Annotated in this window: 203 protein-coding genes and 9 pseudogenes (2 of these 212 only partly in view); 121 read left to right on the top strand and 91 right to left on the bottom strand. The window is 58.7% G+C overall.

The window, feature by feature from the left end:
• A protein-coding gene (locus ACHMXK_RS12615; RefSeq protein WP_397442516.1) for a penicillin acylase family protein crosses the window boundary here: on the top strand, positions 1-672 show its final stretch. 1,878 nt of this gene lie to the left of the window's left edge; 672 of the gene's 2,550 nt are visible here — the last part of the coding sequence; the start codon falls outside the window, past its left edge; the stop codon is at positions 670-672.
• Between the two features lie 9 nt (positions 673-681).
• Here ACHMXK_RS12615 and ACHMXK_RS12610 read toward each other — a convergent pair whose 3' ends face one another.
• The 4 genes from ACHMXK_RS12610 to ACHMXK_RS12595 form a co-directional block, all read right to left on the bottom strand.
• On the bottom strand, positions 682-2,853 hold the full coding sequence (locus ACHMXK_RS12610) for a catalase (protein WP_397440813.1): 2,172 nt from the start codon (positions 2,851-2,853) through the stop codon (positions 682-684).
• Between the two features lie 82 nt (positions 2,854-2,935).
• Positions 2,936-3,196 (bottom strand): hypothetical protein, encoded by a 261-nt coding sequence (locus tag ACHMXK_RS12605; RefSeq protein WP_397440811.1) that lies wholly within the window; start codon positions 3,194-3,196, stop codon positions 2,936-2,938.
• Positions 3,197-3,372: 176 nt separating this feature from the next.
• The gene (locus ACHMXK_RS12600; protein WP_397440809.1) at positions 3,373-4,278 is read right to left on the bottom strand and encodes a hypothetical protein; all 906 of its coding nucleotides are present in this window, start codon (positions 4,276-4,278) and stop codon (positions 3,373-3,375) included.
• A gap of 149 nt (positions 4,279-4,427) precedes the next feature.
• On the bottom strand, positions 4,428-4,727 hold the full coding sequence (locus ACHMXK_RS12595; RefSeq protein WP_397440807.1) for a hypothetical protein: 300 nt from the start codon (positions 4,725-4,727) through the stop codon (positions 4,428-4,430).
• Positions 4,728-4,821: 94 nt separating this feature from the next.
• Here ACHMXK_RS12595 and ACHMXK_RS12590 point away from each other — a divergent pair, with 94 nt between their 5' ends.
• From ACHMXK_RS12590 to ACHMXK_RS12535, 12 genes and pseudogenes are all read left to right on the top strand, one after another.
• A complete protein-coding gene (locus ACHMXK_RS12590) occupies positions 4,822-5,463 on the top strand; it encodes a response regulator (RefSeq protein ID WP_397440805.1) in 642 nt (213 codons plus the stop codon).
• A 267-nt stretch (positions 5,464-5,730) separates the two neighbouring features.
• Entirely contained in the window at positions 5,731-6,930 is a 1,200-nt protein-coding gene (locus ACHMXK_RS12585; RefSeq protein ID WP_397440803.1) for an EAL and HDOD domain-containing protein, read from the top strand.
• 213 nt (positions 6,931-7,143) lie between these two features.
• Positions 7,144-8,013: a CheR family methyltransferase gene (locus ACHMXK_RS12580; protein WP_397440801.1), complete on the top strand. Its 870-nt coding sequence runs from the start codon at positions 7,144-7,146 to the stop codon at positions 8,011-8,013.
• Positions 8,010-8,669: a chemoreceptor glutamine deamidase CheD gene (gene cheD, locus ACHMXK_RS12575; RefSeq protein WP_397440799.1), complete on the top strand. Its 660-nt coding sequence runs from the start codon at positions 8,010-8,012 to the stop codon at positions 8,667-8,669. The genes ACHMXK_RS12580 and cheD overlap by 4 nt, the downstream gene beginning before the upstream one ends.
• Positions 8,666-9,752, top strand: a pseudogene (locus ACHMXK_RS12570) (chemotaxis response regulator protein-glutamate methylesterase). The gene cheD and the pseudogene ACHMXK_RS12570 overlap by 4 nt, the downstream one beginning before the upstream one ends.
• Positions 9,753-9,830: 78 nt before the next feature.
• Positions 9,831-10,226 carry a chemotaxis response regulator CheY gene (gene cheY, locus ACHMXK_RS12565; protein ID WP_397442515.1) on the top strand — a complete coding sequence of 132 codons (396 nt, stop codon included), beginning with the start codon at positions 9,831-9,833 and terminating at the stop codon, positions 10,224-10,226.
• Between the two features lies 1 nt (position 10,227).
• The gene (gene cheZ, locus ACHMXK_RS12560; RefSeq protein WP_397440797.1) at positions 10,228-10,869 is read left to right on the top strand and encodes a protein phosphatase CheZ; all 642 of its coding nucleotides are present in this window, start codon (positions 10,228-10,230) and stop codon (positions 10,867-10,869) included.
• 129 nt (positions 10,870-10,998) lie between these two features.
• Entirely contained in the window at positions 10,999-12,141 is a 1,143-nt protein-coding gene (gene flhB / locus ACHMXK_RS12555) for a flagellar biosynthesis protein FlhB (RefSeq protein WP_397440795.1), read from the top strand.
• Positions 12,138-14,228 carry a flagellar biosynthesis protein FlhA gene (flhA, locus tag ACHMXK_RS12550; RefSeq protein WP_397440793.1) on the top strand — a complete coding sequence of 697 codons (2,091 nt, stop codon included), beginning with the start codon at positions 12,138-12,140 and terminating at the stop codon, positions 14,226-14,228. The genes flhB and flhA overlap by 4 nt, the downstream gene beginning before the upstream one ends.
• Positions 14,225-16,603, top strand: a complete 2,379-nt coding sequence (flhF, locus tag ACHMXK_RS12545; protein ID WP_397440791.1) for a flagellar biosynthesis protein FlhF — start codon at positions 14,225-14,227, stop codon at positions 16,601-16,603. The genes flhA and flhF overlap by 4 nt, the downstream gene beginning before the upstream one ends.
• A 10-nt stretch (positions 16,604-16,613) precedes the next feature.
• Positions 16,614-17,312: a MinD/ParA family protein gene (locus ACHMXK_RS12540; RefSeq protein ID WP_397440789.1), complete on the top strand. Its 699-nt coding sequence runs from the start codon at positions 16,614-16,616 to the stop codon at positions 17,310-17,312.
• A gap of 55 nt (positions 17,313-17,367) precedes the next feature.
• A complete protein-coding gene (locus ACHMXK_RS12535; protein ID WP_397440787.1) occupies positions 17,368-18,111 on the top strand; it encodes an RNA polymerase sigma factor FliA in 744 nt (247 codons plus the stop codon).
• Between the two features lie 178 nt (positions 18,112-18,289).
• Here the strand turns inward: ACHMXK_RS12535 and ACHMXK_RS12530 are convergent, their stop codons facing one another.
• From ACHMXK_RS12530 to flgA, 3 genes are all read right to left on the bottom strand, one after another.
• On the bottom strand, positions 18,290-18,748 hold the full coding sequence (locus tag ACHMXK_RS12530; RefSeq protein ID WP_397440785.1) for a flagella synthesis protein FlgN: 459 nt from the start codon (positions 18,746-18,748) through the stop codon (positions 18,290-18,292).
• Positions 18,745-19,038: a flagellar biosynthesis anti-sigma factor FlgM gene (gene flgM, locus ACHMXK_RS12525; RefSeq protein ID WP_397440783.1), complete on the bottom strand. Its 294-nt coding sequence runs from the start codon at positions 19,036-19,038 to the stop codon at positions 18,745-18,747. Before flgM ends, ACHMXK_RS12530 begins: the two co-directional genes overlap by 4 nt.
• 82 nt (positions 19,039-19,120) lie before the next feature.
• Positions 19,121-19,969, bottom strand: coding sequence for a flagellar basal body P-ring formation chaperone FlgA (gene flgA / locus ACHMXK_RS12520; RefSeq protein WP_397440781.1), 849 nt, complete (start codon positions 19,967-19,969; stop codon positions 19,121-19,123).
• Positions 19,970-20,167: 198 nt separating this feature from the next.
• Between flgA and flgB the strand changes: the two genes are divergently transcribed.
• From flgB to flgL, 20 genes and pseudogenes are all read left to right on the top strand, one after another.
• Positions 20,168-20,572 carry a flagellar basal body rod protein FlgB gene (gene flgB / locus ACHMXK_RS12515; protein WP_397440779.1) on the top strand — a complete coding sequence of 135 codons (405 nt, stop codon included), beginning with the start codon at positions 20,168-20,170 and terminating at the stop codon, positions 20,570-20,572.
• Between the two features lie 20 nt (positions 20,573-20,592).
• A complete protein-coding gene (gene flgC / locus ACHMXK_RS12510; RefSeq protein WP_397440777.1) occupies positions 20,593-21,009 on the top strand; it encodes a flagellar basal body rod protein FlgC in 417 nt (138 codons plus the stop codon).
• Between the two features lie 32 nt (positions 21,010-21,041).
• Positions 21,042-21,707, top strand: a complete 666-nt coding sequence (locus ACHMXK_RS12505; RefSeq protein ID WP_397440775.1) for a flagellar hook assembly protein FlgD — start codon at positions 21,042-21,044, stop codon at positions 21,705-21,707.
• Positions 21,708-21,764: 57 nt separating this feature from the next.
• Positions 21,765-23,028, top strand: a pseudogene (flgE, locus tag ACHMXK_RS12500) (flagellar hook protein FlgE).
• A 67-nt stretch (positions 23,029-23,095) separates the two neighbouring features.
• A pseudogene (gene flgF, locus ACHMXK_RS12495) lies at positions 23,096-23,840 on the top strand (flagellar basal-body rod protein FlgF).
• Between the two features lie 67 nt (positions 23,841-23,907).
• A complete protein-coding gene (gene flgG / locus ACHMXK_RS12490; protein ID WP_397440773.1) occupies positions 23,908-24,690 on the top strand; it encodes a flagellar basal-body rod protein FlgG in 783 nt (260 codons plus the stop codon).
• 8 nt (positions 24,691-24,698) lie between these two features.
• Positions 24,699-25,385: a flagellar basal body L-ring protein FlgH gene (locus ACHMXK_RS12485; protein ID WP_397442514.1), complete on the top strand. Its 687-nt coding sequence runs from the start codon at positions 24,699-24,701 to the stop codon at positions 25,383-25,385.
• Positions 25,346-26,542: a flagellar basal body P-ring protein FlgI gene (locus ACHMXK_RS12480; RefSeq protein WP_397440771.1), complete on the top strand. Its 1,197-nt coding sequence runs from the start codon at positions 25,346-25,348 to the stop codon at positions 26,540-26,542. The genes ACHMXK_RS12485 and ACHMXK_RS12480 overlap by 40 nt, the downstream gene beginning before the upstream one ends.
• 41 nt (positions 26,543-26,583) lie before the next feature.
• On the top strand, positions 26,584-27,543 hold the full coding sequence (flgJ, locus tag ACHMXK_RS12475; RefSeq protein WP_397440769.1) for a flagellar assembly peptidoglycan hydrolase FlgJ: 960 nt from the start codon (positions 26,584-26,586) through the stop codon (positions 27,541-27,543).
• Positions 27,544-27,639: 96 nt separating this feature from the next.
• The gene (locus ACHMXK_RS12470) at positions 27,640-28,158 is read left to right on the top strand and encodes a chemotaxis protein CheW (protein ID WP_397440767.1); all 519 of its coding nucleotides are present in this window, start codon (positions 27,640-27,642) and stop codon (positions 28,156-28,158) included.
• A 20-nt stretch (positions 28,159-28,178) separates the two neighbouring features.
• Entirely contained in the window at positions 28,179-29,933 is a 1,755-nt protein-coding gene (locus tag ACHMXK_RS12465) for a methyl-accepting chemotaxis protein (RefSeq protein WP_397440765.1), read from the top strand.
• Positions 29,934-30,064: 131 nt separating this feature from the next.
• Entirely contained in the window at positions 30,065-31,753 is a 1,689-nt protein-coding gene (locus tag ACHMXK_RS12460) for a methyl-accepting chemotaxis protein (protein ID WP_397440763.1), read from the top strand.
• Positions 31,754-31,853: 100 nt separating this feature from the next.
• The gene (locus ACHMXK_RS12455) at positions 31,854-33,452 is read left to right on the top strand and encodes a methyl-accepting chemotaxis protein (protein ID WP_397440761.1); all 1,599 of its coding nucleotides are present in this window, start codon (positions 31,854-31,856) and stop codon (positions 33,450-33,452) included.
• A 51-nt stretch (positions 33,453-33,503) separates the two neighbouring features.
• Complete coding sequence (locus tag ACHMXK_RS12450; RefSeq protein ID WP_397440759.1) at positions 33,504-35,180, top strand: methyl-accepting chemotaxis protein; 1,677 nt, start codon at positions 33,504-33,506, stop codon at positions 35,178-35,180.
• 166 nt (positions 35,181-35,346) lie between these two features.
• Complete coding sequence (locus ACHMXK_RS12445; RefSeq protein WP_397440757.1) at positions 35,347-35,865, top strand: chemotaxis protein CheW; 519 nt, start codon at positions 35,347-35,349, stop codon at positions 35,863-35,865.
• Positions 35,866-35,918: 53 nt separating this feature from the next.
• Positions 35,919-37,631: a methyl-accepting chemotaxis protein gene (locus ACHMXK_RS12440; protein ID WP_397440755.1), complete on the top strand. Its 1,713-nt coding sequence runs from the start codon at positions 35,919-35,921 to the stop codon at positions 37,629-37,631.
• 171 nt (positions 37,632-37,802) lie between these two features.
• Positions 37,803-37,979 carry a hypothetical protein gene (locus ACHMXK_RS12435; protein ID WP_397440753.1) on the top strand — a complete coding sequence of 59 codons (177 nt, stop codon included), beginning with the start codon at positions 37,803-37,805 and terminating at the stop codon, positions 37,977-37,979.
• Positions 37,980-37,996: 17 nt separating this feature from the next.
• Positions 37,997-39,421: a methyl-accepting chemotaxis protein gene (locus tag ACHMXK_RS12430; protein ID WP_397440751.1), complete on the top strand. Its 1,425-nt coding sequence runs from the start codon at positions 37,997-37,999 to the stop codon at positions 39,419-39,421.
• Positions 39,422-39,650: 229 nt separating this feature from the next.
• Complete coding sequence (gene flgK, locus ACHMXK_RS12425) at positions 39,651-41,630, top strand: flagellar hook-associated protein FlgK (protein WP_397440749.1); 1,980 nt, start codon at positions 39,651-39,653, stop codon at positions 41,628-41,630.
• Between the two features lie 20 nt (positions 41,631-41,650).
• Positions 41,651-42,877: a flagellar hook-associated protein FlgL gene (flgL, locus tag ACHMXK_RS12420; protein WP_397440748.1), complete on the top strand. Its 1,227-nt coding sequence runs from the start codon at positions 41,651-41,653 to the stop codon at positions 42,875-42,877.
• Between the two features lie 153 nt (positions 42,878-43,030).
• Here the strand turns inward: flgL and fliR are convergent, their stop codons facing one another.
• The 13 genes from fliR to fliF form a co-directional block, all read right to left on the bottom strand.
• A complete protein-coding gene (fliR, locus tag ACHMXK_RS12415) occupies positions 43,031-43,825 on the bottom strand; it encodes a flagellar biosynthetic protein FliR (protein WP_397440746.1) in 795 nt (264 codons plus the stop codon).
• Positions 43,825-44,094: a flagellar biosynthesis protein FliQ gene (gene fliQ, locus ACHMXK_RS12410; protein ID WP_371437532.1), complete on the bottom strand. Its 270-nt coding sequence runs from the start codon at positions 44,092-44,094 to the stop codon at positions 43,825-43,827. Before fliQ ends, fliR begins: the two co-directional genes overlap by 1 nt.
• Positions 44,095-44,124: 30 nt before the next feature.
• On the bottom strand, positions 44,125-44,919 hold the full coding sequence (gene fliP / locus ACHMXK_RS12405) for a flagellar type III secretion system pore protein FliP (protein ID WP_397442513.1): 795 nt from the start codon (positions 44,917-44,919) through the stop codon (positions 44,125-44,127).
• Between the two features lie 5 nt (positions 44,920-44,924).
• Positions 44,925-45,404: a flagellar biosynthetic protein FliO gene (fliO, locus tag ACHMXK_RS12400; protein ID WP_397440743.1), complete on the bottom strand. Its 480-nt coding sequence runs from the start codon at positions 45,402-45,404 to the stop codon at positions 44,925-44,927.
• Positions 45,401-45,838 carry a flagellar motor switch protein FliN gene (gene fliN, locus ACHMXK_RS12395; RefSeq protein WP_397440742.1) on the bottom strand — a complete coding sequence of 146 codons (438 nt, stop codon included), beginning with the start codon at positions 45,836-45,838 and terminating at the stop codon, positions 45,401-45,403. The genes fliO and fliN overlap by 4 nt, the downstream gene beginning before the upstream one ends.
• The gene (fliM, locus tag ACHMXK_RS12390; protein WP_397440740.1) at positions 45,831-46,838 is read right to left on the bottom strand and encodes a flagellar motor switch protein FliM; all 1,008 of its coding nucleotides are present in this window, start codon (positions 46,836-46,838) and stop codon (positions 45,831-45,833) included. The genes fliN and fliM overlap by 8 nt, the downstream gene beginning before the upstream one ends.
• Before the next feature lie 22 nt (positions 46,839-46,860).
• Positions 46,861-47,334: a flagellar basal body-associated protein FliL gene (fliL, locus tag ACHMXK_RS12385; RefSeq protein ID WP_397440738.1), complete on the bottom strand. Its 474-nt coding sequence runs from the start codon at positions 47,332-47,334 to the stop codon at positions 46,861-46,863.
• 130 nt (positions 47,335-47,464) lie between these two features.
• The gene (locus tag ACHMXK_RS12380) at positions 47,465-48,754 is read right to left on the bottom strand and encodes a flagellar hook-length control protein FliK (protein ID WP_397440736.1); all 1,290 of its coding nucleotides are present in this window, start codon (positions 48,752-48,754) and stop codon (positions 47,465-47,467) included.
• A gap of 78 nt (positions 48,755-48,832) precedes the next feature.
• Positions 48,833-49,237 (bottom strand): flagellar export protein FliJ, encoded by a 405-nt coding sequence (gene fliJ, locus ACHMXK_RS12375; protein WP_397440734.1) that lies wholly within the window; start codon positions 49,235-49,237, stop codon positions 48,833-48,835.
• Between the two features lie 25 nt (positions 49,238-49,262).
• Positions 49,263-50,675: a flagellar protein export ATPase FliI gene (gene fliI / locus ACHMXK_RS12370; RefSeq protein WP_397440732.1), complete on the bottom strand. Its 1,413-nt coding sequence runs from the start codon at positions 50,673-50,675 to the stop codon at positions 49,263-49,265.
• Entirely contained in the window at positions 50,668-51,441 is a 774-nt protein-coding gene (gene fliH, locus ACHMXK_RS12365; protein ID WP_397440730.1) for a flagellar assembly protein FliH, read from the bottom strand. Before fliH ends, fliI begins: the two co-directional genes overlap by 8 nt.
• On the bottom strand, positions 51,434-52,429 hold the full coding sequence (gene fliG / locus ACHMXK_RS12360; RefSeq protein ID WP_397442512.1) for a flagellar motor switch protein FliG: 996 nt from the start codon (positions 52,427-52,429) through the stop codon (positions 51,434-51,436). Before fliG ends, fliH begins: the two co-directional genes overlap by 8 nt.
• A complete protein-coding gene (gene fliF / locus ACHMXK_RS12355) occupies positions 52,422-54,140 on the bottom strand; it encodes a flagellar basal-body MS-ring/collar protein FliF (RefSeq protein WP_397440728.1) in 1,719 nt (572 codons plus the stop codon). The genes fliG and fliF overlap by 8 nt, the downstream gene beginning before the upstream one ends.
• A 329-nt stretch (positions 54,141-54,469) precedes the next feature.
• Between fliF and fliE the strand changes: the two genes are divergently transcribed.
• The 14 genes and pseudogenes from fliE to cheA all read left to right on the top strand — a co-directional run bounded on the left by fliE (position 54,470) and on the right by cheA (position 66,957).
• On the top strand, positions 54,470-54,787 hold the full coding sequence (gene fliE / locus ACHMXK_RS12350) for a flagellar hook-basal body complex protein FliE (RefSeq protein ID WP_397440726.1): 318 nt from the start codon (positions 54,470-54,472) through the stop codon (positions 54,785-54,787).
• A 375-nt stretch (positions 54,788-55,162) separates the two neighbouring features.
• Positions 55,163-56,797 (top strand): flagellin, encoded by a 1,635-nt coding sequence (locus tag ACHMXK_RS12345; protein ID WP_397440724.1) that lies wholly within the window; start codon positions 55,163-55,165, stop codon positions 56,795-56,797.
• 307 nt (positions 56,798-57,104) lie between these two features.
• On the top strand, positions 57,105-57,362 hold the full coding sequence (locus tag ACHMXK_RS12340; protein WP_397442511.1) for a flagellar protein FlaG: 258 nt from the start codon (positions 57,105-57,107) through the stop codon (positions 57,360-57,362).
• Positions 57,363-57,473: 111 nt separating this feature from the next.
• Positions 57,474-58,919, top strand: coding sequence for a flagellar filament capping protein FliD (gene fliD / locus ACHMXK_RS12335; protein WP_397440722.1), 1,446 nt, complete (start codon positions 57,474-57,476; stop codon positions 58,917-58,919).
• Between the two features lie 18 nt (positions 58,920-58,937).
• Positions 58,938-59,402 carry a flagellar export chaperone FliS gene (gene fliS / locus ACHMXK_RS12330; protein ID WP_397440720.1) on the top strand — a complete coding sequence of 155 codons (465 nt, stop codon included), beginning with the start codon at positions 58,938-58,940 and terminating at the stop codon, positions 59,400-59,402.
• 1 nt (position 59,403) lies between these two features.
• Positions 59,404-59,730, top strand: coding sequence for a flagellar protein FliT (locus ACHMXK_RS12325; RefSeq protein ID WP_397440718.1), 327 nt, complete (start codon positions 59,404-59,406; stop codon positions 59,728-59,730).
• A 15-nt stretch (positions 59,731-59,745) separates the two neighbouring features.
• Complete coding sequence (locus ACHMXK_RS12320; RefSeq protein ID WP_397440716.1) at positions 59,746-61,038, top strand: flagellar hook-length control protein FliK; 1,293 nt, start codon at positions 59,746-59,748, stop codon at positions 61,036-61,038.
• Complete coding sequence (locus ACHMXK_RS12315) at positions 61,028-61,348, top strand: EscU/YscU/HrcU family type III secretion system export apparatus switch protein (RefSeq protein WP_397440715.1); 321 nt, start codon at positions 61,028-61,030, stop codon at positions 61,346-61,348. Before ACHMXK_RS12320 ends, ACHMXK_RS12315 begins: the two co-directional genes overlap by 11 nt.
• Before the next feature lie 239 nt (positions 61,349-61,587).
• Complete coding sequence (gene flhD, locus ACHMXK_RS12310) at positions 61,588-61,905, top strand: flagellar transcriptional regulator FlhD (RefSeq protein ID WP_397440713.1); 318 nt, start codon at positions 61,588-61,590, stop codon at positions 61,903-61,905.
• 5 nt (positions 61,906-61,910) lie between these two features.
• Positions 61,911-62,531 carry a flagellar transcriptional regulator FlhC gene (flhC, locus tag ACHMXK_RS12305; RefSeq protein WP_397440711.1) on the top strand — a complete coding sequence of 207 codons (621 nt, stop codon included), beginning with the start codon at positions 61,911-61,913 and terminating at the stop codon, positions 62,529-62,531.
• A 58-nt stretch (positions 62,532-62,589) separates the two neighbouring features.
• A pseudogene (gene motA, locus ACHMXK_RS12300) lies at positions 62,590-63,454 on the top strand (flagellar motor stator protein MotA).
• A 21-nt stretch (positions 63,455-63,475) separates the two neighbouring features.
• The gene (motB, locus tag ACHMXK_RS12295) at positions 63,476-64,408 is read left to right on the top strand and encodes a flagellar motor protein MotB (RefSeq protein WP_397440709.1); all 933 of its coding nucleotides are present in this window, start codon (positions 63,476-63,478) and stop codon (positions 64,406-64,408) included.
• On the top strand, positions 64,408-64,788 hold the full coding sequence (locus ACHMXK_RS12290) for a response regulator (RefSeq protein WP_397440708.1): 381 nt from the start codon (positions 64,408-64,410) through the stop codon (positions 64,786-64,788). The genes motB and ACHMXK_RS12290 overlap by 1 nt, the downstream gene beginning before the upstream one ends.
• 144 nt (positions 64,789-64,932) lie before the next feature.
• Positions 64,933-66,957, top strand: a complete 2,025-nt coding sequence (gene cheA, locus ACHMXK_RS12285) for a chemotaxis protein CheA (RefSeq protein ID WP_397440706.1) — start codon at positions 64,933-64,935, stop codon at positions 66,955-66,957.
• A gap of 237 nt (positions 66,958-67,194) precedes the next feature.
• Here the strand turns inward: cheA and ACHMXK_RS12280 are convergent, their stop codons facing one another.
• Positions 67,195-67,572 carry a DUF4148 domain-containing protein gene (locus ACHMXK_RS12280; RefSeq protein ID WP_397440704.1) on the bottom strand — a complete coding sequence of 126 codons (378 nt, stop codon included), beginning with the start codon at positions 67,570-67,572 and terminating at the stop codon, positions 67,195-67,197.
• Between the two features lie 156 nt (positions 67,573-67,728).
• On the opposite strand from ACHMXK_RS12280, the gene ACHMXK_RS12275 reads away from it, so the two are divergent.
• The gene (locus ACHMXK_RS12275) at positions 67,729-68,409 is read left to right on the top strand and encodes a heavy metal response regulator transcription factor (protein WP_397440702.1); all 681 of its coding nucleotides are present in this window, start codon (positions 67,729-67,731) and stop codon (positions 68,407-68,409) included.
• Positions 68,406-69,842 (top strand): heavy metal sensor histidine kinase, encoded by a 1,437-nt coding sequence (locus tag ACHMXK_RS12270; protein WP_397440701.1) that lies wholly within the window; start codon positions 68,406-68,408, stop codon positions 69,840-69,842. Before ACHMXK_RS12275 ends, ACHMXK_RS12270 begins: the two co-directional genes overlap by 4 nt.
• Here the strand turns inward: ACHMXK_RS12270 and ACHMXK_RS12265 are convergent.
• The 3 genes from ACHMXK_RS12265 to ACHMXK_RS12255 all read right to left on the bottom strand — a co-directional run bounded on the left by ACHMXK_RS12265 (position 69,828) and on the right by ACHMXK_RS12255 (position 75,636).
• Positions 69,828-70,220: a DUF3703 domain-containing protein gene (locus tag ACHMXK_RS12265; RefSeq protein WP_397440699.1), complete on the bottom strand. Its 393-nt coding sequence runs from the start codon at positions 70,218-70,220 to the stop codon at positions 69,828-69,830. The genes ACHMXK_RS12270 and ACHMXK_RS12265 overlap by 15 nt on opposite strands.
• Positions 70,198-72,378: a heavy metal translocating P-type ATPase gene (locus ACHMXK_RS12260; RefSeq protein ID WP_397440697.1), complete on the bottom strand. Its 2,181-nt coding sequence runs from the start codon at positions 72,376-72,378 to the stop codon at positions 70,198-70,200. Before ACHMXK_RS12260 ends, ACHMXK_RS12265 begins: the two co-directional genes overlap by 23 nt.
• A 687-nt stretch (positions 72,379-73,065) precedes the next feature.
• Entirely contained in the window at positions 73,066-75,636 is a 2,571-nt protein-coding gene (locus tag ACHMXK_RS12255; protein WP_397440695.1) for an EAL domain-containing protein, read from the bottom strand.
• A gap of 311 nt (positions 75,637-75,947) precedes the next feature.
• Here ACHMXK_RS12255 and ACHMXK_RS12250 point away from each other — a divergent pair, with 311 nt between their 5' ends.
• The 3 genes and pseudogenes from ACHMXK_RS12250 (at position 75,948) to ACHMXK_RS12240 (ending at position 77,266) form a co-directional block, all read left to right on the top strand.
• Positions 75,948-76,244: an RNA-binding protein gene (locus tag ACHMXK_RS12250; RefSeq protein ID WP_397440693.1), complete on the top strand. Its 297-nt coding sequence runs from the start codon at positions 75,948-75,950 to the stop codon at positions 76,242-76,244.
• A gap of 126 nt (positions 76,245-76,370) precedes the next feature.
• A pseudogene (locus ACHMXK_RS12245) lies at positions 76,371-76,967 on the top strand (serine protease); the annotation flags it as partial.
• A gap of 95 nt (positions 76,968-77,062) precedes the next feature.
• A complete protein-coding gene (locus ACHMXK_RS12240) occupies positions 77,063-77,266 on the top strand; it encodes a hypothetical protein (RefSeq protein WP_397442510.1) in 204 nt (67 codons plus the stop codon).
• Between the two features lie 55 nt (positions 77,267-77,321).
• On the opposite strand, the gene ACHMXK_RS12235 is transcribed toward ACHMXK_RS12240, so the two are convergent.
• The 5 genes from ACHMXK_RS12235 to ACHMXK_RS12215 all read right to left on the bottom strand — a co-directional run bounded on the left by ACHMXK_RS12235 (position 77,322) and on the right by ACHMXK_RS12215 (position 85,567).
• The gene (locus ACHMXK_RS12235; protein WP_397442509.1) at positions 77,322-78,812 is read right to left on the bottom strand and encodes a mannose-1-phosphate guanylyltransferase/mannose-6-phosphate isomerase; all 1,491 of its coding nucleotides are present in this window, start codon (positions 78,810-78,812) and stop codon (positions 77,322-77,324) included.
• A 282-nt stretch (positions 78,813-79,094) separates the two neighbouring features.
• Positions 79,095-80,114: a UDP-glucose 4-epimerase GalE gene (gene galE, locus ACHMXK_RS12230; RefSeq protein ID WP_397440691.1), complete on the bottom strand. Its 1,020-nt coding sequence runs from the start codon at positions 80,112-80,114 to the stop codon at positions 79,095-79,097.
• A 386-nt stretch (positions 80,115-80,500) separates the two neighbouring features.
• A complete protein-coding gene (locus ACHMXK_RS12225; protein ID WP_397440689.1) occupies positions 80,501-81,814 on the bottom strand; it encodes a GNAT family N-acetyltransferase in 1,314 nt (437 codons plus the stop codon).
• Between the two features lie 890 nt (positions 81,815-82,704).
• Positions 82,705-83,550 carry a PEP-CTERM sorting domain-containing protein gene (locus tag ACHMXK_RS12220; RefSeq protein ID WP_397440688.1) on the bottom strand — a complete coding sequence of 282 codons (846 nt, stop codon included), beginning with the start codon at positions 83,548-83,550 and terminating at the stop codon, positions 82,705-82,707.
• A gap of 421 nt (positions 83,551-83,971) precedes the next feature.
• Positions 83,972-85,567: an FAD-binding oxidoreductase gene (locus ACHMXK_RS12215; protein WP_397440687.1), complete on the bottom strand. Its 1,596-nt coding sequence runs from the start codon at positions 85,565-85,567 to the stop codon at positions 83,972-83,974.
• 196 nt (positions 85,568-85,763) lie between these two features.
• Here ACHMXK_RS12215 and ACHMXK_RS12210 point away from each other — a divergent pair, with 196 nt between their 5' ends.
• The gene (locus ACHMXK_RS12210; RefSeq protein ID WP_397440686.1) at positions 85,764-86,771 is read left to right on the top strand and encodes an NAD-dependent epimerase; all 1,008 of its coding nucleotides are present in this window, start codon (positions 85,764-85,766) and stop codon (positions 86,769-86,771) included.
• On the opposite strand, the gene ACHMXK_RS12205 is transcribed toward ACHMXK_RS12210, so the two are convergent.
• The gene (locus ACHMXK_RS12205; RefSeq protein WP_397440684.1) at positions 86,759-87,244 is read right to left on the bottom strand and encodes a low molecular weight protein-tyrosine-phosphatase; all 486 of its coding nucleotides are present in this window, start codon (positions 87,242-87,244) and stop codon (positions 86,759-86,761) included. The genes ACHMXK_RS12210 and ACHMXK_RS12205 overlap by 13 nt on opposite strands.
• Positions 87,245-87,836: 592 nt before the next feature.
• Positions 87,837-88,748 carry a transglycosylase SLT domain-containing protein gene (locus tag ACHMXK_RS12200; protein WP_397440682.1) on the bottom strand — a complete coding sequence of 304 codons (912 nt, stop codon included), beginning with the start codon at positions 88,746-88,748 and terminating at the stop codon, positions 87,837-87,839.
• A gap of 305 nt (positions 88,749-89,053) precedes the next feature.
• Here ACHMXK_RS12200 and ACHMXK_RS12195 point away from each other — a divergent pair, with 305 nt between their 5' ends.
• The 20 genes from ACHMXK_RS12195 (at position 89,054) to ACHMXK_RS12100 (ending at position 112,727) form a co-directional block, all read left to right on the top strand.
• Positions 89,054-89,623, top strand: a complete 570-nt coding sequence (locus ACHMXK_RS12195) for an XrtA/PEP-CTERM system exopolysaccharide export protein (RefSeq protein WP_397442508.1) — start codon at positions 89,054-89,056, stop codon at positions 89,621-89,623.
• An 80-nt stretch (positions 89,624-89,703) separates the two neighbouring features.
• On the top strand, positions 89,704-91,188 hold the full coding sequence (locus ACHMXK_RS12190; protein ID WP_397440680.1) for an XrtA system polysaccharide chain length determinant: 1,485 nt from the start codon (positions 89,704-89,706) through the stop codon (positions 91,186-91,188).
• Between the two features lie 96 nt (positions 91,189-91,284).
• On the top strand, positions 91,285-92,205 hold the full coding sequence (locus tag ACHMXK_RS12185; RefSeq protein ID WP_397440678.1) for an XrtA-associated tyrosine autokinase: 921 nt from the start codon (positions 91,285-91,287) through the stop codon (positions 92,203-92,205).
• 74 nt (positions 92,206-92,279) lie between these two features.
• Positions 92,280-93,767, top strand: coding sequence for a TIGR03016 family PEP-CTERM system-associated outer membrane protein (locus ACHMXK_RS12180; protein ID WP_397440676.1), 1,488 nt, complete (start codon positions 92,280-92,282; stop codon positions 93,765-93,767).
• A gap of 3 nt (positions 93,768-93,770) precedes the next feature.
• Positions 93,771-94,877 (top strand): XrtA/PEP-CTERM system-associated ATPase, encoded by a 1,107-nt coding sequence (locus ACHMXK_RS12175; protein ID WP_397440674.1) that lies wholly within the window; start codon positions 93,771-93,773, stop codon positions 94,875-94,877.
• Complete coding sequence (locus ACHMXK_RS12170) at positions 94,874-95,251, top strand: UDP-N-acetylglucosamine 2-epimerase (protein WP_397440672.1); 378 nt, start codon at positions 94,874-94,876, stop codon at positions 95,249-95,251. Before ACHMXK_RS12175 ends, ACHMXK_RS12170 begins: the two co-directional genes overlap by 4 nt.
• 17 nt (positions 95,252-95,268) lie before the next feature.
• A complete protein-coding gene (locus tag ACHMXK_RS12165; protein ID WP_397440670.1) occupies positions 95,269-96,006 on the top strand; it encodes a UDP-N-acetyl glucosamine 2-epimerase in 738 nt (245 codons plus the stop codon).
• 42 nt (positions 96,007-96,048) lie between these two features.
• On the top strand, positions 96,049-96,912 hold the full coding sequence (locus ACHMXK_RS12160) for an XrtA system polysaccharide deacetylase (protein ID WP_397440668.1): 864 nt from the start codon (positions 96,049-96,051) through the stop codon (positions 96,910-96,912).
• Positions 96,896-97,957: a FemAB family XrtA/PEP-CTERM system-associated protein gene (locus ACHMXK_RS12155; RefSeq protein ID WP_397440666.1), complete on the top strand. Its 1,062-nt coding sequence runs from the start codon at positions 96,896-96,898 to the stop codon at positions 97,955-97,957. The genes ACHMXK_RS12160 and ACHMXK_RS12155 overlap by 17 nt, the downstream gene beginning before the upstream one ends.
• 10 nt (positions 97,958-97,967) lie before the next feature.
• Positions 97,968-99,221, top strand: a complete 1,254-nt coding sequence (locus tag ACHMXK_RS12150; RefSeq protein ID WP_397440664.1) for a TIGR03087 family PEP-CTERM/XrtA system glycosyltransferase — start codon at positions 97,968-97,970, stop codon at positions 99,219-99,221.
• Positions 99,218-100,798, top strand: coding sequence for an exosortase A (gene xrtA, locus ACHMXK_RS12145; protein ID WP_397440662.1), 1,581 nt, complete (start codon positions 99,218-99,220; stop codon positions 100,796-100,798). Before ACHMXK_RS12150 ends, xrtA begins: the two co-directional genes overlap by 4 nt.
• Positions 100,799-100,852: 54 nt before the next feature.
• Positions 100,853-102,133, top strand: a complete 1,281-nt coding sequence (locus ACHMXK_RS12140) for a nucleotide sugar dehydrogenase (RefSeq protein WP_397440660.1) — start codon at positions 100,853-100,855, stop codon at positions 102,131-102,133.
• Positions 102,134-102,154: 21 nt separating this feature from the next.
• A complete protein-coding gene (locus ACHMXK_RS12135; RefSeq protein WP_397440658.1) occupies positions 102,155-103,747 on the top strand; it encodes a polysaccharide deacetylase family protein in 1,593 nt (530 codons plus the stop codon).
• Complete coding sequence (locus ACHMXK_RS12130; protein ID WP_397440656.1) at positions 103,747-104,880, top strand: TIGR03088 family PEP-CTERM/XrtA system glycosyltransferase; 1,134 nt, start codon at positions 103,747-103,749, stop codon at positions 104,878-104,880. The genes ACHMXK_RS12135 and ACHMXK_RS12130 overlap by 1 nt, the downstream gene beginning before the upstream one ends.
• Before the next feature lie 7 nt (positions 104,881-104,887).
• A complete protein-coding gene (locus ACHMXK_RS12125; protein ID WP_397440654.1) occupies positions 104,888-106,828 on the top strand; it encodes an XrtA/PEP-CTERM system amidotransferase in 1,941 nt (646 codons plus the stop codon).
• A gap of 2 nt (positions 106,829-106,830) precedes the next feature.
• Positions 106,831-108,033: a TIGR04063 family PEP-CTERM/XrtA system glycosyltransferase gene (locus tag ACHMXK_RS12120; protein ID WP_397442507.1), complete on the top strand. Its 1,203-nt coding sequence runs from the start codon at positions 106,831-106,833 to the stop codon at positions 108,031-108,033.
• Positions 108,030-109,124 (top strand): glycosyltransferase family 4 protein, encoded by a 1,095-nt coding sequence (locus ACHMXK_RS12115; RefSeq protein ID WP_397440652.1) that lies wholly within the window; start codon positions 108,030-108,032, stop codon positions 109,122-109,124. Before ACHMXK_RS12120 ends, ACHMXK_RS12115 begins: the two co-directional genes overlap by 4 nt.
• A gap of 14 nt (positions 109,125-109,138) precedes the next feature.
• Complete coding sequence (locus tag ACHMXK_RS12110; protein WP_397440650.1) at positions 109,139-110,482, top strand: phenylacetate--CoA ligase family protein; 1,344 nt, start codon at positions 109,139-109,141, stop codon at positions 110,480-110,482.
• Entirely contained in the window at positions 110,475-111,779 is a 1,305-nt protein-coding gene (locus tag ACHMXK_RS12105) for a putative O-glycosylation ligase, exosortase A system-associated (RefSeq protein WP_397440648.1), read from the top strand. The genes ACHMXK_RS12110 and ACHMXK_RS12105 overlap by 8 nt, the downstream gene beginning before the upstream one ends.
• Before the next feature lie 3 nt (positions 111,780-111,782).
• Positions 111,783-112,727: a polysaccharide deacetylase family protein gene (locus ACHMXK_RS12100; protein WP_397440646.1), complete on the top strand. Its 945-nt coding sequence runs from the start codon at positions 111,783-111,785 to the stop codon at positions 112,725-112,727.
• Positions 112,728-112,866: 139 nt separating this feature from the next.
• On the opposite strand, the gene ACHMXK_RS12095 is transcribed toward ACHMXK_RS12100, so the two are convergent.
• From ACHMXK_RS12095 to ACHMXK_RS12080, 4 genes are all read right to left on the bottom strand, one after another.
• Complete coding sequence (locus tag ACHMXK_RS12095) at positions 112,867-113,907, bottom strand: hypothetical protein (RefSeq protein ID WP_397440644.1); 1,041 nt, start codon at positions 113,905-113,907, stop codon at positions 112,867-112,869.
• A gap of 1 nt (position 113,908) precedes the next feature.
• Positions 113,909-115,411, bottom strand: coding sequence for an MBOAT family O-acyltransferase (locus ACHMXK_RS12090; protein ID WP_397440642.1), 1,503 nt, complete (start codon positions 115,409-115,411; stop codon positions 113,909-113,911).
• A 95-nt stretch (positions 115,412-115,506) separates the two neighbouring features.
• A complete protein-coding gene (locus tag ACHMXK_RS12085; RefSeq protein ID WP_397440640.1) occupies positions 115,507-117,072 on the bottom strand; it encodes an asparagine synthetase B family protein in 1,566 nt (521 codons plus the stop codon).
• A gap of 173 nt (positions 117,073-117,245) precedes the next feature.
• Positions 117,246-117,722 carry a hypothetical protein gene (locus ACHMXK_RS12080; protein WP_397440638.1) on the bottom strand — a complete coding sequence of 159 codons (477 nt, stop codon included), beginning with the start codon at positions 117,720-117,722 and terminating at the stop codon, positions 117,246-117,248.
• A gap of 146 nt (positions 117,723-117,868) precedes the next feature.
• On the opposite strand from ACHMXK_RS12080, the gene ACHMXK_RS12075 reads away from it, so the two are divergent.
• Together ACHMXK_RS12075 and ACHMXK_RS12070 are read left to right on the top strand one after the other, a co-directional pair.
• The gene (locus ACHMXK_RS12075) at positions 117,869-118,903 is read left to right on the top strand and encodes a GNAT family N-acetyltransferase (RefSeq protein ID WP_397440635.1); all 1,035 of its coding nucleotides are present in this window, start codon (positions 117,869-117,871) and stop codon (positions 118,901-118,903) included.
• Positions 118,904-118,979: 76 nt separating this feature from the next.
• Positions 118,980-119,693, top strand: a complete 714-nt coding sequence (locus ACHMXK_RS12070; RefSeq protein WP_397440633.1) for a GNAT family N-acetyltransferase — start codon at positions 118,980-118,982, stop codon at positions 119,691-119,693.
• Between the two features lie 60 nt (positions 119,694-119,753).
• Here ACHMXK_RS12070 and ACHMXK_RS12065 read toward each other — a convergent pair whose 3' ends face one another.
• The 6 genes from ACHMXK_RS12065 to ACHMXK_RS12040 form a co-directional block, all read right to left on the bottom strand.
• A complete protein-coding gene (locus ACHMXK_RS12065) occupies positions 119,754-120,482 on the bottom strand; it encodes a class I SAM-dependent methyltransferase (protein WP_397440631.1) in 729 nt (242 codons plus the stop codon).
• A 49-nt stretch (positions 120,483-120,531) separates the two neighbouring features.
• The gene (locus tag ACHMXK_RS12060; RefSeq protein WP_397440629.1) at positions 120,532-121,671 is read right to left on the bottom strand and encodes a hypothetical protein; all 1,140 of its coding nucleotides are present in this window, start codon (positions 121,669-121,671) and stop codon (positions 120,532-120,534) included.
• Between the two features lie 79 nt (positions 121,672-121,750).
• Complete coding sequence (locus ACHMXK_RS12055) at positions 121,751-123,196, bottom strand: lipopolysaccharide biosynthesis protein (RefSeq protein ID WP_397440627.1); 1,446 nt, start codon at positions 123,194-123,196, stop codon at positions 121,751-121,753.
• On the bottom strand, positions 123,193-123,864 hold the full coding sequence (locus tag ACHMXK_RS12050) for a class I SAM-dependent methyltransferase (protein ID WP_397440625.1): 672 nt from the start codon (positions 123,862-123,864) through the stop codon (positions 123,193-123,195). Before ACHMXK_RS12050 ends, ACHMXK_RS12055 begins: the two co-directional genes overlap by 4 nt.
• Positions 123,865-123,938: 74 nt before the next feature.
• A complete protein-coding gene (locus ACHMXK_RS12045) occupies positions 123,939-125,123 on the bottom strand; it encodes a prenyltransferase/squalene oxidase repeat-containing protein (protein WP_397440623.1) in 1,185 nt (394 codons plus the stop codon).
• A gap of 45 nt (positions 125,124-125,168) precedes the next feature.
• Positions 125,169-125,972 carry a tetratricopeptide repeat protein gene (locus ACHMXK_RS12040; RefSeq protein ID WP_397440621.1) on the bottom strand — a complete coding sequence of 268 codons (804 nt, stop codon included), beginning with the start codon at positions 125,970-125,972 and terminating at the stop codon, positions 125,169-125,171.
• A gap of 130 nt (positions 125,973-126,102) precedes the next feature.
• Here ACHMXK_RS12040 and ACHMXK_RS12035 point away from each other — a divergent pair, with 130 nt between their 5' ends.
• Genes ACHMXK_RS12035 through ACHMXK_RS12000 form a run of 8 tightly spaced genes read left to right on the top strand, consistent with a single transcriptional unit; the run spans position 126,103 to position 133,400 of the window.
• Positions 126,103-128,100 carry a dehydrogenase E1 component subunit alpha/beta gene (locus tag ACHMXK_RS12035; RefSeq protein WP_397440619.1) on the top strand — a complete coding sequence of 666 codons (1,998 nt, stop codon included), beginning with the start codon at positions 126,103-126,105 and terminating at the stop codon, positions 128,098-128,100.
• Positions 128,101-128,766 carry a biotin/lipoyl-containing protein gene (locus ACHMXK_RS12030; protein ID WP_397440617.1) on the top strand — a complete coding sequence of 222 codons (666 nt, stop codon included), beginning with the start codon at positions 128,101-128,103 and terminating at the stop codon, positions 128,764-128,766. It abuts the gene before it with no gap.
• Positions 128,669-129,232, top strand: coding sequence for a 2-oxo acid dehydrogenase subunit E2 (locus ACHMXK_RS12025; protein ID WP_397440615.1), 564 nt, complete (start codon positions 128,669-128,671; stop codon positions 129,230-129,232). The genes ACHMXK_RS12030 and ACHMXK_RS12025 overlap by 98 nt, the downstream gene beginning before the upstream one ends.
• A gap of 28 nt (positions 129,233-129,260) precedes the next feature.
• Positions 129,261-129,530, top strand: coding sequence for a phosphopantetheine-binding protein (locus ACHMXK_RS12020; RefSeq protein WP_397440613.1), 270 nt, complete (start codon positions 129,261-129,263; stop codon positions 129,528-129,530).
• A gap of 3 nt (positions 129,531-129,533) precedes the next feature.
• Complete coding sequence (locus ACHMXK_RS12015; RefSeq protein WP_397440611.1) at positions 129,534-130,397, top strand: hydrolase 2, exosortase A system-associated; 864 nt, start codon at positions 129,534-129,536, stop codon at positions 130,395-130,397.
• On the top strand, positions 130,394-131,266 hold the full coding sequence (locus tag ACHMXK_RS12010; RefSeq protein ID WP_397440609.1) for a hydrolase 1, exosortase A system-associated: 873 nt from the start codon (positions 130,394-130,396) through the stop codon (positions 131,264-131,266). The genes ACHMXK_RS12015 and ACHMXK_RS12010 overlap by 4 nt, the downstream gene beginning before the upstream one ends.
• A 3-nt stretch (positions 131,267-131,269) precedes the next feature.
• The gene (locus tag ACHMXK_RS12005) at positions 131,270-132,121 is read left to right on the top strand and encodes a hypothetical protein (protein ID WP_397440608.1); all 852 of its coding nucleotides are present in this window, start codon (positions 131,270-131,272) and stop codon (positions 132,119-132,121) included.
• Between the two features lie 31 nt (positions 132,122-132,152).
• On the top strand, positions 132,153-133,400 hold the full coding sequence (locus tag ACHMXK_RS12000) for a glycosyltransferase (protein ID WP_397440606.1): 1,248 nt from the start codon (positions 132,153-132,155) through the stop codon (positions 133,398-133,400).
• Positions 133,401-133,417: 17 nt separating this feature from the next.
• Here ACHMXK_RS12000 and ACHMXK_RS11995 read toward each other — a convergent pair whose 3' ends face one another.
• Positions 133,418-133,672: an acyl carrier protein gene (locus tag ACHMXK_RS11995; RefSeq protein ID WP_397440604.1), complete on the bottom strand. Its 255-nt coding sequence runs from the start codon at positions 133,670-133,672 to the stop codon at positions 133,418-133,420.
• A gap of 143 nt (positions 133,673-133,815) precedes the next feature.
• Between ACHMXK_RS11995 and ACHMXK_RS11990 the strand changes: the two are divergent.
• From ACHMXK_RS11990 to ACHMXK_RS11935, 12 genes and pseudogenes are all read left to right on the top strand, one after another.
• A pseudogene (locus ACHMXK_RS11990) lies at positions 133,816-135,433 on the top strand (acyl-CoA ligase (AMP-forming), exosortase A system-associated).
• A 57-nt stretch (positions 135,434-135,490) separates the two neighbouring features.
• Entirely contained in the window at positions 135,491-136,735 is a 1,245-nt protein-coding gene (locus ACHMXK_RS11985; RefSeq protein WP_397440602.1) for a pyridoxal-dependent decarboxylase, exosortase A system-associated, read from the top strand.
• 7 nt (positions 136,736-136,742) lie between these two features.
• Positions 136,743-137,255 (top strand): hypothetical protein, encoded by a 513-nt coding sequence (locus tag ACHMXK_RS11980; RefSeq protein ID WP_397440600.1) that lies wholly within the window; start codon positions 136,743-136,745, stop codon positions 137,253-137,255.
• A 46-nt stretch (positions 137,256-137,301) separates the two neighbouring features.
• Positions 137,302-138,714, top strand: a complete 1,413-nt coding sequence (locus tag ACHMXK_RS11975) for a hypothetical protein (protein WP_397440598.1) — start codon at positions 137,302-137,304, stop codon at positions 138,712-138,714.
• A 142-nt stretch (positions 138,715-138,856) separates the two neighbouring features.
• The gene (locus ACHMXK_RS11970) at positions 138,857-140,239 is read left to right on the top strand and encodes a TIGR03013 family XrtA/PEP-CTERM system glycosyltransferase (RefSeq protein ID WP_397442506.1); all 1,383 of its coding nucleotides are present in this window, start codon (positions 138,857-138,859) and stop codon (positions 140,237-140,239) included.
• A 51-nt stretch (positions 140,240-140,290) separates the two neighbouring features.
• Complete coding sequence (gene prsK, locus ACHMXK_RS11965) at positions 140,291-142,402, top strand: XrtA/PEP-CTERM system histidine kinase PrsK (protein ID WP_397440596.1); 2,112 nt, start codon at positions 140,291-140,293, stop codon at positions 142,400-142,402.
• Entirely contained in the window at positions 142,399-143,760 is a 1,362-nt protein-coding gene (gene prsR, locus ACHMXK_RS11960) for a PEP-CTERM-box response regulator transcription factor (RefSeq protein ID WP_397440594.1), read from the top strand. The genes prsK and prsR overlap by 4 nt, the downstream gene beginning before the upstream one ends.
• A 36-nt stretch (positions 143,761-143,796) precedes the next feature.
• The gene (gene prsT, locus ACHMXK_RS11955; RefSeq protein WP_397440592.1) at positions 143,797-146,571 is read left to right on the top strand and encodes an XrtA/PEP-CTERM system TPR-repeat protein PrsT; all 2,775 of its coding nucleotides are present in this window, start codon (positions 143,797-143,799) and stop codon (positions 146,569-146,571) included.
• Positions 146,572-146,827: 256 nt separating this feature from the next.
• Positions 146,828-147,526, top strand: a complete 699-nt coding sequence (locus ACHMXK_RS11950) for a hypothetical protein (RefSeq protein ID WP_397440590.1) — start codon at positions 146,828-146,830, stop codon at positions 147,524-147,526.
• Between the two features lie 43 nt (positions 147,527-147,569).
• The gene (locus tag ACHMXK_RS11945) at positions 147,570-147,845 is read left to right on the top strand and encodes an HPr-rel-A system PqqD family peptide chaperone (RefSeq protein WP_397440588.1); all 276 of its coding nucleotides are present in this window, start codon (positions 147,570-147,572) and stop codon (positions 147,843-147,845) included.
• Positions 147,820-148,749, top strand: a complete 930-nt coding sequence (locus ACHMXK_RS11940) for an HprK-related kinase A (protein WP_397440586.1) — start codon at positions 147,820-147,822, stop codon at positions 148,747-148,749. The genes ACHMXK_RS11945 and ACHMXK_RS11940 overlap by 26 nt, the downstream gene beginning before the upstream one ends.
• On the top strand, positions 148,746-149,864 hold the full coding sequence (locus ACHMXK_RS11935) for a nucleotidyltransferase family protein (protein ID WP_397440584.1): 1,119 nt from the start codon (positions 148,746-148,748) through the stop codon (positions 149,862-149,864). The genes ACHMXK_RS11940 and ACHMXK_RS11935 overlap by 4 nt, the downstream gene beginning before the upstream one ends.
• Before the next feature lie 623 nt (positions 149,865-150,487).
• On the opposite strand, the gene ACHMXK_RS11930 is transcribed toward ACHMXK_RS11935, so the two are convergent.
• Together ACHMXK_RS11930 and ACHMXK_RS11925 are read right to left on the bottom strand one after the other, a co-directional pair.
• Positions 150,488-151,180 carry a PEP-CTERM sorting domain-containing protein gene (locus ACHMXK_RS11930; protein ID WP_397440582.1) on the bottom strand — a complete coding sequence of 231 codons (693 nt, stop codon included), beginning with the start codon at positions 151,178-151,180 and terminating at the stop codon, positions 150,488-150,490.
• Positions 151,181-151,614: 434 nt separating this feature from the next.
• Positions 151,615-152,688: a DNA-binding protein gene (locus ACHMXK_RS11925; RefSeq protein ID WP_397440580.1), complete on the bottom strand. Its 1,074-nt coding sequence runs from the start codon at positions 152,686-152,688 to the stop codon at positions 151,615-151,617.
• Positions 152,689-152,979: 291 nt separating this feature from the next.
• On the opposite strand from ACHMXK_RS11925, the gene ACHMXK_RS11920 reads away from it, so the two are divergent.
• The 4 genes and pseudogenes from ACHMXK_RS11920 to ACHMXK_RS11905 all read left to right on the top strand — a co-directional run.
• Complete coding sequence (locus ACHMXK_RS11920; RefSeq protein WP_397440578.1) at positions 152,980-153,426, top strand: Hsp20/alpha crystallin family protein; 447 nt, start codon at positions 152,980-152,982, stop codon at positions 153,424-153,426.
• Positions 153,427-153,444: 18 nt separating this feature from the next.
• Positions 153,445-153,843, top strand: coding sequence for an Hsp20/alpha crystallin family protein (locus tag ACHMXK_RS11915; RefSeq protein WP_397440576.1), 399 nt, complete (start codon positions 153,445-153,447; stop codon positions 153,841-153,843).
• Positions 153,844-154,094: 251 nt separating this feature from the next.
• Positions 154,095-154,385, top strand: coding sequence for a hypothetical protein (locus ACHMXK_RS11910; RefSeq protein ID WP_397440574.1), 291 nt, complete (start codon positions 154,095-154,097; stop codon positions 154,383-154,385).
• 281 nt (positions 154,386-154,666) lie between these two features.
• Positions 154,667-155,656, top strand: a pseudogene (locus ACHMXK_RS11905) (DEAD/DEAH box helicase); the annotation flags it as partial.
• A 295-nt stretch (positions 155,657-155,951) separates the two neighbouring features.
• Here ACHMXK_RS11905 and ACHMXK_RS11900 read toward each other — a convergent pair.
• On the bottom strand, positions 155,952-156,740 hold the full coding sequence (locus tag ACHMXK_RS11900) for an aminoglycoside phosphotransferase family protein (protein ID WP_397440572.1): 789 nt from the start codon (positions 156,738-156,740) through the stop codon (positions 155,952-155,954).
• A 41-nt stretch (positions 156,741-156,781) separates the two neighbouring features.
• Positions 156,782-157,039: a hypothetical protein gene (locus ACHMXK_RS11895; RefSeq protein WP_397442581.1), complete on the bottom strand. Its 258-nt coding sequence runs from the start codon at positions 157,037-157,039 to the stop codon at positions 156,782-156,784.
• On the opposite strand from ACHMXK_RS11895, the pseudogene ACHMXK_RS11890 reads away from it, so the two are divergent.
• The 4 genes and pseudogenes from ACHMXK_RS11890 to ACHMXK_RS11875 all read left to right on the top strand — a co-directional run.
• Positions 157,029-157,217 (top strand): annotated as a pseudogene (locus ACHMXK_RS11890) (ArsB/NhaD family transporter); the annotation flags it as partial. The gene ACHMXK_RS11895 and the pseudogene ACHMXK_RS11890 overlap by 11 nt on opposite strands.
• A 196-nt stretch (positions 157,218-157,413) precedes the next feature.
• Positions 157,414-158,730 (top strand): site-specific integrase, encoded by a 1,317-nt coding sequence (locus ACHMXK_RS11885; RefSeq protein WP_397440570.1) that lies wholly within the window; start codon positions 157,414-157,416, stop codon positions 158,728-158,730.
• Positions 158,731-158,772: 42 nt separating this feature from the next.
• Positions 158,773-161,767: pseudogene (locus ACHMXK_RS11880) on the top strand (Tn3 family transposase).
• Between the two features lie 54 nt (positions 161,768-161,821).
• Positions 161,822-162,859 (top strand): hypothetical protein, encoded by a 1,038-nt coding sequence (locus ACHMXK_RS11875; RefSeq protein ID WP_397440568.1) that lies wholly within the window; start codon positions 161,822-161,824, stop codon positions 162,857-162,859.
• A 735-nt stretch (positions 162,860-163,594) separates the two neighbouring features.
• Here the strand turns inward: ACHMXK_RS11875 and ACHMXK_RS11870 are convergent.
• Positions 163,595-164,290, bottom strand: coding sequence for a FadR/GntR family transcriptional regulator (locus ACHMXK_RS11870; protein ID WP_397440566.1), 696 nt, complete (start codon positions 164,288-164,290; stop codon positions 163,595-163,597).
• Positions 164,291-164,501: 211 nt separating this feature from the next.
• Here ACHMXK_RS11870 and ACHMXK_RS11865 point away from each other — a divergent pair, with 211 nt between their 5' ends.
• Positions 164,502-165,383, top strand: coding sequence for a fumarylacetoacetate hydrolase family protein (locus tag ACHMXK_RS11865; RefSeq protein ID WP_397440564.1), 882 nt, complete (start codon positions 164,502-164,504; stop codon positions 165,381-165,383).
• Positions 165,384-165,472: 89 nt separating this feature from the next.
• Positions 165,473-166,456: a Bug family tripartite tricarboxylate transporter substrate binding protein gene (locus ACHMXK_RS11860; protein WP_397440562.1), complete on the top strand. Its 984-nt coding sequence runs from the start codon at positions 165,473-165,475 to the stop codon at positions 166,454-166,456.
• Between the two features lie 230 nt (positions 166,457-166,686).
• On the opposite strand, the gene ACHMXK_RS11855 is transcribed toward ACHMXK_RS11860, so the two are convergent.
• The 6 genes from ACHMXK_RS11855 to mltG all read right to left on the bottom strand — a co-directional run bounded on the left by ACHMXK_RS11855 (position 166,687) and on the right by mltG (position 171,411).
• On the bottom strand, positions 166,687-167,358 hold the full coding sequence (locus tag ACHMXK_RS11855) for an ankyrin repeat domain-containing protein (RefSeq protein ID WP_397440560.1): 672 nt from the start codon (positions 167,356-167,358) through the stop codon (positions 166,687-166,689).
• Positions 167,355-168,152, bottom strand: coding sequence for a TatD family hydrolase (locus tag ACHMXK_RS11850; protein WP_397440559.1), 798 nt, complete (start codon positions 168,150-168,152; stop codon positions 167,355-167,357). Before ACHMXK_RS11850 ends, ACHMXK_RS11855 begins: the two co-directional genes overlap by 4 nt.
• Positions 168,153-168,262: 110 nt before the next feature.
• Positions 168,263-168,643, bottom strand: a complete 381-nt coding sequence (locus tag ACHMXK_RS11845) for a PilZ domain-containing protein (RefSeq protein ID WP_397440557.1) — start codon at positions 168,641-168,643, stop codon at positions 168,263-168,265.
• A gap of 49 nt (positions 168,644-168,692) precedes the next feature.
• Entirely contained in the window at positions 168,693-169,757 is a 1,065-nt protein-coding gene (locus ACHMXK_RS11840) for a DNA polymerase III subunit delta' (RefSeq protein WP_397440555.1), read from the bottom strand.
• Complete coding sequence (gene tmk, locus ACHMXK_RS11835; protein WP_397440554.1) at positions 169,754-170,431, bottom strand: dTMP kinase; 678 nt, start codon at positions 170,429-170,431, stop codon at positions 169,754-169,756. The genes ACHMXK_RS11840 and tmk overlap by 4 nt, the downstream gene beginning before the upstream one ends.
• A gap of 5 nt (positions 170,432-170,436) precedes the next feature.
• Complete coding sequence (mltG, locus tag ACHMXK_RS11830) at positions 170,437-171,411, bottom strand: endolytic transglycosylase MltG (RefSeq protein ID WP_397442505.1); 975 nt, start codon at positions 171,409-171,411, stop codon at positions 170,437-170,439.
• Positions 171,412-171,491: 80 nt separating this feature from the next.
• On the opposite strand from mltG, the gene ACHMXK_RS11825 reads away from it, so the two are divergent.
• The 3 genes from ACHMXK_RS11825 to ACHMXK_RS11815 are packed head-to-tail and all read left to right on the top strand — an operon-like array spanning position 171,492 to position 174,620.
• Positions 171,492-172,445 carry a YgfZ/GcvT domain-containing protein gene (locus ACHMXK_RS11825; protein WP_397440552.1) on the top strand — a complete coding sequence of 318 codons (954 nt, stop codon included), beginning with the start codon at positions 171,492-171,494 and terminating at the stop codon, positions 172,443-172,445.
• Positions 172,446-172,484: 39 nt separating this feature from the next.
• Complete coding sequence (locus ACHMXK_RS11820; protein ID WP_397440550.1) at positions 172,485-173,312, top strand: NRDE family protein; 828 nt, start codon at positions 172,485-172,487, stop codon at positions 173,310-173,312.
• A gap of 36 nt (positions 173,313-173,348) precedes the next feature.
• Complete coding sequence (locus ACHMXK_RS11815) at positions 173,349-174,620, top strand: MFS transporter (RefSeq protein WP_397440548.1); 1,272 nt, start codon at positions 173,349-173,351, stop codon at positions 174,618-174,620.
• Between the two features lie 24 nt (positions 174,621-174,644).
• Here the strand turns inward: ACHMXK_RS11815 and ACHMXK_RS11810 are convergent, their stop codons facing one another.
• Both ACHMXK_RS11810 and ACHMXK_RS11805 read right to left on the bottom strand, forming a co-directional pair.
• The gene (locus ACHMXK_RS11810) at positions 174,645-175,502 is read right to left on the bottom strand and encodes a YbgC/FadM family acyl-CoA thioesterase (RefSeq protein WP_397440546.1); all 858 of its coding nucleotides are present in this window, start codon (positions 175,500-175,502) and stop codon (positions 174,645-174,647) included.
• A 10-nt stretch (positions 175,503-175,512) separates the two neighbouring features.
• Positions 175,513-176,469 (bottom strand): alpha/beta hydrolase, encoded by a 957-nt coding sequence (locus ACHMXK_RS11805; protein WP_397440544.1) that lies wholly within the window; start codon positions 176,467-176,469, stop codon positions 175,513-175,515.
• A gap of 131 nt (positions 176,470-176,600) precedes the next feature.
• On the opposite strand from ACHMXK_RS11805, the gene ACHMXK_RS11800 reads away from it, so the two are divergent.
• Positions 176,601-177,737: an iron-containing alcohol dehydrogenase gene (locus ACHMXK_RS11800; RefSeq protein ID WP_397440542.1), complete on the top strand. Its 1,137-nt coding sequence runs from the start codon at positions 176,601-176,603 to the stop codon at positions 177,735-177,737.
• 97 nt (positions 177,738-177,834) lie between these two features.
• Here the strand turns inward: ACHMXK_RS11800 and ACHMXK_RS11795 are convergent, their stop codons facing one another.
• From ACHMXK_RS11795 to ACHMXK_RS11770, 6 genes are all read right to left on the bottom strand, one after another.
• Complete coding sequence (locus ACHMXK_RS11795) at positions 177,835-178,206, bottom strand: histone protein (RefSeq protein ID WP_397440540.1); 372 nt, start codon at positions 178,204-178,206, stop codon at positions 177,835-177,837.
• Between the two features lie 253 nt (positions 178,207-178,459).
• Entirely contained in the window at positions 178,460-179,761 is a 1,302-nt protein-coding gene (locus tag ACHMXK_RS11790) for an amidase (protein ID WP_397440538.1), read from the bottom strand.
• A 33-nt stretch (positions 179,762-179,794) separates the two neighbouring features.
• Positions 179,795-180,487, bottom strand: a complete 693-nt coding sequence (locus tag ACHMXK_RS11785) for a DUF2848 domain-containing protein (protein WP_397440536.1) — start codon at positions 180,485-180,487, stop codon at positions 179,795-179,797.
• A 38-nt stretch (positions 180,488-180,525) separates the two neighbouring features.
• Entirely contained in the window at positions 180,526-181,809 is a 1,284-nt protein-coding gene (locus tag ACHMXK_RS11780; protein WP_397440534.1) for a TRAP transporter large permease, read from the bottom strand.
• A complete protein-coding gene (locus tag ACHMXK_RS11775; RefSeq protein WP_397440532.1) occupies positions 181,806-182,426 on the bottom strand; it encodes a TRAP transporter small permease subunit in 621 nt (206 codons plus the stop codon). The genes ACHMXK_RS11780 and ACHMXK_RS11775 overlap by 4 nt, the downstream gene beginning before the upstream one ends.
• A 75-nt stretch (positions 182,427-182,501) precedes the next feature.
• Positions 182,502-183,551 carry a TRAP transporter substrate-binding protein gene (locus tag ACHMXK_RS11770; RefSeq protein WP_397440530.1) on the bottom strand — a complete coding sequence of 350 codons (1,050 nt, stop codon included), beginning with the start codon at positions 183,549-183,551 and terminating at the stop codon, positions 182,502-182,504.
• A 267-nt stretch (positions 183,552-183,818) separates the two neighbouring features.
• On the opposite strand from ACHMXK_RS11770, the gene ACHMXK_RS11765 reads away from it, so the two are divergent.
• Positions 183,819-184,508, top strand: a complete 690-nt coding sequence (locus tag ACHMXK_RS11765) for a GntR family transcriptional regulator (RefSeq protein WP_397440528.1) — start codon at positions 183,819-183,821, stop codon at positions 184,506-184,508.
• 101 nt (positions 184,509-184,609) lie between these two features.
• On the opposite strand, the gene ACHMXK_RS11760 is transcribed toward ACHMXK_RS11765, so the two are convergent.
• The 10 genes from ACHMXK_RS11760 to ACHMXK_RS11715 all read right to left on the bottom strand — a co-directional run bounded on the left by ACHMXK_RS11760 (position 184,610) and on the right by ACHMXK_RS11715 (position 195,639).
• Positions 184,610-185,125, bottom strand: coding sequence for a carboxymuconolactone decarboxylase family protein (locus ACHMXK_RS11760; RefSeq protein ID WP_397440526.1), 516 nt, complete (start codon positions 185,123-185,125; stop codon positions 184,610-184,612).
• Positions 185,126-185,144: 19 nt separating this feature from the next.
• Positions 185,145-185,945, bottom strand: coding sequence for an SDR family NAD(P)-dependent oxidoreductase (locus ACHMXK_RS11755; RefSeq protein WP_397440524.1), 801 nt, complete (start codon positions 185,943-185,945; stop codon positions 185,145-185,147).
• Between the two features lie 23 nt (positions 185,946-185,968).
• Entirely contained in the window at positions 185,969-186,769 is an 801-nt protein-coding gene (locus ACHMXK_RS11750; RefSeq protein WP_397440522.1) for an SDR family oxidoreductase, read from the bottom strand.
• 4 nt (positions 186,770-186,773) lie between these two features.
• Positions 186,774-187,580: an SDR family NAD(P)-dependent oxidoreductase gene (locus ACHMXK_RS11745; RefSeq protein WP_397440520.1), complete on the bottom strand. Its 807-nt coding sequence runs from the start codon at positions 187,578-187,580 to the stop codon at positions 186,774-186,776.
• 67 nt (positions 187,581-187,647) lie between these two features.
• Positions 187,648-188,658, bottom strand: a complete 1,011-nt coding sequence (locus ACHMXK_RS11740; protein WP_397440517.1) for a tripartite tricarboxylate transporter substrate binding protein — start codon at positions 188,656-188,658, stop codon at positions 187,648-187,650.
• 111 nt (positions 188,659-188,769) lie between these two features.
• On the bottom strand, positions 188,770-189,648 hold the full coding sequence (locus ACHMXK_RS11735; RefSeq protein WP_397440515.1) for a LysR family transcriptional regulator: 879 nt from the start codon (positions 189,646-189,648) through the stop codon (positions 188,770-188,772).
• A gap of 36 nt (positions 189,649-189,684) precedes the next feature.
• The gene (locus ACHMXK_RS11730; RefSeq protein ID WP_397440513.1) at positions 189,685-190,812 is read right to left on the bottom strand and encodes a phospholipase; all 1,128 of its coding nucleotides are present in this window, start codon (positions 190,810-190,812) and stop codon (positions 189,685-189,687) included.
• A gap of 116 nt (positions 190,813-190,928) precedes the next feature.
• Complete coding sequence (locus tag ACHMXK_RS11725; protein WP_397440511.1) at positions 190,929-193,295, bottom strand: Tex family protein; 2,367 nt, start codon at positions 193,293-193,295, stop codon at positions 190,929-190,931.
• A 134-nt stretch (positions 193,296-193,429) separates the two neighbouring features.
• The gene (locus ACHMXK_RS11720; protein ID WP_397440509.1) at positions 193,430-194,827 is read right to left on the bottom strand and encodes a sensor histidine kinase; all 1,398 of its coding nucleotides are present in this window, start codon (positions 194,825-194,827) and stop codon (positions 193,430-193,432) included.
• Positions 194,828-194,838: 11 nt separating this feature from the next.
• Positions 194,839-195,639, bottom strand: coding sequence for a LuxR C-terminal-related transcriptional regulator (locus ACHMXK_RS11715; protein ID WP_397440507.1), 801 nt, complete (start codon positions 195,637-195,639; stop codon positions 194,839-194,841).
• A gap of 658 nt (positions 195,640-196,297) precedes the next feature.
• On the opposite strand from ACHMXK_RS11715, the gene ACHMXK_RS11710 reads away from it, so the two are divergent.
• Complete coding sequence (locus ACHMXK_RS11710) at positions 196,298-198,166, top strand: monovalent cation:proton antiporter-2 (CPA2) family protein (protein ID WP_397440504.1); 1,869 nt, start codon at positions 196,298-196,300, stop codon at positions 198,164-198,166.
• An 81-nt stretch (positions 198,167-198,247) separates the two neighbouring features.
• A complete protein-coding gene (locus tag ACHMXK_RS11705) occupies positions 198,248-198,766 on the top strand; it encodes a hypothetical protein (protein WP_397440502.1) in 519 nt (172 codons plus the stop codon).
• Positions 198,767-198,873: 107 nt separating this feature from the next.
• On the opposite strand, the gene ACHMXK_RS11700 is transcribed toward ACHMXK_RS11705, so the two are convergent.
• Positions 198,874-199,644: an IclR family transcriptional regulator gene (locus ACHMXK_RS11700; protein WP_397440500.1), complete on the bottom strand. Its 771-nt coding sequence runs from the start codon at positions 199,642-199,644 to the stop codon at positions 198,874-198,876.
• Positions 199,645-199,740: 96 nt separating this feature from the next.
• On the opposite strand from ACHMXK_RS11700, the gene ACHMXK_RS11695 reads away from it, so the two are divergent.
• The 3 genes from ACHMXK_RS11695 to ACHMXK_RS11685 are packed head-to-tail and all read left to right on the top strand — an operon-like array spanning position 199,741 to position 202,396.
• The gene (locus ACHMXK_RS11695; protein ID WP_397440498.1) at positions 199,741-200,709 is read left to right on the top strand and encodes a Bug family tripartite tricarboxylate transporter substrate binding protein; all 969 of its coding nucleotides are present in this window, start codon (positions 199,741-199,743) and stop codon (positions 200,707-200,709) included.
• Positions 200,710-200,753: 44 nt separating this feature from the next.
• Positions 200,754-201,437 carry an RraA family protein gene (locus ACHMXK_RS11690; RefSeq protein ID WP_397440496.1) on the top strand — a complete coding sequence of 228 codons (684 nt, stop codon included), beginning with the start codon at positions 200,754-200,756 and terminating at the stop codon, positions 201,435-201,437.
• The gene (locus tag ACHMXK_RS11685; protein ID WP_397440494.1) at positions 201,434-202,396 is read left to right on the top strand and encodes an NAD(P)-dependent oxidoreductase; all 963 of its coding nucleotides are present in this window, start codon (positions 201,434-201,436) and stop codon (positions 202,394-202,396) included. Before ACHMXK_RS11690 ends, ACHMXK_RS11685 begins: the two co-directional genes overlap by 4 nt.
• 26 nt (positions 202,397-202,422) lie before the next feature.
• Here the strand turns inward: ACHMXK_RS11685 and ACHMXK_RS11680 are convergent, their stop codons facing one another.
• A complete protein-coding gene (locus tag ACHMXK_RS11680) occupies positions 202,423-203,505 on the bottom strand; it encodes a substrate-binding domain-containing protein (RefSeq protein ID WP_397440492.1) in 1,083 nt (360 codons plus the stop codon).
• Between the two features lie 125 nt (positions 203,506-203,630).
• Between ACHMXK_RS11680 and ACHMXK_RS11675 the strand changes: the two genes are divergently transcribed.
• Genes ACHMXK_RS11675 through ACHMXK_RS11655 form a run of 5 tightly spaced genes read left to right on the top strand, consistent with a single transcriptional unit; the run spans position 203,631 to position 209,688 of the window.
• Complete coding sequence (locus ACHMXK_RS11675; RefSeq protein ID WP_397440490.1) at positions 203,631-204,149, top strand: formate dehydrogenase subunit gamma; 519 nt, start codon at positions 203,631-203,633, stop codon at positions 204,147-204,149.
• Positions 204,146-205,699 carry a formate dehydrogenase beta subunit gene (locus ACHMXK_RS11670; protein WP_397440488.1) on the top strand — a complete coding sequence of 518 codons (1,554 nt, stop codon included), beginning with the start codon at positions 204,146-204,148 and terminating at the stop codon, positions 205,697-205,699. The genes ACHMXK_RS11675 and ACHMXK_RS11670 overlap by 4 nt, the downstream gene beginning before the upstream one ends.
• A 32-nt stretch (positions 205,700-205,731) precedes the next feature.
• Entirely contained in the window at positions 205,732-208,605 is a 2,874-nt protein-coding gene (gene fdhF, locus ACHMXK_RS11665) for a formate dehydrogenase subunit alpha (RefSeq protein ID WP_397440486.1), read from the top strand.
• Positions 208,606-208,626: 21 nt separating this feature from the next.
• Positions 208,627-209,451 carry a formate dehydrogenase accessory sulfurtransferase FdhD gene (gene fdhD, locus ACHMXK_RS11660; RefSeq protein ID WP_397440484.1) on the top strand — a complete coding sequence of 275 codons (825 nt, stop codon included), beginning with the start codon at positions 208,627-208,629 and terminating at the stop codon, positions 209,449-209,451.
• 12 nt (positions 209,452-209,463) lie between these two features.
• A complete protein-coding gene (locus ACHMXK_RS11655) occupies positions 209,464-209,688 on the top strand; it encodes a formate dehydrogenase subunit delta (protein ID WP_397440482.1) in 225 nt (74 codons plus the stop codon).
• Here the strand turns inward: ACHMXK_RS11655 and ACHMXK_RS11650 are convergent.
• The gene (locus tag ACHMXK_RS11650) at positions 209,685-210,656 is read right to left on the bottom strand and encodes a LysR substrate-binding domain-containing protein (RefSeq protein ID WP_397440480.1); all 972 of its coding nucleotides are present in this window, start codon (positions 210,654-210,656) and stop codon (positions 209,685-209,687) included. The genes ACHMXK_RS11655 and ACHMXK_RS11650 overlap by 4 nt on opposite strands.
• An 81-nt stretch (positions 210,657-210,737) precedes the next feature.
• On the opposite strand from ACHMXK_RS11650, the gene ACHMXK_RS11645 reads away from it, so the two are divergent.
• A complete protein-coding gene (locus ACHMXK_RS11645) occupies positions 210,738-211,046 on the top strand; it encodes a DUF2917 domain-containing protein (RefSeq protein ID WP_397440478.1) in 309 nt (102 codons plus the stop codon).
• A gap of 9 nt (positions 211,047-211,055) precedes the next feature.
• On the opposite strand, the gene ACHMXK_RS11640 is transcribed toward ACHMXK_RS11645, so the two are convergent.
• The 17 genes from ACHMXK_RS11640 to ACHMXK_RS11560 all read right to left on the bottom strand — a co-directional run.
• Complete coding sequence (locus ACHMXK_RS11640; protein WP_397440476.1) at positions 211,056-211,961, bottom strand: SDR family oxidoreductase; 906 nt, start codon at positions 211,959-211,961, stop codon at positions 211,056-211,058.
• 9 nt (positions 211,962-211,970) lie between these two features.
• Positions 211,971-212,921 (bottom strand): glutathione S-transferase family protein, encoded by a 951-nt coding sequence (locus ACHMXK_RS11635; protein WP_397440474.1) that lies wholly within the window; start codon positions 212,919-212,921, stop codon positions 211,971-211,973.
• Positions 212,922-212,958: 37 nt separating this feature from the next.
• Positions 212,959-214,599, bottom strand: coding sequence for an isovaleryl-CoA dehydrogenase (locus ACHMXK_RS11630; RefSeq protein WP_397440472.1), 1,641 nt, complete (start codon positions 214,597-214,599; stop codon positions 212,959-212,961).
• A 93-nt stretch (positions 214,600-214,692) separates the two neighbouring features.
• Positions 214,693-215,709 (bottom strand): NADP-dependent oxidoreductase, encoded by a 1,017-nt coding sequence (locus ACHMXK_RS11625; RefSeq protein ID WP_397440470.1) that lies wholly within the window; start codon positions 215,707-215,709, stop codon positions 214,693-214,695.
• Between the two features lie 87 nt (positions 215,710-215,796).
• Entirely contained in the window at positions 215,797-216,228 is a 432-nt protein-coding gene (locus ACHMXK_RS11620; RefSeq protein WP_397440468.1) for a PaaI family thioesterase, read from the bottom strand.
• A gap of 13 nt (positions 216,229-216,241) precedes the next feature.
• Positions 216,242-217,033 carry an SDR family oxidoreductase gene (locus ACHMXK_RS11615; protein WP_397440466.1) on the bottom strand — a complete coding sequence of 264 codons (792 nt, stop codon included), beginning with the start codon at positions 217,031-217,033 and terminating at the stop codon, positions 216,242-216,244.
• Between the two features lie 91 nt (positions 217,034-217,124).
• Positions 217,125-217,355, bottom strand: coding sequence for a hypothetical protein (locus tag ACHMXK_RS11610; RefSeq protein WP_397440464.1), 231 nt, complete (start codon positions 217,353-217,355; stop codon positions 217,125-217,127).
• The gene (locus tag ACHMXK_RS11605) at positions 217,355-219,187 is read right to left on the bottom strand and encodes an acyl-CoA dehydrogenase (protein WP_397440462.1); all 1,833 of its coding nucleotides are present in this window, start codon (positions 219,185-219,187) and stop codon (positions 217,355-217,357) included. The genes ACHMXK_RS11610 and ACHMXK_RS11605 overlap by 1 nt, the downstream gene beginning before the upstream one ends.
• 236 nt (positions 219,188-219,423) lie before the next feature.
• Positions 219,424-220,599 (bottom strand): acetyl-CoA C-acyltransferase, encoded by a 1,176-nt coding sequence (locus ACHMXK_RS11600; protein ID WP_397440460.1) that lies wholly within the window; start codon positions 220,597-220,599, stop codon positions 219,424-219,426.
• 15 nt (positions 220,600-220,614) lie between these two features.
• The gene (locus ACHMXK_RS11595; RefSeq protein WP_397440458.1) at positions 220,615-222,714 is read right to left on the bottom strand and encodes a 3-hydroxyacyl-CoA dehydrogenase NAD-binding domain-containing protein; all 2,100 of its coding nucleotides are present in this window, start codon (positions 222,712-222,714) and stop codon (positions 220,615-220,617) included.
• Positions 222,715-222,890: 176 nt separating this feature from the next.
• Positions 222,891-223,586, bottom strand: coding sequence for an ABC transporter ATP-binding protein (locus ACHMXK_RS11590; RefSeq protein ID WP_397440456.1), 696 nt, complete (start codon positions 223,584-223,586; stop codon positions 222,891-222,893).
• Position 223,587: 1 nt separating this feature from the next.
• Positions 223,588-224,358, bottom strand: a complete 771-nt coding sequence (locus ACHMXK_RS11585) for an ABC transporter ATP-binding protein (protein WP_397440454.1) — start codon at positions 224,356-224,358, stop codon at positions 223,588-223,590.
• Positions 224,359-224,506: 148 nt separating this feature from the next.
• Positions 224,507-225,796 carry a branched-chain amino acid ABC transporter permease gene (locus tag ACHMXK_RS11580; RefSeq protein ID WP_397440452.1) on the bottom strand — a complete coding sequence of 430 codons (1,290 nt, stop codon included), beginning with the start codon at positions 225,794-225,796 and terminating at the stop codon, positions 224,507-224,509.
• Between the two features lie 3 nt (positions 225,797-225,799).
• The gene (locus tag ACHMXK_RS11575) at positions 225,800-226,834 is read right to left on the bottom strand and encodes a branched-chain amino acid ABC transporter permease (protein WP_397440450.1); all 1,035 of its coding nucleotides are present in this window, start codon (positions 226,832-226,834) and stop codon (positions 225,800-225,802) included.
• 81 nt (positions 226,835-226,915) lie between these two features.
• Complete coding sequence (locus ACHMXK_RS11570; protein ID WP_397440448.1) at positions 226,916-228,148, bottom strand: branched-chain amino acid ABC transporter substrate-binding protein; 1,233 nt, start codon at positions 228,146-228,148, stop codon at positions 226,916-226,918.
• Between the two features lie 134 nt (positions 228,149-228,282).
• Positions 228,283-229,911, bottom strand: a complete 1,629-nt coding sequence (locus tag ACHMXK_RS11565) for a 3-(methylthio)propionyl-CoA ligase (RefSeq protein WP_397440446.1) — start codon at positions 229,909-229,911, stop codon at positions 228,283-228,285.
• A gap of 81 nt (positions 229,912-229,992) precedes the next feature.
• Positions 229,993-230,686, bottom strand: the 3' portion of a protein-coding gene (locus ACHMXK_RS11560) for an ABC transporter substrate-binding protein (RefSeq protein ID WP_397440444.1). It continues 455 nt past the right edge of the window; only the last 694 of its 1,149 coding nucleotides appear in the window; its start codon lies off the right edge, out of view; the stop codon is at positions 229,993-229,995.

The following is a 230,686-nucleotide window of genomic DNA, read 5'->3' as shown; positions in this document are numbered from 1 at the left end:
CCGCTGGCCCGCGAGGCGCAAGCGGCCCTGGCCGGTTTTGATGGGACCATGCGTGTCGATAGCGCAGCGCCGCTGATTTTTTCGGTCTGGGTGGATGAGCTCACACGCGGTGTGATTGGCAGCAAACTCGGTGAAACACGCCTGAAAAGCATGTACGGCAAGCGCCATTTCCGCGGCGCGATCGAAGAGATCGTTGAGCGTGATGACCTGTCCTGGTGTGGGGCCGCCGGCTGCACCGCCCAGTCCAGTGCGGCCCTGGACCGTGCCTTGACGGTGTTGCAAGCCCGGTATGGCGCTGTGCCGGCCCAATGGACCTGGGGCCAGGCCCACTTTGCCTTGTCGGCGCATCGGCCCTTCAGCAATGTGCCGGTGCTGGCCCGCCTGTTTGATGTCACCGTGCCGACCGGCGGGGATTCCTTCACCATCAATGTCGGCCAGTATTGGCCCAACGACGCAAACATCCCCTTTGCGAACCGGCACGCGGCCTCTTTGCGCGCTGTTTACGACCTGAGCAATCTGGAAAACTCCCAGTTCATCTACCAGACCGGGCAAAGCGGCCTGGTGTTTTCAAGCCGTTACCGCGACATGCGCCAGACCTGGGTCGATGTGGGCTACCGCCCGCTGCAAATGAAGCCGGCGACCTTTGTCCACGAGTTGACGCTGACGCCCTGACCGGCATCCTCAGGCCGGCACGGCGTCCAGGTTCAGCCTGTCCCAATGCCTGTGACTGGTGATGGCCGCGATAAATGCCTCAGCAATTTCTCCATGCGCTGTCTTGCGGCTGTCGGCCAGCAACACGCCGGGGGTAGGCGTCATCACCTGGCCGCCATTCGCCTCCAGCGCGAAGCCCAGCGAGCTCAGGAGTTGAGCACCTTCGTTGATGGCACAAAGGGTCTTGCAGTGTTTGTAGGCTTCCAGCACAAAGTGAACGGCATCCCCGAGCTGCGCCAGGCTGGCCACACTGGCCGTACCACCGGGGAGCAGCAAGGCGTCAAACATGATGGACGGCATGCCGGACAAGGCATGGTCTATCGCCAGTTGTTTGCCAGAAGACGTGCTGACTGTGCCAAGTTGGGGCGCGATGATCTTGCACACCGCGCCTGCGTCCAGCAAGGCTTGCTGAAGATTTTTGAAACTCATCAGGTCCACTCCGTCGGCCACCAGGATGGCAATTTTCCGGGTTCTGATATGGGGGGCGGGCCTGGCCATGCTCAAGGCCGCATCTTCTTCGACGGAGGTCGCCATCTTGTGATCGCGAAACCCCATCCGACCAGCCGCGGCCCTGGCATCCGGGGGCTGGATGCCCAGCGGCGCCGCTACCCGTGCCGCCAGCTTGCTGTCCACATATGCCAGGTTGTCGACCATGCGCTGGCGGATATCGGGCACGTCCACCTTGGACAACTCAAACTGGAAGGCCGCGACGATGTGCTCTTTTTCAGCCGGGCTCTGGCTGTTCCAGAACAAGGTGGCCTGTGAAAAATGATCGTCGAAGGACGGGCTGCGTTGCCGGGTTTTGGGTGACTCCAGCGGCTCGGGGTGGGACTGAAAGCCCTGGGCCCCACCGTCAGCGCGGAACTCGGCGCCTGAGCCCAGTGTGTTGGGCTCGTAGGCGACGCGCCCTTTGTTGATGCTCTGGCGGTACTGGCCGTCGCGCTGGAAGTTGTGAACCGGACAGACCGCCTTGTTGATCGGGAGCTCATTGAAGTTGGCGCCGCCCAAGCGGGACAACTGCGTGTCGGTATAGGAGAACAGACGGCCTTGCAGCAGCGGGTCGTTGCTGAAATCAATGCCCGGCACCAGGTGACCCGGGTGAAAGGCCACTTGTTCGGTTTCTGCAAAGAAGTTGTCGGGATTGCGGTTGAGCACCAGCTTGCCGATGATTTGCACCGGCACCACCGATTCGGGGATCAGCTTGGTGGCATCGAGAATGTCAAAACCCAGGCTGTCTTCCTTTCCTTCGTCGATGATCTGCACGCCCAGTTCCCATTCCGGAAAATCACCGTTCGCTATGGCCTCCCACAGGTCGCGCCTGTGAAAGTCCGGGTCTTTGCCGGCAATTTTCTGAGCCTCGTCCCAGGCCAGCCCATGCACGCCCAGCTTGGGTTTCCAGTGAAACTTCACGAAATGCGCGTCACCGCTGGCATTGATGAAACGAAAGCTGTGCACGCCAAACCCTTCCATCATCCGGTAGCTGCGGGGCAGGGCGCGGTCCGACATGGTCCACATGAGCATGTGGGTCGACTCCGGCATCAGCGAGACGAAATCCCAGAAAGTGTCGTGCGCGCTGGCGGCCTGGGGCATGCCATGGTGGGGTTCCGGTTTGAGCGCATGCACCAGATCGGGAAACTTGATCGCATCCTGGATAAAAAAGACCGGGATGTTGTTGCCCACCAGATCGTAGTTGCCCTCATCGGTGTAAAACTTGACGGCGAAGCCGCGCACATCACGCACCGTGTCGGCCGAACCGCTGGCGCCGGCGACGGTTGAAAATCGCACAAAGACCGGCGTTTCAAGCTCAGGGTTCTGCAAAAAGCCGGCTCTTGTGTAGGGTGCCATCGGTTTGTACACCTTGAAATAACCATGAGCGGCCGAGCCGCGCGCGTGTACCACTCGCTCAGGTATACGTTCATGGTCAAAGTGGGTGATCTTTTCGCGGAGGATGAAGTCTTCCAGCAAGGTTGGCCCGCGTGTGCCGGCTTTGAGTGAGTTGTGGTTGTCGGGAACCAGCAAGCCCTGGTTGGTCGTCAGTGTGCCGGTGGCGTCGGCAGTTGCCGCCTGGAGCTGCTTTTGTTTTTTTGCGGCAGCGGAAGAAAGTTTTGGAGGACTGGCGGTACTGCGCGAGGCTTGCGGCATTGGTCATCCTTGAAGAGGGCAAAATGAAGAAGCGCGAGCTGTCAAAACCCGCGATGGTCGGCAGTCAGCGTTTGTGCCGGGTCTAGTCAGACTCGCAGTCCAGCAGGCGCTCCAGCCCCTTGGCGATGGCCACCACGGCAAGAGTCGCTACCAGGCCCATGACCAGCCAGCCAGCCACGGTTTGCGCGCGATCCGCGACCCCGTCCGGCAGCAGTACCAGGAAAGCGACCAAGCCAATGAGCAGGGCCAGCAGCCCTTGCCATGGACGGAAAAAGCGGCGCGGTTTCGACAGGCTCCCGCCGCCGGCATCGGCGCCTGGGTGGGACGAGTCTGTCAATGTCATGGTGGCCCCTGGGCGGTAAAAATGCGAAACGCGAGAATCATTCACCAGCCTACAAGAATCCGCTGGTAGGCTGCGTAGCCCCGGAACATCAATGGTTGTAAGGGCAGTCGCGTCTAGCTGTAAGACCCGTCCGACGGCCAGGGGAGCCCCCCGGCCAAAGATGCGTTATCCCGGATTTACCGGGGAGCCGGCTGACGCAGGTATTCCTTGTGTTTCATCGCCAGATAGGTGGTCCGGTCGATTTCATGCAACTGGCGCGGGTAACGTTCTGTTGCATCGAACCAGTGTTGCAGGCGTTTTTCAAGCTGCTCTGCGGCGGGCACGGCCATGGATGCCATGTAGGCGTCAATGGCCAGGTAATAACGCATGGTGTTGCGTTCCACCGCGCCGCGCATGCCGTTCACCGGATTTTTGGGACCGCCAGGCTGAGGCTCCTGCAGCGTAAAGCCTACTTTGCCACTGCCCAAAGTGGCCAGGTAGGTTTGCATGGCAAGACGTCCGGCCACGCCGTAACCGTAGGAATATTGCAGGTGCATAAAAGTCTTGCCACCGGCGATGGGCACGGCCTTCAGGTTGATGCGGTAGTTGTGCGTGCCCAGCGGACCCTGGTCGGCGTTGAGTTGCACCGCGACATAGTCCGGCGTTGTACCAAGTGGTGTGAAGTTGAATGCCAGGGGGTACGCGTCCTTGATGTCCTGCTGTTGTTTCTTGCCAATACTGACCCGCAAAACGGCCGGATTGCCCGCATCATCGGTCCGGCAGTGTTTGGTATTGAGATGCAGCATCAGGACTTCGCACCAGTTGTCAGGGTTCTTGAAGGCGGCATTCACCGTCGCAAAGGGGTAGTTGATCACCGCATAGGCATTGCCGCTGATGGCATTGGTCGACTCGGACGAGTCAATCACCAGTGGCCGCTGAAACGGGCTGCGTGCCAACTGCGTTGCCAGGTTGGTATATCGGGCCTGCAAGGCCGGCGCGCCCGCATCGATGGGCGTCTGGGCCGCAGCGCTGCCAATTCCGAGGACGACTGCCAGGCTCAGCGCCGCCCCGCCGCAGGTCGCGGCCTTGTGTGTTTTGTCCATCGCTACAGTTTGCCTTCTGTGGCGACAATTTCGGGTAAGTAGCTCTTTTGTCCTACACGAGGTGGGTGTAAAGAAACGTTTTTAAGATTTGATACGGTGTTCTGGCACGGCATCTCTGGCGGCGTTGCGCAGGCACCTGTTTGGCGCTGTCATTCCCTGAGCCCATCATCAAGTGAGCCGGATGCTCGCTTGCCTCTTGATGCTGCGGCTTCGCAGATGAATACACCTGGCCCGAGCCGCTGGAATAAGATCAAGCCTGTTTGTTTTCTTCTATTTTCACGAATTGACGTGGATGTGCATTGATTGTTGATCAATACATGGTCATTTTCATCGAAAATACCTAGCCGCCTAGCGGCTTTAAAAGGCGTAGCTAACTTGCCGGCACCGATCATCTCCAGCGCTTTGTTGCGCCCGAGGGACGCCGTGCCACCATCAAGACCAGCCGCCATAGTTTCATGTTTTGAAAACCCTGAAAATTACCTATGCGCCTACAGTTCTTCTATCGATTTGCAGTGTTGGCCGTGATTTTTTCTGGTTGTTCTCGTGTCGCGTGAACCTCAGCCCTCCGAGAGCACCGTCACAGGGCATGATTTTTCCACTGATGATTACTGTGGCACCACTTATGCCGCGAAACTGCTGGGGCTGTCGGTGGCCACGGTCCAGTCCTTGGTCGAAAAGGGTGAAATTGAGGCCTGGAAAACGTTGGGCGGCCACCGCCGGCTGTCCCTGCGTGCCATCAACAGCTACCTGCAAAAACACAGCCCCCAACTGGCCTATGCCGACCCGAATCCCAGGCATCGGCTGAGCGTGATGATCGTGGAGGATGATGAGGCGGCGCTCGAACTCTACAAGGACCATTTCGAACAGTGGGACATGACAGTGGATTGCATCTTCATGACCTCCGCCTTGGAAGCCTTGATGGATATCGCCAGCTTGCGGCCGGACTTGTTGATCACGGATCTGAACATGCCGGGGGTCGACGGTATGCAGATGCTGCGTACGGTGAAACGCAACCCGCAACTGGCGGCCATGCAAATCCTGGTGATCAGTGGTTTGTCCGAGTCGGCCATCAAGGAAAAGGGCGGCTTGCCGCCCAATTCACACTATCACGCAAAACCTATCAACTTCGACTGGCTGCATGGTTTTATCACCGCGCTTCTTGGTGCCAATCGAAAGTGGCGCTGAGGCCGCAGTGCTTTTTCCGAGAGTTGGTGGTGCGTTCTGGCTGATACGGCATCCGGAGGTGGACGCGTTGACGTCGCAAAGCCAGGCCTGCGCTGAATCGGCTGGCTTCGGATGCGTTCATGGGCGCGTTGCTTTGAATTGGGAGAGGAGGAGGGGGATTTCAAGCCTCCTCGTCAAATGAGGCGGGGATTTTCTCTTTAAAGTGCAGAGAAAAGCAGGCTGTCAGCGGTGTAAGTCTGTGTCCTCACAACCTGGCCTTGAAGCTGAATGCCTGAAAATAAATATCTTGTGCGAGCGCCCCTGCTTGATCCTAAGCAGCAGGTCATTGGTTACCGGCTGGCGTGGCAAAAAAATCAAAAAAACGACGAATCACCTGGCGAGGCGGGCTTGTGCCAACTTCTTGCTTTTGTAGCTGAACGTGTCAAAGATGCCCAGCTGGGTGTGGTGTTTCTGGATGTGAGTCTTGCGACGCTGCCTGCGGAGACGTTGTCCGCCATGCCACCCAAAACGACTGTTCTGATCTTGACTCAGAGCGATTTGACGAATCCCGACAATAAGGCTGTGATTGCTGCATTGCGCGCGCAAGGTTTTGGGTTGGCCTTGTGCAATGCTGATCTTGCCTCTCTGACATCCAGCGAGCCGCCGCAGCCTCCCTTCACACATCTGGTTGTTTCCATGGCGGATCCGGATCGGACCGCAATCTCCAGGTTTGCCTTGCACAGAGATCCCCCTGTTCCTGTACTCATTGATGAGTTGCCGGATTGGAGGGAGTTTGATGCTTGTGCGTCTCTGGGCTTGAGTGGGTTTTTTGGCAATCTTTGCCTGGTGCCGCGGCAATTGACGACATCGGGGGAGTTGGGGCCGCAAGGGGTGCTGATTTTGCAACTGATGCAAATGGTTCAGAAAAATGCCGATGTCCACCATCTGGAAAAAATCCTGAAGCGTGATGCAACACTTTCCTACCAGTTGTTTCGCTATATCAATTCGGCCAGTTTTGGTCTCGAGGTCGAAATTCAGTCGCTGCGCCATGCGGTGACCATGCTGGGTTACAGGCCTCTGTTTCGTTGGCTGTCGCTGTTGTTGGCCACCACCAGTGCTGGCGGATTTTCGCCGGCCTTGCTGCAGGCCGCTATTGTTCGCGGACGATTTGCAGAGCTGCTGGGGCAAGGTCTGCTCTCCAAGGAGGAGGCCGAAAATTTGTTTTTTGTCGGAATGTTCTCGCTTCTGGATCAGTTGCTGGGCGTTCCCTTGCAGAAGGTTCTGGGGCAGATCGTGCTGCCGGAATCCGTGGTGCAAGCCTTGCTGACGCGCGAAGGCGTCTACGGTCCGTTTCTGGCGCTGGTGGAGGCGTGCGAGCGCGAAGACGGTTGTGCTAAGAGTTTCTCCGACGCCTTGTTCATGACCGCCACGCGTGTGAACCAGGCACATGTGTCAGCGCTTGCATGGGCGCAGAGTCTCAAAATCTAGTGATCGTTTTTTGGTTGCACTAAGCGATGCGTTTTCGGATCGCGATTTCGATGGCCTGGGCGCTGTGTATCGCTGGATAGCTCATCCCGAAAAGAGGGGGCTTTTTTGATTGTTTTTCAATGTATGGCATTTGGCTTGAGCTGTGTACATTGAAGCGTGTGTCAGTGCTTGATACATGAGGCGCTCACTTGGCGCACGACGACACGAAAGCGTATGAATATAAACCAGCAAGTGGCGGCGACCTCACCCGTCGGCCCCGATTTCCTTCTCACCGATCAGGATTTCTCGAGAATATGCACCTTGATCCATGAGCGTGCAGGGATTGCGCTGGGCGCACAAAAGCGTCAGATGGTTTATAGCCGCCTGGCGCGACGATTGCGGGAGCTCAGGCTCAAGGAATTTTCCACCTATCTGGGTTTTCTGGAGTCGGACCCGAACGGTGATGAATGGCAGTTGTTTACCAATGCATTAACCACCAATCTGACAGCTTTTTTCCGTGAAGCTCACCATTTCCCCGTGCTTGCAGAACACGTTCAGAAGTGCCCTCAACCGGTCACCGTCTGGTGCTCCGCGGCTTCGACGGGGGAAGAGCCCTATTCGATTGCCATGACCCTGATTGAAGCGCTGGGAAGCCGTGCCAGCACGGCCAGTGTGGTGGCCACCGACATCGACACGCAGGTGTTGGCCAAAGGCGAGGCCGGGATTTTCACGATGGAGCAGGTGAGCAAGTTGTCGACGGAGCGTCTCAAGCGCTTCTTCCTGAAGGGCTCAGGGGCGCTGGCTGGCAAAGTGCGCATTCGCCCGGAAGTGGCAGCGATGGTGAAATTCGAGCAGCTCAATCTGCTGGCGCCTCGATGGGCGCTCAAGGAGAGTTTTGATGCCATTTTTTGCCGCAATGTGATGATTTATTTCGACAAGCCGACGCAGGGGAAAATCCTGCAACGCTTTGCGCCGTTGATGAAGCCGCATGGTTTGTTGTTTGCAGGGCATTCGGAAAACTTTTCCTTCGCCAGTCAAACCTTCAAGTTGCGGGGGCAGACGGTTTACGAACTGGCGCCCGGCCGGGCCATGGCGCAAGCATGATTGCCTCGGACGGCGAATCGGTTGCCAAACACCACTATTTTGACCGCGAGTTTGGCATCTCAGCGGTGAAGTTGCTGCCCGGTGAATACTATGTCACCTCCAAGGACATGGTGCTGACGACCGTGTTGGGGTCCTGTGTTTCGGCTTGTGTGCGCGACAAAACGGCAGGCATAGGCGGCATGAATCATTTCATGCTGCCTGAGGATGCAGACCCGGCATCACGGGATACATCGGCCGCCATGCGGTATGGCGCTTATGCCATGGAGATGTTGCTCAACGAATTATTCAGAGGCGGCGCCCGGCGAGAGCGGCTGGAAGCCAAGGTTTTTGGTGGCGGCGCGGTGCTGGCCAACATGACCTTGCTCAACGTCGGTGAACGCAACGCGGATTTCGTACTGCGTTATCTGGAGATGGAGCAGGTCCGGGTCGCAGCCCAGGATCTGCGGGGTAGCCTGCCCAGGCGTATCAATTATTTTCCCGAAACCGGCCGGGTGACGGTCAGAAAGCTCAAGCAGCAGGATGATGCCTTGCTGGTCCAGCATGATGAGCAGGCCTTGGCGCAGGCCTTGCTGAAGAAAAAAAGCGGCAATAAAGTGGAAATTTTCGACACGGGCTTTCATCAGGCCCTTGCCAATAAGGGTGCCTGGTCCGTATGAGTACAAAAAAAATAACAGTTTTATGTGTCGATGATTCGGCACTGATACGTAGTTTGATGACCGAAATCATCAACAGTCAGCCCGACATGACGGTGGTGGCGACGGCTTCAGACCCCTTGGTTGCGCGCGATCTGGTGAAGCAGCATAACCCTGACGTGATGACGCTGGATGTCGAAATGCCGCGTATGGATGGGCTGGAGTTTCTCGAGAAACTCATGCGCCTGCGGCCCATGCCAGTCCTGATGGTATCGTCCCTGACCGAACGGGGGTCCGAGGCAGCGCTTCGTGCGCTGGAACTGGGGGCCATCGATTTCGTCACCAAACCGCGGCTCGGCATACGTGATGGCTTGCTTTCCTACACGGACCTGATTGCCGGCAAGATTCGTATTGCGGCCGCTGCGCGCCTGCTGCCGACAAAACGTCCCGCCCAGGGGGGTGGGGCGGCCGCGGTCGTGGATGCCCCCATGCTTCGCAGTCCTTTGCTGAGTACGGAAAAACTCATCATTATTGGTGCGTCCACCGGGGGAACCGAGGCCATTCGCGAGGTGTTGCAGCCACTGCCGCCGGACAGTCCCGGGATATTGATTGCGCAGCACATGCCCGCTGGCTTTACGCATTCCTTTGCGCAGCGCCTCAATGGTTTGTGCCGCATCGCTGTGTCCGAAGCCGTGCATGGCGAGCGTATCTTGCCAGGCCATGCCTACATTGCGCCAGGCGGTTTTCACCTTTCGCTGACGCGCAGCGGCGCCAACTACGTTGCGCACGTGGATCAGGAAGCGCCCGTCAACCGGCACCGCCCCTCCATCGACGTTTTATTCGATTCCGCGGCAAAACATGCGGGGAAAAATGCCATTGGCGTGATCTTGACTGGCATGGGGCGTGATGGCGCGGAAGGCTTGTTGCGCATGCGCCAGGCGGGGGGCCCACACCGTGGCTCAGGACGAAGCCAGTTGTGTGGTGTTTGGCATGCCGCGTGAGGCGATTGCCCTTGGTGCTGCGACCGAAGTCGCTTCATTGCCGGAAATCAGTCAGCGCGTGATGACACACCTGAGATCGTTTGGCGAGCGGGCCAATCGTGTTTAGCGACCGTGTGAGTGAAGCAATGTCTGGAATGCATCTCTTATCAGCTTGTGTAATTAGTGAAATTTTGGAGTGAACGTGATAGACAAAAACATCAAAATTCTGGTGGTGGATGATTTCCCGACCATGCGCCGGATTGTCCGCAATCTGCTCAAGGAGCTGGAGTTCGTCAATGTGGACGAAGCCGAGGATGGTGCTGCCGGCCTGGAGAAGCTGAAGGGTGGCAACTACGGCTTTGTGGTGTCGGACTGGAACATGCCCAACATGGACGGTCTGGCCATGTTGCAGGCTATTCGCGCTGATCCCTCCATGGCCAAATTGCCTGTGTTGATGGTGACCGCGGAAGCCAAGAAAGAAAACATCATTGCGGCCGCTCAGGCGGGGGCCAATGGTTACGTGGTCAAGCCGTTTACGGCTGTGACGCTGGAAGAAAAGATTACGAAGATTTTCGAAAAAATAGCGAAAGAGGGTGCTTGATATGACCCAGGAAGCACCTTCCAATGCCGTAGCCGGTGATTCGGCTGAGCAACTGATCAACCGCATTGGCCAATTGACCCGTCAGATGCGGGAGGGCATACGCGAGTTGGGCCTGGATAAAAGCATTGCGCGGGCCGCCGAAGCGATTCCCAATGCCCGTGACCGTCTGAGCTATGTCGCCCAGATGACAGAACGTGCGGCTGAGCGGGCACTGAATGCCGTGGATGTCGCGCAGCCGATACAGGACAAGCTTGCCAAGCAGGCCAACGGACTGACCCAGCGCTGGGATGTCTGGTTTGCCAGTCCGCTGGAGCTGGACGATGCGCGTGAGCTCGTGCTGGATACACGGGCCTATTTGTCAGAAGTGCCCAAGCAGGTCAGTGCGACCAACGCCCAGTTGATGGAAATCATGATGGCGCAGGACTTTCAGGATCTGACCGGTCAGGTCATCAAGAAAATGATGGACGTGATCAAGGACATGGAGACGCAGTTGCTGCAATTGCTGATCGATAATGCGCCGATTGAAAAGCGGCAGGAGGCAAATCAGAGCCTGATGAATGGTCCACAAATCAAGCAAGGAAATCTTGATGCGGTGGATGACCAGGAGCAGGTCGACGATCTGCTGGCCAGTCTCGGTTTCTAAAAATCGATAACCCCTAATTGACCAAGGAACAGGTTTATCGGCGGCCTGTTTGGCCTATCGATTCAGGGTGCTTTCCTCAATAATCTCCGAGATCAGGTGCTATTTTTGCCCTGACTCCCCGGAGTATTGATGTCGGAAGAAAGTGATCTCGAAAAAACCGAACCGGCCTCGCCCAGGCGCCTGGAAAAGGCGCGCGAGGAAGGCCAGGTCGCACGATCACGCGAACTGGTTACCTTTGTGATGCTGACCACGGGACTTAGCGGCTTGTGGGTCATGGGCGAAATGATTGGCGGGCATTTCAGCAGTGCGCTACGTAACGGTCTGGAGTTCGAGCGGGCTTCCGCTTTCGATGCCTCGCACATGATGGTGCAAGCGGGAACGGCCGTGCTTCACGCGATGCAGGCTTTGATGCCGCTGCTCGCGATGATGCTGGTTGCCGCGTTGGTTGCGCCCATGATGCTGGGTGGTTGGCTGTTCTCAACCCAATCGCTGGCGCCCAATTTTTCCAAAATGAATCCAGTGGCCGGCATTGGCCGCATGTTTTCAGCCAATGCGCTGGCTGAACTGATCAAGACGATTGTGAAGTCGTTGCTGGTCGGCGGTATTGCCTGGTGGGTTTTGTCCGGGAATCTTACATCCATCATGGCGCTGATGAGTGAGCCCGTACATGCTGCGTTACCGCACACCCTACGGGTAGTGGTGACGAGTTGCGCCTTGATTGTGGGGTCCCTGTTGCTAGTGGTGGCGATCGACGTGCCGTACCAGCTGTGGAGTCATTTCCGGAAGCTGCGCATGTCGCGCGAGGATGTGAAGAACGAACACAAGGAAAGTGACGGCGATCCCCAAGTCAAGGCCCAGATTCGCCGCCAGCAGCAACAGATGGCCAAACGCCGCATGATGGCCGAAGTCCCCAAGGCCGACATCATCGTCACGAATCCCACCCATTTTGCAGTTGCACTCAAATACAGCGACAAGGAAATGCGTGCGCCGCGCGTGGTGGCCAAAGGCACCGATCTGGTGGCCTTGCGCATCCGCGCGCTGGCAGAAGAAAACAAGATACCGATTCTTGAGGCGCCGCCGCTGACGCGAGCCCTCTACCGCCATACCCATTTGGGTGCTGAGATACCAGTCGCCCTGTATGCGGCGGTGGCCGAAGTACTTGCCTGGGCTTACCAACTGCACCGGCTGAGTACTGAAGGAGGGACAGTGCCGCCCACACCCAAAAATCTGCCTGTGCCTGAAACACTCGATCCCTTAGGAAGCCCAGCATGACAGCGGTGAATTCATTGTTACGGCTTCCCAAGCTGATGATGGCCGGCAACAAAGGCAAAGGGCTGGTCGGCCCGATTCTGATCATCCTGATTCTCAGCATGATGGTTTTGCCTTTGCCGCCATTTTTGCTGGATTTGCTATTTACCTTCAATATCGCGCTCTCCATCATGGTGCTGCTTGTCAGCATGTACACCATGAAAGCGCTGGATTTTGCGGCCTTTCCTGCGGTGTTGTTGTTCACGACCTTGCTCCGCTTGTCACTCAATGTGGCGTCTACCCGGGTTGTGCTCATGGAGGGGCACACGGGACCGGATGCGGCAGGTAAGGTGATCGAGGCTTTTGGCCATTTTCTTGTTGGCGGAAATTTCGCCGTGGGTGTGATGGTGTTTATCATTTTGGTCGTGATCAACTTCATGGTGATTACCAAGGGCGCGGGCCGTATCGCCGAAGTGGGTGCACGGTTCACACTGGATGCGATGCCTGGTAAACAGATGGCCATCGATGCGGATCTGAATGCCGGTTTGATTGGTGAAGACGTGGCGCGCAAGCGCCGTGCCGAGGTGGCGCAGGAAGCGGACTTCTATGGTTCGATGGACGGTGCCAGCAAGTTTGTGCGTGGCGACGCAGTTGCCGGCTTGCTGATTCTGGTCATCAACATCATTGGCGGTTTGATCGTCGGTGTGGCTCAGCACGGACTGGATTTCTCTACCGCTGCCACAACTTACACGCTGCTGGCCATTGGTGATGGTCTGGTGGCGCAGATTCCTGCGCTGGTGATTTCAACAGCGGCCGGCGTGATCGTTTCCCGTGTCACCACGGACGAGGACGTGGGCGGACAACTGACGGGGCAGCTGTTTGCCAATCCACAAGTCCTGTTCCTGACAGCGGGTGTCATTGGGTTGATGGGCTTGATCCCTGGGATGCCGAACCTGGCGTTTCTTATCATTGCCGGCGGTTTGATCTGGCTTGGGCGGCGTGTGATGCAGCGCGCCACCATTGATGCAGACATGGCGGCGGCAGCGCCGCCTCCAGCGCCAGCCGCAGCAGAGCTGCAAGAAGCGACATGGGACGACGTGGCGCTTGTGGATCCGCTTGGGTTGGAGGTTGGCTACAGGCTGATCTCGCTTGTTGATAAAGCCCAGAACGGAGAGTTGCTGGGACGCATCAAGAGTATTCGCAAGAAATTTGCGCAGGACATTGGATTCCTGGTGCCCGTGGTTCATATTCGCGACAACCTCGAGATCAAGCCGAATGCCTATGTCGTCAAACTCAAGGGCGTGCAGATTGGACAGGGCGAGGCCTCGCCCGGGCAATGGATGGCCATCAACCCTGGCCAAGTCAGCGCAACACTTCCCGGCACGCCGACCAAGGACCCTGCATTCGGCCTGCCGGCCATCTGGATTGATAGCAGCTTGCGCGAACAGGCTCAAATTTTTGGCTACACGGTTGTGGATGCCAGTACGGTGGTCGCGACGCATCTGAACCACCTGATCCACGCACATTCCGCCGAGCTGCTGGGACGCCAGGAGGTTCAGCAACTACTGGATCGCATTGGTAAGGAATCGCCTCTGCTGGTTCAGGACCTGGTGCCCAAGATATTGTCCCTGACGACGGTGCAAAAAGTTTTGCAAAACCTTCTGGACGAGAGCGTGCCGATTCGGGATATGCGCACCATTCTGGATGTACTCGTCGAGCATGCGCCCACGGTAAGCGACACGACAGAGCTGACCTCCTTGATACGGCTGGCCTTGGGACGTGCCATCGTTCAGCAGATCTACCCGGGCAATGAAGAGCTTCAGGTCATTGGCCTCGATGGTTCGCTGGACCGGGTGTTGCTGCAAGCCTTGACCAACAGCAATGGGCTGGAGCCGGGCCTGGCGGACAGTCTTCTGCGTGAAGCGCAGTCGGCCATGGCCAGACAGGCTCAGCTCGGGCTAGCGCCCGTACTGGTGGTACAGCATCCGCTGCGCGTTTTGCTGGCCCGTTTCCTGAGGCGCAGCCTGCCGCAGCTCAAAGTACTGTCGCACGCCGAAATACCTGACACCCGCACGATCAAAGTCACAGCCACGATTGGAGGACGAGCTTGAATACGCACACAGAATCCGATACGGCTATTTGCACGATCGTGGCGCCTTCCAGTCGCCAGGCACTTCGCCTTTTGCGGGAAAAGCTGGGACCCGATGCCATTGTTCTGTCAAACAAGGTGATTGCCGAGGGCGTTGAAATTGTCGCGACACTGGATGAGGCTGCAGCCGATACCTGGACTGCGGCTATCCAAAGCCCGGTGCCGACCCCGCTTCCTGTTGCAAGCGAGATAGTGCCGTCGCCTCCGGTTCTGGTGCAAGCCGTCGATGAGGGGGACAGCGTTCTGCGTGAAATTCATTCCATGCGCGGGATGATTGAAGAGCAACTTGCCGGGATCCGCTGGAACGAAGCCCAGCGGCGAGACCCGTTGCGAGGGCAGTTATTGCGGACGCTGCTGGGTGCTGGCTTCAGTGCTCGCCTGGCCAAAGACCTGCTGACCAACTTGCCCACCGGCCAGAACTATGCCAGTGGTATGAGTTTCCTCAAAGCGGCCATGGCTAGCCAGATGCCCATGCTGGAAAGCGAAGACGTGTTGATGCGTGAGGGCGGCGTCTATGCCTTGATGGGGCCGACGGGCGTGGGTAAAACCACGACCACGGCCAAGTTGGCCGCGCGCTGTGTCATGCGCTTCGGGCCGGAAAAGCTGGCGTTGGTCACCACAGACAGTTATCGGATAGGAGCTTATGAGCAGCTCCGCATTTATGGGCAGATCCTGGGTGTATCCGTGCACGCTGTCAAAGATGCGGTTGATCTGGAGCTGGTGCTCTCGGATCTCAAGGACAAACATATGGTGCTGATAGACACCGTGGGAATGAGCCAGCGCGACCGCGCAGTGTCTGAACAGATATCCATGTTGTGCGGCTCCAGCCGACCGGTCAAACGTCTGTTGCTGCTTAACGCCGCCAGTCATGGCGACACGCTTAACGAAGTGGTGCAGGCCTATCGGCAAGGGGGCGCAGGAGCGGGGACAGAATTATCCGGCTGTATTTTCACCAAGGTCGACGAAGCCACGCATCCCGGCGCATTGATCGATACAGTGATCCGTCATCAATTGCCCGTGCACTACATTTCCAGTGGCCAGAAGGTCCCGGAACATCTGATGTTGGGTGATCGCCATGCGCTGATCGATTGTGTGTTTCAGGCTAAAAGCCAAAGCGCTTTGTTCGTGCCGGGAGAGGCAGACCTTTCTGAAGGCCCGGCAACGTCCGCCAAGGAGGCCAAATTGGCTGCGGCCGAGGCCGTCAGCGAGCGCCTGCGTTCGCAATGCCAGCAACTGATCCGGACCCTGGCCCATAACGCGCAAGAGTTGACATCCAATGCGGTCGCGTTGGCGACCGGCCAGATTGGTTTTGATGAGACCCGTTCGCTCTGGCGCACGCTTTCTGACGAGAGGGCCGGCAGGGAGGCGATTGAGCACAAGCTTAGACCTCAGGCTTCCTTGGATATCCAGGCAAATTGCGACAACTACATCTTGACGACAGTGGGGGAGATTCGTTCAGCACCGGATGCCCGCACTTCTGCGCTTGTTCGCGTCCTGCTGTCAGATCGTAGCGGCTTGCCGTTTTCCGCCATGCCGCAGCCAGTGGCGGCGGGTGCTTTGATGCCCGGCTTGCCGCTGCCCGGGTGGTTGCACTCGCAAAGTGCTGACAAGCCGCTGGTTCATTTGTTTGCCCAGGTTCCAGCATCCGGGGTGATACGGGCGTTGCATTCTGACGGCGTTCATTGGGTGGCGTGCGGGACTGCGGCGCTTCGTGTATATGACGCCGGATGTGATGTTTCGAAACCGCTGGCAAGGCTGATGCCATCCCTGTCCTTCGGAGCTCCGGAGCCCATCTTCTATCGAAAGGCGGCGGCATTGCTTTCGGTGGCTGAAGCGTGGGTCAGTTTGGAGGCTGATCAAACAGTCGCCGCACTGCCTTTGCGATGCGTGGTGAAGCGGATTGTTGATGCCGGTACCGGAAAGTTGTTGGTCACCGGCTATGTGCTCGCCAGCCCTGACATCAAGGCGACGGCGTTACAGATCGCGCAATGGCCAGCGTGGCGAACCATGGCCGAAGCGTATTTCAAACTCCTGACTCAAAGCGTCTTGCAATTCGGGGAGGGGAGTGCGCTTGGCGACGTGTCCATGTCCAAGCGCTTGCTGATTGGTGGCCAGGCTTCAACCACGGTGTTTCGCCTGCAGCATGCAAAAGGGGCGTGGGCGGAGACGGCGCGCAAGGTATTGGCACAACTGGCCGGACGATCCGTACGTGCTGGTCGTGCCGTGCCAGGTCCGGCATTGTTTGAGGGGCTGGGAAAACTCTTCGTCTTGCTGGATGCGCTGGAGACCGACGACGCAGTAACAGCTCAGTCCGACCTGGCCCCGGCCCAAAGCTAGGGAACCGAAAATGCGGAAAGTGGTGAGCGATCAGGCGGACGGCCTGCGACGGCTGATGGCCAGTAGCCCCGGAAGGCTGGTGGCCTTGGTGGGAAGTGAGACCGCCGTGGGGATGGAGCGTGTTAGCGCAAATCTGAAAGCCGCGCTCGTGCAGCAAGGGCACGATGTACTTTTGCTGGATGAGCACAAGGGACTGAATCCGCCAAACTTGCAGCGCGATGCGCGGCTGGTGCTGATCAATGCGGCGCTTGATGGCGATGGTGCACTTTCCGCTGTGGCGGCCAAGGCCGACGACATTTTGGTGGTTTTGCAGGCCAATGCGGCGTCAATCATGCAGGCCTATGCCTGCATCAAGAGGTTGCATTATGCCCATGCATTGCAGCGGGTTCGCATACTGGTCAACCAGGTCACCGATGCGGGCGAGGCGCAACGCATACTGAGCAATCTGGCACATACCGGCAGCCGCTACCTTGCGGTGGCGCTGGAGCCGGCAGGCTGGGTGAGAGCAGACCCGCTGATGCTTCAGGCGCAGCGATTGAATCTGACCGTCGTAGAAGCTTTTCAAAGCAGCCCGGCCGCCAGCGATTTTCGACAAATAGCCTTTGATTTACTGCAATGGCCCTACCTTCCTGTGGACGGTAGAGATCCTTCGCGGCGGCCCAGCGCGGTTGCTGGCCAAGAAGCCCATTCCGCGTTGGGTATGCACTGATGCATGCTGACATGGACTGAACGCCCGATCGTTAAGAAAGCAGGAGATATCCTCAATGTACACATCACAGGGACAGATCGACCATTCCGGGGCGTCCGATTTGCTGGCGCAATATGCGCCGCTGGTGCGTCGCCTGGGTCTGCAGCTGATTGCAAAGCTCCCCGCCAGTGTCGATCTGGATGATCTGATTCAGGCTGGCATGCTGGGCCTGCTGGATGCGGCCAAACGTTATCAGGATGACCAGGGTGCCAAGTTTGAAACTTATGCGAGTCAGCGCATTCGAGGTGCGATGCTGGATGAGTTGCGCGCCAACGACTGGGTGTCGCGTGGTTTGCGACAGTCTTCCCGCAGTGTTGCGGCAGCCGTTCAAGTTCAGGAGCAAAAGTTGGGGCGTGCGCCCACCGAAGGGGAGATCGCGGGTGAACTCCAGTTGCCGCTGGAGGCCTATCAGCATCTGCTTCAGGAAATTCATGGCTGTCAGCTCGTGTATTACGAAGATTTTGATCGCAATGACCAGGAAAACAGTTTTCTGGATCAGCAAGCCAGAGGTGATGGGGGGGCACGCGGCGACGTTACAGATCCGCTCAATCAATTGCTTGAAAGTGGTTTGCGGCACCGCCTGATCGAAGCGATTGACGCCATTCCGGAGCGTGAACGTTTGCTTCTCAGTCTGTATTACGAGCAGGAGCTGAATCTGCGGGAGATTGGCGCTGTGATGGAGGTTAGTCAGTCACGTGTTTGCCAGTTGCACAGCCAGGTGATCAGTCGCCTGCGTGGCATCCTGGCTGAGGCGCTTTGAGCTCCATGCCCCGGCATGGTTTTGCCGGGGTTCGTGTAGAAACAAGGGCTTGCCCAAAGGTTCCAGGCGGAGATGTCAGCCTGTGGCGACGGAACGCGGTCGCCTGATAACGATCTGATCGTGATGGAGCAACACATGGGCCACCCACCCCAGGATGGGCCGCAGTTGCTCTAGAGTCTCACCCTTGGGCGAGAGTGTTGCCGTTGCTGGCTCCCATGTGGTGCGTCCCTGTTGGCCCATACAGGGACTGTCCGCCTGCGTGCAAAAAGTTGATGGCTTGTCGGGTGAAGTCCAGGTGCGTGTGAATCATCACGCCATTGCGGTAGTTGTGTTCGCGGGCCAGTGCTGCACGCTCCTTCAGCTGCTGCCAGGCGTTTTGTAGCGACTCTCCGCCGGCCGCCGCAGCAGCATCGCTTCCGCTGCGATCCGTTGTAAAACCGAGGCGAAGTTGTTCAGTTTCGCGTTGACGACTAAGAAGTGCAATTTGATCGGCGAGTTGTGCCTTGCGCTCGGTCAGCGCCGGCAAGCTGGAGAAATCGCCATGTGTCATGGCGTTTGCCTCCTGGTCCAGCAATTCCAGGAATTCACCGACGGCGACACACTCCCGAGTCAGATGATTGAGAAGGAGTCGACTCACGGTTTTCCTTTGTTCAAGAGTTCATGCACGGTTGCCAGCAAGCCATCGGCAATTTTGGTGGTATTGACCTGATAACGGCCTGCACTGATGCTTGCGCGAATCTCGGCTACGCGGGCAGCGTCGAAGTCGCCATTGGTCGACGGCAATAAAGGGGTAGGCGAGGTCAGCCGGGCTTGGCTGGCGACGGAGGCCGCTTTTGACGCCTCCGCGGCAATGCCTCCTTTTGCTGACGGCAGGGCGGCTGTGCCTGCAGCAGTTTTCAAAAATGTGACGTTTTGATCGATTTTCATGAGGTTTCCTGGGGGGGTATGACCTTTATAACGGCCATCCAGCGGGGAACTTTAGAGTGCGCCAAATAAATCTCCTGGTAAATCAGTTGGATCGTTCAACGACGCCGTCAGGGCGGAGAATGCCACTGAGTACCTGGCCCCCTTGCATTTTGACCTGAACCAGCACGCCGACTGCCGCATCTGTCATGGCTTTGCCTTCGGTACTCACGACAAAGCCGGCCCCTTGTGTGACCACCTTGATGTTTTGCCCTTGCCGAACGATCGATGCGCCCCGCAGCAATTCGCGCCGTATCGGCGATCCGGACGCAATCCGGTTCGATGCGATGACGCCGCTCAGTTGGGCTGGATCAAGGACCACGCCGCCCGGCAGCGTGGTGAGATCGCCTTCGCGCGCCTCGGCGTCAGCGGGCGTCAGTGTCTGGCCGGCGTCAATATGGCGTGCGGCTGCGTAATATGTTCCCACTACTTTGATCTGGGCCGGAACATAACGAGTCCAGGGCTGGCTTGTGTTGCATCGCACCCCGACTGAAATGCGTCCCCACAGGCGTGCGCCTGGTGGCAGAAAGGGTTCAAGTACGTCGCAGCTTGGCAAAGCCCCGGATCGGGGTGTATCAATGGCGATGCTCACCTTGCCGGGCAGCCCCGCTGTTTGTTGCAGCAAAAACTGCTCAATGATCGGATGGGCGCTGCCGGACAGTGGTGCGGGGGTTGCGCTGTGTACGGGTTGGGTCAGGGCTGCTGCTGTCGCCAGCTGCATGAGCAGGGTCATTGCGATCCGCCGATGTGGGCGCTGCGTGTTGGCTTCTTCATGAATCCCTTTGGAACGTAAGGTGGCTCGGAAGAGCCCCTCATCGGTGTGCGGTGATGTCGGTTGTCGGTGTAAATATTTTATGACTTGCGTGCCCGCATCAATGGTTGAACTGCGTTGCAATCCAGACCCTCTTTGTCAGATTAAACCCCTGAGGAAAAAGGCCCGATTTTCCGTTGTGATGGCATCAGGAAGAATTGAATTGGAGCTTGAAAAGCTACTTGTTCGGATGATTGCTCGAAAGTCGGCTGCCTACAATTATTTTCACTTAAAGACGTCTGGGCGGCCGGACGGGTGAGTGACTTCAATAGTGGGAATGACATGATCGACAAGCTGGATTCAGCCCTGCGCTTCCATCAGGAAGCCCTCAATTTGCGCGCACGGCGACAGGAAGTTTTGTCGGGCAATATTGCCCACGCGGACACGCCTAATTTCAAGGCGCGTGACTTCGAATTCAGCAGCAGTCTGGCACAGGCGGTGGAGCGCGGCAGGCAATCGCAATCCATGTCACTGGCCACGACCTCGTCCCGGCATCTGCCGGGTGAAGCGCGTGCGACCGGTGAGGCTGAGTTGATGTACCGAACACCCAATCAGTCGAGCATCGATGGCAACACGGTGGAGATGGATGTGGAACGCGTCAATTTTGCTGACAACGCCATGCGTTATGAGGCGAACCTGACGATTCTGGGTTCAAAAATCAAGTCGCTGCTGTCGGCAGTTCAGTAGTCATCGCTCGGAGCTAATACATGCCGTATTCCAATAATTCCCTGGGCATCTTTGAAATTGCGGGTTCCGCCATGACGGCGCAATCCCAGCGTATGAATACCACGGCCAGCAATCTGGCCAACGCAGACAGCGTCGCGGGTCCGGATGGCCAACCCTATCGGGCACGACAGGTGGTTTTTGAAATGGTTCCTTCCGGTGGGCAGGATATTGGCGGCGTCCGGGTGGCGCGGGTGGTTGAAGATCCGTCCCCGCTGCGCATGGTGCACGACCCCAAAAATCCGAACGCCAATGCAGAGGGTTATGTGGCCATGCCCAACGTCAACGTGGTCGAGGAAATGGTCAACATGATCTCGGCTTCGCGTTCCTACCAGGCCAATGTCGAAGTGCTGAATACGGCCAAAACGATGATGCTGAAAACGCTGTCGATTGGGCAGTAAGCCGTCGACCTACTAATTACCGGAGATTTTTTATGGCAGTAAATGGCGTGAGCTCGACGAATGACACCAGTGCGCTGGGGGCGCTGGCCTCTGGGGGAACCTCTGGTGCCGAGAGCGAGCAGCGGTTTCTGAAGCTGCTGGTCACCCAGCTCAACAACCAGGATCCCCTTAATCCCCTTGATAACGCTCAATTGACCTCGCAACTGGCGCAGATGAGCACGGTCAGTGGCATTGAAAAACTCAATAGCGCGTTTCAGTCACTGCTGGCCCAAAGCGGGACCAATCAGGTCTTGCAGTCGGCTGCCTTGGTGGGGCGTACGGTGCTTGTGCCAGGAAAAGACTTGACGCTCGATCAGGGTAAAGAGGTGTCTTTTGCGGTTGAAACGGCGTACCCCGCCGAATCTGTGAAGGTCACGATCACCAATGCGGCGGGCGAGACGGTTCGTACTTTCGACATGGGTGGTCTGTCCACGGGTCTCAAGACCATGTCCTGGGATGGGCTCAAGGACGACGGTTCACCAGCTGGCGATGGGGCTTACACCGTCAGTGTGAAAGCCATGAATGGCGATGTGGCCGTGCAGTCACGTGCGCTCACTTATGACGCTGTTGTCAGCGTGGCGCAGGGCGCCAACGGGGTGGTGCTCGATCTCGGCAAGGACCGTCGAGCCGGCCTCGGTGATGTTCGGCTGATTCTCTGAGTCTGACCCAGAAGCGGCAGCCTCTCTAAACATTAATTTCAAAAAGAAGGAAATACCATGGGTTTCGCACAAGGGGTAAGCGGTCTGAACGCTTCCGCAGCCAATCTCGATGTCATCGGTAACAACATTGCCAACTCGGGAACCGTGGGCTTCAAGTCCGGTAGTGTGCTGTTTTCCGACGTTTACGCGGGTTCACGGGTGGGTCTGGGGACCCAGGTGGCCGGCGTTTCTCGAAAACTTCACCTCAGGCGCCGTGCAGACCAGCAGCCGTGGTCTGGATGTGGCGATTGTCAATGGCGATGGTTTTTTCCGCTTGGCCAGCCCGGGCGGTGAGGTCGCGTATTCGCGCAATGGTCAGTTCGACAAGGACAAAGATGGCTATATCGTCAACGCGGCAGGCATGCGCTTGACAGGCTACGCCGTGGCCGCGAACGGTTCTATCGCAGGCGGCAGTCCCAGCGCCCTGCAATTGCCGACAGGGGCTATGGCGCCAAATGCAACGCAGAACATCTCTGCCCAGTTCAATATTGACTCGCGTAGCACCGTGCCTGTGAAGACACCGTTTGATCCCAACGACTCGGCCACCTACAACTATGCCAATGCGGTGACGGTGTATGACTCGTTGGGTAACTCCCATGAGGTGTCCACTTTTTTTGTGAAGACCGGGCCTAACGCGTGGCAGGTTTATGCGACCGCTGACGGCAAACCGCTGGATGCTACTGGGGCAATCGATGCGACGGTTCCGCCCGTTGCTGGTGCGCTCACAAGCGGTAAGCTTGCTTTCGATGGTAATGGCAATCTGGATACTGCTGCATCGACTCTGGTTGGCGGCAAGATCGGTTTCGCGGCTCTAAATTTTGGCAATGGCTCCAATCCCTTGAATTTTAAAGTTGATGTGACTGGCACCACCCAGTTCGGCAATGTTAATGACGTCAAGAAATTGACCCAGGACGGCTTCACCTCCGGCACCCTGGTGGCATTTGCGATCAACGAGGACGGCACGATTACCGGCAAGTATTCCAACGAGCAAGCCAAGACCCTCGGGCAGGTCGTTCTGTCCTCATTTGTCAATCCAAACGGACTCAAGCCCGTAGGCGACAACCTCTGGTCCGAGACCGCTTCGTCGGGTCAGCCATTGACGGGAACACCCGGTGCCGGCACCAAGATGGGCGCGCTAGCCTCAGGCGCATTGGAGGCCTCCAACGTGGACCTGACCTCCGAGTTGGTCAATCTGATCATTGCGCAACGCACCTATCAGGCCAATGCACAGACGGTCAAGACCCAGGACCAGGTCATGCAGACCCTGGTGAACATGCGCTGATGCTGGCTTGACCCGCTGAAATGGCGGGTCGTTACAGCAAGGAAATGTAGGAAACCAAGGGAGAACTATGGACCGGATGATCTATGTCGGCATGACAGGTGCCAAGCAGGCGATGGAGCAGCAGGCCGCAGTGGCTAACAACATGGCCAACGTGTCCACGCCAGGCTTTCGTGCGCAGATCAACAACTTTTCGTGCCGTGCCCGTTGTGGGCGAGGAAGCGGCTACGCGCGCCATGGTGGTCGCGACCACACCGGGAGCAGATTTGCGTGCGGGTCCCCTGACGCAAACCGGCCGTTCGTTGGATGTGGCGGTGCGTGGGGACGGCTGGCTCACAGTGCAGATGCCGGATGGCAGCGAGGCTTATACCCGCGTCGGCAACTTGCAGGTCGGCGCCGATGGTCAGCTGCGGACCATGGATTCGCGTCCCGTGGTTGGCGAGGCCGGTCCGCTGGTGGTGCCGCCAGGATCATCTCTGGTCATTGCCGATGACGGCGTGATCACGGCGATTGGCGCGGGAGATCCGGTGGTTGGTGCTGCAGAGGTGGGCCGCCTGAAGTTGGTCAACCCGCCAGCCGCGGATCTGGTGCGTGGCGATGATGGCCTCTTCCGCATGCAGGCTGGCGCAGCCGCGCCGCAAGCCGATCCCGCGATGCGGGTGTTGACCGGTGCGCTGGAGGGCAGCAATGTCAATCCTGTGGAGGCCATGGTTGACATGATCGCCAATGCGCGACGTTTTGAAATGCAGATGAAAACCCTGCAGACGGCTGAGGCCAATGACCAGCAGGCGAACAAACTGCTGTCCAACAGCTAGTTCACGCAGCTTTGATCTTATCTATTTGACATGAAAACGGCTTAGGCCAATTCGCAGGACTACCCCAATGATTCGTTCCCTTTCCATTGCTAAAACCGGTCTTGATGCGCAGCAGACCCAGCTCGACGTGGTTGCCAATAACCTGGCCAACGTGGGTACCACGGGTTTCAAGCGTAGCCGTGCGGTATTTGAAGATTTGATGTACCAGAACATGCGGCAAAGTGGTGGCCAGAGCTCGGATCAAACCCGATTGCCTTCGGGCCTGCAACTGGGTACCGGTGTGCGCATTGTTGCCACCGAGCGTATCCATACCCAGGGCAACCCGACCAAAACCGAAAATGCCAAAGACGTGGCCATCAATGGCGACGGTTTTTTCCAGATCCTGATGCCGGACGGATCCACCGCCTACACCCGTGACGGTTCGTTCCAGTCGGACGCGAATGGCCAACTGGTCACCGCGAGTGGCTTCCCCGTCCAGCCCGCCATCACAGTGCCGCAAAACGCCACCAGCTTGTCCATCGGTCGTGATGGCACGGTGTCGGTCGTCCAGGCTGGCGGTACCGCCAGCGTGCAGATTGGGCAGATTCAGCTGGCGACGTTTTTGAACGCCACCGGTTTGCAAAGCAAGGGTGAAAACCTGTATGTCGAAACCGATGCCTCTGGTGGCGCCAACCAGACTGCGCCCGGCCAAAATGGCGCCGGCATTTTGGCCCAGGGTTACGTCGAGTCATCGAACGTCAACGTGGTTGAAGAACTGGTCAACATGATTCAGACGCAGCGTGCGTATGAGATCAACAGCAAGGCGGTTCAGACCTCTGACCAGATGCTCGCCCGCCTGGCGCAGTTGTGAGCAAAAAAATGCTGGCTGCTGACCGTTTCAAGGGATGGGCCTTGGTGGCTGCTTTGCTGCTGGGCGGTTGTGCGCAAATTCCGCGCGAGCCCTTGGTTCACCAGCCCATGACGGCCCGAAACGACACCTCCGTGCGGTCGGTCGCTCCTGTCAATGGCGCTATCTATCGAACCGGCCTTGGTGCGCAAGCCTTGTTCGAAGACCGCCGACCACGTTATCTTGGCGACATTCTGACCATTCTGGTGAGCGAGAGCATCAACGCCAGCAAAAATTCGGCCGCAGATGCCAGTCGCAGCGGCAGCGCCAGTTCCGCGCTTGGTCTGGTGCCAAAGCTGATCAGCGGTTTGATCTCCAGCGACCAGGACGCCAGTGCCAGTGGCAAGAACATCATGAGCGCCAAGGGCGGTGCCAACGCCAGAAACACTTTCAATGGCGTGATCACGGTCACGGTGGTGGAAGTTCTGCCCAATGGGAATTTGCTGGTGAGCGGAGAAAAGCAGATGCTGATCAACCAGGGCACCGAGTTCATCCGCTTTTCCGGCGTGGTGAATCCACGCACCGTCAGCGCGCAGAACACCGTGCCTTCGACCCAGGTGGCCGATGCCCGTATCGAATACAGCGCCAAGGGTTACATCGACGAAGCGCAGACCATGGGATGGCTGCAGCGTTTCTTCCTCAACGTGTTGCCATTCTGACCATGCAAGACAAATTATTTTCACTCCAGCATGCCCGCGGGAAAGCGCTGAGCGGCGTCAAGCTTGGCTTGAAGTTGCTGCTGCTTCTTGCAAGCCTGATGGCGCAGCCTTCGCAGGCGGAACGCTTGAAAGATCTCGCCAGCATTCAGGGTGTGCGCGACAACCCCTTGATTGGTTATGGCTTGATGGTTGGCCTGGATGGCAGTGGCGACCAGACCATGCAGACGCCGTTCACCACGCAAAGCTTGAGCAATATGCTGGGACAGCTCGGAATTACTGTGCCGCCCGGTACTAATATGCAGCTGAAAAATGTGGCAGCCGTGATGGTGACCGCTACCTTGCCGCCGTTTGCACGGCCTGGGCAAAACATAGACGTCACCGTGTCGTCCATGGGCAACGCCAAGAGTCTGCGAGGTGGCACCTTGCTCATGACGCCCCTGAAGGGCGCCGATGGCCAGGTTTATGCCTTGGCGCAAGGCAACATGGTCGTTGGTGGCGCTGGCGCTTCGGCCAATGGCAGCCAGGTCAAGATCAACCAGCTCAGTTCCGGCCGTATTCCTGCCGGAGCCATCGTGGAGCGTGCGGTGGAGTCGTCTTTGGGAGCGGATGGCACCTTGATGCTTGAGCTCAATACCACTGATTTCGGAACGGCTCAGAAGGCGGTGGAGGCCATCAATCGCAGCTTTGGCCCTGGTACAGCGAGCGCATTGGACGCCCGGGTGATTCAGGTCATGGCACCGGTCCGCCCAGAAGAACGGGTTGGTTTTTTGGCCCGTATTGAGAATATTGACGTCTCTCCCGCGCAGGCCATGGCCAAAGTGGTGATCAATGCGCGTACCGGTTCGGTGGTGATGAATCAGGCGGTTCGAATCCAGGACTGTGCCGTGGCGCACGGCAATTTGTCGGTCGTGATCAACACCGAGCCCGTGATCAGCCAGCCCAACCCACTCTCTGGTGGACGGACGGTCGCGACGCAGCGATCGCAGATTGAACTCAACCAAGGTGGTGGCGCACTGCAGGTCGTGCGTGGGGGAGCCTCCCTGGCGGATGTGATCAAGGGCCTGAATACTCTGGGCGCCAATCCGCAGGATCTTCTGTCCATCCTGCAAGCCATGAAGGCGGCCGGCGCCCTGCGTGCCGAGCTCGAGATTATTTAAGGTTGTTTGTGAGTAATTCCGCGTCCTCCAGCCTCAGCGCCATGCAACCCGCAAACGGTGGCGTTCTGGACCAGCGTTTGTCGCTGGATGTACAAGGCGTTGATGCTTTGCGCCGCACGGTCCGCACGTCACCCGATGAGGGCATGAAGCAGGCTTCGAAACAGTTTGAAGTGATGTTCATGCAAATGGTGTTGAAAAGCATGCGCGAAGCGACACCTTCCGACGGGCTGCTCGGCAGCCAGCAGGAAAAAATGTACACCTCCATGCTGGATCAGCAGCTGTCTCAGAATCTTTCCGGACGGGGTCTTGGCCTGGCTGAAGCCATGTATGCACAGCTGAGTCGCAACATGCGCGGTGATACCGCAGAGCAGCTACCATCGACCAAGGGGTATCCGCTTGAACGCCCCTCCGAAAAATCACAAGGCCTTCCCGGCACCCCGGGTTTGAAGCTTCTACCAGAAGTGACGTCGCCACAGACGCGTGCACCCGATCTTTCCTTCTACGAAGCGGCGACCGGACAAGCCACGCTAAGCCGGAGTGCCTTGCCGCAAGCCCATGTTGAGCAATTTGTCTCGCGCATGTTGCCCGCCGCTCAGCGAGCCAGCGAAGCCAGCGGTGTTCCTGCCCAACTGATCATGGCTCAAGCGGCCCTGGAGTCAGGCTGGGGCCGGCGTGAAATACGCGCAGGAGACGGCGGCACCAGTTACAACCTGTTTGGCATCAAGGCGGACAGGAGCTGGAAAGGGCCGGTCGTTGAAACCACGACAACTGAATATGTCAACGGTGTCGCTCAAAAGAGCCAGGCGGCGTTTCGTGCCTATGGCTCTTACGACGAGGCATTTTCCGATTACGCCAAATTTCTGGTGACCAATCCGCGTTATGCCAACGTGCTGGCCACGCAGGATCCTGCCGAAGCTGCGCATGGCCTGCAGCGCGCCGGTTATGCGACAGATCCGCAATACGCCGGAAAACTGGTTCGCATCATGAAGCAAATGACGTAAATCTTTTTCGGCGTCGTTGATGACATCACATACGCACCAGCGCAGGGCTTGAGTGGCCACTGGTGCCTCCAACAACTATTGTCCAAAGGAGTGCACATGCACGCAAACACAAACAACCCTCACCCGACTGCGGCTCCGACGTCTTCCAGCGCCTCAACGAGCAAGGCCCTGGAATTCCTGGCTTTCAAGCTGGGCCAGGAAGAGTACGGCATCGATATCCAGAAGGTGCAGGAGTTGCGCGGCTACGACGCCGTCACACGTATTGCCAATGCGCCGGAACACATCAAGGGTGTGGTCAATCTGCGCGGCATCATCGTGCCCATCATCGATATGCGTATCAAGTTCAACCTGGGCACGCCGACCTACGACCAGTTCACGGTGGTGATTATTCTGAACATCGCCAGCCGGGTCATGGGGATGGTGGTGGACAGCGTCTCTGACGTGATCACCCTGACGCCGGAACAAGTCAAGCCCGCGCCCGAGATGGGTTCGGTGCTGGACACCGAGTATTTGATTGGCCTGGGCACGCTGGATGAACGCATGCTGATCTTGGTCGATCTGGACCGCTTGATGACCAGCGATGACATGGGCCTGGTCGAAAAAATAGCCGCTTAAACAACGTAAACCAAAAGATCATGCAAGCGTTTTACAACCTCAAGATTGCGACCAAATTGTTGCTGTCGTTTCTTGCCGTACTCACCTTGACCGCGGTTCTTGGTGTCTTTTCTGTGATGCAGTTGACGAAAGTCAATCAGATGTCGACAGACTTGGCAAAAAATTGGATGCCATCCACCCAGTCACTGCTCGAAATGAAGGCCTATATGGCGCGCTACCGCGCGCAGGAAGCACAACATGTGTTGGCCAACGTCGAAGCAGAGAAAATTGACTACGAAAAATCAATGGCAGAAACCTGGGCCACATGGCAAAAAAGCAAGGCTCAATATGAGCAACTGATCTCCGAGCCTGAAGAAAAAGCGACTTACCCTGAATACAGCAAACTTTTGAATCAATACGCTCTGGAGCATGAAAAAATTGTTGGCCTGTCTCGACAGCAGAGGGACGAGGAGGCAAAGGCGTTGATCCGGGGCGAATCGTTGCGTTTGAATCGCGAGCTGATTCTTCTTACCGATAAGTTGGTCAAGCTGAATACGGACGGCGGCACCAAGGCCAGCGAAATGGGTGATGAGGTTTATGCCCTGGCAAAGGTTTGGGTCATTGGCCTTCTTCTGGGGAGTATCGGTGTGGGGCTGATTCTTGCGCTTTGGATCGCACGCATGATTGCCCGACCCCTGTCCGAAGCTGTAAAAGTTGCCCAAACCGTGGCCGCTGGTGACCTCGGCGGCACGATTGTCGTGAGCTCTCGCGACGAAACCGGCCAGCTGATGCAAGCACTCAAAGCCATGAACGACAGCCTGGCCAAGGTGGTGGGTGAAGTGCGCCAAGGTACGGACACCATCGCCACGGCCTCCAGCCAGATCGCCTCCGGCAACCAGGACCTGTCTTCCCGCACCGAAGAACAAGCCAGTTCCCTGGAGGAAACTGCAGCATCTATGGAAGAGTTGACGTCCACCGTCAAACAGAATGCCGACAACGCGCGCCAGGCCAACCAACTGGCGGTATCCGCTTCCAGCGTTGCCGTGCGCGGCGGCAGTGTGGTCGCCGAAGTGGTGGGCACCATGGGTGCCATCAATGCCTCGTCGCGCAAGATTGGCGACATCATCGGTGTCATCGACGGCATTGCCTTCCAGACCAACATCCTGGCTTTGAATGCGGCCGTGGAAGCCGCCAGAGCCGGCGAGCAGGGACGAGGTTTTGCCGTGGTCGCCGCCGAAGTGCGCAACCTGGCCCAAAGAAGTGCTGCAGCCGCGAAAGAGATCAAGACCCTGATCGGTGACTCGGTGGACAAAGTCGAAGAGGGCAGCAAACAGGTGGCCGAAGCCGGCAAAACCATGGACGAAATTGTCGACAGCGTCAAACGTGTGACCGACATCATGGCCGAGATCACGGCCGCCAGCCAGGAACAGACCTCGGGCATCGAGCAAATCAACCAGGCCATCACGCAGATGGACCAGGTGACGCAACAGAATGCAGCGCTGGTGGAAGAAGCGGCCGCCGCCGCCCAATCGCTGCAGGAACAGGCAGACGGCCTGTCCCAGGTGGTGAGCGTGTTCAGGCTTGACCAGACGCAAACGCAGACGCAGCTGAACTACGGCGCCTCACCCCGTCGCGCCAAGCCCGGCTTCCAGAAAAGCGCCTTCACCCAGCCGCCAGCGGCCAAGCCGGCGATTGCCGCGTCCAGGCGCAGTTCGTCCACGAAGCCGGGCCGCGATGCTCAGCCTGCCAGGCAACTGGCAGCGGCGACGGGCGCGGGGGATTGGGAAGAGTTTTAAAAAATCTCCCAGGAAAACTCCAATAAGTTCAAAGGTCGACGCTGAAAAAACGATTCAATTCGCGGAATAAACCAAGTGTCCTACGGTCTCAGCCAACGTTAATGTCTACTCCAAACCCAAGCGCCCACACCATGAATTTCCTACCTAATGTGCGAATCGGAACGCGCCTGGCCATTGGATTCGCCATTGTTTTGGCTTTGTCCATTGTTTCAACTTCCTATGCCTTGATCAGTGCAAGAAGCAATGCACAAGAAACCCAGCATATGCTGGAAGGCCCTTTGGCCAAAGAGCGGCTTGTTTCGGATTGGTATGTTCTGACCTATTCGGCCATCGCGCGGACAGCCTTGATTGCCAGAAGTTCGGATGAAACACTTTCAGTGACTTTCGCTGACGTGATTGCCGCCAGTTCCGCGAAGGGAACCGCAACCATCAAGAAGGTCGAGCCACTTCTCGTGGCGGATGAAGAGAAGTCGCTCTACAAGTTGATTTCTGGGGCCCGCGCAAAATACCAGGCAGGCAAAGAACTGGTGATGAAGGCGAAGGCCGCTGGAAATTCCGCAGAAGGCGAGCGCCTTTTCAATGAAAATTTCATGCCTGCTGCCAAAGCGTATGAAAACCAGGTGCTGGAACTCCTTTCGCTTGAGCGCAAGGCTATCGACGACATTGGACGTGACATCGAAGCCGCCAATGCCCGCAGCTTCAATCTGTTGGTCTTGCTGGCGATTCTTTCGGTGCTCATTGGTGCCTTCTGCGCACTTCTCATCTCGCGCAGCATCACCCGCCCGCTGAACCAAGCCGTCCAGCTGGCCGAAACCGTCGCCAGCGGCGACCTCAGTAGCACGATTGTTGTGAGCTCGCGGGACGAAACCGGCCAGCTCATGCAAGCCCTCAAGCACATGAACGACAGCCTGTCCAAGGTGGTCGGCGAAGTAAGGCAAGGCACAGACACCATCGCCACAGCTTCCAGCCAGATCGCCTCCGGCAACCAGGATCTGTCTTCCCGCACCGAAGAACAAGCCAGCTCCCTGGAAGAGACCGCAGCCTCCATGGAGGAACTGACGAGTACCGTCAAGCAAAACGCCGACAACGCCAGACAGGCGAATCAACTGGCGGTTTCTGCCTCCAGCGTCGCCGTGCGCGGTGGCAGCGTGGTTGCCGAAGTGGTGGGCACCATGGGCGCGATCAATGCGTCGTCCCGGAAGATTGTCGACATCATCGGTGTCATCGACGGCATTGCCTTCCAGACCAACATCCTGGCTTTGAATGCAGCGGTTGAGGCCGCAAGAGCCGGCGAGCAGGGTAGAGGTTTTGCGGTGGTTGCCGCCGAAGTGCGCAACCTGGCGCAAAGAAGTGCTGCTGCCGCCAAAGAAATCAAGACCCTGATCGGCGACTCTGTCGACAAGGTTGAAGAAGGCAGTAAACAGGTGGCCGAAGCTGGAAAAACCATGGATGAGATTGTGGACAGCGTCAAACGCGTGACCGACATCATGGCCGAGATCACCGCGGCCAGCCAGGAGCAGACCTCGGGGATTGAACAAATCAACCAGGCCATCACCCAGATGGACCAGGTGACGCAGCAAAACGCGGCGCTGGTCGAAGAAGCGGCTGCCGCTGCGGCCTCTCTGCAGGAACAGGCCAGTGGTTTGTCCCAGGTGGTCAGTGTGTTCAAGCTGGACAACGAGCAGCAGATCCATGTGACTCCGGCCAGGCGCCCGGCGGCAGCCAGCAGCAAGCCGAAAAAAGCCCCGGTGCAGCCACCCGCGGTCCAACAGGCGATTGCCGCGCCGGCGATGGCCGGCGGGGATTGGGAAACCTTTTAAGCGTTGTTAAGTGATTGCATGGCCCGGGACTTTAAAGTTTCTCTAACGCGGGTCGAGCATCAGAGATTGATATCTAAAAACATAGAAAACTGCTTAGCTCATGCGTGTCAACTTACCCATCACGAAAAAAGAATACGAATTGTCCAAGGACGCGGCGCTTGTGTCCCGCACCGATCTCAAGGGGCGGATCACCTATGCCAACCCGTCTTTTGTCGAGGTCAGCGGCTACACCCTGGATGAACTCATGGGGAAAGCTCACAACATAGTCCGGCATCCAGACATGCCGAAAGAGGCTTTCGCAGACATGTGGGAAACCCTGGGCCAGGGCTTGCCGTGGACCGGCTTGGTCAAGAACAGGCGCAAAAACGGCGACTTCTATTGGGTGCTGGCGAACGTGACACCCATACGCCGCAAGGGCGCGACGGAAGGCTACATGTCTGTGCGCAGCAAAGCTGACCACGCGGAGATCGCCGGAGCGGAGCAGATTTATCGCAAGATCCGGGATGGCCAGGCGAGCGGCCTGATGATTCTGCAGGGCGAAGTCATCAAGCGGGGCGGGCTGAGTCCCATAGCCTCCTTGCGCCGTGTCCCCATCCGGCAGCGGGTTTTGGGGGTCACACTGACTGCGGCTGTTCTGACGCTGGGCCTGGGTGCCGTAGGCTGGTGGGAAGCCACGCGCATCACGCAGTCGGCCAATGCCCAGAGCTGGCTTCCCGGTGTGCTCGCGGCTTGTGTCGCGGGCGCGTCCCTGGCCTGGGCCGGTTTCGGCTACTTTCTTGACCGCACGATTTTCCAGCCACTGGATCAAGCCGTGTCTGTGGCGCGAGCCATTGCGGGAGGTGACCTGGTCAAGTTTCAGATCAAGCCCGAAGACGAAACAAAGCAGTTGCTACGCGCCTTGAATCAGATGAGCGCCAACCTCGTTGCGATTGTGGCGGATGTCGGCGCCAACGTGGGTGGCCTGGCGACAGCCTCTCGGCAAATCGCTGCAGGCAATCTGGACTTGTCAGCCAGAACCGAGCAGCAGGCCAGTTCCCTGGAGGAAACGGCAGCATCCATGGAGGAATTGACTTCCACGGTTAAACAAAACGCACATAACGCGCGGCAGGCGAGTCAACTGGCTGTGACGGCTTCGGAGGTCGCAGTCAAGGGTGGCGCCGTGGTTGGCCAGGTCGTGGATACCATGAACTCCATCAACACCTCCTCCAAAAAGATCGCCGACATCATTGGTGTGATTGATGGCATTGCTTTTCAGACCAACATCCTGGCCCTGAACGCTGCGGTTGAAGCCGCTCGGGCCGGCGAGCAGGGCAGGGGCTTTGCGGTGGTGGCTGGCGAGGTCAGGAACCTGGCACAGCGCAGCGCGGTGGCGGCCAAGGAGATCAAGGTCTTGATCGACGATTCGGTGGCAAGAGTGGATGCAGGCAGCCAGCTTGCAGAAGACGCGGGCAAGACCATGGAGGAGGTCGTGGATAGCGTGAAACGCGTGACCGGGATCATCGCAGAGATCAGCGCGGCCAGCCAGGAGCAGACGGCTGGCATCGAGCAAGTTAACCAGGCCATCACCCAGATGGACCAGGTGACCCAGCAAAACGCGGCGCTGGTGGAGGAATCTGCCGCGGCGGCTGGCGCGCTGAGAGAGCAGGCGGGTGGACTCGCGCAAGCCGTCGGCATTTTCACGTCACATGTTATGCGTTGAGTTTTAGCGGGATTTCCCCCGTGCTTTTTAACAACTAATGGAGCGGTGCGCATGAAGAACTTGAAAATCGGGATTCGTCTGGGCATAGGTTTTGCGGTGATGCTCATTCTTCTGGCCATCATTGCAGGACTCGGCGTTTGGCGGCTCCAGAATGTCGGTGAAGCCACGGAGGAAATGGTCAAAAATGCACTGGTCAAGGAACGGCTGGCGGCCCAGTGGTTGGTGGCCACCAGTACCAACAGCGTGCGTACATTTGCGCTGGTAAAAAGTACCGACCCGGAAGATCAGAAGTACTTCCAGAAAGGCATCTCCAAAACCAGCCTGGAGATTACCGACAATTCAAAAAAACTCTTTGACTTGCTCGATACTCCGGAAGAGAAGAAGTTGTATGAAGAGAGCACGGCGAAAAGGGCTGCGTACATAGGTCTGCGGACAAGTGCACTAAAAATGAAGGCTGATGGCCTGCATGCGCAAGCCGTTCAGTTGGCCGATGTCAAATTGATCCCTGCCCTGGAGGCCTACGACGCGAGTATTCGGGATATGGCGCTTCATCAGGCGGCCAATATTGACAAGACGGCGGATGCCATTGACGTGTTGTATCGGTCGGGTCGAATCAGCCTGATCGTATTGGCGGTGGTGGCCCTTGGGGCCGGATGCCTGCTCGCATGGTTGCTTACCCGCGGCATCACCCGCCCCCTGTCCGAAGCCGTGAAAGTGGCAGAAACCGTGGCCGCAGGCGATCTGAGCAGCCACATCGAAGTCCGTAGCCGCGACGAAACCGGCCAGCTGATGCAAGCTTTGAAAGCCATGAACGGCAGCTTGGCCAAATTGGTCGGTGAAGTCCGTCAGGGCACAGACACCATTGCCACGGCTTCCAGCCAGATCGCCTCCGGCAACCAGGATTTGTCCTCGCGCACCGAAGAACAAGCCAGCTCCCTGGAAGAGACCGCAGCCTCCATGGAGGAACTGACGAGTACCGTCAAGCAAAACGCCGACAACGCCAGACAGGCGAATCAACTGGCGGTTTCTGCCTCCAGCGTCGCCGTGCGCGGTGGCAGCGTGGTTGCCGAAGTGGTGGGCACCATGGGCGCGATCAATGCGTCGTCCCGGAAGATTGTCGACATCATCGGTGTCATCGACGGCATTGCCTTCCAGACCAACATCCTGGCTTTGAATGCAGCGGTTGAGGCCGCAAGAGCCGGCGAGCAGGGTAGAGGTTTTGCGGTGGTTGCCGCCGAAGTGCGCAACCTGGCGCAAAGAAGTGCTGCTGCCGCCAAAGAAATCAAGACCCTGATCGGCGACTCTGTCGACAAGGTTGAAGAAGGCAGTAAACAGGTGGCCGAAGCTGGAAAAACCATGGATGAGATTGTGGACAGCGTCAAACGCGTGACCGACATCATGGCCGAGATCACCGCGGCCAGCCAGGAGCAGACCTCGGGGATTGAACAAATCAACCAGGCCATCACCCAGATGGACCAGGTGACGCAGCAAAACGCGGCTTTGGTCGAAGAAGCGGCTGCCGCAGCGGCTTCCCTGCAGGAGCAGGCCATTGGTTTGTCGCAAGTGGTGAGTGTGTTCAAGCTGGACAACGAACAGCAGATTTATGTGACTCAGGCCAGAGGTCCTATAGTGGCCGGCCACAAATCGAAAAAGACGCCCACGCAGCCACCCGCTGCCAGGCAGGCAATTTCTGCACCGATGGCCGCCGGGGATTGGGAAACGTTTTAAGGCTTAAAAAGCGGTCAAAAGACCGCTTGTATGGACGGGGCTAAAGTTTTTCAGGATTCGGCCGATAAGCAGATGTAAGTTTCTGTCAACAGCATTGCTTTTCAGTCCCCTGGTCGGTGGGCGCTTGGCTGGGCGTGTCACCACTACTTTGTTTCAAGGAGTGCACATGCACGCAAAAACAAGCAACCTTCACTCGACTGCTGCTGATGTGTCTTCCGGCGCGTCGGCTCCCAAGGCCCTGGAATTCCTGGCCTTTACCTTGGGGCAGGAAGAGTACGGCATCGATATTCAGAAGGTGCAGGAGTTGCGCGGCTACGACGCGGTGACGCGTATTGCCAATGCGCCGGAACACATCAAGGGTGTGGTCAATCTGCGCGGCATCATCGTGCCCATCATAGATATGCGTATCAAGTTCAACCTGGGCACGCCGACCTACGACCAGTTCACGGTGGTGATTATTCTGAACATCGCCAGCCGGGTCATGGGCATGGTTGTGGACAGCGTTTCGGATGTGATCACCCTGACGCCGGAACAAGTCAAGCCCGCGCCCGAGATGGGTTCTGTGCTGGACACCGAGTACCTGATTGGCCTGGGCACGCTGGATGAACGTATGTTGATCCTGGTCGATCTGGACCGCCTCATGACCAGCGATGACATGGGCCTGGTCGAAAAAATCGCCGCGTAACAACGCAAACCTGAATCCTGAGTAGCCGTACTTCTTTTTGAAATGTTTCGATCATGACACTCAATAACATCAAGGTAGGCAGCCGCCTCGCGCTGGCATTTGGTTTGATTTTGTTGATCACGGCGGTGATTGCCATCATCGGCGTTTGGCGTTTGCAGGAACTAGGCGCCACCGCTCGCCAGTTGGGCACGGAAGACAGCGAAAAACTCAAGATGGCCGTCCAATGGCGTCAGACAATTGATATGAACTGGATACGCACTCGGGCCGCTGTGCTTGACGCCGACACCAGTCGCATGCCAATGTGGCAGGCTGACATGGATAAAACGTCGGAGATCTCGCTGGCCTCGCGCAAACGCATCATCGAACTGGTTCAGTCGGAAGAAGGCAAGAAGCTGATTGCCAACATCGATGCCGCGCGTGAAGCCTACCGCTCTCCCCGGGCGGCCATGCTCAAAAAGAAGCAGGCCGGAGAAGACGTGACGGCTGCGCTTGAGCGCGACCTCAAGCCCCTTGCGATCGCCTACAGCGAGTCCATTCACCAACTGGAAAGTCGCCAGCAGGCGATATATGACGCCTCGCTCACACGTGCTGAAGAAAATGCGGCCCAAGGCCGGCTGATACTGATCGTGGGCGCCGTGCTGGCCCTGATGCTGGGAGCTGCGTCAGCCTTTGTCCTGAGCCGCTCGATCGTCAGACCGCTGAAACAGGCCGCTCGCAGTGCTCGTTTTATTGCTGACGGCGATCTCTCTCAGCCCATCGAGAGTGTGGGGCGGGATGAAGCGGCAGAACTGCTGCAGGCTTTGAAGAATATGCAGTCCAATCTGGCTGTTCTGGTGGGAAATGTTCGCCAGGGGTCCGACACCATCGCCACGGCCTCCAGCCAGATCGCCTCCGGCAACCAGGATCTGTCCTCGCGCACCGAAGAACAAGCCAGCTCGCTGGAAGAAACCGCGGCTTCCATGGAAGAGTTGACGTCCACCGTCAAACAGAATGCTGACAACGCCAGACAGGCCAATCAACTGGCGGTGTCTGCTTCCAGCGTGGCTGTCAGAGGCGGTAGCGTGGTCGCCGAAGTGGTGGGCACCATGGGCGCCATCAATGCCTCGTCGCGCAAGATTGTTGACATCATCGGTGTCATCGACGGCATTGCCTTCCAGACCAATATCCTGGCCTTGAACGCGGCAGTGGAAGCCGCCAGAGCCGGCGAGCAGGGACGAGGGTTTGCCGTGGTGGCGGCCGAAGTGCGCAACCTGGCCCAGCGCTCCGCGGCTGCCGCCAAAGAGATCAAGACCCTGATTGGTGATTCGGTGGACAAAGTCGAAGAGGGCAGCAAACAGGTGGCCGAAGCCGGCAAAACCATGGATGAAATTGTCGACAGCGTCAAACGTGTCACCGACATCATGGCCGAGATCACGGCGGCCAGCCAGGAGCAGACCTCGGGCATAGAACAGATCAACCAGGCCATCACCCAGATGGACCAGGTGACGCAGCAGAACGCGGCTTTGGTTGAAGAGGCGGCTGCGGCTGCGGCTTCGCTGCAGGAGCAGGCCAGTGGTTTGTCGCAAGTGGTGAGTGTGTTCAAGCTGGACAACGAACAGCAAATCCATGTGACTCAGGCCAAACGTCCGGCCGCTGCCAGCAGCAGCAAGCCGAACAAAGCCCCGAAGCAGCCACCCGCTGCCAAGCAGGCGATTGCCGCGCCAACGCACCAGCAACTGGCTCAGGCCGGCGCATCGGGTGCAGGCGGGGCCTGGGAGACATTTTAATTTCCGTGACGCTGCCAAGCGTTCAAAAAAAACGGCTGCCGCGGCAGCCACTAAAGGACAAAAGTTATATGCAATGGTTTTTCAAGCTCCGTGTAACGGCCAAACTGATTTTCAGTTTTCTCATCGTTGCGATGATTGGCGCCGCCATCGGCTCGCTGGGGTATCTTTCACATGGGGCGTATCAGCGAAGCCACGGATAACCTCTATAACAAGGATGTACGCGTACTCAAGGAAGTCCAGGAGGCCAATATCCACCTGCTCTACGCCAGCCGTGCGCAGATGGGTCTGTTGGCTGCCTCGACCATGGAGAGCGTAACGCCGATGCCAAAAACATCCAGGCAGCCCTGACTGCGCTGGAGGCCAATATGGCCGTGGCGAACCCTTTGCTGGCGGCCAGCGCCGAGGGTTTGGCTTTGTACCAGCAATACGAGAGTAAATTGCCGGGCCTCAAGGCCCAAATGACGGCTTTTGTGGCCTTGCTGGCCAAACAACCTCTGGATGCCTCGCAATACGAAAGCCGGGTGGCCGATGACAGCATCCTGTTGTTAAAAGAATCTCGTGTGATCGAGGACGTACTCAAGAAAATTGTTGAGTACAGCGACGAGTTGGCCAAGTCGGGTATGGAGGCTGCCAATGCCACCTACACAACATCCCGCTTGATGATGATGTTGCTGGTGTTGGCCGGCATTGTCGTCAGCGTCGGGCTCGGTCTGGTGGTGGCGCGTGTGCTGGGACGCCAGATCGGCGGAGAGCCAGGTTATGCGGCGGATATTGTGGACCGCGTGGCCGCTGGGGACTTGACCGTGCATGTGGATGTTCGCAAGGGGGATAGCAGCAGCCTGTTGCATGCGATCCACCGGATGCAGCAAGAGCTGGTTCGGGTGATTGACAATATCCGTCAGTCGAGCGTCACGATAGCGGCGGCCTCCAGCCAGATCGCCTCCGGCAACCAGGACTTGTCCTCCCGCACCGAAGAACAAGCCAGTTCCCTGGAAGAAACCGCTGCGTCCATGGAAGAGTTGACCTCCACCGTCAAACAGAATGCCGACAACGCGCGCCAGGCGAATCAACTGGCGGTATCCGCTTCCAGCGTGGCCGTGCGCGGTGGCAGCGTGGTCGCCGAAGTGGTGGGCACCATGGGCGCCATCAATGCCTCGTCGCGCAAGATTGTCGACATCATCGGGGTGATCGACGGGATTGCCTTCCAGACCAACATCCTGGCTTTGAATGCGGCCGTTGAGGCAGCGCGGGCTGGCGAACAAGGACGAGGTTTTGCTGTCGTGGCTGCAGAAGTCAGAAACCTGGCTCAGCGTTCCGCTGCTGCCGCGAAAGAAATCAAGACCCTGATCGGTGACTCGGTGGACAAAGTCGAAGAAGGCAGCAAACAGGTGGCCGAAGCCGGCAAAACCATGGACGAAATTGTCGACAGCGTCAAACGCGTGACCGACATCATGGCCGAGATCACGGCGGCCAGCCAGGAGCAGACCTCGGGCATAGAACAGATCAACCAGGCCATCACCCAGATGGACCAGGTGACGCAGCAGAACGCGGCTTTGGTTGAAGAGGCGGCTGCGGCTGCGGCTTCGCTGCAGGAGCAGGCCAGTGGTTTGTCGCAAGTGGTGAGTGTGTTCAAGCTGGACAACGAACAGCAAATCCATGTGACTCAGGCCAAACGTCCGGCCGCTGCCAGTAGCAGCAAGCCGAACAAAGCCCCGAAGCAGCCACCCGCCGCCAAGCAGGCGATTGCCGCGCCGGCTGCTGCTGCAGGTGGCGATTGGGAAACGTTTTAAGGGCCAGGGCAGGTAGCCTTGAGCGGGAAGCCGTGCCTTTGGCCGGCTTCCCTTTTGCACTTATGAGTCAGTCACATTTTCCTCACCCCAGCTGACCCGCCAGTGAGCTGGGAAATGGCGGCAAATAAATGAGCCCTTTCCCTTCAGTTTTTCTTGAGCTTGTCGTTATGTACCAAGAGGCCGCAAAAAAGCCGCCAGCTACGAATCGTTGAATTAGAGGATCAGGTTTATGTCAAATAGCATGTTTTATACCGGGCTTAGCGGCTTGAATGCGGCGCAGGCCGCGCTGGTGACCACGGGTCACAACACGGCCAACGTGTATACCGCAGGCTACAGCCGTCAATCTGTACAGATTTCGTCTGCCGGCGGCGTTTACAGCCCGAGTGTCGGATTTTTTGGCAGTGGCGCCAAGGTGACGGATGTCACTCGCAATTACGACCAATACCTGGCCTCGCAACTGAATCAGGCGCAGTCGCTGAATCACTCGCTGAACACCTATTACACACAGATCAGCCAGGTCGACAATTTGTTGGCCAACCAGAAAACGGGACTGGCTGTGCAGATGCAGTCGCTGTTCACAGGCGTACAGGCGGTTGCCAATACCCCGGCCGATCCGGCCGCCCGCCAGCAACTAATCAGTTCCGCCCAGGCCCTGGCCAACCAGTTCCGCTCCATGGACGAATACCTGGTGGGCCTCAATGCAAGCGTCAACGAGCAGGTGACAGGCACCGTCGAACAAATCAACACCTATGCACAGCAGATTGCCAACCTGAACAAACAGGTGGCGATGCTCAGCAATGCCTCCGGCGGTCAGGCGCCTAACGATCTGCTGGACCAGCGTGACCAGTTGGTCAACGAGCTGGGCAAGCTGGTGGGCACCAAGCTGGTGGTGCAGGACGGCGGCCAGTACAACGTCTTCATCGGCAATGGACAAACTCTGGTGCTGGGCGACAAAGCCAACAAGCTGGCCGCGGTCAATTCCGCCAGCGATCCCAGCCATACCGCCATTGCCACGATCAATGCGGCAGGCCAGTCCGTGGAGCTGCAGGAAGGTGTACTTTCCGGCGGTTCGCTGGGCGGCTTGCTGCAGTTCCGCAGTGAGACACTCACGAATGCACAAAACTCGCTGGGCCGCATTGCCATTGCGATGGCCGACGCCTTCAATGCCCAGCAGAGCCTGGGGATGGACCTCAACGGCGCTTTGGGCGACGACTTTTTCACCCAGGCCAGCCCGGGCCTCATCAGCAATTCGCGCAACCAGGGCAACCTGGCACTGACGCCGTCATTCAGCAATATCAGCGCCCTGACCACCAGCGACTATGAGCTCAGCGTCACGGACGTGAGCGGTACCCTGACTTACACGGTCACGCGTTTATCCGATAAACAGGTGGTTGGCTCGTCCACCGGCTTCCCCATCACGTTTGATGGCGTGACCGTGGATCAAGCCAGCGGCACGGCCCAGGCCGGCGACTCCTTCCTGATTCAGCCGACACGCACGGGCGCGCGCGACATGAATGTGTTGCTGACCGACCCGGCGAAAGTCGCGGCCGCGTCCCCCATCATCACCGGCAAGACGGCCGGTAACCAGGGCAGTGGCGCGATCAGCGCCGGCGCCGTGGATGCGAACTACCTGGCGGTGACGGATCCGCTGGGCCTCACCGGCGCGGTGACGCTGACTTACGACAGTGCGACCAAAGAGTTGTCCGGTTTCCCCGCCGGGGCGGCGGTGACGGTGACGCAAGCCGACGGCACCAGCGCGACCTACGCGGCGGGTGTTCCCGTTCCCTACACCGCCGGGGCAAAAATGAGCTTTAACGGTGTGACGGTTGCCGTGAGTGGTGCGCCCGCCCATGGCGACACCTTCACCATCGGCAAAAACACCGGCGGTGTGTCCGATGGCAGCAACGCCTTGCTGATGGGCGCCTTGCAGAACAAAAACACCATGGCCAACGGTACGTCCAGCTTCAGTGGCTCCTACGGCCAACTGGTCAGCACCGTGGGCAACAAGGCCAGGCAGGTCGAAATCTCCAACAAGGCGCAGACCAGCCTGACCAACCAGATCGGGGCTTTCCAGCAATCGGTGTCGGGTGTCAACCAGGACGAAGAAACCGCCAACCTGCTGATGTTCCAGCAGATGTACCAAGCCAACGCCAAGGTGATCCAGACCGCATCGACCATGTTTGATGCCGTGCTGGGCATTGCCAACTAAACGTCATTCAGGAAATCAAGATGCGTATCAGCACCCAATCCTTCTATCAGCAAAGCCAAACGGCGATGAATTCGCTGCAGAGCAATCTGTTGCGCACACAGCAACAGATTGGCGCGATGACCAAAATTCTTGCGCCGTCCGACGATCCGCTGGGCGCCACACGCGCGCTGGCCGTCTCGCAGTCGATTGCCCTGGGCGCGCAGTATGCGGCCAGCCGGGGGCAGGCCAAACAAACCTTGTCGCTGGAAGACAATGCCTTGTCCAGCGTCACGACCATTCTGCAAGACGTCAAGGCTTTGCTGGTGAAAGCCGGCGGCACCTTGACCGACGCGGACCGCGGCGCCATCGCGACGGAGCTGCAAAGCAAGATGGACCAGCTGCAAGGTCTGGCCAACACCGATGATGGCAATGGCCAGTTCCTTTTTGCCGGCTTCAAGAGCGGCAGCGCACCTTTTGTCAACCAGGGCGGCAGCATTGTGTACGCCGGCGACCAGGGCCAGCGCATGATGCAGGTGGATGTGTCGCGCCAGATGGCCGGCAGCGACGATGGCCGCAGTATTTTCCAGAGCGTGCAGGGCGGCGCAGGTTATGTGACCACCTCTGGGGCTACCAATACCGGCACCGGCGTGTTCAGCGCCACCTCCGTGGTGGACCTGGGCCATGTGGATTACGGCAAGGATTTCTCCATCACGTTTTCGGGCATGGGCACGGTGGCGGACCCCCTGATGTACACGCTGGATACCGTTCCCCCGCAGGCCATCCCGCCGACCCCGGCCGCCTTTACCGCGGGCAGCCCTATCAGCTTCGGTGGCTTGCAACTCAATATCAGCGGCACGCCATCTGCGGGTGACAGTTTCAAGGTCTCCACGGCTAAAAATGCCGGGACCGACGTTTTTGGGACCATCAGCGACGTGATCACGGCCCTGAAAAAGCCGATGGACAATGCCGGCCCAGGCGCCCAGGCCAATGTGTTGAATGCCTTGAGCACGGCCAATCGCAAGATCACCAACGCCCACGACAATGTCTTGACCGTGCGCACCTCGGTCGGTTCACGCCTGCAGGAGCTTGACGGGCTGGAGACCACGGGTGCCGGCCGTACCTTGTACGACAAGAGCTACCTGTCCGACTTGCAGGATCTGGACTATCCCAGCGCGATTTCCGAGTTCTACCAGCGCCAGACCGCGTTGCAGGCCAGCCAGCAGACGTTTGTGAGCATCCAGAAGATTGCGCTGTTCAACTACCTGTAAGCACCGCAGCCTCGCCCTCAGCATCTGGGGCGAGGCGCTATCGATTGAGTAGCTGGTAGCGCCCGCCGCATAAGGGCTGGAGACCTGAATGGCTTAAGTTTCGGGAGAATGCTGTCGTTTGGGGCCACGCGCGATGTCCCGCGGGTCGCAAGCTCAGGGCCGCAGGCCTTGCAGAAACTGGTCGATAAAACCAAAACCTGCAGCAAACCGGGGTTCGAGGAAGGGCGCGAGGTATTGCATCACCATCTGCAACATGGCCAGGCCTGCCAGCAGCGTGATGGGGAAGCCCACTGCGAAGATGCTGAACTGCGGGGACACCCGGTTCAAAATACCCATGGCCAGGTTGATGGTCAGCAGGGTGGCTATCAGCGGCAACGCCAGCATCAGCCCCCCGACAAAAATCTGGTTGGCCGACGCCACCAGCAGAAACCAGCCGCTGGCGGCCAGCGGGGCGTCGGCAATCGGCAGGGTGTGAAAACTCTCGGCCAGCGTGGTGATCAGCGCCAGGTGGCCGTCGATCGCCAGAAAAATCAGGATGGCCATCACGTTCAGCAGGCGCGACACCACCATGGTGTTGCCGCCGCTGGTGGGGTCGAAGAAGGAGGCGAAGGACAAACCCATTTGCAGGCCGGTATATTCGCCCGCCGCCTGCACAATCGTGAACACCAGGCGCATCGAAAAACCCATGGCCGTGCCAATAAGCACTTGCTGGATCACTATCCAGATGCCGCCGGCGGACACCAGCGGCACCGAGGGCAGGGGAGCCAGGGTCGGGGCGATGGCGATCGCCAGCAGCGCGGCAAAACCGACCTTGGCCGATCGCGGCACCGATTTCTCGCCAAAAATTGGTGCCGTGCTGATGAGCGCCAACATCCGCACAAACGGCCAGAGAAAGGTCACCAGCCAGACACTCAGCTGCTCGGAGCTGACGGAGAAAACCGACGGCATCAGCCGACCAGTTGGGGAATCGACGAGAACAGGTTGCGCATGTAGTCCAGCACCAGGCCCAGCATCCACGGCCCGGCGATCACCAGCGTCGCGAAGACTGCCAGCAGCTTGGGGATGAAGGACAAGGTCATTTCATTGATCTGGGTGGCCGCCTGGAACAGGCTGATCAGCAAACCACTCACCAGCGCCACCAGCAGCAGTGGGGCGCCCAGCAGTAGCGACAGCTTCATCGCTTCGTAGCCCATGGCCATGACTGACTCAGGCGTCATTTCAGCTCATCCTTATGTCGTGAACGGGGGTCAGGTGTAAAAACTCTGCGCCAGTGCGCCTATCAGCAGCTGCCAGCCGTCCACCAGGACAAACAGCATCAGCTTGAAGGGCAGTGCTATGGTGGCCGGCGGCACCATCATCATGCCCATGGACATCAACACGCTGGCCACCACCAGGTCGATGATCAGGAAGGGGATGAAGATGGTGAAACCGATCTGGAAGGCGGTTTTCAGTTCGCTGATCACAAAAGCGGGCAGCAAAATCCGCAGGCTGACCTGTTCCGGCCCTTCCATGGCAGGCGCATTGGCCAGCTTGGCGAACAGGGCCAGGTCGGCTTCCCGGGTTTGCTTGAGCATGAATTGCTTGAAAGGCTCCACGCCGCGCTCCAGCGCTTTTTCGGCGCTGATCTTGTTTTCAGCGAAGGGCTTATAAGCCTCGCTGTGCACCTTGTCGAACACTGGCGACATGACAAAAAACGTGAGAAACAGCGAGAGTCCGACCAGCACCTGGTTGGGCGGGGACGACTGGGTACCGATGGCGGTGCGCAGCAGTCCCAGCACAATCAGGATGCGCGTGAAGCTGGTCATGGACAGCAACATGGCCGGCAAAAATGACAGCGAGGTCATCAGCACCAGCATCTGGACACTGAGCGACCAGGTCTGTTTGCCGCCTGGGCCTGTGGTGCTGGTGATGCCAGGCATGCCCTGGGCCAGTGCCAGGCCAGGCCAGGCCAACAATGCGATCAAGGCCAGCAGCGACAGTGTTGTGCTCCAGCGCACAGGAAAATACCGCTGAAGGCGCTCACCCAGCCGGCGGGGAGTCATGTCCATCAGTCCTGCTTTCGTGGCTTGTTCAGCTTGCCCAGGGATTCGAGCAGTTTTTGTGAAAAGGCGCCTGCGCCCGTCATGCCCGGCAGGGCTGAGCTTGCGGGCGCTTCACTGAGCTTTCCGGCCGGCATGGTGTGCAGGGCGCGTACCTGCCCGGCGGCAACGCCAAGCACCAGCCACGAATCGCCAATCTCCACCACCACCACCCGTTCACGTTGTCCAACCATGGCGCTGGAGACCACCTTGAGCAAGCGACCGCTGCCCGGCGTTTGCAGACCAAAACGTCTGGCCGCCCAGGCACACAGGAAAATCAGCGCCACCACCACCGCCAGGCCGAAACCCGCCTGCAACAAACCGGCCGCACCGAAGGAACGAACCGGTTCCGCGGCGGGCGTCGGCACGGTGGGCAGCACCGCATGGGCGGCCGCACAGAGGCTGGACACAAGTCCGGCAGCCAGTGGGTGAAGACGCCAGCGCTTCATCGGTTCAGTTTCTGGATCCGCTCGGAAGGCGTGATGATGTCGGTCAACCGGATGCCGAACTTTTCGTTCACAACCACCACTTCGCCCTGGGCGATGAGGTAGCCATTGATGAACACGTCCATGGGTTCACCGGCCAGGCCATCGAGCTCGACCACAGAGCCTTGTGACAGCTGCAGCAGGTTCTTGATGGTGATACGTGTGCGCCCCAGCTCGGCGGTCAACTGGACCGGAACATCCAGCACCCGGTCGATGTCGCCCTTGGCGATTTCCATGCCGGTATTGCCCTGAAGCGGCTGGAAAACCCGTTCAGCCGCTGCCGTGGACGCCGCTGCAGGTGCGGCAGCGGCTTGCGTGGCTTGCGCCTGTTCGGCCAGTGCGCTGCCCCAGATATCGTCTTCCGCTGCGGACGGATCCTCTTTGTTGCCTTCACTCATGTTCGCTTCCCTTGCTTGCATCACCGTTTTGGTGGTTGATCATTTTTTGTACCCGAAGGGCATAGTGTTTGTTGGAGGTCCCGTAGCCGCACTCCATGACAGGCACGCCGTTGACCTTGGCCACAATCGTTTCCGGGATGTCAATCGGCAGCACATCCCCGACCTGGAGCTTGAGCAACTGCCCAATGCTCGATTCCAGGGTCAGGAACTGCGCCCGGAGTTCAACATCGGCATTTTTGACCTGGCTCGACAGCTGCTTGACCCAGCGCTTGTCGACTTCGATCTCATCCTGCAGGGGATTGGACAGCAGGTTGCGTATGGGCTCGATCATCGAATACGGAATGCAGACGCTCAAGGCACCACCGACAGGCCCGAACTCGATGTGGAAGGTGGTGTTGATGATCACCTCATTGGGCGTCACGATATTGGCGAGACGGGCGTGCATTTCGGCGCGCACAAACTCGAAGTCCAGCGGGAAAACCGGCTGCCAGGCGCTGCCGTAGCTGTCCAGGGTCAGGTTCAGCAGGCGCTTGATGATGCGCTGCTCGGTCTGCGTGAAGTCGCGGCCTTCCACCCGGACGTGGTAACGGCCATCGCTGCCAAACAGGTTGTCGACGACCAGAAACACCAGCTTGGGGTCGAAAACAAACAAGGCCGTGCCGCGCAAGGGCTTCATCTGCATCAGGTTGATATTCGCCGGCACCGGCAAATTCCGGATGTAGTCGCCGTACTTCTGGATTTGTACTGCGCCCACCGAGATATCGGCGCTGCGGCGCATAAAGGTCAGCAAAGCGCCGCGCAGGTGTCGGGCAAAGCGCTCGTTGATGACTTCCAGCGTATGCATGCGGCTGCGCACGATACGCTCGTCAGAGCCGAGGTTGTAGGCCGGTGGCCCTTCCGGGACCGGCGGTGGCGCGGCAGGCGCCGCATCGGCGTCACCGGTGACGCCCTTCAGGAGTGCGTCGACCTCGTCCTGGGACAGCTGCTGTTCATAGGCCATTGGCGAACTTCATTGAACCGCTTTACTGCAGCATGAACGTGGTGAACATCACGCTGGATATTTTTTGAGGTGGCTGGCTGGTCGTCAGTGGCTGGTTCAGCACCACCATGATGTCGCTGGCCAGCTTGCCCTTGTCTTCCGGCGTGACCAGGGTGTCGGCTTCGCGGTTGGACAACACGGTCAGGACACGGCTGCGCACTTCGGGCAAATACTGGGCGACCTGGCCCTGGGACTTGGCATCGGCGACTTTCAGGGTCACGCCGACGTGTAAAAAGCGGCTCCGGCCGTTGGGCAGGAGGTTGACCGTGAGAGGTTCCAGGGCGACAAAAATGGGTTCTTCGGGCTTTACTGCGGCCGGCGTATCGCTGCGGTTGCTGCCCAGGTAATAGGCCGCTGCCGCTGCGGTTGCCGTGACGCCGAGCGCGAGCAGCACAATCAGCAGGACACTGAGCGTGCGCGTCTTTGGGGTCTTCTCTATGTTGTTGCTTTTGGCCATGACTTTGCGAGATGAGTTTGAAGGGGAATTGTTTGCCAGAAGGCGCTCGATTTATGGGCCGATTAACAGGTAGAAAACGCGTCAACTCCGGCATTTGCCGTGCGCCAAAGACCTGTCATGGGCTCTCCGCTCAGGCGTAGGTGTCCAGGCCAGCGCTGCTGCTGCGCCGTGGCAACTCGGCGACGGGGCGGGCGGGCAGGGCGGAAGCGTCCACGCTGCTTTCACCACGGTAAGCCCGGCCGCCCGGTTGTTGGTCCGGGTTGCCTGCAAAGGCGGTTTGTTGCTGACTTTCGGAGCTGACGGAGGTGTTGCCCAGACTGATGCCGCTGTCGGCCAGGGTGGTGCGCAATTGCGGCAAGGCGGCTTCCACCGCCGCCCGGACCGACGAATGTGCCGAAACAAACATGGCCTGAACCTGTTGTTCGTTCATGCTCAGGGTGACTTTCAGCGGACCCAGCCCCGGTGGATTCAGCTGGAGCTCTGCGACCTGGTGTCCTGCCGTGCCCATCTGGATCACTTGCTGGCCCAGCGCCTTGCCCCATTCAGGGCTGCCTACTTCAGGCCTGAGCGTTGCCGTGACGACAGGCTGAGGTGCGTGAGGGACGGACACCGTGCCTGAGCCCTGTATCCCGGCCACCACCGGATTGGCAGGAGAAACGCTGCTGGTACTGGCCGTGACCACGGCATCGATGGATACCTTGTGGCCAACAGGGGGGCTAACGGCGGCCTCTGCCAAGGCTGGTGCCGCGCTGGTGGGGGCCAATTTGCTGGTCGCCGGTGTAGCGCCTAGCTCGGGGCGATCGGATCCCGGCTGGTTTTTCCCTCCATTGTCCTTGCTGGACTGCTCAGAGGTGTTTGTGGCGGCCTGCTGGCCAGCGATTTTTCCCAGGTCCACTTGAATCAAGGGACCTTCACTGACCGGCTGAAGCTTGGCTTGTGGTGCTGTCTGTCCGGTGTCCTTGGGCCCCAGGGCCGCCAGCAAAGGCTGCAGCGCAGTCTCGGCGCCGGTGTCTGCATCCGTTTCCGGTGTCTGCGCTGCGGCACCGGCTGCGGCCTTGCTGTCCGCCAGCAGGTCCGCGAGTGAGACCTCGGCCGTTGGCGCCGTGTTGTCGATGGCGGCGCCGGCACCGCCGGTGGGCACGATTTTGGCGGTTCTGATGTCCAGGGCCGGGAGCACCAGGGTCATGGCGTTGATCAGATCATCCGGCTCAGTTTTCTTCTCGTCCGCAGGGCGTCGTGTTGCGGGCGTGTTTGCCGTCTTGGTACTGGTTTCCGGGCTCGAAGGCGCCATGGATTTGGACAAAGCCTCGCCAAAACTGCCCGGGTTGTTCTGTCCCTGATCGTCCTGGCGTGCTGTCGCGCTGGAGCTTGCGGGGCCGGACAGGCTAGGGGCGGTGGAGGGCGGAAGAATGAAAGACATGACGATAGGGGTTCCTGGAGAAATATGAGGACGGTTCAGGTGGCGGAGCGCAGGTAGAACTGCCGGGCTGAGCGTTCATCACTGTCGCGCTGCTCTTTTTTTGTTGAGGGCCAGCATTTCCTGTTGGCGCACCCGGTCAGCCAGGGTGTCAAAAGAACTGAGGCGCCGCTTGGTGTGTTGCCAGTCGCTGCGCCCATGACCCAGCCGGGTGTCGGCCTGCAGGGTCAAGGCGCGTTGTTGCTCAATCGCGCCGTTCAGCGTGCCTATGAAATTCTGGAAGTTACGCACATAGGCCGAGGGCACGCCGCCTTGCATTTGCCCTTGCAACTGGTCCAGGTACTCCTGGCGGTATTGCAGCAACATCTCGAGTTTTTGGGTCGCGCTGAGGTGGGCGTTTTGCAGTTCGCCCAGACGCCGGGTGGCCTCGTCGGATTTTTTCTGGGCCAACTCGATCAGGGTGGCAAGCGGTAGCTTTTGGGGCATGGCACTTTCTCCGTACGTGTAAGGGCTAGTCGAGCTGGGTCAAGCCACGCAACTGGCCGACGGCCGTCGCGTAGTCCGTGCATTCATGCATGGTTTGCTGCAGGAAAGCTTCGATTTTTGGATACAGCGCAATCGCTTTATCCAGTTGTGCGTCGTGGCCGGGGGCGTAGGCCCCCACGCTGATCAGATCGCGGTTGCGCTGGTAGCGCGATAACATTTGTTTGACGCCGCGTACCGCGTCGAACTGCGCCGGCTCGATCAGGGCCGTCATGGCACGGCTGATGGAGGCTTCGATATCTATCGCCGGGTAGTGGCCGGATTCGGCCAGACTGCGCGACAACACCACATGGCCGTCCAGGATGGCACGGGCTGAGTCGGCAATGGGGTCCTGCTGGTCGTCGCCTTCGGTCAATACCGTGTAGAAGGCCGTGATGGAGCCGCCGCCATCACGTGCGCCGTTGCCGGCGCGTTCCACCAGCGCCGGCAGTTTGGCAAACACCGAGGGTGGATAACCTTTGGTGGCCGGTGGCTCACCCACGGCCAGCGCGATTTCACGCTGGGCCATGGCGTAACGGGTCAGGGAATCCATGATCAGCAAAACGTTTTTACCCAGATCCCGAAAATATTCGGCCAGGCAGGTGGCATACGCCGCGCCCTGCAGCCGCAGCAGCGGCGAGGTGTCCGCCGGTGCGGCGACCAGCACGGCTCTGGCCATGCCTTCTTCGCCCAGTGTGTTTTCGATGAAATCTTTCACCTCGCGGCCGCGTTCGCCGATCAGGCCGACCACAATCACGTCGGCGCTGGTGTAGCGGGCCATCATGCCGAGCAGCACGCTTTTACCGACGCCCGAGCCTGCGAACAGGCCCATGCGCTGGCCACGGCCCACGGTCAACATGGCATTGATGGCGCGCACGCCGACATCCAGCACCTGATCGATGGGCGCGCGGGTCAGCGGGTTGATGGGTTCTGCGGCGAGCGGAACTTCACGTTCAAAGTCCAGCGGGCCCAGGCCGTCCAGCGGCCGGCCGGCGGCATCGACCACCCGGCCCAACATGCCTATGCCCACCGGCAGGCGTTTGGTTCTGGGGCCAGCGCCGCTGCCATGGCCGGCAGGCGATTCCAGCGCGTAGACACGGGCGCCCGGCAGCAGGCCGTCCACCACACTCAGTGGCATCAGCAGGATGCGGTCGCCGGCAAAACCCACCACCTCGGCATCGGCCGTCTTTTGCGGGTAGCCGGGCGGCAGTTCAATCAGGCAGTCGCTGCCCACCGGCAGGCGCAGGCCCACCGCCTCCAGCACCAGCCCGACGGCACGTGTCAGTCGCCCATAGGTACGCACGGGCGCGCCCTGGCCGACGGCGGTCCGGGCTTCACCCAGCACGGTTCGCCAGGTTTCCAGGTGGGGGTTGGTGGCGCTTGCCTCCGGCAGCTCAGTCATGCGGGCCGGACGTTGTGGTGGCGGTTTGTGCCAATGCTGCCGTGACCCGCTCCCAGCGGGTTTCCAGCGTGGCGTCCTGTTCGCCGCTGGCCGCCAGCACCCGGCAACCGCCGCGCAGCAACTGGCTGTCCACACGGACGCGCCAGCCGGCGCTCTGCAATTCTTCTTTCAACTGCTCCTTGACCAGTGCCGCATCATCAGGGTGCAGCAACAATTGCGGCGCACCGGACAGCGCCGGTTCGGCGTGAAGCAGGTCCCGCACCACGGGCAAGATGGCTTGCGAATCCGCTGCAAGGCTTTGGCCAACGATTTGCCGCGCGATGTCCAGCGCGAGCGCCAACAAGTCTTCGGCCAGCGCGCGTTCGGCACTGCGCAAGGCGGGCGGCAGGGCTACGGCCAAGGCATGCAGGTTGGCCGCTTGTTCCCGCACGGCCGCCAGGCCTGCGGCGTGACCCGCAGCCTGCCCCCGTTCGTAGCCGATGGGGTAACCCAGGGCTTCGCCGGCCGCCTGCGCTTCGCTGCGCAAGCGCGCCAGTTCGGCTTCATCGATCAGCAGGGCCGGTACAAACGGCGCCACCTCGGGTTCAGGCGGCATGTCCTTTGCCTCGTTGAAGCCGGCCAGCGGCTCTTCGGCGAAGGAGGCCATTTCCCAGCGTTGCCAGGCGGTCAGGGACTCCTTGGCGCCGGATGTCCGGCGCTTGGCGGGCGCGCTAGGAACAAACCGGCTGGCTTCGGGCGAGCGGGCGGGGACGGGCTTGTTATACATAAGAGTCGTCACCTTTTGCCGCTAGCAAAATGTCGCCGGCATCGGCCAGGCGGCGCACGATCTGCAGAATGTTTTTCTGCTCGGCCTCGACCTGGGATACACGGACCGGGCCGCGGATCTCGATGTCTTCGCGCAGCATTTCTGCGGCACGCTGCGACATGTTTTTGAGGAACTTCTCGCGCAGCTCCTGCGGCGCGCCTTTCAGGGCAATGATCAGCGACTCCGATTCCACTTCCTTGAGCACCATCTGGATGCCGCGGTCCTCGAGGCCCAGCAGGTTCTCGAACAGGAACATCTCGTCAATCATCTTCTGTGCCAGCAGTTCGTCGTGTTCGCGCACATGTTTGATCACGCTTTCTTCCGACGCGCTGGCCATCATGTTGACAATCTCGGCGGCAGCGCGGACACCACCCAAGCGACTGCGTTTGACGCCTTCGCCCGACAGCATGCTGGTCAAGACTTCAGTCAATTCCTTGAGTGCGGCCGGCTGCACGCCGCCGAAGGTGGCCACACGCAGCACCGCGTCGTGGCGAACCCGCTCGGGGAGTTGCTCCAGCACACCAGCGGCTTTGTTGCGATCCAGGTGAACCAGCAGCGTGGCGATGATCTGCGGATGTTCGTCGCGAATCAACTCGACAATCTCCGTGGCCTCGAGCTGGTTCAGGCGCTCCATGCCTGTGGCCGAATCGTTGGTCTGGAAAATGCTGTCCAGCACGTCCGCCGCGCGGTTGTTGCCCAGCGCTTTGTTCAGCACGGCACGCAAATAACTGCCCGAATCCAGGTGCAGGGCCGAGTACTGCTCGGTTTCCAGTCGGAACTCTTCCAGCACCGCGTCGACTTCATCACGCCTGACCTGGCTCAGTGCCGCCATGGCTTCGCCCATGGCCTGCACTTCGTTCTGCGACAGGTGCTGCAACACGCTGCCGGCGGCTTCTTCGCCCAGCGTCATCAGCAGGATGGCGCCTTTTCTAATGCCTGCTTCATCCATCATTTTTAGTCATCCAGTGCTTGATCAGCATGGCCACCACGCGGGGGTCTGTGTTGGCGGTTTCTTTTGCGTACTGGAGGTTGTCCAGATGGCGTTTCGCTTGTCGCTCCTGTGCCGCTTCGTCCTGTGCGGTGTTGTCAGGCGGTGTTGTCTGGTCTGTTGCGATCGCCACGGGAGGTACCACCACCGGCGGCTGCAGATGTTTGCGCAGCAGGGGCCGCAGCACCGCAAACCACAACCACAGGGCCAGCATGGCCAGCAGCAGGTATTTGCCCGCGGATTTGGCCAGATCTATGTTTTCAGGCTGTTTCCACAAAGGCAGCGCCACCACGTCTGTGGTGTCGCTTGCGAACGGACTGTTCACCACATTGAGCGAGTCACCTCGCGTTGCGTTGTAACCCATGGCTTCCTTGACCAGGTTGTTGATCTGCGCCAACTCCGTGGCCGACAAGGCCAGTGCGCTACGTTTGCCCTGGGCGTTGACGGATCCGCGGTAATTGACGACCACTGCCACCGACAGACGCCTGACGCCGCCAGCCGCTTGTTGGGTATGGCGTATCGAGCGATCCAACTCATAGTTGGTGGTGGAGTCTTTGCGACCCGAGCCCGAAGCGACGCGTGGGGCCAGGCCGGCACCGGTTGCGGCCAGCTCCGTGCTCATCTTGAGCTGGTCGGCGGCCGGTGTGCCAGGCTTGGGCGGTGGCGGGTTGACGATGGGGGCCACCGGGTTGAGCGGCGGCTGGTTGGTCAGTGCGCCCGGCACACCGCCCGGCGGTATCGCGCCTTGCTGGCTGGACTCACTGGACTGGTGGCTGCGGATGGCCGCGCTGCCTGGTTCCTGGTTAGGACGGTATTTTTCGTCGGTGTTCTCGACGGTCGAGAAGTCAATGTCGGCTGCCACTTGGGCGCGCACATTGGCGGCACCGACGATGGGCAGCAAGATGGCTTCAATGCGGCGTATATAGCCTTGCTCAATCTCTTGTGTGTATTTCAGCTGGCTGACGTCCAGCCCGCGTGTACCGGCATTGGCCGCCGACAGCAGGTTGCCGGCCTGGTCCACCACGGTAATGCTTTTTGCTGAGAGCTCAGGCACGCTGCTGGAGATCAGGTGCACGATGGCGCTGATCTGGCCTTCGTCAATGCTGCGCCCGCGGTGCAGCGACAAAACCACCGAGGAGCTGGGTTTTTTCTGGTCGCGCACAAACAGCGAAGGTTTGGGCAGCGCCAGATGCACACGCGCCGATTCGACGGCGGAGATCGAGTTGATGGAACGCGCCAGCTCACCTTCCAGGGCGCGCTGGTAGTTGACCTGTTCGGCAAACTGGCTGGTGCCGAATTTCTGGTTGTCCATCAGTTCAAAACCGACAGAGCCACCCTTGGGCAAGCCCTGGGAAGCCAGCTTCAGGCGCGCTTCGGGCACCTTGTTGCTTGCCACCAGCAAGGCGCCGCCACCTTCGGCGAACTTGTAGGGAATGTTCATCTGCTGGAGCGAAGCGATGATGGCGCCACCATCGCGGTCCGACAAATTGCTGTAAAGCACCCCATAGTCCGGCGCCCGGCTCCACAGCCACAGCGCGGCCGCAGCGGCCACGGCGGCCGAAGCACCGATCATCAGGGGAAGTTTGGGGTTGGCGCGCAGCTGATCCAGCAGAGGCCAGCTTTTGGGTGTGGAGGAGGTTGAGGCGTTGGCGCCTGTGGCGGCGGGACTCACGCGCTCACCTGCTTACCGCCATATCACAAGGAGGCTGGGTGTCGATGACGGGCGAGCGGCCAGGGTGCCTGCGCGGCGAAGCGACTGAAACGACTGATGACATACGGCAGTTATTGCTTGTAGAGAAAGAGAGAAAGAAAAGAGGCAAGCCCGGCCGTCCGGCTCAGGCACCCCCCGCCTTGGAAGTGATTGTCAGAGCCCGGGGCGGCGCTTGATAGGCTGAATAACCGGGGGTTTTGCCATCTTTTGACGTGATGCGGGCGCAGGGCGGCTGCTACGCTTCAGGCCCTAGATCAGTAACAGGCGCGTCTGCGTCAAGAACAAATACCATGGCTATAGCGTCAATAGAATCTGTTTTGCAACAAATGCGGGCAATGGCCCCGATGATGGAGCGCGCCACGACGGACAGCGCTGCGGTCGCTGGCGGCGGTTTTGCCGGTGAGCTGCAAAAATCGCTGGATCGCATCAGCGACGCGCAGCAAAGCGCGTCCGCGCAGGCCGAAGCGTTTGAGTTGGGCAAGCCCGGCGTGGCACTCAATGATGTGATGGTGGATCTGCAAAAGGCCGGCATCGGCTTTCAGACCGGCTTGCAGGTGCGCAACAAGGTGGTTCAGGCTTACCAGGAAATCATGAACATGCCAGCCTGAGTGGTGTCGCTCCTGTATTCATAGCTGCTTGCGCCCGTCCTGCATGGGCTAGAGGGCAATTTTACTTGTAATTATCGCGTGGGCGGCCTTGGGGCGGCTGCCCATGTTGACGACGCTGCTGCGCAGCTCCCAGGTCAGGCGTCAAGACCTGATTCTGTGGGATGCCATACCGCCGGAGCAGTGTGGCGCGATCCGCAGACCGTGCCGGGTTGTTAGGTGAAAAGCAAATTTTTTTGCACATTGGCCCTAAAGGTTTTCCAGGCACCGGCCGATATCCTGAATAACGGGGGCTTGCAAACTGTTTCAGCAAGCAAGGCCAACGTGACGGCGAGTTAGCCGGAGTCTACAAACCTTTTTTTGTATTCAGGAGTCCTCATGGCATCAGTCATTAACACCAATTCCCTTTCCCTGCTCACGCAGAACAACCTCAACAAATCGCAGTCGGCCTTGAACACCGCGATTGAGCGCCTGTCTTCCGGCATGCGTATCAACAGCGCCAAGGATGACGCTGCTGGCCAGGCCATTGCCAACCGTTTCACCGCCAACATCAAAGGCCTGACACAAGCCACACGTAACGCCAACGACGGCATCTCCATCGCTCAAACAACTGAAGGCGCGTTGACCGAAGTCAACAACAATCTGCAGCGCGTGCGTCAACTGGCTGTGCAAGCTGCCACTGGCACCAACTCCAGCAGCGATCTGAAATCCATCCAGGATGAAATCCACCTGCGTCTGGACGAAATCAACCGCGTGTCGGAACAAACCCAGTTTAACGGCGTGAAAGTGCTGTCGGCTGACGCTGGCAAGCTGACGGTTCAGGTTGGTGCCAACGACGGCCAGACCATCGACATCGATCTGAAAGAAATCAGCGCCAAGACCCTGGGTCTGGAAGGCTTTAACGTTGACGGCAAAGGCGCTGCCAACAAGGCTGCCACGGCAACTGACCTGCTGGTCGCTGGTTTTGCTTCCACTGGCACGGCTGGTGGCGTGACATCTTACGATCGCACCTTGACAGCAGCCGCCAATGGCGCCGTGGCAAAAGACGCCCTGGCCCTGATGCAAGACAAAGGCAAGGTTGTTGTCGGCACGGAAACCTTCACCTACAACGCCGCGGCCAACAACTACGCAGTGGCCGATAGCGCTCGTACCCTGGCAGCGACGAACGCTTCGCTGACCCCACCCGTCGGCGGCAGCGTGACCGCTACCGTCACCATCGGTGGCAAGTCGCAAGACGTCAAGATCGACAGCAATGGCGCCCTGACCGACGCCAACGACGGCTCCGCCCTGTACTTCGATGCAACGAAGAACTTGACCAAGACCGGCACGGCTTCCACAGCGGCTACCGTCACGGCTTTGACCGCTGCTGCAACAGGTATGCAGGCTGGCGACACGATCAAGGTCGGCGCAACTGGCGCAACCTACACCTCGGCTGGCGCTACGTTTGCCGTGGCCGGTGAAACCGCTTCGGCTGCCGTTGTTGCCGCCAAGCTCACCACCACCGGTGGTACGGTCGACTTCGACGCAGCCACCAGCGCTGGTGTTGATTACACCGCAGCCGCCGGCGGCGCCCTGGCAGGTGCTTTCATGGGTGCCAGCGGTCTGACGACCACTGCCCTGGAAACGCTGAAGCTGAACGCCAATGGTGTTGTCACCGACGCGTTTGCAAACCAGGTGTTTGCCGATTCCACAAAACCCGGCAAGCTGACCACGAAAACTGTCAGCGACTCCACCGCAACGGTTGATCCTTTGAAGGCGCTGGATGCAGCCCTGTCCAAAGTGGACGCACTGCGTAGCTCGCTGGGTGCGGTGCAAAACCGTTTTGACTCTGTGATCGCCAACCTGGGCACCACGGTGACCAATCTGTCTTCTTCGCGTTCGCGCATTGAAGATGCTGACTACGCCGTTGAAGTTTCCAACATGACGCGCGCTCAGATCCTGCAACAAGCTGGTACTTCGGTGTTGGCCCAGGCTAACCAGACCACGCAAGGCGTGTTGTCCCTCCTGCGTTAATCGCTTGGTGGACGGATACCTCTTGCAATCTGAAGAGGTGTTTCAAAGGTGGCTTGCAACCTTGGTTGCAAGCCACCACGACAGTGTCAGGCGGTTGCGAGGCTGCCTGCACTGTCCACTGGTATTCAGGTGTGGCTGTTTGACGCCGCGCAGAGAAGCCAGTGGACAGTGAAGAATTTTGGAGATAAGAAAAATGATGGATAGCGCAATTTCGATGGTAGCCAGAGGCACAGCCTCGACAGTGGCGGGGCCTTCTGCCAATAACGGGACACCGCAAAAGACGGATGGAGTGAGTGGCTTGAACGGCGTGGCTGGTTTGAGCGCCACTGATGCGGTACAGGACGCCACACCGGTGCAAACTGAAAACGCTCTGCGCGAAGTCAATGCTTCGCTCAAGGCGATTGGCCTGGAGTTTGAGGTGGACGAAGACACGGACAAGATGGTCGTCAAGGTGATTGACAAGGAAACGGGTGAATTGATTCGCCAGATGCCTTCCGAAGAGGTCATTCGCATCGCGAAAGTGCTGGGCAAGATGCAGGGCATGCTGGTTCGCGAAACTGCCTGAGCTGGCTGGATCGTCAGCGCAAGCTGCAACGCAGCAGGATTTTATTTTTAGCATGTGTCATGCGCGAGCGGGCCCCAGCGGCGCGATGACACATCACTACCAGGAGTTTGCATGGCATCGATTAGCAGTTTGGGCGTTGGCTCCAACCTTGATTTGAGTGGTTTGCTCAAAAGTCTTGAAAATTCGGAAAAACAGCCGCTGCTGGGCCTGAAAGCCCAGGCGGACAGCTACACCACCAAATTGTCGGCCTACGGCAAGTTGCAGGATGCGCTTGCCGCCTTGAAGACCGCCTCGACCAAGCTGGGCAACCTGGATCTGTTCCAGGGCGCGAAGGCGTCGTCGAGTTTCACCACGGTGTTGACCGCCAGTGCCACGTCCAGCGCGGTTGCGGGAAACTACGCCATCAAGGTGAGCCAGTTGGCCCAAGCGCATTCGCTGGCGACGGCAGGGCAGGTCGATCCAAAGGCGGCCATAGGCACGGGCGCGGGCAACATCACCATCGACTTTGGGACCTTCACGCCCGCCGATGCGGTCCTGGGGACACCCGCTTCTTACGTTCTCAATGCCAGTCGCAAGCCTGTTGTCATTGCGTATGACGCCAGCAACAGCTCCCTGGAAGGCATTCGCGATGCGGTGAATGCAGCCAAGGGCGGGGTGACCGCGAGCATTGTGAATGATGGCAGTGGCACGCCGAATCGCCTGGTGCTGACGTCCGACGAAACCGGGGAACCATCGAGCATGAAAATCTCGGTGTCCGGCAGCAATACGGATCTGGGTAATTTTCTGACCCATGACCCGCTGGGGGCGAGCGCCATGAAGGAAACCTCGGCGGCCCAAAACGCCAAGCTCACTGTGAACGGTCTGGATATCTCCAGTGCCACGAATACTGTTTCGGAGTCCTTGCAAGGCGTCACCCTCAGCCTGGTCAAGGCGGGGGAAAGCACGCTGACGGTGGCCCGGGATACGGCCAGCATCTCGACGGCGGTCAATGCCTTTATCACCGCCTACAACGCCTTGCTGAGCACCGGAAAAGCGTTGACGGCCTACGATCCGGATACCAAAACAGGTTCTCCTTTGACGGGCGACTCGACCTTGCGCATTCTCCAGGTCCGCATCCGCGAGGCCCTGATTACGCCGCAAGCGGCTGGCAGTTCGTCCGACCTCACCATGTTGTCGGATATCGGTGTGTCGTTTCAGAAAGATGGCACCTTGGCCCTGGATGCCACCAAGCTGGAAAAAGCGCTCAGTACCAACCTGGAAGGCGTGGGTAAGTTGTTCGGCGGTACGGCCACCGACAAGGCTGGCTTCGGCAAGCAATTGACGGCCCTGACCGAGAGCTTGACAGGCAAGGGAGGCTCTTTGTTGGTGGCCACCGAAGGCTTGACGGCGTCCATCAAGAAGCTTGACTTGCAGTACGACGCTATGGAGACCCGGATCAACTCGACCGTGGACCGCTATCGCGCCCAGTTCACCCAGCTGGACGTGTTGATGTCCAAAATGAACAACACCAAAGCCTACTTGACCTCTCAGTTTGACGCCATGAACGCCGGCAAGTGATAGGAAAGGCAAACACCCATGTACACCCCCCAGAGTTTTAACAGCGGCGCCGGTGCTTACGCACGGGTGGGACTGGAAATCGGTGCCATGAGTGCGTCGCCGCACCAACTCATCGTGATGCTGTTCGATGGCGCCAAAGCGGCCATGAGCATGGCCCGGCACCACATGGCCAGCGGCGACATCGTGGCCAAGGGCAATGCCATTTCCAAGGCCATCAACATTGTGGACAACGGCCTGAAGGCCAGTCTTGATGCGACCGCAGGTGGACAGGCCGGCGAAGAACTGGTGGCCAATCTGACGGCGCTGTATGACTACATCAATCAGCGCCTGATGTATGCCAACCTGCGCAATGACCCGGCCATGCTGGAAGAAGCCAGCAAGCTGCTCGAAAGTGTCAGCTCTGCCTGGCGGGATATTGGGGACGGCCAGGCGGGTCCAGCCAGTGGTGCAGCTGTACCGGGCGCTTTTTCCGTGAGGCAATAACATGAGTTCACAAAGCGAGGTCATTCATTGTTATGAGCAGTTGCTGCCGCTGGCGGCCCGCATGCTGATCTTGGCCAAAGAAAAAGAGTGGGGTGCCTTGCCTGAGCTTGAAACCCGGTGCAGCGCCTTGATTGAGCGCCTGAAAGTGATCGAACCGCTTGAAAAGCTGGATGAACAGCAGCGTTTGTACACCTACCGCTTGCTGGGCCGTTTGCTGGCCGATCGCGAGGCCATCATGGGCATCATCGGTCCCCAGGTCGCGCAGCTGGGCGCCACGCTGGAGAGCATGCAGCGCAGCCAGGGCCTGAACCAGGCCTACAGGCAATAACGCTGATAGCTGGTCATGAACGTTGTTCCTCCCCTGGTTGACACCCTGCTGGCGCTCAAGCGGCCAGTGGATGTGGCGGCGCCCGGCGCCGTACCAGGGACAGCGGCCGTCACCAACGACGTCCGTTTGCCTTCGCGTGCCGCGTTGCAACAGTTGCTGGGGGCAGATCTTGGCGCGACGCGTGAGTCCGCGCAAGCCCAGCAGGTCGCGCGTTTTGGGGAAGCCACCACATTGAGCGTGGCGGCGCGCGCTATCAGCGCGATTCTCGGCGCCGCCCCTGACGATGCAGTCGGGATCCGCGGCACCTCGCCCGTTTGGACCGGCTCCACGGCGCCCGTGCCTGCGCAACTGGCGGGAGCGCTGGTGCGGGTGGTGGCGGGCAGCGGTTTGTTTTACGAATCACACCTGCAGCAGTTTGCAGCGGGAACGCGGCCTCTGGCGTTGCTGGCGCAGGAGCCACAGGCCCGCTTGGGTCTTTTGGCCCAGACCCGTCCTGACTTGCTGAAGCCCGCGCCAGGCGACATGGACGCCTGGTTGAACCCGGGGGCGAAGACAGCGGCGGTGATTGCTGCCCTGGCTGGCTCAGCCGCCCATGTGGACGGCGCAGAAACATTCGTGACGGCAGAGGGGGGCGAGCCCGCACCAACTCCGGGTAAGCCGCAGCCTGTGCGTACGGACACGCCAGAGCAGGCGCCCGTTGATGGGCCGCGTTCGGGACCGGCGGGCCGGGTGGATGCCGCTTATGGTGTCCAGCGCGCTGCGGATGTTGGCGCTGCTGCCGGCGGGCATGTGCTCTCAGAAGGATTGGAAGAAGCGCCGGAGCAGGGCGCCAAACATTCGGCAACAGTTTCAAGCCCGGTGCGCGGCAACGAACACGGCAGTGCCACCATTCATCCGGAAGCTGTTTCTCTGGTGCGCCAGCAGCTCGAGGTATTGGCCATGCCGGCTTTCCGCTGGGGCGGCGAGGTGTGGCCCGGCACGCCTATGACGTGGGAGATTCATGAGGAGCACCCAGAGGCGTCTGCCGAGGCAGGTGTGGAGGGCACCCAGCGTACCTGGAGCACGCGCCTGGCGATCACCCTGCCCACCCTCAAGGAGGTCGAGGTTCGCCTGAGCCTGGTGGGCGACACCTTGCAGGTCCATCTGGCTGCGCGCGAGGCAAGCACGGTGGCTTTGCTCGGCAAGGGACGTCAGGAATTACCCAAACGCCTCGACGATGCGGGCTTGCAACTCACGGGTCTGCAGATTGGCGTTTTGCCGGTAGCGCCTGCGCCGCAGGCGTTGCGGGAGGCGCCCGATGCCGGATAACGCGATAGACAAAGCGCGTAGGGCTCAAGGGCAGCCGGACCGGCCCAGTGCGGTCGCGCTGTCTTATACCGACAAGCGCAAGTCGCCCATCGTGGTGGCGAAAGGTTATGGGGATGTGGCGGATGCGATTGTTCAGTCCGCCCGTGAGAGTGGCCTGTATGTCCACACCTCCCCCGATCTGGTGAAGTTGTTAATGCATTTGGATCTGGATACACAAATCCCCCCGCAGTTGTACGTGGCGGTCGCCGAGGTGCTGGCCTGGTTGTATCGCCTTGAGTCGCCCGAGTCCGGTGAGCGCGCTCCGGGATAAGCGAAGAATCGTTTTTCTTGACTTATTTATTAAACTAAATGAAATTGATAAAACTGATGTGTAAATGAAACAAAACTGGTTTATTTGTTAGAAAGATGTAAAAGTCAAATTAGAATTTAGTCGAGGCTTGTGAATTCCCCTTGCATTTCTAGGGTAATCAAGCATTGCTAAATGCCTGTATCGAGAGTTCTTTTTTCATCTGGGAGAAGGTCTTGAGATCAGGAAACCAGGAGTACACATTGGTTGATACGGCTAATACCAACGAGATTGGTGATTTGAATTTGGCTTACTTGTTGTTGGCTCAGCGCCTGGTTCGGGAGGACGTTGCCACAGCCATGTTCCGCTTGGGCTTGAGCCGGGAACTGGCGGACTTGCTCGGAAATCTGTCACTGTCACAAATTGTGAAGTTGGCAGCCTCCAGCCTGTTGTTGTGCCGTTTCAGGTTTGATGATCACCCGGTTTTGTCGACATTGCTGAATGAAGGCAAAACAATGGCATTGCAGCAGGCGCATGCGGCCATTCTTCTGTCGGGTCAGCAAATCGAGGCAGTTCACTGAACATCATGGTTGTAAAAAGTGTGATCAGTGAGGCGCGTGAAATTCACCTTGCTATTGATTTGATCAAATTGGGCGCGCGTTTGCAGTTTCTGGAGGCGGAAACCAGCTTGAGCCGGGATCGGCTCATCAAGTTGTACAAGGAAATCAAGGGTGCTTCACCGCCCAAGGGCCTGTTGCCGTTCTCGACCGACTGGTTCATGACCTGGCTGGCCAACATTCACTCGTCGATGTTCTACAACATCTACCGGTTTATGGTGACCCATGGTGGATGTACGCGGATTACTGCCGTTATTAAAAGTTATCGGCTGTATCTCGAGCAGGTAGCGCAGCAGGGCAGTGAGCCCGTGCTTGACTTCACGCGGGCCTGGACGCTGGTGCGGTTTTTTGACAGTGACATGTTGCAACTGAGTACCTGTACCCGTTGCACGGGCTTGTTCGTGGCGCATGCGCACGATCCCCAGGGCAACTATGTATGTGTGTTGTGCCGACCGCCATCGCGTGCCGGCAAGACGAGCAAGACCAAACGTGAGACGACCATCACGACGACTGACGTTGTCAAGCCGGATAGCCGGACGATGTCACCGTCGCAGTGGCTCGCGGATGTGATGAATGGGGCGCGTACCTGACGAGCCTGGGGCAGTCTGGCGTGAAGCCGTGTAAGGTTTTTTTCAGAGGGAGAGCGTAGTGCTTGTAATCGTTGGCTATGTGGTGGTGTTGGCATCCGTCTTTGGCGGATATGCGCTGATGGGAGGGCATTTCGGCGCGCTGTTTCAGCCCCTTGAATTGCTGATGATTGGTGGCGCTGCGGTGGGCGCATTTTTGGCGGGCAACGATGGCAAGACCATCAAGGCCACGGTGAAAATTCTTCCTCAATTGCTAAAAAGCTCCAAAAAACACGACAAAGCTTTGTACATGGAGCTGCTCGCCTTGCTGTATCTGCTTTTGGCAAAAGGGCGCAAGGACGGCATGCTGGCACTCGAATCAGACATCGACGATCCCCAGTCCAGTCCTTTGTTTGCGCCTTATCCGGAAATTCTGGCGGATACACGTGTCATGGAGTTTTTGACGGACTACCTGCGTCTGGTGATCAGCGGCAACACCGACCCGTTCGAAATAGAACAGTTGATGGACCATGAACTCGAAACCTACAAACATGAAGCGGAAGTGCCGGCGCACAGCCTGACCCGGGTCGGCGATGCGCTGCCGGCGCTCGGCATTGTGGCGGCCGTGCTTGGCGTGGTGCATGCGCTGGCGTCTGCAGACCTGCCGCCCGCCGTGATGGGCGAGTTGATTGCCCACGCGATGGTGGGGAACCTTTCTGGGTATTTTGCTGGCCTATGGTTTTGTTTCGCCGCTGGCCTCGCTGATTGAGCACAAGGTGGCGGAGTCCCTGAAGGTCTACCAATGCATCAAGGTCACACTGATGGCCAGCCTGAACGGGTATGCACCGCAGCTTGCAGTGGAATTTGGCCGAAAAATTCTGTACTCGACGGAGCGCCCGTCGTTTACGGAACTGGATGGCCATGTTCGCGATGTGAAGAGCCGCTAACCCGCGAACGACCGAACTGTTATGAGCGACGCACCCCACCGGATCATCATCAAACGGCCAGTCAAGGCTGCTGCCCACCATGGGGGCGGCTGGAAAATCGCTTACGCCGACTTCATGACGGCGATGATGGCTTTTTTCCTGGTCATGTGGCTGCTGGCCATCTCCACGCCCAAGCAACTGGCGGGTATTGCCGAACATTTCAAGATGCCTTTGCGGGTGGCCGTCAGCGGGGGGGAGAAAAGCAGCCTCAGCACCAGCATGATTCCCGGTGGTGGCGCCGACCCTATCCACAAGCAGGGTGAAGTCACCCAGTCAGACGCTGATAGTGATGCGGATGACCTCAAACGCCTGGATGGCTTGAAGCGGCAACTGGACGAAATGATTGAATCCAGCCCGATTCTCAAGCAATTTCGTCCACAGCTGCTGATAGACATCACGCCGGAAGGTTTGCGAATTCAGATCGTCGATAGCAGCAACCGGCCCATGTTTGACCGCTCCAGTGCCGTCGTGGTGTCCTATATGCGCTCCATTCTGCAGGAGATTGGTCCGGTTCTGAACCAGCAGCCGAACAAGATCACTTTGTCCGGTCACACCGATGCAACACAGTACGCGCAGGGCGACAAGTCGTACAGCAATTGGGAACTCTCGGCCGACCGGGCAAATGCATCACGACGCGAACTGATTGCCGGCGGCATGCAGGACAACAAGGTGTTGCGCGTGATGGGGGTCGCGTCGAGCATGCATCTGAACCAGGACGATCCTTTTGCGCCCGTGAATCGCCGCATCAGCATTGTGGTGCTCAATCACCGCGCGCAAGCGGAAATAGAGCGCGCCAATGCCGCCAATCCCGCAAGCGGAGTCAATGCCAGCAGCAAGCCGGCGACGCCTTTGCAAGGCGCCAAGGGGCAATCTGCGGAAAACCTGTCAGTCATTCAGCCGGGACGCAGAATCTGATGAAACAAAGAACTATCTTGGTGGTCGACGACTCGGCCGTGATGCGGCAACTGATCTCGGAGATTCTGGAGACAGGGGGCTACCAGGTCCTGTCCGCCAGGGATGGCGACAGCGCACTGGCGCAGGTTCTCAAGGAAAACGTGGATTTGGTCTTGACCGACTGGACCATGATTCCCATGGATGGCGGCGAACTGACCCGACAGTTGCGGCAGTTGCCTTCAGATACACCGATTCCCATCCTGGTATTGAGCACAGTCAACGCCGAAAGTACCAAAGCAGAGGCCAGAAAGGCCGGGGCCAACGGCTGGCTTTGCAAACCTATCGACCCCGAAACACTGCTGGCGGTCGTTGGCAGCCTGATGAGCCCGCCTGAATCTTGAGGGTTGACATCCCTCCACATCCGTTTCGCGACACCATATCAGCCGCAGGCGAACTGCATCACACCATGGAACAGCAGAGCAAACTGACAGCCATTGGGCGAAAGATGTAGCAGCAGGCGTATCCCAAAGAGAGAAGAGCACGAGATGGACATTACCCAGTTTTACCAGGCATTTTTTGAAGAAGCCGACGAATTGTTGGCCGAGATGGAGCAGCTGCTTCTAGGCCTTGATCCGCAGGCCCCGGACAGCGAGCACCTCAATGCGATTTTTCGTGTCGCGCATTCGATCAAAGGCGGTGCCGCCACCTTTGGTTTTGTCGCCCTGACGGACACCACCCATCTGGCCGAAAATTTGCTCGACCGGGCGCGCCATGGTGAGTTGAAATTGACAACCAAAATGATTGACGCTTTTCTGGAGACCAAAGACGTGTTGCAAAAACAATTAAGCGCTTATCGGGACGGCGGCGAGCCTGAGCCGGAAATGGTCGCGCGCATGTGCGCCATCCTGAGGCAATTGGCGCTGGAGAGCGGCGGAGCCGATCCGGCCGCGACCGTTGCGCCAGCTCCGGTCGCCGTGCCTGTGGTCGCCCCTGTTGCGGCGCCAGCCACCCACATGGCGGCGAGTGGCGCACTGAAGGTGCACTTTTCCAAGGTCTCTGAAAATGACCGCAAACTGCTTAGCGAAGAACTCGCGAATCTGGGCACCGTGGCGGCGGAAACCCAGACCGACAGCAGCCTGACCATCTGGCTGGAAACGGCTTGTGATGCTGATGATCTGATTGCGGTCTGTTGTTTCATTGTCGAAGCCGATCAGATTGAAATCAGCACACAACTCGCAGCTTCTTCTGAAGCCGAACCTGAACCCGAACTGGTGGCCGTGGAGGCCATCCCTCCAGTGATTCAGCCTGCGCCTTCTGTGGCAGTGATGGATGCCCCCGCCTTGGCGACCGCCAACGCGACGCCGGCGGCCGCAGCGGCCAACGGCAAGGAATCCAGCTCTATCCGTGTGGATGTTGAAAAGGTGGATCAGATCATCAACCTGGTTGGCGAGTTGGTGATCACCCAGTCGATGTTGACGCAAACAGCATCCACCCTGGACCCGGTGTTGCATGAGCGCCTGCTGAGTGGCATGGGCCACCTGGAGCGCAATGCGCGCGACTTGCAGGAGTCGGTGATGTCGATCCGGATGATGCCTATGGATTACGTTTTCAGCCGTTTCCCGCGCCTGATACGTGACCTGTCCGCCAAGCTGGGCAAGCAGATTCAGCTAATCACGGTCGGCAAAGAGACCGAACTCGACAAGGGTTTGATCGAGCGCATCATTGACCCGATCACCCATCTGGTACGTAACAGCCTTGACCACGGCATTGAAGGGCCGGAGCAGCGCGCCATGGCCGGCAAGGACCCGGTTGGCCGCTTGACGTTGTCAGCCCAGCACCAGGGCGGCAGTATCGTGATCGAGGTCAAGGACGATGGCGGTGGCTTGGTCCGGGAAAAAATCATTGCCAAGGCACTCCAGCAGGGCATGGCGATCAGCGAGACCATTTCCGATGAGGACGTCTGGCAACTGATTTTTGCGCCTGGTTTCTCCACGGCAGAAACCGTGACCGATGTCTCCGGCCGCGGCGTGGGCATGGACGTGGTTAAACGAAATATCCATGAGATGGGTGGCCATGTGGAGATCGCCTCCGCGCAAGGCAAGGGCACGACGATCCGTATCGTGCTGCCGCTGACGCTGGCCATCCTGAATGGCATGTCGGTCAAGGTCGGCAACGAGGTTTACATCCTGCCCTTGAACTACGTGATCGAATCCTTGCAGCCGCTGGCCAAGGATGTCCACTCGATCACCAGTGATGAACATGTCATGCACGTGCGGGGTGAATACCTGGCGCTGATCGAATTGCACAAGTTGTTCAACGTTGCGGATGCCGTTGCGAATCCCATGCAGGGTATCGCCGTGATTGTGCAGGCCGACGGGACCCGGTTTGCGCTGCTGGTGGATCAACTGGTCGGCCAGCATCAGGTGGTGGTCAAGAACCTGGAGACCAACTACCGGAAAGTGCCTGGCATTTCCGCCGCGACCATCCTAGGTGATGGCAATGTTGCATTGATCATTGATGTGGTTGCCGTGCAGCGTACCAATCGTGAGAAAGTCGGACAGCGAACCTGATGCGGTAAAGATGCTGCCGTGACCACTGAAAGTGGTCAATAGGAAAGCCTCGAGGCATCTGCGTCGGGGCTTTTTTACTTCATGAGCATCAGCGTGCTTTGGCCGTTTTTGCCGCCCAAGCTGACCGGGTGTGGCGGGCATTCGTGATGCGGTTCTGATCCCGGATTCCAGGCATCATGTCAAGTGAATCATGACCAGGGCAGGCGGTGGAGCGTCCGGCTCTGCTTGTGTTGCGACTCAGGCGCCGTAACGTTCAGGGAACAGGTTTTCTTCCGCTTCCGCATCGGTGCGGGCCAGACCAGGCTTGGGGGCATCGTGTGCCAGCTTGTCCGTGTGGACCAGCTTGCCGTCTTTGAGGGCCATGCTGTGCTGTGGGACGGTAGAGCTGCTGCCGTCGGCGCTCATGAACTTGGTGACATCCGCGGGCGCAGAAGCTTGCTGAAACGCCGCCAATTCTTTTTGCACGTCCGCGCGACTTTTTGCACTGGCGCTGCTGAACTGGGGCGTGCTGCAGCCACCATCGGCGCTCGTCGTGATGCAGCCAGTGCTGGCGAAAGCGGCGGGAAGGGCGGCAGCCGTGAGAGCCAGGGCAAAAAGGGTTTTACGGAACAACATGATCAAACTCCATTAACATTGTTTGCAAGTTGTCATCCCAACACTTGGGACAACTGCGATGCAAGCCTTGCATCACAGTTCTTAATGTAGAAATCAGCGCGCAACAGCAGACTGACCTGCAGATTACAAATTTGTTATGTAGGAGCGAGAGCATTTGTGAAAATTCTGCTGATCGAGGATGAACCCAAGGCCGCGGACTACCTCCGCCAAGGGTTGGCGGAAAGTGGCTATGTCATCGAGGTGGCGCATAACGGCACGGATGGGCTGCATGCCGCCGTGAACGGCGATCACCACCTGGTGATTCTGGATATCATGCTGCCGGGGATCGACGGATTCGCTGTGTTGTCGGCGCTGCGTACCGCCAAGCAGGTGCCTGTCCTGATGCTCACTGCCCGTGGGCAAACCGACGACAAGGTGCGGGGTTTTGGCCTGGGCGCCGACGACTATTTGGTGAAACCTTTTCAGTTCCCGGAGTTGTTGGCGCGAGTTCGGGCCCTGTTACGGCGCGGTCAGCCCATACCCGTGGATCCCATGCTGCGTGCAGCAGACCTGGAGATCGATCCTGTCCGTCACCGTGCGACCCGGGCCGGCCAGCGTATAGACCTGTCCGCCAAGGAGTTTGCCTTGCTGACGCTTCTGGCCCAGAAAATGGGCGAAGTGCTTTCCAGAACCCAGATCGCATCACTGGTGTGGGACATTCATTTCGATTCAGACACCAATGTGATTGAAGTGGCGATACGCCGGCTGCGCGCCAAGATCGATGATCCTTTCGAGGAGAAGCTGATTCACACGGTGCGTGGCGTGGGTTATGTGCTGGAAAGCCGGCTGACCCCGTGAAGCGCCAGCATTTTCTCTCCGCCTGGTTTCAGGACTCGCTGGCAGTGCGCATCGCATTTGCCAGCGCTTTGTTTGGACTCATTGTTGCCAGTGGGGCGATTGCCGTCGGCTTCCGGGCGCTGTCGCAACAGCTAGAGACACGTGCCCAGATCGAGCTCCAGAGCAAACGCGACTTGCTCATGCATGCGTTGTCAGAACTTCCGTCTCCGCAGACGATCGCTCAAAACCATCATCGTTTTGGCGATGTGCTGATAGGTCATGACGATTTGCATTTGGCGCTGATCGATCCCGCCAGCGGTGAATCCCTGGCAAGTTTTTCTAACGTGGCGCAGCAATCTGTAGCCGCGCTTGCCGCTGCGCCTGACAATTTGATTTCCACCCCCGAATGGGTGGCGCCTGGCGGCGAACGACTGATGGCGGTTCGTGGCACAACGTCCACGGCAAGCGGGCAGCCGGTGCGGTTCTACTTGTCACTAGACCGCCACCGGGACTTCCGCCTGTTGTCAGGCTTTGTCAAGGCAACCTTGGTGGGTTTGCCCGTGTTGCTGCTTGTTGTGGCGCTAGGTGCCTGGCTGATTGCCCGCACGGCGCTGTCACCGCTGCGGCACTTCAACCGGCTGGCCGCCTCGATTGACACCCAGTCGCTGAGTCACCGAGTGTCTTCGGCGGAGCTTCCTGCAGAATTGGCCGAACTTGCCCGGGAATTTAACGGCATGCTGGCGCGTATCGATGAAGGCTATCGGCGACTGCAGGTGTTTTCGGGGGATTTGGCGCATGAAATGCGCACCCCTGTCGCCACCTTGTTGGGGCGCACGCAGGTTGCGCTGTCGCAGGCGCGTCGTGTGACCGATTTACAGGAAGTGCTGGAAGGGAATGTGGACGAGCTTGAGCGCCTGGCGCGCTTGATTTCCGACATGCTTTTTATCGCCCAAGCCGATCACAACGAAAACCCGCTTCAGATGGAACCGCTGGAACTGGCCCTGGAAACACAAAGGGTGGTCGACTATTTGTCATTGATCGCCGAGGAGCGGGGCCTGCGCCTGGATGTTTCGGGCGCGGCGACTGTCAGCGCCGACCACTTGCTGGTGCAGCGAGCCATTACCAACCTGGTGGCCAATGCCATTCGCCACGCTTATGCGAATTCAACGATCAGCGTAGTGATATCCGCGGAGGAGAGCAGAGCCACCTTGGCGGTGAACAACCAGGGCGAGGGGATAGCCGCGACTCATCTGGCGCGCATCTTTGACCGCTTTTACCGCATTGATACGGGACGCGCTCGTCTGGATGGCGGCACCGGACTGGGTTTGGCGATTGTGCGCTCCATCATGAGCGCTCATGGCGGTCAGGCTACGGCGCGCAGCCAGCCCGGTGGCGAGACAACGTTCAGCTTGATATTTCCAAGCGTTGGTGTTTCTTTGTCAAAACCGCGCTGAGCCGGCTACTTTTACATTGGCGTCAGCAATCAGGCGCTTGAGATACACGCTAACAGGCATGGGCTTGAATGCATTGACGGTCGCACGGCCGATGTTGCCCGCGGGAAGCTTTCCTGCAAGGTGTCCCAGCGGGACCAGTGCCAGGCGAAACAGTTGACCTGTCGCCTCCGCGTAATCCCGCGTCTGGAGTGAAAACTGCAACATTGCACTGTGATTGCGCCAGTGCAGTCTGAGATCGTGTTGTCCCACGACATGCGCCGCCATCAACCAGGCCCATCGCCTCTCATTGCGCTGACCGACGCCGTGCATGAAGCTCTGCATCAAGATCGCGTAGACCTGTTGCCGCTCGACCTTCTCAGTGGGGATGGGCGTGCTCATGCGTATGTGCTATTTTGTTCTGGCCGACGTCGCCGGCTCCTTTGGCTACGCGCAACAGCCGCAGTCCATTTCCCACCACCAGCAAGCTGGCCCCCATGTCAGCAAAGACCGCCATCCACATCGTGGCCGTACCGAAGACGGCCATGAGCAGGAAGATACTTTTGATGCCCAGCGCCAGGCTGATGTTCTGCCAAAGAATGGTGTGTGTGCGCCTGGACAAGCGCACGGTTTCCGCGACCCGTTCCAGGTTGTCATTCATGATCACGACGTCGGCGGCCTCCATGGCCGTGTCGGTACCGGCGCCGCCCATGGCAAACCCGATGTCGGCTTGCGCCAGCGCTGGAGCGTCGTTGATGCCGTCGCCTGTCATTCCGGTCGCGCCATAACGTTGCTGCATTTCCTTGATAGCTTCAAGCTTGGCCTCGGGCAGGAGATCCCCGCGGGCATCATCAATGCCGGCCTGATGAGCGACAGCCTGGGCGGTTGCACTGTTGTCGCCGGTGAGCATCACCGATGCAACGCCCAAGGCTTTCAAATCGGAGATGGCTTGTCTTGAGCTGTCCTTGATGGTGTCTGCTACCGCGAACCAGGCCAAAACCCGCTGTTCGTCGGCCAGCAGCGTGATGGTCCGCCCCTGCTGCTCATGTTTGGCCAGCTCGGCTTCCAGCGCCGTGCCGCACAAGCCGCTCTCATGGATCAACCGGTGATTGCCCAGCACCAGGCGCTTGGCGTTGACCACGCCCTCGGTGCCCCGTCCCGGTAGCGCCTTGAAATCTTCGATATTTATGGTGTCAACGTTTAACCCCGCAGCAATGGCTCTGGACACCGGATGGTCAGAGCGGGAGGCCATACTTGTGGCCAGTTGCCTGGCCGATGCCTCATCCGCGTCATCCCAGACATGCCATTCCACCAGTTTGGGTCTGCCCTCGGTGATGGTGCCGGTTTTGTCCAGGGCCACGGCTTTCAGCAGGCGCGCGTCTTCAAGATAGGTACCGCCTTTGATCAGAATGCCTCGTCTAGCCGCGGCAGACAAACCACTGACCACGGTGACCGGTGTAGAGATCACCAAGGCACACGGGCAGGCGATCACCAACAAGACCAGGGCCTTGTACACCGCCTCCTGCCAAGTCAAGCTCAGCAACAACGGCGTCAGAACAGCCACCGTTACCGCAATTGCAAAAACAGCCGGCGTATAAATCGCGGCAAAGCGGTCCACAAACCGCTGCGTAGGCGCCCGGGTTCCCTGGGCCTGCTCGACCGCATGGATGATGCGCGCCAGCGTGGTGTTGCCCGAAGCAGCGGTGACGCGGATGTCCAGCTCCCCCGTTTCATTGATGGTGCCCGCAAAGACCAGATCGCCAGGGCCTTTGTCGACCGGAATACTCTCGCCTGTGATGGGCGCCTGGTTGATGGCACCATTGCCTTTGGTGACCATGCCGTCCATGGGGATGCGCTCTCCCGGCCGAATTCGTACCGTGGCGTCGAGGGGGACGGACGCAACGGGCGTCAAGGTCCACGTGCCATCGGGGTCAAGCATGAGAGCCTGTTCCGGGGCCATGGCCAGCAGGCCTTTGATGGCGTTGCGGGCGCGGTCAACGGCCCTGGCCTCTATCAGTTCGGCAATGGCATACAGTGCCATCACCATGGCTGCCTCAGGCCATTGCCCGATGAGGAAGGCGCCCGTGACAGCCACGGACATCAAGGCGTTGATGTTCAGCTTGCCGCGGAAGAGGGCGGTGATGCCTTTTTTGTAAGTGTCGAGGCCGGCCAGCCAGATGGCTACGCCGGCCACGGCCATACCGGCCAGTTTCCAGGCCAACATTTCAGGCGCGAGAAAAGAGATCACTTCAGCGCCCACGGCAAATACCAGTGCCGCAACAAGGCGCCTGACGCCGCCGCTGAAGCCGTGGTCATGTTCCTGCGCTGAGGTGGTGGCCTCCGGCAGAATGGGCCGTGGATCAAAACCAGCTTTGCGGATTGCTTCGAGAGCCGGTCGGTAGGCCTCGTCGGATGCCTCTATGCGGAGTATGCGTGCGCCAAGCTGAAAGCCTAGCGAGCGGATGTTGGGAATCGGCTCCAGTGCACGCCGAATCTCGGATTCTTCAGCGCTGCAGTCCATGGTGGCGATACGAAAAAGCCGGCTCGCGCCGTCGGGCATGGCATTGTCGCGATTAGTTATCGGGGCTGGGTCGCCGCACGCCATGGAACCGCAGGCATGGGCCTCTTGGGAAAGGAGGGGTTCTGTTTTCATCGCTCAATTGGAAACCTTTTAGTGACTTTAAAGTCAAGTTACCGTTTTTCTTGAATTTTTTGGGCTTAGGATGAAAGGTTCACAGTCATGTGCGTTAAGTTTGTGTGGAACTGCCCTCGACGTGCGCCGCTGTTTCCGCGATTTTGTTGTCCAGATTCCTCGCCAGGTGACAAGCTTCTCGGCGTAGGGGGGCGAGCTTGCTTGAGCTGAGCTGCGTTGGGTACCTAGGCTCACTCTCATCTGATCGCAGGTACTTCTCCACTGCGTTGCGAGCCAGGCCTGTACGCCTTGCCAACTCGCGGACCTAGTTTTCCCCCTGCTTTCAAAAATAGCAGGGTGGGGTTACGTGGCGCAGGTTGGGATGGACATTACTGTCCTAACTGGGTGGGGCATTCAACAGCCTGTGCGTCAGTGGGGTCTAAAGCCCAATCCTGGACGGAGCAGGCCCGCTAGGGTGCAAACCGGTGATTTGTTCATGGCTAACTCCTATGAAAAAATTCATAGGCCCGAACTATTGAACAGACCGAGGGAGGTCAACAACGGTTCTCTCCCTCTGGGCGGGCACCAAAATTTGTATTTCTGTAATTCCCGTCCCTATCGCAACCCCAGAATGTAGCGCTCCACCTGTTCAATGGGCAGAGGCCGCGAAAACAGGTAGCCCTGGAACTGGTCACAGCCCTGTTGGGCCAGGAAATCGCGCTGCGCCTCTGTTTCCACGCCTTCGGCCACGACTTCCAGGCTTAGGCTCTGGGCCAGCGCGATGATGGCGCGCGAAATGGCGGCATCGTTCGGATCGGTGAGCAGGTCGGCCACGAAGCTCTTGTCGATCTTGAGCTGGTCCAGGGGTAGGCGTTTGAGCACTGACAGCGACGAATAACCCATGCCAAAGTCGTCGAGCGACAGCGTGACCCCCAGCGCCTTGAGCGTACCCATCTTCGCAATGGTGACCTCCATGCGGTCGGCCAGCAGGCTCTCGGTGAGTTCGATCTTGAGCCGGTGCGGCCGGATGCCGCTGCGCTGAATCGTGGCCATCACCATGTCCACGAAATCTCTGTGCCGGAACTGGCGCGCACTTACGTTCACCGCAATGTTCAAGTCCGCCGTTTCCGGCCGTCCGGCCCAGGCAACGAGCTGTTCGCACGCTGTCTCCAGAACCCACTGGCCCAGAGGCAGGATCAGGCCCGACTCTTCGGCCACCGGAATGAAGTCTGCTGGCCCGATCACCCCCCGCACGGGATGCTGCCAGCGCAGCAGGGCCTCGACGCCGGTGACGCAGCCTTGGCGGTCCACCTGCGGCTGGTAGTACACCAGAAATTGTTTCTCCCGCAGACCGACCCGAAGGTCCGAACTGATGACCGCTTTGGCACTGACGGTGGCTTGCATCCCAGGGTCAAAGAAGCAGACCGTGTTGCGTCCCAGGGTCTTGGCCTGGTACATCGCCAGATCGGCCTGCTTGAGCAGTTCGCTCACACTGCTCTGCTGACCATTGAGTGAGGTCACGCCGATACTGCAGGTCATGTAGTGCTGGTGTCCGTCCAGATCGAAGGGCTCGCGCAGGTAGCTCAGTATTTTTTCTGCCACGTTCCGCGCCTTGGCGGCGTCCGGGTCGTCACCCAGGTCTTCCAGCATGACGACGAACTCGTCACCCCCCAGCCGCGCCACGGTATCGGTCTTGCGAACACAGTCAGACAGACGCGCGGCGACTTTTTGCAGCAGCAGGTCGCCCCTGTGGTGGCCCAAAGTGTCGTTGAGGATTTTGAAGTGGTCCAGGTCAATGAACATCAGCGCACCTTGGCGCTGAAACCGGGCGCTCAGGGTCAACACATGTTGCAGCCGGTCCAGCAGCAGTTGCCGGTTGGGCAACTCGGTCAATGGATCGCGGAAGGCCAGATGGTGAATCTTGTCCTCTGCCGCCTTGCGTAGAGTGACGTTGCGTCCCACGGCCACCCAGTGCGTCAACTCCCCTGATGGCGCGAGCACGGACACGATCTCCAGCTCTACCCAGAACCAGGTGCCATCCTTCTTGCAGATCATCAGCTCGCTGCGGACCGGTTCGTTCTGTCGCCGCGCGGCCGCCAGGCTGCGCAATTCCCTCGTCTGAGGGGTGGGCCCGAGCAGCAGGCTCGGCGTCTGGCCGAGTACTTCGTCGCGTCCATAGCCGGTGTGGTGCTCGAACGCATCGTTGACAAACACGATGCGCGCCTCGCGTCCGCTGGCGGGCAAGGCTTCGGCGATCACCACGATGTCGTTGAGCCGCGAGATGCTGGTTTCCAGCAACATCAGCTGCTCCTGAGACTTGCGCCTCTTGGTCACGTCGTTGAAGTAGACTGCCAGCCCTTCGGCGAACGGGTAGGCACGCACTTCGAGCCACTTTCCGAGGGTGGGGTAGAAATCCTCATGTTCCACACGGCGATTTCTTGCGAGTGATTTTTCTAGCTTCTGCTTCAGGCGCTGTCCCACGCCGTCGTCAAAGTTCTGCCAGACCTCCTTGCCCAGCAGCTCGCGGGTCGTACCCTGCAGAAGCCGTTCGCTTTCCTGATTGAGGTAGGTAAAGCAGCACTGGCGATCCAGCGTCACGAAAGCTTCCGTGATGCTGGCCAGCGTCGTGGTCAGGCGCATCGCCAGGCGAAGGGTTTCATCCTGGGCTTTCTTCTGGGCAGAGATGTCCTGGAGAGCCCCCTGTATGCGGATGATCTGACCGCTCTCGCCGTTCTGGTCATACACGGCCTCGCCAACCGTTCGCACCCACTTGCGGGCCTTGGGCGCCGTCTGAATTTGCATTTCTTCGTCGAAGGGGGTGCCGGTTAGCCTGCAGTTCTGAATCAGCGTGTTAATGCTTGCGGACCATTCCGGTGTGTACTTGGCCGTCATGTCCTTCAGCGTGATCGGTGTGCCCGCAGTCACGCCAAGGATGGCAGCGAACTCGTCCGAGTGCGTCAGCTGATTGCCCGGCAAATCGATTGACCAGCTGCCGATGTGCGCTGTGCGCTCAGCCACCCGGGTGTCGCACACGCGCTCGGCCAAACGGGCCGGTGTGCCCTGCTCCGGTTGAGCAGATGCAGCCGGCGTCGGCGTCGAAGCGCGCTCGGTGATGGAATCTTGGTGCACAAGCGACAAAGGGTCCGCTCTGGGGGCGGGCTGGGCTGGTGCGTGGGGGTTTTTCATGTTTCAAGTCGCATATGAATCGATGTGAAAGTAGAAATCGCGCAGCTCACAGTTTATGAAGCTTTGTGGAGCGGTCGGCCCAAATTGCCAAAAATGCGCGCCAGCATCGTTACCAGATCAAGAAACATCAAGCATTTTGCAAAGCTTGGGGAAAGTGCTTCTTTAGTATGTGAAATAGTAACCAGATTTAGATAAATGTGTACTTACAATTTACTTTTGGAGTATCTTTCTAAAGAAAATGCGAGTGCCTGGCTCTGATCCGCGAACTGTGATTCGTGAAATCAGGTATGGAAACATAGGAGATAGCAATCATGAGCGCGCTTGATGAACTCAGTCAATGCCCAGATGTTGCCACCTTGAAACCCGCTCTGCGAAGACTGTGCGAAAGGTTCGGGAAAATTGCAAGCCTGGACGTCCTCACCGCCATACATGAGGGCAGGAAGCAGGCGATCTGCTTCTTGCGCTTGGGTTCACCCGAGAAGGAAGAGGTGCTCATGAAAACCTTGGGCGTAGGCCGTTTCGGGGGAGATATCGTGTTTGTGGTGAATCTCCACGCGCCCGTGACAAGCGAGGAGGCTGGCCCGTCCTCCCAATGGGCTGATTTCTAGGGATTTCAGTAGACCGATCACACCAGCGATGCTGTCTCATCCTGTTGGAATTTAATCGGTTGTGGGTGCCGATGGCGTCTGAAGAAGGTCGCGAGCGCTGTTGATCCACATGAACGGCTTGGGTGGATGACGTCGCAAAAGAGATACCCATCGATGGCTGTGATCATCTTCGACACGCTGATAGACAGGGGCGATTTCTTTTCGGAATATCCGCGGAAAAAAATGGAGCTTATCAACATGAAATCCAGGTTATTTTCCCTTGTGCTGATCGGCCTATTTTTGGCAACACCTCTGCGGGCAGATATCCTCAGCGCGATTGCCAAAGTCAAACCATCCGTGGTCATTGTGGGCACCTTCAAGAACACAGACAGTCCGCGTTTTGGTCTGAGGGGCACGGGGTTTGTCGTGGCGAATGGAAGTCAGGGCCAAGGTAATCTGGTCATTACCAACGCCCACGTTCTTCAGCAACCTGCTGAAGAGAGCCAAGGCGCTGTTTTGGTGATTCAGATCAGGGTTGGTCAAAATGAATTGCAGATGCGGCCGGTCGTTGTACTCGAAGTGGACAAGCTTCATGATCTGGCTTTGCTGCGTTTTGAAGGACCTCCGGTACCCGCGCTCAACGTGCGTGATTCCGGCATGGTTCAAGAGGGGCAAGCCATCGCATTCATGGGTTTTCCCATCGGAGGGGCGCTTGGTTTCTCGCCCGTGACGCATCGCGGCATGATTTCATCCATCGTTACGGCTGCTTTACCCACGCCTACAGCTCAGCAACTCAATGAAAAAACAATACTTAGTCTGCGGGGGGGGGGAGTTTCAGTATCTTTCAACTCGATGGAACGGCTTATCCCGGAAACAGTGGTGGTCCGCTGTTTGATCCGGACACGGGCGACGTTCTGGGCATTGTCAACATGGTGTTAATTAAAGGATCCAGAGAGTCGGCTTTGACAAACCCGTCGGGCATCACTTACGCCATTCCATCTGCATTTGTTCTGCAATTATTGCAACGGAGCAAGACCAACTGACCTTGGCCTGAATGATAGGCCGCTCAATTCAACGCAAGCCCGAAACTGACTCATCTCAGGTCTGGCCCTGTCGACCATAGGCGTCGTCAAACCGGATAATATCGTCTTCACCCAGATAGGCGCCGGATTGAACCTCAATCATCTCCAGCGGGACGCGGCCGGGGTTTTCAAGGCGGTGAGTCGTCCCCAGGGGAATGAAGGTGGACTCATTCTCGGACAACAAAAACGTGTCCTCACCCCGCGTTACTTTGGCCGTCCCGCGCACCACGATCCAGTGCTCGGCGCGGTGGTGGTGCATTTGCAGGGACAGCGTGCCACCGGGTTTGACCACAATGCGTTTGACCTGAAAGCGCTCACCTGCGTCCACGCTATCGTATGAACCCCAAGGGCGAAACACCTTGCGATGGACGATGCCTTCGGAGCGGCCCTGGCGTTTCAAGTGGTCGACAATCGATTTGACGTTCTGAGTCTTGTCCTTGTGCGCCACCAAAATGGCATCTGCGGTTTCGACCACAATCAAGTCATTCACGCCCACGCAGGCCACCAGCCGGCCGTCCGAAAGCGCCAGCGTGTTGTGGCAGCCCTGCAGTAGCACGTCACCCTGCGACACGTTGCCGTCAACGTCTTTCGCAAGCACCTTCCACAACGCATCCCAGGCACCGACGTCCGACCAGCCGGCGTTAAGTGGAATGACCAGGCCTGGCGGGAGTGCCGGTGCATCCAGGTCGCGCGTCGCTGTCACTGCGGCCAGGCGCTCCATGACGGCGTAATCGATCGAGTCACTGGGGCAGGCGGCAAAAGCCTGTTTGCCAACCCGCACAAACTCGCCATCGGCTGAGCTTTGATCCCAGGCGGCCTGGCAGGCCAACAAAATATCAGGCCGACAGGCGCTGATGGCCGACAGCCAGACCGAGGCGCGCATCATGAACAGGCCACTGTTCCACAGATAACTGCCTTCAATCAGATAGGCCTGCGCCGCCAATAGATCTGGTTTTTCGACAAATCGGGCAATCAAGCTGGCGCTCGACGCGTCCGTTTGGCCTGTCGGTCCGTTGTAGGTCGCGCCCGATTGGATATAGCCATAGCCGGTTTCCGGTGCATCAGGCGTGATGCCAAACGTGACCACGGCCCCGTCGGCTGCCAGCAAAGCGCCTTGGCTGACAACACCCTGGAAGGCTGCCGTGTCTGTGATGACGTGATCCGCCGGCATCACCAGCAACACCGGATCTGCTCCTGTTGTTGTAGCAGCTAGTGCAGACAGGGTGAGGGCTGGAGCCGTATTTCGTCCAAAAGGCTCGAGAATGATGGTGCCGGGCCTGTCCAACAGGCGCAGTTGCTCGGCGATGACAAAGCGGTACTCCTCGTTGCTGACCACCATAGGCGGTGCCAGTTCGGCGCCGGCGATGCCATCGACTCGCCGAACCGTGGCTTGCAGCAGGGAGTCATCACCCATCAGGGAGAGCAACTGCTTGGGGTATTTTTCGCGTGACAGTGGCCACAAGCGGGTGCCGGAGCCACCCGATAGAACCACGGGTTGAATCAGGATCAAGGGGGGTACCGCACCTTCATGCCTGGGCTTGAGAAAATTACTCGTTAAAGGACGTACCCGCGCCCCTTGTCCGGCGGCCGGAATCAGGTCCTGGGCATGGGAGACATCATTTGCATTCGTCACTTTGATCCCTTCCTCAGTGGTGTCCGGTCAACGCAGCCTGTTCGCTGCAAAGCCAATCAGCGTGCGGGTTAGCGTGCCGGATTGATTTCTCGCTTATTTGAATTTCAATGCCTTATTCAATGCCTGATGGGTGTACTCGGCCAAGGTTGTTAAGAGTCAGGTTTGAGCGTACCCGTTGGGATTGGCGCTTTGCCAGCGCCAGGTGTCCGCGCACATGGATTCAAGCCCGCGCTGCGCGCGCCAGCCCAGCAACGCCAAAGCCTGGGCCGGATCCGCGTAGCACGAGGCGATATCGCCGGCGCGACGCGGCGCAAATTGGTAGGGCACGGGCTTGCCGCTGGCCTGCTCGAAAGCGCGCACCATGTCCAGCACGCTGTAGCCCACGCCGGTTCCCAGGTTGACGGTCAGGCACTCCGGGTGCGTCTTTAATCGCTTCAGTGCCATGAGATGGCCATGCGCCAAGTCCATCACATGAATGTAGTCGCGCACGCCGGTGCCATCGGGCGTGGTGTAGTCCTTGCCCCACACATTGAGGAACTCGCGCCGCCCCACGGCAACCTGGGCAACGAAGGGCAGCAGGTTGTTGGGCGTGCCCCACGGGTCTTCGCCTATCAAGCCGCTTTCATGCGCGCCCACCGGATTGAAGTAACGCAGGATGCCAATGCGCCAGCTTGGGTCGCTGCGGTACAGGTCGCGCAGCATGTTTTCAATGAACAGCTTGCTCTGGCCATAGGGGGTGGTGGCTGAAAGGGGATGGTCTTCGCGCAAGGGCAGGTGTTGCGGGTCGCCATACACGGTGGCCGACGAGCTGAACACCAGGGTTCTGACGCCACATTGCGTCATGGCTTCAAGCAGCCTGACCGAACCCACCACGTTATTGTCGTAATACGCCAGCGGGTTTTGCACCGACTCGCTCACCGCTTTGAGGCCGGCGAAGTGAATAACGGCCGTCGCGCCACTCTGCTGCAAGGCGGCTACGAGCGCTACTGAATCGCGGATATCGCCTTGGGTCAGGCTGATTTTCCTGCCCGCAATACGTTCTACCCGAGCCAGTGCTTCAGGCTGGCTGTTACTGAAGTTGTCAAATACCGTGACATCTTGTCCTGCGCCTAGCAATTCCAAGCAAGTGTGGGAACCGATATAGCCGGCACCGCCAGTAACAAGAATCATGGTCATTGGATGTGCCTTTGAAATAAAAGCAAGTTCAATTTAACCCTAACGCCAGAACCAAGAGCCTCCACCATACCAAGACTCGACGTAGCCTAACGCGCAGAACTGGGTTGCAGCACCGGTTATTCCTGCTTTGTCATATCGTCCAGCGTTGCCAAGCAGACGATAGCCCAGATCGAACTTATCGCCAAGTCCCACGAGGACATGACCGGCAAGGCCGACATCATGCAGACCGAACGCACGGGCCAACCGACTGCCTGCATAGATGCGCGCAAGGCAGGCCCTGACCAGGCCAACACCTGGCGCTATTGATGCGAGTTGATCCCTTCGTCCACCGCCAGTTTGACAGGACCCGGTCCAGGCTCAGTGCCGTATCGAGAGCAGGGCTAAGCTCAATCTGGCAAAAAATGACTGGCACTATCCAAGTCTTCACGGATTGCTCCCGACTGTAGTGCGCCGACCAGTTTTCGCCAGGGTAAGTCAGATTCAATCAGCTTGAAGCCGTAAACCCCGTGAGAGTCCTTGCGTTTGCCATGTATGACAATGGCCGTCGTGATGGATTTTTCCTTGCGCCCCAATTGAACGCGAGTCTCACCGCGGACGTTGAGAGGTAAGCGTTCTTTGGTGTGAGCCAGAAAACCCTCATCGGAAAGCTCCACCACCAGCAGCTCATAAACTTCTGTCTTTTCAGCGCTTGTGACAGAGAAACTGCCGGGGCATTTGAGTGAATATCGCGGATGCATGCGCTGACGTACCGGGAAGTTTGACGCGCTAAAAACCGTCGGCAGTACCTGCTGGTACTCAGGAAGGTTATAGATGGAATGCAGCAGGCCTTTCTCTCTTTCTCTTAGATTTTGAAAAGTCTGGGTGCGTTGATTAAAAAAATAGTCGAGCAGATCGGGCGTCATCACTGGATCATTGGTGATGAAGTAGCGCCGACCTGGCATCACAATGTTGGGCAGCCTCGTTCGCACAAAATACAAATAAAGATTCTTGTGGCTTGGTTTCTTGTTGTAAATCTGTTTGAGAGCTTCAGGCGCTACGTGCAGGTCCAGAGAGGCGCCTATCGCTGGCGCACCATTTGCGAAATCGTAGTCTTCAACTGAATTTTCCGTCAGTCTTTCAAAGAGTAAAAGAGACTCATACATTTCAATCCGGTTGGGATTGACCGCAATCACCAGATGGCGGGTATCGAAGAAATGAGTGCAGTATTCATACATGAATTTCATCAATGGAAACAGGATGCTTCCTCCTGTGTTCCTGAATTTCGGATGCACTGCAAGCGCCGATACTTCAGCGATTCTGCCCTGGTTCGCGCGGATTTCTGTGAGATCAAAAATCGACTGCAGGGGGAAACCGAAAACACTTTCGCGAATCAGCGAAATGGTGCCAACAACCTCACCGTCGAACTTGGCACACAGCGTAGTCGTGGTGGGTAACGCATGATAAATGTTAATGCGCATACCTGAAGGATCGGGCCGCATGAAGCCGCTGCCAACATAAGCATCATGCAGGAGCCGGAAACACGCTTCCAACTCCTCTTTCGTCTGCGCTATCTTGAGAACCAGGCGTTGATCAGGGCTGGGATCGCAATCAACAAAAGACCGATACACAGCGAATCGCAAGGGTCGCGGAAAGACGGAGAACGCTTTTCGAAGCGCATGGTGAAAGAATCTTTTTGCTGCTGGTGCCTTTGAATTTTTCATGGAGATAAAAACCGGGTCGCATTGTCCAAGTCTTTATGTGTCGTACCCGACTGCAGGGTTGGGACAAATTTTTCTAATGGCGAAAATTAGATTTTTTAATCGTATAGGCATAAAAACCATTGAGGTGCTTAGCTTTGTGACGAAGTGTCGCCACGACTTTCCGGTTATGTGGCTATGCAAGTGGTCACCTTGGCTTGACCCGCATTCAGGACGTCGGACATGACACCCTCCCTCCGATTGACTTTCGCGTCGCGCATTGCTCTTGCCGTCCAACACGGCCAGGTGTGATCGATTTGTGCGTGGCGTCACCTACACCTGGGGCAAGCTCTCGATCATGGCGGTATCCGGATACAACGGCGTTGAGTTGAACTGTCCAGCGTGGCACGACGTTCTCGAATCAGATCGTCTATCTCGGTCAAACCTTGCAACTACAGGAACTGGCACCCCGGCTCGCCGGGGTCGATCTGTGCCAGCACCCGCATTGGTTCAATTTTTTATGACTTTGTGGCTGCAGCGGAGTACGAGGGCAGCGCCGTCATCGAATCCGGATAATTGCCGGATCGCAAGCTGCTGCATGTGTTGGGGACCTTTGGAAACCTATGGCTTTGGGTACGAGCGAGTTTTGGGGGGTGTCAGTGGCTATTTCCTGTAGATCGACTTCTGTACTGGAGAGCTTGTCGAAATTTTCAACACTGAGGTTTCAAATCCCAATTGCAACGACCCCTTGTAATGAATCGAAGTTGAGGGTTGCCGAACGATGGTGAGACGATAAGAAAAAACAGGCAAAAGTGTATTGAAATCGCGCGCACTACAGAGCTGGCCACTCAAAATAGAACCACGCCCGGGAGGGCGTGGTCTTTGTCGATTTCCATCGGTTTGTGCTGTCCGAGTTATTTGGATTTGCGCGAACGTACGCTGATGCCCAAACCGGCCAGAGCGATCGCGAACAGAGCCAACCCTCCGGGTTCGGGAACAGTGGTGAAGCCGCGGAGATTTGCGGTCCCCTGGTAACACCAAGCGCCTACTGCTGCAGTGCCATTTTGGCACCCATTGGCAGCGCCGCTGCTTACGTCAAACGAATTTAGCACGGCATTGTTGAAGGAGGATGTGATCGCCATGTCGGCTTTTCCGCCGATCGCATCCAAAATACCATTCGAGTTGAGGTAGGCAATGACTGCCGCAATACCGGGGCCAGCGGTGTTGACGTCCATCAATCCAAACCCGTCGCCGCTCAGGGTCGCTCCAGTAAGAGTGCCGCCGCCGTTCAACACGGCGTTCGGAGCCGCTACCCCGCCCAAGTTGTTATGGCCGGTGAGGGTCAGCCACGGCGTAAGTCCCGTAATCGCTGCGAGATTGGCGGCCGAGTTTTGAAGAAGCAAGTTAAGCGCCGATGCATTCGCTGAGTAGTAAACCGAGAAAGTCGCGGAGCTAAATTCAACGTAACTGGTGCTGAAATTCTGGGAGCCGGAGTAGTTCGCAACATAGAAAAGGCCGCATGTGCCGTTGCCGGCGCAATAGCTGGTGTCACCGTTGACTGACGTGATAACACCGTAAGCCGTGGCACTCTGGCCATTGCCGTTGACGAAAGTTTGTGCCAATGTCGACGTGTCCAGGTGCGTATTGGTCGGAGGGCCACCAAGAACGCCGAAATCGATCCCGCCAACGACTGTTGCCGATGCCGGTACCGCAAGGGCGAGACCGGATGCTGCAACTAAAGCAACCAGAATTTTCTTCATGATCAACCTCCAGATGGATTGTGACGAGGGACTTATTTCCCACGCTTGTGTTCAATGCAAGGTGCGTGCCACAACGCTCCTGATCATTTAAGGCATTGAAAACAAAAGAGAAAATTAATCACTGGCTACTTTGAGGCGTTTGGGCGTCGTGCAATGTAAAAAATCTCGACAGTTGCGACGTCCGGGTGGGGTGCTATTTCGGTCCACCTCGTGATGCATAAGTCATACCATCGGTGGCTCACTACCAAAGGATCGGGTTGATGGGCTGAACAGAAGAAGAGTTTGAAACGCTGGACTTGGGCGATGCCCATCTGGGCCGACTGGTCAAGTGAGCTGGGCAAAAACCTGAAGCCAGCATGCCTGGTGTCTGCGAAAGCTGGAGCGAGGTCAGGCGTTGTGACTTGTGCTTCATGAGATGAACTTAGTAGTACCTGCCCGGCGCCATCAGGTTGTGCGGGTCCAGGTTTTTGCGCAGGCGTGCCTGGAATGTCCGGGAGTCTGTTTGTAGATCGACCAATTTCTGCATGCTGTTGATTCCCAGCCGGTAGGGAAACCATCCCTGGGTTCGCCCGGTCTCAAACAAGTGTTGGTAGCAGGCGGCCGCAGCGGCGACAGCTTCTGGTTTGTCGCGGTCAAACAGCAAGGGAACGGTGCTGTCAAATAGGCGCTCGTTCAGAGATGTAAACGTTATGAGTGGTTCGATGCCATGTTCGGGAGTGATTTGTTTCACCATGTTGACATAGGCCCGAACGCCGGAAGGCCGCATGGGCACCAGAGGGGCGTACCAGGTCAGGCCGCAGCCATCACGTGCCGGATTTTTAACCGGGCCCTGCTGCGGGTTTGGATTACGCCAATAGGCCAGCGGCAATGCGGTCTCGTTGGGTCTTCCGGCCACCAGCTCCAGTGATTGTGCCAATGTGCCTGCCACGCGCGTCAGCCGTTGGCCGACGGCTCCCGGGATCCACTTGGCCAGACCTGCCAGTGTGTGAGCGCGGGCCGGGGTCAAAAACAGGGTCCGACTGGCAACACCAGACAGCGCTTTTTCCATTTCTTTTTGCGCCGCGGCTACAACCCGGTGAGTCCCATAAAGGGTGGCAAAGCCGGTCCATGGCATGATTTGATATTGACGTCCCATCGCATCAATGACGGCTTGCGGAATCATGTTGTCGGGCCCGAGTTTGTCGATCGGGTAGGGCGTTGACATGCTCAGCACTCGATGCTGGTTCATCAGGTTGATGGCACCCAGGGTGCCAGGCAGCTTGATGAGCAGGGAACGGATGCGTTCCACAGCGGGTTCGAGCAAGGCATCATCTTTCAGGCTAAACAAACAGGCTTTGATGCACTCGGGCCGACGTGCCAGGATGATGGACATGTGAGTGACCACACCAAACCCCCCTTGCGTGAAAAGTCCGGTGGTGTACGGGCCAATACCCCATTTGAACAAGCGTGCCAGTTCTTCACCACCCGCCTCCCGCAGGGTGGTGCGATACAAACTGCCATCTGGCAGAACAGCCTCCAGGTCAGTCACCGCGCCAAAGTGGTCCACATGAGGTGTCACGCCATAGCCGCGCTCCAATGCATTGCCAACCAAGCTGCAAGTTGGACCCGCGCCGGTGACCGGCACCATGTAGGGATGCTGACCTGCCTCCAGGAAGTCGGCCAGCATGCCTTGCGTCACTCCGGGCTCCAGAGTAACCACACCCAGCTCTGCATCGAAATCAATGATTTTTTTGAGGGGTGACAAATCAAGGACGACGCAGCCGTCACGCGCGGGCAGGGCGCTGCCATAGCCCCAGTTCTGCCCGGTGCTGATGGGGTAAACGGGTACTTGATGTCTGCTGGCAATCCGCATGACGTCCTGCAGGCAGGCGCTGTCCTCTATTCGTAAGGCGGCCGGAATGCTTCTGTACGCGCCACTTGTGTCGCCGCCATAAGCGGCCGTCGCTGCTTCACCGAACAACACGCTTGGCTCACCGAGAAGGGCTTGCCACTGCTTGACCGCCAGCGATAGGTCCATGACAAACTCCTTGAGTTGCTCCAAGCTTACGCTTGCTGGCAGTGAGGAATTTTATTCTTGAATGAATACTTGATGTCAGGTATGGATCTGGAAATGATCTGTCGGATTACTTTACATGTTGAATGCGATATCGTCTTAAGTTCTCAGGCTGGCGCGCATTAAGATTGGTCGAATTAACTGGTTCGGGCATCAATCTATGAAAATATTATTGACGGGGGCCGCGGGCTTCATTGGCATGACGGTCGTCTTGCGCTTGCTGGCACGCGGGGATGAGGTGGTCGGCCTTGACAATCTCAACGACTATTACGACGTTACGCTGAAGGAAAATCGCCTCAAGCGACTGATGCCACACGCGGATTTTCGCTTTGTCAAAATGGACGTGTCAGATCGTCAGGGCATGGCGGAACTCTTTGCCGTCGAAAAATTTGATCGGGTCATCCACCTTGCCGCACAAGCAGGTGTGCGTTACTCGCTGCAAAATCCACATGCTTACATCGATAGCAACATCGTGGGTTTTATGAACATCCTGGAAGGTTGCCGCCACGCAGAAGTACAGCACTTGGTGTACGCGTCAAGTTCCAGCGTTTATGGCGGCAATACCCAGATGCCGTTTTCTGAACACGACAGCGTGGATCATCCTGTCAGTCTCTACGCCGCTACCAAGAAAGCCAACGAATTGATGGCACACACATACAGCCATTTGTATGATCTTCCCACCACTGGCCTTCGTTTCTTTACCGTGTACGGCCCATGGGGTCGGCCTGACATGGCCCTGTTTCTATTCACCAAAGCCATCCTGGAAGGGCGGCCAATCGATGTGTTTAATCACGGCAATATGCGGCGGGACTTCACATACGTGGATGACATCGCTGAGGGCGTCATCCGGGTGCTCGATCGCATCGCCACATGTAGCCCCGATTTTGACGCTTTGCGGGCTGATCCCGCCACCAGCAACGCGCCATATCGTGTGTTCAACATTGGAAACAACAATCCGGTGCCGCTGCTTGACTTCATTACCTGTATTGAGGATGCCTTGGGCAAGAAGGCTAAAAAACACCTGCTGCCTTTGCAAGATGGGGATGTGCCAGCTACTTATGCCAATACCGACGCCCTGAACGAATGGGTTGGTTTTGTTCCTGGTACGCGCATTGAGCAGGGGATTGGCCGCTTTGTGGTGTGGTATCGGGACTATTACAAAATTTGAGGTCCACTGTCGTGCGTCTGGTAGTGCGCGACCAGACCACGTGCGCCGGCTTCGCACAGATCCAGCACGCGCTCAAAACCCTTGATGTCGCCGTAATACGGGTCGGGAACATCGCAAACATCCGCCTCTAGCGCAAACTCGAGAAACAGGCGCAGTTTGTGCATGTGATCCGCAGGGCATATGCACTGCAGGTCGTTCAGGTTCGCTCGGTCCATCGCCAGTATCAGGTCATAGCGGCTGAAGTCGCGTTCGATGACCTGGCGTGATCGACTCTTGCCAATCGTATATCCACGCCCAGACAGAACCATGATGGCCCGCGGGTCCGGTGGCTCTTTCCCGTGGCTGGCATGCGTTCCGGCTGAATCTATTTGAATGTCGCGCGCAAGGCCTGCTTGCCTTATCAACTGCAATGTCACCATCTGCGCCATCGGCGAGCGGCATACGTTACCCATACAGATCATCAGAATTTTCATCATTAACGGTCGTAAACAAGGCTTGCCATAATATACAGACTCCCCTAATTACAAAAAAGAAGCGGCTGCAGTGCACACGGGTTCGGCGTAGGTAGCTCCAAAAACGATAGCAATCGCAAAGATCAAGGAGAGGTTGGCAAAGCCTTATTGGCGGCGTAAATTGATGCCTTCCCAGAGCTTGTTTGTTTCGGCGTCTTTGGCCCTTTGGGCCTTCATCTCAACGGTCAAAAGGACCGGATCTTCACCCTCGGGTGAGATCGTGGCGCGTTGCGTGACCAAGGGCGACGAAGTGGTGCGGGGCCGCTGCTACCTGGACTTTTGCGCCGTCTACAAGCGCACCACCTTCAACTTCAGCAGTTGTTGGTGCCACTCGTTGATTTGCGTGGGGTGCAGACCCTACTTCTGCGCGGCCTCCGCCTGTGCCTTCTCGCAACGGAGGAGTCTAGTGCCGCGAGGGGCAGTAGACGTCTGTGAAGGGTTCCGGTGGGGGCGTCTGTGCATCTTACGCTGGACACCAGTCTCAAAGGTCGTTTTAAGACCAATGGAGGGGAGACTGCGCATATCGCGGTGTTCATAATTTCAACACCACCTTTCATTTCCCGTGTGAGGACAATCGGATCAGCGGAAGTGAAGGGGATGGTAGGGCCGCCGTTTCATCAAAGGGATGGGTCGAGGCGCCGACCGACTTAAGTATGCGTTGCACATAGGCCCGCGTTTCCAGATACGGCGGAACCCCCCGGTAACGATCTACCTTGCCTTCCCCTGCGTTGTAGGCCGCCGCTACCAGTGCGACATCGCCCTCAAAATAGGCTAGCAACCAACGTAGATAGGTAAGGCCACCCCGAATATTTTGAGCTGGATCATAGGGATTTTTTACGTTGAAACGTACGCTGGTTTGGGGTAGCAGTTGCATCAAGCCCTGGGCGTTTTTCGGCGATAACGCCAGGCTGTTGAAGTTGGATTCTGCGGCAATGATTGCCAGTGCCAGTTGCGGCTCCACACTATATTGAGGCGACATTTTCATCACCAGATCAAAAATTTTCCGCGGAGCAATTGCTCGGTAGTCCACGCTGGGTAGATTAGACACAGTGGGCGCTAATGCAGAAAAATCGCGCATGCAGTCGGGCGATTCGCCGGTGGGAGATCCCACCACCTTGAGCATGCGCTGGGCGGCGTCGAGCCCCTGCTCGGCGGCCGCATGAAAAAAGAAAGCGGCGATCTGGTCGCTGCGTTCCACCCCGCGCCCATTGGCGTACATCCATCCCAAGTTGTATTGCGCCTCAGAGTCGCCCTGGCGAGCACCCTCGCAGTACAGGGTCGCGGCCAGTATAGGGTTACGCGGCACACCCTCACCATGCTCGTAGGCCAGGGCTTCCAGGAGCAGCTTTGAACCTGGGACACTGGCGACGGCATTTTCCAGCGTTGAGTCATGCCCTTGTGCCGTCACGGCAGCACAGTATGTCGCAATCAACACCGGTAGAAGGGGCGAAAGGCGTACACGCATGCTCGAAAGTATCCTCGTTTTATTTCAGCCTGTCACCAGCCGTGGGCGTGAGGCGACTTCGTCTATAAAGCTGCGATTCATACGCACCGTTCTACATGGACGTTCTCGTGGGTGAGGAAATAGAAATTTTCATGCAAGTCACTGTGCTTGGCGTTTCTTGTAGTTGATTGATTGATCAAATGCGCTATATACTGATTTTGTGCCTAGGCGTTTGGTTGCATTTTTTCAGGGGATCCGCTTTGAAAAATATTTTTTTTGCTTTACAAGCCGCGTCTCGTTGGACCGCACTCAGCGTACTGGTTGGTCTGCTGGCCGCATGTGCCGGTTATTCAACCAGCTACCCGCCTGCCCCGGCTGTCGCCGCGACCCCGGATTACAACTACATCGTTGGCCCCGGTGACACTTTAAACATCATCGTGTGGCGCAATCCCGAGTTATCCATGTCGGTCCCGGTTCGTCCGGATGGCAGAGTGTCAACGCCGCTGGTCGATGAGCTCGTTGCCCAGGGCAAAAATTCTGTGGAGATTGCTCGTGACGTCGAAAAGGCGTTGAGCAAATTGGTTCGCGACCCAGTTGTGACGATCATAGTTACCAGTTTCGTTGGCCCCTACAGTGAACAAATTCGGGTCGTAGGCCAGGCAGCCAAACCCCAAGCCTTGCCTTATAAGCAAAAGATGACCTTGCTTGATGTCATGATTTCCGTCGGTGGCTTGACGGACTTTGCTGATGGCAATGGGGCATCCATCACGCGTGCCTCGGAAGGTGGAAAACGGTATTCTGTGCGTCTCAAAGACCTCATAAAGCGCGGCGACATCTCTGCTAATGTGGAAATGAAACCGGGTGACATTCTCATTATTCCGCAAGGCTGGTTTTAAGGCCACGTTCGTCCCTCTCTCCGGCATCGCTTGATGCAAGCTTTGCAGCGTTTGAAATCTGGTCAGAAAGGCGTGGTCTGATGGATGAGCTGATTCGCCAAATATTCACCGCTACCAAAGGTATTTGGAAGCATCGCTGGCTAGGCCTGCTGGTTGCTTGGCTTGTCACCGGAATCGGTGCGTTCGTGGTGCTTTCCGTGCCTGATAAATACGAGGCGTCGGCCCGTATTTTTGTCGACACGCAGTCCATTCTGAAGCCTTTGATGTCTGGCTTGGCGGTGCAGCCCAATGTCGAACAACAGGTGATGATGCTGAGTCGGACTCTCATCAGCCGTCCAAATGTTGAAAAGCTGATTCGCATGGCTGACCTTGATTTGAAAAGTCAATCAAAGGTAGCGCAGGAGGCGCTGATTGATGATTTGATGAAATCGCTGGAAATTAAAAATGTAGGCCGCGATAACCTTTACGTGTTGTCGTATCGAGATACAAGCCCCGATAAGGCGAAACGGGTCATACAGTCCCTAGTATCAATTTTTGTCGAATCCAGCCTGGGGGATACGCGCAAAGACTCTGATACCGCCAAGAAATTCATTGATGAACAGATCAAGACCTACGTGGCCAAGCTTGAAGAGGCTGAGAAACGGTTGAAGGAATTCAAAGTCCGAAACATTGAACTTCAAACGGCCGATGGCAAAGACATGGCTGGGCAGCTCGGTTTCTTGAGCAATCAACTGAATCAAGCCAGACTAGATTTGCGTGAGGCCGAAAATGCGCGTGATGCAGCCAAACGCCAATTAGAGACCGAAAAATCGGAAAGTGCAGACATCACGTCGCGCAGTCTTCTTCAAGAATCAACCCTGTCGATTTCGACGCCTGAGATCGACGCTCGCATTGAAGCTCAGAAGCGTAATCTGGACGGGCTGCTTCAGCGCTTTACAGAGCAACATCCCGATGTCGTGGGGGCTAGGCGTCTGATCAACGAGCTTGAAACTCTCAAGCGCAAGGAAATTCAGGAACTACGAAAGACCGCGATGGCCAACCCGACGTTGGCGTCAAACAACAGCCTCGCATATCAGGAACTCAGCCGTATGCTGGCCACTTCAGAGGTGCAAGTGGCGGCTTTACGAGCAAGGGTTGGTGAGTACGAGATGCGTTTTAATCGGGCGCGTGAATTGATGAAAACAGCCCCGCAAATTGAAGCTGAATTCGCTCAATTGAATCGTGACTATGACATCAACAAAAAAAACTACAACGATCTGGTTACCCGCAGAGAGTCGGCAACGCTGTCAGGCGATCTGGATGGCGTTGGTGGTGTTGCGGACTTCCGATTGATCGACCCACCCCGTGCCTCGCCTAGCCCGGTGGCGCCCAACCGTTTGCTGTTGATGCCCTTTGTTTTGTTGGTTGCCCTGGGCGCAGGACTGGCCGTTGCCTTTCTCGCAAGTCAATTGCGCCCCGTTTTTTACGATGCATCCTCCCTGCGGGATGCGGTAGGGTTACCTCTGTTGGGAGTGGTCACCCTGGTGATGGGCGATAACGCTGCGCTGACAGAAAAGCTCAGTTGAAGAAGTTTTTAGGTGCTTCATGCGGATTGCTTGGGGTTTTTTCTGCAGGGATGATTTTTTTGTCTTTCATGTCAGGACGGGCAGGATGATTCAATTATGAGTAGCTTGATCGAGCAGGCCGCGCAACGTATGGAGCAGCTTCGCCAGGCAGGCGCGGATATGCCAACAGCGCCACCATTGGCATCTGTGGTGGATGCGGTCAAGAAGCCTGCGATTGAGTCGCAGCCGCCCCCCATTTCCCGACATGTCCAAATTGATTTGGATGCACTTTCTGCGGTGGGTATTGTCAGCCCAACGTCCCCTCGTTCCCAAGTAGCAGATCAATTCCGAGTGATCAAGCGGCCGCTGATCAGCAATGCCATGGGCAAAGGTGCATCTGTCATTGTCAATGGCAACTTGATCATGGTGACCAGCGCGTTGCCTGGTGAAGGCAAGAGCTTTACCGCCATCAATTTGGCAATGAGCATCGCCACCGAATTGGACAACACGGTGTTGCTGGTGGATGCCGATGTGGCACGTCCCTCCGTGATGAGAAAGCTGGGGTTGCCCGATGGCCCAGGTTTGCTTGATCTTGTACTGGATGAGTCTAAGGACATGTCTAGCATGCTACTGAAGACAAATATTGACAAGCTGAGCATTCTGCCCTCGGGCACTCCGCATGCCCGTGCCACCGAGCTACTGGCCAGTGATGCAATGATCCGCCTGTTGGATGAAATGGCTAGGCGCTATACGGACCGCATCGTTGTTTTTGATTCACCGCCACTTCTCCTCACCACTGAGGCGCGGGTGTTGGCCACCCATATGGGTCAAGTGGTGGTGGTGGTACAGGCTGAAAGAACCTTGCAGTCAGAGGTTCGGCATGCGCTGGCCACCATTGAGGCGTGCCCCGTTAAGTTGATGCTGCTGAATCAGGCAAGAGCCGTTTCCAAAGGGGTTTATGGATATGGTGGATACAACTATGGATATGGCGCAGACATGAACAGCGGCAAGCCTGGCTACCCCCAGCATCAACTCTAGTCATGATGGTGTATGGTCTGCTTTCTTTAAGGGGGCTGCGAACTACTGCCACGTTAGTGTCGGTAGCAGCTGGTATGTTTATGGTGTCGGGTGGCATCTATGCTCAAGAGTCCGGTTTGGAGTCGGGTTCCGTGCGGACGGTATCAATTGAGCCGCGTGTTTCAGTCACCGAGACCGTGACGGATAACGTGAACCTGAGCAGTGTCGGCAAGAAGTCAGCACTGATTACCGAAGTCAGTCCCGGTATTCGCATGAATATTGCAGGCGCCCGACTCAAGGGCTATTTTGATTACGCTTTGAATCAGATTCTGTACTCTCAAGCCGCGTTACCCAACCGATCCCAAAATGCGCTGAATACGTTTGGTACGCTGGAGGCTATTGATAACTGGGCGTTTATTGATCTAAGTGGCTCCATTTCTCAGCAGTCTGTGTCCGCCTTTGGAACGCAGTCAATTGACAATGCGTCTGTAAACGCCAATCGAACAGAGGTTTCAAACTACCGAATTTCGCCCTATGTGCGCGGCCGGTTGGGCGATTGGGTCAGCTATGACGCGCGCTACAGCCGAGCTGTCACGAATACTGATGCTGCGGGGACATCGGGCTTCACAATGGTTGATGGCTTCGCAAATTTCAAGGGCGACAGTGCCTTCACGAAACTTGGCTGGTCGGCAGACGTTAGCCAACAAAGGGTTGATTTCAAGGCTGGTCGCGCTACCGAAGCGGATCGTTTCAGCTTAGGCTTGTCGTATTCGATCTCGCCCCAATTGAGGGTGTCTGCCAATGCTGGGCGTGAAGCGAATAACTACACTACCTTCGACAAGCAAAATTTTGATACGAGCGGCGTCGGAGTGAATTGGTCGCCGTCGGACATGACAAAGTTGTCAGCATCTCGCGACCGTCGCTCATTCGGAAGCGCCCATCGCCTTAGTTTTGAGCACCGAACGGCACGCACTGCGTGGAGATTCAGCGATATAAAGGATGCGTCAGCAACGCCAAATCAGACGGTTGTTGGGAGTCTCGGATCCATTTATGACCTGCTTTACAGCCAGTTTGAATCTCTTGAGCCCAACCCGACAGCGCGTGCACAGTTGGTCAATGCCTTTTTGCTGGCCAATGGAATTAGTCCTAACGCCGTGGTTGTCAGGAGTTTTTTGACGTCGGCTTTGTCATTGCAGCGCCGGCAAGACTTGTCGTTTGCGCTGCTTGGTGTGAGAGACACTATCACGTTTATCGCCACGAAAAGTGAGAGCGCCAGGCTTGACACCGTGTCGACGGGTGTCGATGACTTCAATAGGTCTAACGTGGTCCGCCAGCGGGGTTTTAGCGTTAATTACGCACATCGCTTGACCCCTGACTTTTCCTTGGGTGTTCTTGCTTCGCAGCAAAAAACATCAGGGGTGTCGAGTTTGCAAGACAACACAATTCGCTTTCTTAATGTCAGCATCACAGGCAAAGTCGGCAAACAGGCGACTGCTTCTGTGGGAGTCCGTCATGTTATTTCCAGAGGTGCTTCACCTTACGTTGAAAACGCCATTACCGGCAACTTGATTGTGCGGTTCTGATTTATGTACCAAGTTTTTTACGGGTTAAGCAGCAAGCCGTTCCAGCTCAACCCTGATCCCAGTTTTTATTTCAGCAGTAAGCAGCACCGACGGGCCAAGGCCTACCTCGAGTACGGTGTACAGCGGAACGAAGGTTTTATTGTCATCACTGGGGAGGTTGGCGCTGGGAAGACCACCATAGTACGAGGCTTGCTCGCCAGCCTGGACTCTATGAAGGTCGTTGCCGCCAATCTCGTTACCACGCAGTTGGATGCCGAAGATACCTTGCGCATGGTGGGCGCTGCCTTTGGTGTGCGGGTTAAAGATGTTTCCAAGGCCGACGTACTGATGGCGCTGGAGGCGTATTTGATTAACCAGACAAGCCAAGGAAAGCGCTGCCTGCTGATTGTCGATGAAGCTCAAAACCTGACAGCCCGGGCAGTAGAGGAGCTCCGTATGTTGTCCAACTTTCAGTTGGACCAGCAAGCGCTGCTGCAGACATTTTTGGTTGGGCAGCCCGAGTTTCGTTCTATTTTGCAAAGCCCCTCTATGCAGCAACTCAGGCAGCGTGTTACCGCGACCTGCCACATCGGGCCGTTGGATCTGGATGAAACACGGGGCTATATTGAGCATCGATTGAAATGTGCGGGTTCCTCTGGCCGGCCTACTTTCAATATGGACGCTTTCGAAGGAGTTTTCAAAGCTTCTGGAGGTATTCCCCGCCGTATCAACCTGATTTGTGATCGCTTGTTGTTACTTGGCTTCCTGAGCAGCAAAGATGCCTTTGGTCCTGATGATGTCAATGAAGTAGTCTGCGAAATTCACGATGAATCAACAGTCCCGGAGAAGATGACCGAAGGGGACAGAATAATTTGGGACGATGCGGGTTTTCAAGCTCGAAAAGTGACCGGGTCAGTTGATATTGATTTCGCCAAATTGCAGGTTACGCCTGACTTGGCAGATGCCATTTCTAGTCAAATTGATGGCTTGGAAGCCGAACAGTACGACAGTCGCTTGCGGCGTCTGGAGCGAAGTGTCCTACGTTTGGAGCGCATCAACCTCGAGTGCTTGGTCATGCTGAAAAAACTCGTAGCCGCGGTTAGAAAGTCTGGCCAGGAGAGTAACCAATGACTATTTTGGGGCCAGTCATTTGCGTTGTTGGTGCACGTCCAAATTTTATGAAAATGGCCCCGATTCTAAGGGCCATGTCAGTCCATGAACCGCCCTTGCCGGTAAGGTTGGTACACACCGGTCAGCACTATGACAAAGACATGAGCGAGCGTTTTTTTGAAGACCTTCACCTGCCGCGGCCTGACATTAATCTTGAAGTGGGGCCAGGTACTCACAGCATTCAAACGGCCGAAATTGTGCGTAGATTCGAGCCCGTCATCGATGCACATAGATCCTCTTGCGTGGCGGTGGTGGGTGACGTCAACTCAACGCTGATGTGCTCCCTGGGTCGCTGCAAAAAAGTGCGCCTGTGGCGCATATTGAGGCGGGACTGAGAAGCTACGACCGAACCATGTCCGAGGAAATAAACCGCATCCTCACAGAGCAGATTTCTGACAAGCTATACACCACAGAGCGTACGGCTGGAGATAATCTGGCGCGGGAGGGCATTCCATCAAACAGAGTTTGTTTTGCGGGTAACGTCATGATTGATTCGGTCGTTTTTGGTCGAAAAAATGCTCGTGGCGCGAAGGAAACGCTGCAATCCATGAATGCCAATCCTTTGGTGTTGAGCCATCCATTCGGTTATAGCGTGGTAACGCTACACCGTCCCTCCAATGTGGACCATCCTGAAATGCTGCGTGCTTTGTTGCGCGTGTTGGGTGAGGTCGCCGCCAACTTGCCGTTGGTGCTTGCCCTACATCCCCGCACCCGCAGCAATATTGACCGTTTCTGTCTGTCCGACTTGATGGATACAGCACGTATGGTTTTGTTGCCGCCTCTGGGCTACCTAGAAATGCTCGGATTGATGGCCGGCGCTACTGTGGTACTCACCGACTCGGGTGGGTTACAGGAAGAAACCACGGCACTCGGCGGGCCCTGCCTAACTCTGCGAGATAACACTGAACGCCCGATCACAGTGGAGCAGGGTACCAACATCCTCGTTGGGCGTGACCGTGATGTCATTGTTGGTGCGATACAGGAAATCCTGGCTGGACGGGGTACGCGTGGCCGTGTTCCTGCGTTTTGGGATGGACATGCTGCCGAACGGATTACTGCGTACTTGTACCAATGGTTAAAACAGAGGTAAGCTTGAATGGCCTTCCGATCAGTTATTAACTAGAGAGTCGGCATGCCAACCTCCACCATCATCAACGCGTTGACGATCGATGTCGAAGATTACTTTCAAGTCTCGGCATTTGCGCCATACATTGCGCGTTCCGAGTGGAATACCCGTGAATGTCGCGTAGAGCGCAACATCGACTGCATTCTCGAAATGCTGGCACGTTGCGACACCAAGGCTACATTTTTTACCTTGGGGTGGATTGCCGAGCGTTACCCGCTGTTGGTGCGAAAAATCGTTCAAGAAGGGCATGAACTGGCCAGTCACGGCTATGCTCACGAGCGCGCCAGCGACCAGACCGAAGAAGCTTTTTTTGCTGATATTAATCTGGCCAAAATTGTTCTGGAGGATGTGACTGGCAGTGAGGTCAATGGTTATCGCGCGCCGAGTTTCTCGATTGGGACTGGAAATCTTTGGGCCTTTGACTGCTTGGTACGTGCAGGTTATCGCTACAGCTCAAGTATTTATCCTATTCGACATGACCACTATGGAATGCCGAACTCACCACGCTTTGCATACGAGGTGCGTCCGGGTTTGATGGAAATCCCGATCACGACTATGAGGCTACTCAACCGTAACTGGCCATGCAGTGGGGGAGGCTATTTCAGATTGCTGCCCTACGCGCTGTCACGCTGGATGCTGGGTCGAGTCAACTCGGATGATCGCGAATCCAGCGTCTTCTATTTTCATCCCTGGGAGATTGACACCGGTCAGCCCCAAATTGCGGGCATCAACAGCAAGACGCGCTTTCGGCATTACGTCAACATTAGCCGCATGGAAAGTCGGCTGAATCAACTCCTGGGTGATTTCAACTGGGGGCGGATGGATCATATTTTCCCAGAAAAAGTTGCCAAGCATGTCGCTGTCACCTGATGATTCCTCGTTAACAATCAGGCGTCTGGCCCCTCAGGATGCCGACACGGCAGCGCTATGGGACGCATTCGTCCTGATGTGCCCCGAGGCCACATTTTTTCATCGTGCTGGTTGGCAAAACATCGTACGCAATGTTTTCCACCATGACACCTATTTTCTGTATGCAGAGATGGAGGGCCGTATCCAGGGTGTACTGCCGCTTGGACATATCAATAGCTGGCTGTTTGGTAGTGCTCTCACTAGCCTGCCGTTTGCGGTGTATGGCGGTGTGGCTGCGATCAATACGCCGGTCGCTGAAGCGCTGGAGCTTGAAGCCCAGCATATCGCCAAGCGGCTCGGTGTAGCGCATCTTGAGCTACGCAACGTCAACCGGCGTCACCTCGACTGGCCCACGCAAGATCTGTACGTCACCTTTCGCAAAGAAATCCTGGCAGAAGAGGAAGCCAATATGTTGGCCATTCCGCGCAAGCAGCGCGCCATGGTGCGCAAAGGAATCAAGAATGGTTTGACGAGTGAAATTGATGACACCGTTGACAGGTTCTTTACCCTATTTTCAGATAACGTTCATCGACATGGCACTCCTGCGATGCCAAAAAAATATTTCAAAGCGCTGATGACCGTCTTTGGTCCTGACTGTGAAGTACTTACCGTCGTTGCTCCTGATGGACGCCCCTTGAGTAGCGTGATCAGCTTTTACTTTCGCGACGAGGTCTTACCCTACTACGCAGGCGACTTTGAGCCAGCCCGAGACCTTGCAGCCAATGACTTCAAGTATTGGGAACTCATGCGCCGAGCCTGCGCTCGTGGCCTCAAGGTGTTTGACTACGGCCGAAGCAAGCAAGGCACCGGTCCCTATGCGTTCAAAAAAAATTGGGGGTTTGAACCGACACCCTTGCACTATCAGTATTGCCTATACAAACGTGACGCCATACCGCAAAACAATCCCAGCAACGCGAAATACCAACTCCTGATCAGCGCTTGGCGGCGCATGCCTCTTTCCCTGGCCAACTGGTTGGGTCCCTTTGTTGTTCGCAACCTCGGCTGACCTCGCCACTATGGGTAATCTTCTTTACTTGGTGCACCGTCTGCCTTATCCACCCAATAAGGGCGACAAGGTTCGCTCTTACCATTTGCTCAAACACCTCGCAAGGCAGCATCACGTCTATTTGGGCACCTTTGTAGACGATCCTGCCGACGAAGCTTACGTTGAGGTGGTGCGGCAGCTCTGTCAGGATAGCCATATTGCACGACTTACCCCCCGTGTAGCCAAGCTCCGCAGCCTCAGTGGCTTGCTTACCCGTCAGGCACTCGGCCTGCGGTATTACCGCAACGCTGGCCTGCAATCCTGGGTCAGGCAGACGCTGGCCGATCAAAAAATTGATGCCATTGTCGTTTTTTCATCTGTCATGGTGCAATACGTGAATGGCATGTCGGATGGCATTGCCCCTCCGGTGCTCATAGATTTTGTCGATGTTGACTCTGCCAAGTGGACGCAGTACGCGGCCAACCACAGTTGGCCCATGTCTTGGTTATACGGTCGAGAAGGCAAACGACTATTGGCCTATGAACGCGAGGCGGCCGCCCGCGCTCGACACTCTTTTTTTGTCACGGAGAACGAAACCGCTCTGTTTCTAAAAATGGCCCCCGAATGCGCCAACAGGGTTACGCCCATGAGCAACGGCGTGGATGCCGATTATTTTTCGCCAGATCCGGCTCGTATTTCGCCCTTTGCCTTGGCCGTCCCACGTGAACAACTGCAGCAGGCTGAAATCCCACTGGTGTTCACAGGTGCCATGGATTACTGGCCCAATATTGATGCGACCATCTGGTTTGTGAGCGATATCCTTCCTGCTTTGCGCAAGACATGGCCTCAAGCACGCTTTTATATTGTCGGGCGCAGTCCCTCACCATCCGTTCTGGCGTTGGCATCTGACTCGGTGGTAGTTACCGGCACAGTGCCTGATATTCGCCCTTATTTGCAACACGCGGCAGTTGTTGTAGCGCCCTTGCGAGTGGCGCGAGGCATCCAGAACAAGCTTCTGGAAGCGATGGCTATGGCGCGGCCTGTGGTCGCGACTCAGTCCTGCGTGGATGCCATTGATGTTCACAACGGGACTGAAATTTTGTCTGCCGGCGATGCCCACGATTTCGTCGACAAGATTGACGCCTTGCTAAAAGCCCCTGCCTGGGCTGCCTTGGTTGGTCAGTCTGGAAGACAGCGAGTGGTGAGTAGCTACAGTTGGCCAGCCCACTTGTCAGGCATCGACCGGTATCTGGATGTGCCCCCATCCGAGCGAGTCAGCGCATGAAGCAGCTTGTGAGTTCAATCAGGCTCAATGAGCGGTCCGATGCGGTCTCTTCATGGCCGCGAGCACTTGTCACGCTGACATTGCTGCTTGCCTGGATTATTTTTCTGTACCGTGACACCGCTATCGGGATGGTGTTGATCTGGTCAAGGTCAGAAACCTTTACGCACGGCTTTCTGGTTCCACCCATTGCGTTGTGGCTTATCTGGCGTCAACGCCGGGTGATTGCAGTGCAGATGCCTCAGCCCTTGTTTTTGGTCATGCTGCCAGTTGCCAGTGCGGGGTTTGCCTGGCTGTTGGGTGATTTAGTTGCAATTAACGCAGTGACTCAATTGGCTTTTGTGACCTTGCTGGTTCTGGCGGTGCCGGCGACGCTTGGATGGCCAATCACGCGGCTTATCCTGTTCCCGCTGAGTTTCCTGTTTTTTGCAGTGCCCATAGGTGAATTTCTTTTGCCCCAGTTCATGGAGTGGACAGCCAACTTCACCGTTATTGCATTGCGCTTAAGCGGCGTACCAGTCTATCGGGAAGGCCTCCAGTTCGTCATTCCCTCCGGCAACTGGTCGGTGGTTGAGGCATGCAGTGGTGTACGGTATCTGATTGCGTCGCTCACCGTGGGTACTTTGTTTGCCTATATCAACTACCAGTCCACCACGCGTCGTCTACTTTTCATTCTCATTTCCATTCTGGTGCCCATCGTCGCCAACTGGTTGCGTGCCTACATGATTGTCATGCTGGGACATTTTTCTGACAATAAGATCGCTGTCGGGGTTGATCACCTGATCTACGGCTGGGTTTTTTTTGGCATCGTCATCATGCTGATGTTCATCATTGGCGCCCGCTGGGCAGAGCCTCAGAAGGAGGTCCTCCCAAGCATTTTGCGTTCTCCAGTCCACGCGACCGCAACGGCCGAAACGCTCTGGCTGGTGACGGCCTGCTTTGCTCTATTGGTGGCGTTACCCCAGATTGCCCTATCGGCAATCAACCAAGGCGTAGGCACCGGCCTTATATCGCTCAAGGCGCCAGCGTCCTTGGCGGCCGATTGGCGAGCTGTTGATGAAGGCGTATTGACGTTCAAACCCCGGTTCCAGAATCCATCCGCCGAAATTCGTAGCAACTATGCCAGCCAAGATCGCATCGTGGGGCTCTACCTAGGCTACTACCGCCAGCAGGACTACAGCCGCAAACTGGTCAGTTCCAACAATGTGCTGGTGGCCAGTAATGACAGCCAATGGGTCCAAGTGGCCAGCGCAAGGCGTGAACTTGTGCTTGGAGGAAAGCCGGTCGGCCTGAGCGTCGCTGAGTTGCGCGCTCCCGGGTTGACCGAACATCCAGGCACCAGCCGGCTCCTGGTCTGGCGAGTCTATTGGGTCAATGGCTTGTTGACATCTAACGACTACTTAGCCAAAGTCTACAGCGCCTACTCTCAGTTGACAGGTCGAGGCGATGACTCAGCGGTCATCGTTGCCTTTACCCCTAGGGGCAGGGCTGGAGACGATGAAGCGGTGTTGGAGTCCTTTTTGACAACCAACTACGTCATCATCAATGACTTATTGTTGAGGATTCGGACAAAGAAGTAAGTGACAAGTATTTTGATCGCCCTTTAGCTTCATAAATGCTGTGGAGGTTTTGTCATGACAGTAGTTGCTGTGATCGGTTTGGGTTATGTCGGTCTGCCGCTGGTGGTGGAGTTTGGCAAACACTTTCGCACCATAGGATTTGACATTGCCGTGTCCAAAGTGGAGTCATGTCTCAAAGGCGTTGACCCCTCCCGTGAATTGTCAGACGAAGAAATGAGCGCCTCGCCCGAGGCGGTGTACACGGCTGATCCCATCTTGCTGGCCGAAGCCGACATCATTGTCGTGGCAGTCCCCACCCCGGTCGATAGCGCCCACATTCCAGATTTTCGTCCCCTCATTGGCTCAAGCACCAGCGTCGGTCGCCACATGAAAAAAGGCACCATCGTGGTCTATGAATCCACGGTTTACCCTGGTGCCACGGAGGAGGTTTGCATCCCCGTGCTTGAGCGTGAGTCTGGCTTGAAGTGGAAGCAGGATTTCTTCGTCGGTTATTCACCCGAGCGTATCAACCCCGGTGACACAGAGCACACACTCACCAAAATCCTGAAAATTGTCTCAGGCGATACCCCTGAGACGCTGGAAAGGGTGGCCAAGCTGTATGAAACCATCATCGTGCCAGGCGTGCATCGTGCGTCTAGCATCAAGGCCGCCGAGGCCGCCAAGGTGATCGAGAACACGCAACGCGACTTGAACATATCGCTCATGAATGAGCTGGCCATCCTCTTTGACAAGCTCGGCATCGACACTACCGAGGTGCTCGAAGCGGCTGGCACCAAATGGAATTTCCTCAAATTCAAGCCAGGCTTGGTGGGCGGCCATTGCATTGGCGTTGACCCCTACTATCTGACCCACAAGGCAGAGATGCTGGGCTATAACCCGCAGGTCATCCTTGCTGGACGCCGTATCAATGACGGCATGGGCAAGTTCATCGCCGAGCAGACGATCAAGCACATGATTGCCGGTGGCAGTTACGTCAAGGGTGCCAAGGTCAACGTGCTCGGACTCACCTTCAAGGAGAACTGTGGCGACCTGCGAAACTCCAAAGTCATTGACATCATCAACGAACTCAAGACTTATGGCGTTGAGGTTTTTGTGACCGATCCGCAAGCCGAGTCGGTTGAAGCCGTGCATGAATATGGTGTGCCCTTGTTGTCCTGGGAAGACTTACCGCGAGCCGATGCCATCGTGGCCGCAGTGGCTCACAAAGAATTTTCTGTGCTGACCATGGATGATTTTGCAAGAAAACTTGTCAAAGGGGGGGCGTTCATTGATGTTAAGGCTGTCTTCGATGCGAAGGCCTTTGGGGACGCGGGTTACCGCGTGTGGCGTCTCTGAGTCACGAAGGGCGGCTGCTCTATGGAATGCCAGTCGCGATTGGTCGTCTTTACTGGAGACCTGAGCTACAACGTACGGCGAAATATCGTTGATCTGGATGCCCGTGTTCAGGGGCTTTCTTGGCTTGTGTTTGTTCACGTGCCGCGCAAGTCATTAACCAAATTGCTGGCGAGTCAGCGCAGTAATCTCAGGAAACATGGCTGGCGCTGGATTTGGTATCAAGTTGGGGAGTTGATGGCGCGGTTTATCCCACGTTCAACGAGTCTATCGGCTCCAGATAGCCCCGGGAACGAATATACCTTCAAGCGCCTGCAGGCGCATGGGAACGTTCGTATCGTCCGAGTGGATGACATTCATGGCGACGCCTGTCTCAAATTGATGCGTGATTTTTCTCCCGATTTAGGTCTTTCCCTCGCAGCGCCAATCCTCAAATCCTCGCTGTTTCAGTTGCCGCGACTTGGTACTGTCAATCTTCATAAAGGTAAGCTTCCGGACTTTCGTGGCATGCCCCCAGCTTTCTGGGAACTCTGGACAGACCAGCCTTCGGTTGGCTGCAGTGTTCATTGGGTCGACGAGCGACTTGATGAGGGTGCGGTGCTGGCCGAATCCAACGTTGGTCGTGAGCGTTTTTCGACACTGCGCGGACTTCAGTTGCGGCTCGACGAGTTAGGTTCGTCGTTGGTCTGTGAGGTGGTTGAAAAGGTTCTGGCGGGACAGACTGAGGCAAGAACGCAGGTTGCCGGTCAGGGCAAGACCTATCGCAAACCCACATTGGCGCAGCAGTCGATACTGGCCGCGAGATTGGCTTTATTGGCGCCGCCACAACCGCGCCGCTGGATGCGAGTGTTCAAGAATGCTTATGCGCGCTTGGCGCTCGCAACTCATCGGGTGTTACTGTGGCGGTTGCTGGAGCCGCGTGTGACTGTTTTGCTCTACCATCGAGTTTGTGATGATGCGCGCGACAATCTCAGTGTAGGCGTCGCCCAATTCGAGCGTCAAATGCGCTTGCTGAGCGAACGCTGCGACATTTTTCCTATAGAGCGAGTGTTGGAGTTGGGTGAGATCCGGCGCAGTCCTCGGCCCTTGGTGGCGGTGACATTTGACGACGGCTATTTGGACAACTATCTGAATGCTGCGCCAGTTCTGCGTCGTTTTTCAGTTCCGGCCGCGTTCTTCGTCTCCACCGGGATTGTTAACTCGGATCGGTCGTTCCCACATGACCAAAAGCGGGGCAATCCCGCTATTCCGATGCTGAGTTGGGCTCAGTTACGTGAGATGCGCATTTGGGGTTTCACCATAGGCTCGCACACAGTGAACCATATCAATTGTGTTGCGGAAGACGAAGCCAAGGTACGCGATGAGCTCGCGCAGTCCCAAGCCGATCTTGTGAGGGAGTTGGGGCCTATGCGACCTATCTTTGCGTATCCCTACGGTGGGCGGCACCAGATGAATGCGGAACGGCTGGAGCTGGTGCGAGATGCCGGCTATGTCGGCTGCTTGTCAGCCTTTGGTGGAAGCAACATCGGAGAGGTGAATCGTTGGCGCGTGTTGCGTCGGGGCATACATTGGGAGTTTTCGGACGTAGGCTTTCTTTACCAATGTCTGGGATACTGATGAGCGGCCAGCCTCGAATCTTCATTGTGCATGTCATCCATCACTTGGTGATCGGAGGCATGGAGAACGGCGTCGTCAACTTAATCAACCAGTTGCCCAAGGACCGCTTTAAACACGCTGTCGTATGTATAGAAGATTTTTCCGACTTTCGAGACCGTATTCAATGCACGGATGTCGAAGTTTACGCATTGCATCGCTCAAAAATCGGGTCCATGCGGCTTCGTTGGCAGCTGTTTAAGTTACTTCGGAACCTGCGTCCTGAAATCGTCCATAGTCGAAATCTATCCGGCTTGGATGCATTGCTGCCAGCATGGCTTGCTGGTATCACTACCTTGCACAGTGAGCATGGTTTCGATGTTGACAACCTGAACGGCAAGGCCAAGAAGCCAGCGCTGCTGCGCCGATTACATGCGCCGCTGATCAAGCACTATGTGACGGTGTCCGAGCATCTGCGTGGCCTCCTCATCGAAGAACTGGGTATTGCCGCAAACAGGGTGACGCAAGTCTACAACGGCGTGGATACAGAGCGCTTTGTACCGCAGCCTCGACCTCGCCATGAGTTATTGCCTGCAGTGATGCTCGGAGAGGAGTTGTTTGTGTTGGGCACGGTCGGCAGGGTGCGGCCGATCAAGGATCATGCGACACTGTTGCAAGCGATAGCCCTGCTTTTGGCTCGACGTCCTGAGTGGCGTCTGCGGCTTCGGCTGGCTTTGGTTGGCGACGGGCCCTTGCTCGTCGAGCTCAAGAGTTTGGCCGATGGCTTGGGTATTGCGGACCTTGTTTGGTTCGCGGGCGCGCGCAATGACGTCTCTGATTTGCTGCAAGCCATGGACTTGTTTGTTTTGCCATCGCTGAATGAAGGCATTTCGAACACGCTTTTGGAGGCCATGGCAACCGGTCTTCCGGTGATCGCTACAGCGGTGGGAGGCAATGTTGAACTGGTTGATGTCGGGGTCGTCGGCGATACCTTCTTGCCTGGAGATGCCGGCAGGCTTGCCGAGCTGATAGAGAATTATGTTGCGGACCCGGTCAGATCTGCTGCGCACGGTGCAGCCGCTCGCCGGCGCGTCTTACGGCAATTCAGTCTGCAGGCCATGGTGGCCGCATACCAAGACATCTACCAGAAACTATAGGAAATCCATGTGCGGCATCACTGGCATTTTTGACACCCGCTCTAGTCGCGAAATCAGCCGCGCCGTCCTCCAGCGCATGAATGATTCGCAGCTGCATCGCGGTCCCGACGAAGGCAGCCTGCACATTGAGCCTGGCGTGGGCCTAGGCCATCGGCGCCTGTCCATCATCGACATTGCCACCGGGCAGCAGCCACTGTTCAATGAAGACGGCTCGGTGGTTGTCGTCTTCAACGGCGAAATCTACAACTACCAGCAGCTCATTCCCGAGTTGCAGGCACTCGGCCACGTGTTTCACACCAGGAGCGACACCGAGGTGATCGTCCACGCTTGGGAGTCCTGGGGGGCCAACTGCGTCAAGCGTTTTCGCGGCATGTTCGCCTTCGCGCTGTGGGACCGGAACCAGCAAACCTTTTTCATGGCGCGCGACCGCATGGGTGTCAAGCCCATGTACTACGCGCTGCTCGACGATGGCACCTTGTTGTTTGGCTCCGAGCTCAAGTCCATCCTGGCACACGGCGGTCTACGACGAGGTATCGATCCGCTGGCTGTAGAAGAATACTTTGCGCTGGGGTACGTCGCCGAGCCGCGCACCATCTTCAAGCAGGCCCAAAAACTCTCGCCCGCCCACAGTTTCACCATTCGCCGTGGCCAGCCCCTCGCTGAGCCCGTGGCCTATTGGGACGTCAGGTTCAGCCTGGACAACCCCATTTCAACAACCGATGCCCAGGCCGAACTGGTGCTGCGTCTCAAGGAATCCGTGCGTTTGCGCATGATTGCCGAGGTCCCGCTAGGCGCTTTTCTGTCCGGGGGGGTGGACAGCAGTGCGGTGGTTGCCGTCATGGCCGGCTTGTCGTCCGAGCCTGTCAACACCTGCTCCATCGGCTTTGACGATCCGGCCTTCAATGAATCCGCTTTTGCCCAGAAGGTGGCCGACCGTTACCACACCAACCACCGTCTTGAAGTCGTCAAGAGTGACGATTTCGACCTTATTGACACGCTAGCCCGCCTGTACGATGAGCCCTATGCGGACAGTTCCGCCATCCCCACCTACCGGGTCTGCCAGTTGGCGCGTAAACATGTCACCGTAGCCCTGTCGGGCGATGGTGGCGACGAGGCCATGGGTGGCTACCGGCGTTATCGCATGCACCTGATGGAAGATCGCATGCGCTCCGCGCTGCCCCAGGGGATGCGTGGCTCGCTGTTCGGAGCGCTGGGCAAGCTCTACCCCAAGGCCGACTGGGCGCCGCGCATGTTTCGCGCCAAGACCACGTTTGAGGGGCTGGCCCGCAGTTCGGTTGAGGCCTACTTTCACACCGTGTCCATCCTGCGCGGCCCCATGCGTGAAGCTCTGTTCAGCCAAAGTTTCAAAACCGAACTCGCTGGCTACAACGCGCAGGAGGTGTTCAACCGCCACGCTGCCCGGGCCGGCACCGAGGACCCGCTGGCCCTCATTCAGTACCTGGACCTTAAAACCTACCTGGTCGGCGACATCAACACCAAGGTGGACCGCGCCAGCATGGCGCATTCCCTCGAAGTGCGTGAACCGCTGATGGACCATGAACTAGTCGAATGGCTCGCCACCCTGCCATCCAGCCACAAGATCAATGGTCAGGAGGGCAAGCACATCTTCAAAAAGTCGATGGAGCCCTACCTGCCTAACGACGTGCTGTACCGGCCCAAAATGGGATTTGCTGTGCCGCTCGCGCGTTGGTTTCGTGGCCCCCTGAAACAGCGCGTGCGCGACGCGGTGCTGGGCGAGCGGTTGGTTTCCACCGGATGGTTCAATCCCGCTTATTTGCGGCATCTGGTCGACGCCCATCAGTCCGGTGCCAGCGACCATAGCGCGCCGTTGTGGACACTGCTGATGTTTGAAGCCTTTTTGCGCCAGGTGGTCGATACTCCCGTGGCGGAGGTTGATGCCGCTGAAGTCGCGGAGGCCGTCCCATGAGTCTGCGCATTCTCCATGTGCTGGACCACTCCATCCCGCTGCACAGCGGCTACACCTTTCGCACGCTTTCAATTTTGCGCGAGCAGCGCAAGCTCGGCTGGGACACCCATCACCTCACCAGCTCCAAGCAAATCAATTGCAAGGAGCAGGAGGAGAATGTCGACGGCTGGCATTTCTACCGTACCCCGGTTGCGCCCGTCAGCCCGCTGCCCGGCGTCGGTGAGTTTGCCCTCATGCGCCAGCTGGAGCACCGTCTGCTGCAGGTGGCCAGGCAGCTACGGCCTGACATCATTCACGCCCATTCCCCGGTGCTGAACGCTTTGCCTGCGCTGCGCGTGGGTAAGCGCCTGGGCATTCCGGTGGTGTATGAAGTGCGCGCTTTTTGGGAGGATGCCGCGGTTGATCACGGCACCACCTCCGAGGGCAGCCTGCGTTATGACCTGACCCGCTGGCTTGAAACCCGGACGCTCAAGCGCGTCCAGCATGTGTTCACTATTTGCGAAGGTCTGCGCAGCGACATCGTGGCCCGAGGTATCCACGCCGCCAGAGTCACCGTCATCCCCAATGCGGTTGACATCGATTCGTTTGAGCCCGGCGGCCAGCCCGATGCCGCGCTTAAAACCCGGCTCGGCCTGGATGGCGCCAGTGTGATTGGGTTCATCGGCTCGTTTTATGCCTACGAGGGGCTGGACCTGCTGCTGGACGCCTTACCCGGCATCCTGCGCCAGCGGCCGGAGGTGCGCGTGCTTCTGGTAGGCGGTGGTCCGCAAGACGAGGCCCTCAAGGCCCAGGCGCAGCGCCTGGGTGTGGCCGACACGGTTGTCTTTACCGGCCGCGTGCCGCATGCCGACGTGCAGCGTTATTACGACCTGGTGGACGTGCTGGCCTACCCGCGTCGCTCCATGCGTCTGACCGAACTGGTCACCCCGCTCAAGCCGCTGGAGGCCATGGCCCAGGGCCGTTTACTGGTCGCCTCTGACGTCGGTGGCCACAAGGAGTTGATTCGTCATGGCGAGACCGGCATGCTGTTCAAGGCCGGCAGTACTGGGGCGCTGACGCAAGCCGTAGTCAGTCTTTTAGCGGATCAAGCGTCCTGGCCAGCCATGCGCGAAGCAGGGCGTCAATTTGTGGAGGACGAACGCAACTGGACTGCCAGTGTGTCCAACTATGCCCGGGTCTATGCTTCGCTGGCGGAAATACCATGATATTGCCCGGCCTTTCCGGACTGCGCATCGGCCTGATCGGTCCGTTACCGCCACCCTCAGGGGGCATGGCCAACCAGACCCGGCAATTGGCCGAGTTGTTGACTGCAGCCGGTGCCACCGTCATCACTGTGCAGGTTAATGCCCCGTACTGGCCACACTGGGTGGCCCGCGTGCCTGTGCTGCGTGCGGTGTTCAGACTTATGCCTTATCTGGCGACGCTTTGCCGCACGGCGGGGCAGGTGGATATCTTTCACATCATGGCCAACTCCGGCTGGTCGTGGCATTTGTTTGCCGCCCCTGCCGTCTGGGCAGCGCGCAGTCGCGGCATCGCTGCGGTGGTGAACTACCGGGGTGGCGAGGCGGCCGAGTTTCTGCAGCGCGCCGGGGCCTTGGTTCGCTTTACCATGCGCCAGACCAGCGCCCTGGTGGTGCCTTCGGGTTTTTTGCAGGGAGTCTTCGCCCGGTCTGGCATGTCTGCCGGCATTGTTCCCAACATCATCGACCTCAGCCGTTTTCGTTCCCGTGAGCCGGTTCGCACGGGTACGGCTCATTTACTGGTAGCTCGAAACCTGGAGCCACTGTATGACAATCTGACCGCCATTCGGGCATTTCAGATGGTAAAAGCAAGCTTTCCGCAAGCCCGCCTGACCATTGCCGGTAGCGGCCCCGATGAACAAGGCCTGCGCCAGTCTGTTCAGGAGATGGGGCTGACGGATGCCGTGCAGTTCACCGGCCGTCTTGAGCGCGATGCGATGGCCATGCTCTACCGCACGGCTGACCTCATGCTCAACCCAAGCCTGGCCGACAACATGCCCAACTCCGTGCTGGAAGCCTGGGCCAGCGGTGTGCCCGTGGTCAGCACCAATGTAGGCGGCATTCCCCACTTGGCGCAGCACGGGGTGACCGCGACCCTGGTGCCACCTGCGGACCCGGCTGCCATGGCAGAGGCAGCCGTGGCCCTGCTGTCGGACGAGGCGCTCTGGCAGCAACGCGCACAGGCTGGACTGCAAGAGGCAGAACGCTACACTTGGTTTTTCGTCCAGCCCGTGCTCGCTAAGGTTTACAGGCAAGCCATCGCGCCAACGCGCTGACCAAGGGATCTGACATGGCTTTGTACACGTCGTTAGTCTCCAGGTTATTGTTTCCTGTGCATGAGCGCTTCAAGCGCCACAACACGGTGGCTTTGCGGCGCCAGATGGAAGAGGTCCAGTGGTGGCCCGCTGATCGCCTCGCGGCATTCCAGCTGCAGCGGCTGCGTGATCTCCTGCAAGACGCGGCCACCCATGTGCCGTATTACCGTGACCTGTTCGCACGGCTTGGGTTTGATGCCGCCAGTATTGGAAGCACCGCGGACCTTCAGCGCCTGCCGTTTCTCACCAAACCCGTCATCCGCGCCAATACCGACGCGCTCAGGCACGTCCAAGCACAGGGCTTGTCGCGCTTCAACACCGGCGGTTCGTCCGGTGAACCCCTGGTCTTTTTTATCGGAAAAAAACGCGTCAGCCATGACGTGGCCGCCAAGTGGCGCGCCACCCGCTGGTGGGGGGTGGACATTGGCGACCCCGAAATCGTGGTCTGGGGCTCACCGATCGAACTGGCCAAGCAGGATCACTTCAAGCACTGGCGCGACAAACTGCTGCGCACCCAGTTGTTGCCGGCGTTCGAGATGTCCGAGACCAAACTCGACCAGTTCATTGCCACAATTCGCCGCGTTAAGCCCCGCATGTTGTTTGGCTACCCTTCGGCCCTGACCCATATTGCCCGGCATGCCGAAAAACGGGGGGTGCGCATGACAGACCTGGGCATCAAGGTGGCCTTTGTGACCTCCGAGCGCCTGTACGACGAGCAGCGCAACACGATCAGCCAGGTGTTTGGCTGCAGGGTAGCGAATGGTTATGGTGGGCGCGACGCAGGTTTTATTGCGCACGAATGTCCCGCAGGCAGCATGCACTTGACGGCCGACGACGCCGTGGTGGAGATCGTCAACGACGCCGGGCAAGTGCAGCCCCCCGGAGTGGCCGGAGAAATCGTCGTCACCCACCTGTCCACCAACGACTTTCCCTTCATCCGTTACCGCACGGGTGACATCGGCATACTGGGCGCCACGCCCTGCAGTTGTGGCCGTGGTTTGCCGTTGCTGCAAGACATTCAGGGCCGCAGCACCGATTTTGTGACGGCCGCAGACGGCACTGTCATGCATGGGCTGTCGCTCATCTACATCCTGCGCGACCTGCCTGGTGTGAAGGCATTCAAAGTCGTTCAGGAGTCACGGGAACTTACCCGGGTGTTGCTGGTGAGAGAGCAAGGTTTTGCGCCCGATGGCGCAGCGAAAATCATTAGCGGGTTCAGGCAGCGCCTGGGCGCTGACGTGTCAGTGAATGTCGAGTTCGTAGACAAGATTCCTGCCGAGAAATCCGGCAAATTCAGGTACATCATCAGCCATGCGTGACGTCCTCGTCATCTCCATTGTTTTATGGGGCGCCCTGGCTGCGCTGCGTCGGCCCTGGATCGGCATCATGTTATGGACCTGGCTCAGCATCATGAACCCGCACCGTTACACATGGGGCTTGGCCTATGACGCGCCCTTGGCCGCGATCACCGTGGCCGCCACCCTGCTGGGCGTACTCATGTCAAAGGAGCGTGAATCGCCCTTCAAGGCGAGCCCCGTCACCTGGCTGGTGTTGCTCATGCTCTGGATGACGCTGTCCTGGCGGGCAGGCATTGACCCAGTGGAGGACTACGCGCAATGGAAGAAGGTCATGAAAATTGACGTCATGATTTTGCTGGCCCTGGCGGTGCTCAATAGCAAGCAACACATATTCGCATTGATGTGGGTTTGCGCCGGCTCGCTGGCCCTGTTGGGCATCAAGGGCGGGATTTTTACGCTCGCCTCGGGCGGTGACTTCCACGTGTGGGGCCCACCCGGCTCATTCATTGAGGATAACAACGAATTTGCGGCTGCCCTGGTGATGACCATCCCCTTGCTCAGGTTCCTGCAGCTTCAACTCGGCAAATCATGGGTGCGTCATGGCATGACGGCCGCGATGGTCCTGTGTGTCGCATCGGCTCTGGGGTCCCAATCCCGCGGGGCCTTATTGGCAATGGGGGTGATGGGACTTTATTTTTGGTGGCACAGTAAAAACAAACTGGGCATCAGTGTGGCCATTTTGCTGCTCGTCATTCCACTTGTTGTGTTCATGCCCGAGTCGTGGGGCGCACGCATGGCCACCATTGGTTCCTACGAACAGGACGCGTCCGCCATGGGTCGCATCAGCGCATGGTGGAGTGCCTGGAACAGCGCCTTCCATTACCCGTTTGGCGCAGGCTTCAACTCGGCGCGCCAGGAGCTGTTTGACTTGTACTCGCCGTACCACGACTTGGCACGCGCGGCTCACAGCATTTATTTCCAGGTACTGGGCAACCATGGTTTCGGTGGGCTGTTTTTATTCCTGGGCCTATTCATAGCGACCTGGCGTTCGGCCGGCTGGCTGAGGCGGCAGAAATTTTCTGTGCCAGAGGCCTTGTGGTGCAACCAGCTTGGCGCCATGAGCCAGGTGGCGCTAGTCGCCTATGCGGTGGGTGGCGCGTTTTTGAGCCTTGCCTATTTTGACCTGCCTTACGACATCATGGTCATGGTGGTCCTGACGCGGGTTTGGGTTGAAAAAAAGGGCTGGCAAACCGAGCCTGTCTATGCGCCGGGCTGGAAGACCGTTCCTGGCCTGGCCACTTCAGCGAAATCGGATTGAATCATGCTGAAGCAACTCCTGGGGTGGGCATCTCCCGCAGGCACAAAAGCCCGCCTGTCTGTGCTGATCTTTCATCGTGTGTTGCCTGAACCTGATGTGTTGTTTCCAGACGAGATGCATGCGCGCCGGTTTGCCGAGGTGTGTAGCTGGATCCGCTTGTGGTTTAACGTGCTGCCGCTGGATCAGGCTGTCATGCATCTGAAGGCGGGGACGCTGCCGGCGCGGGCCGCCTGCATCACTTTTGACGACGGTTATGCGGACAACTTCCAGGTGGCCCTGCCCATATTGCAGCAGCATGGGCTTGCGGCTACGTTTTTTATCGCCACTGGTTTTCTCGACGGTGGCCGCATGTGGAACGACACCCTGATTGAGACGGTAAGAGGCAGCACCGCTGCGTGGCTCGATTGTTCCTCGCTTGGGCTGGGGCAGTATCCGGTAGCGACTCTGGCCGAGAAGCAGGCAACTATTGCGCTGCTGATTGATAAGATCAAATACCGCGCGCAGGCCCAGCGTGTCAATCTGACGGAACAGATCGCTGGCCTGGCCCGGGTGGCGCTGCCGCCGGACCTGATGATGAACTCGCCACAGCTCAAGGCCATGCGCCAGGCCGGTATGCAGATCGGCGCGCACACGGTGTCTCACCCCATCCTGGCCTCGCTCACCGACGCCCAAGCTCGCCAGGAAATCAGTGACAGCAAGTGCTTTCTCGAACAGCTGCTCGGCGAGCGCGTAGGGCTGTTTGCCTACCCCAACGGCAAGCCGGGTGAAGACTACTCACCCCAAACGGTGGCGGTGGTGCGCAGTCTCGACTTTGATGCCGCGCTCAGCACCGCGTGGGGTGCCTCGCGTCAAAATGATGAGCCGTTGGAACTGCGGCGTTTTACCCCCTGGGACAAGACCCGCCTTCGTTTCGGCGCCCGCATGCTGGCCAACCTTAGCAGCGCATGATCAGGCGCCTGGGTTTTTTTTTGGGATGAGGCATTAAATTGGCCTCTAGCCCTTGCTGTATGGGCGTGAGTAGCTATATAAATAGTAGTGAGTGGAGGCCGCCGGACATCGTGCTCGCCGCAGGCTGCCGGCCTTTTGCCTAAGGCTCACGCAGGGCATTCGCCGCCGCGGCCGTAACCAGCTTCACACCCAGGGGGTTGAAGTGGCCGTCGTAAGGGCCAACGTCCAGGCTCAGGTTCGAGTGGGCGAAATGGGCCTTGAAGAGCGGCTCGGTGTCGACGACGACGGCACCCGCAGCGCGCGCCAGCGTCATGAAGCGCGTGCGTGATGGGTCGGGCATCGACAGACCTTGTGACAGCGCGCTCCGGTTGCTGTCAATCACAATCACCAGGCGTCCCGTCGCGTAGGGTTTGATGCGTTGGAAGAAAGTGGCAGTAACTGCGTCCACAAAAGGCGCGGGGGCAGGGGGCGCCGTGAGCCCGCCTTCGACCGGGGCGGGTGATACGGCGGCGATCGCTTGCCGCGGACCAGTCACCTGGCTCCAGAGCCGCTGGGGGCTGAATTTGAGCTGGCTGAACAGGTACTGGGCCAGCGCCGAGTGCCTGCCAATCTGCTTCAAAGACCCCGGCTGGGGCTGTTTTTCAAGGCGTGGCGCGAAGCTGGCCCCGTCCAGGCAGGGCCCATTGATATTGCCGGAGCCGCACAAGGACTGCTTGACATCGCCACGCTCCATCAGCACCACGAAATCGCGCACGCCAAAATGCGTATGCGCAAAGCGGATGCGTTCGGCATAGTCGAGCAAGGCGGTCCCGGGGTTGCCCATGGCAAACACGGGGCGTGTGTCCAGCGCACGTCCCAGCTGGGCGCCGGGTCGATCCGGGGCGGCGAGCATGGAGGCCTCGACAAAACTGTCACCGATCAAGGCCACCGCCTTGTCGTCCCACGCAAAATCATGGCCGGCCACGTAACCCAGGTTGTTGGATTCAAGCCGCTGCGCGTTGCGCAAATCCCACCCGGTTGACGTGGTCCAGCGATGGTGGGGCGGGTAGCTCAGAATCAGCGGGTCGATGTAATAACCGGTCTCTGTCGACGTGGAGACCGGCAGCAGCCGGAAAAAAATTTCCAGCAACAGCAGGAAGCCAACCACACCCGCCATCCACAGGAAAAACTTTTTTGACATGTCAGAAGTTGAAGTAGATAAAGGCGCTGACCGAATCACGGGTGATGTTCATCAGCAGCAAAAACGCCACCGCGGCGCTGCTTGCGCCCGCGATCAGGAGGGCGTACGGGGTCGCTCCCTCGTGGGAGCGGCAGCGGCGCAGCAGGTATTCGCCGATGGCGTTGCTATTGGGCACCAGGCAGGCCATGGCCGTCAGCACGACGCACCAAAGACCGCCCATGGACAAACTCAGGCCGGCATTCCACAAGAGCGCGTGCACCTGCCCGGTGTCTGAAGGTTGGATCATGCGCAGCAGTATCCTGCCCGCGCCCTGCAGGGTCTCTGCGCGAAACACGACCCAGGCCAGGATGACCGCCAGCATGGTCAGCAGCCATGACGAGGCGCCAAACAGGCGGCTGCGATCGAGCCGCGCGCACAGCCCCGGGCCGCACAGCGCCCTGAAGGCGTGATTGACCCCCAGATAGAGGCCGTGCAGCGTGCCCCAAACCACAAAAGACCAGCCGGCGCCGTGCCACAAGCCGCCCAACACCATCGTGACCATCAGGTTCACATAGCGCCTTGCACGACCCTTGCGTTTGCCGCCCAGCCCGATGTAGAGATAGTCGCGCAAAAACTGGGACAGCGACATATGCCAGCGGCGCCAGAAGTCACTGATATTCGTCGCCCGATAGGGTGAATTGAAGTTGAAGGGCAGGCGCACATTCAACATCCACGACAGCCCGATGGCCATGTCCGAGTACCCTGAAAAATCGAAGTACAACTGCAAGGTGTAGGCCATGGCGCCCAGCCAGGCGCCCGCGAAATCCGGCGAGACGCCCTGGTCGGCCGCCTTGAAGATGGCATCGGCGTAGGGGCTGATGCCATCTGCCAGCACCACCTTCTTGAACATCCCCAGGGCAAAGATGGCCAGTCCCGCACTGAAGTTGCCGCTGTTGAAGCGATAGGTGGCCGCGTCTCTGAACTGCGGCATCATCTGTGCATGGTGCAGCACCGGGCCGGCGATCAGGTGCGGGAAGTACGAGACAAAGAGGCCGTAGTGCACAAAGCGGTATTCCCGTATGCCCTTGCGCCAGGCGTCGGCCAGAAACGCAATTTGCGTGAAGCTGAAAAAGGAGATACCTATGGGCAGAATCACGCGGCCTATGTTCCAGCTTGACCCCGTTGCCGCGTTGAAGTTATCCAGAAAAAAGTTCGCGTACTTGAAGTAGCCCAGCAGCGCGAGGTTGGCGGCGACACCAAACACCATCCACCCTTTGGCCTGCCTGCGCTTGCGCTCATCGTCAGCATTGGCCAGCGATGAAATTTTTTTGCCAACCAGAAAATTGCCGCTAATCGAGGCCAGCAAGAGCAGGGTGAACTCCGGCATCCAGTAGCCATAGAAAAACACCGACGCCACAAATAACCAGAGCGCCGCCGCCGGATGACTGACGCGCCCAAGGCCAAAAAAACCGATCAGGACGATCGGCAAAAAAAAGCAGATGAAGGCAGCGCTTGTGAACAGCACGGTGCGTCGGTTTTTTAAGACTCAAGCATGAAACAGGCCTCCAGCCCTTTATCCATAGGTGCAGAAAGCTACTTATTCGATAGCATATCCAGGCTTCAAGCGGGCACGCTGAACCCCGGCGCCTTGGCCGCCAGCCACTGCTCCAGCATCATCAGAATCCACACCATCTCGCCAAAGTAGGCAGGGTGCTCTGGCAGTCGCTGCGTCAGCAGGGTTTGCACAAAATCAGCGCGTACCACGCCGCGCTGAGCCAGGCTGTGCAGCGAGTCGGCGGCCAGGGCCTTCAAGGTCGGATGCGTGTTGGCCCACACGCCAAAAGGCAGGCCAAAGCCCTGTTTCTTTTTGGCGATGGTCTGGTCGGGCAGGAAGCCGCGCAGCGCTTCCTTGAAGAACCAGCGCAGTTTCAGACCCTTGAGCTTGTAGTCGGTGGGCAGCTTGAGCGAAAAGTCCAGCAGCCGCTGGTCCAGCATCGGAAAGCCCACGGCCAGCCCCGCGCAGCCGGTGGCGCCCAGCACTTTGGGCAAATCGCTCTCGGCCAGGGTAAAGCGCCAGTCGTAGGCCAACTCCCGGTTCAGGGCGCTGGCCTGCTGCGGCGCCTGCCAGACACTGCGCTGTAAGGCCAGCGGCGCGGTCGTGTCAATTTGCGCCATCAGCTGCGGCGTGAGCACTTCGCTGGCGCCCAGACGGATGATCAGGTTGTACATCTGCATGCGGTCGGGCATGGGCACGCGGGCCTGCTCGACATAGCTGCCCGCCTTGCGCGTCAGCGCCAGTGCCTGCGCTGCGCGCCCGCCCAGCAGCGGCTCCATCAGCCCTTTTTGTAGCAGGCCCGGCACATGCCCATACCAGCCAAACACCCGCTGCTTGGCGTAGCGGCTGTTGCCGCCAAACAGCTCATCGCCGCCGTCGCCAGCCAGTATCTTGCTGACGCCATCTTCGCGCGCCATTCTGGCGCAGTAGTAAGAGGGCAGGGCCGACGAGTTGCCAAAAGGCTGATCGAAATGCGCGGCCACGGCCGGTACGCTGCGCACCAGGTCCTCGGGCGTGACGTAGTACTCGTGATGCTCTGTCTTGAAGTGTCTGGCCGCCAGGCGCGCGTATTCAATTTCGTCGTAGCCCTGCGCGTGAAAGCCAATCGAGTACGAGGCCGCCGCCTTGCCGCTGGCCAGGCCGATCATGCCGGCCACGGTCGAGCTGTCGGTGCCGCCGCTCAGGAAACAGGCCGGCTTGCTGCCGTCGAGCTGGGTCGCCACGGCTTGCTGCAGCAGTTGCCGGAACTCATCTTTCAAGGCGGAAAACGAGGGCTGACGCTGTTCCTCGAAGCGGGGCTGCCAGTACGGCGTCACCGTCAGCTTGCCGTTTGCCATCGCTGCACTGTGCCCGGGCGGCAGGCGGTAAATGCCCTTGTAGATGGTGCGCGGCGACGGGATGGCGTGAAAGTACAGGTAGTCAAAAATTGCCTGCGGGTCGATGCCGGTGTTGGCATCGGCCAGTTCATCGGCACGCGCCGCAAAACGCAGCTGACCGCCGTCCACGCGGTAGCACAGGGAGTGGATGCCGAACCGGTCCACCTCCAGGGCGTCAGGGGCATCGGTCAAACGCAAGCCCATGCCAGGGGCCAGATCGGTCAAGGGCATCAGGTCGCCAACATCATCGCTCATGAGTCTTTGTCCTAGTCCGGCAGAGAAGCTGCCTTGCGCGGCACGGGCACTGTCATTGCTGTCAGTGGATTATGCGTGGAAACGCTCGCTCGTCCACCCCACCACATTTCCCGCATAAATGCCGAAATTTACATAAATAGTGGCTCCAACCCCTGCCATACGGTCTATGTCAGCTATTGTTTTTGTAGTGTGTAAGGTGCCAGCGGCTCACGCGGCAGCGTCCAGGCCACCAGTACCAGCAGGTAAAAAAGCCAGGCCACGCGGGGCACATCAACCAGGCTGTCAAATAGTCCGACCACGGCAAAGCCGCCCAGGCTGGTGCGCCACAAGGCGCCCGCAAGCAGCAGACCCCAGAGCGCGGCGCCCAGCAGGCCCTGATCAAACAGCACGTTCATGAAGAGGCTCTTGATATGCCAGTGCATGTGGTGGCGGTCGCTGCTGAAAAACCAGTGCGCCAGGCCCGCCGAAAAATCGCCATTGGCAAGCAGCTGGCGCCCGTCGGCACCGGTCAATGCCACATCGGCCAGGTTGGCCATGCCGCCCTGTGAGGCCATCGCCATGGAAAACTCCAACAAGCGGGGGGCATACCAGTCGCCGCGGCTGACCGCGCCATCAATCAGGTGCAGTTTGTAAAGTTTTCGGTTTCTCATTGATTCCATTATGATTTCCACGAAGCATTTGAAAAACCGTTGAGAGGCACGGTGTGTATCGTTGCCGGTTGTGTTGAATAACTGGCGATTTCATGTTCAGATGGGCGCAATCAAACTGCAGCAATACTTCATGGGCGGAATGGCTTGTGGAAAAAATAGTGATATCTGAAACTGTTGATGAAAATCGCTGGAATCAGCGAATTTTGTCAATGCAGGGCCCAATGCAACTGACAACCGAATGGGCCTCATTCGTCTGCGCCACGAACAAGTTGCACCCCCTGTTTTTGGAGGATGGTCTGGGCGATGACTCACTCGCCGCCATCGTTTATCTTTCAGTTTCAAGCAAATGGCCCTTGTCTCGCTGGCCTTCGGCATCAACCGATTGCATTCCGTTGGCGCGTGACCGTGAAGACGTGCTTGCCGACCTTGAACTGGTTTTGCGCAGACGAGGGGTCAAGGAGTTTCAGCTCAACTCATTTGCCTATGACGGTGAGTGGCCAATCCACCTGGCACCCCTGGGATATGTGGAGTCAGGACGCTACGAATTCGCGCTGTCTCTCGATCAAGGCATCGATACGGCCTGGCGCGGCACTCGCCCGACCTTGCGCAATGACATCCGGCGTTTCGAACGATCGGGGGTTGTGTGCCATGCCAGATCAGATCACGGCGTTGTATCTGCACTGTATGGCATCGACAAGGACACAGCGTTAAGACATCGCGCCCAGGGCAAGCAGGGGACTTCAACCCCTCAGGTTGCCTACGATACGCTCTGGGAGATACTTGTAAAGAGTGGGCGTGCCTTTGTTTATCTGGCGGAGAAGGATGGCATGCCGATAGCTTCCGTCGTGATAGGGCGGTGCGGTGCCAATGCCTACTATATTTACGGTGGAGCTACCCCTGAAGGTTTGGCGCTTAACGCCCCGAAGGGCTTGCTCTGGTTTGCAATCCAGGCGGAATACGAACATGGTGTTCGTGAGTTCAATCTTGGTGGAATGCCTGCGTCATCAGCGCAGCCAGGCTCGCTTGAGCATGGTCTTTATCAATTCAAGACCTCGTTCGGCGCCACCGAGCGATCGTGCATTAGTGGGCGGAAGGTATTTCGCCCTGTTTTGACGACGATCGAGACCGGATTGCGCGACGTTCATCGGAGTCTCCGTGATCGATCGACGTCGCCGGTTTAGGGGTTTTCGGTGAATATTCCGGTGGGCAATCGAGCGGGCGTCGTGCATTGTCCCGACAGGCGGCGGACTTGCCGAAATGATTTCGATACTGGACAAATCAGGCGACCTTTGCCGACACGGCAAAAATCGAGGGCAAGGTGAGATGACGTTCGCGAAAAAAATGTCTGCTGCATGGCGCGTGTTTCTTCAGCGCCTGGGCGCAGTTCTGAGGTCTGTGACTGAGCGCACAGTCGCGACCACGCGTAAGCTGATTACCCTGGACAGGTTGGACGTTTTTGTTTGCACCCATGAAATGATTCACTCGCCGGAAGATCGACCTGATCTCGAATTTCGACCTTTGACTAGCGATGATTTTGCAAAAATGCACCATCGAACCGATCGGTTTGGTGAACAGGCCAGGCTCTACTACGAGCAACGTGGAATCAACTCAGCTTTCGGCGTATTTGTTGATGGTGAATTGGGTCACATTAGCTGGGCCTACACGGCCAAAGAATATGAGCGCGAGCCGTATGAGCGATTCCGGCTTGGCATGGGTGACGCGGAAATCGTCAACTGCTTTACGGCGGACGCGTATCGGGGAAAGGGGCTTTATCCGCATGCTGTTCGAATAATCGTAGCGCTGCTACTGTCACGTGGATTTGAGCGTGTTTTTATGAACATCGAGCCGAGTAATGACGCCTCACGCCATGGAATCCTGAAAGCCGGCCTGAAGAGCTATGGTCGGGTATTGCATTTGCGCAGTCCAGCCATGACAAGATGGCGGGGTTGCTATCGGCAGCAAGTGTATTGATCGAATTTTTTCGGGGCCTTTCCAACATAAGGTGCCACTTGCTCACGTTGCCGTCATTGCTTAAGAAGCGGGAGCCCGGGCTCGCCAAATCCGGAATCTTTTGCCTGACGCCACGGGCTCAAACATTTCCAGAGAATCAACCAACGATGCGCAGTCAGGGTTGCAATAAATGATCCATGCTGGACGAGGGTGTACTCGAAGGGATGAGGCGATATGTTCTAAAACATTTTGCATGAGCGCTCCCCGAAATGGATTGTAGAAAAAGAAAACGCTAGGCTCCAAAAGGGGTTCGTAGTGGCCTGCGTTGACATGGGAGACTTCAAATGCCTTGGATTTTTGATCCGGTGATGTAAAGAGGTCAAGATTGCGTCTGCATGTCTGACAGAGTTCGGCGGAGAACTCAACTCCGACAATTCTCTTGAATGGATATCGGCTTGCGAGCAGAAGTGCCTTTCCTTTGCCGGAACCAAAATCGACGAAAAAAAATTCCGAATGATCTATTTGCAAGTGGCGAAAAGCTTTCTCAAACAAACCCTCGTGGATGGATTGGAAACGATTGCTCTCGGATGTCTCGGAGGCGTCAACATTCAGGTCGGCGACTTCGACCATTGTGTGGGTTTCGACACCGTGCTGCATGTCAAATCGCTTGTTTGAAATGTCCGCCATGTGATACCACCTGCGGATTTCAAACTCCCTGTATTTGCCCTGCAGGTGATTGAGAAAAGCTTGAAGTGCAGGCATCAGGCCTTTGCGCTGAATGGCTGAAATGAGTCGCTGAATGGAGTTCATGTCTTTGAAATACCCGTCGCATTCCAATTCGAGCTTTGGTGGTGAAGTGTTAGCTGGAGAGGTCAGTCCAGGGCAATCCGCCGTCAACCTGGTGTTTGAAATCCGGCCTAAGTATTGAGCTCCAGCCGACCGCGCGAAGATGACCATCGTGCGTGTCCAAAATAGGGGCGTGCTTTAACATTGACCTGGTCCTGTCAGATGCAAGGTTGAAGTGGGCAGCAAAATAGGCATTAAGGCCTTGTAACTGGCCACACTCGTAACTCAATTGTGGCGCGGCCATTTGCGCGCCCCATTTCAGTTTGTAGTTCAGTGGACCATCATTCACGAATGGGCTGCAACTTCCTAAATTCAAGGTCGTAAATCCTTGGTTCTGTCCGCGCTGAATCATTTCGTACAGAAGAGCGGAAACTAGGCGGTCTTTCATCATTTGCTCACTTCCATCGCGCCAGCCGATATTTGTCCAATTAAGCCTGTTGTTGGCTTGCGGCACAATCAGGTTGGCCCCCACCCATTCGGAGCCTTGGTAGGCTGCAAGCAGGTAGCCTTGATGGAAGACTGTTCGCAGCGCTTCCAGCGTTGAAATATTGGCGCGCTCTTCGTGTCGTATCCTTGTCGTTGGTACCAGCATCTCATGATAGAACTCATTGAATGCCGCATCATCGTGCAACACCTCGAAGCGATAATTTTTTTTCCGGATAATTCTCAAATCATCTTTTGCGGCATGTCTGCGGATTAGTTGATCAAGGGGAGTGCGCAGATCGATCACGCATTCGACATACTTTGGAACGACGAGCCATCCTCGTGTTTTAAAGAGCAGTAGGCTTAAGGGGGTAGTTGGGCAGACCAGCACATCGCAGTCGGAGAGAAGTCCTTGTCGTCGCGCAATATTGAGCAGTGAAAATTGGCCAATCGACTCCGGCGCCATGCTGTCGAAAAAGAAATTCGCTATCCAGGACTTGTATTGGGGTAACTGTCCAAAGTAGATAAGCGAACCTTCGCTTTTGGCTTCTAGCAATCGGCCACGTACTAGATGGGCCGGCAAGTGCCAGTTCGCATAGATGTCGGATAGCCCCCCCATCGCAACGTCAGCAAATAGACGAAGGCGAGGGGGCAGCGAACGAAGGCCAAGCCGTGCGGTACGCTTGAGCATGCCTTTTAAAGCGAACATCTCGGACCCATTGAGTTGCACGACACAAACGACTCCTGTGACGACGGATAGCGATGTTTGGTCCAAAAATCCAACCGGCCGTGCGGCGCGACTAGAGACTTTAAGTTGATGGACTTCGGGTAATCAAATTTCTTATCTCCAACACAACTTCGCGATTAAACATAAAAGTGAATCCCGTGTAAGCGACTGCACCCACGGCCGTCAACGTCAAGAGATTAGCAATCGCCGATGGCCAGCCAATTGCATGGCGAGCCAGGATGACCAATACATACATAAGACAAGAGGCCAGCGCTGGCCTGGCAAGCGTGGTGGCGATTTCCTTCACAGTGAGGCCCAGGTGCTTGCAGGATCTCAGCAGATTGAACAAGAATGCTCCTGGGAAGGCCACAAGCCATGCCAGACTCAACCCAATCAGCCCATACTGGGCGCCCACCAGAAACGCGCTACACATGGTGGCTGCTGTTATAGCGGTGATCCGGAAGCTGACATCGGCGCGCCCTACGGCATACAAGCCGGCATGCATGAGTGGTGACAGCACGCGCATAGGCATGATCAAGCAGAGCAACGTCAGCGGAAGAGCCGCTTCTACCCATTTCTCCCCAAGCAGTGTTCGTACGAGTTCCGGTGCAACACTGGACATCCCCCACATCACTGGAAACGATACGAGGCTCAGGCTTCTCATGCCTTTCAGTAGATAAGGTCCCACTGTGCCGCCGTCTCGTTTTACTTTTGATAGGGATGGGAAAACCAATTGATTCAGGATCGACGATACCCGCGAGGCTGGCAACGAGGCCAGATCCATGGAAACGGAATAAACTCCCAGATTGTGTTTTCCAAGAAATTTTCCGACAATGAAAGCGTCGGCTTGTGAATACAAAAACCAGACTAGCTGGGTCGCTGCGACATTGCGGCCGAAATCGAACATGCTGCCACAACCGGCGAAGTGAAAGATAGGCCGCCCGAGAAATGGGCTGGCTATATTGAGGCCTACTGCCCGGACTATGGTTCCGAAGACTATGCCCCACGCCAAAGCGAACACGCCATATCCCATATTGGCCAGCAAAAGCGTCACTAACGCCCCCCCGGTGGTTGATACAAGGTCGGTGATGGCCCGGCCGCGATATTTCATGTTCCGCTCCAGCATTGCGGAAGGCACCACGACAAACATGGCAGGAATGAATTGAAGCGCAATGACTTGCACGACTGGCTGCAGGCGCGGTTCAGCAAAGAATAAAGCGACCAAGGGTGCGACGACAGTCGCCATCACCAGGCAAGCAGCGCCATTCGACAATACGACCAGGCCAAAAATCTGCCGTAAGCGTTGCGGCGGCAAGTCCTTGGTTTGCACCAGAGTTGAGCCAAGACCCATCTCCGAAAGCAAGCTGAACAGCGCGCTGAATATTGCCGCCAGCGCCATCAATCCATAATCCTCCGGCTTTAGCAGGCGAATAACATAGATTGTTATCGCCCAAGTGAGCAGTTGCGAGGTCAGGCGCCCCAGCACAGTCCACTTGAGCCCCGCCAGAACTTGACTACGAAGAGTCAACGGATACGCTCCTGGGAAATCGGTTTTCGAACGTGGCCAAGCAGAACCGGCATGGCAAAATTTTGGTCTTTGATGATTTCTACCGAGACGTTATCGAAGTGTCGATTGAGAAATGATTCAAATGTCTTTCGGTTGTACTTGATGACGTGTTCCGGCTCGTCGATAGGGCCAAGGCAGTCGTTCGGCACGAAGAGAAACGCTTGCCCGCCCGGCTTCATGATTCTTGAAATTTCGGAGGCGAAAGTATTTCTCCGGATGATGTGTTCGAGTACCTGAGAGGCGATCACAGTGTCGAAACTTTGATCCGGCACCGGAATGCGAGGCAACACCCCATGAAACATGGTGAAACCTTCCTCACGTAGTCGATTGACTGCGTAGTGGGAAATCTCCAGACCGGAAAGATTGTCGAAGCCCCGCGCGCGAAGATCTCTAAGAATGCTGCCGTTCCCGCAGGCGATGTCGATAAGCGCTGAAGCCGGATCGCTTCGCTCCGAGATGATCCTGGCCTTGGTGGGCCAGCGGCGGACATCGTGCCCCCACCACTCCGCCAGGCTTTTATCCCAATAATCGATGCCCATGCGTTTTCGAAACAGATTCACGGTGAGGTGATAAACCAGTGGAAAACGGTCCGAAATAGTTGCTCTGACGCGCCACGGAATAATGTTCATGCTCGGCCTTGGGAAATATGGACAGAGTTGACGTGAAGATTATCTGCTGCAAGCTTCGCTATGGGCTACCGGAGCTACTCGGTGACCATCATTTCCATAAGTTGGGAGTCAATGCAGAACTTTGTTGCCCAGTTCAGATACTCAAATTTTCCGTAATCGCCATCGACAGGGAAGGCGCCGCGAACCCCACCGACTGCGTCGGGGTTGTCGGTCAAGTGCACCGTTCGTCTGACATAACGATTGGCTCGCCTTGCCGCCTCAAGATACTCTTTCTTGCCGGTGATTGAATGTAGCAAGAACCAGCAAGCAGCAATTTGAACGTTGCCGGTCAGGCAGACCCATTCAACCGTGGCTTTCCAGTTCTTGTCCAGTTGGCCGCCAATGCGACCATCCCGCTCGATAACCTCGAGCAGGGCATCGGCTGTTCGCCGGGCTGCAGCGAGGAACTCCATTTCGCCTGAGAAGCGATAGGCTTCGATGACGCCGCGTAGCACGTAGCCAATGGTATGGGTGAGGGGGGCATTGGGCGACGAAAGGCAGTTGCTGGCAAACCAGCCGTTGTCAGCCTGTTTGGTAAGAGCCCAGTGCACCTGCTTGAGCCCGGCTTCGCCAAACTCCTGAGTGGGCTCCAGCCGGGCAGCCTCGAACAGACCCCAGGAAACATGGGTTTCATAGGCTTTATCACCCGGCGCAGCAAAAGGCGTGGCGTGTTTGCGCCAGCAACCATCCGCATCCTGCGTGTCGCGTAACCATGCAGCAGCCAGGTTCATGGGCGCACGGTAGACATCACCGAACCGCCGGACGCCTGCCGCCAAGCCGATCAGGATTTGTCCGGTGTTGAATGTGACCGGCACATGGGGGCTGGCATCCACTTTTCCGCCCTGGAATCCCCCTTCGGGGAACTGAATCGAGACCAGCCAGTCAAGCATGCGCCTAGCTCGATTCGCTAAAGCCAGATCGTTCGTCCGGTCGGCATAGTCAATCAGCGTGGGCACGATATAGCCAGACGTTTCTGGATATGAACTGGACCACCCTTTTAGCAGGCTGTAGTCCCGTGCCGAACCCCCATCCCGGGAAATTGACATGTCTTGGGACCGCTTCAGCCACTCGATGCCCGCTGCCGCTACGACAGCGGGCCCTGCATCGTGTTCGGGCAGGTCAACACGATCTACTTGCAGTTGAAGTTTTGCTTCTTCTGGAAGCTGCCGTTCGTCGATGTAGCGCGTTACGAGCCGTGATGCAATGTTCTTGAGTCCCATGTTGATTCTCAAATCGGGGTGTGAACTGGTTTTAAAAATCTGGCACTATTTCTCGTTGCTTGAGTTGTTCGGGTCCAACGTGCGCTCACCGTTTGGATTGGGTGCTTCCACGCCCTGGGTCACTACCTCTGGCTGTGGCTTTATAGGTTTCTCATCGGGCTCTTTCCATTTGCCGCTACTCTCCAATTTCTCTCGCAACTCCGGCTTGGTAACACCGAGGCCGTAGGCAATGTGGGCTTGGACCAGTGCCTGATCGTAATCTTTGATGTCCAAATAGATCAGGCCGATGTTGTAGTGGGTAAAGCCGTTGTTATCTGCTGCCTTGGCTGTGGCTTCCAGTTGTTTTATCGCCTCTGGTTTGCGCCCATTTTTGGCAAGGAAGGTTGCATATATGAGTCTTGCTATGTCATCGTCTGGACGAAAGTACAGCGCTCGCTCAAACCAGCATTCAACCGAAAAGCGGGCCCCTGGTGGCTGAGGGGTTTTGAGCTTCTCGCCGAGTCGCATCATCGCGATGAGTGCCCGATGGTGATTTGGAAATGCTCTCAATGTGTAGTCCAGGTCACTACCAATGGTCCCCGTGCTCCCCTTGATCCGGTTTTCAACCTCGGGCGTGAAGTGATACTGTTCCACCGTCGTCAAATTGACATTTCTTTCGGTGCGGTAATCAAAGGGGCCAAACCCGCCAGCAATGTGGCCCAGTACGCAGTTCCCGATGCTTGGCTGGGCTGTTGCGGTGCCATTTATCGACAGGATGGTCGCGAAGCCAAGCAGAAGAAATGAAAGACGACTAATTCGCGAAATGGCGTTGCCACTAGCCGGCGCATGCTTCCAATCTTCATGGTTCATCGCTATTCTCCATGTCTACGACTGAAATTGTGTACTTTCCCCACAATTCCTGATTGCATCCACGTCTCACACATCAGGCCAGCATGGGGTTGGTACACTCCGGAGCATAGGTGGTTTTCACCCGGAGGGCATGACGCAAATGATCAAACCCGTTCCCGGTTACATGATTGACCCGGCTGGAAGGCCCCTGATTGGCCTTGACGACGCCAGTTTATATGGCTTTGCTCATTTCATCCGGTCAACCGAGCAACTTATTCTTGACCTGTTCGGTCGCGGCTTGTTGTCGGGCACCACGCACACCTGCCTTGGCCAGGAGCTGTGTCAGATGTCAGTGGTGCGGGCACTCTCCGATGCGGATGACGTGGTGCTCTCCAACCACCGTAACCACGGTCATTTTTTAACCTATTCCGGTCACGCAGTGGGTCTGGTCGCAGAGATCATGGGGCGGCAGGACGGCGTTTGTGGTGGTTACGGGGGCAGCCAACATATTGCGTACCGCAATTTCCACAGCAATGGTGTCCAGGCCGGCATGACGGCTATAGCCAGCGGCTTGGCGCTCGATATCAAGCGCCGGGCAAGCAGGGGGGTGGTTGCCGTCATGATCGGCGACGGCACGCTGGGCGAAGGCTTGCTCTACGAAAGTATGAATCTGGCGTCGGTTTGGGGCGTGCGAGTGCTGTTTGTCGTTGAGAACAATGGAATTGCCCAAACCACGTATACCCGGGATGTGCTTGCCGGGAGCATTGCCGGACGTGGTGCTGCATTTGGTTTGCGTACCTGGGAGCTGGATGATGTTGCCCCGGATTTCATGACATCGGTGGATTCGGTCGTTGTCGACATGCGCGAAGGCAAAGGCCCGGGGATGTTGGTCATAAAAACCAGGCGTCTGGGGCCACACAGCAAAGGCGATGACTTGCGCGATGCGGCGGAACGTGCCGCCATCAACGACCGAGACCCACTCATGGCGCTTGGCAATCGGCTGAATCTTCAGGAGCGGGCCGGCATAGAGGCGCGAAACCTGGCATTCCTCAGAGAGGTGGAGGCAACCGCGCTGGCTTCACCAGAGTCCCATTTTGATGTTGTGCCTGTACATGCGATGCGGCTTGCGCGTGATGCCTCGATTCCCGCGCAGCCACCTGTGGCGGGCAATGTCCGTAGCGCGCTCAATGCTGCCCTGCGCAATTTGCTCACCAATTGCGATGATGTTTTGCTGTTGGGCGAAGATTTGCACGAGCCTTATGGCGGCGCGTTCAAGGTGACCGCTGGCTTGTCGACAGAATTCCCTGACAGAGTGATTTCCACCCCCATCAGTGAGGCTGGCATTACCGGTGCCGGCATAGGGTTGGCAATTGCTGGGCATCGACCGATTGTGGAAATCATGTTTGCGGATTTCTTGACACTTTGCATGGACCAGATTTATAACCATGCCGTCAAGTTCCCGGGCATGTTTGCGGATTGCGATGTGCCGCTGGTAATTCGGGCGCCTTGTGGAGGGCGTCGTGGCTATGGCCCGACCCATAGCCAGAGTCCGGAGAATCTTCTGGTGTCCGTACCCGGTCTGACGGTTGTTTTTGGAAGCCATCGTCACAACATTGGCCAGTTGCTGGTTAATGCCGTGACGCGTTGGTCGAATCCGGTTGTTTTTCTGGAGCACAAGCTGCTCTATGCTGAAGCTCAGGATCCCAGTGATTACCAGACGGTGCTACCGAATGAGTCGGATTTAGGCGCCGACCTGTTTCCAACCCTGCGGCGCGGTGATGCTCAGTCGGATGTCACCCTGGTTGGCTTCGGCGGCATGCTGCCTTTTATTGAGCGTGCAGCCGAACGGTTGGGGCGGGAGGAGGAGCTATCGGTGGAGATTGTTTCGCCTTCTCTGCTGGCCCCGATCCCTCGACGGACTTTGGTGGGGTTGTTGTTGGAGCGTCGGCGCATCGTTGTGATCGAGGAGTCGCACCATGAGTTTGGTGTCAGTGCGGAACTGGTGGCCAGCTTGGCGGAGGCTGGTTATCGGGGCAAGATCATTCGGATTGGGATGCCGCCGGTTCCAATCGCTTCGGCGCGTAGTCTGGAGCGGGCTCAGTTTCCCGACGAGCAAGCGATCATAGACGGAGTTCTTGGCTTATTTTGAATGTTTCTAGAAGTGAGATCATCTGCGATGGCTGAAGCGATACACATTCCCAGAATCAATAACAATGACGACGAGGTAAAACTTGTGGGGATTGCGGTGGGGGTTGGTGGCCGGGTGACCAAGGGGCAGATCATTGCGCAGATCGAAACCGACAAAGCCGTGGTCGATGTTGAAGCCATTGCGGATGGCTACGTGCTGGCGGTGTTCGGCGCAGTGGATGATATTGTCAAAGTTGGAAGTGTCTTGATCTGGCTGGGCAATACCAAAGACGATGCAGTTCCCGAACTGGCAAAGCCCAATGACGCACCGACGCCTTTGGGCTCGGCTCCGACCGCCAAGGCGCGGGCGCTTTTAAAAGAATATGGACTGGATGCAGCCGTGGTGCCGGCTAGTGGCGAGCGTTTGAACGTCGATGATATTGAGCGATACATGGCAGCCAATGGGAAACCTTTGCCGCTGGGCGCGAAGGTCACTCAGGTCGGTGATTTGCTGCCGGACTTGGCTGGGGAGTTGAAACTTCTGAAGAGTGAGGATCGCGGAATGTTGTCCACTGTTTTGTGGCATCGTGATGTGGCGGTTCCAGGTTATATCGAGGTCACTTATGACCCGGCTCCCCTGGGACGCCTATGCGTCGGAGTTCGGTCGCAGGCAAGGGCTACTGCTTAGCCCGCTGTTGCCCTTGATGGCATGGCGGCTCGTGGAGCTTGCTCGTGACAACCCGCGCTTGAACTCAACGATTGTCGGAACCAGGCGATACGAGTATAAGGAAGTCAACCTCGGCTCTACGATACAGGTTGGCGACGTGTTATATCTTGCTGTGGTGCGTGACGCTGCTCGCTTGGGCGAGTTTGGATTCGTGAGTGCCATGGTTGACTTGCAGCGTCGGGCGGCGGGTCACAAGCTGAGCCCGCAAGAGACACAAGGGACAACGATCGGATTTTCCAGCATGGCGCGCTGGAAGGTGGCTCGGCATGTTCCGATACTGTCTCCACAGACGGCCTTGATGGTGGCGCACACCGCTGGGTCCGATGGTGTTGCGGTATTGGGTGCAACTTATGATCATCGGGTGATGAACGGATCAGAGGTGGCGAGCATGTTGCGCAAGCTGTCAAATCCCGGTAAATCAAGTTAAATTAACTGACGGACGAGGTTAAAGCCAAATGACACTCGACAAAGATTCAATCATTGCAGCGATCAAGACCAAGGTGGTGGAGATTGCCAGAACACTTGATTGTGATGCCAGTGACCTGCAGCCCGATGAGATCATCCCAGCAACGGGTGTTATCGATTCGGCCGGCCTGCTGGAGCTGCTGGCCTGGTTTGAGTCGACGTATGACCTTCACATTGCCTCCGAAGATTTCACGATCGACAACTTGGGCAGCATGGAAATGATGGCCAACTTCTTGTTGAAACGCAAAAGCATCTTGTAAGCGATGTCTGCATCAACTGGACCGATCGCTGTCGTCGTTGAGCCATTTTTTTTTGATGCGCCGGGGGGGCGCGTGTTTGCGGTGCACCACCGGCCTTCGGATTCGACCAGGATTCGTGGGAATGTCCTTTGTGTCCCACCATTCAATGAGGAGATGAACCGCTGTCGAAGCATGATGACCCTCCAGGCACACGCGCTGGCGGCCCTCGGTTTCGGTACGCTAGTGTTAGACCTGCACGGCACTGGCGATAGCGAGGGTGAATACCGTGATGCACGATGGGAAATTTGGCTGGACGATATTCGAGCGACGCGGCGCTGGCTGGTGATGCAACCTGGCGGTCTGAGCGCGATTTGGGGAATTCGCTTGGGCGCCGTTTTGGCAGCGCAGGTTCACGCCGAGTTGGGTGAGTCAGGCATCGCCCTTGTTTTCTGGCAACCAGTGCTGGATGGTAATGTTCACCTGACCCAGTTTCTGCGGGTTCGCATGGCCGCTCAGCTGGATCGCCCGGATCTTCCCAAGGAAACTACGGCGTCTCTACGCCAGCAACTGGCGATGGGTCAAGCCGTTGAAGTGGCTGGATATGAAATTCATCCCGAACTTGCCAAAGCCATTGATGGCGCTCGCCTGATCGCTAACAAACTGGGCAATGGGTCTCATGTTTTGTGGCTTGAAAATGCGAGCCAGGATCATGCAGAAATTTTACCCGCGAGTAAAAAGGCCTTGCCCGCTTGGGAAGCCGCTGGTGTGGCGATCGATGCCGGTACATACACCGGACCGGCGTTCTGGCAAGTCCATGAGAGGGTTACTGCGCCGGCCATCATTGAGCGGACAAGCGCCTGGTTAAGTCGTAAGGTGTTGGGTCAATGACGGAATCAGCTGTTAGCTTCAAATGCAGAGGTGACTCACTCGTCGGCATACTCCACAGGCCTGACCAGCCGCAACAGCGGGGCGTGCTGTTTGTTGTGGGTGGCGGCCCCCAATACCGCTCTGGCGGGCATCGCCAATTAACGCTTTGGTCGCGGCGTTTATGCTCAGAGGGTTTTCCGGTATTTCGCTTTGACTACCGTGGCATGGGTGACTCCAAAGGTCAATTCGTCGGCTTCGAAGGAATACATGACGATATTGAAGCCGCTATTGACCAGTTTTTTGAGACCGTTCCCGAACTCAAGGAAGTTGTACTTTGGGGGGAGTGCGATGCGTCGTCCGCGATACTTTTTTACGCCCACCGTGATACAAGGGCCAAGGGTATCGTGTTGCTAAACCCCTGGGTGCGAACGCAAGCCGGTGAAGCCAAGACCATTTTACGTTTTTATTATCTGCAACGAATCATGCAGCCAAGTTTCTGGAGGAAAGTTTTCAGCTTCCGTTTCAACCCTTTTGCGTCGGTATTGTCTGTGTTGAAACTGATGCGTCAATCCCGGACGTCGAAGGCCGATTCGGCGCAAATTTCCAACCACGGGATTGGCGAGGTCATCCAGCGCCATGGCTCATTGCCAGAACGCTTGTTATTGGGGTTGACGCGTTTTCAAGGGCCCGTCATGCTGGTGCTGAGCGGTCGAGATCTGATTGCGCGGGAGTTTGATGACTTGATGAATGGCTCAGATGCCTGGCAAGATGAACTCCGCCGTAAGCCGGCAACCCGTCATGATCTCCCGGAAAGCGATCACACATTTTCTTCTGCGGCTCAGCGCGACCAGGTCGTCGGGTGGGGCGTGGATTGGCTGCGTAGCTGGTAGATCATGCCGCGCCCCATTATTGAGCCTGTAACGGATGCCACTCTGCCTGAGTTTGCTCGATTTTTGCATGCCAATCTCCGTGGTGATCGTTCGTCCGAGGAGTGGGTGAATGGTCTGCGAAATGAATGGATGGCCGAGCGACCCAATTACGGATTTGTTGTGCGCGATGCGGGCCAGATTGTCGGCGGCATCGGGGCTTACTACGCCCGCCGCATAGTCAGGGCACAGCCCGAGAAGTTTTGCAACATTACGAGCTGGTGTGTTCTGGATGCCTTTCGCCAGCAAAGCATGCGTCTTGCCATGGCGCTTATTAGCCAGCCTGGCTATCACTTCACGGATTTTTCACCAACTAAAGTCGTTGGAGCTACCTTGAAGTTTCTCAAGTTCAAGGAACTCGACGAGCGCGTAGCTGTGATATTGAATTTGCCGGTTTTGTCAGCCCGGGACGTGCAGGTGCTCCATAGGCCGGAGGACATTCAGTCGGCTCTGAGTGACGATGCCCTTAAGGTCTATCGTGATCATGCCGTGTACCCGTGGCTGCAGCAGGCATTGGTGGGCAAGCCGGGTCGCTGGTGTCACGTGATTTACAAGCGGCGATTTTTCAAGGGGCTGCCAGCGGCAAACGTGCTCTACTTGAGCGATGGCAATCTCTTCTACAGAAGCTTTGGCCGATTTGCGAACCATTTGTTGCTAAGCGGTTTGCTCAGTACTCACGTTGAATGTCGCTTTTTGAGAAATGTACCTAAGCCATCCAAGATTCGCGCAGGTTTTAATCCAAAGTTGTATTTGAGCTCGACCCTGGCCGATACAGATATTGACTATCTGTATTCTGAAACCATGGCACTGGATCTGTAGCCGTTCGAAGCATGATGACAATAGGCCACCAATGCCGCGAAGATTATTGATTATTGCTTTCCATTACCCACCTGTTCAGGGAAGCAGTGGGATCCAGAGGACTTTGAAGTTTTCTGCCTATCTACGGGATCACGGTTGGGAGCCGATGATTCTGACGGTGTTGCCACGGGCCTATGAGCAAGTGAGTGACGATCAGATGGGGGAGATTCCAGACGGTATGCTGGTGGAGAGGGCCTTTGCATTGAATACAGCGCAGCACCTTTCCTTTTTCGGCCGTTATCCCCGGTGGCTGGCTCAGCCGGATCGCTGGGTAAGCTGGTGGCCCGCGGGTGTTTGGCGGGGTATGCAAATGATCCGGCGTTATCGCCCGGCAGCGATCATGTCGACATATCCCATTTCTAGCGCTCACCTGATAGGCCTCACGTTGCAGCGTTTGAGCGGATTACCGTGGATCTCCGACTGCCGAGACTCCATGACTGAGCCTGGCTACCCAGTCGATCCGTTGACTTGGCGCAGCAACCGCCGTCTGGAGAAGGCCATGGTGAAACACTCAACCAAAGTTGTGTTCACGACCCAGGGCACACTTGAAATGTATGCACAGCGTTACCCGGAGGCGCCGTCCTCCCGTTGGGCAGTCATCGAAAATGGTTACGACGACGAGAATTTCCGTGATGCGGAGCACGAGTTCACGAGGCAATCGTCGAGTCGGTCCGGCCAGGTTACGCTCATACACAGCGGTATTCTGTACCCACAGGAGCGTGACCCCCGTCCATTTTTTGCAGCCTTGCAAGCGCTGAAGCATAGCGCCGAAATCAGCTCAGATACGCTTCGGGTGGTGCTTCGGGCAACAGGCAGTGAGGATATGTACCGTCAAATGTTAGACCAATACAGCATCTCGGACCTGGTTGAACTGGCGCCATCAATTGGGTACCGTGCGGCGTTGCAGGAGATGCTAGGCGCGGATGGCCTGTTGCTTTTCCAGGCAGCCATGTGCAACCATCAGATACCCGCCAAGCTTTACGAGTATTTCCGCGCCGGACGTCCTATTCTTGCGTTGACCGACCCGCTTGGTAATACTGCTGAAACTCTTCGGCAGGCGGGTTCAATGGATATTGTGAATATCGCGGATGAACGAGACATTGCGGCTGGCCTGAGGCGCTTTGTGCGGGGCCTCCAAAGTGGAACGCTTCGCGGCGTGCGGACAGAGGTGGCCGAACGCAACTCACGGCGGTCAAGAACTGCCGAATTGGCGCATCTGCTGGTTGATGTAGCTTCTTGACTCGGATTGGGGGGAGCTCAATCAACGCCTAGTTTTTTCTGGACAAACCTTAACAAGGTGCCAAAAGTCTGGAATACCGACCCGTCTATCTCGTCGTCGTCCACCGTAAATCCAAGGCGATCTTCAAAGGCGGTTAGCAGCGATACGACTCCCATCGAGTCCATTTCCGGCAATGCGCCAAGGAGTGGGGTGTTTTCATCAAATGAAGCAGTTCGACCTTCAAGGTGCAGGGTTTCATTTAGAAGCGACAGCAGTTCTTTTCTTGTGTTCATGACTTTCATCCTTCTGGGCGCAGTGTCAGTTTGAGTATTTTAGGTAGGGTGAGGCGTGGAAATATAGCCAGCGTGTCGCTTGTGTGATATTTTCCATGGGCCGACCATGTTTGAGTTTCCGCCGTCTTTCAGGCAACTTATCTATGACCGAATCTACGCTCTTGCCGGAACTGATTGCTTTGACTGCCGAGAGCAATCCGCAGGCGATTGCTGTAACCAGTGGTGCCTTGTCGCTGAAGTACGGTGATTTGAGCGCCATTGTCAGCCAGTTTGCTTCCGGCCTGATGGGTTTGGGTTTGCAGCGTAGTGAGCGGGTGGCGATTTATCTTGAAAAGCGGTTCGAGACGGTGATTGCCAGTTTTGGCGCGCCGGCGGCCGGGGCGGTTTTTGTGCCCGTCAATCCACTGCTAAAGCCGGATCAAGTGGCCTTCATTTTGCGCGATTGCAATGTTCGCGTGCTGGTGACGTCGCCAGAGCGTCTCGCCTTGATGAAAGAAGTTCTGGCCGACTGCCATGACTTGCGCCATGTGGTGGTGACCGAATCTGGGGCTCCTTCTGCCCCAGCCGATGCTGGCCTCAAAGGTCCGCTGGCGTTGGTCTCCTGGCGCGACTTGCTCAGCAGCGCCCCGCAGTCCGGGCATCGGGTGATTGATGTGGACATGGCCGCCATTCTTTACACCTCGGGCAGCACCGGCAAGCCTAAGGGCGTGGTGCTGTCGCACCGCAATATGGTGGCGGGGGCCAAGAGCGTGGCGTCTTACCTGGAGAACGGCCCACAGGACACGCTGCTGGCGGCACTGCCTCTGTCGTTTGACGCGGGCTTCAGTCAGCTCACCACCGCGTTTTATGCCGGTGCGCGGGTGGTCTTGCTGAACTACCTGATGCCTCGCGATGTCTTGAAGGCGATGGTGCAGGAAAGCGTGACCGGCTTGACTGCGGTGCCGCCCCTTTACATCCAGCTGTCGCAGCTGGAGTGGCCCATGGCGATTAACGACAACCTTCGTTATTTCGCCAACACCGGCGGACGCATGCCCCGGGACACGCTCATGGCGCTACGCCAACGGGCGCCCAAGGCCAAGCCATTTCTGATGTATGGCCTGACGGAAGCCTTCAGATCCACCTACCTGCCGCCGGATCAGGTTGACCGGCGCCCCGACTCCATCGGCAAGGCGATTCCCAATGCCGAAATTCTTGTGCTGCGCGAAGATGGGTCCCCCCTGCAGCCCGGAGGAGCCTGGCGAGTTGGTGCACCGCGGCGCGTTGGTGGGCATGGGTTACTGGAACGACGCCGAGAAGACGGTGGAGCGCTACAAATTATTGGCACCTGACGCGCCGGGTCGGCAGCCGGGCCTGCCGTTGCCCGAATATGCCGTTTTTTCGGGTGATACGGTGCGTATGGATGCAGAAGGTTTCTTGTATTTCATTGGCCGACGCGATGAAATGATGAAAACCTCGGGCTATAGGGTGAGTCCTACCGAGGTGGAAGAAATTTTGTACGCCACCCAAATGGTGGGGGAGTGCGTCGCTTTTGGTGTGGAGCATCCCACCTTGGGGCATGCTATACATGTGATAGCTACTAGCGCAATGAATATGGGGGCTACAGGCCTAAATGACTTAATGTCTGAGTGCCGCAAACGCATGCCTGCGTACATGGTGCCGGCCGGCATCGAAATCGTTGCAGGCCCCTTGCCACGCAACCCCAATGGCAAGATAGACCGCAAACTTCTCGCCTGCGAATGGTTGGAGCGCAACCGGGGTTGAACGCCAGTTCAGCTTCCCCGCATCACCTCAACCAACCACCAAAGCCCAGATCAATTTATGCCAATGACCGAACGCCAACTGCCCGTGCATGCCGCCATGAACCAGTTTTTCGTGCAAGACGGTGAACTGGTGGTTGGTGGCGAGCGATTGTCATTGCTGGCGGCAAGGGTCGGACAAACGCCTTTTTATGCTTACGATCGTGCGCTGCTGCGGTCGCGGGTGGTGGCGCTGCGTGGTGTGCTACCTGAGGGCGTCAAGCTTCACTACGCCATGAAGGCCAATCCCATGCCCGCAGTGGTGGGTTTCATGGCTGGCCTGGTGGACGGCATTGATGTCGCCTCAGCCGGGGAGCTGAAGGTGGCATTGGATGCGGGGGCCGACCCGCTGGAAGTCAGTTTCGCCGGGCCTGGTAAGCGCGACGCCGAGTTGCGCCAGGCTGTCGCGGCCCGCGTGCTGATCAATGTGGAATCGTTTCGTGAAGTGGTGGCGCTGGAGGCGATCTCTGGCGAGCTGGGTCTGCCAGCCCGCGTGGCCGTGCGTGTCAATCCTGACTTTGAACTCAAAGGTTCGGGTATGAGGATGGGCGGCGGTGCTAAGCAGTTTGGTGTCGATGCGGAGCAGGTGCCGGCTTTGTTGGCGGACATCCGCCGTGCGGGCCTGGCTTTTGAAGGCTTCCATTTGTTTGCTGGTTCGCAAAATCTGCGCTCAGATTTGATTTGTGAGGCCCAGCAGAAATCCTACGAACTGGCAGTGCGCCTGGCACAGGATGCGCCCTTGCCGGTGCGCTTTATGAATTTGGGCGGTGGTTTCGGTATTCCCTATTTTCCCGGCGAACAACGGCTTGATCTGGCGCCGATTGGCGACAACCTGGCCCGGCTCGTCCAACGTGCCCGGACAGAGCTTCCTGACGCCGCATTTGTAGTCGAACTGGGCCGTTATCTGGTGGGGGAGGCCGGTATCTATGTGGCGCGCATTGTGGATCGCAAGGTTTCTCGCGGGCAGGTGTATCTGGTGGCGGACGGTGGCCTGCATCACCACTTGTCGGCCTCGGGCAACTTTGGTCAGGTCGTGCGTAAAAATCACCCGGTCACGATTGGCAACAAGGTCGATTCGCTGGAAAAGGAGCTCGCATCGGTCGTCGGGCCTCTGTGCACCCCTCTGGACCTGCTGGCTGACCGCATGACTTTACCCGTGGCGCAGGTCGATGATCTGGTGGTGGTGTTCCAGTCTGGCGCTTATGGTGCAAGCGCCAGTCCGCAGAGGTTTTTGGGACATCCCGTTTGTGTTGAGGTTCTTGTTTAAGGGCTGTTTGCTGAAGAACCCGGCTTGGCTGCTGGTCTCTTTGGGCTGTTTCTTCGCAGGCGCCACGCTAGCAGGCCACCATCCTATGTGGCCGACTGCAGTGTTGGCTGTTTTTGGGCTGTGGTGCGTGGCTGTGGCCTGGCGTCCCGGCGTGTGGCTCTTTGTGGTGCCCGCATGTCTGCCGTTGCTGAATTTCGCCCCCTGGACCGGTTGGCTTGTTTTTGAAGAGTTCGACATCTTGCTGCTGGGTGCCTTGGCGGGAGGCTATGGGCGCTTGGCTTGGTCGCGACGATCAAACAGTGAATCTAAAGCGGTTCATTTTTCGCGGCGCTCTATGTTCCTGCTGGGGTTATTCGCTCTTCTCGGTGCCTCAGGCCTATTGGCGTTGTTCCGCGGGTTTGTCGATGCCGGTGGTGTTACCTTTGACTGGTATGCCGGGTATACCGATGCGCTGAACAGCCTGCGCGTGTTCAAGAGTCTGGGCTTTGCGTTGCTTTTTTGTTCCCTTGCTGCGGCGTGAACTCGAACACTCCGGAACGCTGGCGAGTCAGCGACTGGCGAGCGGCATGGTGGCGGGGCTGACGGTGGTCACGCTGGCTGTTTTGTGGGAGCGCGCAGCGTTTCCCGGCTTGCTGGATTTCTCTAGGCACTATCGCACCGTGGCCTTGTTTTGGGAAATGCATGTGGGCGGCGCCGCGATTGATGCCTACCTGGTTTTGGCGACGCCTTTTGTCGTCTGGGCCTTGATCTCGGCGCGACGGCCCTTGATCTGGGCTGCGGCTGCCGCGCTTGCCTTGCTGACGGGCTATGCGTGTCTGACGACTTTCTCCCGTGGGGTCTACCTTGCAGTTGCCGGGCCATTGCTCTTGCTAGGCGTGTTGCTGCGGGCACAAATGACTGGCTTCAACGCGCGGACGTTTTGGGGGCCTCTATGGCCACACTACCGAACCGAGGGCTGGCGCACGAAGGCCAGTCTGATCTTGATGCTGGCACTGGCGGCAGAGGTTGCAGCGGTGCGAGGGGGCGGTTCGTTCATGATGGAGCGTCTGAGCAACACCGAGCAGGATTTGCGTAGCCGCCTTGATCATTGGCAGCATGGCCTGGATTTGCTGGATGGCCCCACAGACTGGCTGCTAGGGAAGGGCCTTGGCCGGTTACCGGCCAACTATGCAGCTAAAGTTTTCCAAGGCGAATTCTCGGGTGGTGTGACATGGCGTGATGAACCGGTGCCGGGCAGGGCAGCCAACACGTTTTTGACCGTGCGAGGGCCCGCTACCTTGGAGAAATTGGGCGGAGAGTACGCCTTGACGCAACGCGTGACCAATGTATCGAAGGGCTTGCATCGTGTCAGCCTGGATATTCGGGTTCATAAGCAAGCAGACATTTATCTTGCATTGTGCGAAAGACATTTGCTTTATGACGGCAATTGTCAAGAGGCATTCATTAGCGTTCTGCCGGGGGAGACTGAGTGGCAACACATGGTGCTACCGCTTTCAGGCGTCCCTTTGACGGGCAGCCTCTGGTATGCGCCGCGCTTGTCCATGTTCTCGCTGTCGGTGGTCAATCGAGGTGGAGTTGCCGATTTTGGCAATGTGAGACTCATAGGGCCATATCCACAGCCGTCACTTGAGAATGGCAATTTCTCCCGAGGCATGGCGCACTGGTTCCCCGCTGCACAGTCCTATTTTCTGCCTTGGCATATAGACAACCTGTTTCTTGAAGTGTTGATTGAACGGGGGAGCCTAGGCTTGCTCCTGTTGATCGCGTTGATGGCGCATGCCCTGTGGCATCTGATATTTGGGCGCGCCAGGACGCTCGCTTTGTCTGTGTATCTGGCTGCATCATTGTGTGCGGCGCTGCTGGTGGGGCTGGTCAGCAGCGTGATGGATATGCCCAGAGTGGCCTTTTTGGTCTATTTTTTGGCACTGTTTTCGATTCAAGCGGTGCCTGCGGCTGAAAGACACTTGCAACGTCCGTAAGGACGTGTACCATGAACGCCAGATCAGTGAGTGAGGCTGGATATGCCGTTTAGCTCGAGCCCCCCTGATTGCCGGCTGCGTACGCCAGTTGCCGAGTGTCTAAAAGATGGATGGTAGCTTAGACATGGAAGGGGGATTGAACGTGATAAAAATATTCAACCACTATTTTCATAAGCGTACTCTTTTACACATCTTTTTTGATCTTGGATTGGTGCTGGCGACCGTGGTGGTCGCGCTCCTGTCTCAGGTGGCTCATCCGGCCTCAGTCTCATTTGGCGTTGTCGGGACGTCTTTTTTGCTGGCCGTCGGCATAGTGGTCATCAATGCAGGTCTCGGGTTCTATCAGCGCGTACCTAGCTACACATTGGGGCAGGCGCGCGCCCGTGCCGTCCTGTCATTGTGCCTGTCCTTGTCGTTGGCCTATGGCGTTTTTCATTTGTCGCCTCTCAGGCTGGAAGATGAAAAGGTTTTTGGACTTGCGCTGGTGGCCGCTCTGGTCGTTATGCTCATTAACCGGGTTTATGTGGCTCACGCAACGTCGAGAGTCCTGATGCGTCAGCGTGTATTGGTATATGGCTCGGGTGCACGTGCCAGGCTGGTTGGAAAAGCACTGAAAAATTCAGATTCCAATGTTGATCTGGTTGGGTATTACCCCGGTCCAAATGAGTCCGTAGCTGAAGTCTCTGCTTGGGGACTTTTGTCCTCAAAAAAATCGCTGACTGACTGCGTTCAGGAAGAGCAGGTGGATGAGATCGTGGTCGCCCTAAGCGAGCGCCGCGGCGGCAGTATGCATATGCGTGAGTTGCTGGATTGCAAACTACGTGGCGTACTGGTCGTTGACATTGCAACCTACTTTGAAAAAACATTGGGTCAGATCACGCGTGACTCTGTGTCAGCGGGGTGGTTGATATTTGGAGACGGATTTGACCAAGGTCTGGTTCGTACCGTGATCAAGCGTATCTTTGACATTGTGTGTGCAACGTTTTTGATTCTGCTCTCATTACCAATCATGTTGGTGGCTGGTGTTTTGATACTACTGGAAAGCGGTGGACCTGTTCTTTACCTGCAAGAACGTGTGGGGCTGAACGGCCGGCTGTTCAACGTTGTGAAATTCCGCAGCATGCGTACCGACGCCGAGAAAGACGGCAAACCTCGTTGGGCATCAGCTTCTGATGACCGGGTTACGCGGGTCGGACGGGCGATCCGCAAGTGGCGCATTGACGAGTTACCGCAACTGTTCAGTGTGCTTGCAGGCGATATGAGTCTGGTCGGGCCACGCCCGGAGCGGCCTTATTTTGTAGATCAACTGACGCAGGAACTTCCCTATTACGCGGTACGCCAGAGTGTCAAACCGGGCGTAACGGGATGGGCGCAAGTACGCTACCACTATGGGGCGTCAGTCGAAGACGCGGCTGAAAAACTCCAGTACGATCTTTACTACGTCAAAAACCACTCCTTGCTTCTTGATCTTATCGTGCTTTTTGAAACGGTCGGTGTGGTCCTGATGGGCAAGGGTGCGCAGTAATCTGATTTGACCGGGGCCAAAAGGGAACTCCAATGCTGCAGTTGGTGAGCCATGGATAACGGTAATGTCGCCTTGACGGCTTGGAGCTATGGCCTGGTTGGCTTAGTCTATTCGGCCTTTACGTTGCGGCTGTTTCATCTCGGCTATTTTCGCTCCACGCGAGAGTGGTCTAAAACCATGTTGTTTGCAGCAGTCGCATGGAGCGCGCTGTGGGGATGGTTTGGATTGGCACTTCTGTTGACGGGCAAGCCGCTGTTTTTTTTGTTCAGCGCATTATTTGATTTGCTGCGCTACGGTTCGTGGTACGTCTTTCTCCTGATCCTGCTTCAGCCGAATCGAGCACATAGGGCACCTACCGGCATGACTTGGATGGCACCAGCCTCTGCCGCAGTATTGCTTTTTGGACTACTGGCGCTTTCTTTTGTCGGGCTACGCATCAACGTTCTAGGAGACGCATCAAGGTTGATGTTGTTCAGCTCGATGGCATTGCCGGTTTTCGCCATGCTCTTGCTTGAACAGGTGTTCCGGAATGTGACGGAAGATTCGCGCTGGAATATCAAGCCCTTGTGCCTTGGTCTGGCCGGTGCATTTTTGTTCGACTTATATTTATATTCACAGGCCGTTTTATTCAACCGTATCGACGGTGATGCTCTCAGCATCCGTGGCGCTGTACATACGTTAATCGTGCCGCTATTACTGCTTTCGATTTCCCGGCGTAGCGATTGGATTTCAAAAATTCACCTTTCACCCAAAGCGGCTTTTCATTCGGCAACATTGCTGATCGCTGGCGTTTATTTGCTATTCATATCAAGCGTAGGTTATTACGTGCGCTACTTCGGCGGCGAATGGGGACGTGCACTTCAATTAGGTCTGGTATTCCTTGCCTTGGTCGTCCTCATGATCCTGGCTCTTTCGGGTTCCGTGCGTGCCAAGCTGCGGGTTTTTCTGGGGAAACACTTTTTTCGCTATCGCTTTGATTACCGTGAGGAGTGGCTGAAATTCACGCGCACCTTGTCTGCTCAAAACTCGCCACAAGAAATGGGGCAGCAGGTCATTCGTGGCTTGGCCGACATGCTGGAGAGTCCGGGTGGGGGGCTCTGGACGAGAACAAGGGGAGAGGCGGTCTTCAGTCAAACGGCTCGCTGGAACCTGGCACCAACTCTGGAGAAGGAAGACGTCGATTCGCCCCTGTGCCACTTTATGAGGACCAGCGGATGGGTGATCAATCTCGAAGAGTACCGGTCATATTCCCGGCGCTACGGGCAGCTGAAACTGCCGGGTTGGCTGCAACTGCTGGCGCAGGCGTGGCTGATCGTCCCGCTCATGGTGGGGGACGAACTGATTGGTTTTGTGGTCCTGGCCAGTGCACGTTCGCGTGTGGACGTTAACTGGGAGGTCAATGATTTGTTAAAAACGGCTGGACAGCAGGCCGCTAGTTTTCTTGCACAGATGCAGGCCACGGAGGAACTGCTCGAGGTACGAAAATTTGACGCATTCAATCGCATGTCAGCCTTTGTAGTGCATGATTTAAAAAATATTGTGACGCAGCTCTCGTTAATGCTGAAAAATGCCAGTCGCTTGGGGAGCAACCCGGAATTTCAACAAGACATGCTGATGACAGTTGAGAATTCACTTGAAAGAATGCGCCAACTGATGCTCCAGTTGCGGGAAGGGGCTGCGCCGGCAGGGAGATCATTTGGGGTAAGCCTGGGTGCAATCATTCGTCGCATTGAGACCGTTGCGGCAGGACGCGGAAGAACGCTTGAAGTTCGGTTGCTGGAATCGGTTGATGCACGCGGTCATGAAGAGCGATTGGAGCGAATCATCGGACATGTTGTGCAGAATGCTTTTGATGCCACGGACGCTGGTGGAAACGTATGGGTCAGTCTCGATCGTTCAAGTGGTCGAGCCAGAGTTGTGGTCGGTGACACCGGGCAGGGTATGTCGCAGGATTTCATTCGGGATCGTCTGTTCAAGCCTTTTCAGACCACAAAAAATGCGGGGATGGGAATTGGGGCTTATGAAAGCTTCCTGTATGTGCAGGAGTTGGGGGGGCAGATTGTTGTTGATAGCGAACTAGGGCAGGGGACGAGGGTAGAAATATCCCTACCGCTGTTTGAAACGCAGAACGAATCAGATCTTCACTCGTTGGAGGTTGCATGACATCTGAAACCCCCCGTTCCTTGTTGATCGTCGAAGATGACCTGGCCCTGCAGAAACAGATCAAGTGGTCGCTTGATCTGTTCGATTCGGTAACAGCCCATGACAGGGAAAGCGCGTTGTTGCAATTGCGAAAAAGCGCGCCTGCGGTAGTCACGATGGATCTGGGGTTGCCGCCTGATGCGGACGGAGTGTCTGAGGGTTTTCGGCTGCTTGAGCAAATCTTGACCTTTGACCCCGACAGCAAGGTGATTGTTCTGACTGGGCAAAACGATCAAGCCAACGCCCTGCGTGCCGTGGCCATGGGGGCCTATGATTTTTTCGCGAAGCCGTTCGAGCCCGAATTGCTCAACCTGACGGTGGAGCGTGCTTTCCGTTTATTTGAACTGCAAAGCGAAAACCGCCGGCTGCAACAGAGTTACCGGCCGGATGCATTGTCGGGCTTGACGACGCGCGATCCGGAGATGTTGCGTATCTGCCGCACGATTGAGAAAGTGGCGAGCAGCAATGCCACCATCATGTTGCTAGGCGAAAGTGGCACGGGCAAAGAAGTGCTGGCACGCGGCCTCCACCAGTCCTCACCTCGACGGACTGAGAAATTTGTTGCCATCAACTGTGCCGCCATTCCAGAGAACCTGCTGGAAAGTGAGCTGTTTGGTTTTGAGAAAGGTGCGTTCACCGGAGCGGCGAAGTTGACATTGGGAAAAATTGAGATGGCCAATGGCGGAACCTTGATGCTTGACGAGATTGGCGATCTACCTTTTCCGTTACAGGCAAAACTCCTGCGATTTTTGCAAGAAAGAACAATTGAACGCGTGGGTGGTCGGCAAGAAATATCGGTCGATGTCCGAATCGTGTGTGCCACGCATCAGGACTTGAATGCGCTTAGCAAAGAAGGTCGGTTCCGTGAAGATTTGTATTACCGGTTGGCTGAAATTGTCGTCAAAATTCCGCCGCTGCGTGAGCGTGTGGGGGATGCAGCGCTGCTGGCACATGCGTTCGTTAGACGCTTTTCACAGGAGCAAAACCGATCATCCATGACACTCAGCGAAGAAGCTGTCAGGGCGATTGAGCTACACCCATGGCCGGGCAACATCCGCGAACTTGAAAACTGCATCAAGCGCGCCACGATCATGGCAGAAGGAAACCAGATTACCAGTGAAGATGTGGGCTTTGAAAACACTGCACTGAATGACGTTGACAGTTCACTGAATCTGCGGGTGATTCGTGACAATTCCGAAAAACGGGCAATTATTGCAGCGCTAGGGCGGGTGAATGGGAATATTGTCAAGGCAGCTGAATTGCTTGGTGTGAGTCGACCTACGCTTTACGATTTGATGCATCGGTTGGGTTTGAAGTGATTTTTTCCTCCTTAAATTGAATCTCAGGGCACGCATATGAACTTCAAAAAATCAACGTGTGGCACGGTCTTGTCGGCCTTGCTGGTGTCATTGTCGCTCGCAGCGTGCAGCGACAAGCCTGAAACCATGCTCACTTCTGCCAAGGACTATTTGGCGAAGAACGATAGCAAGGCGGCGATCATTCAGATTAAAAATGCGCTTCAGAGCGATCCAAACTTGCCCGAGGCACGCTTTTTATTGGGGACGGCGCTGCTGGATAGCGGCGATCCCGTGGGGGCTGAAACGGAATTGCGTAAGGCGCTCGATTTGAAATACCCGCATGACTTGGTGATTCCGCAATTGGCCAGAGCCTTGCTGGCGCAAGGGCATGACAGGAAACTAACGGATGAATTCTCTAAAACCGAACTAAGCCAAACCTCTGCCAAAGCAAATCTGCAGATGTCGCTCGCATCTGCCTATGCGACGCAAGGCAAGACTGAGCTTTCACAAGCGGCCTTGAACGCTGTCTTGCGGGTGGAGCCAGACTATGCGCCGGCGCTGATTGCGCAAGCTCGACAAAAGGCTGGGCAACGCGACTTTGACGGGGCGTTGGCGATGGCAGATGACATAACCGCCAAATCACCCAAGAGTTATGAAGCCTGGAAACTCAAAGGCGACATCTTGCTGTATGCGAAAGACCAGTCAGCCAAAGCCTTGGTTGCCTATCGCAAGGCGGTTGAGGTGAAGCCGGACTTTTTGGCGGGCCAAGCTGCTATCACCACGCTACTGCTGCAGCAAGGTAACGTCACTGAAGCGTCCACCCAAGTTGAACAAATCAAGAAGTTCGCACCGCAACATCCGCAAACCAAATACCTTGAGGCCCAGTTAGCCTTTCAGAAAAAGGACTTCAAGCTGGCCAGAGATCTGGTGCAGGAGGTTTTAAAGTCAACTCCCGGCAACGTTCAAGGTTTGCAACTGGCTGGGGCCGTGGAGCTTCAACTCAATTCGCTTGCGCAGGCGGAAGGTTACTTGAGCAAGGCGGTTCAGTTAGTGCCTGAACTTCCTTTGGCACGACGGCTGCTTGTTGTGACCTACCTACGCTCAGGGCAACCGGCCAAGGCGTTGGCGACACTGCTTCCGGGCTTGAACAGGGAGCATATCGATCCTGACCTGGTTTCACTGGCGGGCGAAGTGTATCTGCAAAATGGTGACGTCAAACAGGCTGCAGAGTACTTCACGAAAGCGTCCCAGCAGAACCCCAAGGACGGCAGAAACCGAACATCGCTTGCCCTGACACATTTGATGGGTGGGCAGGTCGACGTGGCGTTAGGCGAGTTGCAGGATATTGCAATGTCTGACACAGGTACGACAGCAGACTTTGCCCTGATTAGCGTGCACTTGAAGCGCCAAGAGTTCGACCAGGCGTTGAAGGCTATCGACGGACTTGAGAAGAAGCAACCAGGCAAGCCGTTAGCAGCCCAACTGCGAGCGACAACTCTGTTGGAAAAACAAGACAGGGCCGGCGCAAGAAAGAGCTTTGAGCAAGCATTGATAATTGACCCATCCTACTTTCCTGCAGTGGTTAGTCTGGCCTCCATGGACATGGCTGACAATAAGCCGGAGGATGCGAAGAAACGATTCGAGTCCGTTCTTTCCAAAGACCCTAAAAACAGCCAGGCATTTCTGGCGCTGGCCGAGTTAGCCGCACGGTCAGGGGCAGGGAAGGATGAGGTGGCTAAGCTGATCGGCAACGCAGTGGCTGCGAATCCTACTGATGTTGCGTCTCGTTTGCTTTTAATTGACTTCCATCTGCGTAACAAGAATTACAAAGTAGCCTCGTCAGTTGCGCAAAATGCTGTGGCGGCCCTGCCAGACAGCCCCGAGTTGCTGGATGCATTGGGCCGCACGCAACAGGCCGCAGGGGAGTTTAACCAGGCGATTGCCAGTTACAACAAGTTGATCGTCATGCAAGCGCTGTCGCCGCTGCCTTACATGCGCTTGGCGGCCGCGTATCTGGCCGATAAAAACAAGGATGCTGCGGGTAACAGCCTTCGAAAAGCGCTAGAGCTCAAACCTGACCTGTTGGAAGCGCAGCGTGCCTTGATTGAGCTCGCTCTGGATGGCAAGAAGTTCCAGGATGCCTTCGCGACGGCGCGCACGGTGCAGAAGCAGCGGCCAAAGGAAGCGGTAGGCTACTTGCTGGAAGGCGATATCAACGTCGCGCAGAAAAATTGGGATGGCGCTGCAACGGCGTACCGTGTCGGGCTGACGCAGGTGAATTCGCCTGAGCTGGCAATAAAGCTGCACTCTGTGCTGTCAGCAGCGGGTAAAAGCGCGGAGGCAGACAAGTTCTCATCCACATGGCAAAAGGATGCCCCTAAAGATGCAGCCTTCGCGCTTTATTTGGGCGACCGCGCTATTGCGGGTAAAGACTACGTTGGTGCCGAAAAAGAATACGCGACAGTCATCAAGCTGCAGCCCAATAACGCGATTGCCTACAACAACCTCGCTTGGGTAAGTGCAAAACTAAACAAAGAAGGTGCTATTGCCTTTGCCGAGAAAGCCAATACGCTGCTCCCCAATCAGCCTGCCTTTATGGACACCCTGGCCATGCTGTTGTCGGACAAGGGCGACTATTCCAAAGCGGTAGAGCTTCAAAACAAAGTGCTGGCGCTGCAGCCGCAAAACGCCTTGTTCAGACTCAATCTGGCGAAAATCCACATCAAAGGCGGAAAAAAAGATTTGGCCAGGAAAGAATTAGATGAACTGAGTCTGCTGGGTGACAAGTTTTCGGCGCAGGACGAAGTTAGCAATCTCTTGAAGGGTTTGTGAGCGTGTCGATTTTTCTTACAGTCATTGATCTTTCCACACAGCTCAAAGAAAAAATCGATATGAATCAACAGTTTAAATTTATTGGCGCGAATTATGCTTATTTGTAGCATTCTCGGGCTCAAGAGAAGTTTCAAATATTTTTAGTGAGTCTCTTGAGTACAAGTGTTGCGGAGAATCGTGATTTTTTTTCAGATATGCCATTGCCGGATTGCCAGATAGAATTTAACTCGTCGGCATAAATTAGCTGGGGAAGTTTATGAGCGAAATTGGCAGACAAGGGAAAGCAAGCGCCGATGGAGCGGAAGTGCCCATTTCGGATTCGCACCCGATTGCATCTCCATCCCGACGCCGGCTCATCAAGTTGGGGACGGCGGCAGTTCCCGTGATTGCCACACTGACCAGCCGGCCAGCGTTCGCTTGGAGTTGCCAAAGTCCATCAGCTTGGGGCTCCGAGCAGATCAATCCAAACACGAGTTTAAAAAACAAGGCTGGACATCAGTCCTATTCAAACGAGGCATGGTATATCTCCGACTGGCGTGACAACGTGGCTCGAAGTTCAGCGGGTTATACCAATGCGCCTTGGTCGGTGCTGAATACAAAATATCCGACCCTTAACGATAAGACGACGCAGACCAAGGGTAAATTTGATTACACGAAAGTGACCATCGCGAAATTGCTGGCGACGGTTTCTGGCTTGAATGCAGCAAATGCAAGCGGGCAATCTACGGTCAAATATGTGCTGACGAGTGGCTCTGATCTTCAAAAATCGACGATTGTTGCCCAGCTCAATTACCTTCTTTTGTCGCCTTTGAGTAGAAACGAGTTTGAGAAGTGTTTCCCCCCTGGCGAGTTGCAAAAAATGGCATCCGGCTCTTACAGTCCATCGGGTCTGGGTGTGACTTGGGATTCGGCAAAAATCAAGAAATATCTTTTCGACAATTGGATTGCGCGTTAGTCGCAGTTTGGGCTCGCTGCTCCTTTTTTGGGGAAACTCCGTTTTGTGGACTCGATCTTCATTTGAAAAACTTGATTTTTGGGAATGGGACGATGAAGATGTTGCCGTTGTATACGGAGCCTTGTCGGGTGACACGCACTTGATTCAACGGCCGGGGCTTGAATTACTTCAATTGCTCACAGAGGCACCTCGTACGTCAGAAATGCTGGCAGAAGAACTTATCGGCCTGTTCGCGGATGAGAGTCCGTCGAACATTGTGAAGTTCATTGAGGTCACGTTGCAACACTTGCAAAATGTCGGCCTCGTTGAAAATATCTAAATTTTCCACGGTTGATTTGGCCCGTTTGCTGCGCCGCGGCGAATTATTATTGAGGTTAGGGCCATTCGTCGCTCGGTTGAAGTCCGATGTTCCGTTACTTGCTTGTGATATCTCCCTGATCTACGCGGATTTCGACGTTTGTCCAATTGACGCGTTTGCCGATTTTCATGTTGAGATTGCTCGTGAAACCGGCCTGAGGCGGTGGTTCAAACCACAAATTCGTTTTTTCTTTGACGGCCGTCCTTCTTTCATTCCCTTGCCTGTTGCCCATGCCATTGCCATGTTGGAGTGGGGGCTCAACTGGTGTGTTGCCGCGCACTGTCATCAGTACCTGATCATCCACGCGGCGGTAATTGAAAAGGACGGAAAATCGGTCATGCTGCCAGCCCCGCCCGGGTCCGGGAAAAGCACACTTTGTACGGGCCTGGTAATGCGTGGCTGGCGTTTGCTTTCGGATGAGTTGGCGCTTTATGACATAGCGAGCGACTTGATCTACGGCATGTCTCGACCGATCAATTTGAAAAACCAGTCAATTGATGTCATCAAGCAGTTTGCACCTGCCGCCGTCATGACTGCGTCGATGCCAGATACAACCAAGGGCACGGTGGCACTAGTGCGTCCACCGTTGACCAGTGTATTGCGTGCCGGCGAACCCGTTCTGCCTACATGGATTGTTTTACCTAAGTACTCCCCTGGTAGCGCATCTGAGTTGGCCCGCCATAGCCGGGCACGCACCTTCATGCTGATTGCTGAACAGTCTTTCAACTACGATATCCAAGGGCAACGCGGATTTGAGGCGATTGGCAGACTGGTAGACCAAAGTCAATGCTATCAATTCACCTATAGCCAGCTTGATGATGCCGAGCGCATATTTGATGCCTTGCTTGAGGGGCGGATAGGATGAACCGTCAACGTGATTTGATTGTCACTGCACTACTGACGCCGCAGTCCTTGCGTCACTTGTCTGCGCTGGAATGGGATCTGTTGATTCGTCAGGGGCGAAGTTCCAATTTGCTGGCCCGCCTGGCGCATGAATTGACTCAGAACAACTTGATCAGCACGGTTCCTCTTTCTCCCCGTCACCACTTGATCTCGGCGCTGCAAATGGCCAGAAGACAAGAAATTGCCTTGCGCTGGGAGGTGGCGTGCATTGCTCGGGCTTTGATGAATGCCGAAGTCAAGGTTGTCCTTCTCAAGGGTGCTGCGTATGTCATGGCTGGGTTGCCTGCAGCGCACGGTCGGACTTTCGCGGACGTAGACATCATCGTACCCAAAAGCGGACTAGGTCGTACTGAAAGCGAGTTGATGATTCATGGCTGGCAAGGTTCACACCACGATGCTTATGACCAGCGTTACTACCGTCGATGGATGCACGAAATACCCCCTATGCGTCACGTCCGGCGGGGAACAACTATCGATGTGCACCACACCATCCTGCCAGAAACAGCACGGGTCAAAGTCAACACGACGGCATTGCTGGAGGCCGTGGTTGCGTTGCCGGGCCATTCGAATTTGTACGTCTTGCAGCCTGTGGATATGCTTCTTCATAGTGCAACTCACCTTTTTCATGAGGGTGATTTTGAGAAAGCATTACGCGATTTGTTCGATCTGGACAGCCTGCTTCGACATTTAGGAGCCGAGCCTGCCTTTTGGGGGCAACTTGTACCGCGCGCAGTTAAGCTTGGGTTGACACGACCTCTTTATTACGCCTTAAGGTACACCACCTTGATGCTCGATACCCCTGTGCCCCAGCATGTGCTCGAAGCAGCCAAAATTGGAGCACCATCGGTTTGGCTGGCTGGGCTGACGGAAAGATGTTATTTGCAAGCCTTACGACCCGTACATACCAGTACCAGTTCATTGGGCGCGTGGGCGGCACGTTTTGTACTGTATATCCGCTCGCACTGGATCCGAATGCCTTTTTATTTGCTGGCATACCATTTGGGTCGGAAGGCATTTATTCGGCCCAAATTCCACGACGAAGAAAAAGCGAAAGCGGCTACTGATTTGAAGGCCTGACATCACATTTTGGCCCATTCAGAATGCGATTTGCGTGCCGGGACGCAGCCAATCCCAGACTCGCCAAAACGGGGAGGAGGGCAGGGAGCCATGTGATCGGTGCGGTAAAGAGGCCGAGCGTGGCGAAGTCGGCTTTCTGAGTATTCGCACCAATTCCACCAGGGATTCGCATAGCAAAACCACCAGGCAATCGCATCTCAAATCCACCACCGATTCGCATTCCAAATCCGCCACTGCTGCTAATCAGTGTTGATTGCTGGAATTTCGAAGTATTCCTTGAAGTCTTGCTGGTAATGTCTATCCAGAATCGGGAGCGCATAGAAGGTAGGCAATCTCCGATCCCGAGTCACTTGGTGCTGAGGTCTGCCAATTCCGCGAGGAGATGTGCGAATGGGACGTACCTATAGTTGCTCAGATCCATGCGTTGTTTCTTGAATATGGGCAAGCTAAACACTCGTTGAACATAGAGTTGGAATACTCTGTCAGCCATCCTCACGCAGTTGCTTTACTTTGCTCTCTGTGGTCAGTTCGCGAGAAGACTTGCCTCGCCGGCAGTGCGCCCGTGCTGGGCGCACAAAACAAACCCCGCCGATGCGGGGTCTGGGGTAACGGGGTTAAATGGCTTAAGCAGCGGCTGTTACTTTCAGCGTCCTGCGCCTGGACAACGCAAGTCCTGCTAGGCCAACACCGAGAAGGGTGAGCGTCGCGGGTTCCGGCACGGCAGCGACATCGGCAGTGAGCGAATGCAACAACACCTGCGCGGTAGAAGGATCACCCAAGGGAAAGGCAATGAAGTTCAGGTACCGAAGGCCGCCCGTTGAAATGGCGAAGTCGCCGCTGGCGTCGTTGATGCTGGCGAGGAGCGTACCCAAACCGGTGATTGTGCTGCTGGCATAGATCCTAAGCAGTTCGATGTTGGTCGCCCGATCAGAGTTGATCTTGATGAGGCTATACCCGTCAGCGTAGAGGTCAGAAAGGTCGAGCTGAATAAGCTCCGGCGGCGCGCCATCGAGATTCACCGAGGGGTCGCCGTTGCCGGTACTGCACGAACCAGCGGCATTGCAGATGCCTAGGCCTTGATTATTCGTACCGCCGTTCACGCCGTTCAGTTGCAGGCCGCGCGTAACCGTGGTTCCCGAGTAGCTGCCAGAATAGGCCGTGATTGTCGTCGTCCCGACCGTGTAGGACTCACTCGAACCCAGCAGCCCTGTTGGCGTCCAAAATTCAAACGTAATGGGGGCCGCGATGGCCTGCGGCGCAGTCACAGCAAAGCTCAGCGCGGCCAAGGCAGCCAGAATAACTCTCTTGGTTTTCATCTCGTCTCCCCCTCAGTTAGCCCAGCCGGAGCCGGGGTTCGTAGTTGGTAATTGATACTTTTGAAGCACATGGGTACAAGCTGTAACCGGCTTCGACACGATTAAGCAATAACCGGGCCAGAATGCCTAAGGCCATGATTTTGTTGACTTTATTATTGGTTCTTATCAAGGCGGTCGTTCGAGTTGTAAAATTTTCCGACGGCACAGCTTCAATCTCAGGATCAATTCACAGAAAACTGTTTTTGAGTGTCTGTAAAGGAGGGTCGGCAGGGATTCATGTAAAACACCGCAGAAACAGGCCTAAGTCCCCGCCGCTACTGGATTTTTTACAATCTTTTGGTACCTGAGCGCAATCAATATTTGCTAAAACGCCTATATTTACTGTTCAGTAAATATTGCAAATATGCTTACGTCCCTGGTGCCGTTGGTTTTTTTTACGCCCCCTTAACTGATCGACCGCCCCCTTCAGCCGGGCTTTTCACGGCCAAATCTGGACCAGGCGCCGTCGCGCTGAATCGCTCCAGCATGCTGGCTACTACCTGCTCCTGCGCCGCGACGGATGACCTGGCCGTCGCCAGCGCCAGTTCCAGTTGCTGCTTCGCGGTGAGCAGTTCATCGACCTTGGCCTGCAACTGCTCATTCGATGTGCCGATCTGCTTGACGGCCGCCTCCTGCTCTACCAGGCGCCGGCCCAATTCTTCCGCGCGCCGCTGCGCAAACCCCAGTTCATCTTTAAGTGGCCGCAGGCCCCGCACCTCTTCCTGGACTTGGTGCAGATCGCCCTGGGCGCGCGACAAATCACCCAGCAAACGCGCGTTGTCCTGAAGGCTGTGGACGGCTTCCTGCTGCTTGGTGGCCAAAGTCTCGTTCACGGTGCGTAACTCGGCCTGCAAGTACTGCACCTGCTGCTCTTGCTTGCGCTGATCCTGGTCGCGCTGATCCTTGGTGGACTGACGGAAATGCTCAAGCGCTTGCCGGGCATGCTGGTGCTTTTCTTCCAGCGACTGGCGATGGCGTTCCTCGGCCGCGAGGCGCTCCTGCAGGCCGGCCACCTGCTGGGCGAGCTGCGTGCATTCAAGGGTTTGGCTGCGCAGCGCCTCGCTGGTTTTGCCATGGCCAGCCTTTTCCTCGACCAGGGCACGCTGGGTTTGCTCCAGCTGCTGGCGCGTGGACTGTGCCTCGGTTTTCAGGGCCGCGGCGGTTTGCTGGTGATGCGTGAGTTGCTCGGCGTGCCTGGCCTGCGCCGCCGTGACCCGTTCCTCGGCTTCCTCGTTGACGCGGGTGGCCAGGCGGCCCACCAGGTCCTGGATGGCCTCGCTGACGGCCACGCGGGAGCCGGTGGTCCCACCTTCCTCTTCCTCGATCTCCTTCAGGTAGCGGTGGATCGTGGTTTTGGAGCCGCTGCCCAGCTCTTCGCGCACCGCATCGATGGACGGATTGCGCCCGGTGGCCAGCAATTTATCGCGGGCGCGCAGCACTTCAGACTTATAGATTCCGGCTCTGGCCATTGCTCACCTCATCATTTCGTACCATAGTATGTACTATGATAATACATACTATTTAAGAGGTCAATAAATGGAAGTTTTTGATAAAATTAACATTGGGTAATGGTGGATTATCCAATGTGACGCCGGTTTGGGGCTGATGAAGTCGTGGCGTTGGTGTGGGGTGGGCGTAATCACTCATTCGGCGCCATTGGATGCGCATGACGCGCCCCGACGGGCTCTCACCACCCCCTTGAAATTCCTTTCATGGGACTTATTTTTGTGGTCACCAACCTAACCAATAGGAGGTTCGCTATGTTCAGAAGTCCATACGGTCGTTTCGATACCAGCCTCTTCGACGAGTTCAGGCGCCTCGAGAGCGAGATGGACCAGTTCTTCGGCAGCGGGTCGTTGCCCACCGGCATCCGCACGATGCGACGCGGCACGTTCCCGCCGATCAACGTGGGCGCCACACCCGAGCGGGTGGACGTCTATCTCTTCGCCGCGGGCCTCGATCCGAAGAGCCTGGATATCTCCATCCAGCAGAACCTGCTCGCCGTGTCCGGGGAGCTCAAGGTGCCCGTCGACGAGGCCGCCGACTACTACCGGCGGGAGCGGTTCGACGGAGAGTTCCGGCGCGTGGTCACGCTACCCGATGACGTGGACCCGGATCGGGTCGAAGCGAAGTACCGCGACGGCGTGCTTCAGATCACGGTCCAGCGTCGCGAGACGGTGCGGCCGCGGCAGATCACAGTGAATTGACAATCGATGGAGGTGATCATGACAGCAAGGCAAGAAGTCGCGAAGCGCGAGCCCACAGAAGTCCAGACGAAGGCGCGCGAGCAGGAGCTTGTGCTCGCCCCGGCGGTCGATGTTTTCGAGAATAGCCACGGGATCACCGTGCAGGCCGAGATGCCGGGCGTCTCGAAGGACCGGCTCAACGTCCAGGCCGACCGGAACAGCCTGCTCATCGAAGGCGATGTGGTGATCGACATGCCGGCGGGGATGGAAGCCCTGTACACATGCGTGCAGGCCACCAAGTACCGGCGAAGCTTCGTCTTGAGCGGCGAGCTGGAAACCGACCAGATCGAAGCGAGCCTCAAGGACGGCGTGCTCACGGTGCGCATTCCAAAAACGGCCGAATTTCGGCCGCGTAAGGTCGAGGTGCGCACGGCCTGACGTCCGCGTCCGGCCGGTCGTGCCCGCGGCCGGCCGGACCGCTGATCGGGTGCCCGTCGGGCTTCACTTCGGCCGCGGTTGCGCTAGACCCACGGCTCGCGAGCCGGAACGCTTGGGCCCACGGTGGACGAAATGAGCCGTCTATCGCGAAACGGCTGCTGAACGATCTTGTCACGCTTGGTGCGGGCGTCACACCAGCGTTGGTCCGGTGCCAGTGGGTCGCAATGATGTGAGACAAATGGAGTCATACCATGAGCAAGAAGGACGAATACTTTGCGAAGATGGATTCGCAAATCAAGAAGTGGGATGCTGAGGTCGACAGGCTGAGAGCCAAGAGCGAGCAAATGGGCGCTGAGGCGCGCGCGAAATTCGCGGAGCAGCTCAAGACCATGCGCGCCACCCGCGATGCTGCATTCAAGAAACTGGAGGAACTGCACGGCTCCAGCGAATCGGCGTGGCGACATTTGGAGGCTGGTGTGGACACGGCATGGGCGTCGATGAAGAGCGCCTTGGAAAAGGCTTCCGCCAAATTCAAGAAGTAGCCAGCCGTAGGGTGGTCCTTCCTCAGCAGGTCGCTTAGCTTAGTTAAGGGATGCGCTGAACAATGGGCTACGCGCTGACGTTTGATTCCCGATTCGGTGACTTCACCCGCAATGCGAAGCCCCCCCCCCGCGATGCGAGAGAAGACGAGCAGATTGACGGTTCTGATCCCGAAGTACGACCCTGACGACATCGGGACCCGGCCTGCGGGCCGCCGTTGGAACGCGGCTCTCCTCCCTTACGTAGCGCTGGCGCCTCAAGACCCACTGCCCGCGGACGCTGCATGTTCCCCAAGATCCTGACCCAGATTTTCGGCAGCCGGAACGACCGCCTGCTGAAAGGCTACCGGCGGACGGTCGACAAGATCAACGCGCTGGAGCCGCAGTTCGAAGCGCTGGACGACGCCGCGCTGCGCGCCAAGACCGACGAATTCCGCCAGCGTCTGGCGCAGGGCTACACGCTCGGCGACCTGCTGCCCGAGGCCTTCGCGGTCGTGCGCGAGGCCGGCAAGCGCACGCTGAAGATGCGCCACTTCGACGTCCAGCTGATCGGCGGCATCGCGCTGCACGAAGGCAAGATCGCCGAGATGCGCACCGGCGAAGGCAAGACGCTGATGGCGACGCTGCCGGTGTACCTGAACGCGCTCGAAGGCAAGGGCGTCCACCTCATCACGGTCAACGACTACCTGGCGCGGCGCGATGCCGAATGGATGGGCCGGCTGTATGGCTTTCTGGGCCTCACCGTCGGGGTCAACGTGCCGGGCATGGACCGCGAAGAGAAGCAGGCCGCGTTCGCCGCCGACGTCACCTACGGCACGAACAACGAGTTCGGCTTCGACTACCTACGCGACAACATGGTGTACGAGGTGTGCGACCGCGTCGCGCGCGGCCTGCACTACGCGATCGTCGACGAGGTCGATTCGATCCTGATCGACGAGGCGCGCACACCGCTCATCATCAGCGGCCAGGCCGAGGACCACACCGAACTCTATGTGCGCATCAACGTGGTGGTGCCCAAGCTCAAGAAGCAGATCGGCGAAGCCGACCCGCGCACCGGCGAGGGCGTGATCGATCCGGGCGACTTCACGGTCGACGAGAAGAGCCAGCAGGTGTTCCTCACCGAGGCTGGCCACGAGAAGGCCGAAGAGCTGCTGGCCGAAGCCGGCCTGCTGGCCGAAGGCGCGAGCCTGTACGACCCGGCCAACATCACGCTGATGCACCACGTGTACGCGGCCCTGCGTGCGCACCACCTGTACAACCGCGACCAGCACTACTGAGTATTCGCACCAATTCCACCAGGGATTCGCATAGCAAAATCACCAGGCAATCGCATCTCAAATCCACCACCGATTCGCATTCCAAATCCGCCACTGCTACTAATCTGCGTATTCCTGTCTAGTTGACCATCTGTGCCGGTAATCGTTGACCAGTAATCCTAAATATTCTGGTCTTGCCCATGTGAATTGGTGACGTACATGGCAGGGAGAATTGATACTATCGGTCAACCAATAGACATTGGCCTAGATGGCAGAATACGGCCAGGAACAGCCGTTGGCGGGGCCCCGAGTGTCAGAGTTTGGCGATAGCCATGTGAGCGACAGCCAAGGCTGTATCAGGCATGGAGCCGTCTTCAACATGCCACGACGCGGAAAGACCTGCCCATGCAAGAATCCACTGAAGCAGTCGCCTGTGCTCAAGGCCCGCTGCTGCTGCGACGACATCCACTCTGCGCGAAAACCGCTCCTGCCTGACCGCGGTCTCAGAGTCGGGATTGCAGAAGAGGTTGGCATAGTCGAAGCCGCGCTCTCCCACCAGCCCTTTCGGGTCAATTGCGAGCCACCCGCGCTGACCAAAATCGAGAATGTTGTTGTGGTGTATGTCCCCATGGAGTGCACAAACATCCTGCGGTGATGCCAACAATTCCCGTGCGGTCACTGCGGCAATGGCGAAGACTCCGCCATGCGCCGTGGCATTGACCTCAAGCCCATGAAACCACTTGGACAGGCCGGTAAGTGCAGGCGGTTGCTTAGGCCGCGGTGCGTGCAGTTTGGACGCCACCGCACATATGATTCGGCTTGCTTCGTCGTCGCGCCCATTGCGGGCCAGCTCGGCGAGCGCCATACCTCCCTCGGCACGTTCCAAGAGGAGGGCTGCTCCGTCATGGGCCAGTACTCTGGCCGCACCTTCGCCCTCCCACCAAGCCATCAAGGCAGCGCCGGCTGCTTCCTCCTCATGCACAGCAATTTTCAGCATTGCAGGCATCCCGTTGCACCGAACTGGCAAAAGGCGCCCGCTATTCGTCACGATAGGCAGGCCGTCCGGCATGAGGCCCCAGCGATTCACGTACTCAGTAAACATTCCGTCACATTATCATGGCAGACCTTGGCAATAGTTATGAGTTATCCGTGTTGGTTCGTCAGCGGCAGGCCAAGCACCCCGCACAGCGCAGTCATGTTGATCACCTGCTGCTTGGTGAGCACTTCCTTCGCTGCGGCCCACTCGTCATAGTGACGAAAATTTGCGGCCGCTGCAGTGAACACTTGGCCGAGCGAGAAGCCTCCGTTCAAGGGCGGCGTCGCTTCCCAATCGGCATCGGATGCATTCAGGTCGAGCTTAAAGCGCATCAGTAGTCCAATGATCCATGGTGCCGTGCTCATCGGAATCGACCTGGGGCCCAACCTGTCCATCACCGGTTCCCTCGTGACCATCTTGTGGCTGATTGCCCTGCGAAGAGAAGGCGAGTCCGTGTCGGACCTGCAATTCTTGAAAGTTGGGGCGATCGCCATGCTCACCGCGCTGGTGGCGGCGCTTGCGGGTTACGCGTTTTTTCAATGAGCTACTCCATAAGGAGGCTTTAACTGCCGCTCTCGTGCCAGCGAAAAGACCCAGCTTCAGGGCCGCGGGCTCTCTGAAACAGGCATTCAGATCAACCCTAAATCGTGTAATCTCGTTCAAAATCTCCTGCGCCCGTTGGTATCCATGGTCTTCACCTTGAGACCGCTCGAGAAAAGCACACCTAAACTACAGTGACATGAGCCCTCTCGCCCAGTACATTGAAGCTGCCGAGCGCGATAACACACGTCGGAGCTACGCTTCGGCCATACGCCATTTTGAAATAGAGTGGAAGGGCCTGCTGCCTTCCACGGCTGACGCCATTTCCCGCTACCTGGCCGATCATGCGGCTACCCTGGCCATCAACACGCTGCGCCAGCGGCTGGCGGCGCTGTCCCGCTGGCATACCGACCAAGGTTTTGCCGACCCCACCAAATCGGCCCTGGTGCGTCAGGTCCTCAAAGGCATTCGCTCGATTCACGCGGTGCCAGAAAAGCGCGCACGTCCTCTTGAACTCAATGTAGTCCAGCAAATCGACCAATGGCTCGATGCCGCGATCGGCAATGCCCAGGGGGCCGGCGACCGGCCGGCTTTGCTGCGCCACACACGCAACCGCAGTCTGATGCTGCTGGGGTTTTGGCGTGGATTCCGTTCTGACGAATTGGTCAACTTGCGCGTTGAAAACACCCAGGTCACGCCGGGCGAAGGGCTTGCCTGCTACTTGGGCCGCAGCAAAGGCGACAGGCAACTGCAGGGCCGCGTTTTCAAATGCCCGGCCCTGTCCCGCTTGTGCCCCGTGACCGCCTTCAATGCCTGGATCGGCCTGGCCGGTTTGACCGAGGGCCCGGTGTTCCGCAAGATCGATCGCTGGGGGCATGTCGCCGAGGAAAGCCTGCACGCCAACAGCCTGATCCCTTTGCTGCGCAGCCTGTTCGCCGAAGCCGGCGTCGAGTCCCCCGAGGACTACAGCAGCCACTCCATGCGCCGCGGATTTGCCGGGTGGGCCCGCGCCAGCGGCTGGGACATCAAGGAACTGATGGAGTACGTGGGCTGGAAGGATGTCAAATCGGCCATGCGTTACCTCGATGCGTCGGGTTCCAGCCTGCAGGCCCGGTTCGAGCAGGGCCTGACAGCCCTGGCGCCGGCAGTTCCGCAGCCGCCGCCGCCTTTGTTGTTGCTGACCGAACAGGCCGAAGTTTCCCGCCAACCGGCCGAAGGAACGACGACCGTGGCGGTCCTGCTCGTTACGCTGGTGCTGGCCCGTTTCAGCAAGCAGTCGCGCGGCTTGGCCCGTGGCCACCGGCTGATCGAGCAGACCTGCTTCGAGCGTTTCGCCATGCAACGCCTGAACGCCGAGGGCACGCTCTACGAGCTGGCAGTTCCCTACCTGTCCCGCGACCTGCTGGACGAGGTGATCACCACGCTGCTCGATGACATGTACCGCATCGCCGAGGACAACCAGTGTCTGCTCGAAACCTCGTTTCACGAACCCGCCACCGACACCTATTGGGATTGACGCGATGGGTAACAAAGCCGCCAGGCGGGGTAGTCCCCGCGAATGACCACGCTCGACGAGACGGCCTATCGCAGCCTGAAATCCGATCCGACACCCCGTGAGCTGGCGGAGTTTTACACGCCGACCGAGGATGAACAACGCCTGGCTGGAAGCGTCGGCAAGCGCGCCTTGCCGCGCATGGCGGCGCTGATACACCTGAAAGTTTTCCAGCGCCTGGGTTATTTCATCCGGCTGGCCGATGTACCCCAGGCCATAAGGGACCACATTGCTCAGCACGCGGGCGTCGCCCGGGTGCCGTCGCTGGCGGACCTCAAGCGCTTTGAAGCCTCTGGTTCGCGCATGGCCCTCTTCACAGCGTTACGCCGCCACCTAAATGTGAAGCCACTGAACCCGGCGGGATACGCCTGGCTGGATGTCGTCGCCGACACGGCGGCCGAGACCAAACAGGCGGTGGCCGACATCATTAATGTCATGCTGGAGGAACTGGTCCACCACCGCTACGAGTTGCCCGCCTTCTCGACGCTGGACCGGATGGCGTTTCGGGCCCGGGAGAAGAGCAATAACCGGTATTTCTCCGCAATCACCAGCCAGCTGACAGCCCATACACGGGCCTTGATCGACAGTTTGCTTAAAACTGCCACGGGCGAGTCGGTTTCTGCCTGGCAAATGCTCAAGCGTGAGCCCAAGCGGCCGACCAACAAGGAAACCCGCACCTACATCCAGCACATCCGGCGCCTGCAGTACCTGGTGGAGCAGCTTCCCAAGCCCGACGTGCCGGTGCCCAAGCTCAAGCAGTTCCGGCACCTGGCGCGTGCCCTCAATGCGGCCGAGATGGCCGAGCTCAAGCCGAAAAAACGCTATGCCCTGGCAGTGATCTTCATCCGGGCCCAGCATGCCCAGTCCCTGGATGATGCCGCCGACCTGTTTATCCGCCTCATGCAGAACCTGGAAAACAATGCCAGGCAGAAATTGCTCTCCTTCCAGCAGGAGCGGGTCCAGAAAACCGACATGCTGGTCGGCCAGCTCAAAGACATCCTGGGTGCCTACCAGCTGGAGGGGACGGACACCCAGCGCGTGGATGCCATCGGCACGACCCTGGTAGCCGACGTGGACGAGCTGCTCAACGAGTGCGAGCAGCACCTGGCCTATGCCGGTCGCAACCACCTGCCTTTCCTGCTGCAGCCCTACAAGATGGTCCGGGCCCAGCTGCTCAACTGCATTGGCATCGCCTCGCCCAAGGCCAGTAGCGAGGACCAGGTGGTGGAGCGGCTGATTGAGGCCCTTTACAAGCTGCGTGACAACCGCGCTGATATCGTGCCGCTGGACATGTTGGGCCTGACTGAAGACAAGGATTTCCGCTGGATGTCGGGCCAGTGGAAGCGGTTGGTGCTGGTCCGGCCATCCGGCAAGGGCCGGGCGGAGGCTGTCCACCGCCGGTATTTTGAGCTGGCGGTCATGCATGCAGTCAAGGACGACCTGAAGTCGGGCGATCTCTTCATCAAGTACGGTGAACGTTATGACGACTACCGCGAACAACTGGTCGATGACGCCACCTTTGAAAAAGAGGTGGGCGACTATGGCCGGGTCACCGGCATCGAGACCGATCCGGGCACCTTTGTGGCGATGCTCAAATCTGCCATGGCTCAGCGGGTCCGGGACATCGACGCCACTTTCCCGGAAAACGCCCATGCCGAGATCGTTGATGGCCGCCTGATCCTGAGGAAACCACCGCGCTCCGACATCGTCGAGGCGGCCGCCCGGATCGACGCCCTGATCACCGAGCGCATGGAGGCGGCCAGCATTGTGGACGTCATGATCGATACCGAACGCTGGCTGGACCTGCACAAGCTGTTCCGGCCATTGGCGGGGACGGACAGCCGCCTGGAGGACCTGCGCATGCGCGTCATCACGACCCTGTTTTGCTACGGCTGCAACCTGGGGCCAGTGCAGACCGCCAAATCGATCAAAGGGCTGAGTCGCCGGCAAATTTCCTGGCTGAATCTGAAATACGTCAGCGAGGATCTGCTGGACAAAGCCATTGTCAAGGTGATCAACGCGTACAACAAGTTTGAACTGCCAGGCTACTCGGGGTACCGGCAAACACGCGTCGGCCGACGGCACCAAGTGGAATCTTTACGAGCAAAACCTGCTGTCCGAGCACCATATCCGTTATGGCGGCTACGGTGGCATCGGCTACTACCATGTGTCCGACAAGTTCATCGCGCTGTTCAGCCATTTCATTTCCTGCGGCACCTATGAAGGCATCCACATTCTGGATGGGCTGATGACCAACGAATCGGACATTCGGCCGGACACGATCCACGGGGACACGCAGGCCCAGAGTTACCCGGTCTTCGCGCTGGCCCACTTGCTGGGTATCCAACTCATGCCGCGCATCCGGGGTATCCAGGACCTCAAATTCCATCGCCCAGAAGCAGGCGCTGTGTACCAAAACATCAACGCGCTGTTCAGCGACGTGATCGACTGGCGGTTGATTGAACTGCATTTGCCGGCGATGTTGCGGGTGGCGGTTTCGATCAAGACCGGCAAGATCACGCCGTCGGCCATCCTGCGCCGGCTCGGCACCTACAGCCGCAAGAACAAGCTGTATTTCGCGTTTGTGGAACTCGGCAAGGTCATCCGGACCATGTTCCTGCTGAGCTACATCGGCGATGTCGGGCTGCGCAAGGTGATCCATGCCGAAACGAACAAGAGCGAGCAGTTCAACGGCTTTGCCGGCTGGTCGTTCTTCGGGGGAGAGGGGATCATTGCCGAGAACATCCGGCACGAGCAGCGCAAGGTGATCAAGTACAACCACCTGGTGGCCAACATGATCATTCTGCACAACGTGGTGGGCATGACACGGGTCCTGCAGGAGCTTCGCGACGAGGGTACCGAGATCACCCTGGAGATCCTGGCCGGCCTGGCGCCGTTTCGCACGGCGCATATCAATCGGTTTGGGGACTACACGCTGGACTTTCGGCGCAAGATCGGTCCTTTGAATTTCGATGCCACCATCATCCCGATGGAGTCTTAGCGGATTCGGAAAATACCCCTCAGTCCACGCCACAATTCTTCTACCTTCGAGACCATGACCAGCGACGCTCCCCCCAATTCGACGGCGACAAAATTCGATTCGGACCTGGAGGATCTCGCCGCGGCTTTTGTCGACAAATTCGGGCTGAAGTTCAACCAGGAGAAGCCGAACCTCAGCTCGCCTTTGCTGCGCTGGCTGGACTTCCGTCATCGCTATGTCGATCCGTTTCCGAGGCCCGTGGTGCTTTCGGACAAGTTCCCGATTGCCAACCTGCCTGAGGACGCCAAGAAAGGCTTGCAGCAATTGGTTGCACGCTTTGAACAAGGCGCCAATGTCAACCCCTATCAGGGACGCGGGCTGATGCTTCGCAACGACACCAGTGGCGAGGCCACGCATGCGCGAACGGATCTCTTGTTCGCGGATTGGGGCATCCTGCACTTTCACTTAACGGCCAAGCCTATCCCTGCCGGACAATTTTTTTCTGCGCCGGCTGACTATCTGGCGTTTTGCCTTGTGGGCGGCAATGGCGTTGCGTTCATTGACATCCTTCGCCATCCTGACAAAGTTGGATTCGCCAACGTGGCTCTCTTCGACACGATGGCGAGAAACTGGCCGGAGTTCATAGAGGACTTCAAAATCAGAGGCCAGCTTCTTCCGGCGGGGGAGCCGTTGACCACCACGCAGGTCAGCAACCTCAGAGAGGGAGGAGTGGGGAGCTTTTACAGCTTAAACGGGGCACTGTACGGGTCGCCGGGAGGGGGCGTGACTTCGGCGTGCACGCCATTACGTCTGACGCTGGCATGCGATCAAATCTCCGAATGGGTCCGCGCGTTGGCAGCAGCAGTGGACGACCCTGCAGGCCAATTTCGCACGCATCCGGCGGTTGTTGCTGTCGCGAGTCCGGAGTTCAGACTGGGTGTTGGCAGCGGTGGTCTATGTGTTGTTGAGATCGTTTCAAAAACGGACTTCCTGTTGCCCAAGGCAGTGCCAAACACAGAGCTCTCGTGGATGCAGGCACTCAATGATGGGGTTGCGCCGGCATGGGCGGCAGAGGCACTTTGCCCTCCATCGGAACCGCAAGGGGATACCTGAGAGCCCTCGCCACGGTCTAGGGGCCTTGGCATACTCGGCGCGGTTGGTTGCGGCAGGTGTTGCCGCCATGACGGAAAATCCTTGGCCTTGAAAAACCTATAAATTCAATGGAATCATAGAGTTAAGGTCATTTCTGCGGTTTTTTACATGAATCCCTGCCGACCCTCTAAAGGTTACGAGAACCAATTCGCAGTTCTCAGGATCGACTGCCTCGGGGCGCTAATCGATGCTCGAATCCACGCAGGATTGCGCTCCTGGAAAACAATGATCGACGGCCTTCAGTTGGTCGATGGCGGGGGCTTCCGCCATTGACTTGATCGGACCGACCGCTAGCCTGCACGCTGAATGGGTGGAATAAACGATTGGTACAGCGGCGCAAGCAATTGCACACCACACGACCCCGCCCAGGCTGAAGGAATCTTAAGTAATTTTTGTACATAGTTCGTGGCGACACCTAGAGCGGTTACGATCTGCCTTGCTGATGTTCTACGATGTATATTATGTTAACTAGTAGTGCGGTGTGCAGCACCGCGATACTACCGTAAACAGCCTTAACAGCCGTCCGACAACATTTCGGTCGTGAATATGAGTTGGATGCGACAACATTGGCATCCGGCGAAATGAAACTGGCAGCACTTTGGAAATAAAAAAGTTTTCAACATGTCGATGCAGATCCAGCATCCCTGCTTCCTGGCACCGTTGATTGGCAGACGGATTCACCACTGCCGCCAATGCTCAGGAACCCAGCAGATTCCGTCTGACATGCAGAAGATGGTCACGCGTGCAGGTGACGGCTCGGGCCAGGTCGCGGTCTGTCAATGCGCTGACGAGTTGGCGATGCTCCACCTGGTAGGACAGGCGCCGTTCCGGCGTCAGGCTGTGGCGCTTGAGTGCGCCCCAGTCGTCCTGATCGCGGGCCCGGTTGATCAACTGAAAGACGTGGGTAACGAGTGAGTTGTGCGCGGCCAGCGCGATGGTTTCGTGAAGTTTGCCGTCCCAGACTTCGAACTCCTCCATGCTTTCTGCGGCCTCGGCCTTGTCGCAGCAAAGCGCCATTTTTGCGAAGTCGCTTTGGGAGGCGTTGCGGATGATCATTTCCACAATGCTCGGCTCAATCGCAAACCTGAACTCCATCAATTCGGCGGGACTGACGCTGCCTGGGACGCTGGCCAGTGCCGCGGCAACACCGGCCGCAGCATCGGGAATCAAGGCTTTTGGTTGAAATTCCTTGCTGACATAGGTGCCGCTTCCCACGGTCTGGGTAATGAATCCGGCCACTTTCAGCTGTGCCAGGACCCGCCGCACGGTTGATCGGCCGATGTTGAAAGACTCGCTGAGATGTCGCTCCGTATCGATCCTATGCCCCGGGCCCCACTCGCCTGAGTTGAGCTTGCCCAGGATTGCGTCCTTCAGTGCCGCCGTGTTGTCCATGGTTCTTCCTTGAATACCAAATCATAGCAAAGTGACCCACTCGACTGTCATCAATCAACCCAATTTGAACCAATGTATTGATATCCAGGCAGAGAATTTTGGTGAAAACCCGAAGAAAAATCTCTTAATTAAGCTGAAATGGTCTTTATTGGTTTTATGATTGACCCAATCGAGACGCATTGGGTTGTTTTGATGAACCAATTGGAGCTTTATGAAAATCGGACGTGTTTCTTATCAGGGCCGTGTGCGCATGGTATTGGTCGATGAGGTCAGCAGCAAGGTCACCTTTATTGGTGGCAGTTTTGCGCAGCACCTGAACCCGGTGCAGGCCGTGATCGAACGCCGCATCAGCGCGGCAGAACTGAACCTGCTCAAGGAAGGCGAAGCCGCCTTCGCGGACGTCACCTTCCTGTCGCCCGTCTCGGTGCCCGTGCGCAACATTTTCGCCGTTGGCAAGAACTACACCGAACACGCGGCAGAGTTCGACAAGAGCGGTTTCAACGCGACCAGCGGCGCGGCGGCCGTGCCCGCGTTCCCGCAAATCTTCACCAAGGCGACCACCTCGCTGGCCGGTCCGACGGATGACATCCGTTACGACCCGGCTCACACGACCTCCGTGGACTACGAAGGCGAAATTGGTGTCGTGATTGGTGCCGAATGCCGCAATGTTTCGCCGGCTGACGCGCTGGGCAAGGTGTTCGGTTTTGTCGCTGTCAACGACGTGACGGCACGCGACCTGCAAAAAAACCATGCGCAGTGGTTCCTCGGCAAGTCGCTGGACACCTTTTGTCCGCTCGGTCCCTGGATTTCGACCTCGGACGAGTCGCCCATCGCTTCGCTCAAGGTGCAAACCTGGGTTAACGGCGAGTTGCGCCAGACCGGCGTGCTGACCGATCTGATTTTCGACGTGCCCACCCTGATCGCGACCTTGTCGAAAGCCATGACGCTGCTCCCCGGCGACATCATCGCGACCGGCACGCCTGTCGGCGTCGGCATCGGCTTCACACCGCCCAAGTTCCTGAAGGACGGCGATCTGGTTCGCGTCGCGGTAACCGGCCTTGGCGAAATGAACAACCGCATCCGCGCTGTGTGATGACACGGGCGCCCCGCCGGGGTGCCTTGCGCAGCACTTGCGTTCTGCGCTTTCTTTCAAGCAAATGATTGAATAACGGAGACAACTTTATGAAATATTCAAGCAAGACCTGGGTCCTGGTCGGCGTTGCCGTGAATGCGCTTTTCACGGCCTTGCCGGGTGTGGCGCAAGAGGCTTACCCCAACAAGTCCATCACCATGGTGGTGCCCTTCCCGCCCGGTGGCGCCGCCGACATCGTCGCACGGCCCATCGCCGAGGCCATGGCGCGCTACCTGAAGCAACCGGTGGTGATCGAGAACAAGGCCGGTGCCGGCGGTGGCATAGGCATGTCGCAGGTTGCCAAGGCCAAGTCCGATGGCTACAACGTGTTGATGGCCTTGTCGTCCATCGTGGTGTTGCCCGAAGCCGATGGCGTGCTCAAGCGCCCGCCTATGTTCACCTTGTCGCAGTTGAAACCCATTGCACGTTTCACGGCTGATCCGGTTGTGCTGGTGGTGAATGCCAACAGCCCATGGAAGGACTTCAAGCAGTTCAGCGCGGCCGTCAAGGCCAAACCCGGCAACTACACCTTCGGTTCCTCGGGGAACTACGGGACCATGCATGTACCTGTCGAGCAAATGAAGTCGGCAACCAACACCTCCATCTTGCACATCCCCTACACCGGTGCCGGGCCGGCTGTGGTCGCGCTGCTGGGTGGTCAAGTGGACCTCATCGCCACCGGACCCTCCACGGTCACCAGCCATATCCAGGCCGGAAAACTCAGGGCACTGGCGCAATGGGGTGAAGGACGTCTCCCGACGCTTCCGGATGTTCCCAGCCTGAAAGAACTCGGCATTCCCGCGACTTACTCCCAGTGGACCGGGCTTTTTGTGCCTGCATCGACGCCGGATGCCGTGGTGGCCAAGCTCCGGGAAGCCGCAAAATTTGCTGCCAGCGATGCGCGCGCTGTGCAAAATTTGCAAACCGCCGGAACCTATGTGCAGTACATGGACATGCCGGAATTTACAAAATTCGTGACCCAGGACGCGGCCGTCATGGCAAAGGTAGTCCAGCGAATTGGCAAGGTTGAGTAAACCTCATTGACCCCCGGCAGGCCAGCGCGGGCAACGATCCGCCTGGCCTGTTGCCGTTTTCAGGGACAGTCCCTCCAGTTTTTAAAGCCGGCTCAACGTGGACGTAGCGGGCCGAGGTTCGTCATTCGCTATATTTTTTATAGCTATTTACGCCCGTCAATTCTGGGCTAGAGCCACTTTTTATACATAAACTGCCGTACACCAGGCCTGCTCTGGTCGTGACGGCGCCATCACCACTTGCCCGTGGCGTTCTTGCTGCGGATGGCTGCGGCGATCAGTTGGGCGGACTCGGTGCGGCTGGCGCGGTAGGCAAACTCGATGGCCGTCAGGTTTTGCTGGTTTTTCAACAGGGGATCGGCGCCGGCGTCCAGCAGCAGCTTGACGGCCGGCGCCGTGCCGTACATGGCGGCCATCATCAGCGGCGTGGTGCCATTGGGCGACTCGGCATCGATATAGGCGTCGTTGTCGAGCAGCAGGCTCATGATGGCCAGCTGGCCTTTGCTGGCGGCGTAATGTAATGGCGTCCAGCCGGTCTTGTTGACGTCGGCATCCTTTTTGATCAGCTTGTCGGCCATGTCGAGCTCGCCTTTGAGCGCGGCAATCATCAGCGGGCTTTCACCCTGGGCGTTGAGTTTGTTGACGTCGGTTTTGGGCCAGTCCATCAGGACCTGGGCGACTTTCAGCGAAGGCTCCTGCAAGGCCAGGTACAGGCCGTGCTGGCCTTTGGGGTCTATGGTGTTGGGGTCAAACCCACGCGCCAGCAGTTGCTGGACCACCCCCGCGTTGTCCTGTTTGATGGCCGTGAAGAAATCTTCATACGAGCCAGCATGTGCGGATATAAAACCAGTTAAAACAAATAGATAAGCTGATTTTCTAAACCAGTTTGTGAAGTATTTTTTCATGCCAGAACCCCGGAGAACAGCTTCTCGAAGTTGCGGCTGGTGGCTTCGGCAATGGTTTCCACCGGCAGCTGTTTGAGCTCGGCCACCTGTTTCGCCACATAAGGCACGTAGGACGGATTATTGGTTTTTCCGCGGTAAGGCATGGGCGCCAGGTAAGGGCTGTCGGTCTCGATCAGGGTCCGGTCCAGCGGCACAAAACGGGCGACCTCGCGCAGATCGGCGGCATTTTTGAAGGTCAGGATGCCGGAAAACGAGATGTAAAAACCCAGGTCCAGCGCCGCCCGGGCCACTTCCATGGTTTCGGTAAAGCAGTGGAACACCCCGCCGGCCCGCCCTGCGCCGTCCGCTGTTTCGCCCTCTTCCTTCAAAATCGCCAGGGTGTCGGCGGAGGCGCTGCGGGTATGAATGACCAGCGGTTTGCCGGTCTGGCGGGCGGCGCGTATATGCACGCGAAAGCGTTCACGCTGCCATGCCATGTCGGCCACGGTGCGCTCGCCCAGCCGGTAATAGTCCAGCCCGGTTTCGCCTATGGCCACCACTTTGGGCAGGGCGGCGCGCCGCAGCAGGTCGTCCAGGCTGGGTTCGATCACGTCTTCGTTGTCGGGGTGCACGCCCACGCTGCACCAGAAATTGTCATAGGTCGTGGCCAGGGAATGGACGGATGCAAACTCTTCCAGGGTGGTGCAAATACACAAGGCGCGCTCCACCTGGGCGTCCTGCATGGCCTGGCGAATCTGCGGCAACTGGGCCTGCAGCTCGGGGAAACTCAGGTGGCAATGGGAGTCGGTGAACATGGGAATGGGCTTAACTTAAGTATGAAAAGTGGCTCTAGCCCATATAAAACGGGCATAGGCAGCTATCGAAAAAGTAGCGATTTCGGGTCTCAGCCCGGTGTACCCGCTATTTATATGGTCTGGGTCGGACGGTCCGAGGCCAGGTGTGCGCCCAGGATTTCCTCGATCTTTATCTTCAGCAGGCGGGATTTTTCGTCGTTCGGAAAACGCACACCCACGCCCTGCGTGCGGTTGCCGGAGGCCCGGGCCGGCGTGACCCAGGCGACCTTGCCCGCCACCGGGTAGCGTTGTGTGTCTTCGGGCAGGGTCAACAAGACGTAAACATCGTCGCCCAGCTTGTAGTCACGCGCCGAGGGGATAAACACCCCGCCCTCGGTGAACAGGGGAATATAGGCGGCGTACAGCGCGGCCTTTTCCCGGATCGCCAACTGGATGACGCTGGGCCGGGCGGCGTTGGCGCCGGATGCGCTGGCAGGAGGCGATGTACTCATAAGGGCTAGTTTATAGGCTTGTTTGCGACGCTGTCAGCATGAACCGCGCCTATTTGGCGTTGAGCGCCAGGCGCGCCCGGCTGGCCAGCGACTCCAGCATCAGGCCGGGATTGAAGGGGTGTTCGACGGTGCGTGCGCTGGCCGCCAGTTCTTTGGACCAAGCGCCCAGGGCGAGGAAACCCGGGCCGCCGGTTTTGCTGGTCGGCAAATCCTTGGCGCTGAAAAAACGTGGCTGGGCGCCGGCCTTGACCGCCAACACGTCGTGGCAAAGTTTTTGCAGCGCATCGACGGCCTGGGCCGGTGCCCAGTCGGCCAGCGCGCTGGTGTCGCCGCGGGCCATGGCTTTGGGCAGGGCTTGCCAGTGTTGGGCGCTGGCGTTGCTGGGGCCGGCCTGCAGCCGACTCAAGGCGTCGGCTGGCCGGCCGCCGGCAGCGGCCAGCAAGGTGTGTAGATCGGCAGCGGCCGGCAAGGCGCCGGCTTTGCCTTCGGTCGGCGCTTGTGCCGCCAGCCAGGCCAGCGCTTCATCAAACACCGGCCAATGCATGGTGTGGCCCTGGCAGCGGCTGCGTATGGTGGGCAACAACTGGTGCGCCGCTTCGGTGGCCAGGATGAACTTGACCGCGCCAGGTGGTTCTTCCAAAGTCTTGAGCAAGGTGTTGGCGGTGATGGTGTTCATGCGTTCGGCCGGGTAGACCAGCACCACCTTGGTCGTGCCGCGTGAACGTGTGAACTGGGTGAAAGACACGGCTTCACGCGCGGCGTCAACCTTGATTTCCTTGCTGGGCTTGCGTTTTTTGCTGTCCAGGTCGTCCTGCGTTTTTTCGTCCAGCGGCCAGCCCAGGGCCAGCGACAGGGTTTCCGGCATCAACATGCAGAGATCGGCATGGGTGTGGACGGCGATGGCGTGGCAACTGCCGCAGACGCCACAAGCGCCGTCGGCCGTGGCTTGTTCGCACAACCAGGCGCGGGCCAAAGCCAACGCCAAATCAAACTGCCCCAGGCCGGAGGGGCCGCTGAGCAACCAGGCGTGGCCGCGCTGGGTCAGCAGGCTGCGCAGCTGGGTTTGCAGCCAGGGCGCCAATGGCGGATTCGGGGACAAGACCTCGGTACTCATGACAACCAGCCTTTGTTGACAAACACCTGGTGCACGGATTGCCAGACGGTTTCGCGTGCGTGCGAGGCGTCGATGCGGGCAAAACGCCCGGGGTCCTGGGCCATGCGATCGGCGTAACCCTGGGCCACACGGCGGAAAAATTCCACCGGCTGGGCTTCAAAACGGTCCGGCACACGGGCACCGACCAGGCGCTCGGCCGCGGCTTCCGGTGCCAGGTCAAACCACACGGTCAGGTCCGGCTGGATAATCGGTATGGCCGCGCCCTTCTTCCCGAGTTCATGAACGAAATCGGGACCTAGCCCTTGTGCATCCTGCGCCCATAGCTCCAGTTTTGATAGCACATCGAGGTCAAAGCCGCGCCCGCCGCCCTGGTAGGCAAAGGTGGCATCGGTAAAACGGTCACATAAAACCACGTCGCCACGTGCCAGCGCAGGCGCGATCACGGTCCGCAGGTGGTCGCGCCTGGCCGCAAAAATCAGCAGGGCTTCGCTGAGCGGGTCCATCGCATCGTTGAGGATCAGGGTGCGCAGCTTTTCGGCCAGCGGCGTGCCGCCGGGCTCGCGGCTCAGGGTCACGGCTCTGCCTTCGGCCTTGAAGGCTTCGGCCAGCGCGGCGATGTGGGTGGATTTGCCGGCACCGTCTATGCCTTCAAAGCTGATGAATAAACCACTCATCTTGTTCAGTGACCTCTGATGTATTTGTTGACCGCACGGTTGTGCTCGTCCAGGCTGCTGCTGAACTGGCTGCTGCCGTCGCCGCGCGCCACAAAATACAAGGCCTTGGTCGGGGCCGGCCGCACTGCTGCCAGCAACGCGGCCTTGCCGGGCATGGCAATCGGCGTGGGCGGCAGGCCGGCGCGGGTGTAAGTGTTGTACGGGGTGTCGGTCTGCAGATCGCGTTTGCGCAAATTGCCGTCAAACTGCGCGCCCAGGCCGTAGATCACGGTGGGATCGGTTTGCAGCAACATGCCTATGCGCAGGCGGTTGCTGAACACGCCGCCGATTTCGGCCCGGTCCGAGGGTTTGCCGGTTTCTTTTTCAACAATACTGGCCAGGATCAGGGCTTGCTCGGGGGTTTGCAAAGGGCTGTCGGGGCTGCGCAGGGACCAGGCGGTTTCCAGCCGTTTGTCCATCGCACGTGCGGCGCGTTTGAGCACAGCCAGGTCGCTGGCGCCTTTGGAATAGGTATAGGTGTCGGGGAAGAAGCGCCCTTCCGGGTGAACGCCAGGCCGGCCCAACTGCGTCATCAAATCCTGGTTGTTCAGGCCCTGGCTGTCGGGCTTGAGGGCTTCAGCCTTGAGCAATGCAGCGCGCAGTTGATTGATGTTCCAGCCTTCGACCAGGGTGATGCTTTTCAGACTTTCTTCGCCACGCACCAGCATGCCCAGCAAGGTGCGCGGTGTGGTGCCGGGTGTGATTTCATAACTGCCGGCCTTGATCTGGCGTGCCTTGCCCGACAGGCGAAACCAGGCATAAAGCCAGGTCGCCGGGACATCGACGCCGCTGGCCACCACGGTGTCGGCCACGCCCTGGGCTGGCGTGCCGGGTTCGATCTCGAGGTCCAGCACCTGGCTGCCGGGCGGCACGTGCAGGGGCAGCGGCTGGTGAATCCACCAGCCCACGGCCCCGCCCACCAGCAGGCCGGCGCACAACATCAACACCAGCAAACGCCTGAAAAAACGAATCACAACCCTGCTGCCTTCCTGAAAACGATGGGTCTATGATAATTCAGCCCATGTTGACCTCCCCCACTGATTTGTCCCTTGCCTCCACCTTGTCCGGTGTCGCCGAATTAAGCCATCTGGGCGTGATCCGCGTGGCCGGCGAAGAAGCCGCCAAATTCCTGCAAGGCCAGCTGACGCAAGACGTCGTCCTGCTGGGTTTGTCCGAGGCGCGCCTGGCGGCTTATTGCAACGCCAAAGGCCGCATGCAGGCCAGCTTCATCGTGTTCAAACGCAGCCATGAAGAAATTCTGATGCTCTGCAGCCGCGACATCTTGCCGCCCACACTCAAACGCCTGTCCATGTTTGTGCTGCGTGCCAAGGCCAAACTCAGCGATGCAACGGCCGATTACGCGCTGTTTGGCCTGGCTGGAAGCGCTATCGAATCCATAGCTGCTGGCACACAGCCAACCTGGGCCAAGGCCGATTTTGATGCTGCAAGCCTGGTGTTTTTATATCCCGGCGCCGGCCAGCCACGCGCCTTGTGGTGCGCGCCCAGCGGCACGCCCGCCCCGGCAGGGCCGGCCCTGGCGCTGGACCATTGGCAGTGGCTGGCGGTGCAGGCCGGTATTGCCATGATCACGCAGCCGATTTTTGAGGCCTTTGTGCCGCAGATGCTGAATTACGAATCGGTCGGTGGCGTCAGCTTCAAAAAAGGCTGCTACCCCGGCCAGGAAATTGTGGCGCGCAGCCAGTTTCGCGGCACGCTCAAACGCCGGGCTTATCTGGCGCACACCGAAGGCCAACCGAGCGTTGGGCAGGAAGTCTTCCACGCCGGCGATGCGGAACAGCCTTGCGGCCTGGTCGCGGCCTGCGCACCACATCCGGTCGGCGGCTTCGACGTGATCGTGTCCATGCAAACTTCGGCCGCGGCGGATGCCGAGGGCGGGCGTTTGACCCTGGGCAGCGCCAGCGGTCCGGCTTTGGCACTGTTGCCGCTGCCTTATCCGCTGCTTGAAGATATCTAAGTGCGTAGCGCACGTTGTGGCCATCGTGGGGACTAGACCATGTGTCTGATCGCTTTTGCCTTGGGGGCTTCGGCACGTTGGCCGCTGGTCATCGCCGCCAACCGCGATGAATTCCTGAACCGCCCCACCCTGCCCCTGGCACGCTGGCACACCGAGGCAGGGACCGAAATCATTTCCGGCCGCGACCTGCGCGCTGGCGGCACCTGGCTGGGCGTCACGCCAGGCGGTCGCGTGGCGATGTTGACCAATGTGCGCGGCCCCCAGCCCTCCGCCAGCGAAAAAACACGGGGCGAACTGGTCACGCGCTGGCTGGAAAGCGACCTGGACGCGGCCAGCTTCATGGCGCAGACCGAGGGCGCGGCTTACGGCGCCTGCAATTTGATTGTGGGTGATGTCCCCACCGGGTCCTGGCACTGGCTCAGCAACCAGCCCGGCCCCGGCTGGCAGTCACGCGCCTTGGGCCCCGGTGTCTACGGCCTGTCCAATGGCGCGCTGGACACACCCTGGCCCAAAACCGTGGCCCTGAAACATTCCCTGGTATCTGCGCTGGCAGCGCCTGACCAAGACAGCTTGCAAGCCCAACTCTGGTCGGCTCTGCAGGATGGGCAGCGTGCCGGTCACGAACATCTGCCCAACACCGGTGTGCCGCTGGCGCTGGAACAGGCCTTGTCCAGCGCTTTTGTCGATTTTCCCGAACATGGCTATGGCACGCGTTGCAGCACCTTGCTGGTGGCCCGTGCCGCAGAAACGTCCGCGGCTTGGCCTTGGGACGTGTTGATGCAGGAAATCACCCATGCGTATGCCGCGTCGGATGTGCGGCTGGAGCGCCAGTGCCGGCTGACGTGGACCAACACCCTGGTCGCTTAAGTTGGCACCAGGCCTGTCGCCCGCTAAACCCTGACCATGCCTGCATTCCCGCTTGACGCTCCTCGTCCCTTTTTCGGCACATGGGTGGTCAGGGCCGCGTTTGTCATGGCCGTGTTCGGCTGGGGTGTTGGTTTTTACGGCCCGCCCATCTTTCTTCATGCCGTGATGCAGCGCACCGCCTGGCCGCTGTTCCTGGTCTCCAGCGCCGTGACCGTGCACTTTCTGTTTGGTGCGATCGTGGTGGCGAATTTGCCGCGCCTTTATCGCCGCTTCGGATTGCCGACCGCCACCACGGCGGGCGCCATCGCGACCGCCCTGGGTGTCATGGGTTGGGCTTTTGCGGCGGAACCCTGGCAGTTGTTTTTGGCCGCCCTGTGCAGTGGCGGCGGTTGGGTGATGATGGGTGCTGCGGCGATCAATGCCATCGTCGCACCTTGGTACGTCCATGCGCGGCCCATGGCGCTGGCCAAAGCCTACAACGGGGCGAGCATCGGCGGCGTTATTTTCTCGCCGCTCTGGGTTTTTCTGATCGCCAAAACCGGCTTCCAGATGGCGTCCCTGCTGGTTAGCGGGGTGATGGTGGTGGCCGTGGCGATACTGGCCCGATGGGCCTTTGTGAAAACACCGGCCTTGCTGGGTCAGGCTCCTGACGGCGACGAAGTTGGCGCGCCTTTGCGCACGGTCACCTTGCCACACGCTCGCTTGTTGCCGGGGAAAAAACTCTGGACCAACCGCCGCTTTCTAACGCTGGCGGGAGGCATGGCCGCCGGCCTGTTTGCGCAAATTGGCTTGCTGGCCCATATGTTTTCACTGTTGGTGCCAGCGTTGGGCGCGCAATCTGCTGGCCTGACCATGGGCTTGGCCACGGCCTGCGCCATTGCCGGGCGTTCGGTGGTGGCCTGGACCATGCCAGTCACTGCCGATCGACGGCTGGTCATCTGCGCCGGTTATGCCGTCCAGTTGCTCGGCTCCTTGTTGTTGCTGGCCGCGAACGAGTCGCAGATTGGGCTGATCTTGCTGGGTGTTGTCTTGTTTGGGGCCGGCATAGGCAATGCCACGTCCTTGCCGCCGCTGATCGCCCAGGTCGAGTTTGTCAAGGAGGATGTATCTCGCGTGGTGGCGCTGATCGTCGCCATGGGCCAGGCGACGTACGCGTTTGCGCCCATGGCCTTCGGCCTCCTGCTGGCGGTTTCTGGCGGCCAGGACTTGCACCTGGGGCAGAACACCACGCTGTTTTTCATGGGCGTAGCGCTGGTTCAGCTTCTCGCCATCACCTTGTTCTTGCTGGGTCGGCGCTCGTCGTCGTGACGGCGGTGTGCCGGATAAGTCGGCTTACAGGGCCTTAACCATTTCGATGTGCGGAATGTCCACTTCCTCAAAAGGCTCGCCGCGCGGCTGGAAGCCCAGGCGGCTGTAAAACCCCTCGGCGCTGCGCTGGGCGTGCAGCACCACTTCGGTGTCGCCACGCTGCTGCGCATGCGCCATCAGTGCCTGCAGCAGTTCGCGCCCCAGGCTGGAACCCCTGAGCACCCGGCTGACCGCCATTCGGCCGATTTTTCCGCTGCCAGGCGCGGCTTGCAACAAGCGGCCGGTACCAATGGCCTGACCCAGCCCGTTGTAGGCCACGGCGTGGATCGCGGTTTTGTCGGCCTCGTCCCATTCCATCTCTATCGGAATGCCCTGCTCCTGGACAAATACCGCGGTGCGTATGGCCCCCGCATCGCTGCCCAGTTCGGCCCACGAGCCTAGCTTCACCTTGACCATGGGCTGGCCGGCGTCAAAACCAGTCAGGATGCGGCGCAAGGCGTCGGGCACAGGCCGCGAGGTTTGCGTCGCCGGATCGGCAAACACGTAAATCAGCTCGCAGGTGATCAGCAAGGTGTCGCCGCGAAAAATGGCGGCGGTGAACAACATGGACGAAGTGCCAATGCGTGTGCATTTCAGGCCGATGTCGAGCTGGTCGTCATAACGCGCCGAGCCGTGGTACTCGACCGAGGCTTTTTTGACATAGAGGTCGCCGTTCAGCTGGTGCATGGCCTCTTCGTATGGCAGGGCCAGTGCGCGCCAGTAGTCGGCCATGGCCGTGTCGACATACATCAGGTAATGCGCGTTGAAGACAATTTTCTGCATGTCCACCTCGGCCCAGCGCACGCGCAGACGGTGGAAAAATCGGAAGTCCTGTCGTTTCATATCACTCACTTTATTTGGCAAATGCGTTGCGCAGGGCTTGAGCCGCATGGGCATGCGCCTGCCGCGCTTCGACGATCACACGGCCCATCTTGATGAATTCATGGGTCACGCCACGGTAAATTTCCAGGTCCACGCTGACCCCGGCCATGCGCAGTTTATCGGCATAAGCCACACCTTCGTCGACCAGCGGGTCGCATTCGGCCAGGCCTATCCAGGCCGGCGCCACACCATCCACATCCGGCGCGCTCAAGGGGGCAAAGCGCCAGTCGTCCCGGTCGGCCGGGCTGCGCAGGTACTGGCCAAAAAAGAAATCTATGTGCGAAGCTTCCAGCACAAAGCCTTCAGCAAAACGCTGGTGCGAGGCCGTGTCCTGGCGCGGCGCGCAGCCGGGGTAAAACAGCAACTGCAACTCGAGCGGCAGCGCCATGTTCCTGGCCTGGATGGCGCAGGCGGCCGCCAGCGTGCCACCGGCGCTGTCGCCGCCCACCGCCAGACGGGTGCCGTCCAGGCCTCGGTCGTCCGCGTGAAAAGACAACCAGGCCAGGGCATCCCAGGCGTCGTTGGCGGCGGTGGGGAATTTGTACTCAGGCGCCAGCCGGTAGTCCACCGAGATCACGGCGCAGCCGGCCAGGTGGCTGAGCTGGCGGCACAAAATGTCGTGCGAGGCCACGCTGCCTATCGTGAAGCCGCCGCCGTGGAAATACATCAGCACCGGCAAACGTCCATGCGAGGGCGCATACAGGCGCAGCGGCAGCGCGTAACCGTCGCGCGCCGGGATGCTGAAGTCCTCCACGCGTGCCAGTGGGGCCGACGGGATTTCCAGCACACCGGCGCCGGCTTCATAGGCCGCGCGGGCCTGCTGCGGACTCAAGCTGTGCATGGGCGGGCGATTCGCGCGCGCCATGCGCACCAGCACGTCGCGCATGGCCGGGGTCAGCAGGTCTTTCGGATCGGCAGGATGTGTCATAGGATGATGGATGCCGGTGCCGACGCCGCTATCACCAAAGTGACGGCGATCAGGGTTTGCTTGTTTCTCAAGGCGCCTCCAGCCATTAAAGTAGGGTTGACCGAATCGTACAACGCGGAAAGACAACACCCATGGCCTTCATCTACTACGTGACCCAGATCCAGTTTGAATATGGCGCGATCAAGCTGCTCAAGCAGGAATGTGAACGCGTCGGCATCAGCCAACCGCTGATCGTCACCGATGCCGGCGTCAAGGCCGCGGGTGTTTTGCAAAAAGCGCTGGACGCCCTGCCCGGCATGGTGGTCACGGTGTTTGACCAGACCCCGTCCAACCCGACCGAAGCCGCAGTGCGCGCCGCGGCTGCGATGTACAAAGCCAGTGGCTGCGACGGCCTGATCGCCGTCGGCGGCGGCTCGGCGATTGATTGCGCCAAAGGCGTGGCGATTGCCGCGACACACGAAGGCCCGCTGACCACCTACGCCACCATCGAAGGCGGCTCGCTGAAAATCACAGAGCGCGTCGCGCCGCTGATTGCCGTGCCGACCACCAGCGGCACCGGCAGCGAGGTGGCGCGCGGCGCCATCATCATCGTGGACGACCACCGCAAGCTGGGTTTTCACTCCTGGCACCTGGTGCCCAAAACCGCGATCTGCGACCCCGAGCTGACCCTGGGCCTGCCCGCCAAATTGACGGCCGCCACCGGCATGGACGCGATTGCACATTGCATGGAAACCTTCATGGCTCCGGCTTTCAACCCGCCGGCCGACGGCATTGGCCTGGACGGCCTGCAGCGCGGCTGGGCGTTTATCGAACGCGCGACCCGCGACGGCAGCGACCGCGAAGCCCGGCTCAACATGATGAGCGCGTCCATGCAGGGCGCGATGGCCTTCCAGAAAGGCCTGGGTTGCGTGCATTCCTTGAGCCACAGCCTGGGCGGCGTCGATCCGCGCCTGCACCACGGCACCTTGAACGCCATGTTTTTGCCTGCGGTGGTGCGTTTCAACGCCAGCGCCGAATCAATTCAAAAAGAAAACCGCCTGCAGCGTATGGCCCAGGCCATGGGCCTGGCCTCGGGCAGCGACATCCCGGAGGCGATCAAGGACATGAACACCCGCCTCGGCCTGCCCAGCGGCTTGGCGGCCATGGGTGTGACGCGTGAACAGTTTCCCCAGATCATCAGCGGCGCCATGGCCGACCACTGCCACAAGACCAACCCACGGATTGCGACGGCCCAGGAGTATGCGGCGATGTTGGATGCGTCGCTTTAAGACGGTGTTGGCGCCCTGCCGGCTGCGAAGCTGATTCGGAAAAAAGAAAAGGCCCCGAAGGGCCTTTTCTGCGAAGCAACAGAGTTGCCGAAGAAGATTACTTCTTGGCTGCAGGCTTGGCGGCTTTGGCTTTCTTGGGCGCTGCAGCTTTTGCCTTGGGAGCAGGCGCGGCAGGTGCAGCAGCCACAGGAACCACTTTCAACGCAGTACGCTGATCACGCAGGGCTTGGATTTCTGCATTGATCTTGTCCTTGCGCTCGGTCAGCTTGGCGATGCTGGCGCTGAGTTTTGCAACGAGTTTGGCGATCTTGGACACCGGCGCTTTTTTGGCGGCGGCCTTGACCACGGGCTTCATCACTTTTGCAGGTGCCGTGACTTTTTTTGCAGTTGTCTTTGCTTTAGAAGCTGTTTTTTTCGCAGTTGCCATTTTTAAAAATCCTCTTTTATTTACCTGGTTGAGATATTTCACCAGTACCGTATTGTCTCTAAATTTTTTGTTTCTTTTTTACACCGACATTTGCGGGCAAAAAAAGTGCGCCAAAACGGCGCTGATGAGGTGAAGAAATCGCAGGTGGCGCCAGCTTCAGTTGCTTGTTGAGTCAGGTCGTCATTCAACACAAAAACAGGCTACAGCCACCGTCCTGACTGCATCATAAGCTATCAATAAAGAAGCGACACCAGCGTGATGCTACGCCTCATGGGTGCTTGTGTCGCTCTTGTATTCAAACTGCTGCGAGCAGTGCTTCGAGTGCCGCGGCTACACCGAGCAATGTGTGGTCTTCACCTCTGCGGCCCACCACCATCAGGCCGACAGGCAACTCGCCGGCCGCGCGCGGCAAGGGCAGCGACATCGCCGGCAGGTCATAAAAGTTGAATACCGAGGGGTTGCGCAGCACCAGGCCGTTGGCCTGGTTGAAGGCGGCTTCGTCGGCCAGCGCGTCTATGCGCGGCGCCACAAAAGGCACGGTGGGCAGGAGCAGCACGTCGAGGTCGGCCAGGCGTGCATCCAGCTCGGGTTGCAGCTGCGCCCTCGCCTGCTGGATGCCCACGTAGCCCGCGGCGTCCAGCGTCATGCCGCGCCGGATACGTCCCAGCACCACCGGGTCGTACTCGGTCGCGCGGGTGTCTATGGTGGCACGGTGGATGTAGGCCGCTTCGGCGGCGACCAGGGTGCCGCGCTCCTGCAGGCGGAACGGTGCGCCCAGCCATTCGTCCAGCGACTCGTCGCCGATGCGGGCACCGGCCGCGGAGAAGGACGACAGCGCGGCCTCGAAAGCCGCCAGCACGCTGTCTTCGGCCTGGCCGAACAACAGGCCACGCGGCACGCCGACCCGCAGGCCACGCACCGTGCGTTGGGGCAGCGGCTGCCAGGCCTGGTTGGACAAGACCGCATCGGCGCGGGCGCAGTCCGCCACGCTACGCGTCAGCGGACCGACGGTGTCGAGGGAAAAAGACAGCGGGAAGGCGCCCGTGCGCGGCACGCGCGACTGTGATGGCTTGAAGCCGGCCAGTCCGTTGAGCGCCGAAGGAATACGCACGGAACCACCGGTGTCCGAACCAATGGCGATTTCCGCCATGCCGCGTGCCACCGACACGCCGGCGCCCGAGGAGGAACCGCCCGGGATACGCGTCACGTTATGGGCGTTGCCCGGCGTGCCGTAGTGCGGATTGATGCCTATGCCCGAAAAGGCAAACTCGGTCATATTGGTTTTGCCGACGATCACCGCACCCGCGCTGCGCAGGCGCTGCACCACCACCGCGTCGGCGGCGGCTGGCGCCGCGCCCCGCAACAAGGCCGAGCCGGCCGTGGTCGTTTCGCCAGCCACATCAAACAAGTCCTTGATGGACACGATGCGGCCGTCGAGCGGGCTCAGCGCGATGCCGTGCCTGGCGCGCGCATCGGCGGCTTGCGCCGCTTCGCGCGCTTGGGCAGCGTACACCTGGGTGAAGATGCGGCGGCCTTCGTCGCCGGCGGCCTCAATGGCGGCCAGGGCCTGTTCAAGTCGGGTGGTAGAGGAAGTCATGGTGCAGTCTCCAATGAATCGACGGAAAAAGGCTCAAGCCACTTCGGGCAAAACCTCGACGGTATAAAGGTGCGTCAGCGACAGATTGCGCCTGGGGTCGTGCAATTCCATCTCAAAGACGGTAGACGGCCGGATGCCGCCTATGGCCCCTACGGTACCGCAAGTCATGCCGGTGCCGTCGGGCAAGCGGCTGTGTGCGGAGCCGGCGAGGTAGCCGTTGATCAGATCACGCGGCGTGCGCAGGGTAGACAACGGGCCTTCCTGGTAAAGCACACGTTCGCCGTTTTCCTCGATCCAGGCGCGGATCATCAGCTCGTCCCAATGGCCTTCCACGTCGGCATACAGCCAGGCGCTGCGGCCGGCCGGTTTGGCGCAGAGCTGTTTGGACAAGGCCACGCTGTGGGACTCCAGCTTGCGGTCGGTGTGGTCGGAGGCGATGCTGACATACAACTCGCCGTCGGCGGAGAAGACAAAGGTTTCGATTTCGCCGGACGAATCGGGACCCACCATCTGCACGGTGTCGGATTGGGTCAGCTGGTTGTTGGCAATGCGGTAATACAGCGGCACGTTGCTCGGGCGTGGCACACCAATGGCGGCCAGTTCTTCGATGTGGTGTTCGATGGCTTCCCGGTCGCGGCCGGCCCAGCCCGCCACCACCAGGGTGGAAATGTCGACGCTCAGCTTGCGGGTCGTGGTGCCGGAGATGATTTGGAATTCGGTTTGCATGGATCAGATAGAAATAAAAGGGAGATGAAAAACGCTGTTTACCCAAAGACACGTGGCAGCCACAGCGCCAGGTCGGGGAACAGGGACAAAAGCAGGATCATCACGAACATGGCCGCGACAAAAGGCAGGGAGCCAACAATGACGGCATTCATGGAGCCGGTCTTGCGCAGGCTTTGCACCACAAACAGGTTCAGGCCCACGGGCGGCGTGATCAGCGCCAGCTCGACCAGCACAATGATCAGAATGCCCAGCCAGATCGGGTCGTAACCCATGCCTATCATGATCGGGGCCACGATGGGGATGGTGGTGATCATCATGGACAGGGTCTCCATGAAGCAGCCCAGTACCAGGTAGAAGATCACCACGATCAGCAGCATCCAGGCCGGCGACAGGCCCAGGCCGGTGATGGAGTCGGTCAGTGCCGAGGTCAGGCCGGTGGCCGACATGACAAAGTTCAGGAAGCTGGCAGCGATCACGATCAGCATGATCATGGCGGTGGAGCGCATGGTGCCCTCTATCGACTCGCGCAACATGCCCCAGTTCAGCTTGCCAAAGCCGGCGGCCAGAATCAGCGCACCCAGCACGCCCAGGGCCGCGGCCTCGGTCGGTGTGGCCAGACCGGCGTAGATCGAGCCGACCACGAGCAGGAAAATGCCCATGGGTGGCGCCAGGTGCACCAGGCTGCGCATACGCTCGCCCCAGGTGGCGTGGATCTTCTGCCCGCCCCAGGACGGTTTGATCAGGCAGGCAATGATCACGGTCAGGATGAACAGCAGCGCCATGGCAAAACCCGGGATGATGCCGGCCAGGTAAAGCTTGGGCACCGAGGAGTTGGTCAGCACGCCGTACATCACGAGGTTGATCGACGGTGGAATCAGGATGCCCAGGGTGCCGCCGGCCGCCAGGCTGCCGAGGAACAGGGGTTCGTTGTAGCCAAAACGTTTGATTTGCGGCAAGGCCACGGTACCCACCGTTGCGGCCGTGGCCACGCTGGAGCCCGAGGTGGCCGAGAACAGCGTCGAGGCGCCGATGTTGGCGTGCATCAGCCCGCCCGGCAGCCAGGACAGCCACAGGCTCATGGCCGAGTACATGCGTTCGGCAAAACCGGCGCGCAGCAAAACCTCGCCCAGCATGATGAAGAGCGGAATCGCCACCAGCAGGAACTCGTTGTTGGTGCTCCAGGACAACTCGCCGATGGCACGCGTCAGGGGCAAGGAAGAAAACAGCGGGTCCAGCGTCAGGCCCAGGAGGCCCAGGGCAGCGCCGACGGGAATGCTCAGCCCGATCAGGGCGAGCAACAAAACCAGTGCGGTGGCAATCATGCGGCGGCTCCATTCACAATGCGGGCGCCGGTGGCGGCTTCTTCTTCTGCTTCTTCCTGCGCCGTACGCACGCCGCAAATTTCCTTGACCAGCTCAATGTCGCCGGTGACAAAAGCCAGCGAGGCGCGCACCAGCATCAGGGCCACGACCACACACATCCAGCCCAGACCCAGCAACCACAAGCCCTGGGGAATCCAGAGCGGCGTGGCCATGGTGGTGTTGGCCGTGGAGTTTTGCAGCCAGGAGGCGCCCACCACGTCCATCGCATACCAGGTCAACACGACCATGAACACGCCCAAGCCCACCAGCGACAGCCAGTCCAGCACGGCGGACAGACGCACCGGCAGGTATTGGTACAAGACGTCAACCCGCACATTGGCGCGTTGCAAGGTGGCAAAAGCCAGCGCCCAGGAGGTGCTGATGGCGAAGGCATAACTCGACAATTCGTCGGCGCCGCCGGTGTTGAAACCTAGGAATTTGCGCGCCAGCACGTCAAAAGAGATCAGCAGCACGCTGGCCAGGGTCAGCGCGCCACCGGCCCAGACGGCGCCCAGTGAGAAGCTTTCGGCCAGCCGGGAAAGCCGTCCGAGAAATGAAAAGTGATGCGGGTGCGTCATGGTGATGGAGTGAGGATCGTTGAAAAGAGCCCCAGGCCCTTGGCGGGCCTGGGGCTGCTTGGAAGACCGGGTGTCTTACTTCTTGGCGGTCAGGCCGACCACCTTGCCGACTGTGGCGTTGAAGTCGGTCACGCAGCCGGCGCTGCAACGTGCGGCCCACTTGGGCAAGACCGATTCCTGCAAGACCTTTTTGAGCAGCACGCGGTCGGCTTCGCTAGGCTGGACCAGCACCATCTTGCCCTTGACCGGCTGTTTGCAGGCGGCGGCGCCGGTGTTGCAGTCATAACCTTCCTGCGTTTGCGCGGCGGCTGCGGTCCAGATGTCGTCCACCAGGGTTTTGTATTGCACGGTGATCAGGTTGCGCACCTTGGGGTCGAGTTTGTTCCAGGCCTTCTGGTTGACGGCGTGGATTTGCTGGTTCCAGTTGATGGGCAGAGCCACCAAGTGGGTCGAGACTTCGTACCACTTGGCCGAATAACCGGAGAGCGAACCCGTGATGGCGCAATCCACCACCTTGTTTTGCATGGCCGGGACCACTTCACCGAAAGGCATGGTCACGCTGGAGCCGCCCAGCGCCTCCACAAATTCGGCTTGGGTGCGGCTGCTGGTGCGCACTTTTTTGCCCTTGAGATCACCCAGGTTTTTCATCTCGGCATTGCAAAACAGCACTTGCGCGGGATAAGTCGACATGCCCAGCACCTTGATGCCCGAGCTCTGGCTGTAGAACTTGTCGTACACCGGCTGGAAGGCTTCGGTCACGGCACGCGCCGTTTTCACATCGGGCGCCAGGCCGGCCAGGTCGATGGCTTCGTTGATCGGGTTGTCCGAGGCAAAGTAGGCCAGGGTGGAGGTGCCGAACTCGATCACGCCTTGCGACATCAGACGCAGCAACTCAGGGCCCTTGATGCCCATTTCGTTGAAACCCTTGATGTCGGCCGTGATCTTGCCGCCTGAGGCTTGCGGGATCTTCTGCGTCCAGAAAGGCTTTTCGTAGTCGTTGTACAGGCTCAGGTTACTCAGGCCGCCAACCACCTTCAGTTTGACCGTGGGCAGGTCTTGGGCAAACGCATGGCCCGCAAGGGCCGCCGTTGCGGCGAGGACGATGGACAGCAGTCGACGTTGCATGAATAACTCCTAAGTAATCGTAAAAAAACAAATAGAACGAATGCCCCGAAACAAGCGTGGCGCACCACCTTGGGTGTTGGCCTTCTGGTTGGGTTCAAGACGGCCAGACAGCCGCACCAAGCCCGTGCCAGACGCACGTTTTTCGGGAATTATGAAGGAGTTGTGAAATTTCACTGATCCTTCAGATGAATCTTATGCGATTTTTATGCCAGTCAGCCAGATGGTAGTATCCCTACTCATTCAGCTCGCCGCCGCACGGGGAAAAAGTTGCCAGACCCAGAAGACATCCGTCCAGTTGCCCCTGTCCGCACACGCCGGCGCAGCGAAGAACCGTCGCAAAATGCCCAGGCTTACGAGCGCCTGAAAGATGGCCTGACCACCCTCGCCTACAAACCCGGTGACTACCTGAACACCGCGGCGCTGATGAGTGATCTGGCCTTGGGCCGCACGCCCTTGAACCACGCCCTGCACCGTCTCGCCACCGAAGGCCTGGTGCAAATCATTCCGCGCAAGGGTGTGATGGTGGCGCCGCTGTCCATCGACGATGCCTTGCATTTGATCGATGTGCGCCTGGTGAATGAAACCTTGTGCGCCCGGCTGGCGGCGACACGTATCACCGCCGCCGCCCTGCAAAAGCTGCAGGCCGCCGCACGCCGTTTCGATGCGGCCGTGGCGCGCCGCAACGTCGCGCAGATGATGAGCAGCGACCGCATGTTTCACGAACAAATTGCCGACGCGTCAGGCAACCCGGTCCTGGTCGAGGTGCTGCGAGTCTTGCATGCGCGCTCGCAGCGCTTCTGGGCAATTTCGCTGTCGGCAGAAGGCCATGTGTCTGAAGTCAGTGACGAACACCAGCAAATCATTGCGGCGCTGGCCAAGGGGGATGGCGAGCTGGCGGCCCGCACCCTGGCCGAACACATAGAGTCGTTTCGCGGCTCGCTGCTGCGCGGGCGCTAAGCGCCTGGCCGTTTTTTTTAAGCCTTTTTGGCTTTTAGCCCATACGGTATGGGCGTCTTAAGCTATCAAATCAGAAGCGTTTCAGCGCTTCCGTGAAATCCTCAATGGCCCATTTCCAGCGCCACCAGAAAGCGCGAGACCATGTTGTAGGCGCCTATGGTGACCATGACGTCCACGATCTGGCGCTCGTCGAGGTGGCTGCGTACCTGTTTGTACAGCTCGGCCGGCACCTTGATGTTGCGGGTCATGGCGTCGGTCAGGGTGATCAGCGTGTGTTCCAGCTCGCTCAGGCCGCTGCCTAGTTTGTCTGGATCGCCCAAGGCATTGATTTTTTCCTGTGTGGCGCCGGCTCTCAAGGCAATCGGCACATGGGCTTCGTATTCGTAGGTCGCACCATTGAGCACGGCCACGCGGATGATGACCAGTTCGCGCAGTTCGGCCGGCAAGGTGTTGCGGTTGCGCACGGCGGTCAGCAGTTGCTCCCAGCCGTGGGCCATGGGCGGGCTGTTGAGCAGCACCTGGTACAGCGGCGAGACGCGGCCGCGCTGGGCGATGATGACGGCTTCGAGTTCGGCCAGTTCGGGTTTGGAGCCGGGTTGGATCGGGGCGATACGCATGGAGTGTCCTTGAGAAAATTCAGTCGCAGCGCACGGACATGCCGCCGTCCACCACCAGCTCGGTGCCGGTGATGAAGCGGGCTTCGTCCGACGCCAGAAACAACACGGCATTGGCGGTGTCGCGGCCATCACCCATGAAGGGCAGCGGAATGCGGGCTTGCCGTTGTTTGAGCAAGGCCTGTACATCGCCGCCGGCGCGTTGTTTGGCCAGGCGCACATCGACCATGGGGGTATGCAACTGGCCGGGAATGACGGTGTTGATACGTATGCCCTGGCCCGCGTATTGCACGGCCACCACGCGCGAGAACTGGATCACCCCGGCCTTGGCGGCCGCATAAGCCACCTGCGGCGCGCCGGTCCAGCGTGTGGCCGAGGTCGACGCCAGGTTGACAATTGCGCCCTGCCCGGCTTGTTCCATCAGCGGCAACACGTGTTTGCAGGTGAGGAACACACTTTTGAGGTTGCGGTCCATTTGCGCGGCCCAGACTTCTTCGCTCATCTCCACCGGCCCGCCGGCGGCCGAGCCCCCCACGTTGTTGACCAGGATGTCGATGCGGCCGAAGTGCTGAACGCAGCCGGCCACGGCGGCGGCCACCGACTCGGCGCTGGTGACGTCGCAGGCAGCGGTGGCGATGTCGCCACCGGCCTCTCGCGCAAGCGCGACCGTTTCCTCCATGCTGGCCGGATCCAGGTCCACCGCGAACACGCGTGCGCCTTCCTGGGCCAGGCGCACCGCAATCGCGCGGCCATTGCCCCAGCCGGGGCCGACGGAACCGGCGCCTGTCACCAGGGCCACTTTGCCTTCAAGGCGTTTTGTCATGTTTATGTTTCCAGAAAAAGGGGTTAGACCACCATGGGCGTGGCCGCACCGTCCATGGCCACGATGGCACCGGTGACATAACTCGCGCGTGGCGAGGCCAGAAACACCGCGACATTGGCGATTTCTTCGGGCTGAGCCACGCGGCCCAGCGGCAGCTTTGCGCCCGGGTCGCTGGGCGCCGGCCGGCCTTCGGTTTCCGCCAGCCGGGTTTCGGCGTCCAGGCGCTGGCGCAGGCGTTCGGTCAGCACCGAGCCGGGGTTGATGGCGTTGATACGCACGCCTTTGCCCGCATAAGCGGCGGCCAGACCGGCACTGACCAGCATCAGCGCGGCATTGGCGGCGCCACCGGCGAGGTGGGTCGGGTTGGCGACCTTGCCGCCGGCCCCCACGATGTTGATGATCACGCCGCGGCCGCGCTGGCCCATGCGTTTGACCAGCGGATCCATCATGTGGATGTAGGTGAAATACTTGGCCTGCATGGCGTCGTGCCAGGCCTGCGGCTGTAGGTCGGCCGGTGCGGTGCGTTTGGCAGCGCCGGCGCAGTTGAGCAACACGTCCACCGGGCCATGGGCGGCCTCGGCCGCATCCAGGGCGGCCTGGGCCGCGGCCGCGTTTTGCAGGTCCGCCGGAAAGATGGCAATGCGGCCGACCGCGCCAGGTACTTCGTTCAGCAACTGCTCGGCCGCAAGTTGCAAACCTTCTGCGCTGCGCGAGACCAGGCTGACACGTGCGCCCTCTTGCAGAAAACCCCGTGCGCACGCAAAACCAATGCCTTTGCTGGCGCCGGTGACCAGCACATGCCGGCCTGTGAGTTGCAAGTCCATGGTCTCAACCCCGCTTGACCAGCAGGCCGCCGTCGACCGGGATCAACACCCCGGTGATGTACTGCGCCTCGTCGGAGGCCAGGAACACGGCCGTGTTGGCCACGTCCCAGGCCGTGCCCATACGCTGCATGGGCACCAGGGCTTCGCGCTCGGCGCGCACGATATCTCGCGACACGCCGCGTTCCTTGGCCCGGCGTTCGATGGCCATGGGTGTGTCGATCAGCCCCGGCAGGATGGCGTTGGCACGCACGCCATGGGGCGCGTTTTCCATGGCAATGTGTTGCGTCATGGTGTTGACCGCACCCTTGCTGGTTTTATAGGTCAAGGTCGGACGCGCCGCCAGGGACGAGGTCGAGGAGATGTTGATGATGGCGCCCGACTTCTGCGCAATCATGTGCGGCAACACGTGTTTGCAGGTCATGAACATGCCTTTGAGATTCATGGCCATGATGGTGTCCCAGACGGCCACGTCCAGGTCCACGGTTTTTTTGTCGCCACGCGACTGCCCCACGTTGTTGTGCAGGATGTCGATGCGGCCATACCGCGCCATGCAGGTCTGGGCGATGGCCTGGCAGTCTTCTTCGCGCGTGATGTCGGCCAGGAATATGGAGGCCTGGCCGCCATAGGGCTGAACCGCCTGATACGTGTCCTGCGCCCAGGCTTCGTTGATGTCCACCAGCAGCAAGGTTGCACCTTCCTGTGCAAAACGTTCTGCGGTGGCACGGCCATTGCCTATGGTGTCGCCGGGTTGCTGACCCGCACCGACGATGATGGCGACTTTGCCGTGCAGCCTGCCTTTGTTGCTTGTCATGATTTACCTGTATTTCAAAAATGGATAAAGCGCTGGGGCAAAGCCTAGGCCTTGCCCCCCCAAAAAATCAGTCGATCGTGACCTTGCCTTCAACGATGACCTTGCGCCAGCGGGCTTCCTCGGCGCGCACATAACGCGTCAGTTCCTGCGGCGTGCCCACGGCCGCCACCAGGCCTTCACCCTCGACACGGGTGCGGAAGGCCGGCGCTTCCGTCGCGCGGCGCACGGCGGTATTGAGTTTGGCCACCACATCGGGCGGTGTGCCGCCGCTGGCAAACACGGCGTACCAGGCATCGGCCTCGTAACCCGGCAGGCCGGCCTCGGCCATGGTTGGCACCTGAGGCCAGGAGGGTGAGCGGGTCGTGGAGGTGACGGCAATCGCGCGCATCTTGCCGCTTTCGACAAACTTGCCAACGCCGGCGGCGGTGGCAAACACAAAGTTGATCTGCCCGCCCAGCAAGTCGGTATAGGCTGGGCCTGCGCCACGGTAGGGCACGTGGGTCAGGTCCACCTTGCCCATCATCTTGAACAGCTCGCCCGCCAGGTGCACGGCCGTGCCATTGCCCGAGGAGCCGTAAGTCAGCTTGCCGGGGTTGGCGCGTGCGGCGGCCAGCACGTCCTGGATTGTTTTGTAGGGGCTGTCGGCGCGTGTCACCAACATGTTGGGGCCGCGGCCTATCAGCGCCACATTGGCAAAGGACTTGTCGGTGTTGTAAGGCAGGTTTTTGACCAGGCTGGTGTTGATCGCATGCGCCGAGGTGGTCAGCAGCAAGGTGTAGCCGTCACCGGGCGCCTTGGCCACCGCGTCCGAGCCGATGACGGTGCCGCCGCCCGGCTTGTTGTCCACGATGACGGGCTGGCCCAGCTCTTTGGACATACCTTCCGCCAGGGTACGCGCCACCAGATCGGTACCGCCGCCGGCGGTAAACGGCGCCACGATGCGCAGCGGGCGTGACGGAAACGCCTGCGCCTGTGCGCTGGCCGGGGCCAGGCCGAACAAGCTGGGCAATGCGAAACTGGCAAGGCTGGCGGCGGCAAGGGTGGCCAGGCGGCGTTTGCCGGTGTGCGGGGTGTTCATGGGCTTGTCTCCAATTGAAATACCGCGCGAACCAACTCACCCGGCTGACGGCAAGTCTAGAGGGCCAAACAGTGCCCGCTATGACATTTGGGAAAAGCTCTGTTTCCCGGGCTAGACAGCCAGCAGGTGGTCCAGCAGTGCCCGCGTCTGCGGCAACAGCGCATTGGCATCCCGCACGCAGACAAAAAGCTGGCGTGCCGCCCAGGGGTCGGTCAAGGTCAGCACCACCAGGCCCAGGCGGACCACGTAGTTGCGGGCGATGCCCTCGGGCATGATGGCCAGCCCCATGCCTTCGCGCACCATGGCGCAGCGTGCTTCGGGATTGGACACCTGCGCGCGCACCCGCATAGGCCGCGTGACGGTGGCGCCGGCCAGGGTGAGGAACTCATCCAGGCTGTGGCGCGGAAAATTGCCGAGAAAGTCATAGTCCAGGGCTTCGTCCAGGCGCAGGCTGTCACGCTGCGACAAGGCATGACCCACAGGCACCACCAGCCCCAGGCGATCGGTGCGATAAGGCAGGGACACCACGCCCGACGACGGGTGTTCGGCGTGGTAGATGCCGATGTCGGCCTGGCCGTCGGCCACGATGCGCGGCACGTCGTAACTGAAGGCTTCCACCAGGTCCACCCGTGACGCCGGCACCTTGCGCGCAAAGGCGCTGATGTCGGTCGGCAGAAACTGCAACACCGTGGACGAGTTGGCCACCAGCCGGATGTTGGGCACACCGCCGCCCGAATAGGCGGCCAGCGATTGCCGGGCCTGCGCCACGTTGCGCAGGATCACCTTGGCCTGCTGGTAAAGCATGGCGCCGGCCGGCGTGGGCTCCACGCCGCGGCCGTGGCGGCGCAGCAAGGTGGTGCCCAGGCGTCGCTCCAGCTCGGACACCCGTTTGCTGGCGGCCGAGGTGACCAGGTGCACTCGTTCGGCGCCGCGCGAGAGGCTTTTTTCCTCGATGGCGGCGATCAGGATTTCAAGCGAAGACAGGTCCATGGCGGACCATTGTCGTTCAGCGCGGCCGCGCCGGCCTCACAAGGTTTCAATGCGCGCCATATCCGGCCGCAGCAACCACTCCTGCAACTCGTCCGCCAGTTGCTGGCTGGCCGCCACGGCGCGGCGCCAGACTTGCATGCGGCCGGCGGGGTCGTGGCTGTAATGCAAAAAGTCGTTGCGATCCGGCAGTTTGCCGTTGGGCAGTGCTTTGACCCAGGCCGGGTCCGGCGCCAGCAGCACCATGGTGTCGAGAAAATGGGTGGCGCCGTGGCGCCATTTCAGGCCCTTGTCCAGCCAGCCTGGCACCACGGCTTTCTGGAAGTGCGGATACAGCACCAGAGCTGGTTTTTTTAAGCCTTTTTGGCCTGTAGCCCCCGCTGCATATTCGTGACCAGCTATCAAATCCGAAGCGTAATTGAGGTGCAGGTGGTAGTCGGTGATGCCGCCGTCCCAGTAGGCGCCGGGCGGCGCACCGGGAATGTTGTGCACCGACTGGAGCATGAAGGGAATCGAGCAACTGGCTTGCAGCGCCGGGTTGAAGTTGGCTTCGCAGAGCGCGACCTGGCGCGTGCGGTAGTCGTTGGTGGCAAATGGCAGGGGTGCATTCTGCGTGGAAAACACCACGCGCTCCAGCCAGGCGCCCATGGCCTTGCGGTGCACGCTGTTGGTCAGAAAGGCACCCAGGTAACCCAAGGGGGTGCGCAGCTTGTGCTCGCGCCCCAGCAGGTGGCGCCCGCGCGAGGTCACGACATGCAGCCGGTAACGCGGGTGTTGCAAGACTTCTTGCACACGGCCACCATAAAAATCTTTCAGGCTCTGGCCGAACTGCTCGCTGACTCTTTGCGCGCTGGGCCGCTTCTGGCCAGGCGGCGCCTCGATATGCTGCTGGATGTACTCGCTCTCTAGCAGCAGAAAGGCCGCCGCCGGGTCGGCCAGGCAGGCCGTGGCCATGCGCCAGGCGCCTATGGAGGCGCCGACCAGATGCACAGGCTGCGTGGTGCTGGCCAACCAGTCGCCAAAAATAAAACGGTCCAGCGGCCCCAGCACCAGCCCCTTGGGCCCGCCGGCCGCACCCGGCACTACCCCCACATCTTGCGGTCGCAGACCGTGTTGGGCCATGTGCTGGCGTGCCTTGGGGCCGGCGTAGAGACGAAGGGCTGGCATGGGATGGTTTTCAGTCGCTATTGTTTTTGCAGCTTCTTGCGCCCGCCCCTCAAGGGCGGGAGGCCAGTTTGACTACAAAAATGTGCTCACATCTGTCTTCCCGGCAACGGCGCTGCTTATTTCTTCAGGGCTGCCAGTTTGCTGAAGGCCGACTCCATGGCCGTCGACGCGGCCGGCTGCGGCGCCCGGTTCTGCCCGCCGTAGTTGCCACCGCGGCCCTGGTTCTGCCCTGGCCTTGCGCTTTCAAAGCGGTTGTCGCGCGGACCGTCCTTGCGTGCCGGGGCTGCGTCCAGCTTCATGGTCAGGCCTATGCGTTTGCGGGCCACGTCCACTTCGGTCACACGCACTTTCACGATGTCGCCGGTTTTCACCACTTCACGCGCATCGGTCACAAACTTGTTGGACAACTGGCTCACATGCACCAGGCCGTCCTGATGCACACCGATGTCGATGAAGGCACCAAAGGCGGCGACGTTGCTGACCGTGCCTTCCAGCGTCATGCCTTCTTTCAGGTCCTTGATGTCTTCCACGCCGTCGTTGAATCGTGCCACCTTGAAGTCGGGGCGCGGGTCGCGGCCGGGCTTTTCCAGCTCGGCAATGATGTCTTTCACGGTGATGACGCCGAACTGCTCGTTGGCAAACAGGTCCGGCTTCAGGGTTTTGAGCATGTCGGCGCGGCCCATCAGCTCGGCCACTGGTTTGCCGGTATGCGCCATGATTTTTTCGACCACGGCATAGGTCTCGGGGTGTACACCCGTCATGTCCAGCGGGTTGCTGCCGCCGCGCAGGCGCAAAAAGCCAGCGCTTTGTTCAAAAGTCTTGGCGCCCAGGCCGGTCACTTTCAGCAGGTCGGCCCTGGACGCAAAAGCGCCGTTGGCATCACGCCAGCGCACCACGGCCTTGGCCACGGTATTGCTCAGACCCGATACCCGTGCCAGCAAGGGCACGCTGGCGGTGTTCAGGTCCACACCCACGCTGTTCACACAATCCTCGACCACAGTGTCCAGGCTGCGCGCCAGGTCGCTCTGGTTCACGTCGTGCTGGTACTGGCCCACACCAATCGACTTGGGGTCGATCTTGACGAGTTCGGCCAGCGGGTCTTGCAGGCGGCGCGCAATACTGGCGGCGCCGCGCAGGCTGACGTCCACGTCGGGCATTTCTTGCGAAGCGAATTCGCTGGCGGAGTACACCGAGGCGCCGGCTTCGCTGACCACGACTTTTTCCATCTTGCGGTCACTGGCCTGGGCCAGCAGCTTCATCAAATCAGCGGCCAGCTTGTCGGTTTCGCGGCTGGCGGTGCCGTTGCCGATGGCGATCAGGTTGACGCCGTGTTTCTCGCAAAGTTTGCCCAGGGTGTGCAGCGAGCCGTCCCAGTCCTTGCGTGGTTCGTGCGGGTAGACGGTGGAAGTTTCGACCAGCTTGCCGGTGGCATCCACCACCGCAACCTTGACGCCGGTGCGAATGCCCGGGTCCAGGCCCATGACCACGCGCGGGCCGGCCGGCGCGGCCAGCAACAAATCGCGGAGGTTGTCGGCAAAGACCTTGATCGCGACTTTTTCGGCTTCTTCACGCAGGCGGCTGAACAAATCGCGCTCTATGGACAAACTCAGCTTGACCTTCCAGGTCCAGGCCACACATTTGCGCAGCAGGTCGTCGGCCGCCCTGCCCTTGTGGCTCCAGCCCAGGTGGATGGCAATTTTTCCTTCGGCAATGCTGGGCTGGCCGGCTTCGGGCGGCACCGGCAGCACCAGCTTGGCGTCCAGGATTTCCAGTCCGCGGCCACGGAAGACGGCCAGTGCGCGGTGCGAAGGCACGCGGCCAATCGGTTCGTCGTACTCGAAATAGTCGCGGAACTTGGCGTGGTCGGCGTTGTTTTCATCCTTGCCGGCGACCAGTTTGGAGGCGAACAGGCCTTCGCTCCACAACCATTGGCGCAGCGACTGCAGCAGCGCGGCGTCTTCGGCCCAGCGCTCGCTGAGGATGTCGCGCACGCCGTCCAGCACGGCTTGCACGCTGGTGAAGTCGTCGCCCAGCTCGCTTTTTTCGGCTTTCACAAAGGCCACGGCTTCTTCCAGCGGCACCAGGCTCGGGTCGGCAAACAACTTGTCGGCCAGCGGCTCGATGCCGGCCTCGCGGGCCATCTGGCCCTTGGTGCGGCGTTTTTGCTTGAAAGGCAAATACAGGTCTTCCAGTTCCTGCTTGGTCGGCGCGGCGGCGATTGCGGCGATGAGTTCGGGTGTCAGTTTGCCCTGCTCTTCAATACTTTTAAGCACGGTCTCGCGCCGTTCTTCCAGCTCGCGCAGGTAACCGAGGCGAAATTCCAGTTCGCGCAACTGGATGTCGTCCAGCCCGCCCGTGACTTCCTTGCGATAACGCGCAATAAACGGCACCGTGGCGCCGCCGTCCAGCAGCTCGACCGCTGTTTTGACCTGGTGTTCCTGGACTTTGATTTCTGCCGCGATCTGGCGGATGATTTTTTGCATGTGAAAAGATGATTCGTCTGAGAGGGTTGTCAATTCGGGAGCAGTTTGCGGCCCGGCATCCGTCAAGGGGCGCAAAGCTTGGCATTCTCCCATGGCGGGCGCGGGCTCAGGTCGCTGGGTCGGGACGCGCCGGTTTAGTGGGGTCGCCGCGTCTGCGGTTCCAGCAGAATGCCGGTTGGCAGGCTCAACTCGCGTGGTGCCGGTCTGGCCGACAGCGGCACGGTCAGGCGCACGCAGGTGCCGGCGCCGCTTTTGCTTTTGATCAGCAACACGCCGCCCAGGCTTTGCGCGCGCCGGCGCATGCCTTCCAGCCCTTTTCCGCCGGATCGGCTGGCTTGGTTGCGGGCGAGGCCTATGCCGTTGTCGTAGACCTCAAACAGCAGGCAGTCGGTTTCCGGCACAAAGCGGCAAACCACCTTGATCGCCGTGGCATTGGCGTGGCGCATGATATTGGACAGGCATTCCTGCGCAATTCGTAACACCTGTTGCGCCTGGGCGCCGTGCACGGCTTCAAGTTTGTCGCAGGGCTCGACCTTCCAGTCCATGCTGATGCACTGCTTGTCCAGCGCATGCTGGAGCCGGTAGCGCAGGCTGCCCAAGGCCTCCACCACGTTGCTGCCGGCGTTGTCGATGGCATGCACGGTCATCTTCAGGTCGACCAGGGCTTGCTCCAGCGCCATCGCCACGGCCTGTTGCTCAGGCGTGTGTTTGTCCAGCGACGACAGGATGCTGACCAACTGCGAACCCACGCCATCGTGCAGATCCTGCGCGATCCGGCGGCGCTCGGTGGTCACGGCCGAGTCCGCCGCATGCTGGCTATGCCCCAGGCCGTCAATCGCGTCAAAGTCGGTGAAGTTCTGAAAATCGGCCGCCGCGTGGGCATGCGCGGCGGCGGGATGTGCCTCCTGACGTGTTGCCAAATACCAAATCAGCAGCAGAAAAGCGGCAAAAAAATGCTGCGACAACAGAACCGAGGACAACAAGGGCTTGTCTGAAAACAGCACGTCGTCAACGTAAATACCCAAACCCACGACGCCGCCGGCCAGCGCAAGCAGGCTGGTGTAACTTCGGGCCAGATAGGCGCGGCAGGCCAGGACCAGCGCCAGCAACACCGCAGCCAACAGGTTGACCATGACCCAGGCCGGGCGGTAGGCTTGCGCGGCTGTGTTGTCGCCCCATGGGCGCCAATGCAGCGCCACCAAGCCCGCCACCGCCAAGGCGCCCAGGGCCAGGTAGGCTCGGGTATCGGTCAGTCCTGCGCTGGTCAGCAGGAAAAAGGCGACGCAGATGATCAGCGCCTGAAGGCCGATGTGGATGACATAGGCAAATTGCCGGGTGCTGCCGAAAAAAAAGACCAGGCCGCTGATCAGCAAATGCCCTGCCCACACCAGCGCAGCTACATACAAGGCCCTATCCAGGGGGTGGCGGCGTTGCCGCCAGGCGCGCCAGGACAGCCATTGCGCCAGTGTGGCGAGTGTCAAGCCTGCCGCTGCGCTGGCCATCACCAGGCCATGGTGTGCCGCCGTGATCACGGAAGGCCTGGTTACAAGAGTCCGTGACGGGCCGCATAACCGACAGCTTGCGCCCGGTTGCGGACATGCAGCTTGCGGTAGATGTTTTTGGTGTGGGCGTTGACGGTCTGGCAACTGATGGTGAGCCTCAGCCCGATTTCACCGCTGGTGTAACCCGAGGCGACCATCTTCAGCACTTCCTTCTCACGATCCGACAGCCTGTCGATGGGGCTGTCGGTGGGCTCAGCGGCGGGCCCGCTGCTCTCGTGGGCTGGATTGAGCTTGTGCAGCAGCCGCCGTGCCAGGCTGGGCGTGATGGAGGCGCCGCCATTGACCACCTGCAACACCGCCTGCGAGAAATTGCCAAACCAGGAGTTCTTGACAAAATAACCCGTGGCGCCCAGCTCAAACGCGTGCAAGGCGTGATCTTCGTCCTCCATGGCCGATATCACCAGCGCTTCGGCCATGGGCCGGACGGATTTCATGTATTCGATCAACTCGAAGCCCGAGCCGTCACCGAGGCTCAGGTCGATCAGCATGACATCGAACTCGTGCTGGGAGATCAGGCGGCGGCCCTCGCGCACGCTGCTTCCCTGTGCCACCAGGTCGGTGCGCAAGTCGCCGAGCAGTTCGTTGGCGATGACCTTGCGTATGCTGGCGTCGTCGTCGATCAGCAGAACCCGCACCGGTTGCCCGGGTTGTCCTGCCAGAAAGTCGGGCCAGAGTGAAGAAGCCGTCTCGCGGGATGGCTGCACGGTTTGGGTTTGGGTCAGGCCTGGAATGCCGCAGGCTGAGGGCTGCAGCAAACCGCTGGATTGGATAACGTTTTCCATGCTTCCCTCTTTTCAAGCTCGTTCTTGCTCTTGATTCCTCTGCTTACATCAAGCGGACGGTCCTGACTGAACGGCTTGTCAGTCATTTTTACTACTGAGGGGCTATTGATACTACAAATCTCATTGTTTGGATAGTTAGGAACTCATTTTTACGCCGAGTTTTCTAACATTGGCTTGCAATTAGCGCCCAAATTGGTGACACCGTTTGTGTTTATTGCGCGGTGTTGCTCCAGATACATTTTTTTACCACTCATTTTTGAGGCGGGTTCTGCGCCACAAATTGATAGCGCCCTTCGGCCTGGCGAATGGGGCTGGCGGCCCGCACCGGGCAAAAGGCCTGCGCGCTACTCCCTCAAAGAGAGTAGCTTGTTGCTGCGATTGGCTTTGTCGCTTGCCAGCGCCGAATGGCTGCATCGATGGTCCGTGGATGCAGCAACTTGCCTACGTCAATTTCTTCACGGAAGCGCTGTCGCTCGACCGTTCGCCCGTCCGCAAGACACTGCGCCGCGAACCAACAGCGCTGTTTGAGCTGCTGCCTACGCCGGCGCCACGCCCAGACAAGCCCGCTGCGTGCGGCGCAGAGGTGTGCCTTGGCGCTTCCCAAAGTCCGCTACGATCATGTGCTTGAGCCTCCAGCGGGAGCACACACGGGGATTTCATGGCAGTCGAACAGAGCAGCGAGCTGGTCAATATGGTGGTTTTGCTGGGCGCCGGCGTTCTGGCCGTTCCGCTTTTCAAACGGCTGGGCTTGGGCTCGGTGCTGGGCTACCTGACGGCGGGGCTGGTCATTGGCCCTTTCGGGCTGGGCCTGTTCAGCGAGTCCGGGACGATTTTGCACGTGGCCGAACTCGGCGTGGTGATGTTCCTGTTTGTCATCGGGCTTGAAATGCAGCCGACGCGGCTGCTGAAGCTGCGTCGCCAGATTTTTGGTCTGGGTCTGGCCCAGGTGGTGGTCTGCGGCGCCTTGCTGACGACCTTGGGTGTGTTGCTGGGGCTCCAACCGGTGGTGGCGTTTGTCGCCGCCATGGGTTTTGTGCTCTCGTCCACCGCCATCGTCATGCAATTGCTGGATGAACGCGGCGACACGTCCACGCCGCGTGGCCAGCGCATGGTGTCCATCCTGTTGCTGGAGGACCTGGCCATCGTGCCGCTGCTGGCCGTCGTGGCTTTTCTGGCGCCCGTGCCTTCTGCCGAGGGCGCCGTGTCGCGCTGGGTTGCGCTGGGCGCGGCACTGGCCGCCATCATCGGCCTGATGGCCGTGAGCCGCTGGTTGCTCAACCCGCTGTTTCGCGTGTTGGCCCGCGCCAAGGCGCGCGAGGTGATGACCGGTGCCGCGCTGCTGGTGGTGCTGGGCGCGGCGCTGGCCATGCAATGGGGCGGGCTGTCGATGGCCTTGGGGGCCTTTGCCGCCGGCGTGATGTTGTCGGAGTCCACCTTTAGGCATCAGCTGGAAGCCGACATCGAGCCTTTTCGCGGCATCTTGCTGGGCCTGTTTTTCATGGGTGTGGGCATGTCGCTGGACCTGCCGCTGGTGCTGGCCGACTGGCCGCTGATCCTGGGCGGCGCGCTGGCTTGCATGGTGCTCAAGGCCATGGGCGTTTACGCGGTGGCGCGGCTGACGCACTCCAATTCTTATGACGCGTTGCAGCGCGCGGCCATGATGGCCCAGGGGGGTGAATTTGCCTTTGTGTTGTATTCGGCGGCGGCTTCGGCGGGGCTGATTGCGGCGCGTGTCAATGCCGTGTTGACGGCGGTGGTCATTATTTCCATGGCGCTCACGCCACTGGCCGTGCTGGCGCTGCGCTGGGTCAGGCCGGCGACTGAGGCCCCGAACATGGACGGCGTGAAGCCTGTGGAAGAAGCCGGCGACCTGTCGGACAGCGTGCTAATCATCGGTTTTGGCCGCTTCGGACAAATCGCCAGCCAGTCGCTGCTGGCGCGCGGGGTCAAGATCACCATCATCGAGAACGACACCGAAATGATCCGGGCCGCCGCGCGTTTCGGCTTCAATGTCTATTACGGTGATGGCACTCGCCTGGACGTGTTGCACGCCAGCGGCGCGGAGCATGCCTGCGCGGTCCTGGTCTGTGTCGACAACAAGACCGCGATCAGCCAGATCGTGCGCGTGGTCAAGCAAGCGTTTCCGCTGACGCCGGTGTTGTCCCGCGCCTTTGATCGCCAGCACGCCATTGATCTGATCAAGCTCGGGGTGGATTTCCAGATGCGCGAGACCTTCGAGTCGGCGATGGCCTTCAGCGCCGCCGTGCTCAAGCAGTTGGGGCTCTCGGCCGAAGAAGTGGCCGAGGTCGCCGACAATGTGCGTCAGCGCGATGCCGAGCGCCTGCAACTGCAAATGACAGGCGACATGCAACAGGTGATCGAACAATTCCAGAGCACCCGCTGGGCGCCCACGCCGTTGACCCGACCGCAACGCGCTGGCCAGCCGCTGAACGAAGAAGCCGCCGACGTGATGGAGCCCGAAACCCTCGCCTTGGCGGATCAGCCCGACGAAGCGGCCGGCCGCTGATCCGGCGGACAGGCTTTTTCCCTACAGACAAGCACGCCGCCTGGCGGCATCATCGAAACTTCAAATTTCTGGAGCCCAAGCATGCGTACCCGAACCATTGTGTTGATTGTGGCCATTGCGCTGATGGCAGGTTTTGCCGCACTGAACATGGATGAGTTCAGCCGCCCGTCCCTGCTGAGCCTGGGTTTCACCACCGTGCAGGCGCCGCTGGGAATGGTCATGCTGGTGCTGCTGGTGGCGGCCTTGCTGGTGTTTCTGGCGACAACGCTGTATATCCAGAGCGCCCATTTGCTGGAGTCGCGCCACAATGCCCGCGAACTGAATGCGCAGCGTGAACTGGCCGACAAGGCCGAAGCCTCGCGTTTCACCGAGTTACGGAACTACCTGGAAGCCCAGAACACGGCCGTCCAGCAACGCGAAGCCGCGCAAGCCAGCGCGCTGACGGAGCGCCTGGCGCAAACCCAGCAAGCCGTGATCAGCAAAATCGACCAGTCCGGCAACACGCTGGCCGCCTACATCGGCGAGCTGGAAGACCGGCTGGAGCGCCGCGATGGGGTGCTTAAAACACCGGCGCGCCTGGAGAATCCGCCGCTCGCGTAAGCGGCGTTTTTGCGGTCTTGATTGCTCCTGAATCAATAGCTGCTTGCGCTTGATGGACACGGGCTAGAGGCCTGTTTTATATATAAATTGCGCAGTTGACGCGCTGACTAGGGATGCCAGGTCGCCGCCATGCCCGCCTGCGTGGACGGTTTGTGGGTACCAGCCAGGGCGTATGACAACTGGTTGGCTGCATGAATCACCGTTTGAGCCAGTTCCAGCAAACGCGACTCCGACAAACGCGAGGTGGGCCCGGAGATGCACACCGAACCCAGCAGCCGCCACTGGATGCCGAACACCGGCGCCGACACGCTGGAGACCTCGGGTTCGCGCTCGCCCATCGAGAGGTGGTAGCCGCGCTGGCGTATGGTTTCGTAGGGCTCACCGGCCTCCCCTGAAAACGCAAGGATCACGCGCCCCGGTGCGCCCAGATCCAGGGGCAAACCGATGCCCACACGCACATGGTGACGAATGGTGCGCGGGCCGTCCACACGCGCCAGACAGGTGCGCTGGTTGCCTTCGCGTACATAAAACGAGGCGCTTTCAGCGGTCTGTACCGTGAGGTCGCGCAGCACTGGCTCGACCAAGTCATGCGCGTTGAAGGTGGCCTGGTAACACGCGCCCAGCCAGCCCGCCGCCCGGCCCAACCGCCAACTGCCGTCTTCCTTTTGCACCAGATAGTGATCGGCCGCCAGCGTGCGCGCGATACGCAGTGCCGTGGTCTTGTGCATGCCGGTGCGACGGCTCAGTTCGGCCAGTGTCAGCTGGGCATCGGCCGTGCCAAAGGCTTCCAGCAAGCGCAGGGCGCGGGTCACGGCCGTCACGCCGCTGGCTTCTTCGGTGGGAGGTGGCGCTTCAGGGATGGCTGTGGATGGATTCATAAAGTGGAGTGTGTTGCATCTGGCGAAACTATATTGCGTTAAACGGAACGCGACAACAGAATTCGGGCTGTCAGTACAACAACTCGGAGACATTTCATGAATTTGCTACGTCGCGGCCTGCTGGCTGCCCTCTTCGCCACCCTGGCTGTTCCTGCGCTGGCCCAGAGTTATCCCAGCAAAGCCATTCGTGTCATCGTGCCGTTCCCGGCAGGCGGCGGCACCGACATCATTGCGCGCGTGGTCACCAACAAGCTGAGCACCTCGCTGGGCTGGAGCTTCGTGATCGAGAACCGCCCCGGCAGCGGCGGCAACCTGGGTGTGGATGCGACCGCCAAGGCCATGGCGGACGGGTATACGCTGGCCCTGGGGCAAACCAGCAACCTGGCTATCAATCCCACGCTTTACCGCAAGATGCCTTACGACTCGGTCAAGGACCTGGCCCCGGTAGGCTTGGTGGCCAGTGCACCGCTGGTGATGGTGGTGGCGGCTGATTCGCCCTACAAAACCCTGGCCGATGTGGTCAACGCGAGCAAGGCCAAACCAGCGTCCATCAATTTTGCGTCGCCGGGCAACGGCACGGTGGCGCACCTGGCCAGCGAGCTGTTCCAAAAAACCGCGGGTATCAAGTTCACGCATGTGCCGTACAAGGGGGCAGCCCAGGCCGCCACGGACCTGATAGGCGGCCAGGTGCAGTTGTACATGTCCTCGGTGCCCACGCTGATCGGCCACATCAAGAACGGCAAGATGCGCGCCATTGCCGTCACCTCGCTGAATCGCCTGGATGACCTGTCGCAGGTGCCCACGGTGGCCGAGTCGGGCTACAAGGGTTTTGAAGCCGTCACCTGGTTCGGCTTTGTGGCGCCTGCGGCCGTCCCCAAAGACGTGGTGCAGTTGCTGAACACGGAGATCAACACGGCGCTGAAGGCCGCCGACGTCCAGAAGAAACTCGACGACCAGGGCGCCGACGTCAAAGGCGGAACGCCAGCGCAGTTTGCTGCGCTGATCAAAAGCGACATCACGCGCTGGGCTCCCATCATCAAGGAATCCGGCGCAACGCTGGACTGAGCTGACATTCCGATTTCCCCCGACTTTCCCATCCAGGACCTCTCATGAATCTGCCCGACATCATCAAGACATTCGACCGCGTGTCCCCCGCCATCGTGGCCCAGGCTGCGCAATATCAACCCGCCATCCTGGCCGACGTGGCCGGCCGCAGGGGTGCGCTGCACGGCCGCATCACGGCGCTGCGCCCGCGCATGAAGCTGGCCGGCCCGGCCTTCACGGTGGAGGTTCGCCCCGGCGACAACCTGATGATCCACGCGGCCATGGCGCTGGCCCAACCTGGCGACGTGCTGGTGATCGATGGCCAGGGCAACCAGACTGCGGCGCTGATGGGCACCATCATGATGACGGCGTGCAAACAGCTTGGCCTGGCCGGTGTGGTGATTGATGGCGCGGTCCGCGACAGCCTGGAAATCGACGAGATGGACTACCCGGTGTTCTCGGTCGGCACCAATGCCAACGGTCCGACCAAGCAGGTGGGCGGCCGTATTGGCCATCCGGTTTCCGTGGGCGGTGTGACCGTTTATCCCGGCGACTTCATCATTGGCGATGGCGACGGCGTGGTTGTGGTGGAGCGCGAAAAAATTGAATCGCTGTTGCCGCTGGCTGCGGACAAGGTGGCGGCCGAGGCCAAACGCATTGCCCAGATCAAGGACGGCAAAACCAGCGCGCCGTGGTTGGTCGCGTCGCTGGTGGCGGCCGGAGTGCTCAAAGAAGGGGAAAGCCTGTGAGCGCTGTGCCTCCAAAGCAAAACACCAAGGCGGTGATCCTCGTCACCGCCGCGGACCTGGCGCCCCAGGCGGTGGCGCTGCTCCGTGATTACGAACTGGTCTATGCGGGCAAGACGCCGCAAGTGCCCGAGCTGATCGAATTGGCCAGGCGCCACGACCCGGTGGCTTGCATCGTGCGCTACAGCAGCATCACGGCCGAGTTGATGGACGCCTCGCCTTCACTCCGGGTGGTCTCCAAACATGGCAGTGGCACCGACACCATCGACAAGGCGGCCGCTGCCGCCCGTGGCATCGACGTGACGGCCGCTGTCGGCGCCAATGCCGCGGCCGTTGCCGAACACGCGCTGGCCCTGATGCTGGCCTGCGCCAAGTCGGTGGTGGCACTCAACGAGCGCATGCATGAAGGGCACTGGGACAAGGCCACACACAAGAGTCTGGAACTCGGCGGCCGCACGATTGGCCTGATCGGTCTGGGTGCGATTGGCCAGCGTTTTGCAAAAATGTGCGATGCCATGGGCATGCGTGTGATCGGGTTTGATCCGTTTGCAAGCACCCTGCCGCCTTTCATTCAGCCCGTCGATCTGGCCGCCATCTGGCGCGACTCCGACGTGATTTCGCTGCACTGCCCGTTGACCGCGGACAACCGGCAGTTGCTCAATGCCGGCACGCTGGCACAGTGCAAGCCGGGTGTGATCGTGGTCAACACGGCCCGCGGTGGCCTGATCGACGAACCGGCGCTGCTGGCCGCGGTACGCAGCGGCCAGGTTGCCATGGCCGGTCTGGACAGTTTTGCGGTGGAGCCCATGACGGCAGCGCATGTCTTTCAAAACGAGCCAGGTTTTGTCCTGAGTCCGCACATCGGCGGCGTGACCGGCGATGCTTATATCAACATGGGGGTAGCGGCCGCGCGTAATACGCTGGCGGCACTGCAAAAAACGGGCTTGTCGCTGGCCGCCTGATGCTGGCCTGTGGGGCAGCAAGGGCCTCAATGGGCGCCACTGCTCCCAAACGCCTCTGCCAGCGACAAGATTTTTCCAGTGTCCGTTGCGTCGTACCCGGCCAGGGCATTCACCTCTTCGCGGAAAGCATCGGACTGCAGGATGGTGATGACCTGCTGGACCAGCGGGTCATCCAGTGCCGCCACCGGCACCGCGAAAAAATAACGCTCACGGACCAGCGGGATGAACTCCAGCCCGAAACGTTCGGCCGGGGTCTGCACACCAAAACCCACCTCCGCCATGCCGCTGGCGATGTAGGCCGCGACGGCCGAGTGGGTGAACTCGGCGTTCTCAAAGCCGTTGATGTCATTCGGCGAGAGGGATGCGCCGGCCAGCATCAGTTCCAGCAACATGCGCGTGCCTGAGCCCGCCTGGCGGTTCACAAAACGCACGCCGTCCCGGGTCAGGTCCTTCAGGCCGTGAATGCCTTGGGGGTTGCCCGGCGCCACGAACAGGCCTTGATGGCGCACGGCAAGATGAATCAGCTTATGCGTTTTTTTGTTCAGCCACTGGGTGTACAGCGCAACGGCGGCGGGCTCGAACTCGCCCAGTGGCACATGAAAACCAGCCAGGTCACATTCCTGGCGTGACAGCGCCGCCACGGCGTCCGTGCTGTGGCGATAACGCAGCTCGATCGGCAACTGGGCCTGGTTGATCTTGGCGAGCAGGGCCGCCACCGCAAAGCCGTGGCTGGCGTGCAAGCGCACCGCCTTGGATTTTCCGGCCGTCATCCGGTTGAGCTCCCGCTCCAGTTCGGAGGACAGGCTTTCCAGCAGGGGTGACAAACGCGCCGCGACACGGCGGTCGGCCCAGATCAATTTTTCGGCCAGCGGCGTGAGTACCGTGCCGCGCCCCCTGCCCTTGTCCATCAAGCTGTCGCCAAACAGTTTCTCCACATCCCGCAGCAAACCCCAGGCGTAGCGGTAGGACAGGCCAATGGCTTGTGCCGCCTTGGCGATGGAGCCGGTTTTCTGGATGGCCGTCAGCAATTCCAGCAGTACCGCGGTGTCCAGGGGCGCGTCCGTGTCCGAGGTGATTTCCCAGTGCGGCTGAATAGTGACTTTGTACATTATGTAAAGTTTAGCCTATTGTTAAATGAATTTACCAGTGATAACTTCCACAAAACGATGATTAAGAGGTGCTTATTTATGTTTTTAAAAGCATATTTAAATCATCCAGAAACCATGGAAAGAAGATGAATACACAAGTCATTCGCATGATGAGCAAAAAGCCCTCGGCCGCGCCGCCGGTTTTCGACAGGTCCGCCGTCGAAACCGTCATTCGTCAGCGCAGAATCATGCCGGGCGCGATGTTGCCCATCCTGCACGGGGTGCAGGAGCAAGTCGGCTACATCCCGCCGGAAGCCGTGCAACTGATCGCCGACGGGCTGAACGTCTCGCGCGCCGAGGTGCATGGAGTGATCACCTATTACCACTTCTTCAGGCAAACGCCGCCGGGTCGGCATGTGCTGCAGATTTGCCGCGCCGAGGCCTGCCAGGCCATGGGCAGCGATGCACTAGTCGCCCATGCCAAAGCGGCGCTGGGCTGCAATTTTCATGAAACAACGGCGGATGGCGCTTTCACGCTGGAGGCGGTGTATTGCCTGGGCCAATGCGCGTGTGGCCCGGCGGTCCTGCTGGGCGACGATTTACATGCGCGTGTGTCACCCGCCAAGCTGGATCGCCTGCTTGCAGCGAAACGGGAAACCCCATGAACACCACGATTTATGTCCCCCGCGATTCAACCGCGATCGCGCTGGGCGCGAATGAGGTCGTCGCCGCCATACAGCGCGAAGCGCAAGCGCGCGGCATCCCTGTGCGTATCGTGCGCAACGGGTCCCGCGGCATGTTCTGGCTGGAGCCCCTGATCGAAGTCGCCACCCCGCAGGGCCGTGTGGCTTACGGCCCGGTGGCCGTGGACGACGTGGCTAGTCTGTTCGACGCGGGCTTGGGCTTGGGTGCCGCCCACCCGCTCGCGCTGGGTTTGACCGAAGAAATCGCTTTTCTGAAAAATCAGGAGCGTTTGACCTTTGCGCGTGTGGGTGTCACCGATCCGCTCTCGCTGGAGGATTACCTGGCGCACGAAGGTTATGCCGGGCTGCAACGTGCGGTCACCATGACGCCAGCCGTCATCGTCCAGGAGGTGCTGGACTCCGGCTTGCGTGGCCGCGGCGGCGCGGCCTTCCCGACCGGGATCAAATGGAAAACCGTGCTGGGCGCGCAGGCGGCGCAAAAGTACATCGTCTGTAACGCCGACGAAGGCGACTCGGGCACGTTTTCCGACCGCATGGTGATGGAGGACGATCCCTTCATGCTGATCGAAGGCATGACCATTGCCGGTCTGGCGGTGGGGGCGTCCCAGGGCTACATCTACGTGCGCTCGGAGTACCCGCATGCGATTGCCGTCTTGAACGAAGCGATGGTGATTGCCCGCGATCACGGTTATTTGGGCCCCAACATTCTGGGCACCGGCCAGGCCTTTGAGCTGGAAGTGCGCAAGGCGGCCGGCGCTTATGTTTGCGGCGAGGAAACCGCCTTGCTTGAAAGCCTGGAAGGCAAACGCGGCATTGTGCGTGCCAAACCGCCGCTGCCGGCGCTGGAAGGGCTGTTCGGCCAACCCACGGTCATCAACAACGTGATTTCCCTGGCGGCTGTACCCTTGATCCTGGCGCGCGGCGCGGCGTATTACCAGAATTACGGCATGGGTCGTTCGCGTGGCACCCTGCCTTTTCAACTGGCCGGCAACATCAAACACGGCGGACTGGTGGAAAAGGCGTTTGGCCTGAGCTTGCGTGAATTGCTGATCGACTTCGGCGGCGGCACGGCCAGCGGCATGCCCATTCGCGCGGTGCAAGTCGGCGGCCCGCTGGGCGCCTATCTGCCGGAGTCGCTGTTCGACACGCCCATGGACTACGAATCCTTCATCGCCATAGGTGCGGGCGTGGGCCATGGCGGCCTGGTGGTGTTTGATGACAGCGTGGATATGGCCAGACAGGCGCGTTATGCGATGGAGTTCTGCGCGATCGAGTCCTGCGGCAAATGCACGCCCTGCCGCATCGGCTCGACACGCGGTGTGGAAGCGGTCGACAAGATCATCGCCAACGAAAACCGACCGCAGCAGATTCATTTGCTGCGCGACTTGTGCGACCTGATGCTCAACGGCTCGCTCTGCGCCATGGGGGGCATGACGCCCTTCCCTGTCTTGTCCGCGCTGGACCATTTTCCTGAAGATTTCGGCAGCAGCCCTCTGCAAGAAGCCGCCTGACACCCTGAACGAGAACGATCGAAAGATTCCCCATGAACCAGCTCAATGACCTCGACTGCGGCACACCAGCGCGTGTGTCGGAAAAATCTGTCACCATAGAAATTGATGGTATTGCCGTCAGCGTGGCGGCCGGCACCTCGGTGATGCGTGCAGCGGTGGAGGCCGGGGTCAACGTGCCCAAGTTATGCGCCACCGACAGCCTGGAGCCTTTCGGCTCCTGCCGCCTGTGCCTGGTCGAAATCGAAGGACGCCGGGGTTACCCGGCTTCGTGCACCACACCCTGCGAGCTGGGCATGAAGGTCAGGACGCAGACGCCCAAGCTGGCGGACCTGCGCAAGGGCATGATGGAGCTCTACATCTCTGACCACCCGCTGGATTGCCTGACCTGCCCGACCAACGGCAATTGCGAGCTGCAGGACATGGCCGGCGTGGTCGGTCTGCGCGAGGTGCGTTACGGCTACGAAGGCAAGAATCACACGAAGCTGGCCAAGGATGAATCCAACCCCTACTTCAGCTACGACGCCTCCAAATGTATCGTCTGCAACCGCTGCGTGCGCGCTTGCGAGGAAACGCAAGGCACCTTCGCGCTGACGATTAGCGGGCGTGGCTTCGAGTCGCGCGTGTCGGCCGGCCAGGACCAGTCTTTCATGGAATCGGAATGTGTCTCTTGCGGCGCCTGCGTCGATGCCTGCCCGACCGCAACGCTCACAGAAAAAACCGTGATCATGATGGGCCAGGCCGAACACAGCAAGGTCACGACCTGCGCCTATTGCGGCGTCGGCTGCTCGTTCAAGGCCGAAATGAAAGGCAATGAAGTCGTGCGTATGGTGCCCAACAAGAACGGCCATGCCAACCACGGCCACGCCTGCGTCAAGGGCCGTTTTGCCTGGGGTTATGCGACGCATCAGGACCGCATGCTCAAACCCATGATCCGCAAGGCCATCACTGATCCCTGGCAGGAAGTGTCGTGGGACGAGGCGGTCAATTACGCCGCCTCCGAGTTCCGCCGCATCCAGGCCAAATTCGGCAAGGACTCGATAGGTGGCATCACCTCCTCGCGCTGCACCAACGAGGAAACCTATCTGGTCCAGAAGCTGGTGCGTGCCGCCTTCGGCAACAACAACGTGGACACCTGCGCCCGCGTCTGCCACTCGCCCACCGGTTATGGCCTGAAGCAAACCCTGGGCGAATCGGCTGGCACGCAGACCTTTGACTCGGTCATGAAGGCCGATGTCATCATGATCATTGGTGCCAACCCGGCGTCCGCACACCCGGTGTTTGCCTCGCAGATGAAACGCCGCCTGCGCCAGGGGGCCAAGCTGATCGTCATCGACCCGCGCACCACCGAGATGGTCAAGTCACCACACATCGCGGCCGACTACCACCTGAAACTGATGCCAGGCACCAATGTGGCCGTGATCACCGCGTTGGCGCATGTGGTCATGAGCGAAGGCCTGTTTGACGCGGCCTTCATTGCCGAACGTTGTGAAGAGCAGTCCTTCCAGGACTGGCAGAAATTTGTGTTGCAGCCCGAAAATTCGCCCGAAGCCGTGGCAGCCCTCACCGGTGTATCGGCTGAAGACATACGTGGTGCGGCGCGGCTGTTTGCCGGGGGCAACAATGGCGCGATTTATTACGGCCTGGGTGTCACCGAACATTCCCAAGGTTCGACCATGGTGATGGGCATCGCCAACCTGGCCATGGCCACCGGCAACGTCGGCCGCGAAGGTGTGGGCGTCAATCCGCTGCGCGGTCAGAACAATGTGCAGGGTGCTTGCGACATGGGCTCCTTCCCGCATGAGTTGCCGGGTTACCGGCATATCTCGGATACGACGGTGCGTACCGAGTTTGAACAAGCCTGGCAATGCACGCTGGACCCGGAGCCGGGCCTGCGCATTCCCAATATGTTCGACGCGGCACTGGACGGCACCTTCATGGGCCTGTATTGCGAAGGCGAGGACATCGTCCAGTCCGACCCGAACACACAACACGTGACCGCCGCTCTGGCGGCCATGGAATGTATCGTGGTGCAGGACTTGTTCCTCAATGAGACCGCCAAATACGCCCATGTTTTTCTGCCGGGTTCGTCTTTCCTGGAAAAAGACGGCACCTTCACCAACGCCGAGCGCCGGATTTCGCGCGTGCGCAAAGTCATGCCGGCCAAGGCTGGCAAGTCGGACTGGGAAGTGACGGTGGCACTGGCCAATGCGCTGGGTTATCCCATGGCCTACCAACACCCGTCCGAGATCATGGACGAAATTGCCGCGTTGACGCCCACCTTCCGCGGTGTCAGCTACAAGAAGATTGACGAGCTGGGCAGCATCCAGTGGCCTTGCAACGACGCAGCGCCCGAGGGAACGCCGACCATGCACATTGGCGAGTTTTTGCGCGGCAAGGGCAGGTTCATCAACACCCAGTTCTTTGCCACGGCCGAAAAGGTCACGCGCAAGTTCCCGCTGATCCTGACCACCGGCCGCATCCTGTCGCAGTACAACGTGGGCGCACAAACCCGTCGCACCGATAACGTGATGTGGCACGGCGAGGACAGGCTGGAGGTGCATCCGCACGATGCCGAAGAACGCGGCATCAAGCAGGACGACTGGGTCGGCATCGAGTCGCGTGCCGGCCAGACCGTGCTGCGCGCCACCATCACCGAACGGGTGCAACCCGGCGTGGTCTACACCACCTTCCACTTTCCGGAGTCCGGCGCCAACGTGATCACGACCAACAACTCCGACTGGGCCACCAACTGCCCGGAATACAAGGTCACGGCGGTGCAGGTTATGCCGGTGACGCAACCATCGGCATGGCAGAAGACTTACAACCGTTTCTCCGACGAGCAGATCCAGCTGGCCAAAGGCCTTGTGTCTTCAGACGAAAAAGACCTGGCCTTGCTTGGCAAGTAGCGTAAAGGACGAGAGAACGCCATGACATCCCCCGAGCGCACAGCGCTGGTGCAGGTTTCCGTCGAAAAGTGGAGGAACGACCAACTCAGCCTGTGCCGCGACAACGTGGCCGAAGAGGTCCCGGTGGCGCTGGAGTACAACGGCATTTCCCATGCGGTGATGCTGGCCTCGCCTTACGACCTGGAAGACTTTGCCTTGGGCTTCTCTCTCAGCGAGGGCATTCTCGCCGGCCCGTCTGAGCTGTTCGACTGCGAGATCGCCCCGACGAAAGACGGCATCCAAGTGCAGATGCGCATCGCCAGCGGCCGCTTCGCCGCGCTCAAGGACAAGCGGCGCAACCTGACCGGGCGCACTGGCTGCGGCTTGTGCGGTGCGGAGACCCTGCAGCAGGCCATCCGTTGCCCTGCGCCCGTGACCAGCAGCGCGCTTTTTACGGCCGAAGCTATATATGCAGGCATGGACGCCATGCATGGACGCCAGCATCTGCAGCAACAAACCGGCGCAACCCACGCCGCCGCGTGGATGGCCGCTGATGGACGCATCGCCCTGGTGCGTGAAGACATAGGTCGGCATAACGCACTCGACAAGCTCATAGGCGCCATGGCGACCAAGGGAGAAGACTTTTCAAAGGGCGCGGCACTTATCACCAGCCGGGCAAGTTATGAAATGGTACAGAAAGCCGCGACCTTGGGTATTGGTTTTCTGGCGGCCATCTCGGCGCCGACCAGCCTGGCCGTGAAGCTCGCCGAGGAAACCCAGGTGACGTTGCTCGGGTTTACACGGAACCAGAGCCATGTGGTATATGCCCATCCCCAGCGTGTTCTGCGCGCTGCCAACCAGACATAAAGAAAGCAATCGATGAACGCAAACAACCTCGTCACCATGGCGAACCAGATCGGCGCCTTCTTTGAAACCATGCCTGACCGCGAGCAGGCGCTGACGGATATTGCCGGGCATCTCAAACGTTTCTGGGAGCCGCGCATGCGGCGCTCCTTACTGCAACACGTGGATGAACATGCGGGCGTACAGCTCAAGGACATCGTCCTGGAAGCCTTGCGCACCCACAGAGCTGCTGTACTTTAGGCGCAGACGATCTTCGCGGATTCCGCTTCTGCCATCAGCCAGCGCACAAAATCTTGTGCATCCGCGTTGCCGGCAGAGCGCGGCGCGACATTCACAAAGTAGCCGAAGCGGGAGGCAGCGCCGCTGAAAGGCGCGACCAGCCTGCCGTCGCGCAGCAGCTCCGCCAGCAGCGGCAAGCGGCCTATGGCCACGCCCTGCCCGGCCACCGCCGCCGCCACAACATCGGAATACTGCGAAAAACGCAGCGTGTTTTTCATGCGCATGTCAGGCAGGCCCATGACACGGAACCACGGTTCCCAGTCGATGGTGAGGGGCTGGCCTTGCGGCGTGTCGGTGACCAGCAAGGTGTGATTGGCCAGGTCGACGGGCTGCTTCAGGGACAAGGCGTGATTCGTCAGCAACTGAGGCGAACAGACGGGCGTCACCGTTTCCTCGAACAGGACGTTGCCCACGGCGTGGCTGATGGCGCTGAGGCGGACCGACACATCGATCCCGCTGCGCTCCAGGTCCAGCACTTCCAGCGTGGCGGAAATCCGTACGTCCACGCCCGGATGAGTGGCGGTAAAGCGGGCCAGCCGGGGAATCAGCCACAGCGAGGCAAAACCCGGTGTGGTGGTGATGGCCACCTGCCGCAGGGTTGTGGTGGTGGCACGTACGCTGGCTGTGGCATCGCGCAGGCGTTCCAGGCAATCGGTCACGGCACGCTGCATGATGCGGCCGGCATCAGTGAGTTCGAGAGCGCGGTGACGGCGCTCAAACAAGGGAGTGCCGAGTTCGTCTTCGAGTTGCTGAATCTGCCGGCTCACGGCTGATTGCGTCAGAAACAGCTCGCTCGCCGCCAGCGTGAAGCTTAGCTTGCGCGCCGCCGCTTCAAAGCTGTACAGCAGATCCAGCCGGGGCAATTGCCCGCGCGGAATGCCGCTGCTGGAAGCCGACGTTGGCGCTGTTTTGGCATTCTGTACTCGCATGCGAGAGATTCCAATTCACCGTTTGATAGCTCTGAGGCAGATCAGTATATTCATTTCCATACCGAATGTGAAAGGACTGCCATGACCACCATTTTCAGTCAATTGAACCTGTCTCTCGCCCACGAGGCGATGTTCAGCGTCGCAGACGCCGCCGGGGTACAAGTGATTTGCCGTGAAGGCAGCTTGTGGGTGACCGTGGACAAGGACTTGCGCGACATCGTATTGGCCCCCGGCGAAAGTTTCATGACGCCGCAGCACCGTCGCGTTTTGATCTTCGCGCTGCAGCCCTCGTCGCTCAGCCTGGCCCCGACGCCTCTCGTTCCATCGATATGGGCGTTGGGCAGAAAAAGCCGGGCCGCCAGCGCCAGCCTGACGCTTCAGCCCGCGTGATCGCAGCCGTCAAGCCTCGCGCAAGGCCTTTTTCAGCTCGATGCCAATTTCTGGCTTGTGTGCAAACGGGTTGGTCGGATTGCGCGCCTGCATGATGTCTTCCAGCCGCGTCTGCACCGAACCAATGGCTTTGGGATGGCTGTAGATATAAAACTGGTTGGCGGCCACCGCGTCAAAGACTTTTTGCGCCACGTCGGCGGCCGTGACCTTGCCCGAACCCACGGCCTTGTCGCTCATGGCCTGGCCGATCAACTGGCTTTTGGTGGGTTTGGCGGCTTCCAGTTCACCCGGCCGGTTGCGATGGCTCTGGCTGATGCCGGTAGACACAAAGAAGGGGCATAAGACCGAGGCACTGATCTGGTCGGTGACCAGGCTCAGGTCCTGGTACAGCGTTTCGCTCATGCTGACCACCGCATGTTTGCTGACGTTGTAAATGCCCATATTGGGCGCATTGAGCAGGCCGGCCATGCTGGCGGTGTTGACAATGTGGCCTTGCCAGGCCGGGTCTTTTTTGGCGGCTTCCAGCATCATGGGGGTGAACACACGCACGCCGTGGGCCACACCCATCAGATTCACGCCTATGACCCATTCCCAGTCTTGCAGCGTGTTTTCCCAGATCAGGCCCCCTGCCCCCACGCCGGCGTTGTTGAAGACAAAATGTGGCGCGCCAAAACGCTTGAACACGGCCTGGCCCAGCGCTTCCACCTCGACGGCTTTGGAGATGTCGAGCCGGAAAGGCAACACTTGTACACCGGTGGCGGAGATTTCGGCCACCGCCTTGTCGAGGGCGTCCTGCTGCACATCGGCCAGCACGAGGTTCATGCCTAGCTTCGCGCCTATACGTGCACATTCCAGGCCGAAGCCCGAACCCGCACCGGTGAGAACCGCTGTTTTGCCTTTGAAATCCGTGATCATGAGAGTCCTTTAAACATCCACTTTTTTAAGTACATAAGCAATACGCGGGAAATGCACATGCACCGTGCCGGCCCGTTCATCCAAGCGGCGCAGGCTGTAGTGCGTGCGGGTCGCGGCGATCAGTTCGCCTTCGGTTGGCTCGGGGCCAAAACTTTCGGCCGTGATGCTGGCACGGCTGCCCAGCGGGATGCCGTGTTCATCCTGGAAGGTGCTGTCACGCAACAGACCGTGGCCGACCGGCAGGGGTTCGGCGGCTGCTGCGGTGGCGATGGCTTGCGTGGCATCAAATTTTTCCATGCGGCCGCTGCCAATCGCATGCATGCGGTCCATCCAGTCGAGCACAGCCGGCGTGTGGTCCAGGATGTCCGCCACCACCGGGGTGCATACGCGGGTGAACCACAAAGGATGGTAGGCGGCGAAGTCGGCGATACAGGGCGCCTGGCCCAGCAGGTAGGGCTGCTCATCCAACATGTCCGACAGGCGACGCAAATAGGATTTGTAAGCGGCGGCAGCATCCGCCGGACGCAGCCGCGTCATGTTGCCGCTCATGGCCTTGCGGTCTTCACCGAAGGCCCGGGCGGTGTCGGGTGAGGCGTTGCCAAACATGTGAGCCGCACCTTTGGGGCCAAGGTTGTGCGCCATCGCCGCCCAAAACAAGGTGCTGTCGGCCCACTGGGCCAGGATACGGGCCAGGCCTTTGCCGGGTTCCGGGTAAAGCGCGGGTGTGGGTTGCAGGTGCTCCAGCACATCGCAGATCAGCGCGCTGTCGCAATAAATGTCGGCACCGATTTGCAGGACCGGTGTTTTGCGGTAACCGCCTGTGAGCGCCAGCACATCGGGCTTGGGCATGATGCTGGGGATGATGACCGACTTGCAGGCCAGTTGTTTGTAGCCAAGGATGAGTCGGATCTTTTCCGAAAACGGCGAGGTCGGGTAGTGGTGAAGAATCAGCTCGTTCATGTCGGCTCCAGAAGGTGTGCTGTGATGTGATCTGTCTTCATCGCGGCATGGCCCGCGTGATCAGGGCGTCCAGGTCCAGGCCGGCGCCCAGCGTGCCGAAGGCCTGGCCCCAATTGCCGGCCAGGCGGGAATCGCAGAAAGCGCCAAACACGCCGGCGGGCGCACTTTGATAAAGCAGCGCGGCCTGCACGGCCAGCGCCACGTCCTGCGCCAGCCGGCGCGCTTCCATTTCGGTGGCCATGTCCTCCACCCGTGTGGGCAAGGCCGCGGCCAGGCGGTCCAGTGCGGGGTGGGCGCCACGCGCCGGTGCCAGTTCGTCTGCCAGCGCAGCAGCGGCGTCCGCTCTGCGCAAGGCACGCAGCAGGTCCAGCGCCATGATGTTGCCGGCGCCTTCCCAGATGGAGTTGAGCGGCATCTCGCGGTAGATACGGGCCATCACCCCTTCGCCGCCCTCTTCCACATAACCGTTGCCGCCCAGGCATTCCATGGTTTCCTGCGCAAAATGGCTGCCGCGTTTGCAGATCCAGAACTTGGCCACCGGTGTCAACAGCCGCGCCATGGCCTGCTCATGGGCATCGCCGCTGTGGTCAAACGCACGGGCCAGACGCATGGCCAGCACGGTGGCGGCTTCCGATTCGAGTGCCAGATCAGCCAGCACATTGCGCATCAAAGGTTGGTCTATCAACGGTTTGCCAAAGGCCTGGCGCTGTTCGCAGTGGTTGAGCGCAATGCTCAGCGCCTGGCGCATCAGGCCGCTGGTGCCCAGCGCGCAGTCCAGCCGCGTCATGGTGCCCATTTCAAGAATTTGCGGAATGCCGCGGCCCTCTTCGCCGACCAGCCAGGCGGTTGCGCTTTCAAACTCGACTTCGGAACTCGCATTCGCCTTGTTGCCCAGCTTGTCCTTGAGGCGCTGGATGTGGATGGCGTTCAGGCTGCCGTCGGGCAACATGCGCGGCAGGAAAAAACAACTCAGCCCGGCTGGTGCCTGCGCAAGCACCAGGAAGGCATCACACATGGGCGCCGAGAAAAACCACTTGTGGCCGGTCAGCCGGTAACGCTGGCCCCAGCCGTCACTGCCGTCCAGCACGGCTTGGGTGGTGTTGGCGCGCACGTCCGAGCCGCCCTGCTTTTCGGTCATGCCCATGCCCATGGTCACGCCGGTTTTTCCGGAAAACAGCTTGAGCGCCGGATCGTAACTGCGGCTGGTGAGTTTGGGTGTCCAGTCGGCATGGATGGCGGCATTGCCGCGCAAGGCCGGCGTGGCGGCATAAGTCATTGAGATCGGGCACAGCGTGGACGGCTCCAACTCCGTGAACAGCATAAACCCGGCGGCTCTCAGGACATGCGGCGAGGCGCTTTGGCCAGCCCAGGGTGTGCCGTGCAGCCCGGCGCCAACGGACAGCGTCATCAATGCGTGATAACTGGGGTGAAACTCGACCCGGTCCACACGCCGGCCAAAACGATCATGGCTATGCAACTCGGGCGTATGAATATTGGCCAGCCGCGCATGGGTTTGCATGTCGTCGCTGCCCAGCGTCACCCCCAGCGTCACCAACGTTGTCGTGTCCAGCGCCGGCGCGTTGAAGCGCAAGGCATCACGCAGGGGCAGGTTCGTCTCGAACAGGTTGTAGTCGACCAGCGGCTGTGGCTGGTTGAAGACCTCGTGCGTCGCTTCCATGGATGGCCTCGCGTGTAGGAAGGAATCAGTCGCTACCCAGCCGACCCAAGGGGGCTGCTGCCCCCTCGGTGGTCGACCGTGAGGGCAGCAGGTTTAGATCAGCTTGACCAGTTGTTTGCCGAAGTTTTTGCCTTTGAGCAAGCCCAGAAACGCTTCGGGCGCGGCGGCTATACCTTGCGCAACAGACTCGCGCGGCCGCAGCTTGCCGGTGCCCACCAGGGTGCCGAGTTCGGTCAGCGCCTCGGGCCACACTTCCATGTGTTCGCTGACGATGAAGCCCTGGATTTTCAGGCGGTTGGTCAGGATCAGTTGCGGGTAAGCCATGGGCAAGGGCTGGCCGTCATAACCGGCGATCATGCCGCACAAGGCGATGCGGCCGAAGGCGTTCATGCGGGTCAGGACGGCGTCCAGCACCATGCCGCCCACGTTTTCAAAATAACCATCAATGCCATCGGGGCAAGCGTCCTTGAGCGCCTTGGACAGCGAGGCCGCATCCTTGTGCAGGCGGTAGTCGATGCAGGCGTCGAAGCCGAGCTCTTCGACCGCGTATTTGCATTTTTCAGGACCGCCGGCAATACCTACCGCGCGGCAGCCGCGTGCCTTGGCCAGCGCACCAAAAGCGCTGCCCACCGCGCCGGTGGCGGCGCTGACCACCATGGTCTGGCCGGCTTGGGGGGCGATGATTTTCACCAGGCCGTACCAGGCGGTCACGCCCGGCATGCCGACCGCGCCCAGGTAGTGCGACAGCGGCACATGGGTGGTGTCCACCTTGCGCAAGGCGCCCGGCTGGTTCGCATCCACGACGCTGTACTCTTGCCAGCCGCCCATGCCGACCACCTTGTCGCCGGCCGCGAACTTGGGGCTTTTGGATTCGACCACTTCCCCCACCGTGCCGCCGCCCATCACCTGGCCCAGCGGCTGCGGTGCGGCATAACTTTTAGAGTCGTTCATGCGTCCGCGCATGTAGGGGTCCAGGCTCAGGTAGTGGTGACGCACCAGCACCTGGCCGTCCTGCAGCGCAGGGGTGTCGCTGCTGACGAGTTTGAAGTTGCTGGCGACGGCTTCGCCGGTGGGACGGTTGTCCAACAGGATTTGCTGGTTGACGGGCATGGTGATCTCCTGAAAACGCTATCAATAAAAGAGCTGCTTTCGCCCGTGGAATATGGGCTGGAGCACGTTTTGGCTTATAAGAAAGCCTTAATCCGTCGAAATGACGGTGTTCAGCGGGTTCACGTCTTTTGGCCCCACGGCCAGGCGCTTGACGAACTTGAAGGTGCCGGTGGCGTGGGCGCAAGCCCGCCCTGCTTCATCGTAAATCGTTCCTTCGGTGAACGCCATGGTCGCGGTGCGGTGCATCAGCCGGCCCTTGCCTGTCAGCTGGCCGCGCGCCGGCTGCATGAAGCTGGTTTTCATCTCTATGGTGACCACCCCCATGTCCTGCTGCACACTGCGTGCCGCCGTCGCCATGACCACGTCCAGCAAGGTCATCAGCGCGCCGCCGTGTGTGACAAAAAACGAATTCAAATGTTCGGGCTGGGGCAGATAGTCGATCTGCGATTGCCCGCCTTCGAACAGCTTGAGTTCAAAGCCCAGGTGGTGAACGAAGGGAATCTCGACGCCGAATTTCATTGCGGATTCCAGATCAGCCACCGGTCACGGCCGACACGCCGCCGTCTACCGCCAGCCACTGCGCCGTGATGTGTTTGCCTGCATCCGAGGCGTAGAGCACACACAGGCCCTTGAGGTCTTCGTCGTCACCCAGGCGCAGCAGCGGTGCGTGGGCGGCGAGTTTTTCTTCACCAATGGTCTTGAGGGTCGCGACCGTCATCTTGCTCGGGAAAAAGCCCGGGCAGATGGCGTTGACGGTGATGTTGTACTTGCCCCATTCGCAGCCAAGTGCGCGGGTGAAATTGATGACCGCGCCTTTGGAGGTGTTGTAGGCCACTGTGGTCATTTCGGGCGGATTGCCGCCCAAGCCGGCGATGGACGCAACGTTGATGATGCGGCCGGAGCGGCGCGCAATCATGCTGTGTTTGGCGATGTGCTGGCTCAGGATGAAGTAGCCGCGGATGTTCAGGTTCATCACCTTGTCCCAGGCTTCCACCGGGTGGTCTTCGGCGGGCGCGCCCCAGGCGGCGCCGGCGTTGTTGACCAGGATGTCGACGTGGCCCAGGCGTTTGATGGTTTCATCGGCCAGGCGGCGAATATCTTCTTCTTTGGAGCAGTCGGCAGCAATCCAGTCGACGTCAATGCCGGCGGCTTTCAGCTCGGCCGCGGATTCTTCCAGGTCCGAGGCCTTGCGTGAGCTCAGCATGATTTTTGCGCCGGCTTCGCCAAGCGCCTGCGCCAGTTGCAGGCCCAGGCCGCGGGAGCCGCCGGTGACCAGCGCGGTTTTGCCGGTGAGATCAAACAATTGCTGGATGGTACGGGTCATCGCTGGGTTTCCTTGTTGGATAAATCGGGGTGTTGTTGGAGTGTCGCGCGGAAAGCGGTGGCCCGCTGTCGCACGCTTGACGGCAGAGGAATCAGTCTTTGATGGAGAGGCGCGAACGGACGTAGATCAGGACAAAGCCCAGCGCCGCCACCACGCCGCCGACCACAACCATGGACCAGCCCAGCGGGTCGTCGATGCGCTGCACAGACAGTCCCAGCACCAGCGTCAGCAGGCCGCCGTAAATCAGGACCCAGATCAGCTGTTGCAGCCGGGCAATGGCCTTGTTCGACGTCGGGCTGCCTGATTCCTTGAAAAATCCCATCAGAAAGCATCCTCCGGCAGTTCGGCACAGGTCAGATCGCGGGATGCGACGACGTCCAGCCAGGCGCTGATTTTGGGCAGCTCATAGTGGAAAAAGTACCGGACCGCAGCCAGTTTACCAGTGGTCACCGCCTTGGATTGGGTGGCGTCGGACTGCAGCGCAGCGAGCGCCACGTCCAGCCAGATCCAGGCCAGCACGGTGTGGCCAAAACCCTGCATATAAGGTACGGCATTGGCCAGCGCATCGCTGGGATTGCCGGTGGCCCAGGCGGCCTGGGTGGTGCTGCCGACCTGCTGCAACGCCCGGCCCAGCGCAGCGGCATACGTTGCCAGTTCGGGCACCTGCCGGGCGCGTTCCATCGTGTTGTTGATGCGGGCGGCCAGCAGGGCCAGGCCTTTGCCACCCTCCATCAGCACTTTCCGGCCCAACAAGTCCAGGGCCTGGATGCCGTGTGTGCCTTCGTGGATCATGTTCAGGCGGTTGTCGCGCCAATATTGCTCGACCGGAAAATCGCGTGTGTAGCCGTAGCCGCCGTGAATCTGGATGGCCAGCGAGTTGGCTTCCAGACACCATTCGCTGGGCCAACTTTTGGCGATCGGCGTCAAGACTTCGAGCAGCAGCCTGGCCTCGTCGGCGGCTTGCGCGTCGGCCGTGTGTTGTTCATCCACCAGGCGCGCGCAATACAGCTCCAGCGCCAGCGCGCCTTCGCAATAGGCTTTTTGGGCCAGCAACATGCGTTTGACGTCGGCGTGTTCGATGATGCGGATTTGTGGCTGGGCGGCGTCCTTGCCGCTTGGCCCGATCGGCCTGCCCTGAGGCCGGTTCCTCGCGTAGTCCAGCGAGGCGTAATACCCCGCCATTCCCAACATGACGGCGGCCGTGCCGACACCAATACGTGCCTCGTTCATCATATGGAACATGCAGCGCAGGCCTTCATGTGGCTTGCCAACCAGGTAACCCACGGCGCCGGACTGTCCGCCCACCGGGTATTTGCCCTCGCCGAAGTTAAGCAAGGTGTTGGTGGTGCCGCGCCAGCCCAGCTTGTGGTTCAGGCCGGCCAGCGCCACGTCGTTGCGCTCGCCGGTGAGCTGGCCGTTGGCATCCACCATTTTTTTCGGCACGATGAACAGCGAAATGCCGCGTGTACCCGGAATCAGCTTGCCGTCCGGCCCCGGAATTTTGGCCAGCACCAGGTGAATGATGTTCTCGGTCAGCTCGTGTTCGCCGGCCGAAATCCACATCTTGTTGCCCTTGAGGCGGTAACGCGGCCCCAGGGTTTCGTTTTCAAAATCGTCGCCATCGGGCACGGCCCGCGTCGTGATGTCGCTCAACGAGGAGCCGGCTTGCGGCTCCGAAAGACACATGGTGCCGGAAAAACGCCCGCTGAACTCATTGCGTGCAAACACCTGTTTCTGCGCTTCGGTACCATGGACCAGCAACAGATTGGCATTGCCTTTGGTCAGCAGGCTGGAGCCTATGCTGACGGAAGCCATGGCGAAAAAAGCATTGGCCGCAGCCTCGATGGTGTAAGGCAGTTGCATGCCGCCTTCCTCGTAGTCCTGCGCGGCGCTGAGCATGCCCGAGGCTGCGTAGGCTTTGTGCGCGTCGTGCGTGGCCTGCGGCAGGATGACTTTTTCGCCGTCGAAATGCGGCTCTTGCGTGTCTACCGTGCGGTTGAACGGTGCGTATTTTTCGCGGGCGATGCGTTCGCAGGTGTCGAACACCGCGTCAAAAGTCTCGCGCGAATGGTCGGCAAAACGTTCACGCTGGCTCAGCGACTCGGCGTTCAGCCAATCGTAGAGCAGGAAATCGAGGGTGGGCCTGAGACTCATGTGTTATCTCCATGCATAAGCTGATGTTGGTGCGCTTGTGGCTTGCGCACGCGCAATCAAGCGCTCACCTGCCGGTGGCGCTTGACTTTGACTGTCGATGTGGTGATGGCCGATAGCTACACGGTGTTGCGACGGTGTGCAACTCGGAGGCCGTGCGCACGATGAACCGGTGCGGGGCCAGAAACGCCTGCCCTTGTGGAAGGCGCAGGGTTTCGTTCATGCTGGCAAGCCGCTTGTTAGAGGACTTCGAAAATACCGGCTGCACCCATGCCGCCGCCGATACACATGGTCACGCACACCCGTTTGGCGCCGCGGCGCTTGCCTTCGATCAGGGCGTGGCCGGTCAGACGCTGGCCGCTGACACCGTAGGGATGGCCGACGGCGATGGCGCCGCCGTTGACGTTGAGCTTGTCCATGGGAATGCCCAGCTTGTCGCGGCAATAAATCACCTGTACGGCAAAAGCTTCGTTCAGTTCCCACAGGTCGATGTCGCTGACCTTCAGGCCCAAACGTGCCAGCACCTTGGGGATGGCGTAAACCGGGCCAATACCCATTTCATCGGGCTCGCAGCCGGCCACGGCAAAACCGAGGAAACGGCCGAGTGGTTTCAAGCCTTTTTTCTCGGCCACAGCTTCATTCATCACCACCACGGCACCGCCGCCGTCGGAGAACTGGCTGGCATTGCCGGCCGAGATCACGCCGCCGGGAATGGCCGGCTTGATGCCGCTGATGCCTTCCTTGGTCGTGCCTTCGCGAATGCCTTCGTCCTTGCTGACGGTGACCTGTTTGGTGGTCAGGCCCATCACGGGGTCGGCCACACCCATGGTGACGGTGATAGGTGCAATTTCAGCCTCGAACAGGCCGGCGGCCAGCGCGGCCGTGGCTTTTTGCTGGCTGGCTGCGCCGTATTCGTCCATCTGCTCGCGCGTGATGCCGTAACGTTTGGCGACTTGTTCGGCCGTCTGCAACATATTCCAGTAAATCTCGGGCTTGTTCTTGACCAGCCAGGAGTCGGCCAGCATGTGGGTGTTCATTTCCTGCTGCACGCAGGAAATGCTTTCGACGCCACCGGCGACATAAATGTCGGCTTCACCGGCAATGATGCGCTGGGCTGCCAGTGCAATGGTTTGCAGGCCGGACGAGCAGAAACGGTTGACGGTGACACCGGAGACGGTGATGGGGCAACCGGCGCGCAAGGCGATTTGCCGGGCGATGTTGGCGCCCGTCGCACCTTCGGGGTTGGCGCAGCCCATGATCACGTCGTCGACTTCAGCGGCCTCGATGCCGGCGCGTTTGATCGCGTGTTCGACAGCGTGGCCGCCCAGGGTCGCGCCATGGGTCATGTTGAAAGAACCCTTCCAGCTTTTAGCCAGGGGGGTGCGGGCGGTGGAAACGATTACGGCTGAGGTCATGAAAATCTCCGGGAATTAGTTGAACGTCTTGCCTTCGGCGGCGAGTTTGGCCAGCAGCGGCGCCGGTTGCCAGAACTTGGCGTCGTCCAGCGGGTTCTTTGCGAAACGTTGCATGCTTTGCACCACATTGAACAGACCGACCTGGTCGGCGTACAACATGGGGCCGCCGCGGTAGATCGGGAAGCCGTAACCCATCAGATACACCATGTCGATGTCGCTGGCCTTGGAGGCGATGCCTTCTTCCAGAATGTGCGCAGCCTCGTTGACCAGTGAATACACCAGGCGCTGAACGATTTCTTCGTCAGAAATCTTGCGTGGCGTGATGCCCAGTGCGGCACGGTGATCTTCAATCATCTTGACGACTTCGGCATTGGGAATGGCGTCGCGTTTGCCGGGCACATAGTCGTACCAGCCTGCGCCCGTCTTCTGGCCAAAACGGCCCTTCTCGCACAGCAAGTCGGCGGTCTTGCTGTATTTCATGTCCGGCTTTTCCTGGTAGCGGCGCTTGCGGATAGCCCAGCCGATGTCGTTGCCGGCCAGATCGCCCATGCGGAAGGGACCCATGGCAAAACCGAACTTTTCGATGGCTTTGTCCACCTGCGCCGGTGTGCAACCTTCATCCAGCAGGAAACCGCCCTGGCGACCGTATTGTTCGATCATGCGGTTGCCGATGAAGCCGTCACACACGCCGGACACCACCGCAGTTTTCTTGATCTTTTTGCTCACCACCATCACCGTGGCGAGCACGTCTTTGGCAGTTTTTTCGCCGCGAATGACTTCCAGCAACTTCATCACGTTGGCCGGACTGAAAAAATGCATACCCACCACATCCTGGGGACGCTTGGTGAAGGATGCGATCTTGTTGACGTCCAGCGTCGAAGTGTTGGAGGCCAGAATGGCGCCCGGCTTCATGACACGGTCGAGTTCCTTGAAGACTTTTTCCTTGACGCCCATTTCTTCGAACACGGCTTCAATCACCATGTCGGCGTCTTTCAGCTCGTCGTAGCTCAGCGTTGTGCTGAGCAGGCTCATACGCTGCTCGTATTTATCCTGCTTGAGCTTGCCTTTTTTGACCTGGGCTTCGTAGTTTTTGCGGATGATGCCGAGGCCCTTGTCCAGCGCCTCCTGTTTCATCTCCAGGATCTTGACGGGAATACCCGCGTTCAGGAAGTTCATGGCAATGCCGCCGCCCATGGTGCCGGCGCCAATCACGGCAATCGACTTGATCTCGCGTTTGGGGGTGTCTTCAGGCACATCCGGAATCTTGGAGGCTGCACGTTCGGCCGCAAAAATGTGGCGCAAGGCACGGCTTTCCGGGGTCCACATCAGATTGATGAAAATCTCGCGCTCAAACGCCATGCCGTCGTCGAATTTCTTCTTGGTGGCGGCTTCCACGGCGTCTACGCATTTGAGCGGGGCCGGGAAATTTTTGGCCATGCCTTTGACCATGTTGCGTGCGAACTGGAAATAGGCGTCGCCGTTGGGGTGTTTGCATGGCAGGTTGCGGACCAGCGGCAAGGGCCGTGTATCGGCGACGGCTTGTGCGTAGGCCAGCGCTTCCTGGGCCAGGGTTTCGGCCGAAGCGGCCATTTTGTCGAACAGTTTCTGGCCAGGAATCTGCGCCAGCAACTCGCTCTTGACCGGCTCGCCGCTGACAATCATGTTCAGTGCGGGTTCCACACCCAGGGCGCGCGGCAGACGCTGCGTGCCGCCGGCGCCGGGGATCAGGCCCAGCTTGACTTCGGGCAGCGCCACGCTGCAGCCAGGCGCCGCAATGCGGTAATGGCAGCCGAGTGCCAGTTCCAGGCCACCGCCCATACACACCGAGTGCACGGCGGCCACCACGGGTTTGGACGAGTTTTCAATCGCCAGAATGACACTCAAGAGATTAGGTTCGGCCAGCGCTTTGGGTGTGCCAAATTCCTTGATGTCAGCGCCGCCGGAGAAGGCCTTGCCGGCTCCGGTCAGCACAATGGATTTAACGGCCGCATCGGCATTGGCTTTTTGCAGGCTGTCCGTGATGCCCAGGCGGGTCGCATGGCCCAGGCCATTGACCGGAGGGTTGTCCAGGGAGATCACCGCGACGTTGCCGTGGACTTCGTATTTCGCTGTCATTTGCTTTTCCTTGGTTGCGTTGCCTGACCGTTTGCCTGAGCTAAGCAGGATAAATCAAACAAGCCAAGTGACTGAAAAAATAGTACGACCGTTCTATTCTTCATTGTAGAGGGCTTGCGTCGCACCGCAAGCCCGTGGACGTTTCAACTTGTCCCAACCGTGACAAAGCCCGGCGTTCAGACTTCCAGCCATTCCTTGCGGATGTAAGCGTCGGCGCGCAGGTTGTCCGGTGTTCCCTGGAACACGATGCTGCCATGGCCCATGACCAGCGCCCGGTCGGAAATCGCCATGGCAATGGTCAGTTTTTGTTCGATCAGCAGCACCGAGATGCCCCTGGCCTTCAAGGTTTGCAGGTATTGCCCGACCAGCTCGACAATCTTGGGCGCCAGACCTTCGGTCGGCTCGTCGATGATGATCAGGTCCGGATCGCCCATCAGCGCACGACACAAGGTCAACATCTGTTGCTCGCCGCCCGACAACACGCCGGCCTCGGTATGCTGGCGCTCCCGGAGTCGTGGGAACATCTGGTACATGTCCTCAAATGACCAGCGGCTGCCCTTGCCCCGTTTTTTCTGCCCCAGCATCAGGTTCTGCTGCACAGTCAGGGTCGGGAAAATGTCGCGATTTTCCGGCACATAACCAATGCCGAGGTGGGCCACTTCGTAGGCCTTGCGGCCGGTGATCGACTGGCCCTTCCACTGGATGTCGCCCTGGCAATCGACCAGGCCCATAATGGCCTTGGCGGTCGTGGACCGGCCCGAACCGTTGCGCCCCAGAAGCGCCACAATTTCACCGGGCTGGACGTCAAAACTCACACCATGCAACACATGGCTCTTGCCGTAATAGGCGTGAAGGTTTTCAATTTTCAGCATATCAATGATTTCCTGCCTGTGCGTCAGCGACGTGAGAGCCTAAATAGGCCTCCTGCACACGCGGGTTGGCACGCACCGCATCCGGTGTATCGAAAGCGAGAACCTCGCCGTAGACCACAACGGCGATCCGGTCGGCCAGGCCGAACACCACACCCATGTCGTGTTCCACGGTCAGCAAGGTCTTGCCCACGGTCACCTCTTTGATCAGGCTGATAAAACGGCTGGTTTCGCTGCGGCTCATGCCGGCGGTGGGCTCGTCAAGCAGGATCACGCCGGCACCGCCCGCGATGGTGATGCCGATTTCCAGCGCGCGCTGCTCGGCGTAGGTCAGGTTGATGGCCAGCACGTCGCGTTTTTTGTCGAGCTTGATCATTTTCATGAGCTCATCGGCGCGGTCATTGGCGTCGGTCAGATCAGCCAGGAATTTCAGGAAGGTGTATTTGTAACCCAGACTCCAGAGCACGCCACAACGCAGGTTTTCGAACACGCTGAGTTTGGGGAAAATGTTGGTGATCTGGAAACTGCGCGACAGACCGAGCCGGTTGATCTCAAACGGTTTTTTGCCGTTGATGCGCTGGCCACCCAGCAACACCTCACCGCTGCTGGGCTCAAAGCGCCCGCTGATCAGGTTGAACAGCGTGGACTTGCCAGCGCCGTTGGGGCCTATGATGCCGACCCGCTCACCGGCCTTCACCGCAAGGTTGATACCGCGGATGATTTCGGTTTTGCCGAAGCTCTTGCGCAGGTCTTTCAGTTCAAGTGCGTAAGTCATATTGTTTTCCACCTTGGCAGAACGCCGTTTGCCATAGGATCAGCGTACCTTCCCCGCCAGCCGGGGCCGCGGAACCGGCTTTGCCGGGCCGCAGGCGCAGCGCCCCCTCGGGGGGCAGCGGCGTACACGAAGTGACGAGCGTGGGGGCTCATAGTGCCTCCCTGCGCTTGATTTCTTTTTCGATGTATTCCTGGATGTCACCCCATTCGACCAGAAACTGGCGGCGTGTGACCTCAAACAGGCCCAGACCCGTGAGCATGACAAAGGCGGCGCCCACCCAGCTGTTCAGGCCTTTCGCGTCCAGCGTTACACCCAGGAACTGGAGCTGAGACCCGAGCGAGGTACTGAGCTGCAGGTGGTAGACCATCTCTATCATCGCGCCGGCGCCCAGCAGCAGCACCAGCACCGTCACCGTCATGGCCAGATAACTGACCCACAGTTGCCGCAGCTTGCCGAACGCTGCCACGCGCAGGTTCATCATGATCAGGCTGGCGATGCCGCCGGGCGCATACATCACCATGAACAGGAACACCAGGCCCAGGTAGAGCAGCCAGGCCTTGGTGAACTCCGACAGCAGTACAAAAGCCAGCACCATCAGGATGGCGCCTATGATGGGGCCGAAAAAGAAGGTCGCGCCGCCCAGGAAGGTGAACAGCAGGTAGGCGCCCGAACGTGCAGCGCCGACCACCTCGGCCGTGACGATCTCGAAGTTCAGCGCCGCCAATCCACCGGAAATACCAGCAAAAAAGCCGGCGATGATGAAGGCGTAGTAGCGAACCTTCTGGGTGTCGTAACCCACGAACTCAACGCGCTCGGGATTGTCCCGCACTGCGTTGAGCATGCGGCCCAGCGGTGTGCGCGTGAAGGCAAACATGGCGGCCACGGCCACAAAGGTGTACAGCGCAATCAGGTAATAAACCTGGATCTGCGGACCGAAGGTGATGCCCAGCACGGCCTTGCCGGTGACCCGGTTGCCCGAGACACCGCCCTCGCCGCCGAAAAATTCGGGAATCATCAACGACAGCGCAAAAACCAGTTCACCCAGGCCCAACGTGATCATGGCAAAGGTGGTGCCCGATTTGCGCGTGGTGACATAACCAAACAGCACGGCAAAACCGACGCCGGCCAGCCCGCCTACCAGCGGAACCAGCGACACCGGCAAAGGCAAGGACCCATTGGTGACGCTGTTGAGCGCATGGATGGCGAGGAAGGAGCCGAGACCGGTGTAGACCGCATGCCCAAAGCTCAGCATGCCGCCCTGCCCCAGCAACATGTTGTAGGACAGGCAGGCAATGATGGCAATGCCCATCTGTGACAGCACCGTCAGGGCCAAGCCGCTGCCAAACATTTTTGGCGCGACTATCAGAAGCAGAGCAAAGAGGCCCCAGGTCAGCCAGCGTCCGATATTCAGCGGCGCGAATTGGTAGTGGGTTTTCATGCCTCAGCCCTCCCGCTTTCCGAGCAGGCCGCGTGGCCTGAAGATCAGGATGAGTACCAGGAACAAATAGGGAAGGATAGGCGCCACCTGGGACAGCGTGAGCTTGATATAAGAGTTGTTCATGACGGCGCTGCTGAGCGGCAGCCCGAGTTGTTGCGCCAGGGTGGCCAGCGAATAATCAAAAGCCACGGCAAAGGTTTGAATGACGCCTATGAGTATGGACGCCACAAACGCGCCCGAGAGCGACCCCATGCCGCCCACCACCACCACCACAAAGATGACGGAGCCTACGGTCGCTGCCATGGCAGGCTCGGTCAGGAAGGTACTGCCGCCAATCACGCCGGCCAGGCCCGCCAGCGCCGAGCCGGCACCGAACACCAGCATGAAGACACGTGGCACGTTGTGCCCCAGGGACTCCACCGCATCCGGATGGGTCAGCGCAGCCTGGATCACCAGGCCTATGCGCGTGCGGGTCAGGAGCAGCCAGACGGAAGCCAACATGATCAAGGCCACCAGCATCATGAAACCGCGGGTAGCCGGGAATGGAGAGCAGACAATCCGTATCGCGGCATCGGCCGTGCTGCACAGCTCTGCAGGCGCGGTGCCCCAGACCACACGCAGGCCCTTGATGGAATCATTGATCAAGGTGAAGGCCGGCCCCTGGAGCAATTCGGGTGGGCGAAATTCCACCGCGATCCGGCCCCAGATCAGTTGCACCAGTTCGACGATCACATAGGACAGCCCGAAGGTGATCAGCAATTCGGGCACATGGCCGTACTTGTGCACCTTGCGCAAGCACTGACGCTCGAACACGGCACCCAGCGCGCCCACCACCAGCGGCGCAATCAGCAGCGCTGGCCAGAAACCCACAAACTGGGCCACGGTGTAACCCACGTAAGCACCCAGCATGTAAAAGCTGGCGTGCGCAAAATTGAGTACGCCCATCATGCTGAAAATCAGCGTGAGCCCCGAACTCAGCATGAACAGCAGGAGCCCGTAGCTCAGCCCGTTCAGCATCGAGATGATAAAAAACTCCATTCCGCTTGACCTTCCTTCTCGATGAAATAAAAGAGCCCGATACGGTGCGACCCGCTCGGGCTCTGTTTCAGGCGTCCTGACTTATGGACGCTTCATCTGGCAGCTGGTAGGCGTGCTCGAGACGTAGTTCGGATATTCCTTGACCATCGCCAGCGTCATGCCTGTGTTTTCAGGGCTGTAGGGACTCTTGGCATCGGCCTTTTGCCAGACCGACATATACAGCGGCTGCTGCAACTGGTGGTCGGTCTTGCGCATTTCCACTTCACCGTTGAAGCTCTGCACCTTCAGGCCTTCCAGGGCTGCGGCAACCTTCACCGGATCCGTGGATTTTGCCTTGGCCATCGCCGCGCCCAGCATTTCATAAATGCGGATGGTGGAGCCGGTGTAGAAGTCGTCGTTGTACTTGGCCTTGAATTCTTTCATCCATTTGTCCATCTGACCACCCATGTTGTAGTGGTTGTAGGCAATCTGGTAGACGCGACCGGCGCCGTTCTGGCCCAGGGCCGTGGGCGTGCCGGTGACGCCAGCGTAGTAGGTGAAGAACTTGCCGTTGTAGCCACCCTCGTTGGCGGCCTTGATCAGCAGCGAGAGATCGGAACCCCAGTTGCCGGTGATCACGGTGTCCGCGCCGGAGGCCTTGATCTTGGCGATGTAGGGGGCAAAGTCACGCGTTTGCGCCAGTGGGTGCAGGTCTTCACCCACGAACTGGATGTCCGGCCGTTTGCGAGTCAGCGACTCCTTGCCGTACTTCACGACCTGGTGGCCGTGCGAGTAGTTCTGATTCAGGAAATAGACCTTCTTGATATCCGGCTGCGTGGCGATGAAGCTGGCCATGGCCTCCATTTTCATGGACGTATCGGCATCAAAGCGGAAGTGCCAGTAGCTGCACTTGCTGTTGGTCAGGTCCGGGTCCACGGCCGAGTCATTGAGGTACAACACTTCCTTGCCGGGATTGCGCGCGTTGTGCTTCTCGACAGCGTCAGCCAGGGCCAGCGCAACCGAAGAACCATTGCCCTGGACGATGTAGCGGGCGCCTTGGTCGATGGCCGCCTTCAGCGCGGTCAGTGTTTCTGCCGGGCTGAGCTTGTTGTCGATAGGTGTGATTTCAAATTTCACACCAGCCGGATTGCCCGCACCGCTGAATTTTTCCGCAAAAAACTGGTAACCCTTGATCTGGCTGACACCTACAGGTCCCAGAAGTCCGGTCAAGGGGTCAATGCGGATCATCTTCACGGTTTCGCCCTTCTGGGCAAACGACACACTGGCAGCCACCATCATGGCTGACGCGGCAATCATCCTCAAGCGCAATTTCATCTATGTCTCCTAGTTAACTGACAAAGGGCAGAGTACAAGTTTTTGTGCACTGCAGCGTAAGGGATTGCCCGTAAACAACGCCCTTTCTATCGCCCATGTGACACGTGGATCACACAGGCGGAAGTCCAGCAAAATCAGCTCGAAGGCAGGGTGTAGTCTTTCAGCATTTCGCGCAGCTTTGTTTTGAGCATCTTGCCGGTGGCGCCTAACGGGATGGCATCGACAAAAACCACGTCATCGGGGATTTGCCATTTGGCAGTTTTGCCTTCGTAGAACTTGAGCAGCTCCTCACGCGTGACCTCGGCACCCGGCTTTTTCACCACGGCAATGATGGGCCGCTCGTCCCACTTCGGATGTTTCACGCCTATGCAGGCCGCCATGGCCACGGCTGGATGTGCCACCGCGATGTTTTCGATGTCGATGGAACTGATCCATTCGCCGCCGGACTTGATCACGTCCTTGCTGCGGTCCGTGATCTGCATGTAGCCATCGGCGTCTATGGTGGCCACGTCGCCGGTTGGGAACCAGCCGTCGATCAGCGGATTGCCGCCCTCCCCTTTGAAATACGCGCCAGCGATCCATGGGCCCTTGACGTGCAGGTCACCATAGGCCTTGCCGTCCCAAACCAGCTCCTTGCCGTCTTCGCCGATAATTTTCATGTCCACACCGAAGATGGCGCGTCCCTGCTTCAGCCGTATCTTCGTCTGCTCGTCCTTGGACATGGACAGGTGTTTGTTCTTCAGCGTACACAAGGTTCCCAGGGGCGACATCTCCGTCATGCCCCAGGCGTGCAAGACCTCGACGCCGTAATCGTCCTGGAAGGCGTGAATCATGGCCGGTGGGCAGGCCGCGCCGCCAATGACGGTGCGCTTGAGTGTGGAGAATCTGAGGCCGGCCGGTTTCATGTGGCCCAGCATCATTTGCCAGACCGTGGGCACGCCTGCGGCGTAGGTTACTTTTTCGGCTTCGATCAATTCGTAAACCGATTTGCCATCCAGTCCCGGACCTGGAAATACCAGCTTGGCGCCGGTCAGCGCGGCCGAATACGGAATGCCCCAGGCATTGACGTGGAACATGGGCACCACGGGCAGGATGGAGTCGCGTGCGCTCAGACACATCACATCGGGCAGCGCAGCGGCGTACGCATGCAGGATGGTGGAGCGGTGGCTGTACAACGCGGCCTTGGGATTGCCGGTGGTGCCGCTGGTGTAACACATGCTGGAAGCCGAGTTTTCATCAAAACTGGGCCACTGGTAATCCGTCGACTGCGGCGCAATCCAGGCTTCGTAGCTGCTCAAGCTCGGGATGCCGGTGTCGGCGGGCAGCTTGTCGGCATCACACAACGCGATGTAATGCTTAATGGTGGTGCACTTGGCATGCACGGCCTGGATCAGCGGCAAAAAGGACATGTCGAAACAGAGCACCTGGTCTTCGGCATGGTTGGCAATCCAGGCGACGAGGTCGGGGTGCAAGCGCGGGTTCAACGTATGCAACACCCGGCCCGAGCCGCTGACGCCGAAATACAGCTCCAGATGGCGGTAACCGTTCCAGGCCAGTGTGGCGACACGATCGCCAAACTGTAGCTTCAGCGCATCCAGGGCGCCGGCCACCTGGCGCGCACGGCGTGCCACGTCTTTATAGGTGTAGCGGTGGATATCACCCTCGACCCGTCGTGACACGATTTCCGCGTCGCCGTGGTGACGATCTGCGAACTCGATCAGGGATGAGATCAGCAGCGGTTGGCTTTGCATTAAACCCAGCATGGGAACTCCTTGAGGCATTGGTTTCGAATCCTTGATCGTAGTGCTTTGCCGGCGTCTAGGGGAAAGCCCGAAGGTCAAAATTCATTTGGTGAATTTCTCGCCGGGGCCAATGATGGTGAGTTCGACGAAACGTGATCCCTGGTGCGATTTTTTGCTAAAACCGACGTCGAAACCACCCAGATTCAACTGTTGGGTGTTCTCCAGTGCGGTGGCAAACCTGGTCCGGGTCAAGTCCTTGCCCGCACGTTGAAGCCCCTCGACCAGCACCTTGGCGTTGATATAACTTTCGAAGCCCAGAAAGGACAGGTTGTCGTAGCCGGCTTTCTGCATCGCGCTGCGGTACTCCCTGGCCAGCGGGAGACTCTGGCTCCAGGGAAAAGGCACGACCGAGGTCATGACCACCCCGACGCCGTCAGGCCCGAGCGCGCGCAGTGTGGACTGGGTGCCCATGACCGAAAGCGTGTAGAAACGCATGCCTTTGCGGGCCTTGTTGTAGGCCTTGATGAACGACACCGTTGGCACGCCTGTGGTGATCATGATGATGACCTCGGGCCGCATGTCATGCAGCGTCGAAACGGCTTGGTCCACGTCCGACGCGTCAGCCTGGATGGCGGCACTGGCGTGCAGCTTGAGTGCACGCTTGTGCATGGCTTTTTCCAGACCGGCCAGGCCATCCTTGCCAAAGCCGTTGTTGAGCCAGAGTGCACCGATGCGCTGTACGCCTATGGTGTTCAGGTGCTGCACCAGTTTTTCGGTTTCATCGGCGTAACTGGCA

It is taken from the genome of Polaromonas sp. UC242_47 (genome assembly GCF_044452385.1).
Classification (GTDB): domain Bacteria; phylum Pseudomonadota; class Gammaproteobacteria; order Burkholderiales; family Burkholderiaceae_C; genus Polaromonas.
Note: the sequence above shows the minus strand (reverse complement) of the source record. Positions and strands in the feature narration are given on the sequence as shown.

Excerpts from the sequence above, each read along its gene's own strand:
- ACHMXK_RS12610 (WP_397440813.1), bottom strand. The coding sequence starts at position 2,853 with ATGCCGCAAGCCTCGCGCAGTACCGCCAGTCCTCCAAAACTTTCTTCC.
- ACHMXK_RS12605 (WP_397440811.1), bottom strand. The coding sequence starts at position 3,196 with ATGACATTGACAGACTCGTCCCACCCAGGCGCCGATGCCGGCGGCGGG.
- ACHMXK_RS12600 (WP_397440809.1), bottom strand. The coding sequence starts at position 4,278 with ATGGACAAAACACACAAGGCCGCGACCTGCGGCGGGGCGGCGCTGAGC.
- ACHMXK_RS12595 (WP_397440807.1), bottom strand. The coding sequence starts at position 4,727 with ATGGCGGCTGGTCTTGATGGTGGCACGGCGTCCCTCGGGCGCAACAAA.
- ACHMXK_RS12585 (WP_397440803.1), top strand. The coding sequence starts at position 5,731 with ATGCCTGAAAATAAATATCTTGTGCGAGCGCCCCTGCTTGATCCTAAG.
- ACHMXK_RS12580 (WP_397440801.1), top strand. The coding sequence starts at position 7,144 with ATGAATATAAACCAGCAAGTGGCGGCGACCTCACCCGTCGGCCCCGAT.
- cheD (WP_397440799.1), top strand. The coding sequence starts at position 8,010 with ATGATTGCCTCGGACGGCGAATCGGTTGCCAAACACCACTATTTTGAC.
- cheZ (WP_397440797.1), top strand. The coding sequence starts at position 10,228 with ATGACCCAGGAAGCACCTTCCAATGCCGTAGCCGGTGATTCGGCTGAG.
- flhB (WP_397440795.1), top strand. The coding sequence starts at position 10,999 with ATGTCGGAAGAAAGTGATCTCGAAAAAACCGAACCGGCCTCGCCCAGG.
- flhA (WP_397440793.1), top strand. The coding sequence starts at position 12,138 with ATGACAGCGGTGAATTCATTGTTACGGCTTCCCAAGCTGATGATGGCC.
- ACHMXK_RS12540 (WP_397440789.1), top strand. The coding sequence starts at position 16,614 with ATGCGGAAAGTGGTGAGCGATCAGGCGGACGGCCTGCGACGGCTGATG.
- ACHMXK_RS12535 (WP_397440787.1), top strand. The coding sequence starts at position 17,368 with ATGTACACATCACAGGGACAGATCGACCATTCCGGGGCGTCCGATTTG.
- flgM (WP_397440783.1), bottom strand. The coding sequence starts at position 19,038 with ATGAAAATCGATCAAAACGTCACATTTTTGAAAACTGCTGCAGGCACA.
- flgB (WP_397440779.1), top strand. The coding sequence starts at position 20,168 with ATGATCGACAAGCTGGATTCAGCCCTGCGCTTCCATCAGGAAGCCCTC.
- flgC (WP_397440777.1), top strand. The coding sequence starts at position 20,593 with ATGCCGTATTCCAATAATTCCCTGGGCATCTTTGAAATTGCGGGTTCC.
- ACHMXK_RS12505 (WP_397440775.1), top strand. The coding sequence starts at position 21,042 with ATGGCAGTAAATGGCGTGAGCTCGACGAATGACACCAGTGCGCTGGGG.
- flgG (WP_397440773.1), top strand. The coding sequence starts at position 23,908 with ATGATTCGTTCCCTTTCCATTGCTAAAACCGGTCTTGATGCGCAGCAG.
- ACHMXK_RS12485 (WP_397442514.1), top strand. The coding sequence starts at position 24,699 with ATGCTGGCTGCTGACCGTTTCAAGGGATGGGCCTTGGTGGCTGCTTTG.
- ACHMXK_RS12480 (WP_397440771.1), top strand. The coding sequence starts at position 25,346 with ATGGCTGCAGCGTTTCTTCCTCAACGTGTTGCCATTCTGACCATGCAA.
- flgJ (WP_397440769.1), top strand. The coding sequence starts at position 26,584 with ATGCAACCCGCAAACGGTGGCGTTCTGGACCAGCGTTTGTCGCTGGAT.
- ACHMXK_RS12470 (WP_397440767.1), top strand. The coding sequence starts at position 27,640 with ATGCACGCAAACACAAACAACCCTCACCCGACTGCGGCTCCGACGTCT.
- ACHMXK_RS12465 (WP_397440765.1), top strand. The coding sequence starts at position 28,179 with ATGCAAGCGTTTTACAACCTCAAGATTGCGACCAAATTGTTGCTGTCG.
- ACHMXK_RS12460 (WP_397440763.1), top strand. The coding sequence starts at position 30,065 with ATGAATTTCCTACCTAATGTGCGAATCGGAACGCGCCTGGCCATTGGA.
- ACHMXK_RS12455 (WP_397440761.1), top strand. The coding sequence starts at position 31,854 with ATGCGTGTCAACTTACCCATCACGAAAAAAGAATACGAATTGTCCAAG.
- ACHMXK_RS12450 (WP_397440759.1), top strand. The coding sequence starts at position 33,504 with ATGAAGAACTTGAAAATCGGGATTCGTCTGGGCATAGGTTTTGCGGTG.
- ACHMXK_RS12445 (WP_397440757.1), top strand. The coding sequence starts at position 35,347 with ATGCACGCAAAAACAAGCAACCTTCACTCGACTGCTGCTGATGTGTCT.
- ACHMXK_RS12440 (WP_397440755.1), top strand. The coding sequence starts at position 35,919 with ATGACACTCAATAACATCAAGGTAGGCAGCCGCCTCGCGCTGGCATTT.
- ACHMXK_RS12435 (WP_397440753.1), top strand. The coding sequence starts at position 37,803 with ATGGGGCGTATCAGCGAAGCCACGGATAACCTCTATAACAAGGATGTA.
- ACHMXK_RS12430 (WP_397440751.1), top strand. The coding sequence starts at position 37,997 with ATGGCCGTGGCGAACCCTTTGCTGGCGGCCAGCGCCGAGGGTTTGGCT.
- flgK (WP_397440749.1), top strand. The coding sequence starts at position 39,651 with ATGTCAAATAGCATGTTTTATACCGGGCTTAGCGGCTTGAATGCGGCG.
- flgL (WP_397440748.1), top strand. The coding sequence starts at position 41,651 with ATGCGTATCAGCACCCAATCCTTCTATCAGCAAAGCCAAACGGCGATG.
- fliR (WP_397440746.1), bottom strand. The coding sequence starts at position 43,825 with ATGCCGTCGGTTTTCTCCGTCAGCTCCGAGCAGCTGAGTGTCTGGCTG.
- fliQ (WP_371437532.1), bottom strand. The coding sequence starts at position 44,094 with ATGACGCCTGAGTCAGTCATGGCCATGGGCTACGAAGCGATGAAGCTG.
- fliP (WP_397442513.1), bottom strand. The coding sequence starts at position 44,919 with ATGACTCCCCGCCGGCTGGGTGAGCGCCTTCAGCGGTATTTTCCTGTG.
- fliO (WP_397440743.1), bottom strand. The coding sequence starts at position 45,404 with ATGAAGCGCTGGCGTCTTCACCCACTGGCTGCCGGACTTGTGTCCAGC.
- fliN (WP_397440742.1), bottom strand. The coding sequence starts at position 45,838 with ATGAGTGAAGGCAACAAAGAGGATCCGTCCGCAGCGGAAGACGATATC.
- fliM (WP_397440740.1), bottom strand. The coding sequence starts at position 46,838 with ATGGCCTATGAACAGCAGCTGTCCCAGGACGAGGTCGACGCACTCCTG.
- fliL (WP_397440738.1), bottom strand. The coding sequence starts at position 47,334 with ATGGCCAAAAGCAACAACATAGAGAAGACCCCAAAGACGCGCACGCTC.
- ACHMXK_RS12380 (WP_397440736.1), bottom strand. The coding sequence starts at position 48,754 with ATGTCTTTCATTCTTCCGCCCTCCACCGCCCCTAGCCTGTCCGGCCCC.
- fliJ (WP_397440734.1), bottom strand. The coding sequence starts at position 49,237 with ATGCCCCAAAAGCTACCGCTTGCCACCCTGATCGAGTTGGCCCAGAAA.
- fliI (WP_397440732.1), bottom strand. The coding sequence starts at position 50,675 with ATGACTGAGCTGCCGGAGGCAAGCGCCACCAACCCCCACCTGGAAACC.
- fliH (WP_397440730.1), bottom strand. The coding sequence starts at position 51,441 with ATGTATAACAAGCCCGTCCCCGCCCGCTCGCCCGAAGCCAGCCGGTTT.
- fliG (WP_397442512.1), bottom strand. The coding sequence starts at position 52,429 with ATGGATGAAGCAGGCATTAGAAAAGGCGCCATCCTGCTGATGACGCTG.
- fliE (WP_397440726.1), top strand. The coding sequence starts at position 54,470 with ATGGCTATAGCGTCAATAGAATCTGTTTTGCAACAAATGCGGGCAATG.
- ACHMXK_RS12345 (WP_397440724.1), top strand. The coding sequence starts at position 55,163 with ATGGCATCAGTCATTAACACCAATTCCCTTTCCCTGCTCACGCAGAAC.
- fliD (WP_397440722.1), top strand. The coding sequence starts at position 57,474 with ATGGCATCGATTAGCAGTTTGGGCGTTGGCTCCAACCTTGATTTGAGT.
- fliS (WP_397440720.1), top strand. The coding sequence starts at position 58,938 with ATGTACACCCCCCAGAGTTTTAACAGCGGCGCCGGTGCTTACGCACGG.
- ACHMXK_RS12325 (WP_397440718.1), top strand. The coding sequence starts at position 59,404 with ATGAGTTCACAAAGCGAGGTCATTCATTGTTATGAGCAGTTGCTGCCG.
- ACHMXK_RS12320 (WP_397440716.1), top strand. The coding sequence starts at position 59,746 with ATGAACGTTGTTCCTCCCCTGGTTGACACCCTGCTGGCGCTCAAGCGG.
- ACHMXK_RS12315 (WP_397440715.1), top strand. The coding sequence starts at position 61,028 with ATGCCGGATAACGCGATAGACAAAGCGCGTAGGGCTCAAGGGCAGCCG.
- flhC (WP_397440711.1), top strand. The coding sequence starts at position 61,911 with ATGGTTGTAAAAAGTGTGATCAGTGAGGCGCGTGAAATTCACCTTGCT.
- motB (WP_397440709.1), top strand. The coding sequence starts at position 63,476 with ATGAGCGACGCACCCCACCGGATCATCATCAAACGGCCAGTCAAGGCT.
- ACHMXK_RS12290 (WP_397440708.1), top strand. The coding sequence starts at position 64,408 with ATGAAACAAAGAACTATCTTGGTGGTCGACGACTCGGCCGTGATGCGG.
- cheA (WP_397440706.1), top strand. The coding sequence starts at position 64,933 with ATGGACATTACCCAGTTTTACCAGGCATTTTTTGAAGAAGCCGACGAA.
- ACHMXK_RS12280 (WP_397440704.1), bottom strand. The coding sequence starts at position 67,572 with ATGTTGTTCCGTAAAACCCTTTTTGCCCTGGCTCTCACGGCTGCCGCC.
- ACHMXK_RS12265 (WP_397440699.1), bottom strand. The coding sequence starts at position 70,220 with ATGAGCACGCCCATCCCCACTGAGAAGGTCGAGCGGCAACAGGTCTAC.
- ACHMXK_RS12260 (WP_397440697.1), bottom strand. The coding sequence starts at position 72,378 with ATGCCCGACGGCGCGAGCCGGCTTTTTCGTATCGCCACCATGGACTGC.
- ACHMXK_RS12255 (WP_397440695.1), bottom strand. The coding sequence starts at position 75,636 with ATGAAAAACCCCCACGCACCAGCCCAGCCCGCCCCCAGAGCGGACCCT.
- ACHMXK_RS12250 (WP_397440693.1), top strand. The coding sequence starts at position 75,948 with ATGAGCGCGCTTGATGAACTCAGTCAATGCCCAGATGTTGCCACCTTG.
- galE (WP_397440691.1), bottom strand. The coding sequence starts at position 80,114 with ATGACCATGATTCTTGTTACTGGCGGTGCCGGCTATATCGGTTCCCAC.
- ACHMXK_RS12225 (WP_397440689.1), bottom strand. The coding sequence starts at position 81,814 with ATGAAAAATTCAAAGGCACCAGCAGCAAAAAGATTCTTTCACCATGCG.
- ACHMXK_RS12220 (WP_397440688.1), bottom strand. The coding sequence starts at position 83,550 with ATGAAGAAAATTCTGGTTGCTTTAGTTGCAGCATCCGGTCTCGCCCTT.
- ACHMXK_RS12215 (WP_397440687.1), bottom strand. The coding sequence starts at position 85,567 with ATGGACCTATCGCTGGCGGTCAAGCAGTGGCAAGCCCTTCTCGGTGAG.
- ACHMXK_RS12210 (WP_397440686.1), top strand. The coding sequence starts at position 85,764 with ATGAAAATATTATTGACGGGGGCCGCGGGCTTCATTGGCATGACGGTC.
- ACHMXK_RS12205 (WP_397440684.1), bottom strand. The coding sequence starts at position 87,244 with ATGAAAATTCTGATGATCTGTATGGGTAACGTATGCCGCTCGCCGATG.
- ACHMXK_RS12200 (WP_397440682.1), bottom strand. The coding sequence starts at position 88,748 with ATGCGTGTACGCCTTTCGCCCCTTCTACCGGTGTTGATTGCGACATAC.
- ACHMXK_RS12190 (WP_397440680.1), top strand. The coding sequence starts at position 89,704 with ATGGATGAGCTGATTCGCCAAATATTCACCGCTACCAAAGGTATTTGG.
- ACHMXK_RS12185 (WP_397440678.1), top strand. The coding sequence starts at position 91,285 with ATGAGTAGCTTGATCGAGCAGGCCGCGCAACGTATGGAGCAGCTTCGC.
- ACHMXK_RS12180 (WP_397440676.1), top strand. The coding sequence starts at position 92,280 with ATGTTTATGGTGTCGGGTGGCATCTATGCTCAAGAGTCCGGTTTGGAG.
- ACHMXK_RS12175 (WP_397440674.1), top strand. The coding sequence starts at position 93,771 with ATGTACCAAGTTTTTTACGGGTTAAGCAGCAAGCCGTTCCAGCTCAAC.
- ACHMXK_RS12170 (WP_397440672.1), top strand. The coding sequence starts at position 94,874 with ATGACTATTTTGGGGCCAGTCATTTGCGTTGTTGGTGCACGTCCAAAT.
- ACHMXK_RS12165 (WP_397440670.1), top strand. The coding sequence starts at position 95,269 with ATGTCCGAGGAAATAAACCGCATCCTCACAGAGCAGATTTCTGACAAG.
- ACHMXK_RS12160 (WP_397440668.1), top strand. The coding sequence starts at position 96,049 with ATGCCAACCTCCACCATCATCAACGCGTTGACGATCGATGTCGAAGAT.
- ACHMXK_RS12155 (WP_397440666.1), top strand. The coding sequence starts at position 96,896 with ATGTCGCTGTCACCTGATGATTCCTCGTTAACAATCAGGCGTCTGGCC.
- ACHMXK_RS12150 (WP_397440664.1), top strand. The coding sequence starts at position 97,968 with ATGGGTAATCTTCTTTACTTGGTGCACCGTCTGCCTTATCCACCCAAT.
- xrtA (WP_397440662.1), top strand. The coding sequence starts at position 99,218 with ATGAAGCAGCTTGTGAGTTCAATCAGGCTCAATGAGCGGTCCGATGCG.
- ACHMXK_RS12140 (WP_397440660.1), top strand. The coding sequence starts at position 100,853 with ATGACAGTAGTTGCTGTGATCGGTTTGGGTTATGTCGGTCTGCCGCTG.
- ACHMXK_RS12135 (WP_397440658.1), top strand. The coding sequence starts at position 102,155 with ATGGAATGCCAGTCGCGATTGGTCGTCTTTACTGGAGACCTGAGCTAC.
- ACHMXK_RS12130 (WP_397440656.1), top strand. The coding sequence starts at position 103,747 with ATGAGCGGCCAGCCTCGAATCTTCATTGTGCATGTCATCCATCACTTG.
- ACHMXK_RS12125 (WP_397440654.1), top strand. The coding sequence starts at position 104,888 with ATGTGCGGCATCACTGGCATTTTTGACACCCGCTCTAGTCGCGAAATC.
- ACHMXK_RS12115 (WP_397440652.1), top strand. The coding sequence starts at position 108,030 with ATGATATTGCCCGGCCTTTCCGGACTGCGCATCGGCCTGATCGGTCCG.
- ACHMXK_RS12110 (WP_397440650.1), top strand. The coding sequence starts at position 109,139 with ATGGCTTTGTACACGTCGTTAGTCTCCAGGTTATTGTTTCCTGTGCAT.
- ACHMXK_RS12105 (WP_397440648.1), top strand. The coding sequence starts at position 110,475 with ATGCGTGACGTCCTCGTCATCTCCATTGTTTTATGGGGCGCCCTGGCT.
- ACHMXK_RS12100 (WP_397440646.1), top strand. The coding sequence starts at position 111,783 with ATGCTGAAGCAACTCCTGGGGTGGGCATCTCCCGCAGGCACAAAAGCC.
- ACHMXK_RS12095 (WP_397440644.1), bottom strand. The coding sequence starts at position 113,907 with ATGTCAAAAAAGTTTTTCCTGTGGATGGCGGGTGTGGTTGGCTTCCTG.
- ACHMXK_RS12085 (WP_397440640.1), bottom strand. The coding sequence starts at position 117,072 with ATGAGCGATGATGTTGGCGACCTGATGCCCTTGACCGATCTGGCCCCT.
- ACHMXK_RS12080 (WP_397440638.1), bottom strand. The coding sequence starts at position 117,722 with ATGAGAAACCGAAAACTTTACAAACTGCACCTGATTGATGGCGCGGTC.
- ACHMXK_RS12070 (WP_397440633.1), top strand. The coding sequence starts at position 118,980 with ATGATTTCGATACTGGACAAATCAGGCGACCTTTGCCGACACGGCAAA.
- ACHMXK_RS12065 (WP_397440631.1), bottom strand. The coding sequence starts at position 120,482 with ATGAACTCCATTCAGCGACTCATTTCAGCCATTCAGCGCAAAGGCCTG.
- ACHMXK_RS12050 (WP_397440625.1), bottom strand. The coding sequence starts at position 123,864 with ATGAACATTATTCCGTGGCGCGTCAGAGCAACTATTTCGGACCGTTTT.
- ACHMXK_RS12045 (WP_397440623.1), bottom strand. The coding sequence starts at position 125,123 with ATGGGACTCAAGAACATTGCATCACGGCTCGTAACGCGCTACATCGAC.
- ACHMXK_RS12040 (WP_397440621.1), bottom strand. The coding sequence starts at position 125,972 with ATGAACCATGAAGATTGGAAGCATGCGCCGGCTAGTGGCAACGCCATT.
- ACHMXK_RS12035 (WP_397440619.1), top strand. The coding sequence starts at position 126,103 with ATGACGCAAATGATCAAACCCGTTCCCGGTTACATGATTGACCCGGCT.
- ACHMXK_RS12030 (WP_397440617.1), top strand. The coding sequence starts at position 128,101 with ATGTTTCTAGAAGTGAGATCATCTGCGATGGCTGAAGCGATACACATT.
- ACHMXK_RS12025 (WP_397440615.1), top strand. The coding sequence starts at position 128,669 with ATGTGGCGGTTCCAGGTTATATCGAGGTCACTTATGACCCGGCTCCCC.
- ACHMXK_RS12020 (WP_397440613.1), top strand. The coding sequence starts at position 129,261 with ATGACACTCGACAAAGATTCAATCATTGCAGCGATCAAGACCAAGGTG.
- ACHMXK_RS12015 (WP_397440611.1), top strand. The coding sequence starts at position 129,534 with ATGTCTGCATCAACTGGACCGATCGCTGTCGTCGTTGAGCCATTTTTT.
- ACHMXK_RS12010 (WP_397440609.1), top strand. The coding sequence starts at position 130,394 with ATGACGGAATCAGCTGTTAGCTTCAAATGCAGAGGTGACTCACTCGTC.
- ACHMXK_RS12005 (WP_397440608.1), top strand. The coding sequence starts at position 131,270 with ATGCCGCGCCCCATTATTGAGCCTGTAACGGATGCCACTCTGCCTGAG.
- ACHMXK_RS12000 (WP_397440606.1), top strand. The coding sequence starts at position 132,153 with ATGCCGCGAAGATTATTGATTATTGCTTTCCATTACCCACCTGTTCAG.
- ACHMXK_RS11995 (WP_397440604.1), bottom strand. The coding sequence starts at position 133,672 with ATGAACACAAGAAAAGAACTGCTGTCGCTTCTAAATGAAACCCTGCAC.
- ACHMXK_RS11985 (WP_397440602.1), top strand. The coding sequence starts at position 135,491 with ATGCCAATGACCGAACGCCAACTGCCCGTGCATGCCGCCATGAACCAG.
- ACHMXK_RS11975 (WP_397440598.1), top strand. The coding sequence starts at position 137,302 with ATGGTGGCGGGGCTGACGGTGGTCACGCTGGCTGTTTTGTGGGAGCGC.
- prsK (WP_397440596.1), top strand. The coding sequence starts at position 140,291 with ATGGATAACGGTAATGTCGCCTTGACGGCTTGGAGCTATGGCCTGGTT.
- prsR (WP_397440594.1), top strand. The coding sequence starts at position 142,399 with ATGACATCTGAAACCCCCCGTTCCTTGTTGATCGTCGAAGATGACCTG.
- prsT (WP_397440592.1), top strand. The coding sequence starts at position 143,797 with ATGAACTTCAAAAAATCAACGTGTGGCACGGTCTTGTCGGCCTTGCTG.
- ACHMXK_RS11950 (WP_397440590.1), top strand. The coding sequence starts at position 146,828 with ATGAGCGAAATTGGCAGACAAGGGAAAGCAAGCGCCGATGGAGCGGAA.
- ACHMXK_RS11940 (WP_397440586.1), top strand. The coding sequence starts at position 147,820 with ATGTCGGCCTCGTTGAAAATATCTAAATTTTCCACGGTTGATTTGGCC.
- ACHMXK_RS11935 (WP_397440584.1), top strand. The coding sequence starts at position 148,746 with ATGAACCGTCAACGTGATTTGATTGTCACTGCACTACTGACGCCGCAG.
- ACHMXK_RS11930 (WP_397440582.1), bottom strand. The coding sequence starts at position 151,180 with ATGAAAACCAAGAGAGTTATTCTGGCTGCCTTGGCCGCGCTGAGCTTT.
- ACHMXK_RS11925 (WP_397440580.1), bottom strand. The coding sequence starts at position 152,688 with ATGGCCAGAGCCGGAATCTATAAGTCTGAAGTGCTGCGCGCCCGCGAT.
- ACHMXK_RS11920 (WP_397440578.1), top strand. The coding sequence starts at position 152,980 with ATGTTCAGAAGTCCATACGGTCGTTTCGATACCAGCCTCTTCGACGAG.
- ACHMXK_RS11915 (WP_397440576.1), top strand. The coding sequence starts at position 153,445 with ATGACAGCAAGGCAAGAAGTCGCGAAGCGCGAGCCCACAGAAGTCCAG.
- ACHMXK_RS11910 (WP_397440574.1), top strand. The coding sequence starts at position 154,095 with ATGAGCAAGAAGGACGAATACTTTGCGAAGATGGATTCGCAAATCAAG.
- ACHMXK_RS11900 (WP_397440572.1), bottom strand. The coding sequence starts at position 156,740 with ATGTTTACTGAGTACGTGAATCGCTGGGGCCTCATGCCGGACGGCCTG.
- ACHMXK_RS11895 (WP_397442581.1), bottom strand. The coding sequence starts at position 157,039 with ATGAGCACGGCACCATGGATCATTGGACTACTGATGCGCTTTAAGCTC.
- ACHMXK_RS11885 (WP_397440570.1), top strand. The coding sequence starts at position 157,414 with ATGAGCCCTCTCGCCCAGTACATTGAAGCTGCCGAGCGCGATAACACA.
- ACHMXK_RS11875 (WP_397440568.1), top strand. The coding sequence starts at position 161,822 with ATGACCAGCGACGCTCCCCCCAATTCGACGGCGACAAAATTCGATTCG.
- ACHMXK_RS11870 (WP_397440566.1), bottom strand. The coding sequence starts at position 164,290 with ATGGACAACACGGCGGCACTGAAGGACGCAATCCTGGGCAAGCTCAAC.
- ACHMXK_RS11865 (WP_397440564.1), top strand. The coding sequence starts at position 164,502 with ATGAAAATCGGACGTGTTTCTTATCAGGGCCGTGTGCGCATGGTATTG.
- ACHMXK_RS11860 (WP_397440562.1), top strand. The coding sequence starts at position 165,473 with ATGAAATATTCAAGCAAGACCTGGGTCCTGGTCGGCGTTGCCGTGAAT.
- ACHMXK_RS11855 (WP_397440560.1), bottom strand. The coding sequence starts at position 167,358 with ATGAAAAAATACTTCACAAACTGGTTTAGAAAATCAGCTTATCTATTT.
- ACHMXK_RS11850 (WP_397440559.1), bottom strand. The coding sequence starts at position 168,152 with ATGTTCACCGACTCCCATTGCCACCTGAGTTTCCCCGAGCTGCAGGCC.
- ACHMXK_RS11845 (WP_397440557.1), bottom strand. The coding sequence starts at position 168,643 with ATGAGTACATCGCCTCCTGCCAGCGCATCCGGCGCCAACGCCGCCCGG.
- ACHMXK_RS11840 (WP_397440555.1), bottom strand. The coding sequence starts at position 169,757 with ATGAGTACCGAGGTCTTGTCCCCGAATCCGCCATTGGCGCCCTGGCTG.
- tmk (WP_397440554.1), bottom strand. The coding sequence starts at position 170,431 with ATGAGTGGTTTATTCATCAGCTTTGAAGGCATAGACGGTGCCGGCAAA.
- mltG (WP_397442505.1), bottom strand. The coding sequence starts at position 171,411 with ATGTTGTGCGCCGGCCTGCTGGTGGGCGGGGCCGTGGGCTGGTGGATT.
- ACHMXK_RS11825 (WP_397440552.1), top strand. The coding sequence starts at position 171,492 with ATGTTGACCTCCCCCACTGATTTGTCCCTTGCCTCCACCTTGTCCGGT.
- ACHMXK_RS11820 (WP_397440550.1), top strand. The coding sequence starts at position 172,485 with ATGTGTCTGATCGCTTTTGCCTTGGGGGCTTCGGCACGTTGGCCGCTG.
- ACHMXK_RS11815 (WP_397440548.1), top strand. The coding sequence starts at position 173,349 with ATGCCTGCATTCCCGCTTGACGCTCCTCGTCCCTTTTTCGGCACATGG.
- ACHMXK_RS11810 (WP_397440546.1), bottom strand. The coding sequence starts at position 175,502 with ATGAAACGACAGGACTTCCGATTTTTCCACCGTCTGCGCGTGCGCTGG.
- ACHMXK_RS11805 (WP_397440544.1), bottom strand. The coding sequence starts at position 176,469 with ATGACACATCCTGCCGATCCGAAAGACCTGCTGACCCCGGCCATGCGC.
- ACHMXK_RS11800 (WP_397440542.1), top strand. The coding sequence starts at position 176,601 with ATGGCCTTCATCTACTACGTGACCCAGATCCAGTTTGAATATGGCGCG.
- ACHMXK_RS11790 (WP_397440538.1), bottom strand. The coding sequence starts at position 179,761 with ATGACTTCCTCTACCACCCGACTTGAACAGGCCCTGGCCGCCATTGAG.
- ACHMXK_RS11785 (WP_397440536.1), bottom strand. The coding sequence starts at position 180,487 with ATGCAAACCGAATTCCAAATCATCTCCGGCACCACGACCCGCAAGCTG.
- ACHMXK_RS11780 (WP_397440534.1), bottom strand. The coding sequence starts at position 181,809 with ATGATTGCCACCGCACTGGTTTTGTTGCTCGCCCTGATCGGGCTGAGC.
- ACHMXK_RS11775 (WP_397440532.1), bottom strand. The coding sequence starts at position 182,426 with ATGACGCACCCGCATCACTTTTCATTTCTCGGACGGCTTTCCCGGCTG.
- ACHMXK_RS11770 (WP_397440530.1), bottom strand. The coding sequence starts at position 183,551 with ATGCAACGTCGACTGCTGTCCATCGTCCTCGCCGCAACGGCGGCCCTT.
- ACHMXK_RS11760 (WP_397440526.1), bottom strand. The coding sequence starts at position 185,125 with ATGCGTATCGCCCCGATCCAACCCGGCTCCAAACCCGAACTGGCCGAA.
- ACHMXK_RS11755 (WP_397440524.1), bottom strand. The coding sequence starts at position 185,945 with ATGACAAAACGCCTTGAAGGCAAAGTGGCCCTGGTGACAGGCGCCGGT.
- ACHMXK_RS11750 (WP_397440522.1), bottom strand. The coding sequence starts at position 186,769 with ATGGACTTGCAACTCACAGGCCGGCATGTGCTGGTCACCGGCGCCAGC.
- ACHMXK_RS11745 (WP_397440520.1), bottom strand. The coding sequence starts at position 187,580 with ATGACAAGCAACAAAGGCAGGCTGCACGGCAAAGTCGCCATCATCGTC.
- ACHMXK_RS11740 (WP_397440517.1), bottom strand. The coding sequence starts at position 188,658 with ATGAACACCCCGCACACCGGCAAACGCCGCCTGGCCACCCTTGCCGCC.
- ACHMXK_RS11735 (WP_397440515.1), bottom strand. The coding sequence starts at position 189,648 with ATGGACCTGTCTTCGCTTGAAATCCTGATCGCCGCCATCGAGGAAAAA.
- ACHMXK_RS11730 (WP_397440513.1), bottom strand. The coding sequence starts at position 190,812 with ATGCCAGCCCTTCGTCTCTACGCCGGCCCCAAGGCACGCCAGCACATG.
- ACHMXK_RS11725 (WP_397440511.1), bottom strand. The coding sequence starts at position 193,295 with ATGCAAAAAATCATCCGCCAGATCGCGGCAGAAATCAAAGTCCAGGAA.
- ACHMXK_RS11715 (WP_397440507.1), bottom strand. The coding sequence starts at position 195,639 with ATGGAAAACGTTATCCAATCCAGCGGTTTGCTGCAGCCCTCAGCCTGC.
- ACHMXK_RS11710 (WP_397440504.1), top strand. The coding sequence starts at position 196,298 with ATGGCAGTCGAACAGAGCAGCGAGCTGGTCAATATGGTGGTTTTGCTG.
- ACHMXK_RS11705 (WP_397440502.1), top strand. The coding sequence starts at position 198,248 with ATGCGTACCCGAACCATTGTGTTGATTGTGGCCATTGCGCTGATGGCA.
- ACHMXK_RS11700 (WP_397440500.1), bottom strand. The coding sequence starts at position 199,644 with ATGAATCCATCCACAGCCATCCCTGAAGCGCCACCTCCCACCGAAGAA.
- ACHMXK_RS11695 (WP_397440498.1), top strand. The coding sequence starts at position 199,741 with ATGAATTTGCTACGTCGCGGCCTGCTGGCTGCCCTCTTCGCCACCCTG.
- ACHMXK_RS11690 (WP_397440496.1), top strand. The coding sequence starts at position 200,754 with ATGAATCTGCCCGACATCATCAAGACATTCGACCGCGTGTCCCCCGCC.
- ACHMXK_RS11680 (WP_397440492.1), bottom strand. The coding sequence starts at position 203,505 with ATGTACAAAGTCACTATTCAGCCGCACTGGGAAATCACCTCGGACACG.
- ACHMXK_RS11675 (WP_397440490.1), top strand. The coding sequence starts at position 203,631 with ATGAATACACAAGTCATTCGCATGATGAGCAAAAAGCCCTCGGCCGCG.
- ACHMXK_RS11670 (WP_397440488.1), top strand. The coding sequence starts at position 204,146 with ATGAACACCACGATTTATGTCCCCCGCGATTCAACCGCGATCGCGCTG.
- fdhF (WP_397440486.1), top strand. The coding sequence starts at position 205,732 with ATGAACCAGCTCAATGACCTCGACTGCGGCACACCAGCGCGTGTGTCG.
- fdhD (WP_397440484.1), top strand. The coding sequence starts at position 208,627 with ATGACATCCCCCGAGCGCACAGCGCTGGTGCAGGTTTCCGTCGAAAAG.
- ACHMXK_RS11655 (WP_397440482.1), top strand. The coding sequence starts at position 209,464 with ATGAACGCAAACAACCTCGTCACCATGGCGAACCAGATCGGCGCCTTC.
- ACHMXK_RS11650 (WP_397440480.1), bottom strand. The coding sequence starts at position 210,656 with ATGCGAGTACAGAATGCCAAAACAGCGCCAACGTCGGCTTCCAGCAGC.
- ACHMXK_RS11645 (WP_397440478.1), top strand. The coding sequence starts at position 210,738 with ATGACCACCATTTTCAGTCAATTGAACCTGTCTCTCGCCCACGAGGCG.
- ACHMXK_RS11640 (WP_397440476.1), bottom strand. The coding sequence starts at position 211,961 with ATGATCACGGATTTCAAAGGCAAAACAGCGGTTCTCACCGGTGCGGGT.
- ACHMXK_RS11635 (WP_397440474.1), bottom strand. The coding sequence starts at position 212,921 with ATGAACGAGCTGATTCTTCACCACTACCCGACCTCGCCGTTTTCGGAA.
- ACHMXK_RS11630 (WP_397440472.1), bottom strand. The coding sequence starts at position 214,599 with ATGGAAGCGACGCACGAGGTCTTCAACCAGCCACAGCCGCTGGTCGAC.
- ACHMXK_RS11625 (WP_397440470.1), bottom strand. The coding sequence starts at position 215,709 with ATGCCCGTCAACCAGCAAATCCTGTTGGACAACCGTCCCACCGGCGAA.
- ACHMXK_RS11620 (WP_397440468.1), bottom strand. The coding sequence starts at position 216,228 with ATGAAATTCGGCGTCGAGATTCCCTTCGTTCACCACCTGGGCTTTGAA.
- ACHMXK_RS11615 (WP_397440466.1), bottom strand. The coding sequence starts at position 217,033 with ATGACCCGTACCATCCAGCAATTGTTTGATCTCACCGGCAAAACCGCG.
- ACHMXK_RS11610 (WP_397440464.1), bottom strand. The coding sequence starts at position 217,355 with ATGGGATTTTTCAAGGAATCAGGCAGCCCGACGTCGAACAAGGCCATT.
- ACHMXK_RS11605 (WP_397440462.1), bottom strand. The coding sequence starts at position 219,187 with ATGAGTCTCAGGCCCACCCTCGATTTCCTGCTCTACGATTGGCTGAAC.
- ACHMXK_RS11600 (WP_397440460.1), bottom strand. The coding sequence starts at position 220,599 with ATGACCTCAGCCGTAATCGTTTCCACCGCCCGCACCCCCCTGGCTAAA.
- ACHMXK_RS11595 (WP_397440458.1), bottom strand. The coding sequence starts at position 222,714 with ATGACAGCGAAATACGAAGTCCACGGCAACGTCGCGGTGATCTCCCTG.
- ACHMXK_RS11590 (WP_397440456.1), bottom strand. The coding sequence starts at position 223,586 with ATGCTGAAAATTGAAAACCTTCACGCCTATTACGGCAAGAGCCATGTG.
- ACHMXK_RS11585 (WP_397440454.1), bottom strand. The coding sequence starts at position 224,358 with ATGACTTACGCACTTGAACTGAAAGACCTGCGCAAGAGCTTCGGCAAA.
- ACHMXK_RS11580 (WP_397440452.1), bottom strand. The coding sequence starts at position 225,796 with ATGAAAACCCACTACCAATTCGCGCCGCTGAATATCGGACGCTGGCTG.
- ACHMXK_RS11575 (WP_397440450.1), bottom strand. The coding sequence starts at position 226,834 with ATGGAGTTTTTTATCATCTCGATGCTGAACGGGCTGAGCTACGGGCTC.
- ACHMXK_RS11570 (WP_397440448.1), bottom strand. The coding sequence starts at position 228,148 with ATGAAATTGCGCTTGAGGATGATTGCCGCGTCAGCCATGATGGTGGCT.
- ACHMXK_RS11565 (WP_397440446.1), bottom strand. The coding sequence starts at position 229,911 with ATGCTGGGTTTAATGCAAAGCCAACCGCTGCTGATCTCATCCCTGATC.